Annotated in this window: 238 protein-coding genes, 3 tRNA genes, 1 other RNA gene, 3 pseudogenes and 1 other annotated feature (2 of these 246 cut by a window edge); of the genes and pseudogenes, 144 read left to right on the top strand and 101 right to left on the bottom strand. The window is 66.7% G+C overall.

The annotated features are described in order from the left end of the window. From K0O64_RS27335 to K0O64_RS27305, 7 genes are all read left to right on the top strand, one after another. On the top strand, nt 1–759 hold the 3' portion of the coding sequence (locus tag K0O64_RS27335) for a VOC family protein (protein WP_220045870.1). It extends 132 nt beyond the left edge of the window; 759 of the gene's 891 nt are visible here — the last part of the coding sequence; its start codon lies beyond the left edge, outside the window; the stop codon is at nt 757–759. Nucleotides 760–831: 72 nt separating this feature from the next. Beyond that, a complete protein-coding gene (locus K0O64_RS27330; protein WP_099042595.1) occupies nt 832–2232 on the top strand; it encodes a Rieske 2Fe-2S domain-containing protein in 1401 nt (466 codons plus the stop codon). A 64-nt stretch (nt 2233–2296) separates the two neighbouring features. Further along, complete coding sequence (locus tag K0O64_RS27325) at nt 2297–2815, top strand: aromatic-ring-hydroxylating dioxygenase subunit beta (protein WP_011559094.1); 519 nt, start codon at nt 2297–2299, stop codon at nt 2813–2815. 48 nt (nt 2816–2863) lie between these two features. Beyond that, a complete protein-coding gene (locus K0O64_RS27320) occupies nt 2864–3082 on the top strand; it encodes a hypothetical protein (RefSeq protein ID WP_011559095.1) in 219 nt (72 codons plus the stop codon). 74 nt (nt 3083–3156) lie between these two features. Then, entirely contained in the window at nt 3157–3456 is a 300-nt protein-coding gene (locus tag K0O64_RS27315) for a ferredoxin (RefSeq protein WP_225933553.1), read from the top strand. Between the two features lie 466 nt (nt 3457–3922). Beyond that, nucleotides 3923–4120 (top strand): hypothetical protein, encoded by a 198-nt coding sequence (locus K0O64_RS27310; RefSeq protein ID WP_125477508.1) that lies wholly within the window; start codon nt 3923–3925, stop codon nt 4118–4120. A gap of 607 nt (nt 4121–4727) precedes the next feature. Then, a complete protein-coding gene (locus K0O64_RS27305) occupies nt 4728–5837 on the top strand; it encodes an AraC family transcriptional regulator (protein ID WP_220045869.1) in 1110 nt (369 codons plus the stop codon). Nucleotides 5838–5862: 25 nt separating this feature from the next. On the opposite strand, the gene K0O64_RS27300 is transcribed toward K0O64_RS27305, so the two are convergent. The 3 genes from K0O64_RS27300 to K0O64_RS27290 form a co-directional block, all read right to left on the bottom strand. Then, nucleotides 5863–6867: a ketopantoate reductase family protein gene (locus K0O64_RS27300; RefSeq protein ID WP_220045868.1), complete on the bottom strand. Its 1005-nt coding sequence runs from the start codon at nt 6865–6867 to the stop codon at nt 5863–5865. Continuing rightward, entirely contained in the window at nt 6867–7844 is a 978-nt protein-coding gene (locus tag K0O64_RS27295) for a dihydrodipicolinate synthase family protein (RefSeq protein ID WP_069416678.1), read from the bottom strand. The genes K0O64_RS27300 and K0O64_RS27295 overlap by 1 nt, the downstream gene beginning before the upstream one ends. A 274-nt stretch (nt 7845–8118) precedes the next feature. Further along, the gene (locus tag K0O64_RS27290) at nt 8119–8868 is read right to left on the bottom strand and encodes an IclR family transcriptional regulator (protein WP_220045867.1); all 750 of its coding nucleotides are present in this window, start codon (nt 8866–8868) and stop codon (nt 8119–8121) included. 72 nt (nt 8869–8940) lie between these two features. Between K0O64_RS27290 and pcaH the strand changes: the two genes are divergently transcribed. The 10 genes from pcaH to K0O64_RS27240 all read left to right on the top strand — a co-directional run bounded on the left by pcaH (nt 8941) and on the right by K0O64_RS27240 (nt 16550). After that, nucleotides 8941–9738 (top strand): protocatechuate 3,4-dioxygenase subunit beta, encoded by a 798-nt coding sequence (gene pcaH / locus K0O64_RS27285; protein WP_220045866.1) that lies wholly within the window; start codon nt 8941–8943, stop codon nt 9736–9738. Beyond that, nucleotides 9738–10307, top strand: a complete 570-nt coding sequence (gene pcaG, locus K0O64_RS27280) for a protocatechuate 3,4-dioxygenase subunit alpha (RefSeq protein WP_220045865.1) — start codon at nt 9738–9740, stop codon at nt 10305–10307. The genes pcaH and pcaG overlap by 1 nt, the downstream gene beginning before the upstream one ends. Beyond that, the gene (locus K0O64_RS27275) at nt 10304–11509 is read left to right on the top strand and encodes a lyase family protein (protein WP_071948761.1); all 1206 of its coding nucleotides are present in this window, start codon (nt 10304–10306) and stop codon (nt 11507–11509) included. The genes pcaG and K0O64_RS27275 overlap by 4 nt, the downstream gene beginning before the upstream one ends. Beyond that, entirely contained in the window at nt 11506–12687 is a 1182-nt protein-coding gene (pcaDC, locus tag K0O64_RS27270; RefSeq protein ID WP_071948762.1) for a bifunctional 3-oxoadipate enol-lactonase/4-carboxymuconolactone decarboxylase PcaDC, read from the top strand. The genes K0O64_RS27275 and pcaDC overlap by 4 nt, the downstream gene beginning before the upstream one ends. After that, entirely contained in the window at nt 12684–13382 is a 699-nt protein-coding gene (locus K0O64_RS27265; protein WP_071948763.1) for a 3-oxoacid CoA-transferase subunit A, read from the top strand. Before pcaDC ends, K0O64_RS27265 begins: the two co-directional genes overlap by 4 nt. After that, nucleotides 13379–14101 (top strand): 3-oxoacid CoA-transferase subunit B, encoded by a 723-nt coding sequence (locus K0O64_RS27260; protein WP_011559105.1) that lies wholly within the window; start codon nt 13379–13381, stop codon nt 14099–14101. The genes K0O64_RS27265 and K0O64_RS27260 overlap by 4 nt, the downstream gene beginning before the upstream one ends. A gap of 64 nt (nt 14102–14165) precedes the next feature. Then, nucleotides 14166–14900: an aldehyde dehydrogenase family protein gene (locus tag K0O64_RS27255; RefSeq protein ID WP_220045864.1), complete on the top strand. Its 735-nt coding sequence runs from the start codon at nt 14166–14168 to the stop codon at nt 14898–14900. After that, complete coding sequence (locus K0O64_RS27250; protein ID WP_071948765.1) at nt 14893–15486, top strand: CAP domain-containing protein; 594 nt, start codon at nt 14893–14895, stop codon at nt 15484–15486. The genes K0O64_RS27255 and K0O64_RS27250 overlap by 8 nt, the downstream gene beginning before the upstream one ends. 210 nt (nt 15487–15696) lie before the next feature. Continuing rightward, on the top strand, nt 15697–16185 hold the full coding sequence (locus tag K0O64_RS27245; RefSeq protein ID WP_041305486.1) for a cupin domain-containing protein: 489 nt from the start codon (nt 15697–15699) through the stop codon (nt 16183–16185). A gap of 11 nt (nt 16186–16196) precedes the next feature. Beyond that, nucleotides 16197–16550, top strand: a complete 354-nt coding sequence (locus K0O64_RS27240) for a DUF732 domain-containing protein (protein WP_096312478.1) — start codon at nt 16197–16199, stop codon at nt 16548–16550. A 326-nt stretch (nt 16551–16876) separates the two neighbouring features. Here the strand turns inward: K0O64_RS27240 and K0O64_RS27235 are convergent, their stop codons facing one another. Beyond that, nucleotides 16877–17188, bottom strand: coding sequence for a helix-turn-helix domain-containing protein (locus K0O64_RS27235; protein ID WP_125477507.1), 312 nt, complete (start codon nt 17186–17188; stop codon nt 16877–16879). Between the two features lie 317 nt (nt 17189–17505). Between K0O64_RS27235 and K0O64_RS27230 the strand changes: the two are divergent. Next, nucleotides 17506–18739 (top strand): annotated as a pseudogene (locus K0O64_RS27230) (IS256 family transposase). A gap of 269 nt (nt 18740–19008) precedes the next feature. Here the strand turns inward: K0O64_RS27230 and K0O64_RS27225 are convergent. Beyond that, entirely contained in the window at nt 19009–19248 is a 240-nt protein-coding gene (locus tag K0O64_RS27225) for a hypothetical protein (protein WP_096312477.1), read from the bottom strand. A 443-nt stretch (nt 19249–19691) separates the two neighbouring features. On the opposite strand from K0O64_RS27225, the gene K0O64_RS27220 reads away from it, so the two are divergent. Both K0O64_RS27220 and K0O64_RS27215 read left to right on the top strand, forming a co-directional pair. After that, nucleotides 19692–20132: a transposase gene (locus K0O64_RS27220; RefSeq protein ID WP_083542809.1), complete on the top strand. Its 441-nt coding sequence runs from the start codon at nt 19692–19694 to the stop codon at nt 20130–20132. Then, nucleotides 20090–20206: a sequence feature (AL1L pseudoknot), on the top strand. It overlaps the preceding gene by 43 nt. Then, the gene (locus tag K0O64_RS27215) at nt 20129–20800 is read left to right on the top strand and encodes an IS3 family transposase (RefSeq protein ID WP_071948769.1); all 672 of its coding nucleotides are present in this window, start codon (nt 20129–20131) and stop codon (nt 20798–20800) included. It overlaps the preceding feature by 78 nt. Before K0O64_RS27220 ends, K0O64_RS27215 begins: the two co-directional genes overlap by 4 nt. On the opposite strand, the gene K0O64_RS27210 is transcribed toward K0O64_RS27215, so the two are convergent. Then, the gene (locus tag K0O64_RS27210; protein ID WP_071948770.1) at nt 20748–22097 is read right to left on the bottom strand and encodes an IS30 family transposase; all 1350 of its coding nucleotides are present in this window, start codon (nt 22095–22097) and stop codon (nt 20748–20750) included. The two genes, K0O64_RS27215 and K0O64_RS27210, sit on opposite strands and share 53 nt — an antisense overlap. A gap of 94 nt (nt 22098–22191) precedes the next feature. Between K0O64_RS27210 and K0O64_RS27205 the strand changes: the two are divergent. From K0O64_RS27205 to K0O64_RS27190, 4 genes and pseudogenes are all read left to right on the top strand, one after another. Continuing rightward, nucleotides 22192–22509 (top strand): annotated as a pseudogene (locus K0O64_RS27205) (integrase core domain-containing protein); the annotation flags it as partial. Nucleotides 22510–22591: 82 nt separating this feature from the next. After that, entirely contained in the window at nt 22592–22972 is a 381-nt protein-coding gene (locus K0O64_RS27200) for a hypothetical protein (protein WP_225933552.1), read from the top strand. A 110-nt stretch (nt 22973–23082) separates the two neighbouring features. Then, nucleotides 23083–23355 carry a hypothetical protein gene (locus K0O64_RS27195; protein WP_125477504.1) on the top strand — a complete coding sequence of 91 codons (273 nt, stop codon included), beginning with the start codon at nt 23083–23085 and terminating at the stop codon, nt 23353–23355. 85 nt (nt 23356–23440) lie between these two features. Beyond that, nucleotides 23441–24808, top strand: a complete 1368-nt coding sequence (locus K0O64_RS27190; protein WP_071948773.1) for a WS/DGAT/MGAT family O-acyltransferase — start codon at nt 23441–23443, stop codon at nt 24806–24808. A gap of 70 nt (nt 24809–24878) precedes the next feature. On the opposite strand, the gene K0O64_RS27185 is transcribed toward K0O64_RS27190, so the two are convergent. Beyond that, nucleotides 24879–25388 (bottom strand): lipoprotein LpqH, encoded by a 510-nt coding sequence (locus K0O64_RS27185; RefSeq protein WP_071948774.1) that lies wholly within the window; start codon nt 25386–25388, stop codon nt 24879–24881. A 184-nt stretch (nt 25389–25572) separates the two neighbouring features. On the opposite strand from K0O64_RS27185, the gene K0O64_RS27180 reads away from it, so the two are divergent. From K0O64_RS27180 to K0O64_RS27170, 3 genes are all read left to right on the top strand, one after another. Then, nucleotides 25573–26472: a haloalkane dehalogenase gene (locus tag K0O64_RS27180; protein ID WP_071948775.1), complete on the top strand. Its 900-nt coding sequence runs from the start codon at nt 25573–25575 to the stop codon at nt 26470–26472. 21 nt (nt 26473–26493) lie between these two features. Further along, on the top strand, nt 26494–27717 hold the full coding sequence (gene tgt, locus K0O64_RS27175; protein WP_071948776.1) for a tRNA guanosine(34) transglycosylase Tgt: 1224 nt from the start codon (nt 26494–26496) through the stop codon (nt 27715–27717). Nucleotides 27718–27816: 99 nt separating this feature from the next. Further along, a complete protein-coding gene (locus K0O64_RS27170) occupies nt 27817–29037 on the top strand; it encodes a cytochrome P450 (RefSeq protein ID WP_071948777.1) in 1221 nt (406 codons plus the stop codon). 1 nt (nt 29038) lies between these two features. On the opposite strand, the gene K0O64_RS27165 is transcribed toward K0O64_RS27170, so the two are convergent. The 6 genes from K0O64_RS27165 to K0O64_RS27140 are packed head-to-tail and all read right to left on the bottom strand — an operon-like array spanning nt 29039 to nt 37967. After that, a complete protein-coding gene (locus K0O64_RS27165) occupies nt 29039–30412 on the bottom strand; it encodes a flavin monoamine oxidase family protein (RefSeq protein ID WP_071948778.1) in 1374 nt (457 codons plus the stop codon). A gap of 29 nt (nt 30413–30441) precedes the next feature. Then, complete coding sequence (locus K0O64_RS27160) at nt 30442–31218, bottom strand: amino acid ABC transporter ATP-binding protein (protein ID WP_071948779.1); 777 nt, start codon at nt 31216–31218, stop codon at nt 30442–30444. Next, nucleotides 31215–32687, bottom strand: a complete 1473-nt coding sequence (locus K0O64_RS27155) for an ABC transporter substrate-binding protein/permease (RefSeq protein ID WP_083542810.1) — start codon at nt 32685–32687, stop codon at nt 31215–31217. Before K0O64_RS27155 ends, K0O64_RS27160 begins: the two co-directional genes overlap by 4 nt. Nucleotides 32688–32732: 45 nt before the next feature. After that, nucleotides 32733–33617 (bottom strand): tRNA glutamyl-Q(34) synthetase GluQRS, encoded by an 885-nt coding sequence (gluQRS, locus tag K0O64_RS27150; protein WP_071948780.1) that lies wholly within the window; start codon nt 33615–33617, stop codon nt 32733–32735. 34 nt (nt 33618–33651) lie between these two features. Next, complete coding sequence (locus K0O64_RS27145; RefSeq protein ID WP_071950253.1) at nt 33652–35412, bottom strand: ABC transporter ATP-binding protein; 1761 nt, start codon at nt 35410–35412, stop codon at nt 33652–33654. Then, nucleotides 35409–37967 carry an ABC transporter ATP-binding protein/permease gene (locus K0O64_RS27140; protein WP_071948781.1) on the bottom strand — a complete coding sequence of 853 codons (2559 nt, stop codon included), beginning with the start codon at nt 37965–37967 and terminating at the stop codon, nt 35409–35411. Before K0O64_RS27140 ends, K0O64_RS27145 begins: the two co-directional genes overlap by 4 nt. A 413-nt stretch (nt 37968–38380) precedes the next feature. Between K0O64_RS27140 and bfr the strand changes: the two genes are divergently transcribed. Next, nucleotides 38381–38869, top strand: a complete 489-nt coding sequence (gene bfr, locus K0O64_RS27135) for a bacterioferritin (RefSeq protein ID WP_071948782.1) — start codon at nt 38381–38383, stop codon at nt 38867–38869. Nucleotides 38870–38879: 10 nt separating this feature from the next. Here the strand turns inward: bfr and K0O64_RS27130 are convergent, their stop codons facing one another. Beyond that, nucleotides 38880–39653, bottom strand: a complete 774-nt coding sequence (locus K0O64_RS27130; RefSeq protein ID WP_071948783.1) for a sulfite exporter TauE/SafE family protein — start codon at nt 39651–39653, stop codon at nt 38880–38882. A 24-nt stretch (nt 39654–39677) separates the two neighbouring features. Further along, nucleotides 39678–41057, bottom strand: a complete 1380-nt coding sequence (locus tag K0O64_RS27125; protein WP_071948784.1) for an MBL fold metallo-hydrolase — start codon at nt 41055–41057, stop codon at nt 39678–39680. Between the two features lie 226 nt (nt 41058–41283). Here K0O64_RS27125 and K0O64_RS27120 point away from each other — a divergent pair, with 226 nt between their 5' ends. Both K0O64_RS27120 and K0O64_RS27115 read left to right on the top strand, forming a co-directional pair. Next, nucleotides 41284–41553, top strand: coding sequence for a metal-sensitive transcriptional regulator (locus K0O64_RS27120; protein ID WP_047333857.1), 270 nt, complete (start codon nt 41284–41286; stop codon nt 41551–41553). Between the two features lie 23 nt (nt 41554–41576). After that, nucleotides 41577–41975, top strand: coding sequence for a DUF302 domain-containing protein (locus K0O64_RS27115; protein WP_071948785.1), 399 nt, complete (start codon nt 41577–41579; stop codon nt 41973–41975). Here the strand turns inward: K0O64_RS27115 and K0O64_RS27110 are convergent. Then, nucleotides 41972–43036 (bottom strand): ATP-dependent DNA ligase, encoded by a 1065-nt coding sequence (locus K0O64_RS27110; RefSeq protein ID WP_071948786.1) that lies wholly within the window; start codon nt 43034–43036, stop codon nt 41972–41974. The two genes, K0O64_RS27115 and K0O64_RS27110, sit on opposite strands and share 4 nt — an antisense overlap. A gap of 40 nt (nt 43037–43076) precedes the next feature. On the opposite strand from K0O64_RS27110, the gene ligD reads away from it, so the two are divergent. Together ligD and K0O64_RS30225 are read left to right on the top strand one after the other, a co-directional pair. Then, nucleotides 43077–44126, top strand: a complete 1050-nt coding sequence (gene ligD / locus K0O64_RS27105; protein WP_071950254.1) for a non-homologous end-joining DNA ligase — start codon at nt 43077–43079, stop codon at nt 44124–44126. Then, complete coding sequence (locus K0O64_RS30225; protein WP_071948787.1) at nt 44123–44470, top strand: PASTA domain-containing protein; 348 nt, start codon at nt 44123–44125, stop codon at nt 44468–44470. Before ligD ends, K0O64_RS30225 begins: the two co-directional genes overlap by 4 nt. Nucleotides 44471–44801: 331 nt before the next feature. On the opposite strand, the gene K0O64_RS27095 is transcribed toward K0O64_RS30225, so the two are convergent. Further along, entirely contained in the window at nt 44802–45161 is a 360-nt protein-coding gene (locus tag K0O64_RS27095) for a hypothetical protein (RefSeq protein WP_125477503.1), read from the bottom strand. 34 nt (nt 45162–45195) lie between these two features. Here K0O64_RS27095 and K0O64_RS27090 point away from each other — a divergent pair, with 34 nt between their 5' ends. Then, nucleotides 45196–46437: a PecA family PE domain-processing aspartic protease gene (locus K0O64_RS27090; RefSeq protein WP_125477502.1), complete on the top strand. Its 1242-nt coding sequence runs from the start codon at nt 45196–45198 to the stop codon at nt 46435–46437. A gap of 97 nt (nt 46438–46534) precedes the next feature. Here K0O64_RS27090 and K0O64_RS27085 read toward each other — a convergent pair whose 3' ends face one another. Continuing rightward, on the bottom strand, nt 46535–47092 hold the full coding sequence (locus K0O64_RS27085) for a hypothetical protein (protein ID WP_164520152.1): 558 nt from the start codon (nt 47090–47092) through the stop codon (nt 46535–46537). On the opposite strand from K0O64_RS27085, the gene K0O64_RS27080 reads away from it, so the two are divergent. Further along, a complete protein-coding gene (locus K0O64_RS27080) occupies nt 47085–49121 on the top strand; it encodes an alpha/beta hydrolase family protein (protein WP_164520151.1) in 2037 nt (678 codons plus the stop codon). The two genes, K0O64_RS27085 and K0O64_RS27080, sit on opposite strands and share 8 nt — an antisense overlap. A 190-nt stretch (nt 49122–49311) precedes the next feature. Next, nucleotides 49312–49569 carry a hypothetical protein gene (locus tag K0O64_RS27075; RefSeq protein ID WP_096312471.1) on the top strand — a complete coding sequence of 86 codons (258 nt, stop codon included), beginning with the start codon at nt 49312–49314 and terminating at the stop codon, nt 49567–49569. Between the two features lie 6 nt (nt 49570–49575). Here the strand turns inward: K0O64_RS27075 and K0O64_RS27070 are convergent, their stop codons facing one another. The 3 genes from K0O64_RS27070 to K0O64_RS27060 form a co-directional block, all read right to left on the bottom strand. Further along, complete coding sequence (locus tag K0O64_RS27070) at nt 49576–50646, bottom strand: NAD(P)H-dependent amine dehydrogenase family protein (protein ID WP_096312470.1); 1071 nt, start codon at nt 50644–50646, stop codon at nt 49576–49578. Between the two features lie 60 nt (nt 50647–50706). After that, nucleotides 50707–51408 (bottom strand): lipid uptake coordinator LucA, encoded by a 702-nt coding sequence (gene lucA / locus K0O64_RS27065; protein WP_220046543.1) that lies wholly within the window; start codon nt 51406–51408, stop codon nt 50707–50709. A 90-nt stretch (nt 51409–51498) separates the two neighbouring features. Further along, nucleotides 51499–51584, bottom strand: a tRNA-Ser gene (locus K0O64_RS27060). A 105-nt stretch (nt 51585–51689) separates the two neighbouring features. Here K0O64_RS27060 and ffs point away from each other — a divergent pair. The 4 genes from ffs (at nt 51690) to K0O64_RS27040 (ending at nt 55487) form a co-directional block, all read left to right on the top strand. After that, nucleotides 51690–51784: signal recognition particle sRNA small type (ffs, locus tag K0O64_RS27055), an RNA gene on the top strand. Nucleotides 51785–51797: 13 nt separating this feature from the next. After that, the gene (locus K0O64_RS27050) at nt 51798–53105 is read left to right on the top strand and encodes an aspartate aminotransferase type Ic (RefSeq protein WP_096313045.1); all 1308 of its coding nucleotides are present in this window, start codon (nt 51798–51800) and stop codon (nt 53103–53105) included. Between the two features lie 9 nt (nt 53106–53114). Further along, complete coding sequence (locus tag K0O64_RS27045) at nt 53115–55034, top strand: DNA polymerase III subunits gamma/tau (protein ID WP_096312468.1); 1920 nt, start codon at nt 53115–53117, stop codon at nt 55032–55034. Nucleotides 55035–55115: 81 nt separating this feature from the next. Further along, on the top strand, nt 55116–55487 hold the full coding sequence (locus K0O64_RS27040; protein ID WP_096312467.1) for a heme-binding protein: 372 nt from the start codon (nt 55116–55118) through the stop codon (nt 55485–55487). A 7-nt stretch (nt 55488–55494) separates the two neighbouring features. Here the strand turns inward: K0O64_RS27040 and K0O64_RS27035 are convergent, their stop codons facing one another. Next, complete coding sequence (locus K0O64_RS27035; RefSeq protein WP_096312466.1) at nt 55495–56805, bottom strand: class I SAM-dependent methyltransferase; 1311 nt, start codon at nt 56803–56805, stop codon at nt 55495–55497. Beyond that, complete coding sequence (locus K0O64_RS27030) at nt 56802–58175, bottom strand: FAD-binding oxidoreductase (protein WP_096312465.1); 1374 nt, start codon at nt 58173–58175, stop codon at nt 56802–56804. The genes K0O64_RS27035 and K0O64_RS27030 overlap by 4 nt, the downstream gene beginning before the upstream one ends. A 90-nt stretch (nt 58176–58265) precedes the next feature. On the opposite strand from K0O64_RS27030, the gene K0O64_RS27025 reads away from it, so the two are divergent. Further along, nucleotides 58266–58703 carry an SRPBCC family protein gene (locus tag K0O64_RS27025; protein ID WP_071948800.1) on the top strand — a complete coding sequence of 146 codons (438 nt, stop codon included), beginning with the start codon at nt 58266–58268 and terminating at the stop codon, nt 58701–58703. On the opposite strand, the gene K0O64_RS27020 is transcribed toward K0O64_RS27025, so the two are convergent. Beyond that, nucleotides 58700–59413, bottom strand: coding sequence for an Rv3717 family N-acetylmuramoyl-L-alanine amidase (locus tag K0O64_RS27020; RefSeq protein ID WP_225933788.1), 714 nt, complete (start codon nt 59411–59413; stop codon nt 58700–58702). The two genes, K0O64_RS27025 and K0O64_RS27020, sit on opposite strands and share 4 nt — an antisense overlap. Before the next feature lie 203 nt (nt 59414–59616). On the opposite strand from K0O64_RS27020, the gene K0O64_RS27015 reads away from it, so the two are divergent. The 4 genes from K0O64_RS27015 (at nt 59617) to K0O64_RS27000 (ending at nt 62323) form a co-directional block, all read left to right on the top strand. After that, nucleotides 59617–59943 (top strand): YbaB/EbfC family nucleoid-associated protein, encoded by a 327-nt coding sequence (locus K0O64_RS27015; RefSeq protein WP_071950256.1) that lies wholly within the window; start codon nt 59617–59619, stop codon nt 59941–59943. 3 nt (nt 59944–59946) lie between these two features. Next, entirely contained in the window at nt 59947–60558 is a 612-nt protein-coding gene (recR, locus tag K0O64_RS27010; RefSeq protein WP_071948802.1) for a recombination mediator RecR, read from the top strand. Between the two features lie 29 nt (nt 60559–60587). Continuing rightward, complete coding sequence (locus K0O64_RS27005) at nt 60588–61331, top strand: EAL domain-containing protein (protein WP_220045863.1); 744 nt, start codon at nt 60588–60590, stop codon at nt 61329–61331. 113 nt (nt 61332–61444) lie between these two features. Then, a complete protein-coding gene (locus K0O64_RS27000; protein ID WP_096312462.1) occupies nt 61445–62323 on the top strand; it encodes a type IV toxin-antitoxin system AbiEi family antitoxin in 879 nt (292 codons plus the stop codon). A 28-nt stretch (nt 62324–62351) separates the two neighbouring features. On the opposite strand, the gene K0O64_RS26995 is transcribed toward K0O64_RS27000, so the two are convergent. Both K0O64_RS26995 and K0O64_RS26990 read right to left on the bottom strand, forming a co-directional pair. Further along, entirely contained in the window at nt 62352–63062 is a 711-nt protein-coding gene (locus K0O64_RS26995; RefSeq protein ID WP_071948805.1) for a type 1 glutamine amidotransferase, read from the bottom strand. Beyond that, a complete protein-coding gene (locus tag K0O64_RS26990; RefSeq protein WP_220045862.1) occupies nt 63059–64300 on the bottom strand; it encodes a Mur ligase family protein in 1242 nt (413 codons plus the stop codon). Before K0O64_RS26990 ends, K0O64_RS26995 begins: the two co-directional genes overlap by 4 nt. A gap of 89 nt (nt 64301–64389) precedes the next feature. Between K0O64_RS26990 and K0O64_RS26985 the strand changes: the two genes are divergently transcribed. From K0O64_RS26985 to K0O64_RS26970, 4 genes are all read left to right on the top strand, one after another. Further along, nucleotides 64390–65379, top strand: a complete 990-nt coding sequence (locus K0O64_RS26985; RefSeq protein WP_096312461.1) for a DEDDh family exonuclease — start codon at nt 64390–64392, stop codon at nt 65377–65379. 41 nt (nt 65380–65420) lie between these two features. Next, nucleotides 65421–67736, top strand: coding sequence for a putative bifunctional diguanylate cyclase/phosphodiesterase (locus K0O64_RS26980; RefSeq protein ID WP_225933551.1), 2316 nt, complete (start codon nt 65421–65423; stop codon nt 67734–67736). Nucleotides 67737–67856: 120 nt separating this feature from the next. Next, nucleotides 67857–68066, top strand: a complete 210-nt coding sequence (locus K0O64_RS26975; RefSeq protein ID WP_096312459.1) for a hypothetical protein — start codon at nt 67857–67859, stop codon at nt 68064–68066. Nucleotides 68067–68092: 26 nt separating this feature from the next. After that, a complete protein-coding gene (locus K0O64_RS26970) occupies nt 68093–68668 on the top strand; it encodes a TetR/AcrR family transcriptional regulator (RefSeq protein WP_096312458.1) in 576 nt (191 codons plus the stop codon). Here the strand turns inward: K0O64_RS26970 and K0O64_RS26965 are convergent. After that, a complete protein-coding gene (locus tag K0O64_RS26965; RefSeq protein ID WP_220045861.1) occupies nt 68661–69047 on the bottom strand; it encodes an SHOCT domain-containing protein in 387 nt (128 codons plus the stop codon). The genes K0O64_RS26970 and K0O64_RS26965 overlap by 8 nt on opposite strands. 9 nt (nt 69048–69056) lie before the next feature. Beyond that, the gene (leuA, locus tag K0O64_RS26960; protein WP_071948811.1) at nt 69057–70895 is read right to left on the bottom strand and encodes a 2-isopropylmalate synthase; all 1839 of its coding nucleotides are present in this window, start codon (nt 70893–70895) and stop codon (nt 69057–69059) included. Nucleotides 70896–71131: 236 nt separating this feature from the next. On the opposite strand from leuA, the gene K0O64_RS26955 reads away from it, so the two are divergent. Then, nucleotides 71132–71971 (top strand): hypothetical protein, encoded by an 840-nt coding sequence (locus K0O64_RS26955; protein WP_220045860.1) that lies wholly within the window; start codon nt 71132–71134, stop codon nt 71969–71971. Here the strand turns inward: K0O64_RS26955 and K0O64_RS26950 are convergent. The 7 genes from K0O64_RS26950 to K0O64_RS26920 all read right to left on the bottom strand — a co-directional run bounded on the left by K0O64_RS26950 (nt 71943) and on the right by K0O64_RS26920 (nt 79353). Further along, nucleotides 71943–72617 (bottom strand): type II toxin-antitoxin system RelB family anti-toxin, encoded by a 675-nt coding sequence (locus tag K0O64_RS26950; RefSeq protein ID WP_071948813.1) that lies wholly within the window; start codon nt 72615–72617, stop codon nt 71943–71945. The genes K0O64_RS26955 and K0O64_RS26950 overlap by 29 nt on opposite strands. Beyond that, on the bottom strand, nt 72592–73779 hold the full coding sequence (locus tag K0O64_RS26945; RefSeq protein WP_071948814.1) for an NAD(P)/FAD-dependent oxidoreductase: 1188 nt from the start codon (nt 73777–73779) through the stop codon (nt 72592–72594). Before K0O64_RS26945 ends, K0O64_RS26950 begins: the two co-directional genes overlap by 26 nt. After that, nucleotides 73776–75110, bottom strand: coding sequence for an FMN-binding glutamate synthase family protein (locus K0O64_RS26940; RefSeq protein ID WP_071948815.1), 1335 nt, complete (start codon nt 75108–75110; stop codon nt 73776–73778). Before K0O64_RS26940 ends, K0O64_RS26945 begins: the two co-directional genes overlap by 4 nt. Next, on the bottom strand, nt 75111–75797 hold the full coding sequence (locus K0O64_RS26935) for a GltB/FmdC/FwdC-like GXGXG domain-containing protein (protein ID WP_096312455.1): 687 nt from the start codon (nt 75795–75797) through the stop codon (nt 75111–75113). After that, the gene (locus K0O64_RS26930; RefSeq protein WP_220045859.1) at nt 75785–76678 is read right to left on the bottom strand and encodes a class II glutamine amidotransferase domain-containing protein; all 894 of its coding nucleotides are present in this window, start codon (nt 76676–76678) and stop codon (nt 75785–75787) included. The genes K0O64_RS26935 and K0O64_RS26930 overlap by 13 nt, the downstream gene beginning before the upstream one ends. Before the next feature lie 20 nt (nt 76679–76698). Continuing rightward, nucleotides 76699–78006: a type III glutamate--ammonia ligase gene (gene glnT, locus K0O64_RS26925; RefSeq protein WP_220045858.1), complete on the bottom strand. Its 1308-nt coding sequence runs from the start codon at nt 78004–78006 to the stop codon at nt 76699–76701. Between the two features lie 93 nt (nt 78007–78099). Further along, nucleotides 78100–79353, bottom strand: coding sequence for an ammonium transporter (locus K0O64_RS26920; protein ID WP_096312452.1), 1254 nt, complete (start codon nt 79351–79353; stop codon nt 78100–78102). 134 nt (nt 79354–79487) lie between these two features. On the opposite strand from K0O64_RS26920, the gene K0O64_RS26915 reads away from it, so the two are divergent. Beyond that, on the top strand, nt 79488–79931 hold the full coding sequence (locus tag K0O64_RS26915; RefSeq protein WP_071948820.1) for a hypothetical protein: 444 nt from the start codon (nt 79488–79490) through the stop codon (nt 79929–79931). Here the strand turns inward: K0O64_RS26915 and K0O64_RS26910 are convergent. Next, complete coding sequence (locus K0O64_RS26910; RefSeq protein ID WP_220045857.1) at nt 79875–80525, bottom strand: nitroreductase family protein; 651 nt, start codon at nt 80523–80525, stop codon at nt 79875–79877. The two genes, K0O64_RS26915 and K0O64_RS26910, sit on opposite strands and share 57 nt — an antisense overlap. A 94-nt stretch (nt 80526–80619) precedes the next feature. On the opposite strand from K0O64_RS26910, the gene K0O64_RS26905 reads away from it, so the two are divergent. From K0O64_RS26905 to K0O64_RS26895, 3 genes are read left to right on the top strand one after another with little or no spacing between them, the layout of a single operon-like run. Then, complete coding sequence (locus K0O64_RS26905; RefSeq protein WP_071948822.1) at nt 80620–81885, top strand: aspartate kinase; 1266 nt, start codon at nt 80620–80622, stop codon at nt 81883–81885. A 2-nt stretch (nt 81886–81887) separates the two neighbouring features. Next, a complete protein-coding gene (locus K0O64_RS26900) occupies nt 81888–82922 on the top strand; it encodes an aspartate-semialdehyde dehydrogenase (RefSeq protein ID WP_071948823.1) in 1035 nt (344 codons plus the stop codon). A gap of 45 nt (nt 82923–82967) precedes the next feature. Next, the gene (locus K0O64_RS26895; RefSeq protein ID WP_220045856.1) at nt 82968–84077 is read left to right on the top strand and encodes a DUF4185 domain-containing protein; all 1110 of its coding nucleotides are present in this window, start codon (nt 82968–82970) and stop codon (nt 84075–84077) included. Here K0O64_RS26895 and K0O64_RS26890 read toward each other — a convergent pair. Next, nucleotides 84064–84285: a hypothetical protein gene (locus K0O64_RS26890; RefSeq protein WP_220045855.1), complete on the bottom strand. Its 222-nt coding sequence runs from the start codon at nt 84283–84285 to the stop codon at nt 84064–84066. The two genes, K0O64_RS26895 and K0O64_RS26890, sit on opposite strands and share 14 nt — an antisense overlap. A 153-nt stretch (nt 84286–84438) precedes the next feature. Between K0O64_RS26890 and K0O64_RS26885 the strand changes: the two genes are divergently transcribed. The 9 genes from K0O64_RS26885 (at nt 84439) to egtE (ending at nt 93084) form a co-directional block, all read left to right on the top strand. Further along, nucleotides 84439–84882 (top strand): hypothetical protein, encoded by a 444-nt coding sequence (locus K0O64_RS26885; protein WP_220045854.1) that lies wholly within the window; start codon nt 84439–84441, stop codon nt 84880–84882. Nucleotides 84883–85024: 142 nt separating this feature from the next. Continuing rightward, complete coding sequence (locus K0O64_RS26880) at nt 85025–86470, top strand: catalase (protein ID WP_220045853.1); 1446 nt, start codon at nt 85025–85027, stop codon at nt 86468–86470. Nucleotides 86471–86582: 112 nt separating this feature from the next. Continuing rightward, on the top strand, nt 86583–87011 hold the full coding sequence (locus K0O64_RS26875) for an organic hydroperoxide resistance protein (RefSeq protein ID WP_174714149.1): 429 nt from the start codon (nt 86583–86585) through the stop codon (nt 87009–87011). A gap of 4 nt (nt 87012–87015) precedes the next feature. After that, nucleotides 87016–87666 carry a sensor domain-containing protein gene (locus tag K0O64_RS26870; protein ID WP_220045852.1) on the top strand — a complete coding sequence of 217 codons (651 nt, stop codon included), beginning with the start codon at nt 87016–87018 and terminating at the stop codon, nt 87664–87666. 76 nt (nt 87667–87742) lie between these two features. Next, the gene (gene egtA, locus K0O64_RS26865) at nt 87743–89032 is read left to right on the top strand and encodes an ergothioneine biosynthesis glutamate--cysteine ligase EgtA (RefSeq protein ID WP_220046540.1); all 1290 of its coding nucleotides are present in this window, start codon (nt 87743–87745) and stop codon (nt 89030–89032) included. Beyond that, nucleotides 89029–90315, top strand: coding sequence for an ergothioneine biosynthesis protein EgtB (egtB, locus tag K0O64_RS26860; RefSeq protein WP_220045851.1), 1287 nt, complete (start codon nt 89029–89031; stop codon nt 90313–90315). The genes egtA and egtB overlap by 4 nt, the downstream gene beginning before the upstream one ends. Further along, a complete protein-coding gene (egtC, locus tag K0O64_RS26855; RefSeq protein WP_071948830.1) occupies nt 90315–91010 on the top strand; it encodes an ergothioneine biosynthesis protein EgtC in 696 nt (231 codons plus the stop codon). The genes egtB and egtC overlap by 1 nt, the downstream gene beginning before the upstream one ends. Then, entirely contained in the window at nt 91007–91972 is a 966-nt protein-coding gene (gene egtD, locus K0O64_RS26850; protein ID WP_220045850.1) for an L-histidine N(alpha)-methyltransferase, read from the top strand. Before egtC ends, egtD begins: the two co-directional genes overlap by 4 nt. Next, on the top strand, nt 91969–93084 hold the full coding sequence (gene egtE, locus K0O64_RS26845; protein WP_220045849.1) for an ergothioneine biosynthesis PLP-dependent enzyme EgtE: 1116 nt from the start codon (nt 91969–91971) through the stop codon (nt 93082–93084). Before egtD ends, egtE begins: the two co-directional genes overlap by 4 nt. Nucleotides 93085–93086: 2 nt before the next feature. Here egtE and K0O64_RS26840 read toward each other — a convergent pair whose 3' ends face one another. After that, a complete protein-coding gene (locus K0O64_RS26840; protein WP_220045848.1) occupies nt 93087–93647 on the bottom strand; it encodes a TetR/AcrR family transcriptional regulator in 561 nt (186 codons plus the stop codon). A gap of 56 nt (nt 93648–93703) precedes the next feature. On the opposite strand from K0O64_RS26840, the gene K0O64_RS26835 reads away from it, so the two are divergent. Next, on the top strand, nt 93704–94594 hold the full coding sequence (locus tag K0O64_RS26835; protein ID WP_220045847.1) for an alpha/beta fold hydrolase: 891 nt from the start codon (nt 93704–93706) through the stop codon (nt 94592–94594). On the opposite strand, the gene K0O64_RS26830 is transcribed toward K0O64_RS26835, so the two are convergent. Both K0O64_RS26830 and K0O64_RS26825 read right to left on the bottom strand, forming a co-directional pair. Then, a complete protein-coding gene (locus K0O64_RS26830; protein ID WP_220045846.1) occupies nt 94483–95829 on the bottom strand; it encodes an MFS transporter in 1347 nt (448 codons plus the stop codon). The two genes, K0O64_RS26835 and K0O64_RS26830, sit on opposite strands and share 112 nt — an antisense overlap. A 54-nt stretch (nt 95830–95883) precedes the next feature. Then, nucleotides 95884–96561 carry a class I SAM-dependent methyltransferase gene (locus K0O64_RS26825; protein WP_096312440.1) on the bottom strand — a complete coding sequence of 226 codons (678 nt, stop codon included), beginning with the start codon at nt 96559–96561 and terminating at the stop codon, nt 95884–95886. 65 nt (nt 96562–96626) lie between these two features. On the opposite strand from K0O64_RS26825, the gene K0O64_RS26820 reads away from it, so the two are divergent. Further along, nucleotides 96627–97433, top strand: coding sequence for an MBL fold metallo-hydrolase (locus tag K0O64_RS26820; RefSeq protein WP_096312439.1), 807 nt, complete (start codon nt 96627–96629; stop codon nt 97431–97433). Here the strand turns inward: K0O64_RS26820 and K0O64_RS26815 are convergent. Further along, nucleotides 97423–98901 carry a glutamate-cysteine ligase family protein gene (locus K0O64_RS26815; protein WP_096312438.1) on the bottom strand — a complete coding sequence of 493 codons (1479 nt, stop codon included), beginning with the start codon at nt 98899–98901 and terminating at the stop codon, nt 97423–97425. The two genes, K0O64_RS26820 and K0O64_RS26815, sit on opposite strands and share 11 nt — an antisense overlap. 47 nt (nt 98902–98948) lie before the next feature. Beyond that, nucleotides 98949–99704: a class I SAM-dependent methyltransferase gene (locus K0O64_RS26810; protein ID WP_164520247.1), complete on the bottom strand. Its 756-nt coding sequence runs from the start codon at nt 99702–99704 to the stop codon at nt 98949–98951. Between the two features lies 1 nt (nt 99705). Between K0O64_RS26810 and glpK the strand changes: the two genes are divergently transcribed. Further along, a complete protein-coding gene (gene glpK, locus K0O64_RS26805) occupies nt 99706–101274 on the top strand; it encodes a glycerol kinase GlpK (RefSeq protein ID WP_164520149.1) in 1569 nt (522 codons plus the stop codon). Nucleotides 101275–101329: 55 nt separating this feature from the next. On the opposite strand, the gene K0O64_RS26800 is transcribed toward glpK, so the two are convergent. Beyond that, nucleotides 101330–102067: a PadR family transcriptional regulator gene (locus K0O64_RS26800; protein ID WP_220045845.1), complete on the bottom strand. Its 738-nt coding sequence runs from the start codon at nt 102065–102067 to the stop codon at nt 101330–101332. An 83-nt stretch (nt 102068–102150) separates the two neighbouring features. Further along, complete coding sequence (locus K0O64_RS26795) at nt 102151–102675, bottom strand: PadR family transcriptional regulator (protein WP_071948840.1); 525 nt, start codon at nt 102673–102675, stop codon at nt 102151–102153. Nucleotides 102676–102764: 89 nt separating this feature from the next. On the opposite strand from K0O64_RS26795, the gene K0O64_RS26790 reads away from it, so the two are divergent. From K0O64_RS26790 to K0O64_RS26765, 6 genes are read left to right on the top strand one after another with little or no spacing between them, the layout of a single operon-like run. Then, a complete protein-coding gene (locus K0O64_RS26790; protein WP_220045844.1) occupies nt 102765–104111 on the top strand; it encodes a carotenoid oxygenase family protein in 1347 nt (448 codons plus the stop codon). A 46-nt stretch (nt 104112–104157) separates the two neighbouring features. Beyond that, nucleotides 104158–104907 (top strand): SDR family NAD(P)-dependent oxidoreductase, encoded by a 750-nt coding sequence (locus K0O64_RS26785; protein WP_096312434.1) that lies wholly within the window; start codon nt 104158–104160, stop codon nt 104905–104907. Next, nucleotides 104882–105400, top strand: coding sequence for a nuclear transport factor 2 family protein (locus K0O64_RS26780; RefSeq protein WP_220045843.1), 519 nt, complete (start codon nt 104882–104884; stop codon nt 105398–105400). The genes K0O64_RS26785 and K0O64_RS26780 overlap by 26 nt, the downstream gene beginning before the upstream one ends. Nucleotides 105401–105425: 25 nt before the next feature. Then, complete coding sequence (locus tag K0O64_RS26775) at nt 105426–105803, top strand: hypothetical protein (RefSeq protein ID WP_096312432.1); 378 nt, start codon at nt 105426–105428, stop codon at nt 105801–105803. 41 nt (nt 105804–105844) lie between these two features. Continuing rightward, on the top strand, nt 105845–106966 hold the full coding sequence (locus tag K0O64_RS26770; RefSeq protein WP_220046539.1) for a cation:proton antiporter: 1122 nt from the start codon (nt 105845–105847) through the stop codon (nt 106964–106966). A gap of 42 nt (nt 106967–107008) precedes the next feature. Further along, on the top strand, nt 107009–107350 hold the full coding sequence (locus tag K0O64_RS26765; protein ID WP_225933549.1) for a hypothetical protein: 342 nt from the start codon (nt 107009–107011) through the stop codon (nt 107348–107350). On the opposite strand, the gene K0O64_RS26760 is transcribed toward K0O64_RS26765, so the two are convergent. Next, a complete protein-coding gene (locus tag K0O64_RS26760; protein ID WP_220045842.1) occupies nt 107337–108269 on the bottom strand; it encodes an AraC family transcriptional regulator in 933 nt (310 codons plus the stop codon). The genes K0O64_RS26765 and K0O64_RS26760 overlap by 14 nt on opposite strands. A gap of 85 nt (nt 108270–108354) precedes the next feature. Here K0O64_RS26760 and K0O64_RS26755 point away from each other — a divergent pair, with 85 nt between their 5' ends. Next, entirely contained in the window at nt 108355–108813 is a 459-nt protein-coding gene (locus K0O64_RS26755; protein WP_220045841.1) for an anthrone oxygenase family protein, read from the top strand. Here the strand turns inward: K0O64_RS26755 and K0O64_RS26750 are convergent. After that, nucleotides 108810–109670, bottom strand: coding sequence for an RDD family protein (locus tag K0O64_RS26750; protein WP_071948848.1), 861 nt, complete (start codon nt 109668–109670; stop codon nt 108810–108812). The genes K0O64_RS26755 and K0O64_RS26750 overlap by 4 nt on opposite strands. Before the next feature lie 28 nt (nt 109671–109698). Between K0O64_RS26750 and K0O64_RS26745 the strand changes: the two genes are divergently transcribed. After that, nucleotides 109699–110691, top strand: a complete 993-nt coding sequence (locus K0O64_RS26745) for a stage II sporulation protein M (RefSeq protein WP_220045840.1) — start codon at nt 109699–109701, stop codon at nt 110689–110691. 1 nt (nt 110692) lies between these two features. On the opposite strand, the gene K0O64_RS26740 is transcribed toward K0O64_RS26745, so the two are convergent. From K0O64_RS26740 to K0O64_RS26720, 5 genes and pseudogenes are all read right to left on the bottom strand, one after another. Then, nucleotides 110693–112015 (bottom strand): DUF58 domain-containing protein, encoded by a 1323-nt coding sequence (locus K0O64_RS26740; protein ID WP_220045839.1) that lies wholly within the window; start codon nt 112013–112015, stop codon nt 110693–110695. Then, complete coding sequence (locus tag K0O64_RS26735) at nt 112015–112998, bottom strand: AAA family ATPase (protein WP_071948851.1); 984 nt, start codon at nt 112996–112998, stop codon at nt 112015–112017. Before K0O64_RS26735 ends, K0O64_RS26740 begins: the two co-directional genes overlap by 1 nt. Then, nucleotides 112995–114116: a DUF4350 domain-containing protein gene (locus tag K0O64_RS26730; RefSeq protein ID WP_220045838.1), complete on the bottom strand. Its 1122-nt coding sequence runs from the start codon at nt 114114–114116 to the stop codon at nt 112995–112997. Before K0O64_RS26730 ends, K0O64_RS26735 begins: the two co-directional genes overlap by 4 nt. Beyond that, nucleotides 114113–114766 carry a DUF4129 domain-containing protein gene (locus K0O64_RS26725; RefSeq protein ID WP_220045837.1) on the bottom strand — a complete coding sequence of 218 codons (654 nt, stop codon included), beginning with the start codon at nt 114764–114766 and terminating at the stop codon, nt 114113–114115. The genes K0O64_RS26730 and K0O64_RS26725 overlap by 4 nt, the downstream gene beginning before the upstream one ends. A gap of 13 nt (nt 114767–114779) precedes the next feature. Further along, nucleotides 114780–116098: pseudogene (locus K0O64_RS26720) on the bottom strand (DUF7847 domain-containing protein). Here K0O64_RS26720 and K0O64_RS26715 point away from each other — a divergent pair. The 3 genes from K0O64_RS26715 (at nt 116097) to K0O64_RS26705 (ending at nt 118570) form a co-directional block, all read left to right on the top strand. Then, nucleotides 116097–116561: a GatB/YqeY domain-containing protein gene (locus tag K0O64_RS26715; protein WP_071948853.1), complete on the top strand. Its 465-nt coding sequence runs from the start codon at nt 116097–116099 to the stop codon at nt 116559–116561. The pseudogene K0O64_RS26720 and the gene K0O64_RS26715 sit on opposite strands and share 2 nt — an antisense overlap. Nucleotides 116562–116604: 43 nt before the next feature. Further along, nucleotides 116605–117591, top strand: coding sequence for an LLM class F420-dependent oxidoreductase (locus tag K0O64_RS26710; protein ID WP_220045836.1), 987 nt, complete (start codon nt 116605–116607; stop codon nt 117589–117591). Between the two features lie 85 nt (nt 117592–117676). After that, entirely contained in the window at nt 117677–118570 is an 894-nt protein-coding gene (locus K0O64_RS26705; protein ID WP_220045835.1) for a manganese catalase family protein, read from the top strand. A gap of 58 nt (nt 118571–118628) precedes the next feature. On the opposite strand, the gene K0O64_RS26700 is transcribed toward K0O64_RS26705, so the two are convergent. Further along, nucleotides 118629–119213, bottom strand: coding sequence for a hemerythrin domain-containing protein (locus K0O64_RS26700; protein ID WP_096312422.1), 585 nt, complete (start codon nt 119211–119213; stop codon nt 118629–118631). An 85-nt stretch (nt 119214–119298) separates the two neighbouring features. On the opposite strand from K0O64_RS26700, the gene K0O64_RS26695 reads away from it, so the two are divergent. Then, entirely contained in the window at nt 119299–119472 is a 174-nt protein-coding gene (locus tag K0O64_RS26695; RefSeq protein ID WP_164520148.1) for a hypothetical protein, read from the top strand. On the opposite strand, the gene K0O64_RS30410 is transcribed toward K0O64_RS26695, so the two are convergent. Next, a complete protein-coding gene (locus K0O64_RS30410) occupies nt 119469–119843 on the bottom strand; it encodes a hypothetical protein (protein WP_425574773.1) in 375 nt (124 codons plus the stop codon). The two genes, K0O64_RS26695 and K0O64_RS30410, sit on opposite strands and share 4 nt — an antisense overlap. Nucleotides 119844–119912: 69 nt before the next feature. Then, complete coding sequence (locus tag K0O64_RS30405) at nt 119913–120167, bottom strand: hypothetical protein (RefSeq protein WP_425574772.1); 255 nt, start codon at nt 120165–120167, stop codon at nt 119913–119915. Between the two features lie 124 nt (nt 120168–120291). Here K0O64_RS30405 and K0O64_RS26685 point away from each other — a divergent pair, with 124 nt between their 5' ends. Then, nucleotides 120292–120987: a HemK2/MTQ2 family protein methyltransferase gene (locus K0O64_RS26685; RefSeq protein WP_071948857.1), complete on the top strand. Its 696-nt coding sequence runs from the start codon at nt 120292–120294 to the stop codon at nt 120985–120987. A gap of 44 nt (nt 120988–121031) precedes the next feature. Continuing rightward, nucleotides 121032–121211, top strand: a complete 180-nt coding sequence (locus K0O64_RS26680) for a CDGSH iron-sulfur domain-containing protein (RefSeq protein ID WP_425574774.1) — start codon at nt 121032–121034, stop codon at nt 121209–121211. Here the strand turns inward: K0O64_RS26680 and K0O64_RS26675 are convergent. Next, complete coding sequence (locus K0O64_RS26675; RefSeq protein ID WP_096312420.1) at nt 121191–122210, bottom strand: iron-containing redox enzyme family protein; 1020 nt, start codon at nt 122208–122210, stop codon at nt 121191–121193. The two genes, K0O64_RS26680 and K0O64_RS26675, sit on opposite strands and share 21 nt — an antisense overlap. 60 nt (nt 122211–122270) lie before the next feature. Beyond that, nucleotides 122271–122636 carry a hypothetical protein gene (locus K0O64_RS26670; protein ID WP_071948860.1) on the bottom strand — a complete coding sequence of 122 codons (366 nt, stop codon included), beginning with the start codon at nt 122634–122636 and terminating at the stop codon, nt 122271–122273. A gap of 43 nt (nt 122637–122679) precedes the next feature. Here K0O64_RS26670 and K0O64_RS26665 point away from each other — a divergent pair, with 43 nt between their 5' ends. Next, the gene (locus K0O64_RS26665) at nt 122680–124350 is read left to right on the top strand and encodes an FAD-binding dehydrogenase (RefSeq protein WP_220045834.1); all 1671 of its coding nucleotides are present in this window, start codon (nt 122680–122682) and stop codon (nt 124348–124350) included. Nucleotides 124351–124877: 527 nt separating this feature from the next. On the opposite strand, the gene K0O64_RS26660 is transcribed toward K0O64_RS26665, so the two are convergent. Beyond that, nucleotides 124878–125597, bottom strand: coding sequence for a hypothetical protein (locus tag K0O64_RS26660; RefSeq protein WP_164520147.1), 720 nt, complete (start codon nt 125595–125597; stop codon nt 124878–124880). A 258-nt stretch (nt 125598–125855) separates the two neighbouring features. Next, a complete protein-coding gene (locus tag K0O64_RS26655) occupies nt 125856–126491 on the bottom strand; it encodes a class I SAM-dependent methyltransferase (protein ID WP_217353544.1) in 636 nt (211 codons plus the stop codon). 241 nt (nt 126492–126732) lie between these two features. On the opposite strand from K0O64_RS26655, the gene istA reads away from it, so the two are divergent. Both istA and K0O64_RS26645 read left to right on the top strand, forming a co-directional pair. Beyond that, nucleotides 126733–128286: an IS21 family transposase gene (gene istA, locus K0O64_RS26650; RefSeq protein ID WP_071944019.1), complete on the top strand. Its 1554-nt coding sequence runs from the start codon at nt 126733–126735 to the stop codon at nt 128284–128286. Further along, entirely contained in the window at nt 128283–129095 is an 813-nt protein-coding gene (locus tag K0O64_RS26645) for an ATP-binding protein (protein ID WP_096312418.1), read from the top strand. Before istA ends, K0O64_RS26645 begins: the two co-directional genes overlap by 4 nt. 25 nt (nt 129096–129120) lie before the next feature. Here the strand turns inward: K0O64_RS26645 and K0O64_RS26640 are convergent, their stop codons facing one another. Together K0O64_RS26640 and K0O64_RS26635 are read right to left on the bottom strand one after the other, a co-directional pair. Beyond that, complete coding sequence (locus K0O64_RS26640) at nt 129121–129858, bottom strand: cation efflux transmembrane domain-containing protein (protein WP_096312417.1); 738 nt, start codon at nt 129856–129858, stop codon at nt 129121–129123. Then, on the bottom strand, nt 129858–130232 hold the full coding sequence (locus K0O64_RS26635; protein ID WP_096312416.1) for an ArsR/SmtB family transcription factor: 375 nt from the start codon (nt 130230–130232) through the stop codon (nt 129858–129860). The genes K0O64_RS26640 and K0O64_RS26635 overlap by 1 nt, the downstream gene beginning before the upstream one ends. Nucleotides 130233–130304: 72 nt before the next feature. Here K0O64_RS26635 and K0O64_RS26630 point away from each other — a divergent pair, with 72 nt between their 5' ends. Both K0O64_RS26630 and K0O64_RS26625 read left to right on the top strand, forming a co-directional pair. Further along, entirely contained in the window at nt 130305–130625 is a 321-nt protein-coding gene (locus K0O64_RS26630) for an SHOCT domain-containing protein (RefSeq protein WP_425574806.1), read from the top strand. Between the two features lie 260 nt (nt 130626–130885). Continuing rightward, complete coding sequence (locus K0O64_RS26625) at nt 130886–131359, top strand: sulfocyanin-like copper-binding protein (RefSeq protein WP_425574807.1); 474 nt, start codon at nt 130886–130888, stop codon at nt 131357–131359. Nucleotides 131360–131897: 538 nt separating this feature from the next. Here K0O64_RS26625 and K0O64_RS26620 read toward each other — a convergent pair. The 4 genes from K0O64_RS26620 to ponA2 all read right to left on the bottom strand — a co-directional run bounded on the left by K0O64_RS26620 (nt 131898) and on the right by ponA2 (nt 136780). Next, nucleotides 131898–131971: transfer RNA gene (locus K0O64_RS26620), tRNA-Pro, on the bottom strand. 240 nt (nt 131972–132211) lie between these two features. Then, the gene (gene cds1 / locus K0O64_RS26615; RefSeq protein WP_071948864.1) at nt 132212–133330 is read right to left on the bottom strand and encodes an L-cysteine desulfhydrase Cds1; all 1119 of its coding nucleotides are present in this window, start codon (nt 133328–133330) and stop codon (nt 132212–132214) included. A 28-nt stretch (nt 133331–133358) separates the two neighbouring features. Further along, the gene (locus K0O64_RS26610; protein WP_071948865.1) at nt 133359–134315 is read right to left on the bottom strand and encodes a metallophosphoesterase; all 957 of its coding nucleotides are present in this window, start codon (nt 134313–134315) and stop codon (nt 133359–133361) included. Between the two features lie 38 nt (nt 134316–134353). Further along, the gene (gene ponA2, locus K0O64_RS26605; protein WP_096312413.1) at nt 134354–136780 is read right to left on the bottom strand and encodes a transglycosylase/D,D-transpeptidase PonA2; all 2427 of its coding nucleotides are present in this window, start codon (nt 136778–136780) and stop codon (nt 134354–134356) included. Between the two features lie 292 nt (nt 136781–137072). Here ponA2 and K0O64_RS26600 point away from each other — a divergent pair, with 292 nt between their 5' ends. Then, nucleotides 137073–137426, top strand: coding sequence for a WhiB family transcriptional regulator (locus K0O64_RS26600; protein WP_071948867.1), 354 nt, complete (start codon nt 137073–137075; stop codon nt 137424–137426). A gap of 35 nt (nt 137427–137461) precedes the next feature. Here the strand turns inward: K0O64_RS26600 and bagB are convergent, their stop codons facing one another. Beyond that, nucleotides 137462–138598 carry an ATPase BagB gene (gene bagB, locus K0O64_RS26595; protein ID WP_071948868.1) on the bottom strand — a complete coding sequence of 379 codons (1137 nt, stop codon included), beginning with the start codon at nt 138596–138598 and terminating at the stop codon, nt 137462–137464. After that, the gene (gene bagA / locus K0O64_RS26590) at nt 138599–139618 is read right to left on the bottom strand and encodes an ATPase BagA (protein ID WP_071948869.1); all 1020 of its coding nucleotides are present in this window, start codon (nt 139616–139618) and stop codon (nt 138599–138601) included. Between the two features lie 65 nt (nt 139619–139683). On the opposite strand from bagA, the gene sp36 reads away from it, so the two are divergent. Genes sp36 through K0O64_RS26575 form a run of 3 tightly spaced genes read left to right on the top strand, consistent with a single transcriptional unit; the run spans nt 139684 to nt 141064 of the window. Next, on the top strand, nt 139684–139845 hold the full coding sequence (gene sp36 / locus K0O64_RS26585) for a Sp36 family protein (protein ID WP_005138621.1): 162 nt from the start codon (nt 139684–139686) through the stop codon (nt 139843–139845). Further along, complete coding sequence (locus K0O64_RS26580) at nt 139842–140297, top strand: RidA family protein (protein WP_096312411.1); 456 nt, start codon at nt 139842–139844, stop codon at nt 140295–140297. Before sp36 ends, K0O64_RS26580 begins: the two co-directional genes overlap by 4 nt. Beyond that, complete coding sequence (locus K0O64_RS26575) at nt 140294–141064, top strand: MBL fold metallo-hydrolase (protein ID WP_096312410.1); 771 nt, start codon at nt 140294–140296, stop codon at nt 141062–141064. The genes K0O64_RS26580 and K0O64_RS26575 overlap by 4 nt, the downstream gene beginning before the upstream one ends. Here the strand turns inward: K0O64_RS26575 and crp are convergent. Next, complete coding sequence (gene crp, locus K0O64_RS26570) at nt 141061–141735, bottom strand: cAMP-activated global transcriptional regulator CRP (protein WP_005138643.1); 675 nt, start codon at nt 141733–141735, stop codon at nt 141061–141063. The genes K0O64_RS26575 and crp overlap by 4 nt on opposite strands. A 101-nt stretch (nt 141736–141836) precedes the next feature. Further along, nucleotides 141837–142136: a hypothetical protein gene (locus K0O64_RS26565; protein WP_071948872.1), complete on the bottom strand. Its 300-nt coding sequence runs from the start codon at nt 142134–142136 to the stop codon at nt 141837–141839. A gap of 93 nt (nt 142137–142229) precedes the next feature. Between K0O64_RS26565 and nth the strand changes: the two genes are divergently transcribed. The 4 genes from nth to marP are packed head-to-tail and all read left to right on the top strand — an operon-like array spanning nt 142230 to nt 145676. Then, a complete protein-coding gene (gene nth / locus K0O64_RS26560) occupies nt 142230–143042 on the top strand; it encodes an endonuclease III (RefSeq protein ID WP_220045833.1) in 813 nt (270 codons plus the stop codon). A gap of 14 nt (nt 143043–143056) precedes the next feature. Further along, nucleotides 143057–143698 (top strand): TlpA family protein disulfide reductase, encoded by a 642-nt coding sequence (locus tag K0O64_RS26555; RefSeq protein ID WP_220045832.1) that lies wholly within the window; start codon nt 143057–143059, stop codon nt 143696–143698. A 20-nt stretch (nt 143699–143718) separates the two neighbouring features. Continuing rightward, a complete protein-coding gene (locus K0O64_RS26550; RefSeq protein WP_220045831.1) occupies nt 143719–144492 on the top strand; it encodes an NUDIX hydrolase in 774 nt (257 codons plus the stop codon). Then, complete coding sequence (gene marP / locus K0O64_RS26545; protein ID WP_071948876.1) at nt 144489–145676, top strand: acid resistance serine protease MarP; 1188 nt, start codon at nt 144489–144491, stop codon at nt 145674–145676. Before K0O64_RS26550 ends, marP begins: the two co-directional genes overlap by 4 nt. On the opposite strand, the gene K0O64_RS26540 is transcribed toward marP, so the two are convergent. Both K0O64_RS26540 and K0O64_RS26535 read right to left on the bottom strand, forming a co-directional pair. Further along, a complete protein-coding gene (locus tag K0O64_RS26540; RefSeq protein ID WP_220046537.1) occupies nt 145669–146625 on the bottom strand; it encodes an alpha/beta fold hydrolase in 957 nt (318 codons plus the stop codon). The genes marP and K0O64_RS26540 overlap by 8 nt on opposite strands. Further along, on the bottom strand, nt 146619–147131 hold the full coding sequence (locus K0O64_RS26535) for a phage holin family protein (RefSeq protein ID WP_220045830.1): 513 nt from the start codon (nt 147129–147131) through the stop codon (nt 146619–146621). The genes K0O64_RS26540 and K0O64_RS26535 overlap by 7 nt, the downstream gene beginning before the upstream one ends. Before the next feature lie 192 nt (nt 147132–147323). Here K0O64_RS26535 and K0O64_RS26530 point away from each other — a divergent pair, with 192 nt between their 5' ends. After that, entirely contained in the window at nt 147324–147989 is a 666-nt protein-coding gene (locus K0O64_RS26530; protein ID WP_071948879.1) for a chymotrypsin family serine protease, read from the top strand. A 1-nt stretch (nt 147990) separates the two neighbouring features. Here K0O64_RS26530 and acs read toward each other — a convergent pair whose 3' ends face one another. Next, nucleotides 147991–149949, bottom strand: coding sequence for an acetate--CoA ligase (acs, locus tag K0O64_RS26525; protein ID WP_071948880.1), 1959 nt, complete (start codon nt 149947–149949; stop codon nt 147991–147993). Between the two features lie 113 nt (nt 149950–150062). Here acs and K0O64_RS26520 point away from each other — a divergent pair, with 113 nt between their 5' ends. Further along, complete coding sequence (locus K0O64_RS26520) at nt 150063–150809, top strand: oxidoreductase (RefSeq protein WP_071948881.1); 747 nt, start codon at nt 150063–150065, stop codon at nt 150807–150809. Nucleotides 150810–151181: 372 nt separating this feature from the next. Here K0O64_RS26520 and K0O64_RS26515 read toward each other — a convergent pair whose 3' ends face one another. Beyond that, nucleotides 151182–152039 carry an HAD-IB family hydrolase gene (locus K0O64_RS26515; RefSeq protein WP_071948882.1) on the bottom strand — a complete coding sequence of 286 codons (858 nt, stop codon included), beginning with the start codon at nt 152037–152039 and terminating at the stop codon, nt 151182–151184. A gap of 414 nt (nt 152040–152453) precedes the next feature. On the opposite strand from K0O64_RS26515, the gene ssd reads away from it, so the two are divergent. Genes ssd through K0O64_RS26480 form a run of 7 tightly spaced genes read left to right on the top strand, consistent with a single transcriptional unit; the run spans nt 152454 to nt 156903 of the window. Then, nucleotides 152454–153521, top strand: coding sequence for a septum site-determining protein Ssd (gene ssd, locus K0O64_RS26510; protein ID WP_071950266.1), 1068 nt, complete (start codon nt 152454–152456; stop codon nt 153519–153521). Beyond that, on the top strand, nt 153518–154681 hold the full coding sequence (locus K0O64_RS26505) for a TadA family conjugal transfer-associated ATPase (protein ID WP_071948883.1): 1164 nt from the start codon (nt 153518–153520) through the stop codon (nt 154679–154681). The genes ssd and K0O64_RS26505 overlap by 4 nt, the downstream gene beginning before the upstream one ends. Beyond that, nucleotides 154678–155457, top strand: coding sequence for a type II secretion system F family protein (locus K0O64_RS26500; RefSeq protein WP_071948884.1), 780 nt, complete (start codon nt 154678–154680; stop codon nt 155455–155457). The genes K0O64_RS26505 and K0O64_RS26500 overlap by 4 nt, the downstream gene beginning before the upstream one ends. Continuing rightward, nucleotides 155454–156023: a type II secretion system F family protein gene (locus K0O64_RS26495; protein ID WP_071948885.1), complete on the top strand. Its 570-nt coding sequence runs from the start codon at nt 155454–155456 to the stop codon at nt 156021–156023. Before K0O64_RS26500 ends, K0O64_RS26495 begins: the two co-directional genes overlap by 4 nt. 25 nt (nt 156024–156048) lie before the next feature. Continuing rightward, nucleotides 156049–156240, top strand: coding sequence for a DUF4244 domain-containing protein (locus K0O64_RS26490; protein ID WP_096313036.1), 192 nt, complete (start codon nt 156049–156051; stop codon nt 156238–156240). 35 nt (nt 156241–156275) lie between these two features. Beyond that, on the top strand, nt 156276–156566 hold the full coding sequence (locus K0O64_RS26485; RefSeq protein WP_071948887.1) for a TadE family type IV pilus minor pilin: 291 nt from the start codon (nt 156276–156278) through the stop codon (nt 156564–156566). 19 nt (nt 156567–156585) lie between these two features. Beyond that, nucleotides 156586–156903 (top strand): Rv3654c family TadE-like protein, encoded by a 318-nt coding sequence (locus K0O64_RS26480; protein ID WP_434085470.1) that lies wholly within the window; start codon nt 156586–156588, stop codon nt 156901–156903. On the opposite strand, the gene K0O64_RS26475 is transcribed toward K0O64_RS26480, so the two are convergent. Both K0O64_RS26475 and K0O64_RS26470 read right to left on the bottom strand, forming a co-directional pair. Beyond that, entirely contained in the window at nt 156900–157925 is a 1026-nt protein-coding gene (locus K0O64_RS26475; protein ID WP_071948888.1) for a PAS domain-containing protein, read from the bottom strand. The genes K0O64_RS26480 and K0O64_RS26475 overlap by 4 nt on opposite strands. Before the next feature lie 306 nt (nt 157926–158231). Continuing rightward, nucleotides 158232–160559, bottom strand: coding sequence for a DNA 3'-5' helicase SftH (locus K0O64_RS26470; protein ID WP_071948889.1), 2328 nt, complete (start codon nt 160557–160559; stop codon nt 158232–158234). Between the two features lie 290 nt (nt 160560–160849). Here K0O64_RS26470 and K0O64_RS26465 point away from each other — a divergent pair, with 290 nt between their 5' ends. The 3 genes from K0O64_RS26465 (at nt 160850) to topA (ending at nt 164696) form a co-directional block, all read left to right on the top strand. Beyond that, entirely contained in the window at nt 160850–161053 is a 204-nt protein-coding gene (locus K0O64_RS26465) for a cold-shock protein (protein WP_003925183.1), read from the top strand. A 159-nt stretch (nt 161054–161212) separates the two neighbouring features. Then, nucleotides 161213–161791, top strand: coding sequence for a hypothetical protein (locus K0O64_RS26460; protein ID WP_071948890.1), 579 nt, complete (start codon nt 161213–161215; stop codon nt 161789–161791). 112 nt (nt 161792–161903) lie between these two features. Then, the gene (gene topA / locus K0O64_RS26455) at nt 161904–164696 is read left to right on the top strand and encodes a type I DNA topoisomerase (protein ID WP_071948891.1); all 2793 of its coding nucleotides are present in this window, start codon (nt 161904–161906) and stop codon (nt 164694–164696) included. Nucleotides 164697–164701: 5 nt separating this feature from the next. On the opposite strand, the gene K0O64_RS26450 is transcribed toward topA, so the two are convergent. Next, nucleotides 164702–166291 (bottom strand): adenylate/guanylate cyclase domain-containing protein, encoded by a 1590-nt coding sequence (locus K0O64_RS26450; RefSeq protein ID WP_071950268.1) that lies wholly within the window; start codon nt 166289–166291, stop codon nt 164702–164704. Between the two features lie 94 nt (nt 166292–166385). Here K0O64_RS26450 and K0O64_RS26445 point away from each other — a divergent pair, with 94 nt between their 5' ends. Together K0O64_RS26445 and K0O64_RS26440 are read left to right on the top strand one after the other, a co-directional pair. Then, nucleotides 166386–167600, top strand: a complete 1215-nt coding sequence (locus K0O64_RS26445) for a DNA polymerase III subunit delta' (RefSeq protein ID WP_071948892.1) — start codon at nt 166386–166388, stop codon at nt 167598–167600. A 25-nt stretch (nt 167601–167625) separates the two neighbouring features. After that, nucleotides 167626–167698 (top strand) — tRNA-Thr (locus K0O64_RS26440). A gap of 61 nt (nt 167699–167759) precedes the next feature. Here K0O64_RS26440 and K0O64_RS26435 read toward each other — a convergent pair. From K0O64_RS26435 to K0O64_RS26425, 3 genes are all read right to left on the bottom strand, one after another. Beyond that, the gene (locus K0O64_RS26435; RefSeq protein WP_071950269.1) at nt 167760–168215 is read right to left on the bottom strand and encodes a hypothetical protein; all 456 of its coding nucleotides are present in this window, start codon (nt 168213–168215) and stop codon (nt 167760–167762) included. 224 nt (nt 168216–168439) lie between these two features. Beyond that, nucleotides 168440–168811 (bottom strand): carboxymuconolactone decarboxylase family protein, encoded by a 372-nt coding sequence (locus K0O64_RS26430; protein ID WP_096312408.1) that lies wholly within the window; start codon nt 168809–168811, stop codon nt 168440–168442. Between the two features lie 24 nt (nt 168812–168835). Next, nucleotides 168836–170626: a hypothetical protein gene (locus K0O64_RS26425; protein ID WP_071948894.1), complete on the bottom strand. Its 1791-nt coding sequence runs from the start codon at nt 170624–170626 to the stop codon at nt 168836–168838. Between the two features lie 38 nt (nt 170627–170664). Here K0O64_RS26425 and K0O64_RS26420 point away from each other — a divergent pair, with 38 nt between their 5' ends. Continuing rightward, a complete protein-coding gene (locus K0O64_RS26420; protein WP_071950270.1) occupies nt 170665–171597 on the top strand; it encodes an NAD-dependent epimerase/dehydratase family protein in 933 nt (310 codons plus the stop codon). Here the strand turns inward: K0O64_RS26420 and K0O64_RS26415 are convergent. From K0O64_RS26415 to K0O64_RS26395, 5 genes are read right to left on the bottom strand one after another with little or no spacing between them, the layout of a single operon-like run. Continuing rightward, complete coding sequence (locus tag K0O64_RS26415; protein ID WP_071948895.1) at nt 171594–171932, bottom strand: DUF2304 domain-containing protein; 339 nt, start codon at nt 171930–171932, stop codon at nt 171594–171596. The genes K0O64_RS26420 and K0O64_RS26415 overlap by 4 nt on opposite strands. Next, nucleotides 171929–172630, bottom strand: coding sequence for a polyprenyl-phospho-N-acetylgalactosaminyl synthase PpgS (ppgS, locus tag K0O64_RS26410; RefSeq protein WP_071948896.1), 702 nt, complete (start codon nt 172628–172630; stop codon nt 171929–171931). Before ppgS ends, K0O64_RS26415 begins: the two co-directional genes overlap by 4 nt. A gap of 25 nt (nt 172631–172655) precedes the next feature. Next, entirely contained in the window at nt 172656–173900 is a 1245-nt protein-coding gene (locus K0O64_RS26405; protein ID WP_071948897.1) for a polysaccharide biosynthesis protein, read from the bottom strand. Continuing rightward, a complete protein-coding gene (locus K0O64_RS26400) occupies nt 173897–175234 on the bottom strand; it encodes a M1 family metallopeptidase (RefSeq protein ID WP_071948898.1) in 1338 nt (445 codons plus the stop codon). Before K0O64_RS26400 ends, K0O64_RS26405 begins: the two co-directional genes overlap by 4 nt. Further along, complete coding sequence (locus K0O64_RS26395) at nt 175231–179166, bottom strand: Pls/PosA family non-ribosomal peptide synthetase (protein ID WP_083542818.1); 3936 nt, start codon at nt 179164–179166, stop codon at nt 175231–175233. Before K0O64_RS26395 ends, K0O64_RS26400 begins: the two co-directional genes overlap by 4 nt. Before the next feature lie 212 nt (nt 179167–179378). Here K0O64_RS26395 and K0O64_RS26390 point away from each other — a divergent pair, with 212 nt between their 5' ends. The 3 genes from K0O64_RS26390 (at nt 179379) to K0O64_RS26380 (ending at nt 181329) form a co-directional block, all read left to right on the top strand. Beyond that, nucleotides 179379–180347: a TerC family protein gene (locus K0O64_RS26390; protein ID WP_071948899.1), complete on the top strand. Its 969-nt coding sequence runs from the start codon at nt 179379–179381 to the stop codon at nt 180345–180347. A gap of 80 nt (nt 180348–180427) precedes the next feature. Continuing rightward, nucleotides 180428–180829 (top strand): hypothetical protein, encoded by a 402-nt coding sequence (locus K0O64_RS26385; RefSeq protein WP_071950272.1) that lies wholly within the window; start codon nt 180428–180430, stop codon nt 180827–180829. A 128-nt stretch (nt 180830–180957) separates the two neighbouring features. Then, nucleotides 180958–181329: a SpoIIAA family protein gene (locus tag K0O64_RS26380; RefSeq protein ID WP_071948900.1), complete on the top strand. Its 372-nt coding sequence runs from the start codon at nt 180958–180960 to the stop codon at nt 181327–181329. 75 nt (nt 181330–181404) lie between these two features. Here the strand turns inward: K0O64_RS26380 and K0O64_RS26375 are convergent, their stop codons facing one another. Continuing rightward, nucleotides 181405–182013, bottom strand: a complete 609-nt coding sequence (locus K0O64_RS26375; protein ID WP_071948901.1) for a TetR/AcrR family transcriptional regulator — start codon at nt 182011–182013, stop codon at nt 181405–181407. A 77-nt stretch (nt 182014–182090) separates the two neighbouring features. Here K0O64_RS26375 and K0O64_RS26370 point away from each other — a divergent pair, with 77 nt between their 5' ends. Further along, entirely contained in the window at nt 182091–182936 is an 846-nt protein-coding gene (locus K0O64_RS26370) for an alpha/beta fold hydrolase (protein WP_071950273.1), read from the top strand. Here K0O64_RS26370 and K0O64_RS26365 read toward each other — a convergent pair. The 3 genes from K0O64_RS26365 to K0O64_RS26355 all read right to left on the bottom strand — a co-directional run bounded on the left by K0O64_RS26365 (nt 182933) and on the right by K0O64_RS26355 (nt 185003). Then, nucleotides 182933–183883 (bottom strand): alpha/beta hydrolase, encoded by a 951-nt coding sequence (locus K0O64_RS26365; RefSeq protein WP_071948902.1) that lies wholly within the window; start codon nt 183881–183883, stop codon nt 182933–182935. The genes K0O64_RS26370 and K0O64_RS26365 overlap by 4 nt on opposite strands. 11 nt (nt 183884–183894) lie before the next feature. Continuing rightward, nucleotides 183895–184431 (bottom strand): 2-oxo-4-hydroxy-4-carboxy-5-ureidoimidazoline decarboxylase, encoded by a 537-nt coding sequence (locus K0O64_RS26360; protein WP_071948903.1) that lies wholly within the window; start codon nt 184429–184431, stop codon nt 183895–183897. A gap of 83 nt (nt 184432–184514) precedes the next feature. Beyond that, on the bottom strand, nt 184515–185003 hold the full coding sequence (locus K0O64_RS26355; protein WP_071948904.1) for an inorganic diphosphatase: 489 nt from the start codon (nt 185001–185003) through the stop codon (nt 184515–184517). Between the two features lie 163 nt (nt 185004–185166). Here K0O64_RS26355 and dacB point away from each other — a divergent pair, with 163 nt between their 5' ends. The 6 genes from dacB to K0O64_RS26325 are packed head-to-tail and all read left to right on the top strand — an operon-like array spanning nt 185167 to nt 190102. Continuing rightward, nucleotides 185167–186552 (top strand): D-alanyl-D-alanine carboxypeptidase/D-alanyl-D-alanine endopeptidase, encoded by a 1386-nt coding sequence (dacB, locus tag K0O64_RS26350; RefSeq protein WP_071948905.1) that lies wholly within the window; start codon nt 185167–185169, stop codon nt 186550–186552. Further along, nucleotides 186549–187595 carry an Rv3626c family coenzyme F420 biosynthesis-associated protein gene (locus K0O64_RS26345; RefSeq protein WP_071948906.1) on the top strand — a complete coding sequence of 349 codons (1047 nt, stop codon included), beginning with the start codon at nt 186549–186551 and terminating at the stop codon, nt 187593–187595. Before dacB ends, K0O64_RS26345 begins: the two co-directional genes overlap by 4 nt. Continuing rightward, complete coding sequence (tilS, locus tag K0O64_RS26340) at nt 187574–188536, top strand: tRNA lysidine(34) synthetase TilS (protein ID WP_071948907.1); 963 nt, start codon at nt 187574–187576, stop codon at nt 188534–188536. The genes K0O64_RS26345 and tilS overlap by 22 nt, the downstream gene beginning before the upstream one ends. A 33-nt stretch (nt 188537–188569) precedes the next feature. Next, nucleotides 188570–189145: a hypoxanthine phosphoribosyltransferase gene (gene hpt, locus K0O64_RS26335; RefSeq protein WP_071948908.1), complete on the top strand. Its 576-nt coding sequence runs from the start codon at nt 188570–188572 to the stop codon at nt 189143–189145. 36 nt (nt 189146–189181) lie between these two features. Beyond that, complete coding sequence (locus K0O64_RS26330; protein ID WP_071948909.1) at nt 189182–189637, top strand: helix-turn-helix domain-containing protein; 456 nt, start codon at nt 189182–189184, stop codon at nt 189635–189637. A 9-nt stretch (nt 189638–189646) separates the two neighbouring features. Then, nucleotides 189647–190102 carry a VOC family protein gene (locus K0O64_RS26325; protein ID WP_071948910.1) on the top strand — a complete coding sequence of 152 codons (456 nt, stop codon included), beginning with the start codon at nt 189647–189649 and terminating at the stop codon, nt 190100–190102. Here K0O64_RS26325 and K0O64_RS26320 read toward each other — a convergent pair. From K0O64_RS26320 to K0O64_RS26310, 3 genes are read right to left on the bottom strand one after another with little or no spacing between them, the layout of a single operon-like run. Next, nucleotides 190095–190808, bottom strand: coding sequence for an SIMPL domain-containing protein (locus K0O64_RS26320; RefSeq protein ID WP_071950274.1), 714 nt, complete (start codon nt 190806–190808; stop codon nt 190095–190097). The genes K0O64_RS26325 and K0O64_RS26320 overlap by 8 nt on opposite strands. A gap of 19 nt (nt 190809–190827) precedes the next feature. Beyond that, nucleotides 190828–192009, bottom strand: coding sequence for an LLM class flavin-dependent oxidoreductase (locus K0O64_RS26315; protein ID WP_071948911.1), 1182 nt, complete (start codon nt 192007–192009; stop codon nt 190828–190830). Further along, nucleotides 192006–192896, bottom strand: a complete 891-nt coding sequence (locus K0O64_RS26310; protein WP_198044347.1) for an alpha/beta fold hydrolase — start codon at nt 192894–192896, stop codon at nt 192006–192008. The genes K0O64_RS26315 and K0O64_RS26310 overlap by 4 nt, the downstream gene beginning before the upstream one ends. A 174-nt stretch (nt 192897–193070) precedes the next feature. On the opposite strand from K0O64_RS26310, the gene ftsH reads away from it, so the two are divergent. The 11 genes from ftsH to K0O64_RS26255 all read left to right on the top strand — a co-directional run bounded on the left by ftsH (nt 193071) and on the right by K0O64_RS26255 (nt 202822). Continuing rightward, complete coding sequence (ftsH, locus tag K0O64_RS26305) at nt 193071–195401, top strand: ATP-dependent zinc metalloprotease FtsH (RefSeq protein WP_071948913.1); 2331 nt, start codon at nt 193071–193073, stop codon at nt 195399–195401. A 17-nt stretch (nt 195402–195418) separates the two neighbouring features. Continuing rightward, on the top strand, nt 195419–196021 hold the full coding sequence (gene folE, locus K0O64_RS26300; RefSeq protein ID WP_156909879.1) for a GTP cyclohydrolase I FolE: 603 nt from the start codon (nt 195419–195421) through the stop codon (nt 196019–196021). Beyond that, nucleotides 196018–196860, top strand: coding sequence for a dihydropteroate synthase (folP, locus tag K0O64_RS26295; RefSeq protein ID WP_071948915.1), 843 nt, complete (start codon nt 196018–196020; stop codon nt 196858–196860). The genes folE and folP overlap by 4 nt, the downstream gene beginning before the upstream one ends. Next, a complete protein-coding gene (folB, locus tag K0O64_RS26290; RefSeq protein ID WP_071948916.1) occupies nt 196853–197254 on the top strand; it encodes a dihydroneopterin aldolase in 402 nt (133 codons plus the stop codon). The genes folP and folB overlap by 8 nt, the downstream gene beginning before the upstream one ends. Next, nucleotides 197251–197772 (top strand): 2-amino-4-hydroxy-6-hydroxymethyldihydropteridine diphosphokinase, encoded by a 522-nt coding sequence (folK, locus tag K0O64_RS26285; protein WP_071948917.1) that lies wholly within the window; start codon nt 197251–197253, stop codon nt 197770–197772. The genes folB and folK overlap by 4 nt, the downstream gene beginning before the upstream one ends. Beyond that, nucleotides 197772–198248 (top strand): DUF3180 domain-containing protein, encoded by a 477-nt coding sequence (locus K0O64_RS26280; RefSeq protein WP_071948918.1) that lies wholly within the window; start codon nt 197772–197774, stop codon nt 198246–198248. Before folK ends, K0O64_RS26280 begins: the two co-directional genes overlap by 1 nt. A gap of 67 nt (nt 198249–198315) precedes the next feature. After that, on the top strand, nt 198316–199632 hold the full coding sequence (locus K0O64_RS26275) for a DUF6779 domain-containing protein (RefSeq protein ID WP_071948919.1): 1317 nt from the start codon (nt 198316–198318) through the stop codon (nt 199630–199632). Between the two features lie 94 nt (nt 199633–199726). Then, entirely contained in the window at nt 199727–200662 is a 936-nt protein-coding gene (locus K0O64_RS26270; RefSeq protein ID WP_071948920.1) for a Rossmann-like and DUF2520 domain-containing protein, read from the top strand. After that, nucleotides 200659–201588, top strand: a complete 930-nt coding sequence (panC, locus tag K0O64_RS26265; protein WP_096312380.1) for a pantoate--beta-alanine ligase — start codon at nt 200659–200661, stop codon at nt 201586–201588. The genes K0O64_RS26270 and panC overlap by 4 nt, the downstream gene beginning before the upstream one ends. After that, nucleotides 201588–202004: an aspartate 1-decarboxylase gene (panD, locus tag K0O64_RS26260; RefSeq protein ID WP_071948922.1), complete on the top strand. Its 417-nt coding sequence runs from the start codon at nt 201588–201590 to the stop codon at nt 202002–202004. Before panC ends, panD begins: the two co-directional genes overlap by 1 nt. Nucleotides 202005–202006: 2 nt before the next feature. Then, the gene (locus K0O64_RS26255) at nt 202007–202822 is read left to right on the top strand and encodes a type III pantothenate kinase (protein ID WP_071948923.1); all 816 of its coding nucleotides are present in this window, start codon (nt 202007–202009) and stop codon (nt 202820–202822) included. On the opposite strand, the gene K0O64_RS26250 is transcribed toward K0O64_RS26255, so the two are convergent. After that, entirely contained in the window at nt 202819–204087 is a 1269-nt protein-coding gene (locus K0O64_RS26250; RefSeq protein ID WP_071948924.1) for an alanine racemase, read from the bottom strand. The two genes, K0O64_RS26255 and K0O64_RS26250, sit on opposite strands and share 4 nt — an antisense overlap. A gap of 23 nt (nt 204088–204110) precedes the next feature. Here K0O64_RS26250 and lysS point away from each other — a divergent pair, with 23 nt between their 5' ends. The 7 genes from lysS to K0O64_RS26215 all read left to right on the top strand — a co-directional run bounded on the left by lysS (nt 204111) and on the right by K0O64_RS26215 (nt 210969). Further along, nucleotides 204111–205631 (top strand): lysine--tRNA ligase, encoded by a 1521-nt coding sequence (lysS, locus tag K0O64_RS26245; protein ID WP_071948925.1) that lies wholly within the window; start codon nt 204111–204113, stop codon nt 205629–205631. A 115-nt stretch (nt 205632–205746) separates the two neighbouring features. After that, nucleotides 205747–206088, top strand: coding sequence for a histone-like nucleoid-structuring protein Lsr2 (lsr2, locus tag K0O64_RS26240; protein ID WP_036341782.1), 342 nt, complete (start codon nt 205747–205749; stop codon nt 206086–206088). 249 nt (nt 206089–206337) lie between these two features. Continuing rightward, entirely contained in the window at nt 206338–208866 is a 2529-nt protein-coding gene (gene clpC1, locus K0O64_RS26235; protein WP_071948926.1) for an ATP-dependent protease ATP-binding subunit ClpC, read from the top strand. A 74-nt stretch (nt 208867–208940) separates the two neighbouring features. Beyond that, nucleotides 208941–209309: a YbjQ family protein gene (locus K0O64_RS26230; protein ID WP_071948927.1), complete on the top strand. Its 369-nt coding sequence runs from the start codon at nt 208941–208943 to the stop codon at nt 209307–209309. Between the two features lie 145 nt (nt 209310–209454). Continuing rightward, nucleotides 209455–209667, top strand: coding sequence for a CbtB domain-containing protein (locus K0O64_RS26225; RefSeq protein WP_047332488.1), 213 nt, complete (start codon nt 209455–209457; stop codon nt 209665–209667). A gap of 13 nt (nt 209668–209680) precedes the next feature. After that, entirely contained in the window at nt 209681–210415 is a 735-nt protein-coding gene (locus K0O64_RS26220; RefSeq protein WP_071948928.1) for a CbtA family protein, read from the top strand. Then, a complete protein-coding gene (locus K0O64_RS26215; RefSeq protein ID WP_071948929.1) occupies nt 210412–210969 on the top strand; it encodes a histidine phosphatase family protein in 558 nt (185 codons plus the stop codon). The genes K0O64_RS26220 and K0O64_RS26215 overlap by 4 nt, the downstream gene beginning before the upstream one ends. On the opposite strand, the gene K0O64_RS26210 is transcribed toward K0O64_RS26215, so the two are convergent. Continuing rightward, entirely contained in the window at nt 210949–212328 is a 1380-nt protein-coding gene (locus tag K0O64_RS26210) for a serine hydrolase (protein ID WP_071948930.1), read from the bottom strand. The two genes, K0O64_RS26215 and K0O64_RS26210, sit on opposite strands and share 21 nt — an antisense overlap. Further along, nucleotides 212291–212608, bottom strand: coding sequence for a mycobilin-forming heme oxygenase MhuD (gene mhuD, locus K0O64_RS26205; protein ID WP_047332484.1), 318 nt, complete (start codon nt 212606–212608; stop codon nt 212291–212293). The genes K0O64_RS26210 and mhuD overlap by 38 nt, the downstream gene beginning before the upstream one ends. Between mhuD and K0O64_RS26200 the strand changes: the two genes are divergently transcribed. Beyond that, entirely contained in the window at nt 212607–213437 is an 831-nt protein-coding gene (locus K0O64_RS26200; protein WP_083542819.1) for an alpha/beta fold hydrolase, read from the top strand. The genes mhuD and K0O64_RS26200 overlap by 2 nt on opposite strands. Here the strand turns inward: K0O64_RS26200 and K0O64_RS26195 are convergent. Beyond that, nucleotides 213411–213641: a hypothetical protein gene (locus K0O64_RS26195; protein ID WP_071948931.1), complete on the bottom strand. Its 231-nt coding sequence runs from the start codon at nt 213639–213641 to the stop codon at nt 213411–213413. The two genes, K0O64_RS26200 and K0O64_RS26195, sit on opposite strands and share 27 nt — an antisense overlap. A gap of 71 nt (nt 213642–213712) precedes the next feature. On the opposite strand from K0O64_RS26195, the gene K0O64_RS26190 reads away from it, so the two are divergent. Continuing rightward, entirely contained in the window at nt 213713–214672 is a 960-nt protein-coding gene (locus K0O64_RS26190) for a GlxA family transcriptional regulator (protein ID WP_071948932.1), read from the top strand. Here the strand turns inward: K0O64_RS26190 and K0O64_RS26185 are convergent. Continuing rightward, nucleotides 214669–215583 (bottom strand): iron-sulfur binding domain-containing protein, encoded by a 915-nt coding sequence (locus tag K0O64_RS26185; protein ID WP_071948933.1) that lies wholly within the window; start codon nt 215581–215583, stop codon nt 214669–214671. The genes K0O64_RS26190 and K0O64_RS26185 overlap by 4 nt on opposite strands. On the opposite strand from K0O64_RS26185, the gene K0O64_RS26180 reads away from it, so the two are divergent. Next, nucleotides 215582–216199, top strand: a complete 618-nt coding sequence (locus K0O64_RS26180) for a carbonic anhydrase (RefSeq protein WP_096312379.1) — start codon at nt 215582–215584, stop codon at nt 216197–216199. The genes K0O64_RS26185 and K0O64_RS26180 overlap by 2 nt on opposite strands. A gap of 89 nt (nt 216200–216288) precedes the next feature. Then, the gene (locus tag K0O64_RS26175; RefSeq protein WP_198044456.1) at nt 216289–217086 is read left to right on the top strand and encodes a hypothetical protein; all 798 of its coding nucleotides are present in this window, start codon (nt 216289–216291) and stop codon (nt 217084–217086) included. An 8-nt stretch (nt 217087–217094) separates the two neighbouring features. Here the strand turns inward: K0O64_RS26175 and disA are convergent, their stop codons facing one another. The 3 genes from disA to K0O64_RS26160 are packed head-to-tail and all read right to left on the bottom strand — an operon-like array spanning nt 217095 to nt 220254. After that, nucleotides 217095–218210 (bottom strand): DNA integrity scanning diadenylate cyclase DisA, encoded by a 1116-nt coding sequence (gene disA / locus K0O64_RS26170; protein WP_071948936.1) that lies wholly within the window; start codon nt 218208–218210, stop codon nt 217095–217097. After that, nucleotides 218201–219649: a DNA repair protein RadA gene (gene radA, locus K0O64_RS26165; RefSeq protein ID WP_071948937.1), complete on the bottom strand. Its 1449-nt coding sequence runs from the start codon at nt 219647–219649 to the stop codon at nt 218201–218203. The genes disA and radA overlap by 10 nt, the downstream gene beginning before the upstream one ends. Nucleotides 219650–219705: 56 nt before the next feature. Continuing rightward, nucleotides 219706–220254, bottom strand: a complete 549-nt coding sequence (locus tag K0O64_RS26160; RefSeq protein ID WP_071948938.1) for a copper chaperone PCu(A)C domain-containing protein — start codon at nt 220252–220254, stop codon at nt 219706–219708. A gap of 306 nt (nt 220255–220560) precedes the next feature. Here K0O64_RS26160 and carD point away from each other — a divergent pair, with 306 nt between their 5' ends. The 5 genes from carD to rlmB are packed head-to-tail and all read left to right on the top strand — an operon-like array spanning nt 220561 to nt 224593. Beyond that, the gene (gene carD / locus K0O64_RS26155) at nt 220561–221049 is read left to right on the top strand and encodes an RNA polymerase-binding transcription factor CarD (RefSeq protein WP_019512593.1); all 489 of its coding nucleotides are present in this window, start codon (nt 220561–220563) and stop codon (nt 221047–221049) included. Beyond that, on the top strand, nt 221046–221729 hold the full coding sequence (ispD, locus tag K0O64_RS26150) for a 2-C-methyl-D-erythritol 4-phosphate cytidylyltransferase (RefSeq protein WP_425574810.1): 684 nt from the start codon (nt 221046–221048) through the stop codon (nt 221727–221729). Before carD ends, ispD begins: the two co-directional genes overlap by 4 nt. Then, nucleotides 221726–222217 (top strand): 2-C-methyl-D-erythritol 2,4-cyclodiphosphate synthase, encoded by a 492-nt coding sequence (gene ispF / locus K0O64_RS26145; protein WP_071948940.1) that lies wholly within the window; start codon nt 221726–221728, stop codon nt 222215–222217. Before ispD ends, ispF begins: the two co-directional genes overlap by 4 nt. Nucleotides 222218–222245: 28 nt before the next feature. Further along, entirely contained in the window at nt 222246–223649 is a 1404-nt protein-coding gene (gene cysS, locus K0O64_RS26140) for a cysteine--tRNA ligase (RefSeq protein WP_071948941.1), read from the top strand. Then, the gene (rlmB, locus tag K0O64_RS26135) at nt 223649–224593 is read left to right on the top strand and encodes a 23S rRNA (guanosine(2251)-2'-O)-methyltransferase RlmB (protein ID WP_071948942.1); all 945 of its coding nucleotides are present in this window, start codon (nt 223649–223651) and stop codon (nt 224591–224593) included. Before cysS ends, rlmB begins: the two co-directional genes overlap by 1 nt. 3 nt (nt 224594–224596) lie before the next feature. Here rlmB and K0O64_RS26130 read toward each other — a convergent pair whose 3' ends face one another. The 3 genes in view from K0O64_RS26130 to K0O64_RS26120 are tightly spaced (at most 10 nt apart) and all read right to left on the bottom strand, a layout consistent with a single transcriptional unit that may run on beyond the window. Further along, nucleotides 224597–226114 carry an adenylate/guanylate cyclase domain-containing protein gene (locus K0O64_RS26130; protein ID WP_096312378.1) on the bottom strand — a complete coding sequence of 506 codons (1518 nt, stop codon included), beginning with the start codon at nt 226112–226114 and terminating at the stop codon, nt 224597–224599. Between the two features lie 9 nt (nt 226115–226123). After that, the gene (locus K0O64_RS26125; protein WP_096313030.1) at nt 226124–227359 is read right to left on the bottom strand and encodes an SLC13 family permease; all 1236 of its coding nucleotides are present in this window, start codon (nt 227357–227359) and stop codon (nt 226124–226126) included. A 10-nt stretch (nt 227360–227369) separates the two neighbouring features. Continuing rightward, on the bottom strand, nt 227370–227882 hold the 3' portion of the coding sequence (locus tag K0O64_RS26120; protein ID WP_096312377.1) for an MBL fold metallo-hydrolase. It continues 408 nt past the right edge of the window; only the last 513 of its 921 coding nucleotides appear in the window; its start codon lies off the right edge, out of view — the gene reads right to left on this strand; it ends in the stop codon at nt 227370–227372.

Below are 227882 nucleotides of genomic sequence, written 5' to 3'. Positions count from 1 at the left end.
GACGCGGATCACCGGATCGCCGTGCATCACGGGGACCGCAACCGGATGCTGTATGCGGGCTGGGATGTGGGCAGCGAGGATGCGCTTGAGGCTGCCGGGGAGTTGCTGCACAAGCGGGGCATTGGGTTTGAGGTGGGAACCGAGGAGGACTGCGCGGCCCGCGGGGTGTTGGGCTTTGTGACGCTGTCGGATCCTTCGGGGTTGCGTCATGAGTTGTTTTACGGTCAGAAGGTGGTGCCGGGTTCCTTCCGGCCCGGTCGTGCGATGTCGGGGTTCGTCACCGGTGCGCAGGGGTTGGGTCATGTGGTGTTGGCGACGCCGGACCTTGCGCAGGCCGACCGGTTTTTGCGGGGGGTGTTGGGGTTTAAGAAGAGCGATGAGATTTACACCTTCATGGATCTGTGGTTCTACCACTGCAACCCGCGCCATCACAGCATCGCGTTGACTCGGATGCCGGGTGTGCGGGGACTGCACCACGTGATGGTCGAGGTGCAAAGTTTTGATGACGTGGGGATGGCTTATGACCTGTGCATGTCGCGCAACATTCCGCTGAGCATGACGTTGGGGCGCCATGTCAACGATCGGATGGTGTCGTTTTACGTGCGCACACCGAGCGGGTTTGACATCGAGTACGGCTGGGATGCGGTGACCGTCGACGAGGAAACCTGGACAGTCGCTCAGTACGACCGACCCAGTGTGTGGGGCCACCAGATGGTCGCCCAAACACCGCCAGGCGCACTCGAAGCCGCAACAACATGAACGCCGCAATCACGAAAACATCTGTCCAAGAGAACATTACGCAGCCCAATCCAAGAAACGTAGGAGAAGTACATGTCTACTGTCGATAAGAACGACATTCAGCAACTGGTAGCGGCGGGCCGAGAAGGCCTTGCTAAGGGCCGTCTGCCCGCCGGGCTGGTCGCCAACGCAGAACTCCACAAGCTCGAAGCTCAGCGAGTCTTCGGCCGGTGCTGGCAATTCCTGGCCCACGAGACGGAGATCCCCCAGGCAGGGGACTACGTGGTCCGATATCTGGGTGGCGGTTCGATCATCGTTGTCCGCGGCGAAGACGGCGAAGTGCGCGCCATGGCGAACTCGTGTCGGCACCGCGGAACAATGCTGTGCCGCACGGAGATGGGCAACACTTCGCACTTCCGCTGCCCCTATCACGGCTGGACCTACCGCAATACCGGAACTCTGGCGGGTGTACCCGCACAAAAAGAGGTCTATGGGGTCGAGATGGACAAGAACGAGTGGAGTCTTACCCAGGTTCCGCGCCTCGAGAACTACGGCGGAATGATATTCGGTTGCCTGGACGAGAAGGCAGAACCTCTCGTTGATTATTTGGGCGATATGGCGTGGTATCTGGACCTGATCACCCAGAAGTCCAAGGGTGGACTGGAGGTGCGGGGTGAGCCCCAGCGTTGGATCATCGACTCCAACTGGAAGCTCGGCGCGGACAACTTTGTCGGGGACGCCTACCACACGTTGATGACGCACCGATCGGCGGTCGAGCTCGGTCTGGCTCCGCCCGATCCGAAATTCGCATCGGAGCCGGCGCATATCAGTCTCTCCAACGGTCACGGCCTCGGCGTCCTCGGGGTAACGCCCGGGCAACCGATGCCGCCCTTTATGAACTATCCACCCGAGATCGTCGATGGACTCGCAGCGGCTTACGGCGATCAGGACCGCGCAGACATGCTTCAGCGTTCGGCCTTCATTCACGGCACGGTCTTTCCCAACCTGTCGTTCCTCAACGTCCTCATCGGTAGGGACAAGAAGTCAATGCCAGTGCCGATGTTGACATTTCGGCTGTGGCGTCCACTGTCACACGACACGATGGAAGTCTGGTCGTGGTTTCTCGTCGAGAAGGATGCCGACGAAGAGTTCAAACAGCAGTCGTATGAGACCTACGTACGAACGTTCGGCATCTCCGGTGTGTTCGAACAGGACGACGCCGAGACTTGGCGCTCCATCACTGCGGGAACGCAAGGCATTCTCGCAGGCAGCCAGACACTCAACTTCGAGATGGGCATGGGTGTGCTGACCAGCGACGACACGTGGAAGGGGCCCGGTCGTCCCCTGTCCAGCGGGTACGCGGAGCGTAACCAACGCGAATTCTGGGGTCGCCTGTTGGAGTTACTCACCGACTCAGGCGATGACGCCAGCGAAACCGAGCCCAAACCCCAACTACTCGCGCAATCTCGGACCAATGCAGACGAGGTCGCCTGATGAGGCATCAGGCACCTGCTTGTCTCACAACCACAATCAACCAAGTCATAAAGGATGGTGTGCCATGGTAGCGACGGTCGAGCAACAGCTTCTGCTCCGCTGCGAGATGGAGAACTTTCTGTTCGAAGAGGCGGAGCTGCTGAACGACGGCCGGTTTCACGACTGGCTAGAACTGTGCGCCGAAGATATCCACTACGTCATCCCGGTGCGCGTGAGCAGAGAACGCGCCAACGGCGACGGAAATTCGACGACCATGACCCACTGGGATGACGACTACGCAGGCTTGGAGCTGCGGGTGCTACGTCTGGACACCGAATACGCATGGGCAGAAGATCCGCCCTCACGGATCCGACACCACGTGTCGAATGTGCGGGTACGCCCCGGCGCAGGGACGGACGAATACGATGTCCGCTCCAACCTTCTCGTGTTCCGCAACAGGGGGGACAGTCCGCAGCACGACCTCATCTCTGCGGAGCGCCACGATGTCATCCGCCGCAGTGAGATGGGCCTGCGGTTAGCGAGCCGACGGGTAGTGCTTGATCATGCCGTTGTCGGCACCCACAATCTGGCTAACTTCTTCTAACGGGGCGACGTTGAGCTTGCATTACTTAAAACCTAGAAAGGTACAGTCGTGACCGGCGACCACGGTGCGGCGACGACCATCGCGAACGAGTTCGCCGTCGTCACCGTCGACAAAATCTTTACCCGCAATGGAGAGCGGTTGGAGATTGCCAGCCCCCGCCTCGGCTTCCGAATTCAGCTCGACCCGTTGGAACTTGAGAGTCTGTCATGGCAGACCAAGGAAAGCCTTTCGCGGTTTCTCGAGGACCCGTACGGTCCTGGCCATTGACCTCGCGCACGTCAGTGAGCAGGGGATCGTTTCCTACTTGACGCCCTTTCCCCAATCGTGAAAGGACGTCTGTGATGACAACTGCAGGTGCTGCGCGGCGGCGTGCCTTGGTCCTCCGCTCGATCCATCGCGGTGGAGGGGTGCACTTAAGTGAGGAGTGGACAAGTGATCCATGCGGAAGTCGATCCACGTCGGTGCTGCGGCTACCAGTTGTGCGTGGACGTCGCGCCAGTGTCTTCGCTATCAACGCGGCTGGGAAGGCGGAGATATTGGTGCGCGACATTCCCGCTGATCTAGAGGTCAACGCCCGCGCGGCAGCACACGAATGCCCGTCGGCAGCGATCACCGTACGTGCTTCCGGATCCGCGCAATGACACCGGAAATGTCTTCCTCGGGTAGGTTCACCCCCAAACGACCGTCCGCCGTTGTCGCAGGCGCTCACCCGGCGCCGTCTGATCTCTTCCGTGGTGCGACCTTCCGCCTACTATGTCTCTGCTTCTCACGAGCACGCTAGACGTGATGGGATTGTCAGAGGTTGACCTGTGAGAACGGCTGTCGTCTATCGCCGGCTCGCCAGAGACGTGAAGGACGACTTCGAGAAGGACAACTACAACCGCCTGACGAGGCGCAATTTGAAATGTGCGTCTTCTCTGATGGCCGTGTCGCGCAGCGCTGGATGGTAGGCGCTGGGTCTTGGGTCTGGTGGGATGACCTAGACCATCGGTATAAGGTTCACATCTACGCGCACCCTGATTACGGAAAATGGTTATCTGGTCCGACGGCGCGGTCGAGGAGCTATGACAGGCTCGTGCACTTAAACCGAATTGTCAATCTGTGTCGGTGATGATCACCGAAACGGCCTGTGCGGTTCCTTTTTTCGCGAATATTGACTTATCTCCAAATCATCCGCTTCGATGTGACACTAAGGAGATTGTGCGCCGTGCGGTGTCGGGCGATATCTTTTCTATCGACTACCACAACGCTTGGTCATCGCGAGCTTTGGCAGAGCGTTTAGCGCAACATCGCCAGCTGGACTAGTGTGGCCGAGGTGTCTGAGAAGAAGCCATCATTTTTCCTTCTCTCCCAGCGATTTTGATCTCGACCTCTATGTCTTCAGAGCGCGAGAAGGTTCCAAGCTTTCAAGGAATGGGATGGATGCCAGAAGTGCTCAACCCACTGGCCTGCACGAACGGAAGGCGCGACGAGAAGCAAAATCGTTGTGATTATTCAGTGCCCCACTGTGTAATACATTCCGCACTCAAGGTATGCAGACCCCTCAGGCCCGATTGGCTCCTCCATCTCCGCTGGCATGGATCTGTGAGCGCAGGCTATTGCACACGCAAGCTGGTATCGGATGTGTTCCCGCCAGAGGCGCGAATCCCCTCCGGACGGCACTCGCACCGGGGTGCGATCGCACCAGTCAACGCCACGCGACAACTGTCGAGCTGACGCCGGCAAGCTCACACAGCTCCAGAGCGTCCTTCAACAGCAATATCGGGGTCGGGGCGGTCGCCGGCCAGCACACCATCGAGGTGGACGATGCACGCGGCAGCCAGTGACCCTGCTGCACGGAGAAAGGGCAACACGCGTTTAAAAGAATCACTCTCTGCATAGCAGAGTTCTTCATCCACTAGAATGCGGTTGGGTGACGCAGGACCCTGAGTCGGAGGCCAGGCCTTCCGCGCTGGTGTTCGACGGAGCGACAGATTCTGTCGGCGAACTGCGGTTACCGCAGCGAGAAAGTGAGATGTTACCAATGGCGGATGGGCCGAAGATGGCAGGATCGTACTTCAGCCGACGCGAGACCGTATGCACCGAACAGTTGAGCGCGGCCGAGCACCTCGCTTCGGAAATTTTCACACCGCACCGTCTCCGCTACTCCCGTCGCGGCCAGCGTTTGAATGCGCGGCTCAGCGCCGCACGAATCGGTGCTGTGACCGTTGGCTACCTTCGGTACGGTGCAGATGTCGAGCTCGTCAATTCGACTGCGCTCGATGATTACCACATCAACGTTCCCCTCACCAGCTACGCCGATTCGTGGTGCGGCTCAGCCACGGCCCAAGCGACGCCCACGCAGGCGGCGGTTTTCCTCCCAGGCCGTCCTGCCGGCATCAAGTGGGCCGCCGATTGTGGTCAGCTGTGCGTGAAGTTCAGCCGCACGGATCTGGAATACGAACTCGAGGGCTTGCTTGGACGACCTGCGGTTAGGCCGCTGAATATCACGCATAGCATGGACCTGACGGCGGACAGCAGTCGTGCGTGGCTTGCGCTGCTATCGGTCTTGTATCGGGAGGTCTCTCGCCCTGAGAGCATCGTGCAACATCCGATGACCGGGCGACATTTCGAACAGTTGGTCATGCATGGGTTTCTACACGCCCAACCTCACTATCAGGCCATGGCGCTCGCCGCCGACCAACACGCAGCGCCGCCGCCCAAAGTACTCAGGACAGCTCTCGACCTAATCGAGGAGCATCCCGAACGGAGTTGGACGACAACCGATCTTGCTCGCGAGGTTGGTATCAGTGCCCGCGCTCTTCAAGAGAGCTTCAAGCGGCACGTCGGGCTTCCTCCGCTCACGTATCTGCGCGAAGTCCGGCTGATCCGTGCGCACGCAGAACTGGCGGCGTCGTCTGAGAGTGCCGTGACTGTTGCCCGCGTAGCGATGAAGTGGGGCTTTGGTCATCTGGGCCGCTTCAGCGCGGAGTATCGGCGCAAGTTCGGCGTCACTCCCCAACACACCTTGCGCGCTACCTGAACATCGCCTTCGAACCGCGTCATTGCTAGGCCAGGAATCGGTCGACGGTCTTGATGATCTGGTAGGCGACCCGCAGCGTCGGTGTATCCATGCCCAGTTCTTGAGCGGCGGCGAGATAAGGCGCCAGCATGAAGTCGACCTCGGTCTTACGTCGTCGCAGAACATCCTCGTACATCGAGGGGTGTCCCGAGTTTCCCTTCTCGCGCATTGCTCTGCCTTGCCCGATGACAAACTCGATCGCGTCGGCCGTCGGAAGGGCATCGAGTTCCTTCAGGCGGGAGAGAGGCGCAAAGAAGTTCATCGGCTCGTAGCCCTTCGCCCGGTAGACCCCAAGAAGGTCCTTTGCCAGCGCGACGAAGTACATCGCTCCCTCGCGCACCTCCATGCCCTCGAAGACCGAGGCGTCAGGGATTGCGCCCAGTGCCGTGACCGACCACGCGGCCGCCAGCGCGATCTGGGCGAGCTTTTCCCACTCGACCTGCTCGATGTTGCCTACCGCCTTTGCAGGAAGGCCGGCGTTGGTGAAGGCAGCCGTCAAGTCGTCGACGCGCGCACTAGATGTCCCGTCAAGTTCGCCGAAGTAAGCGGTCACCTCAGCTGTAAGGTGATTTCTCGCGAGCCCCGGTTCGAGCAAGGTGCCGCCCTCGATGGTGGAGGCTCCGATCACCCTGTCGGGCCCAAGCCACCCGGCGAGCGTCGCATCCTTTTCGACGGTGTTCTGCACCGACAACGCGCTGCTCACGCAATCACGCAACCCGTCGGCCTCCGCCAGGGCCTGCGCGGTATCTTTGCCCTTCACCGCCAACACCAGGTAATCGAAATGCCCCGTGGCTTTGGCTGTCTGGTCGACCGCGGTCAAGTTATCAGTAATCACCAGGTCGCCCCGACGGCCCGTGATTCGGAGACCGTAGCGCGTGATGGCCTCGGTGTGCGCGGGCCTGCCGACCAGGGTGACATCGACGCCAATGTTCGCCAAATATCCGCCCAAGACAGATCCGAGCCCACCAGCGCCCAGGATCAGGACGCGCATCAGATGGCCTCGGCGGCCGTCAGTTTCTCCTGCAGGACTTCCCGCTCCGGAGCAGACAGCCGGGCTTTGACGGGCGGTCGCACCGGGCCGGCACGCAGCCCCAACAGTTCGAACCACGCCTTCAGATAGGGCATGGCCGCGACGTAGGAACCCGTTGCCGCGATGCGGCCGATGAGCACCTCTTCGTACACCTGGCGAATTGCGTCCACCTTCGCCGACACAGGTAGCGCCCCCGCGAGTTCACCAGCAAACGCAAGGTCGGTGTATTGGTGCAGTTCCTGCCGCCGTTTCCCGTAGAGGATCAGGGAGAGCTCCCCGTAAAGCACCCGACCCCCGAAGAGCGCAGCATCATGAGCCCAATAGCGCTCATTCGGCTCGCTGATCACAAGATGGTCCCCGAAGCGGTGGCGTAAGGCGATGCTGTCGGTCCAACTCAAAGTGCCATTCTTGATCCCGACGACGTTGGCGTGCTCGGCGATCCGAGCGACGGCGTCGTGGCTATACACGAAACCGGATACCGGCGTCCGGTAGAGCACAAGCGCCAGCCCGGTGGCGGGCGCCACGAAGTCGAAGTAGTCGACCACGTCGTCGTCGGTCTTGAGCTGCACCGATGGGTTCATGATCTCAGCGCCGGTGAAGCCCAGGGACTCCACGAACCGCATTTTTTCGATCGCCTGGTAGGCCGAATGGTCGAGAATGATTGTGAACAAGGGCAGGCGGCCGGCGGTGGCACCGGCGACCACCTCGTGGTAACGCTGCCATTCGGCCAGCGTCATGTTCCATCCCTCGGCGAAAAACCCGCCGACGACAAGGCCGGTGCACCCCATCTCCACAAACGCGTCGATATTCTGCCGCAGACCCTCTTCGTCCAGCTCGAACTCGTCGGTAAGGGGCGTGACAGGACACATATAGAAGCCTCGAAGGTTCTCGGCGGCCCACGCCCTGGCGTCGGATCCCAGCGGTGTCGTGGCGGTCATGTTCTTTGCAATTCCTTCAGCGATAGTTCGGCTGTTGAGGGTTTGAGGGTGGGCGGAATCGCCTCCCTCGCTGGATATTCGAAGCTGCGGAGTGCGCCAGCTTCCTGCAAATCATTGGCGGGGAGACTCGTTGGTGTCTATCCGGTAAGCGCTGCGCGGACTCCGGTTCGCGCCTAACGTGTGGCACTTCGACCTAGGTTGCGGCCGCCGCCAAAGCTTGCCCGTTCGAGAGATTCTGTCCCACAGAGCGACGGCTACGACGGCGCCTGACGGGTCATAGCAGTCGCCCAATGCCGCGCGCGGCGACCTGCAGGGCGCCGAGAAGCCGCTGACGATCGCGCTTCAGCGTCGGTACCACCACGGCGATCGCGGCGACTACGGCGTCGTCGGTCTGGCGGATGACCGGCACCGCCAGCGAACATGCACCCAGCGACATCTCCTCGCTCGTGGTGGCCACTCCTTCACGATGGATGCGCTGCATCTGCGAAGACAGCACGGTCGGCGACACGATGGTGTACGGCGTGATGCGAGTCAAGGTGGCGAACACTCGGTCTTTAACGTCCTCCGGCGCGTGGGCCAGCAGCACCTTGCCAACGCCGGTGCAGTGCATCGGCAGCCTGCTGCCGACGGCGCTGACAATCGGGACGGATGTCCGGCCCATCATCCGTTCCAGGTACAGCACCTCGTCGCCATCGCGCACGGCCAGGTGCACGGTGGCAAGGGTCGCCGCGTATACGTCATGCAAGAACGGTTCAGCCACCTGGCGCAATTGGCCTTCCACCGGCGCCAGCAATCCCGCGTTCCAGATCAGCCTGCCCACCACGTACTGACCGTCGGCGCGGCGCTGCAATGCCGAGCCGGCGACCAACTCGGCCGCAAGGCGGTGTGTGGTGGCAATCGGCAGTCCGGCCCGGCGGGCCAACTCGGACAGCGTCAGGTTCTTATGCCGCTCGTCGAAGGCGCCGAGAATGTTCAGCAAACGCGAGGTGACAGTGGTTCCCGGCGTCGAAGTGTTCCCTGCCAATTGTGGATGGCCTTTCCGCTCAGTGAAATTCTACCGTTCGCTAATCTCAACGTCGTCGGTACCGTAGGCGCCGTGACAACGTCGATCGACAGCAATCCCGACGGCGCCGTAGCGAGCCAGTCGGAGATCAGCGCGGAGATCGGTGCGATCGAGTCCGCCTACCAGCGTGCAGGGGTCGAGGAGACGCAGCCGCGCCTGAGTTATCCGCCTTACCGGAGCAGCCTGCTACGGCATCCGACAAAGGACCTTCACCACGCCGACCCGGAAGGGGTCGAGCTATGGACGCCGTGCTTCTCCGAACGCGACGTTCACCCGCTGGAGGCCGACCTCACCGTCCAGCACTCGGGTGAACCCATCGGCGAACGACTGGTGGTGACCGGCAGGGTCGTCGACGGCGCAGGGCGGCCGGTGCGGCGCCAGCTCGTCGAGATTTGGCAGGCCAACGCCGGCGGACGTTACATCCACAAGAGGGATCAGCACCCGTCCCCAATCGACCCCAACTTCACCGGCGCCGGCCGCTGTCTGACCGACGAGGACGGCATCTACCGGTTCACCACGATCAAGCCGGGGCCGTATCCGTGGAAGAACCACCGCAACGCGTGGCGGCCCGCACACATCCACTTCTCGCTCTTCGGCACGGAATTCACGCAGCGAATGGTCACCCAGATGTACTTCCCGGGTGACCCGCTCCTCTGCCTTGATCCGATCTTCCAGGCGATCCCGGATCAGAAGGCGCGCAGCCGGCTGGTGGCCAGCTACGATCACGAACTCAGCACCCACGAATGGGCTACCGGCTACCGATGGGACGTCGTCCTGACCGGGTCGGCGCGCACCCCAATCGAGAACCTCGGCCGCGGAGCCCACCGCTGATGTCCACGCTGCTGCCGGCCACCCCTGGCCAAACCGTCGGACCGTTCTTCGGCTATGCACTGCCCTTCGACAGGTGTAACGAGTTGGTGCCGCCCGGTTCGCCGAACGCTGTTCAGTTGCACGGCGTCGTCGCAGACGCCGACGGCCGAGGGGTACCCGACGCGCTGCTGGAGATCTGGCAGGCCGACGCCGACGGCAGCATCCCGAACGCCAGCGGCTCCCTGCACCGAGACGGCTGGACCTTCACCGGGTGGGGTCGTGCCACTACCGATGAAGCGGGGCGGTACACCTTTACCACCGTCATCCCCGGCGTCAGCGAACCCGCTGCCGCGCCGTTCATCTCGATCACCGTGTTCGCCAGGGGACTGCTGAACCGGTTGTTCACCCGCGCCTACATTCCCGGCAAGCAATTGGAGAACGATTCGCTGCTGAACACGCTTACGCCCGAGCGTCGTGACACGCTCATCGCCACCCGCGACCAAACCGGTCTACGCTTCGACATCCAACTGCAGGACACCCCGGACAAGCCCGAGACGGTCTTCTTGCGTTACCCGGGCCACCAACGATGATCGATCTGTTCTGGCCGGGCGACGATCTCGCGGGCGACCTGATGAGCGACGGCGCATTCCTGTCCGCGATGGTCGCGGTGGAACAAGCCTGGCTGGATGGACTCGTCGACGCGGGCATCGCGCCCCGGCAGGCGCGCGCGGACCTGACCATCCTGCTCGCCGACGGTGACGCCGCGACGATCGCCCGGCGTGCTGGCACGGACGGCAATCCCGTCTCCGCCCTGGTGCTGATGTTGCGGGAACGCTCGGCGGAACCAACGGCCCGCTGGCTGCACCGCGGGCTGACCAGTCAGGACGTCGTCGACACCGCACTGATGCTCTGCACGCGTGACGTCTTGATCCGCATCGGCGACGAGTTCGCCATCCAGGTACGGGCGCTGACCGAACTGGCCGAAACTCACCGTGACACTTCGGCACTCGCCCGCACGCTGACCCAGGCCGCACTGCCGAGCACCCTCGGCGCCAAGTTCGCCCGCTGGCTGACCGGTGTACTCGACGCCGCCGAGCCCATAGCGGGGCTGATAGCGTCGTTGCCGGTGCAGGTCGGTGGCGCGGTGGGATCGCTCGCAGCCGCAACCGAATTGGCCGGATCCGTCGAGGGTGCCATCGCTCTCAGTGACGGCTTGGCCGCCACGCTGCGATTGGCGCCCACCCCGCCCTGGCATACCACCCGGTGGCAGGTCACCCGGATCGGAGACGCGCTGGTGAGCTGCTGCGACGCCTGGGGCCACATCGCCACCGACGTCACGACGGGCTGTAGGCCCGAGATCGGCGAGCTGGCCGAGGGGCATGGTGGCGGCTCGTCGACGCTGCCGCACAAGAACAACCCGGTCCGCTCGGTGCTGATCCGCCGCGCCGCGCTCACCGCCGGACCCCTTGGCAGCATCCTGCACACCGCCGCAGGCGCGACCGTCGACGAACGCTCCGACGGCGCCTGGCACACAGAATGGGCAACCCTGCGGACACTGGCCCGCCACACCGTCGTCGCCGCCGCGCACACATCCGACCTCCTGTCCGGCCTCCGTGTCGACCCGCCGCGCGCCGCGGCCAATCTGGCCGCCGCCGAAAGCCTGCTTTCCGAACAGCGCTCGATGACCGAGCTGACAGGTCGTGCAGCGTTACCCGGCTACACCGGCGCCGCGGATCGGCTGATCGACTCGACACTCGGCCGGGCTTGCCGCTTCGTCAAGGACGCGCCATGAGCAATCCGCCTCTCACCGCCATCCACCTCGGCGGACCCGACGACGGGCCGCTACTTTTGCTGGGCCCGTCGCTAGGGACAACGACGGCCACCCTGTGGACAGGCGTGGCGCAACGACTGGTCGATCATGTGCGCGTAGTCGGATGGGACCTTCCCGGTCACGGCCGCGGCCGTCGGGCCCACCCGTTCACCATCGCCGACCTCGCAGCAGCGGTGTTGGTGATCGCGGACGACCTTAACGTGGAGACATTCCACTACGCCGGTGATTCGGTGGGTGGTTGCGTCGGTCTGCAGCTGCTGCTCGATGCTCCGCAACGGGTCAGTTCGGCGACCCTGCTGTGCACCGGCGCCGCCATCGGCACCCCGGACGGCTGGCTCGCACGTGCCGCTACCGTCCGCGCCGGCGGTGTCGACACGATGCTGACCGGCGCGGCCGAGCGCTGGTTCGCGCCGGGCTTTGTCGACCGCGAGCCGGGGACCGCCTCGGCGCTGCTGGATGCCCTGAGTCACACCGATGCGGAGTCCTATGCGCAGGTATGCGAAGCGTTAGCAGTGTTCGATGTAACCAATCAGTTGTCCGAAATCGTCACTCCGGTCCTGGCCGTTGCGGGTAGCGTCGACGTCCCCACGCCGCCGGAATCGTTGCGGCGCATCGCCTCCGACGTAAAAGACGGGGACCTGGTGGTGCTCGAAGGCGTCGGACACCTGGCCCCCGCCGAAGCGCCGCAGCGCGTGGCCGGCCTCATCGCAGAGATCGTCGGTGTTCCGCAGCCCCCGAGCAAGACCCTCGAAGACGTGCACCGTGCAGGAATGGCGGTACGGCGGGAGGTGCTGGGCCATGCGCACGTCGACCGGGCAGTGGCCGGTACCACCGACCTGACCGCCGACTTCCAGCACATGATCACCCAGTACGCCTGGGGCACCATCTGGACCCGCCCCGGTCTTGACCTTCGCAGCCGCTCGATGATCACGCTGACCGCGTTGGTCGCGCGCGGTCACCACGAGGAACTGGCGATGCACCTGCGGGCGGCCCGCCGTAACGGTCTGAGCAACGACGAAATCAAGGAGCTACTAATGCAAACCGCCATCTACTGCGGTGTCCCCGACGCCAACTCCGCCTTCCGCATCGCCGCCGAGGTCCTGCCCGAGTTCGACGAGCACCCAGGTGCGCCGTCATGAGTCGCACCCTTGTCTGCCACCGTGCCGAGGAAGCCGTCGCTGGAATCAACGACGGCGCAACGATTCTCGTCGGTGGATTCGGAATGGCGGGCATGCCCACCACGCTCATCAATGCGTTGATCGAACAGGGTGCCGCCGACCTCACCATCGTCAGCAACAACGCAGGCAACGGCGACACCGGCCTGGCCGCACTGCTGGCAGCGGGTCGGGTCGCCAAGGTCATCTGCTCCTTCCCGCGACAGGCCGATTCGTACGTGTTCGACGCGCTCTACCGGGCGGGCAAGGTCGACCTCGAGGTGGTCCCTCAGGGCAACCTGGCCGAACGGATCAGGGCGGCGGGGGCCGGCATCGGCGCATTCTTCTGCCCGACGGGGGTTGGCACGCCACTGGTCGAGGGCAAGGAGACCCGCACCATCGACGGCCGCGACTACGTGCTGGAGTACCCGATCTTCGGAGATGTGGCGCTCATCAGGGCGCACGTAGCGGACCAGGTCGGAAACCTGTTGTACCGCAAGACCGCGCGAAACTTCGGCCCGGTGATGGCGACCGCGGCATCGCTTACTGTCGTCGAGGTCTCCCGCGTCGTCGACACCGGGCAGATCGACCCCGAGACGGTCGTCACGCCCGGCATCTACGTCGACCGCGTCCTCGACCTGTCCGCAATTCCCGAGACGTCCACGGAGGCAGCCTCGTGACGAGAACAGTCGACGCATCGACCCGCGCCTGTGTCGAGCACCTCGACCGGGGCCCGCTCGACCGTCGGGAGATCGCCGCGATGATCGCCCGCGACATCCCCGCGGGTTCGTACGTCAACCTCGGCATCGGGCAGCCCACCATGGTCGCTGACTTCCTGGACCCCGCCGCGGGGGTCGTGTTGCACACCGAGAACGGGATGCTCGGGATGGGTGGGGAGGCGATCGGCGACGCAATCGATCCGGATCTGACGAACGCCGGCAAGATCCCGGTTACCGAAACCCCTGGGGCATCCTACTTCCACCACGCCGACTCCTTCGCCATGATGCGCGGCGGTCATCTCGATGTCTGTGTCCTCGGCGCGTTTCAGGTCAGCGAGCGCGGGGATCTCGCCAACTGGCACACCGGGGCGCCTGACGCCATACCCGCCGTCGGCGGCGCGATGGATCTTGCTATCGGCGCGAAGAGCGTATTGGTCATGATGACCCTGTTCGCAAAGGACGGAACCGCCAAACTGGTTCCTTCGTGCAGCTATCCACTGACCGGACTTCGATGCGTCAATCGGGTGTACACCGACTATGCCGTGTTTGACATCGACCACACCGGTGGCGGCCAGCTGCGGGTCTTGCACACGTTCGGGCTCAGCATTGCCGCGCTCGAGGAGCGGATGCGCATGGCACTCTCGTGTGATGGACGCGTCGCTGATCTTCGTCAATGCTGACCTTGGCGGCGCTATCGGCATCGCAGGCGGCCTCGGTGATCACCGACGGGCAGATCTTTAGAGCATGCAGCGAATCCTCTTGCACGTCTACAAGTTTCATGACGCAACGGCAAGCTCCAGGACCAAGGTCAGCATGATCGTCGTCGCAAATCCCCGCAAAATCGGTGCCCAGGCCGGACCGCTGGTTTCCCACGCTCAGCCTGAAAGAGTGTGCCGGAACATCGCCAGCACCGAGGGAACGAAATTCAGCGGAGGGGAAGCGAGTCAACCCGATGAATTACCCGGCTACTTCGCCGCTTCGACGATTGTTGCCACCCTCGAACCGGCATCCGCCGTTGTTCAGGACATGCAGGACGACATCGTCGGTTCGGTGCTCACGTTGAAGGAATTTGACGATGAGGTTCAGGCGATCAGCCTGGCTAATGCAACTCCGTATGGTCTTGCAGTCGCGGTGTGGACCCGTCTAAACGACGCCGCGATTGGCTTGAGCCGTGAGACTACAGCCGGCTTTATATGGTTCAACGCCTCTCGTAAGAACAGTCGCGAGATGTCCTGTAGCGGCGTCGATAATCCGGGCTGCACCATAGCCGGGGCAGCGAAGGAGACGAGGATTTTTGGTTCGTACGACCCTTATCCCGAATGGCAATCATGGCGCATTCATCGAAGTGCCGCGGTGAGCTCATTTTTCGCTGGGCCGCCGGCCGCTACCGGTTGGATCCCGTCCATTTTCGATCAGTGTGACGAGGCTGCAGGCGGCATCTTGGCAGACTACGGCATAGGGGATGTTTCTTGTGTGTAACTCGACCCACGAAAAGCGGCCCCGCGGTGATCAACTCGACGCCCGGCGACCGAACCCGGGCGCAATGAAGATGGTCAGAGAGCCATCAGGCCGCCGCCGCCTCCGGCACCCTTTGACGCTCACGGTAGGTATCGTTGCGGTGCTTGGCGTGCAAGCACTACTGATAACGCCCGCCGCGCATGGCGATAACAAGCGCCTCAATGACGGCGTAGTAGCGAACGTATACACCATTCAACGCCAAGCGGGCTGCGTGAGCGACATCAAAATTAGTCCGAGTCTCCAGCTCGCTGCGCAGTGGCACGCACGCGATGCGCTGACCAACCGCAACGTCAACGGCGATGTCGGATCGGATGGTTCTACGCCACAGCAGCGGGCGGAGGCCGCGGGATTTAGCGGCGCGGTGTCAGAGACCGTGGCCATCAATCCCGCGCTCGCGTTCAGCGGTATCGAGTTGATTAACCAGTGGTATCACGATCCGGTCGATCTCGCAGTCATGTCCGACTGCTCGAACACCCGGATCGGGGTTTGGTCAGAGAATTCCGTCGACCGCACCGTTGTCGTGGCGGTGTACGGCAAGCCCCAATGAGTCAAAGCGGAGGAATGGTGACGGGTGCGTTCCCTGCATTGACCCCTACACGCCTCTGTGGTCATCGCAACGAATCTATCGGCCCGGCGAAATAATCAATGATGACCAAACTCAGAGTCCCGTTGAACCCTTGTCCACCAAGGGTCATCGTTCATGGCAGGCCGATAACTCTGCTGACTAAACGAAGAAATACCCGAAGGAGGCCGTTGAATGACTCTATCCCGTGACGAGTTAGACGAATTCGCCAAGAGTATGGCGCGAGCAGGAGGTCGCGACAGCCAGCACGTGGGGGAGGAGCACCTCGTCGTTAGCTCCGCCGAGGCACACTGGATCCAAACTGCAAGCCCATCGCAAATTGGGTTGCTCCTGCGAATACCCGCTCGCTCTATTGAGATTTTTCTGCAGAAGATTCCCGCGGGGGAGGCTAGCGACCTTCATCGACACGTACATGAGTCGATCCACTTCGTGCAACATGGCTCGGGCTGGTCGGAAATTGGCGATCAACGCGTGCGGTGGAGCGCCGGCAGCTTCGTGTATACGCCGCCGTGGATCTGGCATCGCCACTATGCCGACGACGGGCGCGACGTGGAGATGATCGTCATCGAAAACTCTCGCCTCCTAGCGGCGGTGGACGCCAGCCAGAGGGAGAGCATGGGCAACGCCAGCTTCGCCGACGCGTTCGGCGCGAACACGGAATAGGCTCTTCGCTCATGAAGCGCGTGTTCGTGGCACTTGCGGCGGCTACCGCCGTCCTCGGCGTCATCGCCCCGCCGGCCGGCGCCGACACCGTGGCCTATCTCGTCAACGTTCATGTCCGGCCGGGCTACAACTTCCCGAACGCCGAGGCCGCGATCGGCTACGGCAGAACGATCTGCGACCGGGTCGCCGCGAGGATGAGCTATGCGCAACTCGTCGACCAGGTGAAGGCCGACTTCCGGACCGCGGACTCCTACCAGGGCGCCTACCTCATCAACCAAGCGGTCAACGAACTGTGCCCGGCGCAGATCTGGCAGCTGCGGCAGTCGGCCGCCGGATACACCTACTCAGCCAGCATCACTGGGTAGGGTTCTAATTCCTCTGCCACATGGCTGCGCCGCAGATGGGCGGAGCCATGCTTGTTCTTCGCGCGATTGACGAGCATCGTCCGCCGTAACCAACACTGCTTGTCGGAATAAGGACCGAGAGACGCGGACTGTAAGTCCGTTCGCGGACGAAGGTTCGCTGGCCGGCGATGGCTGTTGATGCCATCAACACGCTTGGCTAAATGCGCACGGCACGCCGCGTCGTTTCGCGTTGTCTCAAGTCGTCGAACCCATTGTTTTCGCAGGTCAGCCTTGATTGCACACCGGTTTCGATTCCCGGCAGCCCCTGCTCAACTAGTCATGAGGGGTCACGCGCCGAACGAAAGCCGCGTTGCCATTTCGCCCCGCTCGAGCCGACGGCGAGATGTCGGGGTCAGGCCCGTGACTGCTGGTCCGTCTCTTACCAACTCCTGCAAGGACGTTGCCTTATTGCGGTGTCGCTGGATTAGATTCTCAACATCTTCATGTGTCATCCGCCAATGTCGACCAATGCGGTATCCGGAAATCTCGCCGCGCAACAGTCGTCGGGCCAGCCACCGCTCACCGCGCGCCATATCAGGCAGCACCATCGCCGCGACTTCGGCCAGTGAGTACGTCTTGATTTCCGACTCCGCATCCACGCCGTCATCCTCCGTCAGCAGGCGCTGCTGGGCCCATGAAACGCATGATTGACACGTTCCCCCGGGACCGGGCAATTGTCCGCAGATCGTCCGCAGCGCAAGTGACGCTGCCTTGTCATCATCAACGCAACCCTGCCCTTTCTTTTGCAGCCAACGCAGCTCGTCGTTACCAACGCCGCGGGTTGCGTCCAGCAGAGTGGTGTACGAGTCGGACCTGATCAGCGGTACCGGCGTGTCGTAGCCGAGTGATTGAAGGTCATCGCGTGATTCTTCGAGAGACCGTCCAAAGTCACTCGAGCAAAGAAGGAATCGACGCGATGACCGCTGCCCACAATATCGACCTGCCGGCCGTGCTGGCCGAACGACTCACCACTGCTCATCCCGACGTGCTGCGTGAACTGCTGGCCACGTTCATCCACACCCTGATGGGCGCGGAAGCCGACGCCCTGTGCGGCGCCGGTTACGGCGAGCGCAGCACCGAACGGACCAACTCCCGCAACGGCTACCGGCACCGCCAGTTCGACACCCGTGCAGGGTCTTTGGACCTTGCGATCCCCAAGCTGCGGCAGGGCTCCTACTTTCCGGACTGGCTGCTGGAACGCCGCAAACGAGCCGAGCGGGCCCTGACAACGGTGGTGGCGACCTGCTACCTGCTCGGTGTCTCCACTCGGCGAATGGACAAACTGGTCGAGACCCTGGGCATTACCAGCCTGTCGAAGTCGCAGGTCTCGGTGATGGCTAAGGAACTCGACACCGCGGTGGAGGCATTCCGGAGCCGACCGCTGGATGCCGGTCCGCACATTCGTCGCTGCTGACGCCCTGGTGCTGAAGGTCCGCGAGGGCGGCAGGGTGGTCAACGTGCACGCCCTGATCGCGGTCGGGGTCAACTCCGAGGGCTACCGCGAGATCCTGGGTATCGACGTGTCCACCGCCGAGGACGGTGCCGGGTGGCTGACGTTCTGGCGGTCGTTGACCGCCCGGGGTCTGTCCGGGGTCAAGCTGGTCACCAGTGACGCGCACGCCGGTCTGGTGGCCGCGATCGGTGCCACGCTGCCCGGCGCGGCCTGGCAGCGCTGCAGAACGCACTACACGACCAATCTGATGGCCATCACCCCGAAGTCGTCGTGGCCGTGGGTGCGCACCCTGCTGCACTCGGTGTTCGATCAACCCGACGCGGAATCAGTTGCAGCGCAATATGACCGGATCATTGACGCGCTGGCCGACAAGCTGCCCAAGGTGGCCGACCACCTGGAAGCGGCCCGGTCTGACCTGCTGGCGTTCACCGCGTTCCCTAAGCAGATCTGGCGCCAGATCTGGTCGAATAACCCCCAGGAACGGCTCAACAAGGAGATCCGTCGGCGAACCGATGTCGTGGGCATTTTTCCCGACCGCGACGCCCTGATCCGCCTCGTCGGGGCAGTACTGGCCGAACAGCACGACGAATGGGCTGAGTCCCGGCGTTACCTCGGCCTTGACGTCCTGAGCAAATCACGCACCATCAACGACACCCCGACCGAACAGGAGGCCACCCCCGCGGTACTGACCGCCTGAACCATCACCACGAAGAATCACACGACGGCGTCGTACACCACGCCCCTGGACTTGACCACGCCGCGAAGAACGAACTGTAAATCCGTCGGCCGATCCACCTGGGTGAGAAATCGCTAGACGATCAAACTCAAGTGTTCCACCAGCCAGGCAGGGTGAGCGGGTCTAGAGGGCCAGCGTTGCGGTGCTCGTCTTCTTCGACGTGCTGGCTGCTGCAGCCGGCATGAAGGCTCGGGGTCGTTGATTCCTTCGCCGGAGCTGGGCGGGCAGCATCAGTAGCAACTCACGTCGCCCATCGACTCTGCCGGAGGCGCCGGATTCGGCTCGCTGGAGTAGTGCAGTGCGGGCATTCCAAGGTACCGGGTGTTGGGCGGCATTCTCGCCTCGGCCGGCGGCACGCTCATCGGGAACGCGATGATGATGTCGGTGTAGTACAGCAGGTTCGACGGGCATCCAGACGATGCGCTCGCGGGCTGCGGATTCCAGGCCCGTATGTCCACCTTGTTTGACACTCGATATCCATCTGCGCAATTCGGCTCGCAGACGTTGAAGACTGCGATGCCACTGCCGTCCGCACCCTCACGGCCCCAAGCCGTCCACGTCAGGTCTTGTAGCGACAGCCCTCCGCTCGCGCAGAAGAGTAGTTCGGCCGTCGTCGGCCGGTCCACCGGCGGGTCGTTCGAGGTAAAACAGGCTGTGAGCGCGTAGCCATTCTCCATCGGCGGCTGCGCGGACGTCGGCGGTATCGGGGCGACTGAAGTGGGCTTCGCCATCGATGGCGAGACCGGACCCACAGGAACTTGTGTCGGACTCATTCCCGGTGTTGGCGAGGCAGTGAGGGTCGACGGATCGTTGTCGGAACCATTGCCGGACGACCAAGGGCGCCACAGCAAGAGGGTGCCTGCCAGCAGAACAACCGCTGCGGCCGCGATCGTGGGTGTCGGCTGCCAGGTGAATGGGACCACTTCAGAGCTGGTTTTGCCATGAGCATGGGACCACCTGTTTGCCATTGATGGGACCACCTGGCTGGCTGAAGTACCCCAGGCTTTGTTCCGATCTTTATAGGAGGATCAGGAACATGCCCCGTCAGTATTCGCCGGAGTTTCGTGATCGTGCGTTGCGGTTGTTGGACACCACGATGGAAGCCTCGGATATTTCTGAGTTCGAGGCCATCAAATCGGTGGCCGGCAAACTCGGCATTTCGGAGGAATCGGTGCGTCGGTGGCGACGCAAGGTTCAGGTCGACGCTGGTGAGCGTCCCGGCACCTCGAGCGCCGAGCACGCCGAGATCCGCAAGCTTAAACGCGAGGTAGCCGAATTACGCAGGGCCAATGAGATATTGAAGTCCGCTTCTGCGTTTTTCGCAGCGGAGCTCGACCGCCCCGCAGCGAAATGATCGCCTTCATCGATGCACATCGCGATCAGTTCGGGGTCGAGCTCATCTGCCGTATCTTGCGGGCAGCAATTCCGGAGTTCCTCACCGCGCGAGGCTACCGCGCCGCCCGGGTCCGTCCGCCCTGCGATCGTGAGATCCGCGACGAACAGCTGATCGCCGACCTACGCACAGTGCACAACGACAACTTCTCGGTCTACGGGGTCAAGAAGATGCACGCTGCCATGGTCCGGCGCGGCTGGCAGGTCGGCCGCGAACAGACACGCCGGTTGATGCGTAAGGCCGGCCTGCGTGGTGTGCAGCGGGGCAAGCCGGTGTTCACCACGGTCACCGACCCCACCGATGCACGACCTGCCGACTTGGTCAACCGTCAGTTCAAGGCCGCCGCGCCCAATCGTCTGTGGGTCGCCGACATCACCTACGTGCGCACCTGGCAGGGGTTCTGCTACACCGCGTTCGTCACCGACGTGTGCACCCGCAAAATCGTCGGATGGGCCGTCGCAACGACGATGCGGACCGAGGATCTCCCACTGCAAGCATTCAATCATGCTGTGTGGCAATCGGATTCCGATCTATCTGAGTTGATCCACCATTCCGACCGCGGATCCCAGGGCGGATTCAATCGGTTGTCGCAACACCGGCTTGTTGGAGCAACAGTAGCTGGTCGTTGAAGGCTTCCGCGGGCGTTTTCCAGCCGAGTGTCTTGCGGGGTCTGGTGTTGAGGGCGTGAGCGACCGCTTCGATGTCTTCTGCGGTCCATCGGGATAGGTCAGTGCCTTTCGGAAAGTACTGCCGTAAAAGACCATTGGTGTTCTCGTTGGTGCCGCGTTGCCATGGTGATTGGGGGTCGGCGAAGAACACCGGGATCCCTGTTTCGACTTTGAACTGGGCGTGGGCGGACATCTCCTTGCCGCGGTCCCAGGTCAGGGATCGGGTCAGCTGAGCTGGCAGAGTCGACATCGTCTCGGCCAGTGTGTTTTTCATGGTGATCGCGCCGTAGCCAGCCAGGGCTGGGCCGTTCTTGATCGTGTGCTTATGCCGGTAACCCTGCTCGCGGGGCAGGTGGACGAGCATAGTGAACCGCGTTGTGCGTTCGACGACGGTGCCGATGGCTGAGCGCTCCAGCCCGATCAATAGATCGCCTTCCCAGTGCCCAGGAACCGCGCGGTCAGCAACTTCTGCTGGGCGTTCGCTGATCAGCGTCTCCGGTGTGACGTGCGCCCAGGCCTTGCGGCGGGAACGCTCCCGTGGCGCGCGTAGAGCTCGCCCGGTGCGAAGACACCAGACCAGCTCGCGCTTGAGCGCGCCGCGGCCTTCAATGTAGAGCGACTGGTAGATCGCCTCGTGGCTGATACGCATGGACTCATCATCGGGGAAGTCGAGTTTGATCCGGTTGGCAATCTGCTCCGGGCTCCAGGCCTGCACCCATGCTCGGTCTTTGCGGTGTGGCTTGTTGTTGCCGGTCCATCGCGGTGGCTGTGGCCCGGCCACGATCGAACCATCGGGTCTGCTGATGTGGCCCGAGAGCCGTTCTTGGACATAGGCATGCAGCCTCGCGTTGGTGACCAGTTTGGCCGTCTTCGGGCGCTTGGCGCTCAGCTCGGCCTTCCACTGCGCAACCGATGCGCGGTATTCGGATGTGTATCCGCGAGTGGCAGCGTTGCGGCGCAGTTCGCGCGAGACCGTGGAGGGATCTCGGCCAATCGCCCGAGCGATCTGGCGCACTCCGGCACCTTGGACCCTCAGCAGCGCGATCTCCTCGCGCTCACGGAAAGTCAAATAGCGTCCCGACAAAGGTGTGAGATCGAACGGTGGCATACCGCCAGCGTTATGGAACCACCGCTGCCCGACCGGCGCCGACACACCGACAGCCAGGGCAGCGACCGCCGGCAACAACCCTTTCGCAATCTCGATCCAGAACAACCGCTCAGTCTCGCGCCGAATCGCCGGCGCCCCCGGAGACCTCATTGCACGACGAACAGCACGATCCGCTGCTTGCTGCCGACGAACCACCGAACACCCTCCAAATGTCAGGGTGTTGCTTCGACCGATTGAATCCGGTCAATACCTATCGCTGACCTATACCGACAGGTTGGCTCAGCTCGGGATCGCACCCTCGGTAGGTTCACGCGGCGACAGTTACGACAACGCCCTCGCCGAAGCGGTCAATGCCGCCTACAAGACCGAGTTGATTACCCGCTGCACACCGTGGCGCAACGTCAACGATGTCGAACTAGCGACCGCCGAATGGGTGGCCTGGTACAACAAGGAACGCCTGCACGAAGCCCTCGGCTATGTTCCACCAGCCGAGTACGAGGCCGCCCTCACCGGCACCTCACACCCCGCGAGCCAGCCAACCCCGGCCCTCGCACCCACCTAGGAACAAAACCTGGGGTACTTCAAGTGAGCATGGCGAACGATCTGTGGGCTCGTGTATGTGTCGCACGACAACCGCTTTCGTTGTGGGCTCGGTAGTCAGCGCGCCCGGCGCCGGGGCCGACGATTCGGTGTGCACAGCCGTCGGCCAGTACTGCGGGTTCTACTCGCCGTCGCGCAACATCAGTTGCGAGATGAACACCGGCGGCCGCGTCGGTGAGGACGGGGTGTACTGCCAGACCGACAACCCGCCCCAAACGGTGACGTTGAACAACGACGGCACGTACAAGTCCTGCACCGGCATCACCTGTCTCGGCAATGCGGCGCCCGGGATCCCCATGCTCGCCTACGGCCGGACCATGGCGCTCGGCCAATTCGCGTGCGTCTCCGAGGAGACCGGGGTCACCTGCACCACCGGCGGTCGCGGGTTCACGATCTCCCGAAGCGGCATCGGCACGGCCGGCTGACACCGGATCCGCCTCGCTGTGAATCGCGCTCGACGCCGCGCGGTTCCCAGGAACCTGGCCTACGCTGGCGCTTTACAGACATGGCGCGGTAGGACAGGGGGTTTGTGATCATGACGACGGTATCGATCGGTACTCGACGATTGCTGTATGCCGCAGTCGGATTGGCGATCGCCGCCGCCCCGGCTGTGGCCGTGTTCGCGGTCGCCGACCCGGTCTCGCGGGTGACGGCCCAATGTCAGGACACCGACACCGAAGACAGCTTCTCGATGAACTGCGCTCCGACGATCATCCCCGACACCAGCGATCAGCTCACCGAGGCGGAGGTGGCCGAGCCCGGGTTCAACGGCGGGAACCACAGCGGTGGTGGCGGCGGTCATCGCTGACCCAGGCGGACCACCTCCCGACGTCATCTGTGTGGCGAACCGGTGTAATGGGCACACGGGATAGAAATCGACGCGGAGGTCATCGATGGAGCTGATTTCACCGACCGACTCGATGTTCTTGCTGGCCGAGTCCCGAGAACATCCCATGCACGTCGGCGGCTTGCAACTGTTCGAGCCCCCGGACGACATGGGCCCGGAGTTTCTCGCCGAGATCTACAACGACCTGCTCACCTATCAGGACGTGCAGCCGACGTTCCGTAAGCACCCCGGTGCGTTGTTCGGCGGTATCGCCAATCTGACCTGGGCTTTCGACCGGGATATCGATCTCGAATACCACCTGCGGCGCTCGGCGCTACCGAAGCCGGGACGGGTCCGCGAGCTACTCGAGCTCACCTCCCGACTGCACGGCAGCCTGCTCGACCGGCACCGGCCGCTGTGGGAGACCCACCTTGTCGAAGGCCTCAACGACGGGCGAGTGGCCGTCTACACCAAAATCCACCATTCGCTGCTCGACGGCGTCTCGGCGATGAAGCTGACCAAGCGCACGCTGTCGCCGGATCCGCAGGACGAGGAGATCCGGGCGCCGTGGACCATCGGACCCCGCGCCCGCAACAAAGAAAAGAGCGGCGGCGGATCTCCGCTCGGCGGTCTGGTTCGAGCGGCCGGGTCCGTTGCGGGCTTGGCGCCCTCGGCGTTGACCATCGTGCGTGGCGCCCTCTTCGAACAGCAGCTGACCTTGCCGTTCGAAGCTCCCAAGACGATGTTCAACGTGCCGATCGGCGGGGCCCGCCGGGTGGCCGCACAGTCCTGGCCGCTCAAGCGGATCATCGCGATCAAGGAGGCCGCTGCCGGTGTGACGGTCAACGACGTCATCCTGGCGATGTGCGCCGGCGCGCTGCGCGCCTACCTGATCGAGCAGGACGCGCTGCCCGACAAGCCACTGATCGCCATGGTCCCGGTCAACCTGCGCGACGACAACGACCCCTCCAGCGGTGGCAATCAGGTCGGAGCCATCCTGTGCAGCCTGGCCACCGACCAGAGTGACCCGGCCAAACGGCTCGAGGCGATCCACGACTCGATCAGCGGCAACAAAGAGGTCTTCCTGCAACTGCCCAAGATGCAGCAGCTGGCCCTCTCGGCGTTCAACATGGCGCCGTTGGCGCTGACCCTGCTCCCGGCGTTGGCGGCCGCGGCGGCACCGCCGTTCAACATCGTGATCTCCAACGTGCCCGGCGCGCGGGAACCGCTGTATTGGCACGGGGCACGCCTCGACGGCAACTATCCACTGTCGATCGCGCTCGACGGTCAGGCGCTCAACATCACGATGTCGAACAACGCCGACAACCTCGATTTCGGCTTGGTCGGCTGCCGGCGCAGCATCCCGCATCTACAGCGGCTGCTCACCCAGCTGGAGGACTCGCTGGCCGCACTGGAGAAGGCGGTCGGGGTCTAGCGCGGGGTCCAAGTCTCCAACGAAAGCGGCGGCGACCCCTCGGGGCGCCGCCGCTTCGTCCGTCCTGCCGCTACGGGCAGGTCACCTGAATTTCGAAGGGCTTGGTCACCGGCTGCATCGGGTTGGCCATGTCCACGCCCGTTGCCGTTCCGCTGATCTTGTAGGTGTTGCCGTCCTTGGACGCGGTGGCGTTGGCTCCGCCGGGGACGCCCGCGGTGTAGCCCAGCGTCACGCCGTTCACGTTGCCGAGGCCGACCGACTGCACCGTGGAGGCATCCGCGGACAGCACGGCGGCGATACCGGTGGTTGCCTCACCGATCGCGATGTTGAGGTTGTTGCCGGCCGTTGCGCAGACCACCGACCCCTTGATGTCCTGCGGCTGGCCATCGATCGTCACCTTGGCCGTGCTGGATCCGGCGGTCGCGCTGGGAGACCCTGCTGCGCTCGTTGTCGCGGCTGCTGAAGTAGTCGCTTTCGCGCTTGTCGTCGACGTTGATTTGTTGTCGTCCTTTGAACAACCAGACAATCCGGCCACCAAGACCGCGGCGCCGGCAACGGTCACCACCAACCCACGCTTCACCGATTTCTCCTTATGTAGGGGCGATCCGTCGCCATTGACGGATCATCCAGTGAAGTATGGTTCGCCGTTTCACGATGGTGGCAAGAATGGCCGAAAAATCCGTCTGCCATGGCAGCCACTGAAATTGACCCGCGCATCAGGGCAAATCCCGACCGGCACAGGCAAAGTCGGTATCTTCGCGGTTATGCAGACCTTGCGCACTCCCGACGAGCGATTCGCTGAAATCCCGAATTTCCCCTATTCACCGCACTATTGCGAGCTCGACGATGACGAGGGCGGACATCTGCGGGTGGCCTGGGTCGACGAGGGACCCACGCACGCCGAGCCGATTCTGTTGCTGCATGGCGAACCAACGTGGTCGTTTCTGTACCGCAAGATGATTCCGGTCCTCACCGCCGCCGGGCATCGGGTCGTCTGCCCCGATCTGGTCGGTTTCGGACGCTCCGACAAGCCGACCCGTCGGGAGGACCACACCTATGCCCGGCACGTCGAGTGGATGCGCGCACTCGCATTCGACGTCCTGGATCTGCAGCGGGTGACCCTGTTCGGTCAGGACTGGGGCGGGCTGATCGGGTTGCGGCTGGCGGCCGAGAACGCGGATCGGTTCGCGCGCATCGTCGTCGCCAACACGGGGCTGCCGACAGGAGACTTCAATATGCCCGAGGTGTGGTGGCAGTTCCGCCGGGCCATCCAGGAGGCGCCGAGCATCGACGTGGGTCGATTCGTCGAGTCGGGTTGTCTGCGACCGATCACCGACGACGTCCGCGAGGCCTACAACGCGCCGTTCCCCGACGACAGTTTTTCCGCAGGTCCGCGGGCCATGCCGGGTTTGGTGCCGACCAGCCCCGACGACCCCGCGTCCGAGGCTAACCGGCGGGCATGGGCAACCCTGACGGCCGGCTCGACCCCGATGTTGGTGGCGTTCTCCGACGGCGACCCGATCACCGGTGCGATGGCGCCGATCTTCCAGCAGATGCGGGGCGCGCAGGGGTACGACCACCCCACCGTCCACGGCGCCGGCCACTTCATCCAGGAGGACGCCGGCGAGGAGCTCGCCGACCACATCGTGCGCTTCCTCTCCTGAGGCGCTGGTTAGATAGCTCGGGTGCCGTTCTTCAGCGTCGACGCCCAGCTGCCCGGGCGCCGTGGACGCACCGGGGTGATCCACACTCCGCATGGCGACATCCACACCCCGGCGTTCGTCGCGGTCGGGACCAAGGCCTCGGTAAAGGCTGTGCTGCCGGAGACGATGCGTGAGCTGGGCGCCCAGGCTGTGCTGGCCAACGCCTACCACCTCTACCTGCAGCCCGGTCCGGACATCGTCGACGAGGCGGGGGGCCTCGGCGCCTTCATGAACTGGCCGGGCCCGACGTTCACCGACAGCGGTGGCTTCCAGGTGCTGTCGCTGGGTGCCGGCTTCCGCAAGGTGCTCTCGATGGACGCCAACCGCGTCCAGGCCGACGACGTCATCGCCGAGGGCAAACAACGGTTGGCGCATGTCGACGACGACGGCGTCACGTTCATTTCGCATCTCGACGGCTCGACTCACCGGTTCACCCCTGAAGTGTCCATGCAGATCCAGCACAAGATCGGCGCCGACATCATCTTCGCCTTCGACGAACTGACGACGTTGGTGAATACCCGTGGCTACCAAGAAGAGTCGGTGGTTCGCACCCAGGCGTGGGCGGTGCGCTGCCTGACCGAGCACCGTCGGCTCACCGCCGAGCGGCCGGAGCGGCCGAGTCAAGCGCTGTTCGGTGTGGTGCAGGGCGCGCAGTACGAAGATCTGCGCCGTCAGGCATCCCGAGATCTGGCGGGCATCGTCGACGGCGACGGGCGCGGCTTCGACGGCTACGGGATCGGTGGAGCGCTGGAGAAGCAGAACCTGGCCTCGATCGTCGGCTGGTGTGTTGACGAGCTACCCGACGACAAACCACGTCACCTGCTCGGGATCAGCGAACCCGACGACCTGTTCGCGGCGATCGCCGCAGGCGCCGACACGTTCGACTGCGTCTCACCGTCACGGGTGGCGCGCAATGCCGCGGTGTACTCGCCGACCGGCCGGTTCAACATCACCGGCGCGCGCTACCGGCGCGACTTCACCCCCATCGACGCTGACTGCGACTGCTACACCTGCGCCAATTACACCCGGGCCTACCTGCATCACCTGTTCAAGGCCAAGGAAATCCTGTCTGCCACGCTGTGCACGATCCACAACGAGCGGTTCATCATCCGCCTGGTGGATCACATTCGCGCCGCGATCGTGGCGGGGGAGTTCGACGAACTGCGCGAGCATGTGCTCGGCAACTACTACGGACGGACCCCATGACGCCCAAATCGACGCCTCGCCGGGTTTGTGCGAGTACACCGCGACATTTCGTCGATCTCGGCGCAACAGCCGACTCTTCCACGCGTGCACAATAGGGAGATGACTGCTGCCGCCGAGCCGCAAGAACTGCTTCTGAAATTGCTCGACCCCGCCAACCGGGCGAACCCGTACCCGGTGTACCGGCAGATCCTCGACGGCGGACCGATGCACATGCCCGAGTCCACGTTGTACGTCCTGTCCAGCTTCGCCGACTGCGACGAGGTTCTGCGGCACCCCGATTCGTGCAGCGACCGATTGAAGTCCACCGTCGCGCAGCGGGCCATCGAAGCCGGTGAGCAGCCCCGCCCGTTCGGTACCCCCGGCTTCCTGTTCCTCGACCCGCCCGATCACACCCGGCTACGCAAGCTGGTCAGCAAGGCGTTCTCGCCGCGAGTGGTCAAGGCGTTGGAACCCGACATCACGTCGATGGTCGACGACCTGCTCGACAAGGCCGCGGCGACAAGCGAATTCGATGCGGTCGAGCAGCTGGCACATCCGCTGCCGGTGGCGGTGATCTGTCGTCTGCTCGGCGTGCCCATCGAGGACGAGGCCCAATTCAGCGCGGCCTCAACAATTCTGGCGCAAGGGCTGGATCCCTTTGTCACCTTCACCGGGGAGACGCAGGGTCTCGAAGAGCGCATGAAGGCGGGAATGTGGCTGCGCGGGTATTTGCGTGAGCTGCTGGAGCGCCGGCGGGCCGAGCCGCGCGACGATCTGATGTCGGGACTGATCGCGGTGGAGGAATCCGGTGACCAGCTCACCGAGGAGGAGATCGTCGCGACCTGCAACCTGCTGCTGATCGCCGGTCACGAGACGACGGTCAATCTGATCGCCAACGGCATCCTGGCGATGTTGCGGCACCGCGAACACTGGACCGCGTTGAGCGCCGACCCGGGACTGGCGCCGAACATCATCGAGGAAACGCTGCGCTACGACCCGCCGGTGCAATTGGCCAGCCGAGTCGCCGGTGCCGACATGGAGATCGGTGGCATCCGAATCCCCAAGGGGGACATCATGATGGTCCTGCTGGCGGCCGCCCACCGCGATCCGGCGGTCACCGAACGGCCCGACGAGTTCGACCCCACCCGCAGCCCGATCCGCCACCTGGCCTTCGGGCATGGGCCGCACTTCTGCCTCGGGGCACCGCTGGCGCGGATGGAGGCCGCGGTGGCGTTGTCCGCGGTGACCAAACGCTTCCCGGATGCGCAGCTGGCGTCCGAGCCGACCTACAAGCCGCACGTCACGTTGCGCGGCATGGCCCGCCTCGACGTCGCCGTCTGAACTAGCCGGCCAGCGCCGCGATGACCTCGGCGGCTGCCCGCTCACCGGCGTCGACCGCGCCCTCCATGTAGGCGCTCCAATACGTTGCGGTATCGGTTGACGCCCAATGGATCACGCCGATCGGCGCGGACAGGGCGGGACCGTACGCGGTCCACACGTGCGGTCCGAGGTTGGCGTTGTAGCAGCCGCGGGTCCACTGCCGTTCTGACCATTCGCCGTCGATATAGAACTCGGGATGAGCGGCCTTGCTGCCGTAGTGGCGCACCAGTTCGGCGGTGAGCGCGGCACGGCGCTCCTCCTCAGGCAGGCGTCCGAAGGTACGGGCCTGCTCGCCCTCCAGGAACATCAGGATCACTCCGTGGTCGTCGCCGGGTATGCAGGTGTCGTTGGACATCCGGGCCGGGCCGACGTCGGAGATCAGCTGGCCGTTGAATCCGTCTGTGCGCCAGAAGGGTTCGTCGTACACTAAGAACGCCTTCATGGCCGACCCGTTCGGCAGCCGCTGCGTGAGCTGATCACGCACACCGGACAGCGGAGGGTCGTACATGATCCGTCCCGCGAGGGTCGGTGAGATGGCCACGATGACCCGGCGGCCACGCGCGACCAGTCCACCGCGGCAGTGCACGCTGACACCGCCCGGGGAATGTTCGATCAGCTGGACCGGCACCCGCAGCACGATGTGATCGGCGATCAGCGCGCCGAGGCGGTTCGGGATCTCGCTGGTGCCGCCGACAAACCGGGTGGTCTGCGCGCCTCCTTCGGACTCGGCGAACAACTCAGACGTCACTCCGCAGGTCTGGATGGTGAACAGCAGGTGCAGGAACGACACCTCTGCGGTCGGCACCGCCAGGATCCCGACCGTGCAGATCTCCACCAGAGTGCGGGCCACCGGCGACAGTCCCTGGGCGTCGTACCATGCGCCGGCGGTGATGGAATCCCATTCGGCCGCACGGGGTGCCAGCCAGGGCGCATCGACGGGCACCTCGGCGGCCATCTCGTCCAACCGGCGCAGCACACGTTCCAGCTCGGCCAGCTCGTCGCCGAAGCGCGCGTGGAATTCGTTCTCGCGCAACACTCCAGCACCGACGAGGTCGTAGGACGTCTCGCCGTCCTCGAACTGTGGGTACGTCTCGACGCCGAGCTCATCGGCCAGCCGGAACATCCGCTCGTGCGTGTCGCCGATCCACTGGGCGCCCAGTTCGACGGGCAGGCCCGGCATGACCTCCTCAGTGAGGATGCGACCGCCGACGCGTTCGTCGGCCTCCAGCACCACCGGCGTCAGTCCGGCCGCCAGCACAGCGCGGGCGGCGATCATTCCGGACAGTCCGGCCCCGACGATGACGACGTCCGCGTCGACCTGCTTCTGGTTCGGCATCTGGACACTGTGGCACAGAGCCTGTCCACCTACAGCGGATTGAGCACCCGCTCCAGGAACTGGCGCGTGCGCGCCTCTTTCGGATTCCCGAGGACGTCCTCGGGACGCCCCTGCTCCAGGATGACGCCGCCATCGGTGAACAGCACCTGGTTGGAAACCTGTCTGGCGAATTGGATTTCGTGAGTGACGATCACCAATGTCCAGCCCTCGACGGCCAGGTCCTTGATCACTGAGAGCACCTCGCCGACCAGTTCGGGATCCAGTGCCGAGGTCGGCTCGTCGAACAACACCAGTTTGGGCTTGAGCGCCAGCGCCCTGGCGATGCCGACGCGCTGTTGTTGTCCGCCGGACAGTTGGTAGGGGTACTGATCCTTCTTGGCGGCCAGGCCGACCTGATCAAGAAGCGCGAGTGCCTCAGCGATCACGTCGTCCCTGGGTCGTTTCTGCACGATCACCGGGCCTTCGATGATGTTCTCCAACACCGTCTTGTGCGGAAAAAGGTTGTGCCCTTGGAACACGAAGCCGCTTCGTGACTGGAAGCGGCGCACCTCGGATTTGGTTGTCGGGGCGGAGAAGTCGATCTCGACGTCGTCCACCCGGATCACGCCGGCGTCCGGGCGGTCGAGCGCATTGAGGGTCCGCAACAGGGTCGTCTTACCCGAGCCGGACGGCCCGATGATCGCCGTTGCCGTGCCCCGCTCGACCGTGAAGGAGACGCCTTTGAGCACCTTGTTGTCACCGAACGCCTTCTCGACGCCTTCGGCGACGACGCGATATTCGGGCCCACCACCGGTGGTGTCAGTCATCGCACCACATACCTTTCCAGTCGGTGCTCAAGGCGGCTCTGGCCGAATGAGAGCACCAGGCAGATGATCCAGTAATAAGCCGCGGCCGTGCCGTACAGCGCGAAGAATTCGAAGGTCGGTGCGGCAGCCACCTGCGCGGTGCGTAGCAGTTCGGTCACGAGAATCGTCGAGGCCAGCGAGGTGTCTTTGACCAAGGAGATCAGGGTGTTCGACAGCGGCGGCACCGCGACCCGGGCCGCCTGCGGAAGGATGATTCGTCGCAGCGCGCCGGCATAGTTGTAACCGATGGTCTCGGCGGCTTCCCACTGCCCGATCGGAATGCTCTGGATCGCCGAACGGATGATCTCGGCGGCGTAGCCACCGACGTTGAGGCTGAATGCGATCACTGCCGCCAGGAACGGGTCGAGCTTCACCCCGATCTGCGGCAGGGCGTAGAAGATGATGAACAACTGCACCAGCAGCGGAGTGCCGCGAATGGTCGAGATGTAGAACCGCGCGACGTTCGATACCACCGCATTCCGGGACAACCGGCCGAGGGCCACCACGAGGGCGATCACCAGGCCGATGACGAAGCTGATCACGGTCAGCGGAACGGTCACGGTGATCGCGGCCTCGGCCAACGGCCACAGATTTTCGCCGATGAGTCGCCACACCGAGCGGTATCCGGTGTCTGCCCCGTTGGATGCGGGTCCGCCGATGGGGTTGGCCTTCAGGTACTTCTGCGAGATCGCCGCCAGGGTGCCGTCGGTCTTCAACTCGTCGATCGCCCTGTTGAGAACCGGCAGCAGTCCGCTGTTCTTGCGGGCCGCGAATCCCTGCTCGCTCTTCTCGCCGATCGTGGCGCCGATCTTGACCGACTGGTTGTTGGTCTCGGCTTGATAGGCGTGGAACGCGATGCTGTCATTGACGACCGCGTCCACCCGACCCTGGTTGAGTAGGGTGATGGCCTGGGTGAAACCTTCGACCGGCGCCACCGTCGCCCCGGCGTCGCGGGAGATCTGGGCCCAGTTGCTGGTGATGCTGGCACCAACGGTCTTACCCTTGAGGTCGTCCAGCGACGTGATCGAATCGTCATCGGCTCGGGTGATGATGACACCTTCACCCACCGAATATGGTTCGGACAGATCGTATTTGCTCTGCCGCTCCGGGGTGATGGTGACTTCGTTGGCCACCACGTCGAACCGGTTGGCTTCCAGCGCGGCGAAGATGGAATCCCATGGTGTCTGGACGAACTCGACCTTCTTACCGAGTTTCTGACCCACGGCATTGGCGACGTCGACGTCGTATCCGGCGAGCTGCCCGGTTGTGGGGTCCTGGAAACTGAACGGTGCGTAGGTGCCTTCGGTGCCGACCCGGAGCACACCGGAGGTCGGTGGGCCGCCACCGCCGGGTTTTGATCCGCAGCCGCCGAGGAGCACTGCTGCGATCAACACGATCGTCAGCAGTGCTGCGCGTGGCAGGTGACGCATTCGGCGGACAGTAATGCTGTGGGAGATGCCCGCCAAGGGTTGCGATCAAACAAGTTGATACATCCACGGCTCGCGGGGTAACTCGGCGGGGTCGAACCGCTGCAGCAGTGCAGCTGTGTCCGCTGATGGCCAGCCCAGCGATTCGGTGATCAACGAGAATGCCCGCGGCACGCCGAGCTCGGCCAGCGTAACGGCACCGTCGCGCTTGGCCAACCGCTTGCCCTCGGCGTTGAGCACCAGCGGCACATGGGCGTAGACCGGCTGCGGATAGCCGAGCAGCCCGGCCAGGTAAGCCTGGCGGGGCGAGGACGCGAGCAGGTCATCGCCGCGGACCACCTGATCGATGCCGGAGTGCGCATCATCGACGACGACGGCCAGGTTGTAGGCGGGCACCCCGTCACCACGGCGGAGTACGAAATCGTCGACCACCCCGGTGTACGAGCCGTGTACGAGATCGGTGACGGTGTATTCGCCGGTATCGGTGCGCAGTCGCAGAGCGGGTGGCCGTCCCGCTTCGCGTCTGGCCGCCCGCTCCACCGCGCCAAGCTCACGGCAGGTGCCGGGGTAGGCGCCTTCCGGCGCGTGCGGTGCCCGCGGCGCGCTGAGGATATCTTTTCTGCTGCAATAGCATTCGTACACTAGGCCACGTTCTGCCAATCCGTCGACCACGGCGTCGTAGCGCTGGCGCTGCCGGGACTGCCACTGTGGTTCGTCGTCCCACGTGATGCCGATGGCGGCCAGGTCATCGAGCTGACGCCGCGCGACATCATCGTGCGTGCGGTCATCGAGGTCTTCGACCCGGATCAGGAAACGACGGTCCGTCGAGCGGGCGAACAGCCACGCCAGCACGGCGGTGCGCAGATTGCCGATGTGAAGGTCGGCGGACGGGCTGGGGGCGAACCGGCCCGCGCCCGGGGTTGGGCGGGTCACGGACGCAATCTAGCCCAGTCCGCCACTCGGCGGCTCATCCGAGGTGCAGGCCGGTCCGGTTAGCCGCGATCCGCCATCCGGCGCTGTCTTCCTGCTGCCGCCAGAACTCAGCGAAACGTCCACCGCGCGAGATGAGTTCGTCGATGCTGCCCTGTTCGACCACCGCACCGTCGTCGACGAACAAGACTTGATCGGCATGGCGGATGGCATCCAGCCGGTGAGCGATGATGACCCTGGTCCGAGGCTGCGGATCGTCGTTGATTGCCTGCGTGATCGATGCCTCGTTCTCGGTGTCCAGTGCGCTGGTCGCTTCGTCGATCAGCAGGACGCCTGCGGGCTTGGCCAGCGCTCGAGCGATGCTGACGCGCTGGCGCTCGCCGCCCGACAGCTTGGCACCTGCCTCCCCGACCGTGGATCCGGCGCCGTCAGGCAGACGGTCGATGACGTCGTCGACCCGGGCCAGGCTCATCGCCCGATGGATCGCTTCGTCATCGGCGCCGGGATGGCCGGCCCGGACGTTGTCGGCGATCGTCCCGTCGAACAGGTACGGATGCTGGAACACCACACTGACCAACGCGCGGTGGGCATCGGGGTCGATATCGGCGGCGTCGATTCCGTCGATGACAATCTGGCCACGTTCGGGCGCGTGCAGACCGGCGATCAACAACAGGATCGTGCTCTTCCCGGAGCCGGACGGACCGACGATCGCCGTAGTGGTGCCAGGCTCGAGGGTGAAGGAGAGATCGTTGAGCACCATCGAACCCTGGTAGCCGAAGCCCACGGAACGGAATTCGATTCGGGGCGCGGACGATTCAGCCGATGGCAGCGCAGCGTGCCTGGACTGCTCGGACAGTGGCGCGGTCGTGACGGTCGTGAGCCGGTTGAGTAAGCCACGCGAGGACTCGACCGCGCTCGACAGGTCGGCCAACACCGTGAACGGCTCGAGGAAGCGAATCATCACGATCGCCAACGCCACCGCCTCGGGCGCGCCGAGCTCCCCGCGCAGCGTCAACGTTGTGATCGTGCCCGCCAGCAGGATGAGCGCGATCTGGCTGGCCACGCTGAACAGCAGCTGACCCGGAATCTGGAATAGCAACAGCCGCAAGGTCGCCCCGCGAGCGGTGGCGATGGCCTCGCCGGTCTGGCTACGTGCCGCGGTGACGCGACGGCCGGCGCGCAACGCCTGCTGAGTCCGCGCGAATTCGACCAAGCGCTCGGTGAGGGCACTGTGCGCGCTGGCATCGGCGGCGTCGGCGGCACGGACCAGCCGTTGGCTCGCGGTCAGGGCGCCGAGCAGGAACGGCAGTGCGATCGCGGCGGCCACACCGATCTGCCAGGAGACGAAGAACAGCCCGATGGCGATCGCAGCGGGCAGCAGCAGCGCCCCGATGAATGGGCTGAGCAAGTTCGCGACAAAGCCCACGAGTTCCGGTGCGCTGGCGGCGATGGCCTGCCGCGCGACCGCGATGTTGTCGGCGGTGAACCAGCGCAGTGGAACGTCGGTGAGCCGGCCGGTCATGGTGTGCGCCGTGGTGTGCGCCAGCGCGAAGCCGATGCCGAAGCCGATGCGGGCCACAACCATGTCGATCACCCAGCCGCCGATCGTGACGGCGGTGAGGGCGGCGACCCAGGGCCACGCATCCGACGGGTGTGGGCCGAACAGCGCGGCGAGCAGCGGTACCAGCAGCAGCGCGCCGGTGGCTCGTAGCATGACCGAAAGGGTGGTCAGGACAACGTAGGTGGTGAGCTGCCCACGGTTCTGTGCGGGAATCAGGTGAATCAGATTTCGGATCATCGAGCGGCCTCGCCGGTCAGGACCGCCGTGCCGGCCAGCCGGCTGTCCCACAGGCGGCGGTAGCGGCCGTCAGCGGCCAGCAGCCGCGGGTGGGTGCCGATCTCGGCGATTCGGCCGTGGTCGAGAACGACGATCTGGTCGGCGCTGGTGATGGTGTGCAGCCGGTGGGCGATCACCAGCACGGTGCGGTTCCGGATCAGTGAGTTCAAGGCCTGTTGCACAAGGTATTCCGACTCGGGATCGGCGAACGCCGTGGCTTCGTCGAGGATCAGCACCGGGGTATCGGCGAGTAGTGCCCGGGCGATGGTGAGCCGCTGCTTCTCGCCTCCGGAGAGTTGATTGTCCGCCCCGATGGCGGTGTCGTAGCCGTCGGGCAGCCGCAGGATCCGGTCGTGGATCTGTGCGTTACGTGCGGCACGCTCGACCTCGTCGTGAGAAGCCTCCGGCCGGGCGAGTGCGATGTTGTCGCGGACGGTGCCTGCCACGAGTTGAATGTCCTGGAACACGAACCCGACTCGGGTGTACAACTCGTCGGGGCTCATGGTGCGGATATCGCGGCCGTCGATCCGGATCGCGCCCGCGTCGACGTCGTGGAACCGGGCCAACAGTGCCGCCAGGGTCGATTTCCCCGACCCGGACGGTCCGACCAGAGCGGTGACCGTTCCGGCCGTCAGGGCCAGCGTCACGTCGTGAATCACCGGCACCCCGGGGCGATAGCCGAAGCTGACGGCGTCGAACGTCACGCCGGCCGGTCGGCGGGACGGCGACGCATCCTCGGCTCGGGTGGTCAGCTCGGTCTCGTCGAGCGTCACCGCGATGCGCTGGGCGGCCTGGGTGCCTTCCCGGATGCCGCCCAGCCCGTAGGCGATGCCGAGGAGCCGGCTGCCAAAGGTGGTGCCCAGCAGCAGGAACGGCAGCAACGCTGTCGGCGTCGTCCAGCCTGCGACCACGAACGCGGTGCCCGCAGTGACGATGAGCCACAGGAAGGTGCTCGGCCGGGTCACCAGATCCATGAACGTCTTCTTGCCGATGAACGGGCGCTGCCACTCGTTGAGGAACGCGATGTAGTCGTCCAGATGACGGCGGAAGGAGGAGGCCGCCGCGCCGCCGAATACCCGAATCACCGGCTGCCCCTCGAGGAACGCCGCCGATTCGCCGTTCATCCGCTCGGCCCAACGGGATGCCTCGGTGATCTTGGGGCCGCTTTGATACACCATGGTCCAGGTGGTGACGATGTAGACGAGGATCGGCAGGAACAGGATCAGCGCCATACCCCAGTCGACCGCGAACAGATAGATCAACACCGCGATCGGCGCGACCACCGCCGCGACCGCATCGCACACCGCGTGCGTCACCAGATAGTGCAGTGACAGCGTGTCATCCTGGATCAGTTTCTTCACTGAACCCGATCCGCGATCGGTGAACCAGCCCAACGGTATTCGTGCCAATTTGTCGAGCAGTCGGCGGCGCACCGCGGCGCTGAACCGCATGTCGACCACGTGTAACCACAGCACCAGAGCCGCGCCCAATGTGGTGCCGGTGCCCAGCAGGACCACGAACACCGTCACCGTGTTCCACACCCGGGATTGATCGGCGCCGCTGAGCAACTGCTGAGCCAGCTCGACCAGAACCACGAAGGGTGCGAGTTGCAGCAGGGTGAGCAATGCCTGCAGCACACCGGCCGCAACCAGCTGCGATTTGACCGGCGCGAGAAGGCTTTTGCCTGCCTGCGAGCGCCATGTGCCTCTGGTTGGGGTGGGCGACGCCGGTGTGGGTAGTGGGTTCTGTGCGGCCGTCGGCGCCGTGACGTCGTCACGTGTGCTGCCCATCTCGCGACCCTGCGTCCAATACGCCTGGGCTTTCAACTCCGTCTTGGGGAACCCGAAGGTGTCCTTCAGGCGCTTGCGGAGGTGCTTGAGCGCGGCGGCCTCCGGACCGGCCCACGCCGACCAGTTGGACCAGTCCCGGTCCTCGATGGCGGCGGCCAGCGAGGTCTCATCGGCTCGAATCACCCAGTGCAGCCGGCGCCGCGGATGCTGCGTGATCGGGATGAGTTCGTCTGAGTCGCAATGGCGTTCGAGGTACACCTCGACGTCCACATCGGGTGGCAGCACCGCGATGATGGAGTTGATCGCCGGGATCGAGGCGGAGTCGCCGATGAGCAGGAAGCCGGCCGGGAGTTCGTCGGGCACGGTGAAGGGCGACGACCCCAGTGACACCGCCGGGATGGTCATGCCCGGCTGGGCAGTCGAGGCCCACGCCGAGGCCGGCCCGGCCGGCTCGTGCAGCACGACGTCGATGGCGAACCGGCCGGAGTCGGGGTCCGCCCAGACGAGCGTGTAGGCCCGTTGGAACTCGGTACTTCCCCCGGCCGGGTCGGGAAACCAGAACCGCAGCCACGTTGTCGGCCCGGCGTCGACGTCGTCGAACACGGTCGGTGAGGACATGGTGATCCGGACGCAGTGCGGGGCGATGTGCTCGGTCTGCTCGACGGTCGCGAGATGGTCGCGTCCTCCAAATCCGCGCAACATGGCGCCCTGGAAGCCTCGTCCCATAGTGGTGTCCTCTGGTCGCGGATCAGATGGCTAGTTAGCTTACCCTAAGCTAACTAGCTGGCTTGCTCCACTGTTACGAGGCCCCGGCCGCCCGGCGAATAGGCCCAAGCCCGAAATCGAAAACATCCGCTGGCGGAAATAAACTTTTGGTCGACGTGCCGCGACACCAGTTATTTCATCGCAAGAATCACGCCAAGACTGACGGTATCGACATTGAACCCAGCCAAGCCTTCACTACCTTGCTGACCCGGTGATGATTGTGCCAATGTGCAAGCGCGCCAACACCGATCTAGTCGCAGAAGCGGCACGCGCTCGGTGGTTCTGTACTAGATTCACCTCACGCGGTAGTGAGTAGACCAGCCCAATTCTGCGGCCCGCGAATTGTGGCCTCAGTGCGATGACAGGGGAAATTCATGCAAGGCGACAGCGAGATTCTGACACTCCTGAATCAGCAGCTGACGAGCGAACTGACCGCCATCAATCAGTACTTCCTGCACTCCAAGATGCAGGACAACTGGGGCTTCACCGAGCTGGCCAAGCACACCCGGGACGAGTCGTTCGACGAGATGCGCCACGCCGAACGCGTCACCGATCGAATCCTCATCCTCGACGGGCTGCCCAACTACCAGCGGATCGGCACCCTGAACATCGGGCAGACCATCCGCGAACAGTTCGAAAGCGACCTGGCCCTCGAGTACGAGGTGGTCAACCGGCTGAAGCCGGCCATCGTGCTGTGCCGTGAGAAGCAGGACTCCACGACCGCGAACCTCTTCGAGGACATCGTCGCCGACGAAGAGCACCACATCGACTACCTCGAAACGCAGTTGGAGCTGATGAACAAGCTCGGTGTCGAGTTGTACTCGGCGCAGTGCGTGTCCCGCCCGCCCGGCTCGCTCGACTAGCGGCCGGGGCTCAGCCGACGACGAAGGTGTCGATCAGCACGTAGCCGGCAACGGCCAACACCAGATAGGCGAACCAGCGCTGCAGGCGCGTGGTGTCGGTCTTGGTGCCGAAGTGGCCCGCGGTCAACGACGTGACCATCGCAGCTGCGACGAATGCTGCCGTGACCCGCCAGTCGATGCTGATCGACTGGAGGTGCGACACAATGCCGGCCGCGGAGTTGGCGATGATGATCACCAACGAGGTACCGATGGCGGCCGACATTTCGACGCCGAGCATCACTACCAGTGCCGGGACGATGAGAAACCCGCCGCCGACGCCGAACAGCCCCGTGAGCAGACCTACCAGCAGTCCGGCCCCGATGGACCTCGGCGCGCAGCGACGCCAATTGACCCGACCGGCTTCGATTTTGCACGCCGTGCCGGTGGCGCCCCGATCAGCCAGCATGCGGATGCCGGCGACCACCATCACCACCGCGAATCCAGCCAGAACCACCGGTTGGGGTAGATGACGACTGATCGCGCTGCCGACAACCGCTGCCGGGATTCCAGCCGCCGCGAAGATCGCGGCCATTCGCCACCGGACTTGGCCCGCTCGGATTTTCGGCAACACGCCGACCGCTGATGCCGAGGCGACGACGATCAACGAAATCGGAATCGCTTGCTGCACTTCCAGGCCCAAGCCGTACACCAGCGCCGGCACGGCGAGGATGGAGCCGCCGGCCCCTAGCAAGCCCAACAGCAGGCCGATCAGCGCACCGAGGGCAAGGCCTATCGTGACTGCCATGACGAGTTCCGGTCTGCGCCGCGGTCACACCGACGCGTGGACGTCGGCCCACTGGTTGTAGCCACCCAGAAGGTCGGACACGTGCTGAATACCGTTGGCGCGCAACAGTGAGGCGGCGACGCTGGAGCGCCAGCCACCGGCGCAGTGCACGACGATCGGCTTGTCGGTGGGGATCTCATCGACACGAAGGCGCAACTGGGCGAGCGGGATGTGCAGTGAGTTGGGGATCGCACCACCCTCGCGTTCACCGGGGTTGCGGATGTCGATCAGCGTCACCGCGTCGTCGGCCAGCAGTTCATCCAACTCGGTGACGGTGGTGCGGGGTGCGGTCCGCACCAGGTCGGCAAGTTCGGTGGGGAACTTCCCGTCGCGACCCACGTTCAGATATCCGATCGAGTGGTCTGAGCCGATGCGCGCCAGTCGCAATGCCGCCTCTTGCTCCTCACCCGGATAGGTGATCAACGCGATCTGCTCGCCGACTTCGGCCACCATGCCGCCGGTTTCGGCGAAGCGCCCGTCGAACCCGACGTTGACCGAGCCGCGCAGATGCCCGAGGGCGAAATCCTCGACGGTGCGTGCATCGACGATCCGCACGCCGGCATCGAGAGCCTCTCGGATCTGCTGAGGCGTCATCTCGGGCACGGTGCGGTCGGGCTGCAACAGGGGATGCACCCGCTTGTTCATCGCGGCGTCGGACGCAAAGTACGCCGGTGCCGCGGGCTGCCCCGAGGTGATCAACGCGACGAATTCGTCTTCAGTCATCGGCTGCACGGACGGATTACTGACGCGCTGCTCGCCGATGGTCGAAACCAGTTCTGTGGACAGGTTTTTCCCGCAGGACGATCCGGCCCCGTGGGCAGGCATCACCTTGACGCTATCGGGCAGTTGCAGGAGTCTGTCGTGGATCGTGTGATACATCGCCCGTGCCAGATCGCCGGTCGAGCTGTCACCGATGTTCACCAGGTCGGGCCGGCCGACATCGCCGATGAACAGTGCATCGCCGGTCAGGACGGCCACCGGCTCGGCGCCGGCTCGCTCACGAACGAGCACGCTGATCGACTCCCACGTGTGGCCCGGGGTGGAGAGGATCTCGAGGTCCACCTCGCCCAGTGACACATGCTCACCGTCGGTCAGTCTGCGAATGGGATAGTCGGTCTCCGCTGCCTCGCCGAAGCCGATCCACGCGCCGGTCGCGTCGACCAGCTCCAGGTGTCCGGACACGAAGTCGGCGTGGAAGTGGGTGTTGATCACCCCTTCGATCGTGAGTCCATACTTCTGCGCGTCGGCCAGATACTCAGTGATGTCACGACGTGGGTCGACCACGACCGCGCGGCCGGTCGTCTCGTCGCCGACCAGGTAGGACGCGTGCGACAGGCATTCGATGTAGTACTGCTCCAAGATCATGGGACGTTCCTTTCAGTGCATCTCGGCCGTCGGCTCCGGCGGCCCGTTACACAGTCCTACATACCCTAGGGGGTATATATTCCCGACTGGTGACTATACCCGTGGTGGTATGAAGCGAAACGGCGGCGCGACTCGGGAATGCCGGCGCTGCGGCGGCGGTTGTGCCTACCGGCGATACCCCCGCGGGTACTATGGGCCAAGCAAACGGAAATGAAGGGACACGACCATGGTCGGCGACCAAGATGCCATCGATGCGGTGCTCAACCGACTGCGTCGGGCCCAAGGCCAACTGGCCGGCGTCATCTCGATGATCGAGCAGGGACGCGAGTGCAAGGACGTCGTCACCCAGCTGGCGGCCGTCTCCCGCGCGCTCGACCGGGCCGGCTTCAAGATCGTCGCCACCGGATTGCGTGAATGCGTCGCCGGCGAGGGATCCGGCGCCGACAAGCCCATGACCGAGGCGGAGCTGGAAAAGCTGTTCCTCGCGCTCGCATAGCCCCCGACGACACAGGAGTCATCATGAGTATCGCGCTGGCGACCAGTCTTCGACTGCCGTTCGACGATGCCGTTGCGCGCACGCGAAAGGCATTGGCCGACCAGGGTTTCGGTGTCCTCACCGAGATCGATGTCAAGGCGACGATGAAGAACAAGCTGGACCAGGACATGGAGAACTACCTGATCCTCGGCGCCTGCAACCCGCCTCTGGCGCACCGGGCGCTCTCGGTGGAGCGACAGATAGGCCTGCTGCTGCCGTGCAATGTCGTGGTGCGCAGTGACCCCGACGATTCCGGCAGCACCCTCGTGGAGGCTATGGACCCCCAGTTACTCGTCGACGTGACCGAAGAGGCGGACCTGCAGCCGGTCGCCCAAGAAGTTGCCGACAAGCTCAAAGCCGCTATCGCGGCACTGAACGCCTAGCCCAGCCCGGGCACGATCTCGCTGAGGCTGAACGTCACTGGCTGTTCGAGTTGCTCGTACGTGCAGGAGCGAGGGTCACGATCGGGTCGCCAGCGATTGAATTGGGCGGTGTGCCGAAACCGCGCGCCCTCCATGTGGTCGTAGCGCACCTCGACGACCCGCTCGGGTCGCAGCGGGACGAATGACAGGTCTTTGCCGGCGTTCCATCGCGATCCGGCGTTCTTCTGCGGTGTGCGTTCGCCGGCCTCGAGGGCGGCCCAGTTCCACGGATGATTCTCGAATTCTGTTACCAGGGGCTGCAATTCGGTGAAGAGACGTCGCCGCTCGGCCATCGGGAAGGCGCCGATGACGCCCACCGACGCCAGCGCTCCGTCTTCGGAGTAGAGGCCCAGCAGCAGCGACCCGATCGCATCGTCGCTCGACTTGTGTACGCGGTAACCGGCGACCACGCAGTCGGCCGTCCGCTCGTGCTTGATCTTGAACATCACCCGCTTGTCGGGCTGATAGGTGACTGTCAACGGTTTGGCGATCACGCCGTCGAGACCGGCTCCCTCGAATTCGGAGAACCACCGCTGCGCCGTCTCCGGATCGGTGGTGGCGGGGGTGACATGAAATGACGGCCCGACGTCGGCCAACGCCTCCACCAGCGCGGCACGCCGCTCGCTGAACGGCCGCCCGGTGTAATCGTCGTCGCCCAACGCGAGCAGATCGAACGCGACAAACGCCGCAGGCGTCTTCTCGGCGAGCATCCGAACCCGCGAATCCGCGGGGTGGATCCGCTGCTGCAGCGCCTCGAAGTCCAACCCTGAGTCCGTCGCGATGACGATCTCACCGTCGATCACGCAGCGCTCGGGCAACTCGGCAAGGGCTGCGCTGACCAACTCCGGGAAGTAGCGCGTCATCGGCTTCTCGTTGCGGCTGCCCAATACGACCTCATCACCGTCGCGGAAGCACACCGACCGGAAGCCATCCCATTTCGGCTCGTACGACGCGTCGGGCGGGATGGTTCGCACCGATTTGGCGAGCATCGGCGACACCGGGGGATTCACGGGCAGCTGCATCGGTTCATTCTTACGTGTCTGGGGCGGTAGCTTCGGAAGGGTGGCAGCCAAGGCTGAAGAAGTTGACGTCGACGGTGTCGCCGTCCGGCTCACCAACCCGGACAAGGTGTACTTCCCCAAACTGGGCGCGAACGGCACCAAGGGAAAGCTCGTCGAGTACTACCGAACCGTCGCGAGCGGACCCATGTTGACCGCTCTGCGCGACCGCCCGACCCACCTGCAGCGTTTCCCGGACGGCATCGAGGGTGAGGAGATCTACCAGAAGCGGGTGCCCGAAAAGCATCCCGACTATCTGGAGACCTGCCGGGTGACATTCCCCTCGGGGCGCACCGCGGACGCACTGAAGGTGACCCATCCGTCGGCGATCGTGTGGGCCGCGCAGATGGGCACAATTACCTTGCATCCGTGGCAGGTTCGCTGCCCGGACACCGATCATCCCGACGAGTTGCGGGTGGATCTCGACCCCCAGCCGGGCACCGGCTTCGCCGAGGCGCGCACCATCGCGGTCGACTATCTCAAGCCGGTACTCGATGAACTGGGGCTGGTCGGCTACCCGAAGACGTCCGGCGGACGGGGCGTGCACGTGTTCGTGCGGATCCGGCCGGACTGGGATTTCATCGCGGTCCGCCGCGCCGGTATTGCGCTGGCCCGCGAACTCGAACGTCGGGCGCCGGATCTGGTGACCACCTCATGGTGGAAGGAGGAGCGCGGCCAGCGCGTCTTCATCGACTACAACCAGAACGCCCGTGACCGGACCTTTGCCAGCGCGTACTCCGTGCGCGCGACAGCCATCGCCACCGTCTCGACGCCGGTGACGTGGGAGGAGTTGGGCGACGCCGACCCCGACGACTTCACGATCGCCACCGTTCCGGCTCTGATCGCCAAACGCGGTGACCCGATGGCCGAGATGGATTCGGTTGCGCACCCAATTGATTCACTGTTGGAGATGGCCGCCGCTGATGAGGAGCGCGGTCTCGGCGACCTGCCCTACCCGCCGAACTATCCGAAGATGCCGGGCGAACCGCCGCGCGTGCAGCCGAGCAAGAAGGTGGCGGAGCACTGGGACGAACACGGTAACCCCAAGACGTGAAACCGCTACTGCTGATTGTGGTTTCGACGGTCTGCTTCGTCGGGGCGTGCTCGTCGGGCGGCCGGCCGGTTGCCGCGCGTGACTCGGCGACCACCAGTTCGGCGGCGCCGACCAGAACCGTGACAGCGCATCCGCCCGCCACCATTGTCATGCCCGATCTGCGGGGGATGTACTGGTCTGACGCCGATCCGGCCCTTCGGACGCTGGGCTGGACGGGTGTTCTCTCCAAGGCCCCTGACCTGCCGAACTCGCCCTACCGGACCCATCAGATCGCTACGCAGATACCGGCTCCCGGACAAGTCATCGCCGCTGACGCGATGATCACGCTGCAATTCGCCCAGTAACGCGCGTTGATCGAGCGTTGACGCTCGACAATCCCTCGAAATGTCGGGCGTGAACGCTCAATGAACCAGCAACACGCGAAAGCCGCACGACATTGCCGTGCGGGTTGGCTCTTGCCGTCACAGCTTGTTGTGGTAGACACTCAGCAAACTCGCTTAGGAAAATCTCAGCTTGGCGATGCGGTCGGAGTACAGGGGGAACCATGAGCCACAGCCACAGCGGACGAGGCGCTCACCGCGCCCGGCGGGGGCGCCGCCAGCCGTACGCGTGGCTGGGCGCCGGTGCCGTGACGTTGGGTCTCGGTGCCGCGCTGGCCAGCGGATCAGCCGTCGCCTACGCGGACACCGGCGCTGGGTCGGGTGCGGCTAAGACCTCGGCGAGCAGCTCTGAAAGCGGCTCGACGTCGTCGAACGGCACCGAGTCGACCACGACCAAGAAGGCCGTCGCACACTCAGCGCGCACGAGCTCCGCGACCTCGTCGGGCGGCAACGTCAGCTCGCGCAAGGCGTCGTCCGCGGCGGCGAGCAACACTGCGGTCGCTGCGGCCGCCGTCGATACCGACGCCACCGCGACGGCCACGACCACCGCCACGACCACCGCTGCCGCCGCGACCACCCCGTCGACGACCGGCCACTCGGCCCGCGTGCAGGCTGCGTCCACCGTGACGACCGCAGCCGCCACTAGTTCGCCCACCGCCGCCAACTCGACGCCCAGCAACGTTTCGTGGTTGCCCGCAACGCCGCCGGTGGTGGCGAGTGTCGCAGCGAGCCTGGCTCAGCAGCAGATCGCGCTCGCTCAGTCGGAGTTGCAGCAGCAGACGTGGGGCAGCGGCAATATCCCCGCCGGCCTGGTGGCGATCGTTCCGCAGGTGCTGCTCACGCAGGCCGCGTTGGCGCTGAACACCTGGGAAACCTCGATCACCCCGGCCCAGTCGCTGTACGCGAGGACGTCCGGCATTCCGATCGTGCACGAACTGACCGGCGTGGGCCTGCTCGGCGTGCTGTTGCTGCCGACACTGGCCACCACCGCCCTCAACAGCACCGGCATGCTGCTCCCGCTGGTCGGCGCCCTGGAGGGAACCGGCGGCATCACGCCCGTTCAGAACGCGGTCAGCACAGCTGCGCTCAACAGCCGGGTGTACGCGTTGGTCCCGGTGACGATGCGGGCCACCACGGAACCGATCGTCTACGTGTCGATCAACGGCGGACCCAGCACGCCCGTGCTCGTCGACACGGGTTCGTCGGGACTAGTGGTCACAAGAGCCTCGGTGGGCGACGCCGCGCCGCTGGGGTCACCGACCAGTACCGGGACGAGCGGCTACAGCGGCGGCCTGACCTACAGCTACACGAGCTACAAGACCACCGTCGACTTCGGCAACGGCATCGTCACCGAACCCACCGACGTCGCCATCGTGGACACCGCCGACGCCGCGAAGGCGCTGGCGTTCTTCCAGCAGCTCGGCGGTGCCTCCGGGGTCCTCGGAATCGGTGCCAACGCCGCCGGCCCCGGCCCGAGCATCCCGACCACCGCGCTGCCCGGTGACCTCAGCCAGGGTGTGTTCCTCTACCAGAGCCTGTTCCTCGGCATCGCGGGTGTGATGGTCTTCGGACCCAATCCGCTGCCGAGCCGCACCTCGGTCGCCGGCGCACCCGATGCTTACCTGACCGTGAAGGTGGGCAACAACACGACGACGAACGTCGGCGCGATCATCGATTCCGGTGGTGTGTACGGAACGATCCTGTCCTCCATGATCGGCGGCAAGACCAGCGTGCCGGTGGGAACCCGGATCTCGGTGTACACCCCCGACGGGGTGCTGCTGTACACCTACACGGTCACCTCGTATAACGCGCCGACGGTGATCACCAGTGGACTCATCAACACGGGGTACGTCCCGTACCAGCACGGTCCGGTTTACCTCGACTACACCACGCCCGATGGCATGGGCGCGACGCATTTCGATTACGCCTGATTCGTTGGCGCTCAACGCGACTCGGCTAATTTTGTCAACTCAGCAAATTAGTTGCTGACACTTTCGGCGTTTCGCGAACCCGTACGCGGCTGCGGGCTTACCCTCCGCTGAGGCGCTTTCGCCGTTGGTCGGGAGGTTGGAAAGTCATGGGTGCTTCGAGGTTTGTCGGTCGGGTTGGCGGATTGGCGGTGGCCCTCGGAGTGGGCGCCGCGTTGTTCTCCACGGGATACGGCGTCGCATGGGCGGATGGGACTACGGGATCGTCGGGTGCAGGGTCGAATTCGAGTTCTTCGAGCGGGGCTTCCGGTTCGTCGGGAACGGGATCGAAGTCGGCGACCGGAACCACCGGGACCTCCAAGCGGACGGCGGCCGGCTCGGGACAGGTGGTCAGCACCGGTGGCGCCAAGACCGGATCGAAGCACTCCAAGGCGGGGACCGGACAGTCGCTCGCCGACTCGTCGGTCTCCGCACAGACGACGAGTTCCTCTGACACGGCGGCAAACAGCTCGGGATCCTCGGGTGCGCCGTCGAGCAGCACCCCAGGTGTGGTCTCGCCGTCAGCGAGTTCGACTGCCGCGTCGGTGACTCCGGTCGCGTCGCTCGCGCCCAGGCTGCCTGCGCTGCCCTCGCCGACGGCGATCTCGGGGATGCTCACCACCGCACTGCACGGTGCGCTCGACCCGTTCTCCGGCGGACTGCCGACCCTGCCGGTCGACTCGCCACTGACTCTCGCCTACGCGGCGTTGCAGCGCCGGTCGTCTGCGTCGGCGTTGGCCAGTAACCCGATCACGATCAACCCGGTTCTCGTCATCAACGACGGCATCATCGACGGCACCACCAACGCCACTGGTGCGTCCGGGCTCACCTACACGCTGATCAGCGGTCCCAGCCTGGGCGGCAAGATCACGTTCTCCGCGACCGACGACTCCAACTACGTGGCGGGCAACTTCAGCTATCTGCCCGACCAGTCGGCGCTCAGCGGCGCGGTCAACGAGCAGTTCAAGATCCTGGTGGCGCAGAAGACGCAGTTCGACCAGATCGTGGAGAGCATCCCTCTGCTCGGCGGCCTCGCCGGCCAGGTGATCGTCGTTCTGCACCAGACCCCGGTCCTCGGCGACCTGCTGGCGCCGATCATCGGCTACTCGCAGGTGGCCACGTTCAACTCGACGGATGTGCTGCCTGCCACCGACCCGGTGGCCTACACCTACAAGATGCCGTCCTTCGACGGCGCGCTGATCAGCGTCAACTGGTTCCCGAAGCTCGGGCTCACCGGATCAGACACGGCGCCAACGATTCTCGATGGTCCCGGTCTGGCGACCGCAGGCCAGACCGATCCGTACACGCAGTACGGCATCGGCGGACTGACGCCGGGTGTCTCCCTGCTTCGCGCCGACTACAACGTGGTCACGTGGGATCCGCGCGGCGAGTTCGCCTCCGGTGGCATCCTGCAGCTCGACAGCCCGTTCTTCGAGGCGCGCGACGTGTCGTCCATGCTGGATTGGGTTGCTGGACTTGCCAATTCGAAAGTAAGCGTTAGTGATCCGACCGATCCCTGGGTGGGGATGGTCGGCGGCTCCTACGGCGGCGGAATCCAGCTCACCAGTGCGGCCACCGACCCACGGATCGACGCGATCGTTCCTGGCATTTCGTGGAACTCGCTGAACAATTCGCTCTACCCCGACGGCTCGTTCAAGACCGCTTACGCGTCCTTGCTGCTGCTGTCGTTGGTCCTGTCGAAGGCCCGGATCAACAACTTGATCTACGAGGGCATCATCACCGGTGACCTGTTCGGGGTGCTGAGCAACAGTGCACAGGCATTGTTGGCCAGCAGCGGTCCCACTTCGCTGCTGAACCAGCTGAAGGCACCGACCCTGCTGATTCAGGGCACCGTCGATGTGTTGTTCACCTTGCAGCAGGCGATCGACAACGCGCAGACCATCATCGCGAACCCGTATGGGACGCCGGTGAAGATGATCTGGTTCTGCGGAGGCCACGGCGTGTGCCTGACCAACGACGGCGACGTCAACCCCAACCTCGATTCGACCTTCGCCTGGCTGAATTACTACGTGAGGGACGAGAACACCAGCGGAACTCCGAATATCCCCAACTTCCAGTTCACCGATCAGAACGGAAATTGGTACAAGTCGGATGATCTGCCGACGGCGGGCAGTGCCTTGTTCGGAACGCCGGATCAGGCGGTCACCGGAGCCTCGGGCGGAACGTTGGGCATCGTGCCGATCATTGGAGGTTCCGGTCCCGCGCCGCAGGCCGCCATTCCTTATTCGCTGGGCTTGGCATCCAAGGCGAGCAACGCGATCAACGTCGCCGTTCCGACCCAGCTCGGCACGACGTACCTGGGCGCACCGACCGTGAGTTTCGACTATCAAGGCCTGGGCACCAGCCGCTTCGTCTACGCGCAGCTGGTCGACAACAAGACGGGCCTCGTCGTGGGCAATCTGGTCACGCCGGTGGCGGTGACGATGGATGGGCGGACGCACACCGCGACCATCAACATGGAGAACATCGTCTACACCGCGGCTGATGCGGGCGACGATCTGACGCTGCAGATCACCAGCTCGGCCACCGCGTACGAGAGATTCACCGCGTTCGGCGTCATCAACATCTCCAACATCAACTTGACGCTGCCGACGGCCGATCCGACCAAGTTCACCCCGGTTCCCTAGCAACGATCGATGCGGCCCGCCTACCTCACCGGTTGGCGGGCCGCCTCGGCGATTCGTGGTGCGCGAGCAAATGCGGGCCGTGCGCTCGCCCCTAAGTTGTTGGCGTGTCTGGGAATTCGACTAAAATCTGCTGTGTTGCAAGACGCGTGTGACGAGGTCGGGGCGTTTGAGGTCGTAAGGGATTAACACGATGACACTGAAGAAGCTCGCAGCAGTAGCGGCACTTTCCGCGGGCCTTGGACTCGCAGGCCTCGGCGCCGGCGCCGGGATGGCCTTCGCGGACCCGGGCCATGGTCATGGCCACGGCCACGACGGCTGGAACTGGGACGACAACGACCGCGGCGACTGGCGTGGCCCGTACTACGGTCCCGCCTACTACGGGCCACCGCAAGCCTGCATTCAGGCCACCGGTCCGTTCGGATTCGTGAGCGGCGGCGCCTGCATCTAGGCGCCGCTAGCTCCTCGGCACCACACCCCGAGCCTTCGGCAGCGGCAGATCGTTGTAAGTCGCGATGCCTGGCGGCGCGGCGACGACGGCGGGGATCGCGTGAATCGGCGGCAACGCCGTCATGATGTGGCCGAGAACGAAAAAGTCTTCGAGTGACTTCGCGTTCTCGATCATGTCCATCGGCGGCAGGAAGCCGACCTGCATGTTGACGGTCGGCCGTCCGTCGATGGTGATCTTCCAGCCGTCGGCGTCGAGCTGCCAGTCCGGCTCGAGCGTGGTGCCCTTTTTCCATCGCACGTTGATGTCGATGACGGTCTTCCCGTCGACGATGCCCTGCCAGCTGGCGTAGACCCCGGCCACGTGGCCGGCCTTGATGGTCCACGACGCCATCGGCAGGTCCTCGGTGGTCTGGGCGTACTCGGACACGCATTTGATCTCGTCCAGCTCGACACCCAGGGAATCGGCGACCAGTTGCACGGCTTCGGCGAACACGGCAGTGCCCTTGGCGGCCATCGGCTGGAGTTCGGGATCGTCAATCCGCATGTCGAATCCCACCGGACGCTCGGTTTCGGGGGAGTCGTAGAGCGTGGTGTCGGCGGACTCGGCGATCGTGACTTTGTCGACGCGATCGCAGGCGGTGGCGGCGACAATCGCCAGCAGTTCGGCAAAACCCGGGCTCACCCCGGAGCCGAACATCGTGGACCCGCCGGCCTTGCACGCTTCCTCGATGCGGGCACGGCCCTCGCCGAGGTTGTGCCCGGTGATGAATGAGGCCGAAGCGACGACGTTGACACCGGCCGACAGGATCCGGACGAGTTCGTCGACGTCGATCCACATCGGGTTGTAGACCACGCAGTCCGGCTTGAGCGCCAGCAGGGCGTCGATGTCGTTGGTTGCGGTGACCCCCAGTGGTTCAACGCCGACCAGCTCGCCGACGTCGCGGCCGGACTTGTCCGCGGACCACGCGTAACAGCCGACGAGTTCGAGAGTGGGGTTGGCGGTGATCGCCTGGACGGAGCTCTTTCCTACATTGCCGGTCGTCCACTGGACGACCCGATAGGGAGAAGTGTTGGGCACTCGCTCAGCATAGGGGTGGCTGCGCAGTTCAGGCGGTTGTTTAGGTGAACTCAGGGTTTTTTACTCGTCGACGGCGACGTTAGTGCGATTGCGTCGGCGCAGACGATGGTTCGTCTTGCCGGTCGGGCGCTTGTTGCGCAGGGCGCCGGCCGGTTCGGGCTCCGGTTCGGCTTCAGCCTCCGGTGCGGCGTCAGCCTCCGGCTCGGCTTCGGCTTCGGCTTCGGCTTCGGGTTCGGCGTCGTCGGCGTCGTCGGCCGCTGTGGTTTCCTCAGCCTCGTCGGCCGTCTCGCCGCGCTTCTTCTTCGCCTTCTTCTCTTTCTTGGGCTTCGCCGGCTTGGGCGGCAACTCGGCGGTGTACGCCAGCTGGAAGGCGAGCAGCGCGAGCATTGCGATCGCCGCGGCAGCGCCGTACACGCCGAACAACCACGGGCCACCCTTGTCGAGGCTGACCCAGATCTCGGCGACCGCCGTGCCGACGATCAGCACACCGGCCAGCACGTGCAGCACCACCGACCACAGCCGCAACCGCAGCGCGAGTTGCGGGGTGTTGTATTCCGGCTTGCGGCTGCGCAACAGGGTGAGCAGCACCGGTAGCGCGGTGAGCGCGATGAGAACGCCGGTGACGATGCGCAGGACCGTGCCCAATGTGTGGGTGGTGTCGCCCATCAGCTCCCACCAGCGGGGGAGCACGAACAGGAAGTACAGAGCGCCGGCCAGTACCCACAGCACCAGATGAAGTGCCGTTGCGGTGACTCGCCCCATGCCGCTCCGCCCCATGTCGTCTCCCTACACAGTGAAAATCCGGGGTGCGACCAGGCGCTGTGACCCCCCGATCGCACCCCGGATCAGGTGCGGAGGATAGGGGATTTGAACCCCTGAGGGCTGTTAACCCAACCCGCGTTCCAGGCGAGCGCCATAGGCCACTAGGCGAATCCTCCGTCGGCAATGGTAGCGGACTTGAGGAGTGCCTTGCCCCGGCTGCCCGGCTCACCTTGTCTTACCGCCTCGGCGGCGGGGGACCTCCCGGCGGGTATTACACTCGCAACGGACCCCGCGCGGCGTCTATCCTGTGAACTCCCCCAGGGCCGGAAGGCAGCAAGGGTCAATGGGCTCTGGCGGGTGCGCGGGGTCCCCCTCTTGAAAGGCGCATGGTGTCGTTCCACTCCCTGGGCCCCGATGAGTTGCAAGCCCAGCATGAATTGCAGCGGCAGAACTACGCCGACCTGCAGGCTAAGAAGCTGTCGCTGAATCTGACTCGCGGCAACCCGTCCAGTCAGCAGCTCGATCTGTCGAACGCGTTGTTGAGCCTGCCGGGCGATCAGTATCTCGATGAAGAAGGCACCGACACCCGCAACTACGGTGGGCCGCACGGTTTGCCGGGTCTGCGGGCGATCTTCGGTGAGCTGCTGGGTATTCCGGTGCCCAACTTGATCGCCCGCAACAACTCCAGTCTGGAGCTGATGCAGGACGCGCTCGTCTTCTCGTTGCTGCACGGCGGCGTCGACTCGCCGCGGCCGTGGATCGAGGACAAGCTCAGCGGGGCCGGCATCAAGTTCCTCTGCCCGGCGCCCGGATACGACCGGCACTTCAGCCTCACGGAGAGCTTCGGCATCGAGATGATCACCGTGCCGATCAACGAGGATGGTCCGGACGTCGACCTCATCGAGGAACTGGTGGCGGCCGACCCGGCGATCAAGGGCATGTGGAACGTGCCGGTGTTCTCCAACCCGACCGGCGTCACCTACGCCTGGGAGGTCGTCCGGCGGCTGGTCCAAATGCGCACGGCCGCACCAGATTTCCGACTGTTCTGGGACAACGCCTACGCCGTGCACACACTGACCCACGACTTTCCCCGCCAGGTCGACGTGCTGGGGCTGGCCGAGCAGGCCGGCAACCCGCACCGTCCGTTCGTGTTCGCGTCGACCTCGAAGATCACCTTCGCGGGTGCGGGCGTCAGCTTCTTCGGCGGATCGCTAGGCAACATCGCCTGGTTCCTACAGCACACCGGTAAGAAGTCGATCGGCCCCGACAAGATCAACCAGTTGCGGCATCAGCTGTTCCTCAAGGACGCCGACGGGGTGCGGTTGCAGATGCGTCGCCACCAGCAGCTGGCCGCTCCGAAGTTCGCGCTGGCGTTGGACATCCTGGACAACCGCCTCACCGACTCCAAGATCGCCTCCTGGACCGACCCCAAGGGCGGCTACTTCATCAGCTTGGACGTGCTCCCGGGTACCGCCAAGCGCACCGTCGCGCTGGCCAAGGATGCCGGCATCGCGGTCACCGAAGCGGGTGCGACGTTCCCGTATCGAAAAGATCCGGAAGACAAGAACATTCGGATCGCTCCGACGTTCACGCCGGAGCCGGATTTGACCGATGCGGTCGACGGATTGGCCACGTGCGCGCTGCTCGCGGCCACCGAGTCGCTGCTGGGGTCCGCGGCTGTCACCGACGGTCGGTAGCCTTCTCCCGTGGCGCTCTACCGCAAGTACCGGCCGGCAACCTTCGCCGAGGTGGTGGGGCAGGAGCACGTCACCGAACCGCTGTCGACCGCGCTGTCGGCGCACAAGATCAACCACGCCTACCTGTTCTCCGGGCCGCGCGGGTGCGGCAAGACGTCCTCGGCCCGGATCCTGGCCCGCTCGCTGAACTGTGAGCAGGGCCCCACACCGACGCCATGCGGGGTGTGCGACTCATGCGTGGCGCTGGCCCCGAACGGTCCCGGCTCGGTCGACGTCGTTGAACTCGACGCCGCCAGCCACGGCGGTGTGGACGACACCCGCGAACTGCGGGACCGAGCGTTCTACGCACCCGCGCAGTCGCGCTACCGCATCTTCATCGTCGACGAAGCACACATGGTCACCACCGCGGGCTTCAACGCGCTGCTCAAGATCGTTGAGGAGCCGCCCGAGCATCTCATCTTCGTGTTCGCGACGACGGAGCCCGAGAAGGTGCTGCCGACGATCCGGTCACGCACCCACCACTACCCATTCCGGCTGCTGGCGCCCAAGACCATGCGCTCGCTGATCGAGAAGATCATCGCCTCGGAGAGCGTCGCCGTCGACGACGCGGTATACCCCCTGGTGATTAGGGCCGGCGGCGGTTCGCCCCGCGACACGTTGAGTGTCCTGGATCAGCTGCTCGCCGGTGCCGAGGGCAATCGCGTGCACTATCAGCGGGCGCTGGCCCTGCTGGGCGCTACCGATGTGGCTCTGATCGACGACGCGGTGGACGCGTTGGCCGCCGGAGATTCGGCGGCGCTGTTCGGTGCGGTGGAGTCGGTGATCGACGCCGGCCACGACCCGCGCCGCTTCGCTACCGACCTGCTCGAGCGGTTCCGCGATTTGATTGTGCTGCAAGCAGTTCCGGACGCCGTCACCCGCGGGGTCGTCGATGCGCCCGACGACGTGCTGGAGCGGATGCGTGAGCAGGCCGCCAAGATCGGGCCTGCGTCTTTGACCCGCTACGCCGAGGTGGTGCACGCCGGGCTGGGAGAGATGCGCGGCGCGACCGCGCCGCGGCTGCTGCTGGAGGTGGTGTGCGCGCGGCTGCTGCTGCCGTCGGCGAGCGATACCGAATCGGCGCTGCTGCAGCGCATCGAACGCATCGAGACCCGAATGGAGATCTCGATCCCGGCCGGGGAGGCCGCCATGAGTTCCGGCGCGCCGGCCGCGGCGCCGGCTCGGCAGTTTGTCCGCAAGACGCAGCAGGCTCCGGCAGCGGCGGCCGCCCCCGCGCCCGCGCCGCCCGCGCCGACGGCACCCGAGCCCCCGGCGCCGCGGCCCGCGCCTGAACCGATTGCCCGGCCGGAGCCGATCGCGCCGCCGGAACCCGTTGCGCGCCCCGAACCCGTCGCCAAGCCGGACCCGGTGCCGGAAGCCACACCGCCGCCACCGGCCACCGAACCCGCCGCGGCGCCGGCTGCCGCCACTGCGGGCGAGCCCGGTGCGGCCGCGGTTCGCACGATGTGGACGACGGTGCGGGAGAAGGTTCGTCAGCGCAGCCGCACCACCGAGGTCATGCTGGCCGGTGCGATTGTGCGTGCGGTCGAGGACAACACGCTGATCCTCGGCCACGAGTCGGCGCCGCTGGCCAAGCGGCTGTGCGAACAGCGCAACGCCGACGTGATCCGCGACGCGCTGAAGGACGCGCTGGGTGTCAACTGGAAGGTGCGCTGCGAAGTCGGTGTCGGTCAGCCCGTGCAGGAGGCGCAGCGGCCGCTGCCGCCGGAACCCGAGCCCGACCCGGTCGATCGTCAGCGGGCCGAAGAGGACAGCATGATCGCCGAGGTCGGCCGCGACGACGAGGACGCCGCGCCGCGCCGCGATCCGGAGGAAGTCGCCCTCGAGCTACTGCAGAGTGAGTTGGGCGCCCGCAAGATCGACGGCTAGGTTCTGTGCGGCATCTCACCGAGCGCTGTGGGTTTCCTGTGCTGTGAAGCGCGTGTGTGACAGCGCGCTTACGGTCGGTGCATGACCATCGACACTCGTCGAATTGTGGCCGCGCTGATCGGGGGCGGCGCCATCGCCGTGGCTGTATTCGGCCAAATGGCCTCTGCTGCAGCGGATCCCGATACCCCACCCCCGCCGCCGAACTGCACTGCCGCCGATCTGGAGGGCGTGCGGACCGGTGTGCAGGCCGCCACCTCCGCCTACCTCTTCACGCATCCCGACGTGAACGCGTTCTTCACCAGCCTCGCTGGTCTACCCCGCGATCAGGTGCGTGCCAAGGTCAAGGCCTACATGGCCGCCAACCCGCAGACGGCAAGCGACATCACCGGTATTCGACAACCGTTGGTGGACATCAAGAACCGGTGCGGCCAGCTGCCGGGGTCTGCGGTCTAGCTGCGGGCTACGGCGTCCACCAGGGACGCAGCGGCAACCCGGCGTCGCCACCCTTCTCATCGAGCTTCACCGCCAGAACCTGGTGCAGCTGAATGACATTGGTGTCGAAGCCCAGCCGCGAGCCGGCCATGTACAGGCCCCACACCTTGGCGGTGGCCAGGCCGACCTCCTCAACGGCTTCGTCCCAGTGCTCGACGAGATTGCGGCACCAGTCGCGCAGCGTCATCGCGTAGTGGTGACGCAGGTTCTCCTCGTGCACCACCTCGAAGCCGACATCCTGAGCCTCGGTGATGATGCGGCCGGAGCCGGTCAGCTCCCCGTCGGGGAAGACGTAGCGGTCGATGAAGCCGCCGGTCGCCGTCGTCCTGTTGTCCGGGCGGGTGATGCAATGGTTGAGCAGCAATCCACCCACGCGCAGCTTGGTTTTCAGGAAATCGAAGTAGGCCGGGTAATTCGCCACCCCGATGTGTTCGGTCAACCCGATCGAGGACACCGCGTCGAAGCCGCTCTCGCGCACATCGCGGTAGTCGGTATGGCGCACCTCGGCCAGATCGGCCAATCCCTCTTCGGCAATGGCCTTCTGCGCCCAGGCAGCTTGCTCGCGGGACAGCGTGGCGCCGATCGCCTTCACCCCGTGCCGCGCCGCGTAGCGGACCATGCCACCCCAGCCGCAGCCCACGTCGAGCAGCCGGTCACCCGGCTTGAGCCGGAGCTTCTCGAATACCAGCCGGTACTTGTTCTCCTGTGCCTCCTCCAACGTCGCGTCGACAGTGGGGTAGCAGGCACACGTGTACGTCATCGACGGTCCAAGCACCCACTCGTAGAACGTGTTTGACACGTCGTAGTGGTGATGGATGGCGTCGGCGTCGCGCTTCTTGCTGTGCCGCAAGCCCTCCGCGAACCGGCGCCACCGCGGCAACGCTTCCTGTGGCGGCGGGGCGATCGGCCGCAGGTGCTCGATACCGATCGAGCGCACGATGTCGACCAGCACCCGGGCCGGCGGCAGCTTGAAGTCGAGGTTGTGCGACAACGCCTTGAGCAGCTCGTACGGATCACCGGGATGCACACCGTGGGTTTCCAGATCGCCGGCGACGTAAGCCCGCGCCAAGCCGAGATCACCCGGTGCCGTCGCGAGATAGGTGGTACCGCGCGGCGTCAGCAGATCCAGGCCCAACTCGGCGTCATCCGGGCCGGCCGAGCTTCCGTCGTACGCGGTGAATTTCAGCGGCAGCTCCCCGCCGGCGGTGAAGATCTCGAGGATCTCAGCCAGGCTGAGCTTGCCGGGCGCATGCGCTTCGTTCTCACGGAAGGTCGTCATTGTCGTTGCACCGCCTTTGCATACAGGTCCAGCAGCCGTGAATCAGGATCGTAGGTCTTCTTTACGGTCTTATATGTTTCGCCACCGTAGAGGTCGTCAAACTCCTCCCGGCTGTAAAAAGCATCCGAATACAGCGATTTGTGCCCGTCGAGGGCGCTGATCTTCTCTTCTATCAGGCGGTTCGTGTGGCCCGGGGTGGGCCCCATCGGCACCGAGGACCAGAACCCGACGTTGACATAGCTGTGCCCCGCACGCAGCGGATACAGCGGCCAGCCCGCCGGATCGCGGAGCCGAAGCGGGCACAGCCACAGCGGCTCGATCGGGACGTTGGCCAGGAACCAGTCCAGGAATTCGACGCAGCGCTCGATCGGCACCTCGACGTCTTGGACCACGCGTTCCAGCGGCGGCCGGCCGTGCCGGGCCTCGATGCGGTCGGCGATGTTGAACTTCTGGTCGTAACCGATCAGCTTCCAGTAGAAGCTGCTGCGCCGGTAGCGCCGCGGCCACCACCGGCGAATCTTCGGGTTCTGCGCCCCGAACGCCCGCGAACACCAGAACCAGTCGGTGTCCCAGCGCCACAGGTAGTCGTGGATGGTGAGCCGGTCGTCTTTCACACCGTCGTCGTGCTGGATCGAGCGGTAGTAGATGTCCTGGCCGGTGTAATCGCTGACCGGCCCCGCGGTCGCAGTCTGAACGCCCAGGCACAGGTAGCTCTCGTCGGCGCTGAACACCACGCCGTCGAGATAGTCGACCCGGGCGCCGTCGTATCCGCCGGTCTCGATGATGCGATCCATCGCCGCCACCAGGTCGCTCAGCGAGTGAAACCTCAGGTGCTTGAGCGACACGAACGGTTTGACCGGCTCGAGCTCGATCCGCAGACGGACCGAATAGCCAAGGGTGCCATAGGAATTGGGGAAGCTGCGGAACAAGTCCTGATGCTGTTCACGGCTGGCGGTGACCAGCTCACCGGAACCGGTCAGAATGTCCATCTCGACGACGGACTCGTGCGGCAAGCCGTTGCGGAACGACGCCGATTCGATACCGAGGCCGGTGACCGCACCACCGAGGGTGATCGTCTTGAGCTGCGGGACCACCAACGGCGACAGGCCATAGGGCAGCGTCGCCGCGACCAGGTCCTCGTAGGTGCACATGCCGGCGACGTCGGCGGTCTTGGCGGCCTGGTCGACGGAGATCACGTTGGTCAGCCCGGAGGTGTCCAAGCCCGGCGCGTTGCTCTTGGCGCGGGCGCGGAACAGGTTCGACGTCGGTTTCGCCAGGCGGACCGACGCGTTCGGCGGAATGGCGCGGTAGCTGGCCAGGAGCCGCTCCACGCCGTTGGCATGAGCTGTCAGTGCTGCGGAAACAGACACACGACTACGCTAGTCCGCAGCCACAGCCGATGCGACCGCACGGCTGGTGGATCACATCGCAACCCGCCGTCACCCGAGGAGTATTGCCTGATGGGACAGGTCAGCGCCGCCAGCTCGATCTTGATCGACGCCGAACCGGCAGCCGTGCTCAACGCGATCGCCGACTATGAGAACGTGCGCCCGAAGATCCTGTCGCCGCAGTACAGCGAGTATCAGGTGCTGCAGGGCGGCCAGGGCCAGGGCACCGTTGCCAAGTGGAAGCTGCAGGCCACCAAGTCGCGGGTGCGTGAGGTGCAGGCCACCGTCGACGTCGCCGGCCACACCGTCATCGAGAAGGACGCGAACTCCTCGATGGTGATCAACTGGACCGTCGCACCGGCCGGTCCCGGCTCGAGCGTCACCCTCAAGACCACCTGGAACGGGGCGGGCGGCATCGGCGGCTTCTTCGAGAAGACCTTCGCGCCGCTGGGCCTGCGCCGGATTCAAGACGAGGTGCTGGGCAATCTGAAGAAAACCGTCGAGGCTTAACTGGCGCGAGCCGGCTGGGTGGCCAGGAACGCCGCGATGCCCTGAACCACGGCGGCGGCGTACTTCTGGCGGCCCTCCGGGCTTTCCATCAGCGCCGAGTCGGCCGGGTTCTTCATGTTGCCGCATTCCACCAGCACCGACGGATACTGGGCGAGGTTGAGCCCGGCGAGATCAGCACGCCCATACAGGCCGTCGGAGCCGATGTAGTTGGCGGCCGGAATGCCTGCGGCGACCATCTGGTCGCGCATGGCCCGGGCGAGCTGGACCGACGGCCCGGCCTGGGCCTGGTTCAGCGGCGGGCTGGAGTAGTTGACGTGGAAGCCGCGGCCGGTCGCCGGGCCGCCGTCGGCGTGGATGGAGACGATCGCGTTGGGCTGCAGCGCGTTGGCCATTGCGGCGCGCTCGTCGACGCAGGCCGCCACCTGGTTGTCGTTACCGCGGGACATGGCGGTGCGCACCCCGAGTTGGGTCAGCATCTGGCGGATCAGCAGCACGGTGTCCCAGTTGAAGGTGTGCTCGGGGAACCCGTCGTTGGTGGTCGTGCCCGACGTCTGGCAGTCCTTGGTGCCGCCGCGACCGGTCGGCACCTGCTTGGTCAGCGAGGCGTCGTTGGCGCCGTTGTGGCCGGGATCGAGGAACACGATCATCCCGGCGATGCTGGCCGGCGCGGCATGGACGAGGGGACTGGTCACCGTCGACGCGACGAGCATGACGCTCGTGCATGCTGCGGCCACGACACGAGCGCGGGTGGACATAAGCACGCGCGTCACCGTAACTCTTCGCCGTCTAGTCTTGAAGTCGCTGACTGCCCGAATCCGCAGGCGAAACCAAGTCGAGACCGAGACGCAAGGAGACTGTCATGCAACCCGGTGAGCTTCCCAACCTCGAGGGATTTCGCGAGCAGGCGGAGCAGATGCGCGACCAGGTGATGCCGGGTCTGCAGGCCGCACTGCAGCAGGCCCAGGAGATGCAGCAGAAGCTGATGGAGGCCCAGGCCGCGCTGGCCGCTGCCGAGGTGCACGGTCAGGCCGGTGGCGGCCTGGTGCAGGTGACGATGAAGGGCAGTGGCGAGGTCGTCGGGATCCGGATCGATCCCAAGGTCGTCAACCCAGATGACGTCGAAACACTGCAGGACCTGATCGTCGGCGCGCTGGCCGACTCGGCCCGTCAGTTCACGATCTTGGCGCAGACCCACCTCGGCCCGCTGGCCGGCCAGGCCCCGGGCATTCCGGAGGCCTGACCTTTGTTTGAAGGCCCCGTCCAGGATCTGATCGACGAACTCGGCAAGCTGCCGGGCGTCGGTCCCAAGAGTGCGCAGCGCATTGCATTCCACCTGCTGTCGGTGGAGCCGCCGGATATCGATCGGCTGACCGCGGCGCTGGGCAGGGTCCGCGACGGGGTGAAGTTCTGCGAGGTGTGCGGCAACGTCTCTGACGCCGACCGCTGCCGCATCTGCAGCGACGCCCGCCGCGACGGGTCGCTGGTGTGCGTGGTCGAGGAACCCAAGGACGTGCAGGCCGTCGAGCGCACCCGCGAGTTCCGTGGGCGCTATCACGTCCTGGGCGGCGCGCTGGATCCGCTGTCCGGGGTCGGACCGGACCAGCTTCGAATTCGCCAGCTTCTCAACAGGATTGGTGAACGTGTCGACGGCGTGGACATCACCGAGGTGATCATCGCGACCGATCCGAACACCGAGGGTGAGGCGACCGCGACCTATCTGGTCAGGATCCTGCGCGACATCCCCGGGCTCACGGTGTCGCGGATCGCGTCGGGTCTGCCGATGGGTGGCGACCTGGAGTTCGCCGACGAGCTCACCTTGGGCCGTGCCCTGTCCGGGCGCCGCCAGATGGTTTAGCCATCGCTACGTCTGGCGACAATGTGTCTATGAGTTGCCGAGGCTGCGCCGACGGCGCCGGCTTGGGCTTCGACGTGTCGATGGCGTTCCAGCCGATCTTCGACACCCGCGCACAGCAGATCTACTCCCACGAAGCGCTGGTTCGCGGCGTCAACAATGAGCCCGCGTCAGCGATTTTCGCTCAGGTCGGCGATCACAACAGGTACCGCTTCGATCAGACCTGTCGCGTCACGGCGATCCGGCTTGCGGCTGAGTTGGGGATATCGACGGCCTTGAACGTGAACTTCATGCCCAACGCAGTCTACCGTCCCGAGTTGTGCATCCGGACCACGTTAGAAGCCGCCGACAGATATGACTTTCCGCTCGATCGCATCATCTTCGAATTCACCGAGGACGAGAGGATTCCGGACTTCGAGCATCTGCAGTCGATCGTGACCGACTACGCGCGACGCGGATTCACCGTTGCCATCGACGATTTCGGCGCCGGGTATGCGGGGCTGAATCTGTTGGCGGATCTGCAGCCGGATCTGGTGAAGATCGACATGGGTCTGGTCCGGGACATCGATCAGGACAGGGTGCGCCGGGCGATCTGTCGCGGCATCGCGCAGGTGTGTGAGGACTTGGGCATCGGGCTCATCGCCGAGGGCATCGAGCGCCGCGACGAGATGCGCTGTCTGCAAGACATCGGTGTGCACCTCTTCCAGGGCTACTACATCGCCAAGCCCGCGTTCGAAAGCCTCGCGGAGATCAGTCCCGAGCTGTTCGTGGCGTAGGACTGTCGCGCGTCCTTCTCGCCCAAACCGACATTTGGCAGCAAAAGTACGAGTAAACCGCTGCATTTCGTCGATTTCGGCGAGTTGTCGGACCCCGGGTCGACGATGCCGACATGACTGAAGTATTTCTCGGCAGGGAAGCCCTGGCTGACGGCTTGTCTCGGCACGATCTGCAGCGTTGGTATCGACAGCTGTATCGAGGCGTCTACATCCCGAAGTACGCCGTGCCAACGGTGCGTGATCGCGCGTACGGCGCGTGGCTGTATTCAGATCGAACTGGCGTCATCGGTGGTGCAGCAGCCTCTGCGCTGCATGGCGCCCAATGGATTGACGATGACGTACCGATCGAACTTCTCGTAGGTGAGCGACGACGGCAGCCAGGGTTGATCGTCCGCATGGATCGACTCGCCGAGGACGAAGTGGTGACGGTTGACGGCCTCCCGGTGACGACACCGTCGCGAACGGCATTCGACATGGGCAGGTATCAAAAGCGCGCGACGGCGCTGGCGCGCTTGGACGCGTTGATGCGTGTCGCGCCGTTCGCGCCCGAGAGTCTCGAGTCCCTCATGCGACGGTATGGCCCGGTCAGAGGTATCCGCCAACTTCGCGACCTGCTGCCGCTGATCGACACGGGAGCCGAGTCGCCGAAGGAAAGCTGGCTTCGTCTTCTGCTGATCGACGGCGGACTTCCCGCGCCGGAGACGCAGATTCCGGTGCTCGACAGGGGAGTGCCGGTCGCGTTCTTGGACATGGGTTACCGCGATCTGAAGCTTGCTTTCGAATACGACGGCGACCAACACCGCACCGATCGACGCCAATACGTCCGCGACGTTCGCCGCCTGCCGATGGTGGAGCGGCTGGGATGGGACATCCGCGTCATCGCCGAAGATCACCCGGCTGAGGTGTTGTGGCGCGGGAGGGAGGCGTTTCTGCGCCGAGGTGGCGCCGAGATCGACGAAATGCCGCGAACTACTCGTACTTTCGCTGCGTAATGTCGGTTTGGGCGAAGACGGGGGTGAGCTACACGCGGCGGGGGGCGGCGAGTCGCTCGCGGCGCAGCTCGTCGACCTCGGGCAGCTCCAGCGGCTGCAGCGGGCCGACGACGCGCGACAGCAGCAGGTCGGCCAGCTCGGGATTGCGCGCCAGGCACGGCCCGTGCATATAGGTGGCGATCACGCTGCCCTGGACCGCCCCGTCGTATCCGTCGCCATCGCGGTTCCCCGCACCCTTGACGACCGCCGCCAAGGGCCGCGCGTCGGGACCCAAAACTGTTCCGCCGCGGTGGTTTTCGAAGCCCGTCAGCGGCTGCGTCAGGCCGTCCAGAAGCGGAGTGGACACCACCTCACCGATGGTGCGCTTCGCCTGTGGCGATGTCGTCACATCCAGCAGCCCCACGCCTTCGACCCGCTCACCCGCCGAGGTCTCATACCAGTGACCGAGCACCTGGATCGCGGCACAGATTGCCAGCACAGGTGCGCCACGGCCCGCGGCCCGCTGCAAACCCTGATGTGTCAGAAGATGTTTGGTGGCCAGCCGCTGCGCGTAGTCCTCAGCCCCACCCAACGTGTAGAGGTCCAGCGAGTCGGGGACCGGATCAGCCAGCGTGATCTCGACGATCTCAGCCGGGATTCCGCGCAGCTGCAACCGCTTTCGCAGCACGACGGCATTGCCGCCGTCGCCGTAGGTGCCCATCACGTCGGGCAGTACCAGCCCGATCCGTACGGTGCTCATCGCATCCGCCCCAGAGTCCGCGTCAACTGCAAGAACGCCGTGTAGTTCGCGACCACTTCGACATGCCCCTTCGGGCACGAGACGATCGCGTCAATCGTGTTGTGCACCAACGTGTGCGTCACCCCGGCGTAACCGAGGCGCACCGCCAGGTCGGTTCCCCGCTCGCCGGCGGCGACGACGGGCACGCCCTCGAAATGCTCGAAGTTGACATCCCACAACCACGACAGGTCTTCACCGTCGGGCACCTGACCGTTGACCGCGATCACCACCCCGTCGGCACTGCGGTCCACCATCGACAGCGCCTCCTGCCATCCGGCCGGATTCTTGGCCAGCAGAATGCGCGCGGTGTGCTCACCCATCGGCACGGTCTGGTAGCGACCGGCGACCTCGTCCACTCCGGAGACCGCGGCCACCGCCGCGGCCGGGTCGGCACCCAACGCCACCGCGGCCGCAACCGCCTGGGTGGCGTTGCCACGGTTGACCGTTCCCGGCAGCGAGAGCCGCATCGGCAGCTCCAGCCCATCGGGGCCGTACAGCTTCGCGTCGTCGAACCACCACTGCGGGCTCGGCCGTTTGAAATCGGTGCCCGTCGAGTACCAGTCCACGCCGTCGCGGACGATCACCTCGCCGCTGCGCGGGCAGCTGACCGAGTCGTTGGCCCAGCCGCCCCCGGCGGCCACCCACACCACCCGGGGACAGTCGTAGGCCGCCGACGTCATCAAGACGTCGTCGCAATTGGCGATCACGATCGCATCGGGGTGACGGGCCAGCCCCGCGCGCAGCGTGCGCTCGATGTGGTTGATCTCACCTACCCGGTCGAGCTGATCGCGCGACAGATTCAGCAACACGATCACCGACGGGTCCACGGCGTCGGCCACATGCGGCACATGCATCTCGTCGACCTCGAGGGCGGCCAGCGATGCCTCACGCGAACCTGCCAGCGCGGCCACCAGGCCGGCGTCCATGTTCGCGCCCTCGGCGTTGGTGGCGACCGGGCCCAGCGTCGCGAGCGCCGCGGCCGTCATCCTCGTGGTGGTGGACTTGCCGTTTGTGCCGGTCACGACGACGGTGCGTCGGCCGACGCCGAGTTGGCGCAGGATCGAGCGGTCCAATGTCATCGCCACGAGGCCGCCGATCATGGCGCCGGCGCCGCGTCCGGTCGCCCGGGAAGCCCAGCGCGCGGCGGACCCGGCGGCCAGCGCGGCACGCCCTCGCAGTGTCATGGTCGGCCTGGGCATCGGAACGCAGTTTATGCGCCACATGACAGGCAGGCCGACACGGATTCGATGTCCCGGGGACTGTCGGACCTGCGTGCCATCCTGACTGTGTGAGCCACACCTGGGGTCGACCAGCCCGCGAGCCGGGGGACGGCTGGGTCGTGGTCGACGTCGAGACCACGGGTTTTCGTCCGGGCCACGCCCGCATCATCAGCCTGGCCGCGCTGGCGCTCGACCCCGAAGGCCGTGTCGAACACTCCGTGGTCAGTCTGCTCAATCCCGGTGTCGATCCCGGCCCCACCCACATCCACGGCCTCACCGCCGAGATGCTGGAGGACCAGCCGACGTTCGCCGATATCGCCCCCGATGTCATCGATTTGCTGCACGGCCGCACGCTCGTCGCCCACAACGTGGCATTCGACTACGCGTTTCTGTCCTGCGAGGCCGAGCTGGCCCAGACCGCGCTGCCCGTCGACACCGTGATGTGCACCGTCGAGTTGGCCCGCCGCCTCGACCTCGGCCTGGACAACCTCAGGTTGGAGACGCTGGCCCGGCACTGGGAAGTGCCGCAGACCCGCGCTCATGACGCCTTCGACGACGCCCTGGTGCTGTCCCGGGTGCTGAGCCCCGCGTTGCAGCGGGCCCGTGAGCGCGAGGTGTGGCTGCCGGTGCGTCCAGTCACGCGGCGGCGCTGGCCCAACGGCCGGGTCACCCACGACGAACTGCGCCCGTTGAAGATGCTGGCATCGCGGATGCCGTGCCCCTACCTGAATCCCGGGCCCTACCGGCGCGGCGGTCCGCTCGTCCAGGGCATGCGAGTGGCGTTGTCGGCCGAGGTGGATCGCACCCACGAAGAACTGGTGGAGCGCATCATTCACGCGGGCCTGGCCTACGCCGACGCTGTCGACCCGGAGACGTCGCTGGTCATCTGTAATGAGCGCACCCCCGAACAGGGCAAGGGTTATCTCGCCCGGGAACTCGGTGTGCCGGTGGTCTCCGACCGCCAGTTCATGGACTCGGTCGATTCGGTGGCCAATGGCACCGGTATCGACCATTTCGAACCTTCGGTCAACCAGGGCCAGCAGTTCGCCCTCTTCTGACGTGCCGCACCGTTACCATCGTCCACCGGGGTGATGCTGCGGTGGACGATCGAAAGGTCCTGCTGCAATCCGCCGTCCTGATCGGCGCCTCTGCAGTCAGCTGTCTACTCCTCGCCCTGGCGTTCGCATTCGGTTGGGGCGGCGACAACACCATTCGCATCATCGACGGGCTGGCCTTCGCCGCCTTCGGTGCCTACGCGGCGGTGTGCTCGGTCATCGCGGCCCGTGCTGCCCACGGCCGGAACCGCACCGCCTGGACCACCATGGCCGTCGCCCTGTCGGCGTGGACGGTGGGGGAGCTGACGCGCGCGTTCCTGACCCTGGTCATGGAACGCAGCTTGTTCCCGTCGCCTGCGGACTTTCTCTACCTGATCTTCGTCGTGCTGGCGCCGGTTGCTTTCCTGCAATTCCCGGCCGAACCGACGCAGGGCTCGCGCAGTCGGATGCTCTTCGACGCGTTGATCGTCGCCACGTCGTTGTTCCTTGTGTTGTGGGTTGTGGTGTTGGGCAACGTATATCGAGCCACGGGAGTGGACAGCGTCATGCAAGGGCGCGCGCTGCTGTATCCCTTGTTCATTCTGTTGGTCTACGTCGGGGCGATGGTGTACGTCGTTCGTGCCGGTGCCAGCAACAGCGTGGTGATGTGGCTGTTCATGGGCGGCGTCACGCTGATGGCCTTCTCCGGGATCACGTTCGCCTTCCTGCAAGGCTCCAACAGCTATCACCCCGGGCATGTCACGAGTATCGGTTGGGCGCTGGGGATGTCATGCTTCGGTGCGGCCGCACTGTTGAGCAGACGGCCGCGCCCGCCCGTACCGCCGACGCCCGCGCCACGATCGTCGATCGCGCTATGGCTGCCCTATGTACCGCTTCTGATTGCGGGCACCATCGCGCCGGCGATCGTCATGACCGGCCTCCTGCGCATTCTCGTCCCCATCCTGATGACACTCATCTGCGTCCGGCAGGTGGTCTCAGGCTGGGAGAATCGCCGATTGCTCACGGCCGCAGCCGATCAGGCGTTGCGCGATCCGCTGACCGGACTGGCCAACCGAACTCTCTTCCAGGATCGGCTGGCGCACGCGATGGCCTTGCGCGGCCGCGACAATCGGCCCGTCGCCGTGTTGTCGCTCGATCTCGACGACTTCAAGCTGATCAACGACAGCATGGGGCATCCGGCCGCCGACAGCCTGTTGATCCATGTGGGAGAACGCATCGCCGGCTGCGTACGGGCGGGCGACACCGTGGCGCGGCTGGGCGGTGACGAATTCGCACTGCTGCTCGAGGGAGACGTCGACGAGGCACACCTGGTGTGCGAGCGCGTGATCGCAGCGTTCGACACCCCCTTCCTCATCGACGGGCACGAGGTGCTGATACGTCCCAGCGCCGGTATGGCGGCAACGTCGTTGGCGGACAACGACATGACGGCCGAGGAGCTGGTGAAGCGTGCCGACACCGCGATGTACTTCGCGAAGCGTTCGCGCAGCTCGACGGTGCACACCTTCAGCCCCGACATGATGCTGCTCGATCCGGACGTCGCGGAGCTGGCACGCGACGGCGAGGCACGATCGGCCGAAACCGGTGCGGAGCAGGTGCGGCTGCTCGGGGAACTGCGGCGCACCATCGACCGCGGCGGCTTGGAGATGGTGTATCAGCCCAAGCTGGACTTGACCACCGGACGGATCGCGGGCGTCGAAGCGCTGCTGCGGTGGCCCCATCCGCGGCTGAAAATGCTTCGGCCGGGGGCATTTATGCCGCTGATACTGCGGCACGGGTTGATGCGGCCGGTCACCGATCTGGTCTTCCGGAAGGTCCTCGACGACTGTGCGCGATGGGACTCGATGGGATTGAAAGTCCCTGTCGCGGTGAATCTGTTCGCCCCGTTGCTGCGGGATGCGCAGCTACCCGACACGGTGCGCCGCGTACTGCAGGAGCGGAATCTGGCCCCGGGTCTGCTGACCATCGAGATCACCGAAGACCTGGTGCTCGACGAGGTCGGCCGGGTGACCGGTGTGCTGCAACAGCTGCGCGACGACGGCGTCCGGATCGCGATCGACGACTTCGGCAGCGGCTACTCGGCTTTGAGCTATCTGCGCGACCTGCCGATCGACGAAGTGAAATTCGATCGGCATTTCATCGCCTCGGTGGCCACCGACGCCAGGGCGGCCGCCGTCGTCAGTCCCGTGATCGAGATGACCCACAACCTCGGGATGACGGTCGTCGCCGAGGGAGTGGAAGACGCCGAGACCGCCCACTGGCTGCGCGAGCACGGCTGTGACATCGGCCAGGGCTACTACTTCTCCATGCCGGTGGCAGCCGACGAGATCTCCGCGCTGGTGGCGGCCGAAGCCCGGCACTAGCAAACCCTCGCAGGATCCTGTGTATCTGTAGCCAACCCCCTGAAGCTTGTGCTGAACCGAAATATGTTGGCGTACTGTCGAGTTGGGTCGACTGACAGCAATGTTGGCAGGAGGCTGGAAATGAACAAGAAAGCAATCACGGCCGCGGTCGGTGCGGCGGCAATCGCGATGCTGGCGCTCTTCGCCGTCACCGACGGCGCCGCCGACTCGGCAACCACCCGTGCGACAGCCGATTCCGGGCAGGAATCCAAATTCCCGACGCCCACCCCACCGTCGCCGGCGGAGGTTTCGGGTGCGGTCACCACGACGATGATGCCCGCCGTGCCCTGAGTGGGCGGCTACGCTGGCATCTCGAGATGCCCCCCAATCCCGAACGCCGCACCGCGATCCTCGACGCCGCGATCGACATCATCGTCGACGTCGGGATCGGCGGCCTCACGCACCGCCAGGTCGACGACCGTGCCGGCCTGCCGGCCGGAACGACGTCGAACTATTTCCGAACCCGCCTGGCACTTCTGGAGGCGGCCGCGGCGCACGTCGTCGACCTGCATTGGCGGCACGTCGAGGTGCTGAAGTCGGCGCTGCCGTCGCCGATGAACCGCGCCGGTGTGGCAGCGTTGTTGACGCGGATGGTGGCCGATCCGGACGAACCCGCGCGGCGACGGCACCTGGCGCGGTTCGAGCTGTTCATCGAGGCGACCCGCAGGCCCGAATTGCGGCCGTTCATCTACGAATTGCAGCATGCCGCCATGAACGTGGCCGGCATGATCCTCGCCTCAGCGGGTATCGACGCCACACCCGAGCAGATCGACGAATTGGCCCGGCTGCTCAACGGCCTGACGTTCAGCAACCTCACAATCGATCAGCCCGACGGGCACGAACCCGCCGGGCTGATCGATCGACTGCTGGCAGCTGTCTTTCCGCCTAGCTGAGTGCCTTGGCCTTCAGCGCCTCGAACTCCTGCTGGGAGATGGTCCCGGCGTCGAGCAGCTGTTTGGCGTGCTCGATCTCCTGAGCCGGTGAGCGTCCAGCTGCTTCCCGGATGTAGGCGTCGGTGTCCTTCTTGGCGGCCACCGCCGCCGCATGAGCGCGTTCGGTCATCCCGCGACCGCGAGCAATCAGATAGATCAGAGCGGTGAGCCACGGGAACACGATCAAGAAGATGACCCAGACGGCCTTGATCCAGCCGGAGGTCGTGTGGTCACGCCAGAACAAATCCACCAGGATCTGGAACAGCACCAGCAGGTACGCGATCCAGGCGAAGATGATCAGGAAGTGCCAGAGGAAATCCGACGTTGAACCCCAGTCCATGGCGAACTCCTATGTTGTTGGGATAGCACCGATTCGTGCTGCGCGGTTCACGGCGGACACCACCGCCCGCAGCGACGCGGTGGTGATCGACGTCGCGATGCCGACGCCCCACACCGTGCGCCCGCCGATGGACGCCTCGACGTAGGCCGCTGCGGCTGCCTCCTCGCCGGCGGACATCGCGTGCTCGGAGTAGTCCAGCACGCTGACGTCGAATCCGACGGTGCCCAGGGCGTCGACGAACGCGGCCAGCGGACCGTTGCCCTGACCGGTGATCTCGGTCTCGACCCCGTCGATCTTCACGACGGCCTCGATGACGTCGGTGCCGCCGTCGACCTCGGCGCCGACGACCTTCTGGCGGATGCGCTCCAAAGGCTTGATCGGAGAGAGGTATTCGTCGGCGAACGCGTCCCACATCTCCTTGGGCGACACCTCGCCACCCTCACCGTCGGTGATCGCCTGGATGGCTTGCGAGAACTCGATCTGCAGCCGGCGCGGCAACACCAGTCCGTGATCGGCTTTCATGATGTAGGCCACGCCGCCCTTGCCGGACTGCGAGTTGACCCGGATGACGGCCTCGTAGGTGCGGCCGACGTCCTTGGGGTCGATCGGCAGATACGGCACCTGCCACAGGATGTCGTCGACATCCGAATCCGCCTCGTCGGCAGCGACTTTCATCGCGTCCAGACCCTTGTTGATGGCGTCCTGGTGACTGCCGGAGAAGGCGGTGTACACCAGGTCGCCGCCGTAGGGGTGGCGCTCGTGTACCGGCAGCTGATTGCAGTACTCGACGGTACGGCGGATCTCGTCGATGTTCGAGAAATCGATCTGCGGATCCACCCCGCGGGAGAACAGGTTCAGGCCCAGCGTCACCAGGCAGACGTTGCCCGTGCGTTCACCGTTGCCGAACAGGCAGCCTTCGATGCGGTCCGCGCCTGCCTGATAGCCCAATTCGGCTGCGGCAACGGCGGTTCCGCGGTCGTTATGCGGATGCAGGCTCAGGATGATCGAATCCCGGGGCGTCAGATGACGATTCATCCACTCGATCGAGTCGGCATAGACGTTCGGAGTGGCCATCTCCACGGTCGCGGGCAGGTTCACGATCAGCGGCACATCCGGGGTCGGCTGCACGATCTCGGCGACCGCGTTGCAGACGTCGACGGCGTACTCCAGCTCGGTGCCGGTGTAGGACTCGGGGGAGTACTCAAACCGCCACTGGGTGTCCGGGTACTTGGCCGCCTCCGCCACGCACAGCCGGGCGCCGTCGGTGGCGATCTTCTTGACGGCCTCACGGTCGGCGCGGAACACGACGCGGCGCTGCAGGATCGACGTCGAGTTGTAGAAGTGCACGATCGCGCGGGGCGCTCCGGCACAGGCCTCGAACGTTCGGGTGATCAACTCGGGGCGACACTGCGTCAGCACCTGGATGGTGACGTCGTCGGGGATGGCGCCCTGCTCGATGATCTCGCGGACGAAGTCGAAGTCGGTCTGGCTGGCCGACGGGAAGCCAACCTCGATCTCCTTGTAGCCCATGTTGACCAGCAGCTCGAACATGCGCCGCTTGCGGGCCGGGCTCATCGGATCGATCAGGGCCTGGTTACCGTCGCGCAGGTCGACCGCACACCACAGCGGTGCATGTTCGATGACCTTGTCGGGCCAGGTGCGATCGAAGGGAGATGCGGGCTCTCCCCCTGAAACTTCAGCGGCGAACGGGCGATACCGGTTGACCGGCATCGAGGAACTGCGCTGGGTGTTCCACGTGGGCTGGCCGTCGCGAGGCGGACCGACGGGGGTGGTGATGGTGCGGGCAGATACGTAGGCGTCGACAGAGTCGAAAGAATTGGTGGTCACGATTGGCTCCGGGATGTCTTGGATTGGACTTCAGACCGGCGCATCGCGAATACCCGCGACGGGAAGCCAGTCTGGATCAGACCCCGTCGCGGCGTCCGAGAAGGAGCACCCGCTGCACAAGTCCGTACTGTACTCCGGTTGTCCAACCAGGCCAAAGTCTCCAGTTCAATACGGGACCCAGGCGTTCGCTGCCAGGGTAAATTGACCACGCCGCAAGCCGTGATCGGGGGTCATTCGTGCAATTGAGCGTTCGCTCCATGCTCGCCGCCGGGGTCTGTGTGACCGCCGCCGCCAGCATTGCCCTGGCGCCGCAGCCCGCGCCACCGCTGCCGTCGACGCATACCGCCCCCGTCGTTCTCGCCGGAGCGTGGCAGGAGCTGCAGACCAACCTCCAGCAGGACCTGGCCAACTTGGCATCGTCTGTCGTCAACTATCCGCCCGCGCCGATCCTGACCCAGGTGGTGAAGAACTTCACCACGTATTCGCACTGGCTTGTCGGGCAGGACGGCGGCACCCCCCTGAAGGTCGTCCAGACGATCAGCGACCACGTCAAGGCGGTAGCCGGCGTGATCGTCACCCTCGGTCTGATGGCGCCGCTCAGCTTGATCGGGCCGTTCATCGCTCCCGGGGTGATGATCCTCCAATTGGTTGCCGACACGGCCAAGTACCCGTCGACCCCGCAGACCGTGCTGCAGGCGTTCATCGACGCACCGGCCGTCTACCTCAACACCACCTTCAACTGCTGCTCCTTTCCGCTCGCGAACCTCGCCTTCGGCCTGCTCAACCCGGGTCCGCTCGGCTACCTGCTGTCGCTGGCACCCTCGATCGCGAAGGCGCTGCAGATCCCGGACCCACCAGCCTCCCAACCGGCCGTGGCCGCTGCGAAGCCGTCGTCGCCGCCCGCCGGCGTGGCCCGGAGCCGCCGGGCGCAAGCCGTTGCCTCAGCCCCCAAAACCGTCGCCTCGCGTCCCGCGAAGCGGCCGAACGCGGCTCGCAAGGCCGACGCAGGCCCTGGAAAGGCGACGTCGAACGGCAAGGGCCAGTCGGCTAGACCTGGGAATCGGGAAACGCGATAACCGACAGGAACCGGATCGGTACCTCGATCAGATCCGCGGGGCCGTGCGCGCCCTCGCCGTCGATCTGCAGGGAATCACCCGGGTGCAGCCGATACACCGAACGGCTGTGGGCGTAGTCCATGACGCCTTCGAGCACATAGATGAACTCGGTGCCGGGATGCTGGAACAGCGGATAGGTCTTGCTCTTCTCCGAGAGCGTGACCAGCAGGCACTCCAGCCGCTTGTGCTCGCCGCGCAGCGACCCGAGCAGTTCGTACTCGTGGCCAGCTTTCGTTCCGTTGCGCACGATCCGCGCGCCGGTGCCCGCCTTGACGAAGGCGGCCGGCCGTTCCACGTCGGCCCCGCGGAACAACGTCGTCACCGGCACGTCGAACCCCTTGGCCAGCAGCGCCAGCGTGGACAGGCTCGGCGAGGTCTGGGCGTTCTCGATCTTGCTCATCATCGCCTTGGAGATGCCCACCCGGCTCGCCATGTCGGCGACCGACAGCCCCAGCTGTTGACGTAGTTGGCGCACGTTGCGGGCGATCGCGGCCTCGAATTCCAGCTCCGCGACCGGCTCGTCCGGGTCGCGCTCGCGGGCGGTACCCGACTGGTTGCGGAGCAGATCGGTCACAAGCGCACTATCGCATCTGCCCCGCACCCACATACGGATACGGGCTCTTCAACAGCTCGCCCTCGGCGAAGCGGGACAGCCGGAAATCGGTTTCGGGGATCCGTGGGTCGCTGCTGCGGCCGTCGACAAGAAGGTCCGCGACCAACCGGCCGACCGCCGGTGCGATCTTGAATCCATGGCCGCTGAAACCGGCCGCCACGAACAATCCCTCGCGACCGCCGGCCGAGATGACTGGATTCCAGTCCGGCGTGACGTCGTAGCACCCGGCGTAGCTCGAGGTGATCGCCGCGCCGGTGAACCCGGGGAATCGGGTGCCGACCTTGTCGACGGTGAGGTCGATGAAGTCCTCGGTGGCCCGGTTCAAGTAGTCGTCAGGGTCGGCGGTCAGCACGTCGGACAGGTCGCTGTTGCCGAACAGCACATCGCCGCCGACCTCGGGACGCACGTATTGCAGGGACACCAGATCGGAGAACACCGGCACCGGTCCCAGCTCGACACCCGGAGAGATCATCGCGATCTGCTCGCGGACCACCCGGATCGGCACGTCGACGCCGTACGGCGCCAGGAATGGCTGGGTCCACACCCCGGTCGCGATGACGACGCTGCCCGCGCTGATCCGACTGCCGTCGGCCAGCTGAACCCCGGTGACGGCGTCACCGTCGGTGAGTAGACCGGTTACCATGGCGCCCTGGCGAATTCGCACCCCGGCGGCGCGCGCGGACAGCGCGAACGCCTGGGCGGTCTGATACGCGTCGCCGTAACCGCCGCGTGCTTCCCAGCCGAACGCGGCGAATGGCGACAGATCGGCGAACGGCCACAGCCGGGCCACCTCGGCGGCGTCGATCTCTTCGGTCTGCACACCAACCGCGCGTTGGGCGGCCATGCTGTCGCGCAGCGCGTCGACGTTGGGTTCGCCGACCCCGACGACGTAACCGGTTTGGCGGAAGCCGATATCGTCGCCGAAGATCTCCTCGGCCTTCTCGAAGACCTCCAGGCCGACGGTCGCCATCGCCGCCAGGGAACTCACCCCGTAGTGGCAGCGCACAATGCCGCTGGACTTGCCGGTCATCCCGGAGGCGACGGTATTGCGTTCCAGAACAACGACATTGGTGATGCCACGCTGGCTCAGTGCCCAGGCGGCGGCACACCCCTCGATGCCGCCGCCGACGATCACGACATCGGCGGTTTCGGTCACAGGCCCGCCCCCGGAATCCACGACGTACCGGCCAGCGGCACCCGGGCCATGGCGGCGGCCTCGATGGTGACCGCAACCAGGTCCTCGGGTTCCAGATGCAGCAGGTGTGCCTTGCCGCAGGCGCGGGCGATGGTCTGCGCTTCCATCGTGAGCACCCGCAGATAGTTGGCCAGCCGACGGCCGGCGTCGATCGGGTCCAGTCGGGCCGCCAGCTCGGGATCCTGAGTGCTGATGCCCGCCGGGTCACGACCGTCCTGGAAATCGTCGTAGAAACCGGCTGCGCTACCGAGCTTTTCATACTCGGCGGCATACTTCGGGTTGTTGTCACCCAGCGCGATCAGCGCTGCGGTGCCGATCGCCACCGCGTCGGCTCCCAGTGCCATCGCCTTGGCGACGTCGGCGCCGGTGCGGATGCCGCCGGACACGATCAGCTGAACTTTGCGGTGCACCCCGAGTTCGGAGAGTGCTTGTACGGCCTGCGGCACAGCGGCCAGCGTCGGGATGCCGACATGCTCGATGAAGACATCCTGAGTGGCGGCGGTGCCGCCCTGCATCCCGTCGACGACGACCACGTCGGCGCCCGCGGCCACCGCCAGCTTCACGTCGTAGTAGGTGCGCGTGGCACCGACCTTGACGTAGATCGGCTTCTCCCAGTCGGTGAGCTCGCGCAGCTCGTTGATCTTGATGGTCAGGTCGTCGGGGCCGGTCCAGTCCGGGTGCCGGCAGGCGGACCGCTGGTCGATGCCTTCGGGCAGCGTGCGCATCGCGGCGACCCGCTCAGAGATCTTCTGCCCCAGCAGCATTCCACCGCCCCCGGGCTTGGCGCCTTGGCCGAGCACCACCTCGATGGCGTCTGCTTTGCGCAGATCGTCGGGGTTCATCCCGTACCGCGACGGAAGGTATTGATAGACCAGATATTTGGACTGTCCGCGCTCCTCGGGCGTCATGCCGCCGTCGCCGGTGGTCGTCGAGGTGCCGACCTCACTGGCGCCGCGGCCGAGGGCCTCCTTCGCCGGCCCGGACAGCGCGCCGAAGGACATGCCGGCGATGGTGACCGGGATGTCCAGGTGCAGTGGGTGTTTGGCATGACGGTCGCCAAGCACGATATCGGTGCCGCACCGTTCGCGGTAGCCCTCCAGTGGATACCGCGACATCGACGCGCCGAGGAACAGCAAGTCGTCGAAATGGGGGAGCGCACGTTTGGCACCCCAGCCGCGGATGTCGTAGATGCCGGTGTCGGCGGCGCGTTGGATGGCCGCGATGGTGGCGCGGTCGAACGTGGCGGACTCGCGCAGGCCGAGGCGGGCGCGGTCGTCTTCTGCGTATGTCATCTAATAAACTTCTGCGTTGTCGACGTGGAAGTGGTAGAGCTGTCGGGCTGAGCCGTAGCGGGTGTAGGAGCTGGTGTCGTCGTCCTCGAAGCCGGCGGCCTTGAGCAAGCGCCCGAGCTCCTCGTGGTGCTCGGCGCGCATCTCCTTGGCGATGCAGTCGGCCCCGAGTGAGGCCACCTCGCCGCGGACGTAGAGGCGTGCCTCGTAGATCGAGTCACCCAGTGCCTCACCGGCATCGCCGCGGATCACCAGCCGGCCGGCCTGAGCCATGAACGCGCTCATATGGCCGACGCTGCCGCCGACGACGATGTCCGCCCCCTTCATCGAGATTCCGCACCGTGCGGCCGCGTTGCCCTCGATGACGAGCAGACCTCCGTGCGCGGTCGCGCCCGCCGATTGGGAGGCGTTGCCTTTGACCCAGACGGTGCCGCTCATCATGTTCTCGGCCACGCCGGTCCCGGCATTGCCGTCGACGATCACCTCGGCCTGCTTGTTCATCCCGGCGGCGTAATAGCCCACGTGGCCGTCGATTTCGACCCGCAGCGGCGCGTCGAGGCCGACCGCGACGTTGTGCGCACCGGCCGGATTGACGATCCGGACTTCCCCTGAGACGCCCGGAGTGTGCAGGGCCGCGTTGACCTCGCGCAGCGGCGTGGTGCTGAGGTCGAATGTCCTCATCTCGTCCATGCGTACACCACCTCGGGTTCCGGTTCCCAGATGGCCGCCTTCGCGACGCCGGGAAGTCCTGCGAGCGCGCGGTATTCGCTACTCATGGCCACCCAGTCGTCGGTCTCGGCGATCACGGCGGGCTTGCAGGCGATCGCGTCGCGCACGACCGCGAACGAGTCGTGGTTGGACACCAGCAGCGTGTAGAAGCCGTCGAAGGTGGCACACAACTCTTTCAAGGCCGATTCCACGTCACGACCGTGGGCGAGCTGGTCGGCCACGAAGCGGGCGCCGACCTCGGTGTCGTTCTCGCTGTCGAACACGACACCCTGGGCTCGCAGGTCGCGGCGAATGGTGGCGTGGTTGGCGAACGAGCCGTTGTGCACCAGGCACTGGTCCGGCCCCACCGCATAGGGGTGTGCCCCGGCCGGGATCACCGCCGACTCGGTGGCCATCCTGGTGTGACCGACCCCCTGCCAGCCCTGCGCATGCGTGAGCCCCCACGCCTCGGTGAGTGCCCTGGGATGCCCGACTCCCTTGAGTACAGCCACATTTGCGCCGAAGCCGGCGATCAGGGCATGCGGATAGTGCGCGGTGATCGCCGCGTGCAGGGTTTCCGGCGCGACATCGGCCGACACCAGCAGCGTCTCGTCGACCCGGTGAACCGACACCTCGCCGAGCGCTGCGTGCAGCGCCTCGACGATCTGTTCCGGGCTGTCGTCGACGTCGAGAACCGAGACGGTCCCCTTGCCCGGCGGCGACCATCGTGGGTCACCGTAGACGGCGACACCGGCCGAATCGCTTCCGCGGTCGGACATTTCGCACAGCATGCCGGTCAGCAGTTCACCGAGCCGGGGGTAGAGCTGGGGGTTGCGCAGGTGCAGACCCACGATCCCGCACATGGTCGTTCCTTCCTGGGGAGTCAGAATGCGGTCAGGTACTGGTCGACTTCCCACGGGCTGACCGAGCCGTGGTAGGCGAAGAATTCGTCGCGTTTGATTCCGGCGAAGTAGCTGGCGACCCCGTCACCGACGGTGTCGAGCACACCGGTGACCACCGGATCACTCTCGAACTCTTCGACGGCGTGCAGCAGGGTCGGCGGCAGGGCGGTGCGGCCGTCGGTGTTGCCGATCGCACCGGGGTCGGCGCTGCGTTTGATGCCATCGATGCCCGCCCCGAGTGCTGCCGCGATCGCCAGATACGGGTTGGCTGAACCGTCGCCGCCTCGCAGCTCGACCCGCTGACAGTCCGGCACCCGGATGTAGTGGGTGCGGTCGTTGCCACCGTAGGTGGGCAGCCGCGGCGCCCAGGAGGCACCGGAGGTTGTCGTCAGCGCTCCGGTTCTCTTGTAGGAGTTCACCGTTGGGGCGACGACGGCCTGCAGTGCGCAGGCATGGTCGAGGATGCCGCCGATGAATGCGTACGCGGTGGCCGACAGGCCCAGCCCGCGTTCGTCGGCGTCCTCCGGGAACACCGGGGTGCCGCCGCTGGTCAGCGACAGATGCAGGTGTAGCCCGCTGCCGGTCCGGTCGGAGAACGGCTTGGGCATGAACGTGGCGACCATGCCGCGCTCGGCGGCGATCATCGACAGCAGATAGCGCAGGGTCACCACACGGTCGGCGGTGGTCAGGGCCTCGGCGAATTGGAAGTTCTGCTCGAACTGGCCGTTGCCGTCTTCGTGGTCGTTGGCGTAGTTGGACCAACCGAGAGTGTTCATCGCCGTCGAGACTGCGGTCAGGTGGTCGTACATGCGGGTCACCCCGCGCGCGTCGTAGCAGGGCTGCGCCGCGGTATCCGCGGTGTCGGCGGTGGCGAGGCTGCCGTCCGCACCGCGGGTCAGCAGGAAGTACTCGACTTCCGCGCCGACCCAGGGCTCGAAGCCGGCGTCGGCGGCCCGCTGGATCAGCGACTTGAGGATCACCCGCGGCGCGTACGGCCACGGTTTGCCCTCGACGTGCGGATCGCAGTGCACGATCGCGAGGCCTTCTTTGATGAAGGGAATCGGCGTGAACGACGTCGGGTCCGGGATCGCCATCAGGTCAGGGTCTTTGGGCTCCTGACCCATGGCACCGACGGCATATCCGGCGAAGCCGACGCCCTCGGTGGCCAGCAGGTCGACGGCCTCGACGGGAACCAGCTTGGCGCAGGGCTTTCCGCGAAGGTCGACGAACAGCGCCAGGATGAACTTGGTTGCTGAGGCCTCGGCCAGCTCAGCGAGTGTGGCAGACATGTTCTCCAACAGACTCTTTCATGAGATAAGCGAGAAGGGTGAGGGGTCGAGCCGGGCGGGGGAAGGAGGTACCACGCCCGGCTCGAGTCCTCATCAGGCGTACTCGAGCTCGTACGCCGGGTCGCGGTGGACGTGGGTGTCGATACCCTTCTCCTCTTCCTCGGGGGAGATGCGGATGCCCATCGTCTTCTTGATCGCCCAGGCGATGACGAACGCGATCGCGAACGAGTACACCATCACCGCACCGGCAGCGACCGCCTGCCGCCACAGTTGATCGAAGCCACCGCCGTAGAAGAAGCCGTTGACCTTGTTGGGCATGGTGTCGCTGGCCAGGAAGCCGATCAGCAGAGTGCCGATGACACCACCGACGAGGTGCACGCCGACGACATCGAGCGAATCGTCATAGCCGAACTTCTCTTTGAGACCAACGGCGAACGGGCAGATCGCGCCGGCGACCAGACCGAGAATGATCGCGCCGACCGGTGTCACCGAACCACAGGCCGGGGTGATCGCGACCAGGCCCGTGATGGCACCCGCGGCCGCACCGACACCGGTGACGTGGCCGTCCTTGAACTTCTCCACCGCCAGCCAGGCGAGCGTCGCCGCGCAGGTGGCGACGAACGTGGTGACCATGACGATCGCGGCCGAATTGCCCGCTGCCAGAGCCGAACCGCCGTTGAAGGCATACCAGCCGGCCCACAGCAGACCGGCGCCGAGCAGCGTCAGCGGAACGTTGTGCGGCTTGCGCAGCTTGCCCCAGCTGGCGCCCTTACCGAGCACGATGGCCACCGCCAGCGCGGCCGCACCGGCATTGATGTGCACCGCCGTGCCACCCGCGAAGTCAATTGCCTTGAGGTTGTTGGCAATCCAGCCGCCGACCGCATCCGGGGTCACCACACCGTTGAACGCGAACACCCAGTGCGCGACGGGGAAGTAGACCAGAACCGCCCACACGGTGGCGAAGACCATCCACGCCGCGAACTTCATCCGGTCGGCTGCCGCCCCGGAGATCAGGGCCACGGTGATCGCGGCGAACAACGCCTGGAACAACGCGAACAAACTGACCGGCAGACCCGAGATGGTGGTCTGTGACTCCAGCAGGTTCTTCATACCGGCGAATTCGAGGAGGTCGCCGACGAACCCGCCATAGGACGTGCCGAATGTCATCGAGAAGCCGAACAAGATCCACAGCACGCCGACGATGGCGACAGCGCCGAACGTCATCATCATCATGTTGGTAGAGCTCTTCACCGAGACCATGCCGCCGTAGAACAGCGCCAGGCCCGGGATCATCATCGTCAGCCCGATGATGCAACACAGCATGAATGCTGTGGTCCCTGTATCCATCTAATCTCCTGCGAGGTGGGCGGCCCTTAGACGGTTGGGCCGTTCACCGGCAGTGAACGTTGTTTCTGTTACGTAGACGCCCCCGTGGTGTTGCCGCCGCGTTAAACGTTGGCGCTTCGCTACGCTGGGCGACCATGCACCGACGTCCGCGCTGGGTCCTCACCATCACCGTGGTGGTCATCGCGGTCGGGTTCGCGATCTATTCGAAGTGGTTCGACGGTCCGCCGGAGAAGTGCAAGCCGGTGATCGACTTCCTGGACTTCAGCCGGTCGCAGGCGGCGAAGATCGACTCCAAGGGCAACGAGGGAGTGCCGACGGTCGCCGAGGACTCGGCCTACAAGGACTGGGCGGACGGTCTGGCCGAGCGGGCGCAGAAGGTGACCGACCCGGGGTTGGCCGCGCAGGCCACCGAGGTCGCCCAGCTGGCCAATCAGTTCGTCTCCGGGCTGCCGACGCTGCGCGCCCAGACCCAGAACCGCGCCCCCGGCGCACCGGCGCCGCCGCAGGTCTACGAAATGTCGCTACTCAACGACCGGATCGTCGCCAAGCTCGGCGAGCTGCGACGCACCTGCTCCTAACGACGGCCATGCTCCTGACCAGTTGAGCACGATCTCCTCGAGCGGCAGCCGCTCGCGGGGCCGGCCGTCGCGTTCGGCGATCTCCGGCGTCACCTGCGCGTAGTCGCCCAGCGCACCGACGGCGACCACCGCGAGCGGGCGCACCCCGTCCGGCAGGTGGAACGCCGCGCGCGCACCGTCGACGTCGAAGCCGGCCATCGGATGCACGACCAGACCCTCAGCGACTGCTTCGACCGACAGATTCGCGATCGCGGCACCGGCGTCGACCGCGGAATACAGCGCCGTCCGCTCGTCCTCACCTTCGTCCGCGCACACCAGGATCAGCGCCCCGGCGGCGTGGGCGTAGCTATTGCCGCGTCGCAACAGCCCGGTCAGCGTGGTGAACGCGGCATCGCCGCGGCGCCCGACGATGTACCGGACCGGCTGCCGATGTCCCCAGGTCGCGGCCCAGCGGGCCGCCTCGAGCAGGGCGATCAACTGCTCCGGGGTGACCACCGCGTCGGGGTCGAAGGCCCGCGGACTCCACCTGTCGGCGATCGGCGGGTGGATCGGCACCCGGGTCCGGGCATGACGGCCGTGAGGTTGGTCGGACACTGCCGCGACGTTACCGCCGATCGGGGCGGAAAAAGCAGGTCCTCTGACCCCTTATCCTTAGAGCCGATATCCCACACTTTCGAAAGGGCAGACAGTGGCGCTCGTCGTGCAGAAGTACGGCGGATCCTCGGTGGCCGACGCCGACCGGATCCGGCGCGTCGCCGAGCGCATCGTCGAAACCAAGAAGGCAGGCAACGACGTCGTCGTCGTCGTCTCGGCGATGGGTGACACCACCGACGAACTGCTGGACCTAGCCAAGCAGGTCTGCCCGGCGCCGCCCGCCCGCGAGTTGGACATGCTGCTCACGGCCGGTGAGCGGATCTCCAACGCCCTGGTCGCGATGGCCATCGAGTCACTCGGCGCCCAGGCCCGGTCCTTCACCGGCTCACAGGCCGGCGTCGTCACCACCGGTGCCCACGGCAACGCCAAGATCATCGACGTCACCCCGACCCGGCTGCAGTCCGCGCTCGATGAGGGCCAGATCGTTCTGGTGGCTGGATTCCAGGGCGTCAGCCAGGACACCAAGGATGTCACCACCCTGGGCCGCGGCGGATCGGACACCACCGCCGTCGCACTGGCCGCCGCCCTGAAGGCCGACGTCTGCGAGATCTACACCGACGTCGACGGCATTTTCACCGCCGACCCGCGGATCGTGCCGAACGCGCGCCGCCTGGACACCGTCAGCTTCGAGGAGATGCTTGAGATGGCGGCCTGCGGTGCCAAGGTGCTGATGCTCCGCTGCGTGGAATACGCCCGCCGCTACAACGTTCCGATTCACGTCCGGTCTTCGTACACCGACAAGCCCGGCACGATCGTCACTGGATCTATCGAGGACATCCCTATGGAAGACGCCATCCTGACCGGAGTTGCCCACGACCGCAGCGAGGCCAAGGTCACCGTGGTCGGGCTGCCCGACGTACCGGGCTACGCCGCCAAGGTGTTCCGTGCAGTCGCCGACAACGACATCAACATCGACATGGTGCTGCAGAACATCTCCAAGATCGAGGACGGCAAGACCGACATCACCTTCACCTGCCCGCGCGACATCGGCCCGACCGCGGTCGAGAAGCTGGCGGCGCTGCAGGGTGAAATCGGTTTCACCAAGGTGCTCTACGACGACCACATCGGCAAGGTGTCGCTGGTGGGCGCCGGCATGCGCAGCCACCCGGGCGTGACCGCGACGTTTTGTGAGGCGCTGGCCGAGGCCGGCATCAACATCGAGCTGATCTCCACCTCGGAGATCCGAATCTCGGTGCTGGTCAAGGACACTGAGTTGGACAAGGCGGTCGCCACCCTGCACGAGGCGTTCGGCCTCGGCGGCGAGGAAGAAGCCGTCGTATACGCCGGAACGGGGCGATAGCCATGGTCGCGATCGGCGTAGTCGGGGCCACCGGTCAGGTCGGCCAGGTCATGCGGACGCTGCTGGAGGAACGGGACTTCCCGGTCACCAGTGTGCGGTTCTTCGCCTCCTCGCGGTCGGCGGGTAAGAAGCTGCCGTTCCGCGGTCAGGAGATCGAGGTCGAGGACGCCGAGACGGCCGATCCCTCGGGTCTGGACATCGCGTTGTTCTCCGCCGGCGCGACGATGTCGCGTGTGCAGGCGCCGCGGTTCGCCGCCGCCGGTGTGGTCGTGATCGACAACTCGTCGGCATGGCGCAAAGACCCCGAGGTGCCGCTGGTGGTGTCCGAGGTGAACTTCACGCGCGATGCGGGCAACCGCCCCAAAGGCATTATCGCCAACCCGAATTGCACCACCATGGCCGCGATGCCAGTGCTCAAGGTGCTGCACGAGGAAGCGCAGCTGGTCCGGATGATCGCCTCGACCTATCAGGCGGTATCCGGCAGCGGGTTGGCCGGGGTCGACGAACTGGCGACCCAGGCCCGCGCGGTGATCGACGGTGTCGAGGAACTCGTCCATGACGGGTCGGCGCTGGACTACCCGGCTCCGGTGAAATACGTTGCGCCCATTGCCTTCAACGTGGTTCCGCTGGCCGGTTCGCTGGTCGACGACGGGTCCGGTGAGACCGACGAGGACCAGAAGCTCCGCAACGAGAGCCGCAAAATCCTCGGCATCCCCGAGCTGGCCGTGTCCGGGACGTGCGTGCGGGTGCCGGTGTTCACCGGCCACTCGCTGTCGATCAATGCCGAATTCGCTCAGCCGATTTCGCCCGCCCGGGCCACCGAACTGCTCGACGGGGCGCCGGGCGTGAAGCTGGTCGACGTGCCCACGCCATTGGCCGCCGCCGGAGTGGACGACACGCTGGTCGGCCGGATCCGCCAGGATCCCGGCGTGCCGGAGGGTCGCGGCCTGGCGCTGTTCCTCTCGGGTGACAACCTTCGAAAAGGTGCTGCGCTCAATACCATTCAGATCGCCGAGCTACTGGCCGCCGAGCTCTGATCCGCTTTGCGTCGAAACCGACGTTTGGCCGCGAAACTGCGAGTGGTGTGCGCCATTTCGTCGATCTCGGCATTGGTGGTGGCGCCGGCAGCGGTTGCTGGCCCACCCAGCCCGGCGCCCGATCCGATTCTCGCCCCGCTGGCGCCGGGTCAGGTGGTGCGGATCGGTCCGATCGCCGGCACCGGAACACCGACGCGCGACTACGGCATCGGCGCCACCGATCTGTGTGAGTTCATGGAATTCCCAACCGAACTACTGCAGATCTGCGGTGACAGTTTCGCCGGTCAGGGTGTGGGCTTCGGGGGCTGGTATTCCCCGGTTGCGCTGCGGGTAGCCGGCGACTCCGTCGACTCGCCGGACGGTATTCGCTACACCGGTGTCGTCGGCGTGGACAAGCCGCTGCTGGCCGACCCGACACCGCCGAAGGCCTCGCAGCTGCCCGCCGGGGTGGTGCAGATCAACCGGCAGAACTATCTGCTCGTCACCACCACCAAAGATCTGGTGCCGCAGACCTCGCGAATAGTGAAAGCCGTTGCTGGGCAGAGTGGTTGGCAGACCGTCGCCGGCTCGCAGCGACCGGCCGCCTATGCGGGCGGGCGCCAGACTCAGATCAGCGGCTACTACGACCCGATTCCCGCGCCGGATTCGCCGAGCGGCTGGGTGTACATCGTGACCAACAACTTCGACCGGTCCGGGCCGGTGACGCTCTACCGCGCAACGCGAGAGACCTTTACCGATCGCTCACGCTGGCAGGGCTGGGCGGCCGGTCCCGGTGGCGGCTGGAACAAGACGCCCACACCGCTGTGGCCCGACAAGGTGGGCGAGATGAGCATGCGGGAGGTCGACGGCAAGCCGGTGCTGTCCTACTTCAATGCCAGCACCGGGAACATGGAGATGCGGGTGGCGTATGACCCGACGGGGCTGGGCACCGCGCCGGTGACGACGGTGGTGCAGGCCGGCGACTGGCCGGATCCGGTAGACAGCCTGCCGCCGCCGGACGACAACCGGCTCGCCCAACCCTACGGCGGCTACATCTCGCCGGGTTCGACGCTCGACGAGGTACGGGTGTTCATCAGCCAGTGGAACACCGCGCCGCGTGACCGCGCCCCGTATCGGGTGCTGCAGTTCGCGGTGAACCCGATCAAGCCGTGGTGAGAGGCGGATGAAGTAACTTCGCTCGTACACACAGCACGTGTAATTGGGCAATCCCGATCAGGAGCACCGGCCACAGCACGCCCGCCGCGATGATCAAGGGAACGCGAACCCGATCGCGGACAGCTTCACCAGCATGAAATGCATCTGAGAAGGCCCACGCCAGGAACGTGAACAGAGGCATGCCCGCGAGATACAGGTACACGATCACGACAGACACTCCTTCACGGCAATTCCTGCGTCATCGTCGCAAAGTTCGCTGGTGCTGTCCAGTGCGCCTTTCGGGAGCCTGCCCGCACCATTCATAGCTAACTCAAAGCCGCTACCTAACCCGCACTGGGCGCGAGGCTCGCATCATCGATTCATGACCGAAACACCTGAGCGGGCCGACGAGCCCGCAACCAGCCCTGTTGCCACCGTCGACCCGCCGCCACCGCCGGCCTACTACGGACCCGTTCCCGTCGCGCCCCGACCCAACCGGCTCTACCAGGCCGTTGCCTGGGTCGCGATCGTCGCGGGAATCGTCTTCATCGTCGGTGCCGTCTTCTTCACCGGTTTCGCCCTCGGACGCCACAGCGGCGGCGGCCCGGGCGGCTGGCACCACCACCGCGACGGTGATTCGCAGGAGTTCCACCGCCGGGGCGGGCCCGGTGGCGGCCCCGGGATGATGATGCCGGGTGGTCCGATGGGACCCATGGGGCCGATGGGACCGGGTGGTCCCGGTGGCCAGGGGCCGGGTTCCGGTCCTGGCGTGGCGCCCGGCGGCGCCGGTCCCGGTGGCACGGCCTCCCCGACCCCTCGTCCCTGATCGCCCCGCAGACGTGCCCAGCGCCCCATCCCCCCGAGGGGCGCTGGGCACCCTGCTGTCTGGGGGCCGCACGGTCCTGTGAGAGAAGGCCTTGGGGTGGGTACCCGCTCCCCGGAAGTCGCTTACACAGATTGGGGAGACGATGACCGAGAAGTACGCCACAACTGACGCCGGCGCCCCGGCGCCGAGCCTCGAACATTCGCTGACCGTCGGCCCGGATGGTCCGATCCTGCTGCAGGACCACTATCTGATCGAGCAGATGGCGACGTTCAACCGCGAGCGCATCCCCGAACGCCAGCCCCACGCCAAGGGCGGCGGTGCATTCGGGACCTTCGAGGTGACGCAGGACGTCAGCCAGTTCACCCGGGCCGCGTTTCTCCAGCCCGGCACCAAAACCGACATGCTGGCCCGGTTCTCGACGGTCGCCGGTGAGCGCGGCAGCCCAGACACCTGGCGCGACCCGCGCGGCTTCGCGCTGAAGTTCTACACCTCCGAGGGCAACTTCGACCTCGTCGGCAACAACACCCCGGTGTTCTTCATGCGCGACCCGATGAAGTTCCAGAACTTCATCCGTTCGCAGAAGCGCCTCCAGTCGTCCAACCTCCGCGACCACCACATGCAGTGGGATTTCTGGACACTGTCGCCGGAGTCGGCCCACCAGGTCACCTGGCTGATGGGCGATCGCGGCATCCCGAAGACGTGGCGCAACATGAACGGCTACTCCAGCCACACCTACAGCTGGATCAACGCTGCCGGCGAACTGGTCTGGGTGAAGTACCACTTCAAGACCGATCAGGGCGTCGAATTCCTCACCCAGGAGGAGGGCGACGAGCTGGCCGGCACCGACGGTGACTACCACCAGCGCGACCTCTTCGACGCCATCGAGGGCGGCAACTTCCCGAGCTGGACGCTCTACGTGCAGATCATGCCGTTCGAGGACGCCAAGACCTACCGGTACAACCCGTTCGACCTGACCAAAGTCTGGCCGCACGGTGATTACCCGCTGCACGAGGTGGGCCGAATGACGTTGAACCGCAACGTCGTCGACTATCACGCCGAGATGGAACAAGCCGCCTTCGAACCGAACAACATCGTTCCCGGCACCGGGTTGAGCCCGGACAAGATGCTGTTGGCGCGCGGCTTCTCCTACAGCGATGCCCACCGGCACCGACTCGGCGTCAATTACAAGCAGATCCCGGTCAACACACCGAAAGTGGAAGTGCACAGCTACTCCAAAGACGGTGCGATGCGGATCCACAACGTCACCGACCCGGTGTATGCGCCGAACTCGATGGGTGGTCCGCAAGCCGATCCCGCCCGGGCGGCAGAAGTGCACTGGGCCTCCGACGGCGACATGGTCCGTACCGCCTACACGCTTCGTCCGGACGACGACGATTGGGGGCAGGCCGGCACGATGGTCCGCGAAGTGCTCGACGACGATGCGCGAGAACGATTGGCGCACAACGTGATCGGCCATGTGTCCAAGGGCGTCCGGGAGCCCGTCCTGTCCCGGGTGTTCGAATACTGGCGCAACATCGATCCCGATCTCGGCAAGAAGATCGAAGAAGGCGTGCGCAGCGGCCAGTGACGCCGAGACCGACTTCAGGGTTGTGATTGGCGAGTTTTCACGACCCTGAAGTCGATCTCGCGGCCACCAGCGCGACCTTGCCCCGTCCGCGCCGGCTGGCATGATCGAAGCCATGAGCATCGAGGTCATCTACACCGCGGAGTCGACGGCCAGCGGCGGCGGGCGCGACGGCCATGTGAAGTCATCGGACAACCGTCTCGATCTGGACACCCGGCCACCCAAGGAAATGGGCGGCAGCGGTGAGGGCACCAACCCCGAGCAGTTGTTCTCGGCGGGGTATGCGGCCTGCTTCCTGGGCGCGCTGCAATTGGTGGCCCGGTCGGAGAAGATCTCACTCGACGGTGCATCGGGCCTCACCGCGCAGGTGGGGTTCGGCAAGGACGCCGACGGTGGCTACGGCATCAGCGCCCATCTCATCGGTTATCTCCCGGGACTCGAGCAGAGCCAGGCCGAGGACTTGATGAACAAGGCCCACCAGGTGTGCCCGTACTCCAAGGCGACCCGCGGCAACATCGACGTCACGCTGACCGCCAAGGTCTGACGGGATGCGCACCGCCGCAGCGGCGACCGCAGTGCTGTTGACCGGAGTCGGCGCTGTCGTCTCCGCCGTGCCGGCTCAAGCCCGTCCGGCGGATCCGGGTGTGGTGTCCTACGCCGTGCTGGCCAAGGGTTCGGTGGGCAACATCGTCGGTGCCCCGATGACGTGGGAATCGGTGAGTACCACTCCGGAGCAGAACTTCTGGGTCGATCTGCCGGTCTGCAACAACTGGGCCGACATCGGGCTGCCGGAGGTGTTCTACGACCCCGACCTCGCCTCGTTCAACAGCGCGGTGACCCAGACGTCGGCCACCGACCAGAACCACCTTGTGAAGCAGGCGATCGGGGTCTTCGCCACCGTCGATGCCGCCACCCGCGCGTACCACCGGGTGATCGACCGCACCGCCGGGTGCGCCGGGCAGACCACTGCGATGCACCTCGCCGACGGAACGACCCAGGTGTGGTCCTTCGGTGGCGCGGCGCCGACCGCCACCGACGCCGTGTGGGTCAAGCAGGAAGCAGACACCGATCGGCGGTGTTTCACGCAGAGCCGGTTGCGGGAAAACGTGCTGCTGCAGGCGAAGGTCTGCCAATCCGGAAACGGCGGTCCAGCGGTGAACGTGCTGGCCGGCGCCATGCAGAACACTCTTGGTCTCTAGCGAGGTCGGGGGACGTCACGAACGTGTCAGTCGAGGATCGGGAGATTTGTCGGTGGCTTCGCCCAAGATGGATGACATGACGTTCGTCGTCACGTCAGAGCCGGGCCGAGCGCACAGCGGGTCGGGTACCGATGAACGTGTCTTGACCAGTTCTTCCTCGGCCGCGTTGCACATCGCCGGCGGCTCGCTGGCGGATGGCCCGATCGGTCGCGTGGGCCTGGAACTCGAGGCGCACTGCTTCGATCTGCGCGATCCGCTGCGCCGTCCGGGATGGTCCGAACTCAGCGACGTGATCGCCGCGGTCGGCGAATTGCCCGGCGGCAGCGCCGTCACCGTGGAGCCCGGTGGTGCGGTCGAGCTCTCCGGCCCACCAGCCGACGGGCCGGTGCCGGCCATCGCCGCGTTGGCGCTCGACCGAGCGGCCCTGCGTGCGGTGTTCGCCGACGCCGGCCTCGGCTTGGTCCTACTGGGGGCCGATCCGCTGCGGCGGCCGCACCGCGTCAATCCCGGCGCCCGCTACCAGGCCATGGAGCAATTCTTCATCGCGTCCGGCACCGCCAGCGCGGGCGCGGCGATGATGACGTCGACGGCCTCGATCCAGATCAACCTCGACGCAGGCCCCCGCGACGGCTGGGCCGATCGGGTGCGGCTCGCGCATGCGCTCGGCCCGACGATGATCGCGATCGCCGCCAATTCACCCCTGCTCGCCGGTGATTTCACCGGCTGGGCGTCCGCCCGCCAGCGGGTTTGGAGTCAGCTGGACTCCGCACGCTGCGGACCGATCCTTGGCGCCAGCGGCGACGATCCGTGCACCGACTGGGCCCGTTACGCGCTCAAGGCGCCGGTCATGTTGGTGCACAACCCCGATCCGGTCGCCGTCACCCAGCACGTGCCGTTCGCCGACTGGGCCGACGGGCTGGTGCTACTCGGCGATCGGCGCCCGACCACCGCCGACCTCGACTACCACCTGACCACGTTGTTCCCGCCGGTACGGCCGCGCCGCTGGCTGGAAATCCGCTACCTCGACAGCGTGCCCGACGATCTGCTGCCGGCGTTGGTGTTTCTGGTCGTCACTCTGCTCGACGATCCGGCCGTCGCCGGACTGGCCGCCGAGACCGTCGAACCGGTTGCGACGGCATGGGACCTCGCCGCACGAGTCGGGCTCAAGGACGACCGGATCTACCAAGCGGCCAACCGCTGTGTGGCTCTCGTGGCCGAGCGCGCACCGGCGGAATTATCGGAGTCGATGCGGCGGTTGGTGCAGAACGTGGAAGAAGGCCGCTGCGCGTCCGATGATTTCGCCGACCAAGCAATCCAGCGGGGCATCGAGGGCACCGTGCTGCAGATGGCCGAGGCCGCGACGTGATCGCCCGCGAAACCCTGGCCCGCGATCTGGACCGGGCCCGTCAGCGCACCCTGTCCCTCACCGACTTCGACGACGCCGAGCTGCACCGCCAGTACAGCCCGCTGATGAGCCCGCTGGTATGGGATCTCGCGCACATCGGCCAGCAGGAAGAGCTGTGGCTGCTGCGCGATGGCGACCCGACTCGGCCCGGCATGCTGCCGGCGAACATCGAAGGCCTCTACGACGCGTTCGTGCACAGTCGCGCCGCCCGCGTGGACCTCCCGCTGCTGTCGCCGGCCCAGTCGCGGGCCTACTGCACCAGTGTGCGGGCCGCCGCTCTCGACGTGCTGGACACCTTGCCGCAGCGCGACGACGACGCCGAGGTGGCGTTCCGCTTCGGCCTGGTGATCAGCCACGAGAACCAGCACGACGAGACCATCTTGCAGGCCCTCAACCTGCGCATCGGCGCGCCGATCCTGACCTCCCACTCGACGCTGCCAGCCGGCCGGCCCGGACTGGCCGGCACCTCGGTGCTGGTGCCGGGCGGTCCGTTCGTCCTGGGCGTCGACGCCGCGACCGAGCCGCTGTCCCTCGACAACGAGCGTCCCGCTCACGTGGTCGACGTGCCGGCGTTCCGGATCGGACGGGTGCCGGTGACCAACGCCGAATGGCGGGGGTTCATCGACGATGGCGGCTACGCCCAGCAGCGGTGGTGGTCAGCCCGCGGGTGGGAGCACCGCGTCCAGGCCGATCTGAACGCGCCCCAGTTCTGGAACCCGGACGGTTCCCGAACCCGGTTCGGCCACGTCGAGGAGATCCCCGGCGACGAACCCGTGCAGCACGTGACGTTCTTCGAAGCGGAGGCCTACGCGGCGTGGGCCGGTGCCCGATTGCCCAGCGAGGTCGAGTGGGAAAAGGCCGCCGCGTGGGATCCCGCGCTCGGCGCGCGCCGCCGCTACCCGTGGGGTTCGGATGAACCGAGCCCGCATCGGGCCAACCTCGGCGGGCACGCGCTGCGCCCGGCTCCGGTGGGCGCTTATCCCGGCGGGGCGTCGGCCTACGGAGCCGAGCAGATGCTCGGCGATGTGTGGGAGTGGACCACGTCGCCGCTGCGGCCGTGGCCGGGTTTCACACCGATGATCTATCGGCAGTATTCGGAGCCGTTCTTCGACGGTGACTACAAGGTGCTGCGCGGCGGTTCGTGGGCGGTCGCTGCCGACACGTTGCGGCCCAGCTTCCGCAACTGGGACCACCCGATCCGCCGACAGATCTTCTCCGGTGTGCGCCTGGCCTGGGACGTCTGATGTGCCGGCATCTCGGCTGGCTGGGCGAACCGGTGTCGATCGCCTCGCTGGTCCTCGACCCGCCGTGCGGCCTGCGTGTGCAGTCGTACGCCCCGCGCAGGCAGAAGCACGGGCTGATCAACGCCGACGGGTGGGGGGTCGGCTTCTTCGACCGCGACGAGGTGCGCCGGTGGCGCAGCGCGTCACCGCTGTGGGGCGATGTGTCGTTCGCCTCGGTGTCGCCGGCGTTGCGCAGCAATTGCGTTGTCGCCGCGGTCCGTTCGGCGACGGTGGGGATGCCGATCGAGGCCAGCGCGTCCGCGCCGTTCAGCGACGGCAACTGGCTGCTGTCGCACAACGGGGTCGTGGACCGGCGAGTGCTTCCGGTCAGTGCCGCCGCCGAGTCGACCGTCGACAGTGCGATGCTGGCCGCACTGATCTTTGAGCGCGGGCCCGAAAACCTCGCCGATACGATCGTCGACGTCGGCGCCGCAGATCCCAGCGCGCGGCTGAACATCGTGATGGCCAACGGATCTCGGCTGCTGGCGACCACGTGGGGCGACTCGTTGTCGGTGCTTCGCCGCGACGACGGCGTGGTGCTGGCCAGCGAACCCTATGATGACCACCCCGATTGGGAAGACATCCCGGACCGGCACCTCGTCGACGTGAGCAGCGCGGGACAGGTGACGATGACACCGTTGAAAGGATCTTCGTGACGTTCACGCTGTCGAATTACCTGGCCGCCGACGCAGCCGGCCAGGCTCTGCGCGACGATGTGCTGCACGGTCTGACGCAAACCCCGAAGTCGTTGCCGCCCAAATGGTTCTATGACGCAGTCGGTAGTGAACTGTTCGACCAGATCACCCGGCTGCCGGAGTACTACCCGACCCGCACTGAGGCGCAGATCCTGCGCGATCAGTCGTCGGCGATCGCAGCGGCCAGTGGCGCCGACACCCTGGTGGAACTGGGCAGCGGAACATCCGAGAAGACCCGGCTGCTGCTGAATGCCATGCGTGACAACGGTTCTCTGCGACGGTTCGTACCGTTCGACGTCGATTCGAGTGTGCTGGAGTTGGCGGGTACTGCGCTGGGACGTGAATACCCTGACCTCGAGATCGACGCGGTGTGCGGCGATTTCGAAGAACACCTGGCCAAGATTCCCACCGGCGGCCGGCGGTTGTTCGTCTTCCTCGGCTCCACGATCGGTAACCTCACCGCAGGCCCGCGCGCGCAGTTCCTCGCAGCGCTCGCCGACGTCCTCGATCCCGGGGACAGCCTGCTGCTGGGCACCGACCTCGTCAAGGACACCGATCGCCTGGTCCGTGCCTATGACGACAGCGCCGGCGTGACCGCGCGGTTCAACCTCAACGTGCTGGCGGTGGTCAACCGCGAACTGGACGCCGACTTCGACGTCGACGCCTTCGAGCACGTGGCCCGCTGGAACGCAGACGAGGAACGCATCGAGATGTGGCTGCGCGCAACCACTCCGCAGCATGTGACGGTCGCAGGGCTGAACCTTCGCGTCGACTTCGCCGCCGGTGAGGAGATGCTCACGGAGGTGTCGTGCAAGTTCCGGCCGGAGGCCGTGGCGCGCGAACTCGCCGACGCGGGGCTGCGGCGCACCCAGTGGTGGACGGATCCGGCAGGGGACTTCGGGCTGTCGCTGGCGGTCAAGTGAGCGCAGCCGACGCCCTGGCCCACAGCTGGCGGGAGGCGCGGCTGCCCGCCGCCGGAGTGCACCTCGACAGCGCCGCGTGCTCGCGGCAGAGCCTGGCGGCCATCGAGGCCGCAGCAGCGCACGCCCGACACGAATCAGAGGTGGGTGGCTATGTCGCGGCGCAGGCGGCCGCACCGGCGCTCGACGCCGGCCGTGCCGGTGTCGCAGCGCTGACCGGAATGTCCTCGGACGACGTCATTTTCACCACCGGGTCGGGGAATGCGCTGCAACTGCTGCTCGGGGTGTGGCCGATGGAGCGAATCGTGGCGTGCCTGCCCGGTGAGTACGGCCCCAACCTCGCGGAGTTCGCCGCCCACGATTTCACCCCGCACGCGCTGCCGGTCGACGACCTCGGCCGGGTCGACCCCGATGCGGCCCGCACGATGCTGCGCGATGCCCCGCCGGCGATGGTCCATCTGACGGCAGTCGCCAGTCACCGCGGAATTGTCCAACCGGTTGCGGCGATCGCCCAGGTGTGCCGGGAGATCGGTGTCCCGCTGATCGTCGACGCCGCCCAGGCCTTCGCCCACATCGACTGCGTGGTCGACGCCGACGCCGTCTACTCGTCCTCGCGCAAGTGGACGGCCGGTCCGCGGGGCGTCGGCGTGCTGGCGGTGCGTCCCGCGCTGGCGGACCTGTTGCAGTCCCCGCCGTGGGCGGGCCCGCTGTCGGCCTTGCACTGTCTGGAGCTCGGTGAAGCCAATGTCGCTGCGCGGGTGGGCTTCTCGGTCGCGGTGGGGCAGCACCTCGCGGCCGGGCCGGAGGCGATACGGCAGCGATTGGCCGCACTCGGGCAGCAGGCGCGCACGGTGCTCGCCGATATTCCCGGCTGGCGGGTTGTGGAGCCCGTCGACGAGCCGACTGCGATCACCACTCTGGAACCCACCGAGGGCGCCGATCCGGTGCAGGTGCGCGCCCGGCTGATCGATGAGCACGGCATCGTGACGACCGCGGCCGGGATCGAGCGTGCGCCAATGGAATTGACCACGCCGGTGCTGCGAATCTCACCGCACGTCGACGCCAGCCCCGACGACTTCGAGGCGCTCGTCGTCGCGTTGCGCGCTGTCAGTTGACGTCAGCCGAAGAATTCTTCGAGCGCGGCGCGCACCGCCCGGACCTGGGACCCGCTTGCCAACTCGATCAGTGCCGCCTCCGCGGTCATGGCGACCGCCAGCTGCGCGCTTTCCAGCGGATGCCGGCGTCCCAGCGCGGCGAAGTCCGGCTCACACCTGTGCGCGAACTCGGCGTTGCGTCGGGTGATCTCCTGCGCGACCGCCGGTTCGGCGCGCGCTTCGAGCAGTAATGCGCGAATTCCGCGCTGCTGCAGGCACATATCGAGATAGACGGTCGCACCGGCGAGCAGCCGTTCCCGGCCCGGAGGAAGGTCGCTGATCGTCTGGTCGATGTGCTCGGCAATGCGGTCGTGGAATTCGCGATGCAACGCCAGCAGGTAACTCGCCCGGTCGCCGAAGTGGTGGAAGAAGGTGCCTTTCGACACGCCGGCCTCGTCGACCAGAAGGTTCACACTCAGCCCGGTGAGCCCGGTCCGCTCGGCCAGGCGCAGCCCCGAGTCGATGAGTTTGGTTCTGGTGGCGGCTGCCGCGGCCTTGCGCGTAACTGCCTGTTGTGGCGACACGCATCTGAGGTTAGCATCGATTTGACCGACCGGCCGGTCAATGAAATGGAGGAGCGATGCCCACTCTCCTGACCCGGGTAGGCCCGGTGGCGTACTCCGATGATGGCACCGGACCCGTGCTCGTTCTGCTGCACGCCGCATTGCACGACCGCCACGATTTCGACGCGATCGTGCCAAGGCTCGTCGACAGCTATCGGGTGATCGCCGTCGACTGGCCTGGACACGGCGAATCGCCGGCACCGCCGTCGACGCCGAGCGCGTCGCTCTACGCCGACGTTCTGGAAGATCTGGTCGCCGCACTGGACCTCCCGCCGGCGGTCTTCATCGGCAGTTCGGTCGGCGGATTCGCCGCGGGCCGCCTCGCTATCACCCAACCCGAGCGGGTCGCCGGTCTGGTCCTCGTCGACACCGGCGGTTTCCTCGGCGGACGCTTGTCGAACGCCTACTGCCGGTTCCTCGGAACACCCGCTGTGATGCGCAGGGTCTTACCGCGATTCGTCCGCAGCTATCTGAGGGCCCAGAGCCCCAATGACGACGCGGTGCTGCAACGGGTCACCGAGAGAGCCCGCACTCCGGATGGCGTGGCCATGACGGCCGCGCTGTGGCGCAGTTTCGCGGCCCCGGTGTCCGATCTGCGTGAACGTGCCGCGCAGATCAACGCACCGACGCTGATCGTGTGGGGCGAACACGATACGGCGATCCCGCTACGTTTCGGCCGGGCCACCCAACGGACCATTGCCGGCTCGCGGCTCGAGGTGCTCGCCACCGGGCACCTGCCGTTCTCCTCTCAACCGCAACGGTTCCTCGGGGTGGTCGAGCCCTTCCTTCGTGAGGTTCAGCCCTTGTCACCGGAAGACGCAGGGCGAGAACCCGATTCGAGCTCGCTGAGTTCGAGTGCTTCGCGCTCCAGCTGTGAACGCTTCGACGACTCGCCCATGAAGACGTAGACCACCAGAGAAATAAGCGCGGCTGCAGCCACGTAGTAGAAGAACCACGCTTCGTGCCCGGCATTCTTCAGCCACAGTGCGACATACTCGGTGCTGCCGCCGAAGATTGCGACCGTCAACGCATACGGAAGGCCGACACCCAAGGCGCGGATACGGGCCGGGAACAACTCCGCTTTCACCACCGCGTTGATCGACGTATACCCGGACACCATCAGCAGCCCCGCCATCATCAAGACGAATGCGGTCATCGCAGAGTCGGTATTTGCCACGGCGTAGAGCAGCGGAACAGTGAATAGTGTTGTACTCACGCCGAATCCGATCAGCAACGTGCGCCGGCCCACGCGGTCGGAGAATGCCCCGAACACCGGCTGAAGGCACACGAAGATCACCAGCGCGACGAAGTTGATCCACGTGACCTGCTCCTTGGGCAGGCCGGTGGTATTGATCATGAACTTCTGCATGTAGGTGGTGAAGGTGTAGAACGCGATCGTGCCGCCGAGGGTCAATCCAACGACGGTCAAGCACTCCTTCGGGTAGCGCAGGAGCAGGCGCAGTGTGCCGCGCTCGGTGTACTCCTCGGCGGCAAGGGTGAAGTTCTCCGACTCGTCCATCGTGCGCCGCAGCCACATCACGGTCAGCGCGGCGGCGGCCCCGATGACGAAAGCGATCCGCCATCCCCACGCATGCAACTGGGCCGAGGTGAGCAACTGCTGCAGGATGATCTGGACGCCGAGCGCCAACAGTTGCCCGCTGGTGAGCGTCACGTATTGAAACGACGAGTAGAAGCCGCGCCGGTGGGGGGAGGCGACTTCGCTGAGATACGTTGCCGACGTGCCATACTCGCCGCCCAGGGACAAGCCTTGCAGCAGCCGCAGGACGACCAGCAGGATCGGCGAGAGCGTGCCGATCTGCGCGTAGCCCGGCAGTACCGCGATCCCCAGTGAGCCGGCACCCATCAGAAGCACAGACAGTGTCAGTGCGGCACGGCGCCCGAACCGGTCGGCGTACCGGCCGAAAACCCAACCGCCCAGGGGGCGGACCAGGAAGCCGACTGCGAAGATTCCCGCGGTGTTCAGTAACTGGGCGGTCTGATTTCCCGACGGAAAGAACACGCTCGCGAAGTAGACACTGAATGCCGCATACGCGTACCAGTCGTACCATTCGATGAGGTTGCCCAGCGAGCCGCGAATGACGTTGCTTGCCACCGACTTTGTCGGTACTGGTTGCTGCTGCATCTCATGCACGATAGAGACTTGACAGCGCCGGCGGGCGGAAGTGCATCGATCGACTCACGCCGCCTTGTGTGCGCTGAGTAAGAAGGCCGGCATCATGACGCGGCCTTTCGCGTCGAGGTCGGCGGGCATTGCGCCATCGGGCAGCTCGGCGAACTCCGGCTTGTGCGAGTGGATCTTGGCCGGCCGGATGCCGTCGATCACGAAGTGTTTGGACACCGCGTCTCGCAGTTCGTCCTCGTCGACCTCGTTGGGCTTGGTCTCGAGGTGCGGCGGGAAGGCGCCTTTCGCGAACACCAGCATGTACAGCCGCGCGCCGGGAGCCGCGGCCCGGTGGATCGCACTCAGATAGGCGTCGCGGCGATCGACCGGCAGCGAATGAAACAGCGTGCTGTCGACGATCGCGGAGAACCGCTCGTCATAGCCGGTGAACGACGTGATGTCAGCGCAGACGAACGTCGCGTTGCTCAGTCGGCGCTCCTGAGCGGCCTCGGTCGCGGCCGCGATCGCCGTGGGGGAGACGTCGATGCCGACGACGGTGCTGCCGGTCGCCGCGAGTGCCAACGCGAGTTCGGCGTGCCCGCAGCCGGCGTCGAGCACGTCACCGCTGACCTTCCCGTCCCGGATCAGCGCGGCCAACTCGGGCTGCGGCTCACCGATGTTCCACGGCGGGGGACCGGCGAATGCACCTTGCTGCCGGTAGACGCTCTCCCAATCCATCACTTCGGAATCCATGTCTCTCAACCTACTAGCGTCCGTTCGGGCGCATAAGGCGGCCGTTGCGGGGTAGCCGCGTAGGCGTGAACATCACCGTCACCTTCATCGGCAACGCGACCACGCTCATCCGCGGCGGTGACATCACTGTGCTGACCGACCCCAACTTTCTGCGCCAGGGTCAGCGCGCATACCTCGGATACGGGTTGGTGTCCAAGCGGCTGCGGGAACCCGCGCTGCAGATCGACGAACTTCCAGCGCTGGACGCCGTGGTGCTCTCACATATGCACGGTGACCACTGGGACCGCACCGCGCAGGCAGGACTGGACCACGCGCTGCCGATCCTCACGACACCGCACGCCGCGAAACGGCTGCGCCATCGCGGCTTCGGTCAAGCGCACGGGCTGCACACGTGGCAGGGGCACGTCCTCGAGACGGCGACGACGCGGCTGACGGTCACCTCACTGCCGGGCCGTCACGCGCCCGTGCCGATCAACCGCTTCCTGCCGCCGGTAATGGGCAGCCTGCTGGATTTCGTCGATCCCGAGTCCGGCGCCGGGCGCCGGCTCTACATTTCCGGAGACACTCTGCTGATCGACGAACTCGCCGAGATCCCGGAGCGGTTCACCGGCATCGAGGCCGGGATCGTGCATCTCGGTGGAACTCGGCTACCCGCCGGTGCGAAGCTGCCGTTCGGTCTGACCGTCACGATGGACGGCAGACAAGGCGTACAGGCCGTCGAGAAACTGCGGTTGCTCAAGGTCATCCCGGTGCACTTTGACGACTATGGTGTCTTCGCCTCGCCGTTGTCGGAGTTCTATGTCGAGATGATGAATCGTGGCCTGGCCGAACGCATTGTCCATATCTGCCGGGGCCAGACCGTCACCCTGTGATGTCCCAGGTGTGCACCGGTTCATTGCTGTGCATCAGGCCGCAGTAACGGCGCAGCATCTCGGCCAGCGCCTGTGGCCGTGCCATGCCCTTTCTTTGCAAGGCCTGCACCGTCGCCACCTGCCAGGCCGAGCCGTTGCGGCCGTTCTTCGCCCTACCCTCGATCACGCCGAGATAGCGGTCACGCACCTCGGTCGCCACGCCCCAGCGGCGCAGGCCTTCGTCGGCCATCGGCAGCAGGGTCCGCAGCACCAGCTCGTCAGGCGTGATCTCGCCGAGCCCGGGCCAGTACAGTCGGGCGTCCATGCCGTGCCGGGCGGCTTCGATGAAATTGTCATGGGCCGCAGTGAAACTCATTTTCGTCCAGAGTGGACGGTCCTCTTCGGACAGGAACCGCAAGGCTCCGTAGTAGAACGCCGAGTTGGCCATCATGTCGACGACCGTTGGTCCGGCAGGCAGCACCCGGTTCTCGACGCGCAGATGTGGTCGGCCGTTCACCACGTCGTAGACCGGCCGGTTCCAGCGGTAGACCGTGCCGTTGTGCAGCCGCAGCTCGGGCAGGTGCGGCGTGCGTCCGGCGGCCAGTTCGGCGACCGGGTCCTCATCGGACAACTCCGGTAGCAGGGAGGGGAAGTAGCGGACGTTCTCTTCGAACAGGTCGAAGATGGAGGTGATCCAGCGCTCCCCGAACCACACTCGTGGACGCACGCCCTGGGCCTTGAGTTCGTCGGGCCGGGTGTCGGTTGCTTGGGCGAACAGTTCGATGCGCGTCTCCGCCCACAACTGGTGACCGAAGAAGTACGGCGAGTTGGCGCCGATCGCCAACTGGGGGCCGGCCAGCACCTGAGCGGCGTTCCAGTTGGCGGCGAAGTCTGCCGGCGACACCTGCAGGTGCAATTGCATACTGGTGCAGGCGGATTCGGGTGCGATGGACTCCGCATGCAGGCTGAGCCGCTCGGGGCCGGTGATGTCGATGAGGATGTCTTCGCCGCGGGCGGTGAAGATCGAGTCGTTGAGCGCCTGATAGCGCAGTGACGGGCTCATCCAGCTGCCGGTCAGATGCTGCGGCATCAGCGTCGGCAGGATCCCGATCATGACGATATGCGCATCGTCGGTGTTGGCCTTGGTCTCGGCGGCATTCAGGCTGGCGCGGACCTCGGCCTCCAGCTCCAGCGCGGTCCGGCCGGGTAATGGCCGCGGCGGAACGTTGAATTCGATGTTGTAAGCACCCAATTCGGTCTGGTAGGCCGGGTCGGCGATCGCCTCCAGCACCTCCTGGTTGGACATCGCGGGCTGGTAGTCATCGGTGACCAGGTTGCACTCGATCTCCATGCCGGTCAGCGGGCGGTCGAACTCGAAGCTCGATTGAGCGAGCATGGTTTCGAACACGTCGAGGCACAGTTGCACCTTGCGCCGGTACTCCTGCCGATGCGCCCGGGTGTAGGTGGCGTGCGTGACCTCGTCGCCCATGTGGTCGATGGAACCGGTTCAGGCCAAGCTGCGCAAGCACATCGCCATCAGCCGCGCCGCCGGGCCCGCAGAATCTGCCGGTCGAACGGGTTGGTGCTGACCTCGACCTCGATGCCGGCGTGGGCGCCGAGTGCGCGCAGCGCCGACGGGCTGTAGGAGCGCAGCGAACTGATCAGGCCGTCGTGGACGAACGGCCACCACACCAGCGGTGCCATCGTCGCCAGCTTGGCGATGTGAAGCAACGACGGCATCCGAGGCAAATCGATGACCAACAGCTCGGCGGCCACCCGGGTGCCTTCGGCGAGAACCTGGGCGGCCTGCGCCGGCGGCAGGTGGTGAAACGCCAGCGCGAAGACGGCGAGGTCGAACGCGCCGTCGGCGGCGTCGATCGCGGTGGCGTCGATGGTGCGCACCGTGGCGCGGGGGTGGTTGCCGAGATCGGAGGCCGTGATCGCCGCCACCGACTCGGCGTTGACGTCGGAGATCGTCACGTGCGCGGTGGGGTGCTGCTCGAGCACCTTGCGCGAGAGCACACCGTGGCCCGCACCGAGTTCGAGGATGCTGGGGTCGACCACGTCGGCGACCTCGCGCAGCACCAGCTCGGCATTGCGGTCATGCTCGCGGAACAGCGAGCCCACCACGTCCAGTGCCGTCACGATGCCGCGTTTGACGTCGTCGTCGACGTCGTCACGGTCGAGGTACTCCGGGCGGTCGGTTTCCAGCAGGCGATCCAGCCAGGAGGCGTCCGGGCCACCCCGCGGCATGTCGGCGATGTCGGTGATGTGGGATGCCATGTAGGCCATCATGGACGAAAGGTCTGCTGCACGAGCAGCATCGCACGTCAGAGGAGCACCGTTGGCTGACTTCGTCGCCGCCATTGACCAGGGCACCACCAGCACCCGCTGCATGATCTTCGATCACAACGGTGCCGAGGTTGGCAGGCACCAGCTCGAGCACGAGCAGATCCTGCCGCAGTCCGGCTGGGTGGAGCACAACCCGGTGGAGATCTGGGAGCGCACGCAGACCGTGGTGGTCTCGGCGCTGAACAAGACGAACCTGAGTGTCGACGATTTGGCCGCATTGGGGATCACCAACCAGCGCGAGACCACGCTGGTGTGGAACCGCAAGACCGGACGGCCGTACCACAACGCGATCGTCTGGCAGGACACCCGCACCGACCGGATCGCGACCGCGCTGGAACGAGATGGCGCCGGTGACATCATCCGGCGCAAGGCGGGTCTGCCGCCGGCGACGTATTTCTCCGGCGGCAAGCTGAAGTGGATCCTGGAGAACGTCGACGGGGTGCGGGCCGACGCCGAGCGTGGCGACGCGCTGTTCGGTACGCCGGACACCTGGGTGCTGTGGAACCTGACCGGCGGAGCGCACGGTGGCGTGCACGTCACCGACGTCACCAATGCCAGCCGCACGATGCTGATGAACCTGGAGACCCTGGACTGGGACGACGAGCTGTTGTCGCTCTTCGGGATTCCGCGTGCGATGTTGCCCGAGATCCGGCCGTCGTCGTCACCGGAGCCGTACGGGGTGACGCTGTCCGGTGGACCGCTGGGCGGTGAGGTGCCGTTGACCGGCATCCTCGGCGATCAGCAGGCGGCGATGGTGGGGCAGGTCTGCCTGAGTCCGGGCGAGGCGAAGAACACCTACGGCACCGGCAACTTCCTGCTGCTCAACACCGGCGAGAAGATCGTGCGCAGCGACAACGGTCTGCTGACCACCGTGTGTTATCAGTTCGGGGATGCGAAACCCGTTTACGCCCTTGAGGGTTCGATCGCGGTCACGGGCTCGGCTGTGCAGTGGCTTCGCGATCAGCTCGGCATCATCAGCGGTGCTTCGCAGAGCGAGACCCTGGCCCGGCAGGTCGACGACAACGGCGGCGTGTACTTCGTGCCGGCGTTCTCGGGTCTGTTCGCGCCGTACTGGCGCTCGGATGCCCGCGGAGCGATCGTCGGCTTGTCCCGGTACAACTCCAACGCGCATGTGGCCCGGGCGACCCTGGAGGCGATCTGCTACCAGAGCCGCGATGTGGTGGACGCCATGGAAGCGGATTCCGGTGTGCACCTTGAGGTTTTGAAGGTCGACGGTGGTGTCACGCAGAACGAGCTGTGCATGCAGATCCAGGCCGATGTGCTCGGGGTGGATGTGGTGCGACCCGTGGTCGCCGAGACCACCGCGCTGGGCGCGGCGTATGCCGCCGGGTTGGCGGTCGGCTTCTGGTCCGATCCCGATGACCTGCGGGCGAATTGGCAGGAGGACCGGCGGTGGTCGCCGGCCTGGGACGACGACCAGCGGGAGGACGGCTACGCCGGATGGCGTAAAGCCGTGCAGCGCACGCTGGATTGGGTGGACGTCTCGTGAGTTGGGCGCGGTTTCCGGTGCTGTACACGCAGAAACCGCGCCCAACTCCAGGGGCTTACTCCGATTCGCCGAGGATCTGGTAGATCTCGCGGCGCGCATTGTTGACGATGTCGACGATGCGCTGCTGCTGTTCGGCGTTGGCGGCGAACGCCGCCTGGCGCACGGCGCCGAACAACTGGCCCACGGCGGCACGGATGTTCACCTGGCCGGGGTCGGCGCCTTCGGTGATCTCGTCCCACGGTGCGGTCTCGATCTTCTCGGCGGCCGCGCGGCCTTCGTCGGTCAGTTCGAACAGCTTCTTGCTGCCTTCGGATTCGCCGGAGACGATCAGTCCTTCGTCGACCAGCAACTGCAGGGTCGGGTAGACCGAGCCGGGGCTCGGCTTCCACAGATCCTGGCTGCGCTCGGCGATCTCCTGGATCATCTCGTAGCCGTGCATCGGCCGTTCCGCAAGCAACTTGAGGATTGCGGCACGCACGTCACCGCGGCGGCCGCGGCCGCGGCCATGACCGCGACGACCGCGGCCGCCGCCGCCGGGGCCGAACGGGAAGCCGGGACCGAAGTCCGGGCCGAAGCCGGGACCGAACCCGCCGCGCGGGCCGTCGTGGCGACCGGCGTGCTCGCGGAACTGCTCACGCAGCTGATCGCGGAGCTCGCGGCGGCCATGCCGGTCATGCCGGTCATGCCGGCGGCCACGCCCGGCGGGGGCAAAGCCGAAACCCGGACCGAAACCCGGACCGAAACCGGGACGGCCCATCTCAGGGCCTCCGAACTGGGGAAATGGGGTGTTCATAGAAGTTCTCGTTTCTGGTCAGGAAACGCCGAATGCGTTTCCGATACGTTGACGATATATCGGAAACTATCGCGATGCAACGGTTAGTTGGATCGGCGATCGATCTCCTCGACCACCCAGCGGGCCCACTCGGCCTCCATGGCCTCGATCCGCAGGCCGAATTCCAGGGCTGCGCGCCCGTAGAACCCGACGTCGCTGTCACCCCACTCCATGGAATCGCGCACCTGCTCATAGCGGGTGAGCTCGGCTTCGGCGTGCTCGGCGACCGACACCATGTAGGCCCGGGCCTGCTCGCGGGTCATCTCGCTCAGCAGGAACACCCGCAGCAGTTCGGCGCTGCGGTACGGCGGGTCGTCCTGCGGGTTGGTCATCCAACGCAGCAGGTCCTCGCGGCCGGCCTCGGTGACGCGGTACTCCTTGCGGCCACGCGGTCCGACGTCGGTGACCTCGATGAGGCCCGCGTTGGCCAGCTTGTTCAGCTCGCCATAGAGCTGACTCTGGGTGGCGGGCCAGACGTTGGCCATCGACACGTCGAAGCGTTTCAGCAGGTCGTACCCGCTGCCGGGCTGCTGGGCGAGCAGGCCGAGGGCCGCGTACCGAAGACTCACGCGACCATCGTAGAGCTCGACATGTCAATTGTGGACTATCTAACAGTTCACCATTGACATGTCATCAGTGGACTGTCACAGTTAGCGGCATGACGGACACCACCGCCGACTCAGCCAACTTGCCCGCCGAAGGGCAGTTCTTTCAGCGCGGCAACTACGCACCGGTGCCGGACGAACTCACCGAGACGCATCTGATCGTCGAGGGCGCCATCCCGCCCGAACTCGACGGTTGGTATCTGCGCAACGGCCCCAATCCGCGTGAGGCCAACAACCACTGGTTCACCGGCGACGGCATGATCCACGGTGTCCGCATCGAGGGCGGAGCGGCCAAGTGGTACCGCAACCGCTGGGTGCGCACCGACAGCTTCGTCGACCCCTTCCCGCTCTACCGCGAGGACGGGACGCGCGACCTGCGAGCCGCGGTCGCCAACACGCACGTCGTCAACCACGCAGGCAAGACGTTGGCGTTGGTGGAATCGTCCTTCCCCTACGAGATCACCAACGACCTGGAAACGGTGGGCTACTACGACTTTGGCGGCAAGCTGCAGAACTCGATGACGGCACACCCGAAGATCTGCCCCACCACCGGAGAACTGCATTTCTTCGGATACGGCAGCATCTTCGAGCCGTACGTGACGTATCACCGCGCCGACGCCAACGGCGAACTGACCATCAACCGGCCGCTGGATGTCAAGGCGCACACCATGATGCACGACTTCGCGCTGACCGCCGAGCACGTCATCTTCATGGATCTGCCGATCGTGTTCAACCTGGACGTCGCGATGCGCGGCGAGGGCGACATGCCGTACCGGTGGGACGACGACTACGGCGCCCGGCTGGGTGTGCTGCGCCGCGACGACCCGTTCGGTGAGATCCGTTGGTTCGACATCGATCCGTGCTACGTCTTCCACGTCGCCAACGCGCACGAGACTGCTGACGGGAAAGCCATTGCGCTGCAAGCAGTCCGCTATCCGGAACTGTGGCGAGACAACGGCGGGTTCGACGCCAACGCCGTGATGTGGAGCTGGACGCTCGACCTGCAGACCGGCACGGTCAGCGAGCGTCAGCTCGACGACCGCGCGGTGGAGTTCCCGCGGATCGACGACCGGCTGGCAGGCCTGCCGGCCCGCTACTCGGTATCGGTCGGCGACGCCAGCCTGGTGCGCCACGACCTGACCGACGGCAGCGCCGTCGAGCACCACTTCGGTTCCGGCATGGTGCCGGGCGGCCCTGGTGAAGCGGTCTTCGTCCCGTCGACATCGGGACCGGCCGACGAAAGCAACGGCTGGTACATCGGCTACGTCTACGACGCCGCGCGCGACGGGAGCGATCTGGTGATCCTGGACGCCTCCGACTTCGCGGGTAAGCCGGTCGCCCGCATCCAGCTGCCGCGCCGGGTTCCCTATGGCTTCCACGGCAACTGGATTCCCGCGTAGCGGTACTGCGCGCCCACCGGGCAGCGGCTGTTGGGAGCATGTACCGATGGGCGACTTCAGCGCGCTGCCGGGTACCGCGATCGTCGTCGGCGGCACCGGCGGCATCGGCGCCGAGATCGTCCGCATGCTGGCCGCGCGCGGCTCACGGGTGGGTTTCACCTACCGCGGTAATGCAAGCAAGGCAGCCGAACTCGCGGGCGACGGCGTCGAGGCTCAGCAGCTGGACATCACCGACGCCGCAGCCGTCCGCCGGGTCATCGACTCCTTCGCGCGCAACGGTGGCGTGCACACCGTTGTCCACGCCGCCGGCGCCCACGTGCCGATGCGACACCTCAGCACCGTCGACCCGCCCCGATTCAACGAGCAGCTGAACACCGATACCGCCGGCTTCTTCAACGTCGTTGCCGCCGCCGTGGGGTACCTTCGCGACTCGCGCGGCAGCCTGGTGGCCGTCACCACCGCCGCCACCCGGCGCTTCGCGGTCCGCGACGGATTGTCCGTCGCCCCGAAGGCGGCCATCGAAGCCCTGATCCGCGGTATCGCCGCCGAGGAGGGCCGGTTCGGGGTGCGTGCCAACTGTGTCGGCCCGGGGATGCTGGTCGACGGCAACGCCGAACGGCTGATCGCCGACGGCGACCTCGACGACAAGGCGCTCGATGCCGCCCGGCGCAACACACCGTTGGGGCGCTTCGGCAATGCCGTGGATATCGCCGAGGCGGTGTGCTTCCTGGCCTCGTCGCGCGCCGGGTTCATCACCGGCCAAAAGCTGGATGTGGACGGCGGTTACGGTGTCTGACCGACTTCAGGATGTCCAGGCGATCCGCGATGTGGTGGCCTGCTACTGCCGCGGCATCGACCGCCTCGACTTCGACCTGGTGCGCCGGGCCTATCACTCCGATGGCGTCGACCACCACACCGGGTTCGACGGCACCGTCGACGAATACATCTCCTGGGTGAGCAGGAGCCTCGACTATCTGGCGGGGACAATGCATTTCATCGGCAACCACCATGTCGACTTCGTCGGCGACGACATCGCAATCAGCGAGACGTATGTGATGGCAACGCATTGGGGCAAACCCGGCACCGACGAGCGAGCCAACTTCACCACCGGGGCCCGCTACGTCGACCTGATGAAACGCCGCGACGGCCGGTGGGCGATCGCCGAACGCTGGGCGGTGCGGGAGTGGACGCGGCCCGACGTGTTCGTCGCCCCCGAACAGCCCGGTCCGCGCGGCACCCGCAACGCTGACGATCCGCTGATCGTCCTGTTGAAACGCTTTGGCCTGTAGGCGGTGCGAGTACCCTCAGCACACCATGGCGGTGAAATGGCTGGACGATCCCGAAGCCCACGACTATGACGCGGCGGCCGATTATCTGAGCATGCTCGCCGAAGAGGACACCGTGCGAGCGACGGTGCAGGCGCTCGAGTCGGCGAAACCGGTGTACCGCAAAGCCAAAGACATTCTGCGAGCGGCGCGACTGACGGTCTTACCGGTCGACAATCCGCATGTGAAATCGGACCTGGCCAAGATCGAGGCGGGCAAGAAGCTGTCCCCGATACTGCTGGTGCGCGGCACCGCCGCTGATGCGATGCAGATCGCCGATGGCTACCACCGCGTGTGCGCGAGCTTCCTCACCGACGAGAACACCGCCATCCCGTGCCGCCTCGTGTCGTGGGTGCACACGACGTGAGTTTCGGCTTCTCCACTCTGGCGTTGATCGCGGTGATCGGCATGGCGGGGCCGGTGCTGGCGTCGGTGCCACGCCTGCGCATCCCGCTCGTCATCGGTGAGCTTGCGGTGGGATTGCTGGTCGGCAGAACCGGATTCGGCATCATCGATGCCGGCGATCCAACGTTCAGCTTGTTCGCCGACATCGGATTCGCGCTGGTGATGTTCGTGGTGGGCACCCATGTCCCGATCCGGGACGTCACGCTGCGCTCCTCGATCCCGGTCGCGGTGCTGCGGGCGGTGCTCGTCGGAGCCGTGGCGACCGCAGTGGCGATCGGGTTGGCCATGGCCTTCCACACCGGTCATGCCGCGGTGTATGCGGTGTTGATGGCGTCGTCGTCGGCGGCGCTGGCCCTGCCGGTCATTCATGCGCTTGGCATCGACGGCGCCTCGGTCAAGGCTGTCACCGCCCAGATCGCGATAGCCGACGCCACGTCGATTGTTCTGTTGCCCTTGGTGATCGACCCGGACCACGCACTCACCGCAGCTATCGGAGCCGTGGTGATCGCGCTGTGTGCCGCAGTCGTGTTCGTTGCGCTGTGGGGTTTCGACCGGCGCGGTCTGCGCAAGCGACTGCACCATTTCTCCGAGGACAACGAGTTCGCACTGGAATTACGGATCAGCCTGATCATCCTGTTCGCACTCGCCGCACTCGCGGTGGCCACGCACGTATCGATCATGCTGGCCGGCTTTGCGCTCGGTCTGGCGGTCAAAGCCGCAGGGGAGCCGCGGCGGCTTGCCAAGCAGCTGTTCGGTATCACCGAAGGCCTCTTCGGCCCGCTGTTCTTCGTCTGGCTCGGCGCCTCGTTGCAGGTGCGCGAACTCGGCGACCACCCGGGCTACATCTTGCTGGGCATCGGCCTGGGCGTCGGCGCGGTGCTCGCGCACTGCGTCGGCAGGCTCACCGGCCAGCCGCTGGCGCTGGCCGCGCTGGCCGCAGCGCAACTGGGAGTTCCCGTGGCCGCGGCGACCCTCGGCACCCAGAACCATCTGCTGTCCGCGGGCGAACCGTCGGCGTTGATGCTGGGCGCCCTGCTGACCGTCGCGGTGACCTCGATAGCCAGCGTGATCGCGGCCCGACGCAAGCCCGAACAGCCGACACCGCCGGCACCACCGCCGGCGTGATCCGGACGTGTGCCGGTCGCCCGGTTGGGGTAGCCGACGTCTATGACCGCATCGAACGCCACCGAGACTCACCCCGAGAAGGCGCCGCGAGCTCGACTGTGGATCAACTGGCTGCTGGCACTGTCGACCATCCTGGGCGCGGGGGCGGTGCAGTTGTTCGCCATGGGCGCGGTGATGGGCACCGCCGCATGCAGCAACCCCAACTGCCCGAAGCCAAGCGGCTTCGTCTACGGGCTACTCACCTACGGCGCACCGGTGGTCGCGGTGGCGGCCATCGTGATCACGATCTTCACCGCGAAGCATCCTCGCGGCTGGGTGGTACCGGTCGTCGCGTGGGTACTGATCGTTCTCGACGTCGCCATTCTCTCCGCTACCTTCTCCTAGCCCGGAAGGCCGCCGGGCTCAGCCCGTGAGCCCGTTTGAAGGCCGTGCTGAGGGCGAACGGTGTGCTGTAACCGACGTGACGAGCGACGGCGCCGACGGTGACGTCGGAGGACTCCAGCAGATCCGCGGCCAGGGCCAGACGCCATGAGGTGAGAAACGCGATCGGCGATTCCCCGACCAGCGCGGCGAACCGTCGCGCGAACGATGCGCGTGAACTACCCACCGCGCCAGCAAGGTTCGCCACTGTCCAGGGATGCGCCGGGCTGTTGTACATCAACCGAAGTGCCGGTCCCACAAGCGGATCGGACTCGGCGGCCCACCACGGCGGACCGCAGCCCGGCCGGCTGAACCAGGTACGCACGAAGTCCAGCAGCAGGAGATCGAGGAGCCGATCCAGGAAAGCTTCCTGACCCGGGCCGTCGTGCACCGCTTCGTCGGCGAGTGACTGGGGAAGTCCACTGTTCCAGTCGGCCGCCCGCAGGACCGCAACATCCGGCAGTGCGTCGAGCAGTCGTGCGCTCACTGCGCTGTGGCCTTCGTAGGCGCCGACGACCGCGCGCGTGCTGCCGGTCGCGCTGTTACCCCACGTCCGCACACCCAGTGCCATTGCGAATGTCAGGTCTTCGCCGGACAGCGTCGTGCACCTCTGGCCCGGGTGGATGACGACCTGCGGTGGCGTGGCGGCGCTATCGGCGAGCACGTAGTTTTCGGTACCGCGGGCCAGTGCGACGTCGCCGGCGTGCAGATGGACCGCTGCACCGTGGTCGGGGGACAGGACGGCGGTGCCGTCGGTCACGCAGATGAGGGTGAGCGGAGCTTCGTCCTGAATGCGCAGTGACCATGGCGGGTCGAGCGCCATCCGCAGCACAAAGGCACCATGCGCGCGCACCCCGTCGAGAAGTCCGACCAGAGCGTCCACGTCTGAAGCCTAGATGAGACGAAGGCGTATGCAGAGGCGACGTTCAACCATTTCGCGTCTCATCGGTGACGGCTCTACTTGGCCTATGCCGAACCCCGTGGTCACCCTGGCCACCGTTGCCGCAATCGCTGCCGCCGCGGTCGGTGGCCTGTTCTACGCGTTCTCCACCTTCGTGATGCGCGGTCTGGACCGGACCGGTCCGGACGCCGCGGCCACCGCGATGCGCGGTATCAATGCCGAGGCCCAGGCGAACGCGCCGTTTTTGATGCTGTTCTTGGGATCGGCGTTGGTTGCCCTCGTGGTGGGCATCGCCGCGCTGCGGCAGATCCGCCTTCCGGGTAGCGGCTGGCTGCTGGCCGGGGCGGTCCTGGCGTTGGTGCCTCTGGTTGTCACGGTCGCGGTCAACGTGCCGTTGAACGACCGCCTTGCCGCGTCATTGCCGTGGCAGGAGTACCACCGCATCTGGACGCTGTGGAACCACGTGCGAAGCGTTGCACCGCTGATCGGTTCGGCGTCGATGCTGATCGGTGTGCGGCTGCGCTAACTCGGCGGCACGAACCCATCGCTGCGGGGTGGCGGTCCAACGGGCCCGGGTGCCGGCGGCGGGCCGACCGGATACGGCGGCGGCCCCGGGGCATACGGCGGTGCCGGTTCGGGTGGGCGCAGCCGCACCAGCTCGCGGCGGTGCCGCTCGGCCAGCACGGCGGCCAGGACATAGTGCGCAGGCACGCCCGGTGGTGGCGGCGGAGAGATCCGGTTCGCCACGTCGATGGCGATGCGATAGGCCATCTCGTCGCGGACGCCGGGGGCCAATTCTGGTGCGCGAGCGAGGAATTGGCGGGCCAGTTCGGCCTGATCGGGACCGAGCGCCGAAAGCTCGAGCGAAGACGCCCACCACGCGAGTGCCGGCGGCATCACCGGCGGTGGCGGCAGCTTCGGCCCTCGTTCGCTGATCACAATGGTGCCGGCGAAGACATCCCCGATCCGCTTACCGCGCGGTGAGACCAGACTGCAGATCACCGCGGGGCCACCCATGAACATCCAGATCTCCACGAAACCGGCAAGCGCACGAAACAGCGCCTGGCGGAAGCGTTCTGGCCCGCCATCGTCGGACACCACCCGAAGGCCCATCGCGATCTTGCCGAGACTTCTTCCGCGCGTGGCTGTTTCGAAGACGACGGGGTAGCCGATCAGCGTCAGCAGCGTGAAGATGATCAGAACCGCGGCGGACAGCGCCTCATCGAACTGCGTGATCGTGGCCGCCCACAACAGCACACCGATGATGTAGCCGACCATGATGACCGCCAGGTCGATCAGCGCGCCGACGGCCCGCACCGGCAGCTGGGCGATCTGGACGTCGAGGACGACGGCGTCGCCGGTCACCACAGTCTCGGGCACCATAACGGTCCACGGTACTAGTGTCGGCCGGGTGGACGTCGACGCCTTCGTGCTGGCTCACCAGGAGACCTGGACCCGGCTCGAGCAGCTGGTCAAGCGGCGCCGTCGCCTCTCCGGGGCCGAGGTGGACGAACTCGTCGAGCTCTATCAGCGGGTCTCGACGCATCTGTCGATGGTGCGGTCGGCCTCGTCGGACTCGGTGTTGGTGGGCCGGCTGTCCAGCCTTGTCGCCCGGGCCCGCGCCGCTGTCACCGGTGCGCACGCTCCGATGTGGCATGAGTTCGCCCGGTTCTGGACGGTCTCGTTCCCGGTCGTGGCCTACCGCGCGTGGCGGTGGTGGCTGGCCACGGCCGTCGCGTTCTTCGCCGTTGCCGCCGTGATCGGGATCTGGGTGGGCGGCAGCCAGGAAGTGCAGTCGGCGCTGAGCACGCCGCAGGAGATCGAGCATCTGATCAACCACGACTTCGCCTTCTACTACAGCGAGAACCCGGCCGGCTCGTTCGCGCTGCGGGTGTGGGTGAACAACTCGTGGGTGGCCGCCCAATGCATCGCGTTCGCGATCCTGCTGGGCATCCCGATCCCGTGGGTGCTCTTCCAGAACGCGGCCAACCTCGGTGTGGTCGGCGGTCTGATGATCCACGCGGACAAGGCCGATGTGCTGTTCGGACTGCTCATCCCGCACGGTCTGCTGGAGCTGACGGCGGTCTTCCTGGCCGGTGCGGTGGGCATGCGACTGGGCTGGACGGTGATTTCCCCCGGCGACCGACCGCGCAGTCAGGCCTTGGCCGAACAGGGCCGCGCGGTGGTGGCCGCGGCCGTGGGGCTCGCCGGTGTGCTGCTGGTGTCCGGCTTGATCGAGGCGTTGGTGACGCCGGCCCCGCTGCCGACGTTCATCCGCATCGGCATCGGGGTGGCCGCCGAGGTCGGGTTCCTCGCGTACGTCATCTACTTCGGCCGCAAAGCCAGCCGCGCCGGGGAGACCGGTGATGTGCAGGACGCCCCCGATGTGGTTCCGACGGGCTGAACTACAGACGCCCGGTGGCCTTCATCCCCAGATAGCGGTCGGCCAACGCGGGTGCGAGATCGTCCGGCGCCGCGTCGACCACCTCGACGCCGCTGTGTCGTAACCGGCTGGCGATGCTGCGCCGGTCGTTGCGGGCCCGTTCGGCGGCCGCTGCGTCGTAGACCTGGGCGGCGTCGGCCCGGCCCGCGGCCAGTTCATCGACCCGGGGATCGGACACGGCGGCGGCGATCACCTGGTGTTTGGCCGACAGCTGCGGCAGCACCGGCAGCAGACCCTCCTCGAGGGCCGAGGAATTGAGGTCGGTCAGCAGCACCACCAACGCGCGGCGGCGCACCCGTCGCTGCACGGCGGCCACCATCGCGGTCGCGTCCGATTCGATCAGCGCCGGTTCGAGCGGCGCCATCGCCTCGACCAGGTGAGCCAGCAGCTCGGTCCGAGAAGCGCCGAAGACCGCGGCGCGGGTGAGCCGATCATGGGCGAGGAAGTCGACGTGGTCGCCGGCACGGGACGCCAGCGCGGCCAGCAACAGTGCGGCATCCATCGACCAGTCCAGCCGCGGCCAGCCGCCCGGGTCGCGCGCGGTGGGATCGACGCCGACGCGGCCGGCGGACGTACGGCCGGTGTCGAGGACGATCACCACGCGCCGGTCGCGTTCGGGCCGCCAGGTGCGGACCACCACGTCGGCGCGGCGGGCGGTGGCTCGCCAGTCGATCGAGCGGACGTCGTCGCCGACCACATACTCGCGCAGCGAGTCGAATTCGGTGCCCTGGCCGCGGATCAGCACCGGCAGCAGGCCATCGATCTCCCGCAGCCGCGCCAGCCGGGACGGCAAGTGTTTGCGCGACAGGAACGGCGGCAGGATGCGCACCTGGCCGGCGACTGGATGGGACCGCTGCCGGCCGGCCACGCCCAGTGGCCCGATCGATCGGACGGTGACGACCTCTGAGCGCAGATCACCACGGCGTACGGGTCGCAAAGTCGTTGTGACGGTGTCAGTTTCAGCGGCCCGCACCGACAGTCGATGTGAGCGGGGTTCAGCGAAGGCGCTGGGTGGCCAGGCGTCGCGCAGCGCACCACGGAAGCGGCGCGATCCGGTGTTGTGGACGTGGACGACGGCATCCACCGACTGCCCCAGCCGTGCCGAGGTGTCGGGCGCGCGGGTCAACCGCAGCGCCCGCGGACTTCCGGCCAGCATCACATCGCTGCCCACAACAGCCAGCAACACCACGAGAACGACAACGAATGTCGTTGCCGGCCAGGGGGACAGCGCGATTGGCAGCGTGCCCACAAGGGCGATCAGGCCGGCGCGCCCGGTGAGGATCACTAGCGCGGTACCGGCACCGCGGCCAGGATGCCGTCGAGCACGCCGTCGGGGGTGGCTCCTTCGAGTTCGGCTTCCGGGCGCAGCGCGATGCGGTGGCGCAGCGTCGGGCGGGCCATGGCCTTGACGTCGTCCGGCGTGACGTAACCGCGGCCGGACAGCCACGCCCAGGACCGTGCCGTACCCAATAGGGCGGTGGCACCGCGCGGTGAAACACCGAGCTGCAAAGACGGGGAATTCCTTGTCGCGTGGACGATGTCGACGATGTAGGCCAGAACTTCGTCGGCGATGAGCACCCGCTTCACCGCCTCGCGGCCGGCGGCCAGCTCGGCGGCGCCGGCCACCGGGCGGATGGTGCTCAGATCGCGCGGATCGAAACCGTTTGCGTGCCGCGACAGGATGGCGATCTCCTGATCGCGCGGCGGCAATGGAACGTTCAGCTTCAGCAGGAAGCGGTCCAGCTGGGCCTCGGGCAGTTGATAGGTGCCTTCGTACTCGATCGGGTTCTGGGTGGCGGCCACGATGAACGGATCCGGCAGCGGCCGTGCCTCACCGCTGACGCTGACCTGGCGTTCCTCCATCGCCTCCAGCAGCGCCGCTTGGGTTTTCGGTGGGGTGCGGTTGATCTCGTCGGCGAGCATGAGGTTGGTGAACACCGGTCCCTCATGGAACTCGAACGCCGCCGTCTTGGCGTCGTAGACCAGTGACCCGGTGACATCACCCGGCATCAGGTCGGGCGTGAACTGCACCCGCTTGAAGTCCAGTTGCAGTGCGGCGGATAGCGCACGCACCAGCAGCGTTTTCGCCACGCCCGGAACACCTTCCAACAGAACATGTCCGCGGCACAGCAGCGCGATCACCAGCCCGCTCACCACGGCGTCCTGACCGACGACGGCCTTGGCGAGTTCGCCGCGCAGGGCGAGCAGGGCGGAGCGGGCCGCGTCGTGCTCGGCGATTGGGGCGGGAGGTGGGGCGAAATTCGTCACGACGTCGTGACCTGCCTTTCGATGTCGTCGAGTGCGTGGGCCAGATGAAGCAGATCGGAATCGGTTGACGGCGGCGGTCCGAACAGCAGATGGTGCACAGCGTTCGGATCTCCGGCGCAACGCTGGGCGATGGCGGAGGTGACGGCGGCAGGAGAAGCGTTGGGACCCAAGCCGAGTCGCGGAGTCAGCCGCTGCAACGTCGCGATGCGCAGGGCTTCGGCGGCCTGGCCGCGGGCCCGGCGAGACCGGTAGAGCCGGGCCCGGCCCTCGACCGTCTCCGAGGCGCGCACGACCACCGGCAGCTTCTCGGCGACCAGCGGCCCCAGCCGTCGGCCCTGCCACACGGCCAGCAGCACCACGACCAGACACAGCTGCCACAGCAACCAGGTGACCGCATCGGGCATCAGGTCGGTCAGTGACGAGCCTGCCGCTGCGTCACCTTCGGGCTTCTGCGGTGCGTACCAGATCAGCCGCGGCTGCTCGCCGGCCAGGTTCATCGCGAGGGCCGCGTTGCCTTCGCGAAGCAATCCGCCGTTGGTCATGAAGTCCGCGCTGCCGACGACCGTGACGGTCCGGCCGCTGTCTTGATAGCGCACCAGGGCTCCGCCATAACAGCGGGTCACGTCGGCATCGCCGGCCTTCTCGTAGGTGTCGGTGGCACCCAGCTGCACGGTCCCGGCCCGATTCGCCTCGCGCAGATCGCAATCGGGCTCGGAGGTGAGCATGGTCGCGCTGTCGATGCGGATGCCCGCAGCCAGCGACTGCCGCACCCGCGAGGTGGGTTCCAGCAGAAGCCGGTCACCGGGGACAGCGGTCAGCCGGCTCAGCAGATCCTCACCACGGGTGTAGTACGTCTCGGCTGCCAGCAGCAGGGTGTCCGGCCGGGCGGCTCGCTCGACGTCGGCCACGGTGGAGGCGACGACGACGTCGACGCCGCGGTCGCGGAGCAGAGCGACCAGTGCGTGCGCGCCATCGGGCCCGGTCGAATCCGGATCCATGCGGCCACCCGGGCGTGGTGCGGTGAGGAAGGAGCTGACCGCGGCGATCACCGAGATGACGATCAGCGCCAGGGCAATCCAGCGTCCGGTACGCCATCGCTGGCCGACGGTGGTGCTCATCGCAGCGGGGCCCACGTGTCGGGGACGACGGTGGCATCCGCGTCGTGACCGGCCGGGGTGGCGTGGCGGCGCAGCGCCTCGTCCAGGTCGGCGACCATCCGGTAGTCGGATTCGCTGCCCGGCTGTTCGCCATAGGTGACATCGTTGAATACCGTTGCCGCCCGCCTCATCTCGCCGCCGAATGCCGGCAACAGCTCACCCGCGTCACGGGCGAGCTCGTTGGCGGTGCGACCGGGAACCGGATTGAGCAGACCGCTCTCCTCGAGGTGGCGGGCCACCGCGCGAAGCCGGTGCCGAATCGCCGCGGCCCAGTTGCCCTGCGCGGCATACGACTCCGCCGTGGCTCGATGCTCGGCGGCGCTGAGCTCCCGGGTGCCGAACAGTCCGGCGTCGGCGCCGCGGTTGGTCCGCATCGTGGTCCTGGCGATCCGCACCGCGACAACGAATGCGATCAGCACGACGATCGCCAGCACCGCGATGGTCAACCAGCCACCGGGGATCGACGACCCTTTGGCGATCACCCGGTACAGCAGCTCCTGCAGCCATTCACTGAGCCGGTCGGTCAACGACTCCTTGGGGTAGATCGGTTTGGCCAGCTCACGCTGGGCCGCGTCGTGGGCAGCATCCCGGTCGATGTCGATGGCAGGCATGGTGATCGGCGCGTCAACGCCCCGGTGCGAGCCACAGATTGTCGGCGGTTTCATTGTCGACGGCCGCGGCGCCGGTGGCGCTCTGCAGCGCCAGATCGAACGCCTCTGCGCGGATGCGGGTATCGGTGTAGAGCAGCACCGTCACGCCCGCGGTGAACGGCGCGGTGATGATCTGGGCGATCGCGCCCCCGATCGCCGCCAGAGTGGTCGCGAGGACGATCGATCCCGACGAGCTTCCGCCGATCAGAAACAGCTGCCCGGCAAGGCTGAACGGGACCGAGACCGCGCCGGCGATGACTCCGGCCACCACCGAGGCGAGCAGTCGGATGCCGAATACCCGCCAGAAATGATTGCGTACCAACCCAAATGAGCGACGGATCGACGCGACAATCGGCTTGCGCTCCAGCACGACAGCCACCGGCGCGAACGACAGGGACGTGTACAGATAAACCAGCGCAGCGATCAACGCGAGCACCAGCGGGATGCCGACGATCACCGCGGCGGTGCCGTTGGCCGCGACCGCGATGCCGGCGATGACCGCCACGACCACTCCGATCAGCAGCACTGCGGCGAGGACTTCCAGAGCGCTGAAGCCGATCAGTGCCCACAGTCGGCCGCGGAGCCGATGCCATGCCTCGCCGACGGTGATCTTGGCGCCGAACACCGCTCGGCCGACCACGACGGTGAGCATGCCGGCCAGCAGGATTCCGGCCAGCGCTGTGGTCACACCGCTGGCCACGCTGGACGCCGCGGAACCCACCAGTGCCGGTGTGGACAACTCCTCGCCGGTCTCGGAACCGACCTTGCCCATCGAGAGCAGCGGGCCCAGCTGCAGGATCAGTGCCAAGGCCTGGGTGACCACCACGACGACCGTCGTCAGGCCCAACGTGGCTTTCGGGTTGGCCCGGATGTAACCGACGGCGCCATTGAAGATGTCGCTGAGCGACAGCGGGCGCAGCGGGATGATGCCCGGCTTACGCGGGCCGGCCCAACCCGGCGGCGGATATCCCGGTGGGGGGTAGCCCGGAGGTCCGTAGCCGACCGGGGTGTAACCAGCCGGTGGGTAGCCAGGCGGCGGATACCCCGGCGGGCCGTACCCGGGTGGTGGGTATCCCGGCGGCCCATAACCCGGCGGTGGGTACCCCGACGGGGGATAGCCGGGCGGCGGGAATGGTGGTTGACCAGGCCATCCCGGCGGCGGTCCTGGCGGTCCGGCAGGCGGAGTCGTCACCGGCGAACGCCCCCGACGTCGTTGCTCATCAGCCCATCCTGTCGACCGTCGGGGTATTTCTCAACGTCCCGGCCATCCCGGGCGCGTAGCGTTTGCGCCATGGCGGAGCTCAAGGACCGGCTGAGATCGGACCTCACCGAAGCGATGAAGACCCAGGACAAGTTGCGCACCGCGACGTTGCGGCTGCTGCTCGCGGCGATCCAGACCGAGGAGGTCTCGGGCAAGCAGGCGCGGGATCTTTCCGACGAGGACGTGCTGAAGGTCCTCGCGAGGGAGTCCAAGAAGCGCAGCGAGTCCGCGGAGATCTACACCCAGAACGGCCGCGGTGAGCTCGCCGCCGAGGAGCACGCCGAGGCGCGGATCATCGACGAGTACCTACCGACACCGTTGACCGCCGCGGAGGTGGCCGACGTGGCCGATACCGCGATCGCGCAGGTGGCCGAAGAGATCGGGGAGCGACCGTCGGCAAGACAGATGGGCCTGGTGATGAAGGCCGCCACCGCGATCGCCGCGGGCAAGGCCGACGGATCGCGACTGTCTGCGGCAGTGAAGGCGCGCTTGTAGCCCGCGTTCGTTTCGGTATCTGACGTGGGGGTACCCGTCGCGCATGACGCGTTTCGGATACACCCTGATGACCGAACAGAGCGGGCCCAAAGAGCTTGTGCGCTACGCGGTTTCGGCCGAACAAGTGGGCTTCGACTTCGAGGTCTCCAGTGACCACTTCTCGCCTTGGCTGACCTCACAGGGCCACGCGCCCAACGCTTGGACCATGCTGGGCGCGGTCGCCCACGCGACGGAACGGGTCGACCTCTACACCTACGTGACATGCCCGACGATGCGTTACCACCCCGCCGTCGTCGCGCAACAGGCCGCGACCTTGCAGATTCTGGCCGACGGCAGATTCACGCTCGGGCTGGGTTCGGGTGAGAATCTCAACGAACACGTCGTCGGCAGGGGCTGGCCCACGATTCAGCGTCGCCAGGACATGCTCAAAGAGGCGATCGCGATCATCCGCGAGTTGTTGAGCGGTGAGCTCGTCGACTACAAGGGTGAGTATTTCCAGGTTGATTCGGCGCGGATCTGGGATGTTCCCGACGTGCCGGTCACCATCGGTGTCGCGGTCTCCGGCGAGCGCTCGCTGGAGGCTTTCGCCACCGCGAGCGACCACATGATCGCGGTCGAACCCGACGGCAAGCTCGTCGACGGCTGGCACGGCGCCCGTCAGGCCACCGGTCTGGCCGGCGGCGGCCGGGTGATCGGGCAGATCCCGGTGTGCTGGGATCCCGATCGTGACGCCGCGATCAAACGAGCGCACGAGCAGTTCCGCTGGTTCGGCGGTGGCTGGGATGTCAACGCCGACCTGCCGACCCCGGCCGGGTTCGCGGGCGCTACGCAGTACGTCACCGAAGAGGACGTCGCCGAAAGCATCCCCTGCGGACCGGATCTGGACGCCATCGTCGAAGCGGTCAGTGCCTACTGGGAGGCCGGGTTCACCGATATCGCACTGGTGCAGATCGGCGATGAGGGGCAGGACGAATTCCTGGCCAACGCCGCCGAGCCGCTGCTGGCCAAGCTGCGCGAGGCGGCCGACTGACAGCGTAATCCCTTGTTCTGCCGGGCGTTTGGCACCTAACCCGCGGGGTAACCGGGCCAGACCCAAACAAGTAGAAGGGGGACGGATGTTCATCCACAACAAAGACCTTCAATTCGAGGTGCGGGTCAATCAACCCGACCCGCGCTTCGCCACCCTGCTGCAAGAGCAATTCGGCGGTGCCAACGGCGAATTGAAAGCGGCGATGCAGTACTTCACCCAGGCATTCATCCTGCGCGGTAAGAACCCGAAGATGTACGACCTGTTCATGGACATCGCCACCGAGGAACTCAGCCACCTCGAGATGGTCGGATCGATGATCACCATGCTGCTCGACGGACTCAACGACGATCTCAAGCTGGCCAACGAAAAGTGTGACTGGATGCCGGCGATCGCCAGCAAGGATGGCCGCGAGTCGGTGATTCACGAGGTCGCGGTAAATCCGCTGTACTTCGCACTGACCGGCGGCGGCCCGGATGTCAGCAACTCGCAAGGCGTGCCATGGAGTGGCGCGTACGTGAACTCCAACGGGGACCCGTCAGTGGACCTTCGCAGCAACTTGGCCGCCGAATCGCGGGCCAAGATCGTCTACGAATACCTCAAGCAGTTCACCGACGATCCGGGCGTCCAGGACACGTTGACGTTCTTGATGACCCGCGAAGTGGCGCACTACCAGCAGTTCACCGCCGCGATCAACGAACTGCCGGTGAACTTCCCGCCGGGGCATCTCGCCGGCGACGAGCGTCTCCAGAACGTCGCGTTCAACATGTCGAACGGTGACGGCGATGTCCGGGGCCCGTGGAACCAGGGTCAGGGTCCGTGGCCGGACGGCATGGAGTGGGAGTACGTGTCCAACCCGACCGAGCAGTGGCTCGGCGGCGACGCAAGGAAGAACCAGGGCGAGCAGCGCAGCCCGGGCGGCACGCCGAACGTGGACAGCGAGAAGCCGTTCACGCATGAACAGCGAGTCGCTACAAGCTGATTCGTGAAAGGAGATAGCCGGCCTCGGTGATCCGGGGCCGGCTATGTTTTCGGGCAGGTCAGTGGCTCTGCGGATCCGGCGGGTTCTTGCTCGGGCGACCGGTCACGACGTCACGGGCATGGTCGACGACGGCCGCGGCGGTACCCATCGTCTGCTGAACCAGGGCGCTCGGCGGGGTGTCGGGATGCGGCCGGGTCGGCGCAATCTTCTTGGCGGTGGCCAACTTCTGGCCGAGCTGCTCGAGCTCAGCCTGACCGACAGCCGAGCGCAGCAGCGGCCACACCTGGTTCTGTTCGAAGGCGATGTGCTCCCGGCCGGCCTTGATGAACTCGGTCAGGGCTTCGTGGTAGTCGGCCTCCCCGGGATTGCCGTCCTCGAGGCGTTGCAGAAGCTTCTTGCCTTCCTGCTCTTGAGCGATCGCCTGGTCGGCCAGTTCGTCACCGTTGTCGAGGGCCTTGCGCACCAGCGGCCAGAACAACTGCTCCTCGATTGCCTCGTGCTGCGATTCGGCGATCACCAGGTTCGTCACCATGGTGTCCAGGCCACTCTGGGTTGAACCGGTGCCCTTCGGAGCACCGTCGAGAACCTCGAACATGCCCAGCACACTCTCGTGGTCGGCACGCAGAAAACTCAACGCATCCATTCATTTCCCCTCGTCATGGCGTCGTCGTGGCGTGATACCCCCCACCAAAGGGTTGAAACGGAGAGCCTCGGGTAATCCCGGCGTCATGACCGACCGGACCTCCGATGAGGAAGATCACGCCGACTACACCGACGACCACCAGGACGAACCGCGCGGCGGTCGGCCCGGGCCCGCGGACAAGGGCCGCGAGGGCGGGATGGCCACCCGTGAGGTTGCGCCGGACGTCGCCGACACTCCCGACCAGGAGCCGCCCGACTAGCCTTCGGCGTCGCGTCCTTCGCGGCTGTTGCGATACGCCGATTCGCGGAAATTGCGCAGCCATTCGGGCCACACCCGGACCTCGGGCGCGCTGTGGCGCACGGGGTCGAAGGCGACGTCATGCTCGGCTTGCTGGGCCAGCGGCACGACCTCGGTGAGCCGGAGAAGGGCCAGCGGCTCGAATTCGCCGTTGCCACAGGCCTGCTCGACGTCGAATTCCAGTCCGTCGCCGTTGATGTGCTCGTGGACCGCCTGCAGAGACAGGCCTGAGCCGCTGACGGGGGTGGTGAGCCGTGCCCGGATCCACCACAGGTCATCCTCGTAGCGCAGCGGCAGAAGGCTCGAGTACCAGGCCTCGGACCAAGACGTCACCGGCCGCAGTGCCACCCGGTTGGGCAGCAGGGCACTCGAACCGAAGCCTGCGGTCGCCAGTAGGACATCCTACGGGGTGGCAGCGAACGGGCTCGGCGGCATCCGCCAGGCCAGCCCGGCGGCGTCGGGCAACGAGCCCGGCGTGCCGACCGCCTTCGAGACGCGTCCCAAGATGGTTCCGGACTCCACCGGCAAACCCTCACCAGGAGGCGACATCCGCTCGATCGTGCCGTTGGCCAAGACCCCGACAGGATGAAAGAAGCGGCGCTGCCGGAGGGCTGCACCGGCAGCGATGGGCAGGGCTGCAAGATCGGAAACTTTCACACCGATCACCTTCCCGGTCAACGGTGCAGGCAAACACGTAGCGGGTTTAACGGTGTCGTAATTGGGCATTTATTTCGCAGCGCGGTGAGAAAACACGGCGCGACCGACTGTCGAAAGGCCAACGTTGACCATTCTTTATCCCGACCTTCAGAGTTCGGTTGCAGCTACCGCAGGCGTGTATGCGCCGCAACAAGATTCACAACTGCTTATTGAGGCGATGACTCTCACCGGCGCCGTCACGGGACGTCGTGTGGCTGACGTGTGCACCGGGAGTGGCGTCATCGCGATTGCCGCCGCACAACTGGGCGCCCGCAGCGTCACGGCTTTCGACATCTGTCCGAAGGCAGTTCAGTGCGCGACGGGAAATGCTGCCGACGCCGGCGTGGGTGTCGATGCGCGGCTGGGGACGTGGGGAGACGCGCTGGAAGCCGGCCCGTTCGACGTGGTCGTGTCCAATCCGCCTTACGTGCCAACAAGTCCCGACGCCCACCTGGAAGAGATTCCCGCGGATGTGGGCCCGGCGACGGCGTGGAACGCCGGTGTCGACGGCCGCCAGGTGCTGAATCCGCTGTGTGATTCGGCTGCTGACCTGCTGACCGGCAGCGGTACGATGCTGATCGTGCAGTCGGAGTTCTCGGACACCGAGCAGTCGTTGCGCCGGTTGCGCAGCGCTGGTCTCGACGCTGAAGTCATTCTCAGCCAGCTCATTCCGTTCGGTCCGGTGATGACCGCCCGGGCGGCATGGATGGAGCGCATCGGGATGCTGCCCGTGGGCCGACGAGAAGAGGAAATCGTGGTCATTCAAGCGGAAAAGCGTTGAGCGAGGACGAATCCCGGCTGGTCCGGATCGTCAACGGCGGCCCCATGATGGTTCAGGGGCCGGTGCGGATCGAAATGCCTGACGGAACCGTCGTCGAGTCCGACCGATTCATGGTCGCCATCTGTATGTGTAAGCGCAGCAAGACATATCCGCTGTGCGATACCAGTCACCGCCGCCGCAAGCGTGCCGGCGGCGGTGAGCCCTCAGCTCAGCGGCCGGCGTAGCGAGCTGCGCCCGCTAGTCCAGCACCGCATCAGGTGATCGGCCAGGCGATCCTCCACCATCAGGTGGGCTCTGATGCCGAAGACGACGTCTCGGTCCAGCGCCGGCTCCCGGCTCACCAGGTCCCCGACGACATCGGTGCGGACGACCTGCTCGTGCACGGCGTCGGCCTCGACATGCTCCCGGTAGAACCTCGCGCACGTCTCCGGGGCGCCCATGCGCTCCATCGCCTCGACGAGCCGGCGTGACCCCGGCGATGAGGTGATCTCGGTGGACGCGAAGTGTCCGATGGCCGCACCCCGGTGCTCGCGGTGCAGACCGAAGTACGACATCAGGTTCACCACCGCCAGCGACTCGGCGGGTACTGCGTCGATATAACCGAGATAGCTGGCGTCCAGGCCGGCGGCGACCATCAGATCGGCGAACAGCTGCTGGTGCACGTGATCGCTTCTGCCGCCGCCGAATTCGTCGAACTCGATGGCCACGAACGCTGCCTTGGCCAATCCGGTCAGCCGGGGGATGGCCCACGCATGGGGGTCACCCTCCTTGAGGTGATACAGCGAGCGATGCACGAAGTACTCCTGCATCTGCTCCCAGGTGCCGGTGCTGCGAAGGTAATAGGACGGCCCGGTGCCATTAGCCGGCTCGATGGTCAGCTTCTCCATCTCGGCGTCGGCGGTGTCCTCGGCGCTGATGTCGCCGACATCGCGCTGCACGGCGGCCAGAAACGCCTCTTCGAGTTGGGCCCGCAGATGCAGCAGTCCAGGGTTCCACTCCCAGCCGGGGTCGACGCCGGCGAAACCGCGGTAATGGAGTTCGTAGCAGACGTAGAGGGCGAGCTGGACGTCGATGCCGTAGGGATCGGAGTCGTGCAGGGACGAATCGATCCGCTGCAGATGATTGCGGGGCGCACGCTCGGTCAGAAGGTCGAGGACTGCCATGGACGCCGGGCCGCGGGCTTCGGGGAGGCGAGGTTCTACAACTATGGGAGCAAGCGTCACGCCCTGTCTATCCCCGGCCGCGGGCGGAGCTAAACCCCAATCGTCACTTTAGTTGCGCCTTTAGTTGCGCGAGCAAGCGGCGATCAGAGCATCCGGGTCGGTGACGCTGACCAGTAATGTGCGCAACGTCGTCGGGACACCGACCACCTTGGCCTGTACCGGCGGATCGATGGTCAGCTCAACAACGCCCTTCGACGAACCGTTGACCAGCCAGCGTCCCCGCCAGCCATGCACGCCCCAACCGAGGAACGGCCCCTTCGCCGGCTTGGCATCGGTGATGGAAGCCAAGGGAATGTCGGCCGAGAATCCCCAGCCCATCGACACATGCAGCGTGCCGGCAGCGACGGAAACGTCGCAGCGGCCGGGGCCGAGGCCCAGCGGGGTGGCCAGCGGGCGGTACCACCGATCGAAACTAACTTCCGTCATGGAGGGACGATAATCCTGTCTCGACACCGAAGGCTGGAGATTAATGGACGCAGATGTCATCGTCGTCGGCGCAGGCTTGGCCGGTTTGGTCGCCACCCATGAATTGAGCAGCCGCGGCAAGAAGGTGCTGCTGCTCGACCAGGAGAACGAGGCCAATCTGGGCGGGCAGGCGTTCTGGTCGTTCGGTGGGCTGTTCCTCGTCGACACTCCCGAGCAGCGACGCCTGGGCGTCAAAGACAGCGTCGAACTCGCCTGGGGTGACTGGTCCGGAAGCGCGCAGTTCGACCGGATCGACGACGAGGACAGCTGGGCGGTGCGGTGGGCCCGCGCCTATGTCGACTTCGCCGCCGGCGAGAAGCGTTCGTGGTTGCTCGGGCACGGCATCAAGTTCCTTCCGACGGTCGGCTGGGCCGAGCGTGGCGACCTGCGCGCCGACGGGCACGGCAACTCGGTGCCGCGATTCCACGTCGCCTGGGGGACCGGCACCGGAGTCGTCGAACCGTTCGTCAAGTCGGCGTTGGCCGCCGCCGAGCGCGGACTGGTGACCTTCCGGCACCGGCACCGGGTCGACGAACTGGTCATCGCAAACGGATCCGTCACCGGCGTGCGGGGCGCCATCCTGGCACCCGATGACGCCCCGCGCGGCGCCCCGTCGAACCGGGAACGGTTGGGCGACTTCGAGTTTGCGGCCCAGGCCGTGATCGTCACCACCGGCGGCATCGGCGGAAACCACGAGATCGTGCGGCGCTACTGGCCGCAGCGGATGGGCACTCCGCCGGCGTCGATGATCACCGGAGTTCCGGCCTACGTCGACGGCCGGATGCTCGACATCGCCGCGGACTCCGGCGTGCGCCTGGTGAATCGCGACCGCATGTGGCACTACACCGAGGGTGTGCAGAACTGGGATCCGATCTGGCCCGGGCATGCCATCCGGATTCTGCCGGGGCCGTCGTCGATGTGGTTCGACGCGCTGGGCCGTCGTCTGCCCGAGCCCTACCTACCCGGCTACGACACCTTGGGCACCCTGCGCTATCTGCGCACCACTCCAGAAATCGCGGGCTATGACCACAGCTGGTTCATCCTCACCCAGAAGATCATCGAGCGGGAGTTCGCGTTGTCGGGTTCCGAACAGAACCCCGACATCACCAGCAAGGACCGGGCCGGGTTCCTCAAAGAACGGTTGTTGAGCAAGGGTGCGCCGGCGCCGGTCGAGGCCTTCAAACGCAACGGCGCGGATTTCGTGGTGGCCGACGGCCTCGACGAGTTGGTGGCGAAGATGAACGCGCTGACCGACGAACCACTGCTGGACGCCGGGGTGATCCGGAGGCAGATCGAGTCGCGCGATCTGCAGATGGCCAACCCGTACGCCAAAGACGCTCAGGTGCAAGGTATCCGCAATTCCCGACGCTATATCGGCGACCGCATCGGCCGGACCGCCGCGCCGCACCGGATTCTCGACCCGGCGGCGGGGCCGCTGATCGGGGTGAAGCTGCACATTCTGACGCGTAAGACTCTCGGTGGGATTCAGACCGATCTGTCGTCGCGGGCCATCGGGGTGGACGGCAATCCGGTGGATGGTTTGTACGCGGCGGGCGAGGTCGCCGGCTTCGGCGGCGGCGGCGTGCACGGTTACAACGCGCTGGAGGGCACGTTCCTCGGTGGCTGCCTGTTCTCCGGCCGCGCCGCCGGACGGGCGGCCGCGGCGGCACTATGAGGTGATCATTGCATCGGCGAGTGAAACCGGGTTGTACGTCTGGCACCGATCGGACCTTTGCGGTCCTTGTAACTACGGGGAAGCGGGCGGTGCCCTCGATGGCACCTGATTGTGCTGTCCATGCAGTCGGTGCGAGCCGCCGTACTGGCCATTGGCCATTGCACTACCGTGACGCGCTTGTGTAAAAGCACCAATGCTGACGCTACTCAACGATCTGACGGGGGCGCCTCAACTTTGCTGACCGAGCCCTTACTACCTTAGAAAATTGTAAGTGTCGATTTTCGGCTCGGCCCGATAGTATGGCCCAAGCAGGAAGGGGCCTAGATGAGCCTTCGATATACATCGCTCCGAGCGGTAGCCGCCACGTCCCTGACGCTGGGGGCGTTGTTTGCGGCGGGCGGCACGGCGTCAGCCGCACCCAGTCAACCGACCGACCAGTCGTCGGATTTGCAGCACTACCTCGACAGCTTGACGAATGCGTACAACAACACGATCGGTCATTCGGTCGACGAGGTGCGCGACTCGGCCTACGAGAACACCCAGGCCAACATCGCAACCGCCATTGGGGTACCGGTCGCCAATGGTGCGATCGGCGGCGCGACGGCCGTCGCAGGTTCTGCTGTCTCGGCGGTGACGTACTCGCTCATCCAGAATGCCCTCAATCCGTCGTCGTCGGCGGCCCCGGTAGCGTTTTCGGCTGCAGCATTGCCGGCACTGAGTCTGCCGGCGTTGCCGCCGCCTCCGCCGATTGGGTTGCCTGCGTTGCCGCCGCCTCCGCCGATTGGGTTGCCTGCGTTGCCGCCGCCTCCGCCGATTGGGTTGCCTGCGTTGCCGCCGCCTCCGCCGATTGGGTTGCCGGCGTTGCCGCCGCCTCCGCCGATTGGGTTGCCGGCGTTGCCGCCGCCTCCGCCGATTGGGTTGCCGGCGTTGCCGCCGCCTCCGCCGATTGGGTTGCCGGCGTTGCCGCCGCCTCCGCCGATCGGGTTGCCGGCGTTGCCGCCGCCACCGCCGATCGGGTTGCCGCCGATTGGTCTGCCATCGATTGGTCTGCCAAAACTCTTCTGATCGCCACAGGGTCGACGTCGTCCCGAGCCGAGTGCTACGAGCGGTCTGAGGACTGGTTCGGTGCGTTCGGCGCGGGCGCGTCGAGGAGCCCATTGCACGATTCGACGTAAGAGCCGATCGATCTTGTCGACGTCGTCGATGCTGAGGTCATCGACGGCATAGCGCCGCGTTCGCGCGGACACGTCGTCAAGTTCGGGTTTCCGGCGGCGAGCTTCGCGCGGGCGATATCCGGCTCGGTGGCGGCCGCGTCTAGGTCGGCCAGTGACGGCGGCGGGTGTGGACTTCAGGCTCGTGCTCACGAAGTGCCAGTTCGATGGTTGAAGGATCTGCATGCCTCAGCCGGACGGGGTCCGCGAGCGCGCTGGCGTCCACCAGTACCGGGGCTATAGATCCGAAAAGGCAAGAGCCTCAACCGAATAACCATCGATGATTTTGGTCACTCAGTTGGGCGACGTTCCCTCCGCGCGCAACACCACCCACGCGAATTTCTGCGTCACCCCGGCGGGAGTGTGGTGGTCATAGCCACCCGAACCGATCAGCGTGAAGCCTGGACCGATTTCGGCAGCCAGGGCTTCGACGCTGTAGCGCGCCACCGGCAGTCCAGAACACGAGGTCGGTCCGTCTTGACCGAAGGTCGCAATGATCGCTGCGCCCCCGGGTTCGATTGCCCGATGCAGCAGAGATCGGTAGGTGGCTCGATCACGTTGTTCGGTCAGGAAGTGAAAGACGGCCCTGTCATGCCAGATCCGCCATCGCCGGTCCGGAGTCCATTCGAGCAGATCGGCTTGAATCCAGGTGACCAGCTCGGGCTTCGGCAGTCGCGCCTTGGCGGCGTCGAGTGCCTCTTTCGAGACATCAAGGACTGAAACATCGGTGTGGCCCCGCTCGAGGAGACATCCGGCAAGCGACGAGGCCCCGCCTCCGATGTCGATCACCGATGCGTTGTGGTCTGCGGCCACCAGCTGCACCAGAGCCAGCGACTGATTAGGCTCCGGCTCGAACCAACTCACGTGCTCCGCGCCCACCGAGCGGTACCGCTCGTTCCAATGCGCCGCGCGGGCTTTCATGTTCGTCATCGTCTGCACATTACGACCGACACCCGCGTTCTCAGCGATGTCCTGGATGTGGGGAGTCGCAAGATTCGCAGTCGTCTGTCGGCTGCCAGGTGAATGGGACCACTTCAGAGCTGGTTTTGCCATGAGCATGGGACCACCTGTTTGCCATTGATGGGACCACCTGGCTGGCCGGTTTGCCAGTTATGGGACCACCCCGGCGTGGCGTGGGTTCTTCCGGTTGTTGGGCCGCTGTATTGACCCAATGAGCTACCGGGAGGTATCGGTGATCGAGATCGTGGAAATGCTGCGGCTGTGGCTGCAGGGATTGGGGTTGCGGGAGGTGGCCCGGCTCTCGGGCATCGACCGCAAAACGGTGCGACGCTACGTCGACCGAGCCCGTGCCAGCGGGCTGGACCGTGACGGCGGGCCTGATCAGCTCACCGATGAGTTGATCGGCGCGGTAATTGCCGGGGTGCGTCCGCACCGGCCGGCCGGCAAGAGCCTGGCGTGGGAGACGATCGCTGCAGAGCATGAGCAGATCAAGGGCTGGCTCAAAGACGGATTGACGCTGACCAAGATCCACACGCTGCTGGGGCGCCGCGGTGTGGTGGTGTCGTATCGGACGCTGAATCGTTACGCCACAACGGAATTGGATTTCGGCCGGCGTCAAGCCACGGTGCCGGTGGCCGATTGCGAACCGGGTGCGGAGGTGCAGGTCGACTTCGGTCGCCTCGGGATGCTCACCGACGCCGCCGATGGCCGGCGCCGAGTCGTGCAGGGATTGATCTTCACCGCGGTGTATTCGCGGCACATGTTCGTCTGGCCCACCTACCGCCAGAGTTTGGCCGAGGTGATCGCCGGGTTCGAAGCGGCGTGGGTGTTCTTCGGCGGAGTGTTCGCGGTGGTGATCCCCGACAACATGAAAGCCATCGTCACCACCGCGCACGCGACCGAGCCCCGGCTCAACGACTCCTTCCGTGAGTACGCGCAGGCGCGGGGGTTCGCCGTCGACCCGGCGCGGGTCCGCAGCCCCAAAGACAAGCCGCGGGTGGAACGCATGGTGTCCTACGTGCGGTCGAATTTCTATGCCGGAGAAGCATTCCGGGATCTCGACGACTGCCGCAACCGCGCCGAGCTGTGGTGTTCAGACATCGCCGGGCTGCGCATCCACGGCACCACCCGCCTGCGCCCGGCAGAGGTGTTCGCCGCCGATGAGTTGCCCGCACTCAAGCCCGTGCCTGAGACGGTGTTCGACGTTCCAGTCTGGACGCACCCCAAGGTGGCACCCGACCGCCACGTGCAGGTGGCCAAGGCGCTCTACAGCGTGCCCGGAGAGCTGGTCGGCAAGCGCATCGAGGCCCGCGCTGATGCACACACGGTCAAGCTCTACTGGCGCGGTGAGCTGATCAAGGTGCACCCGGTCACGGCCCCGGGCCGCCGACACACCGATCCGGCTGACCTTCCCTCGGAGGTGTCGGTCTATGCCATGCGGGATCTGGATGCCCTGCAGCGCAAAGCTGCCGCCCAGGGCACCCATGTCGGCGTCTACGCCGCCGCCGTGCTCGAACACCCGTTGCCGTGGACCAAGATGCGTCAGGTCTACCGGCTGCTGGGGCTGGTGCGCCGCCACGGCCCCGACGCTGTTGACGACGCGTGCCGGCGCGCCCTGGACGCCGAGGTAATCGATGTCGGGCTGATCGAGCGGATCCTGACCCGCGGGGGCGGTGAACAACTACCCCTGATACCCACACCGCCCGGGGCGGCGTCGCGGTTCGTCCGCGACGGCTCGGATTTCGCGGTGCGCAGGCCCTCATGAGCACCCAACGTCCCGACACCAGCCCGGCGGTCAAACCGATCGAAGTCTCCGCTGAACTCAAAGCCCTGATGCGCCGCCTCAAGCTCGGCCAATTGCTCGACACGCTGCCCGAGCGGTTGGCGCTGGCCCGCACCAACCGGCTGCCCCATCACGACTTCCTGGAATTGTTGTTCGCCGATGAGGTCACCCGCCGTGACCGCGAATCCGCGGCCCGCCGCGCCAAGGCCGCCCACCTCGACCCGGCGATGCAGCTCCAAGCCTGGGACGACTCCGCCGCCGTGGCGTTCGATCAACAGTTGTGGGCCGAGCTGACCTCACTGCGATTCCTCGCCGATGCCTACAACGTGCTCGTCATGGGGCCGGTCGGAGTGGGAAAGACGTTCCTGGCCAACGCCTTAGGGCACATCGCCGTACGCAAACATCACAGCGTGCACACCGAACGGGCCGACAAACTGTTCAAACGCCTACGCGGGGCACGCCTGGACGGCAGCTACGAAGACGACATGCGCAAACTGCACCGCGTCGATCTACTCATCATCGACGACCTCGCGCTGCACCGCCTGGAGGCCACCGAGACCACCGACTTCTACGAGATCATCGTCGAACGCCACCGCGCCGCATCGACGGTGATCACCAGCAACCGCGAACCACCCGAGATCCTGACCATGATGGCCGACCCGCTGCTGGCCCAATCGGCGATGGACCGACTGCAATCCGCGGCCTACGAACTCGTCGTCGAAGGCGAGTCCTACCGGCAACGCCAGAAACCAGGGACACCAAAGCCGGCCCCTCCGACTTCGTCGGATTGACCGGCAACCACCCCTTCGGCCACTATCAACGCACGGCCTGTAACCGGAACAACCCGGTCCCATGCTCATGGCAAACCAGAGGTCCCATCACCCTGGCAGGCGACACGTCGTCCGTCTCGGTCGGAATGATTGGGGCGCAGCAGTTTCTGCCCTGCCACGCCTCACGCCCTTCACGGACGGCTACGCCTGCGATCACCAGCGCGGCGATGGGGTCAGCCCAGTACCAGCCGAAGAGGATGTTGAGCAGCAGGCCGACCAGAAGAACGGCTGACAGGTAGGTGCACAGCAGTGTCTGCTTGGAGTCGGCCACGGCGGAGCGGGAGCCGAGTTCTCGCCCGGTGCGGCGTTGCGCCCAGGACAGCACCGGCATCACGACGAGGCTGACGGCGGCCAAGGTGATGCCCACGATGGAGTGCCGGGGTTCGCCATAGCCCAGGAGTGATCGCAACGATTCCACGGTCACGTAGAGGGCCAGGCCGAAAAAAGAAAAGGCGATGATCCGCAGGGCCGCTTTCTCTCTCGCCTCAGGATCGCGCGCGGCGAACTGCCAGGCGACCGCCGCTGCCGAGGAGACCTCGACGACCGAGTCCAGGCCGAAGCCGATGAGCGCGGTCGAGGACGCGCGGGTGCCCTCGGTGAGGGCAACCGCAGCTTCGATGATGTTGTAGGTGATCGTGGCGGCGACCAACAGTCGGATACGGCGCGCAAGCGCCTGTCGACGGTCCGCGTCGGGAAGCATGCGGGTTGGTTGTTCCCTCGCCATCACGCCGTCTCCACCGTGCGGCAGTCGGCCCCGTAGTTCGGGCACTCCGCCACGGCCTGCCCGGTGGCGGTCAACACTTCTTCGGCGGCGGCCAGGAGATCGACCACAGCGGGCTGGGTGAGTCGGAACAGCGACGCCCGTCCACGCGGTTCGGAGTCCACCAGCCCGCAATCTTTCAGGCAGGCAAGGTGTTTGGAGACCGTGGACTGGGACAACCCGACGTGCTCGACCAGGTCGGTGACGCGGGCCGGACCGCGGGCCAATCGGCGCACGATCGCCAGTCGCGTCACATCACCCAGCGACCGGAACAGGGCCGCCGCCGGGGTCAGCTCAACCCGCTGCATCGCCGCGGCCACGTCGCTTATCATCTCCATATGGCGATGTTATCGCAATGTGGCGAGTAATAGATGACCAACGGCCCTACTGGTCGCCGAGGCGGCGGGCGCATGCTCGCCTTCGGAGCGTTGGGGGCTACTGCTGGGGAGGCAGCGATGTGTGGATACGGGTGGAATCACGGCTGGAACGGCACGTGGGGGTGGGGCGGCATCGTGATGAGCGTGCTGATGTTGCTGTTGGTCGTCGCAGTAGTCGTCGCGATCGTCTTCGCCGTCCGCTATCTGGCAGGCGGTGCGAGCCTGCACCACCGAGGCAGTTCAGGCCCGGAGGGGATGCCGGCCGAAGATCGATTGGCCGACCGTTTCGCCCGCGGCGAGATCGACGGCGACGAGTTCCGGCAGCGGATGGCCTTGCTGCGCGAACACCGCTGATCGTGATGAAGCCTCGTCGGCGATCGCGTGACTTGGCCATCGCATTGGCCGCGGGAGTCGTCGCAGTCGCGTGCGTCGTGGCGTTGAGCGTCGTAACGACCTTGCAGCACAGCCGAATTGCGGCGAGCCTGCCGTATTTGTCGGGGCCGGGAATGATGATGGGGCCGGGGATGATGGGCCAGTCCGGAATGATGAGGCCCGGCCGATCCCCTGCTCTCCCGTCCTGTTCGGTTCCGGCGTTGCCAGGCACCCTTGTCGATGTGACCCTCGCCGACATGCACGGCATGATGGGGCCGGGCATGATGGGCCGGTCCGGCATGATGGGGCCCTTCCCGAACGGCAACCAGGACGCGCCGATGGGAATGATGGGGATGATGCGCATCGCCATCAATCCGGCCACGGTCCCGCCAGGCCAGGTGTCGTTCAGAGTGACGAACAACGGTGCGCTCAACCATGAATTGGTGATCTTGCCCCTCGCCAGGGGTCAGTATCCGGGCCAGCGAGCCGTTGGTCCGGACGGCACAGTCGGCGAGGCGGGCAGTGTGGGGGAGGCCTCACGCACCTGCGGTGCCGACAAGGGCGACGAGAATACCGACAACCCCGGTATCGCACCAGGGGGCAGTGGCTGGACCACCGTGAATCTCACGCCGGGACGCTACGAGCTTATCTGCAACATCTCCGGTCACTACTGGACCGGCATGTATGCCGAACTGGACGTCAGCCCAACGAGATAACTCATCGCCATTGCTACCGAGAAGAGGTGGAGACCATGGCAGCCACCGCTGCGAATGACCATCAGTGCCGCGATCCTTGCGGTGACCGGCTCTGTGCTGTGGGTCGGGCCCGGTAGTGGCAGTACCGGAAGTGAGGCGGTTCCGTCGCCCGCCTCCCTCTCCGGGAGGCTCGACCCCGCGCAGAGTCCCCGACCGTTGGACCCGCCGGGATGTTGGGACACCGATGAAATCTGGCATCCCGACTGCTGGGGTCCCGGGCAATGGGGTCCAGGGATGGGCCCCGGCATGATGGGCCCGGGAATGATGGAACCGGACGGCCCCTGGGGCCCGGGGATGGGGCCCGGACCGTGGGCCGATTGAAGTCGGTAGCTTGGCGCGGCAACGCGCGCTGTTGTTCTGATATCCCTGGGCCGAACACCCCGACCGGATCTACTGGTCGGGGTGTCGCTTTCGCAGTCGGGGTAGTCGGCGCTATGCGCCTCCTACCCCTTTCCTCGCCTCGGACGAACGAACGAGTTCGCTCGTCTCTCGGCTCAAGTCGGGGTGGCGGGATTCGAACCCACGACCTCTTCGTCCCGAACGAAGCGCGCTACCAAGCTGCGCCACACCCCGCGTGAAGCCACGACAGCGTATCGCACGGGGCCGGTGAGAAGCCAAACGGCTTGTCACGCCGTCCGCCAACTTCACGGCGTGTCGCGGGATGGATCTGACTTGTCGGTGGCGTTATGGAAACTGACGGCGACACGAACGCGCCGAGCAGCGAAAGGTGGGGCGGATGATGACCGCTTTGGGGGCCGTGGTGTACGGGGGTTTCTTCCTGCTCGCAGCGCTGTGGCTGGTGGTGACCGGCGACTACGACGTCGCCGATGAGCCGGACCAGACCCAGCCGCAGGAACGTTCGAACTCGGCCAGCGCCTCCGCGTGCTCGCCGGGGTTGAGGTTGTGAGCCGCTAACCAGTCGGCGTTGTAGTAGGTGTCTGCGTAGCGGTCCCCGCTGTCGGCGATCAGCGTGACCACTGACCCGCCCACACCGGCCGCGACCATCTCGGCGAGCAGACCGAACGCACCCCACACGTTGGTGCCCGTCGACGGTCCGACTCGGCGTCCGAGCACCCGCGACACGTGATGAGCCGCCGCGATCGACGCGGCATCGGGAACACTGACCATCCGGTCGACGATCTCCGGCAGGAACGACGGTTCCACTCGCGGACGGCCGATGCCTTCGATCCGAGACGGCTGCCCTGTGACGATGTCGCGGCGCTGCGCGTAAGACGGGAAGAACGCGGAATTCTCGGGATCGACCACGCACAGCTGGGTCTTGTGGCGTCGATACCGGATATACCGACCGATCGTCGCGCTGGTTCCCCCAGTGCCCGCCCCGACCGCGATCCACGTCGGGATGGGATGACGTTCGGCGCTCATCTGGTGATAGATCGACTCGGCGATGTTGTTGTTGCCCCGCCAGTCGGTGGCCCGCTCGGCGTTGGTGAACTGATCCAAGTAGTGGCCGCCGGTCTCGTCGGCAATCCGCTGCGCGGCGGTGTAGACCTCCCCGGGCTCGTCCACGAAATGGCAACGACCGCCCTGCGCCTCGATCAGCTTCACCTTGGAGGCGCTCGTCGAGGCCGTCATCACCGCGACGAACGGAAGGCCCAGCAGCGCAGCGAAATACGCCTCCGACACCGCGGTTGATCCCGAGGACGCCTCGACGACCGTGGTGTGCTCGTCGATCCAGCCGTTGCACAGTCCGTAGAGAAACAGCGACCGCGCCAGCCGGTGCTTGAGGCTGCCGGTGATGTGCGTCGACTCGTCCTTCAAGTACAGCGCGATGTCCACGCTGCCGCACCACGACGCCGGCAGCGGATAGCGCAGCAGATGGGTGTCCGCACTGCGCCGGCTGTCGGCCTCGATCAGCCGGATGGCGTTGTCCACCCAGCTGCGGGGCCGGGTGTGGGCGGCGACAGTGGTCATCGCCGGCTGGGACAGCAGGCGGCGGCCGTCACCGCACCGAGGCGGTGGGGCTGGAGCGCACCACGCTTCGCGTCTCGTCGTGCCCACCGGTTGGGGCAGCCACCAGAGTCAGCAGGGTGGCCTCGGGACGGCAGCAGAACCGATACGGTGCGAACGGCGAGGTACCGATGCCTGCCGACACATGTAGCGCGGTGTCCGCACCCCAGCGCGACGCGCCCTTGGCGCGGGAACGGTCGAGGTCACAGTTGGTGACCAAGGCGCCATAGAACGGAAGGCACAGCTGGCCGCCGTGGGTGTGCCCAGCCATGATGAGCTGGTAGCCGTCGGCAGCGAACCGGTCGAGCACCCGGGTGTAGGGAGCGTGCGCGACGCCCAGTGACAGGTTGGCAGTCGGCGTCGGGGGCCCGGCAATAGTCTCGTAGCGGTCCCGACCCAGATGCGGGTCGTCGACGCCTGCGGCGGCGATCGTCAGCCCCGCCACCTCGAAGTCACGCCGGTTGTGCGTCAGATCCAGCCAGCCGCGCTCGGTGAACGCCGCGCGCAGATCCTGCCACGGCAGCGGCTTGCCGTGGATGCGGCTGTCGGTGTCGTAGAGGTACTTCGCGGGATTCTTCAGCTTGGGGGCGAAGTAGTCGTTGCTGCCGAACACGAAGACGCCCGGAACCGACAGCAGATCCCCGATCGCCTGCACGACGGCGGGCACCGCTTTGGGGTGCGACAGGTTGTCGCCGGTGTTGACCACGAGGTCCGGCTCCCAGCGGGCCAGCTCACGCAGCCAGGCCTGCTTGTGCCGCTGGGTCGGGCGCATGTGGATATCGCTGAGGTGCAGCACCCGCAACGGGGTGGAGCCGGGCGACAGCACCGGCATGGTCACTTCGCGGACGACGAACGCGTTGCGTTCGATCACCGTGGCGTAGCCGACCGCAAGCGCGGCCGAGCCGGCGGCCACGAGGGCGGACGACTTCACAGCGGACGGCACAGCCATACGCGCAAGAATACTGGCTCGCGCCGTCCTTCACCCGATCATGGGGGTGGCGGGGCCAGCAGCGGGACGGTGATCGGCGGCAGGCCGGGGATCTCGACAACGGTCTGCCCGAACGGGGCGCCGTCCAGTCCCGGTATCGGCGGTGCGCCAGGCGGAGGCGGCGGCGGTGCCGGCGGTACGCCATTGCTGATCTGGATCGTGATGATCGAACCCGGGATGGTCTGACCGCCCGGCGAGGTCCCGACGACCGTGTTGTACGGCGCCACGCTGTTGACGGGGGTGGGCTGATCGGCGACCTGGAAACCGGACTCCTTGAGCCGGGTGCGCGCGGCGTCCACCGTCAGACCGGAGACGCTCGGCACCCGGGAGCCGGGGCCGCCGTCGACGTAGCGCGGGTCGGTGGGCGGCAGTGCGACGTCCCCGAAGTTCCGGGCGATCGGCTTCATCGCGGTGAACCACGTCTTGGCAGGTTCGTTGCCGCCGTAGAGGTTTCCGTCGCCGCACTGGCGCAGCGGCCACGAACACAGATCCGACGGGGTCGTCGAATCGTCGTAGATATAGGCCGCCGCCGCGTACCGGTTCGTGAAGCCCAGGAATCCGGACGACCGGTGCGCCTCGGTGGTACCGGTCTTGCCCGAACTCGGCAGGTCCCAGCCCACCGAGTGGGCCGAACCCGCAGCGGTGCCGCTTTGGTCGTCCTTGCTCATGGCGACGGCCAGCGTGTTGGCCAAGCCCTCGGGAACCACTTGGTCGCAGGTCTCGGTGGTGACCGACACCTCGTTGCCGTTGCGGTCGTAGAGCTTGTCGATCGGGTTCGGCGGGCACCACGTACCGCCCGAGGCGAGCGTGGCCGCCACATTGGACAGCTCGAGCGCGTTGACCTGAATCGGCCCCAGGGTGAACGACCCGAGGTTCTGGCGCTTGATGAAGTCGGCCAGGCTCTCGTTGGTCTCCGGGTCATACGGGCGGGCGGTGCCCGGCTCGGCGTAGGACCGCAAACCCAGCTTGACGGCCATGTCGACCGCGCGCGGCACACCCACCTGGGAGATCAGCTTGGCGAAGGCGGTGTTCGGCGACTGGGCCAACGCGTCGGTGACGCTCATCGACCCGCGGTAGTTGCCGTCGTTCTGCACACACCAGGTCTCGCGCGGGCAACCCTTGGCCCCGCCGCTGCCCAGCCCCTTGGCCTCGAACCGCGCGGGGGCGTCGAGGTTGGCGTTGATACCCATGCCCATGTCCAGTGCGGCGGCCGTGGTGAAGATCTTGAAGATCGACCCCGCGCCGTCGCCGGCGAGCGAAAAGGGTTGCGGCTGCATGGTTTCCCCGGCCGCGGAGTTCAAGCCGTAGGTGCGGTTGCTGACCATCGCGACCACCGGATGGGCGGTCTTACCCGGCAGCACGACGCTCATCACGCTGGCGATGCCGTTGATGTCCGGCGGGGCCAGGGAGTCGACGGCACCCTTGACCGAGTTCTGGACGTCGGGGTCCAACGTCGTCTTGATCAGGTAGCCGCCCTTGGACAGCTGATCCTTGCTGATGCCGGCCCGGGCCAGATACTCCTGCACGTAATCACAGAAGAACGCGCGATCCCCGGCGGCGATGCAGCCGCGCGGCAGTTCGTTGGGCTGCGGGAGGATGCCCAGCGGCTGCTGCTTGGCGGCCCGCAGCTCGTCGGCCTTATCGGGCACGTTGTCGATCATCGTGTCCAGCACGAGGTTGCGCCGGGCCAGTGCGCCGTCGGGGTTGGTGTAGGGATTCAGCGTGCTGGTCGACTGCACCATGCCGGCCAGCAGCGCGGCCTGCTGCCAGTTCAGCTGCGAGGCGTCGATACCGAAGTACGTTTGCGCGGCGTCCTGAATGCCGAAGGCGCCGTTGCCGAAGCTGACCAGGTTCAGGTAGCGGGTCAGGATCTCGGGCTTGGTGAACGTCTTGTCCAGCGTGAGCGCCATCCGGATCTCGCGCAGCTTGCGGGCCGGGGTGGTTTCGACGGCTGCACGCTTCTCGGCGTCGGTCTGGGCGATCACCAGCAGCTGATAGTTCTTGACGTACTGCTGCTCGAGCGTGGACCCACCGCGGGTGTCGACGTCGCCGGAGGCGTAACCGGCCAGGCCGGTCAGCGTGCCTTTCCAGTCGACACCGTTATGTTCGGCAAATCTCTTGTCCTCAATGGACACGATTGCCAGTTTCATGGTGTCGGCGATTTTGTCGCCGGGGACCTCGAACCGGCGCTGCGAGTACAGCCAGGCGATCGGGTTGCCCTTGGCGTCGACCATGGTCGTCACCGCCGGAACTTCACCTTCGACCAGCTGGGCCGAGCCGTTGGCCACCACATCGGAGGCGCGATTGGAGATCAGACCGACGCCGCCGACCACGGGAAACAGGAGCGCCGCCAGTATCACGCTGGCCAAAAGGCAGCACCAGGCCAGCTTGATGATCGTGGCCCCGGCCGGCGGGCGTTCCGACATGAGTAACAGAGTAACGAGGCACCGGGACGGGTCTTGCGCAGCGTCCCCCGGGCAGCGAGGATATCGACGGTATTTACGCCGTGGTCAGAAAAAGCCAGTTCATGATCGGTCTGGACGATCGTCCCAAAAAACCTGAGATCTAACTGTTGCGCAAAAGATACCTGACCACCTAACTTAAACAGACAGTGCGATACAGGTAACACTCCGAGTCGCAATGTGGCGTAGATCGCATACGCGGCCTACACCAGAAGATTGTCAGCCGTTAACCGCGGCCGGACGAAGGGGATCGTCGGTGTCAGGTATTCGGACCGCTGTTCGCAAGCCAAGCGCAGCGCTTTTGAATGGATCCATCCACGGTGCGGACGGGGAAGCCCGGATCGCCTGGGTTTCGCAAGCTCTGTGCCGCTCAACCGACCCTGACGAGCTGTTCGTCCGCGGTGCTGCCCAGCGCAAAGCCGCGGTCATCTGCCGTCACTGTCCGGTCATGGCCGAGTGTGGCGCGGATGCGCTCGACAATCGTGTGGAATTCGGTGTGTGGGGCGGCATGACGGAACGTCAGCGTCGCGCCCTGCTCAAGCAGCACCCGGAAGTGGTGTCCTGGTCGGAATTCTTCGCCGCGCAGCGCAAGCACCGCAGCGTCAGCTAACTTTCGCCATGAGTCCCGATCGGCCGGGACTCTCTTTAGTTGGTCTCCCCGGTGATCTGATCGGCGATCGCCTGTAAGGCGTCGAGATCGGACACATCGAACGGCAGCGAGGGCACGCCAACCACCGGAACGTGCGGGTTGGCGCCGGTGAATCGCGACAGCAGCCGAATCTCCCGCTTGGCGGTCTGCGCCCGATCGGCGTGAATCTGCAGCACGGCCGTCGCAAGCCGGTCCGCGTCACTGTCGGCGCCGGCGGCTTTCAGTGCCTCGACCCCATCGACCGCGCGTTCCACGGTCAGCGCGGACAGTGTCGGGTGGGTGCGGTTGAGGATCAGCCCGGCCAGCGGCATCCCCTCCTGCGAGAGCCGATCGACGAAGAACGAGGCTTCCCGAAGGGCGTCCGGTTCGGCCGCCGACACCACCACGAACTGGGTGCCGCGCCGTTTGAGCAATTCGTAGGTGCGGTCGGCCTTCTCGCGGAAGCCGCCGAACGTCGAATCCAGCGACTGCACGAAGGCCGAGGCGTCGGAGAGCATCTGTGAACCGAGGATGGTCGACATGGCCTTCATCGCCAGGCCGACGACACCGGTCACCAACTTGCCGAAGCCGCGTCCGGGCGCCAGCAGCATCCGCCAGAGCCGGCCGTCCATGAAACTGCCGAGCCGTTTCGGTGCGTCGAGGAAGTCCAGCGCGTTGCGCGACGGCGGGGTGTCCACCACCACCAGATCCCAGCGGTCCTGACCGAGCAGCTGGCCGAGCTTCTCCATGGCCATGTATTCCTGCGTGCCGGCCAATGACGTGGCGACGGTCTGATAGAACTGGTTGTCCAGAATCGATTGTGCGCGTTCGGTTCCCGAGTATTCGACGACCATCTCGTCGAACGTCCGGCGCATGTCGAGCATCATCGCGTGCAGCTCGCCGGACACCTCCGGAGCCAGCGGCACCCGCTGCGGCGTATTGCCGAGTTCCTTGATTCCCAAGGCTTGTGCCAGTCGTTTCGCGGGGTCGATCGTCAACACCACGACGGTGCGGCCGTACTCGGCGGCACGCAGCGCCATCGACGCCGCGGTGGTGGTTTTACCGACGCCTCCTGCGCCGCAGCACACCACGACCCGGTTGGATCTGTCGGACAGGATCGACTTCATGTCGAGCGCTGGGGGAGTGGTGCTCATCTATCGGACTCCTTGCTGCGCAAGCGTTTCCGCCAGTTCGTAGAGACTTCCCAGATCCACGCCGTCGGCGATGGTCGGCAGTTCCAGTCGTGGCACCTTCAAGCGGTCGAGCTGCTCGGCGCTCTCGGACCGGGCCTTGATCCGGCTGGCGTGTTCGATGGTTTCGGTCAGCAGCCCGGCGAAGTCGGCGTCGCCCAAACTGATTCCCGCTTTCTCGAGCCCGGCGCGCACCGCGTCGGCGTCGATGTCGCCCTCGGCGGCCTTGGCGAGATCGTCGGCAGGCAGGAACGGCGGGATGTTGCGGTTGACGATCACGCTGCCGATGGGCAGGCCGAGCTCTTTGAGTTCTTCGATGGCCTCGATGGTCTCCTGGATCGGCAGCGCCTCGAGCAGGGTGACCAGATGGATCGCGGTCTGCTCGGAGTGCAGCAGCTTGACCACACCGTCGGCCTGCGAATGCACCGGCCCGCCCTTGGCCAGGTCCGACACCGCCTTGGTGACGTCGAGGAATCGGGCGATCCGGCCGGTCGGCGGAGAGTCGACGACGATCGCGTCGTACGCAGGCCGCTTGTTGCGGTCCAGGCGCACCACCGACTCCTTGATCTTGCCGGTGAGCAGGACGTCGCGCAGGCCCGGCGCGATCGTGGTCGCGAACTCGATGGCGCCGATCCGGCGCATCGCCCGGCCGGCCAAGCCGAGGTTGTAGAACATGTCGAGGTATTCCAGGAACGCCGCTTCGATGTCGACGGCCAGCGCATTGACGTGCCCGCCGCCATCGGCGGTGGCGATCTTCAGCTCCTCGTAGGGCAGCGGCGGAACGTCGAACAGCTGCGCAATGCCTTGCCGCCCTTCGACTTCCACCAGCAGGACCCTGCGGCCGCCGGCGGCCAGGGTCAACGCGAGCGCCGCCGCAACCGTGGTCTTGCCGGTACCGCCCTTGCCGGTTACGAAATGCAGCCGCGCCTTGGTCAGGCGGGACGGCCAGGCCAGGGAGCTTCCGTCGCTCGGTGTGGTCGTCATCTGTGCATGCTAACCAAGCCCCCGCGGCCGCCTGCGGCAACGGTAGTGGGCGATAGGCTTCCGTCATGAGCCAACCGACGACTTGGGAATACGCCACGGTGCCGTTGCTGACCCACGCGACCAAGCAGATTCTCGATCAGTGGGGTGCCGACGGCTGGGAACTCGTCGCGGTCCTCCCCGGTCCCACCGGTGAGCAGCACGTCGCGTACCTGAAGCGGCCTAAGTGACCATTTCGGAGCGGCTTGCCGAGCTCGGGCTGACGCTGCCGGCACCCGCCAAACCGCTGGCCGCCTACGTGCCGGCGGTGCGGACCGGGAATCTAGTCTATACCTCCGGCCAGCTTCCGACCGAAGCGGGCACGTTGATCCACACCGGCAAGGTCGGCGCCGAGGTGACCGCGGAGCAAGCCAAACAGGCCGCGCAGCTGTGCGCGCTGAACGCGCTGGCCGCGATCGACGCGCTGGTGGGCATCGACAACGTGACGCGGGTGGTCAAGGTGGTCGGGTTCGTCGCGTCGGCGCCGGGATTCACCGGTCAGCCCGGCGTCATCAACGGAGCCTCGGAGTTTCTGGGTGCGGTGTTCGGCGAGGCCGGCGTGCACGCCCGGTCGGCCGTCGGAGTGTCCGAGCTGCCGCTGGACGCTCCGGTAGAAGTTGAGCTCATCGCCGAGGTCGAATGACCCATCCGGCGTACGGGGTTCTGCGGCCGGTGACCGAATCGGCCTCCGTACTGCTGTGCAACAACCCGGGCATCATGACGCTGGACGGCACCAACACCTGGGTGCTGCGCGGACCGGGCAGCGACGAGATGGTGATCGTCGACCCGGGCCCCGACGACGACGAGCACATCGGCAAGCTCGCCGAACTCGGCACTATTTCTCTGGTCCTGATCAGCCACAAGCACGAAGACCACACCGGTGGCATCGACAAGATCGTCGACCGCACCGGTGCGGTGGTGCGGTCGGTCGGCAGCGGCTTCCTGCGCGGGCTCGGCGGTCCACTGAGCGACGGCGAGGTCATCGACGCCGCGGGTCTGCGGATCACGGTCATGGCCACCCCGGGCCACACCGCGGACTCGCTGTCATTTCTTCTCGACGATGCCGTGCTGACCGCCGACACGGTCCTCGGGCGCGGCACGACCGTCATCGACGACGAGGACGGCAGCCTCACTCAATACCTGGATTCCCTGCGCCGACTGCAGGGGCTCGGGCATCGCACAGTGTTGCCCGGCCACGGACCCGACCTCGCGGACCTGGAAGCCGTCACCGCCATGTACCTCTCGCACCGGGAGGAACGGCTCGACCAGGTGCGCCAAGCCCTGCGGGCGCTCGGTGACGACGCCACCGCACGCCAGGTCGTCGAGCACGTCTATACCGACGTCGACGAAGAACTATGGGACGCCGCCGAGAAGTCGGTGCGCGCCCAGTTGGACTACCTGCGGAACTAGCGAGCGCGCCTAGCGAGCCGCTCGCTGTCGCTGATCAGCACGCTCTTGCCCTCCAGGCGGATCCATCCGCGATGGGCGAAGTCGGCGAGCGCCTTGTTGACCGTCTCGCGCGAGGCACCGACCAGCTGGGCGATCTCTTCCTGCGTGAGGTCGTGGGTGACTCGCAGCGCGCCACCCTCCTGGGTGCCGAATCGCTGAGCAAGCTGCAGCAGCTGCTTGGCGACGCGCCCCGGGACGTCGGTGAAGATCAGATCGGCGAGGTTGTTGTTGGTGCGCCGCAGGCGACGGGCCAACACCCGCAGCAACTGCTCGGCGATCTCCGGACGGTCGGCGATCCACGCGCGCAGTGCGTCGCGATCCATCGACACCGCGCGAACCTCGGTGATGGTGGTGGCGCTGGACGTCCGCGGCCCCGGGTCGAAGATCGACAGTTCGCCGAACATGTCCGACGGGCCCATGATGGTCAGCAGGTTCTCCCGGCCATCCGGGGAACGGCGGCCGATCTTCACCTTCCCGGAGATGATGATGTACAGCCGATCGCCAGGCTCGCCTTCGGCGAAGACGGTGTGTCCTCGCGGGAAGTCAACCGGCTGAAGCTGTTTCGTCAGCGCGGAAACAGCGCTGGGTTCAACTCCCTGGAAGATTCCGGCCCTCGCCAGGATCTCGTCCACGTCGCCCCTCTTTAAACTCTTCGATGATGTGAAATGCGCAGGCCAGCTGTATTGCTGGGCCAGGTCAGTCTAGTCGTTGCCGGTCTTTCGACGTGCCAACGCTACACACGATTGGCGTACTGAGTCCGGTGAAATTGCGGATTGGGACGTGCGTGGGCATATGTCCGCGTAGGCAAACCGGGCTCGTCATCGCTGCGCCGGGACTGGACCTCGACCCGTCCGGAGGCGATTTCGGCGCGCGGCGGCGCCTGCGCGACCGGCGTTTTCGCCGTCCGCTCCAGATACTCCGTGACCTCGTCGGCGCCTGCGCGATCGACGCGCAACGCCTCCTCGAGTCTTTGCAACCCGAAAGTTGAAAGCATCAACAGCCCGGGGACACACACCGCGAGCAACCAGGTCACGGGGGAAAGTAAACACGCGCAAGGTCTCAGCGGGATCACGAATTGTCACCGGTCAGTCCGCAGCTTGACGGACCTCGTCAGTACCCTTGCAACGTGACCACGAACAGCCCGTCAACCAGGCGCAAGGCCGCTGGCGGCGCTGCGAAGCCGCCGGCCGCGAGCAAGGCGGACGCAAAGAAGTGGGATTCGGAAACCCATCTGGGCCTGGTCCGGCGCGCCCGGCGGATGAACCGCACCCTGGCCACGGCGTTTCCGCACGTGTACTGCGAACTCGACTTCACCGATCCGCTGGAACTGGCCGTCGCCACCATCCTGTCGGCCCAATCGACCGACAAGCGGGTCAACCTCACCACTCCGGCGCTGTTCAAGAAATACCGCACCGCCAAGGATTACGCCCAGGCCGACCGCACCGAACTCGAGGAGTTGATCCGGCCGACCGGCTTCTACCGCAATAAGGCCAATTCGCTGATCCGGCTCGGCCAGGAGCTCGAGGAGCGGTTCGACGGCGAGGTACCGCGCACCATCGAAGAACTCGTCACCCTGCCGGGAGTGGGCCGCAAGACCGCCAACGTGATCCTGGGCAATGCCTTCGACATCCCGGGTATCACCGTGGACACCCACTTCGGCCGGCTCGTGCGCCGCTGGCGCTGGACGGCTGAGGAAGACCCGGTGAAGGTCGAGCACATCGTGGGCGATCTGATCGAACGCAGCGAGTGGATATTATTGAGCCATCGGGTGATCTTTCACGGCCGCCGGGTGTGCCATGCCCGCAAGCCCGCGTGTGGGGTGTGCGTGCTGGCCAAGGACTGCCCGTCCTTCGGGCTCGGGCCGACCGATCCGCTGATCGCCGCCCCGTTGGTGAAAGGCCCGGAGACCGAGCATCTGCTGGCGCTGGCCGGGCTCTGACCGTTGTCGTTGTGATGTCGACCTCGACGCGCTGGACGCTGGCGGTGCTCGCCGTGGTGGCCGCGCTCATCGTCGCCTTCGCTCTCGAACTCGACGACACCCCGGCCGGCCCGGCAGGCTCGCCGGGCCCCCAGGTGTCGCGGACCCACCGCGACGCCGACACGCCCGAGGCGCTGGCCGGCCCGCGGCAGCGCGCCGACCTGCCGCCCTGCCCGGCCGCGGCCGACAATCCCGGGCCCAAGGAGCTGCGCGGCGTCGTCGTCGAGTGCGCGGCCACCGGCGCACAGGTCGATGTGGCCCGAGCCCTGGCCGGGCGGACGGTGGTGCTCAACCTGTGGGCGTACTGGTGCGGGCCGTGTGCCGAGGAACTCCCGGCGATGGCGGACTACCAGCGCCGAGTAGGTGCAGACGTTGCCGTGGTGACGGTGCATCAGGACGAGAACGAGACGGCCGGTCTGCTGCGGTTGGCCGAGCTCGGAGTGCGACTGCCCACGCTGCAGGACGGCCAGCGCCGGATCGCCGCGGCGTTGGGCGTGCCCAACGTCATGCCCGCCACCGTGGTGCTGCGCGCGGACGGTAGCGTTGCCAAGATCCTGCCGCAGGCGTTCACCAGTGCCGACGAGATCGCCGCCGCGGTGAAGAATGCTCTGCAGTGACAACAAACGAGAGAGACGCGGTGACCCAGGGTTCCTCCCGCTCGGCGGACTCGCTTGCGCTCACCCCGCAGTACCGGCCGCCCTGGCTGGCGCCCCTGGTCGACAACGTCGACCGGGTTCCGCACGCGTACCGCCGCAAGGTGCCGCCTGAGCTGTTGGCCGCGGTGGTCGAAGCACGGGATGCCGGCGCCAGCGCGCGTGACGCCGCTGTGCTCGTGTTGTTCTCCGGGCCGAGTTCCGGGTACGCGGACGGCCGGTTGCCCGACGACGCCGACCTGCTGCTGACGGTTCGGGCGGGCTCCCTGCGTCACCATGCCGGGCAGGCTGCGTTCCCCGGCGGGGCGGCGGACCCGGAGGACAACGGTCCGGTCGCCACGGCGCTTCGAGAAGCGCAGGAGGAGACCGGCATTGACCCGGGCCGCCTGCACCCCCTGGCCGTGCTGGAGCGAATGTTCATCCCGCCCTCGGGTTTTCACGTCGTGCCGGTGCTCGCGTACTCCCCGGATCCGGGGCCGGTGGCCGTCGTCGACAGCGGCGAAACCGCGCTCGTGGCACGGGTTCCGGTGCGTGCGTTCACCAACCCTGAGAATCGGCTGATGGTGTACCGCACGGGAGCTGGACGCGGTCTGGCCGGCCCGGCCTTTCTGCTCAACCAGATGTTGGTGTGGGGGTTCACCGGCCACGTAATCTCAGCGATGCTCGACGTGGCCGGCTGGTCGCAACCGTGGAACACCGAAGACGTCCGGGAGTTGGACGAGGCGATGGCGCTCGTCGGAAGTGAGGAGCCCCTGTGACGAGTTCGCAATGGCTGGACATCGCCGTACTGGCGGTGGCGTTGGTCGCGGCCATCTCGGGGTGGCGGTCCGGTGCGCTGGGCTCCCTGATGTCGTTCGTCGGCGTGATTCTCGGTGCGATCGCCGGGGTGATGCTCGCCCCCCATATCGTCAGCCACATCAGTTCGCCGCGCGCCAAGTTGTTTGCCGCCTTGTTCCTGATCCTGGCGCTGGTGGTCGTCGGCGAGGTGGCCGGCGTGGTGCTCGGGCGGGCCGTGCGCGGTGCGATTCGCAACACCGCGGTGCGCACCGTCGACTCGGTGATCGGCGTGGCCGTCCAGCTGCTGGTGGTGATGGTCGCGGCGTGGCTGCTGGCCAGCCCGCTGACGTCGTCGGACCAACCCAACCTGGCTGCCGCGACGCGTGGCTCGAAAGTGCTTGCCGAAGTGGACAAGTACGCACCCGAGTGGCTGAAGGCTGTGCCCAAGCGGATGTCCGCGCTGCTGCGCACGTCCGGTCTTCCGGATGTGTTGCAGCCGTTCGGCCGCACCCCCATTCAGGCCGTCGATGCCCCGGACGCCTCGCTGGCCGACAGTTTGGTGGTCTCCAACGCGCGGGCGAGTGTGGTCAAGATCCGCGGTGTCGCCCCGGGGTGCCAAAAGGTGCTGGAGGGCACCGGTTTCGTGATCGCCCCGAACCGGGTGATGTCGAACGCGCACGTGGTAGCCGGATCCGACAGTGTCACCGTCGAGGCCGAGGGACAGACCTACGACGCGACCGTCGTCTCCTATGACCCCAACGAGGACATCTCGATCCTCGATGTGCCGAACCTGCCGCAGCGTCCGCTGGTGTTCGCCGATCAGCCGGCCAAGTCCGGCACCGACGCGGTCGTGCTGGGTTATCCCGGCGGCGGCGAGTTCGCGGCGACCCCGGCGCGGGTGCGCGAGACCATTGAGCTGAACGGCCCGGACATCTATCGCACGACGACGGTCAATCGTGAGGTCTACACGATCAGAGGGACTGTGCGCCAGGGTAATTCGGGCGGTCCGATGATCAACCGGGCGGGTCAGGTGCTCGGCGTGGTGTTCGGCGCGGCAGTGGACGACAACGACACCGGATTCGTGTTGACCGCCAACGAGGTGTCGCGTCAGCTGGCCAAGATCGGCAACACCGCCAAGGTGGCCACCGGGGCGTGCGTCACCTAGTCGGGTCGTAGACCTGCCCGAGGAACCGTCGCAGGTGGTCGTTGACCTCGCCGGGGGCCTCTTCATGGGCGAAGTGACCGATACCGGACACCGACACGAACCGCCCGCGCGGTGCGTAGCGCTGGGTGCGGTCCACCGGGTCGGCGAGCACGTAGGGGTCGGCGTCGCCACGCAGATGTATCAGCGGTACGTCGAGCGGACGGTTCATCAGCTTCATGAATCGCCAACCCTCCCTGCGTAATTGGCTACGGACGGCCCAGCGCTGGTATTCCAGCGCGGAGTGCGCCGCCGACGGGATTTGGATCGCCTGGCGCATATGCGCGACGGTCTCTGAAAAGTCCTCGGAGGCAAGCCATTTCCCTGAAGCGCGGCTGCGCACCAGGTGTTCGAGCAGGTCGGCGTTGTGCCGGGTGAGTGCGCGTTCCGGCCAGATCGGCAGCTGATAGCGCAACAGCGTGGGGAGCAGGGCGCGGCCCTGGTCGCGCCGGCCGAGGGCTGAGGCCCGCAACGCGGCGGGATGCGGTGAGCTCACCAGTGCGATGGCGCGCACCACCCGGGGGTGCAGCACCGCCGTCGCCCAGCAGACCAGCCCGCCGTCAGCGTGCCCGACGAGGGTGGCCGTGCTGTGGCCGAGCGCGCGGATCAGTCCGGCGGTGTCGCCGGCCAGGGTCCACCCGTCGTAACCGCGCGGCGGTTTGTCGCTGCCGCCGTACCCGCGCAGATCGACGGCGACCACCCGAGCGCCGGACAGGCCGCGCAACTGGTGGCGCCATGACCACCAGAACGACCCGAAGCCGTGCAGCAGGATCACCAGTGGTTGCGAGGTCCCCGCGGCGGACTCGGAGCCGTTGAGGGCCTCTACGCAGTGGAACCGAATTCCGTTGGCGTGAACGTCGAAATGTCGCCACGGCCCCGCGATGCGGGTGACCGACGGATCGGGGATCACCAGCCGGACGGGTCAGTGGGCGGCGCGGCGCCCGTGGCGACGGCCTTGCCTGCCGACCGGTCGTGGCCGGGGGTGAACGCTTCGCGGGCTTCCTTGACCGATTCGATGGTCTTCTGCGGACCGCGGATCCGTCGCACCTTCAGATACCCGAGCAGACCGAACACCGCGGTGGTGACCACCATCAGCAGGAAGACGATCAGGAACGCGACCCAGCGCCACAGCCAGGTGTCCAGCAGCTCGGCGAGGAAGAAGAACAGGAAGAACGTGGAGTAGAACAGCACGACCAGCGCGAGGATGAAGAACACACTGCCGGTCAGGCCCTCCTTCACGTCGCGGGTGATCTCGGCCTTGGCCAGTTCGACCTCGGCGCGCACCAGGGTGGACATCTGCGCGGTGGCGTCCTTGACCAGGTCGCCGACGGAGGGGTTGGCCGGTAGCGCGTTCGGGTCCACCAGCGGGATCGAGGTGACGGTGGTGGGTACACCGGTCTTGCGATCGCCATTGCTCACGGCTGTCCTCCAACTGTTCGCTGTCGTCGCGGTTCATGTTGCCATGCCACGCTCGCAGCGGGGGTACCCACTGAGCTGTTACGCAAGTTACGCGTGTGATCAAGCTAGACTCGCCCTGTCGGGGCGGACTGTGGATGGAGGTTGCCAGTGACGACCGCGCAGCGTGTGCGCCTGACAGCGGGGGCCGTTGTCATGGCCGTCGTCGCCCTGATCTCCGGTTTGACACCCGTCGCGGGGGCCGACGGGAAGGTACCGATCGGCGGTGGGGCGGGCATCGTCGTCAACGGGGACACCTACTGCACCTTGACGAGCATCGGCAACGACAACACCGGCGCGCTCATCGGGTTCACCTCCGCACACTGCGGCGGCCCGGGCGCTCAGGTCGCCTCGGAGGACCGCCCGGCCGACGGCGTGATCGGCACCATGGTCGCGGGCAACGACAATCTCGACTACGCGGTGATCCGGTTCGATCCCGACAAGGTGCAGCCGATCTCGAACTACAAGGGCTTCGTCATTGACGGCATCGGACCCGACCCGGTGTTCGGGGAGATCGCCTGCAAGCTCGGTCGCACCACCGGCTACTCCTGCGGAGTCACGTGGGGTCCCGGACAGGATCCGGGCACCATCGTCAACCAGGTCTGCGGCCAACCGGGCGACTCCGGTGCGCCGGTGACGGTGAACAACAAACTCGTCGGGATGATCCACGGTGCATTCAGCGAGGACCTGCCCACGTGCGTGGTGAAGTTCATTCCGCTGCACACCCCCGCGGTGACGATGTCGATCAACGCGGTCCTGGGCGACGTCGCCGGAAAGAACCGGCCCGGCACCGGTTTCGTCCCGACGACCGCCGTCGGCTGACTCAGGTCTTGCTGGCTCGGATCGCTTCGAACACAGTCGGATCCACCAGGGTCGAGGTGTCGCCGAGTTCGCGTCCTTCGGCCACATCGCGCAGGAGTCGGCGCATGATTTTGCCGCTGCGGGTTTTGGGCAGTTCGGGTACGACGTGGATTTCCCGGGGTTTGGCGATCGGGGAAATCTCCTTGGCGACTTCCGCGCGGAGCTCATCGACCATCTGCTCGGCGGGCATGTCGGCGTGGTGCGCCTTGAGGATGACGAAGGCGCAGATGGCTTGGCCGGTGTGGTCGTCGGTGGCGCCGACGACGGCGGCCTCGGCGACACCGGAATGCCCGACGAGGGCGGATTCCACTTCGGCAGTGGAGATCCGGTGCCCGGAGACGTTCATGACATCGTCGATACGGCCGAGCACCCAGATCTCGCCGTCGCTGCCGTAGCGGGCGCCGTCCCCGGCGAAATACCAGCCCTGCTCGGCAAACCGCGCCCAATAGGTGTCCTTGAACCGGTCGGGGTCGCCCCAGATCCCGCGCAACATCGCCGGCCACGGCTTGTCCAACACCAGATAGCCGGTGACGTGCTCGCCGTGATCGGGGCTGGGCTGCAATTCGTTGCCATCGTCGTCGACGATCTTCGCCGAGATCCCGGGCAGGGCGCGCATCGCCGAACCGGGCTTGCAGTCGGTCACACCCGGCAGCGGGGAGATCATGATCGCGCCGGTTTCGGTCTGCCACCAGGTGTCGACGATCGGGGTCTTGTCGGCGCCGAACACCAGGCGGTACCAGCGCCAGGCTTCGGGGTTGATCGGCTCACCCACCGAGCCGAGCAGGCGCAGGCTGGACAGGTCGTGTTCGAAGGCCAGTTCGCGGCCCCACTTCATGAACGTGCGGATCAGGGTGGGGGCGGTGTAATAGATGCTCACCCCGTACTTTTCGATCACCTGGAAATGGCGGTGCTCATCGGGGGAGGCCGGGGTGCCCTCATAGACGACCTGCGTGGCGCCGTTGGAGAGCGGCCCGTAGACGATGTAGGTGTGCCCGGTGACCCAGCCGATATCGGCGGTGCACCAATACACGTCGGTCTCGGGTTTGAGGTCGAACACGTTGTAGTGGGTGTAGGAGGCCTGGGTCAGATACCCGCCCGAGGTGTGCATGATGCCCTTGGGCTTGCCCGTCGTGCCGGAGGTGTACAGCAAGAACAGTGGATGTTCGGAGTCGAACGCTTCAGGGGTGTGCTCGGGCGAGGCGGCGTCGACGGTGTCGTGCCACCACCGGTCGCGGCCGTCGGTCCAGCTGATGTCGATTCCGGTTCGGCGGACCACCAGAACGTGCTTCACGCAGTCCTGGCCCTCGACCGCTTCGTCGACAGCGGTCTTGAGCGACACCGCGTTTCCGCGCCGGTACTGACCGTCGGTGGTGATCACGATTTTGGCTTCGGCGTCCTCGACGCGGGCTCGCAACGCCGATGCCGAGAAGCCGGCGAAGACCACACTGTGCATCACCCCCAGACGGGCACAGGCCAGCATCGCCACGATGGCCTCGGGAACCATCGGCATGTAGATCGCCGCCCGATCACCGGCAGACAGGCCCAACTCGGTCAACGCGTTGGCGGCCTTGCACACCTCGTCCTTGAGTTGGGCGTAGGTCAGCACCTTGGAGTCGCCGACCGGTTCTCCCTCCCAATGGATGGCGACGCGGTCTCCGTTGCCGGCTTCGACGTGCCGGTCGACGCAGTTGTAGGCGACGTTGAGCTTGCCACCGACGAACCACTTCGCGAACGGCGCTTCGGACCAGTCCAGTACCTCGGTGAAGGGCGTGTCCCAGGACAGCCGGTTGGCCTGGTCTGCCCAGAACGCCAACCGGTCGGCCTCGGCCGCGTCATACAACGCAGCAGTGGCATTGGCATTCGCGGCGAAATCAGCCGACGGAGGAAAGCTTGGCAGAACTTCGGTGTGCGCCTCGGTCATGTCTGTGAGCGTAGTCACCGAAGGTTGCATCGCAGTTGGCACGTCACAATCGTCGGCGGGCGGTTACTGCCGCGCGCCGAACGGCACGCGAACATCGGATAGCGTGACCGAACGTGAGTGACCTCCTGGCCCCGCTGCTGACTCTGCCCGGGGTGGCCGAGGCCGCCGAGGCCGCGCGCGAAGCGTTGGCCAAAGCGCATCGGCATCGCACGAACCTGCGCAACTGGCCGGTGACCGCAGCGGAGTCGGCCGTCCGCGGCGCACGCTCGTCATCGGCCCTCGACGGTGGCGCGGTCCAGCTCGATGCTTCCGGCGCCGAACCGAACGACCCGATTCTGGCGGGTGCGCTGCGCGTAGGCCAAGCGCTGGAAGGCGGGACCACCAACCTCGTCGGGGTGTGGCAGCGCGCCCCGCTGCAGGCCCTCGCGCGTCTGCACGCGCTGGCCGCGGCCGACCTGATCGACGAGGACCTACTCGGCCGGCCGCGGCAGAATCCTGAGGTCGCCGCACGCCTCGATCTGGTCACCCGGCTGACGACCGGGGGCAGCTCGGCGCCCGCACCGGTGCTGGCCGCCGTCGCGCACGGAGAACTGCTGACGCTGGCGCCGTTCGGCCCCGGCGATGGCGTTGTGGCGCGGGCGGTGTCGCGACTTGTCACGATGGCGACCGGCCTCGACCCGCATGGGCTCGGTGTGCCGGAGGTGTACTGGATGCGCCGCGCCGAGGAGTACCGCGCAACAGCTCAGGCGTTCGCGACGGGCGAGCCCGCGGCGGTCGGATCCTGGCTGGTGATGTCGTGTCAAGCGTTGGAAGACGGTGCGCGAGAAGCGATATCGATCGCGGACGCCGCGACGAAGTAGTCCCTGCGCAGCGAAGCGGGCGGCGTTCCGAAGTCTTCGGCTCGCCGCCCGCTAGCACGGTTTCTCGGTTACCAGGCGTGCGGGGTGGGCTGCGTGGGTTGGCCTCGGCGTTTTTGCGCTGCGCTTCGTTTACAACCCCACCCAAAGGGTCGTTCTTTCCGCTCGCTCTTCGCAATTACGCAGGCCCGCAACACTTCTGCCATTATCGCGGCGTGCTCCGCGTGGGTGCCGGGAACCGTGCTGGGCCGCTTGGCTTGGGAGATAGTGCCTTCTCTTCCGGCGCTATCTTGGCCTTGCCAGGCGTCCGTGCCTTCCTTTGTACTCCGTGACCACGGTCACAGCAAGGGGCTAATCGGCAACGAATTGGTCGCGCTAGAAAGACAACCGGCGTAGCACCGAGTACGTCAACGCCCCGGCTGCCAGCGCGCTGATTCCGAGCGCAGCCGTCGTCGCGACCGCCGCGCCGGACGGGGCCGGAATCCGGTCGCGCAAGGGCACCGGACGCAGGAAAGTCAGTACGGGCCAACCCTGTGCGGCGGCTTCCTTGCGCAGCGCGCGGTCGGGGTTGACGACGCTCGGGTGGCCCACAGATTTCAGCGTCGGGAGGTCGGTGATGGAGTCGGAGTAGGCGTAGCAGTGCTCGAGGGAGTAACCCTCCAACGCGGCCAGTTCGCGGATGGCCGCGGCCTTTCCCTCGCCGTAGCAATAGAAGGCAACCTCGCCGGTGTACTTGCCGTCCTCGATGACCATCCGGGTGCCCATCGCGTGGGTGGCACCCAGCGCTCGTGCGATCGGGGCGACGATCTCTTCACCGGATGCCGAGACGATGACCACGTCGCGGCCACACAACCGGTGGTCTGCGATCAGTTCTGCAGCTTCCGCAAAGACCAGCGGATCGACGATGTCGTGCAGAGTCTCGGTGACGATGGCACGAACTTGTTCGACGTTCCAGCCGGCGCACATCGCGGTGACGTAGGAGCGCATCCGGTCCATCTGGTCGTGATCGGCGCCGGACATCAGGAAAAGGAACTGCGCATAGCTGGATTTCAGCACCGCTCGCCGGTTGAGAAGCCCTTGGTCGAAGAAGGGTTTGCTGAAAGCCAGCGTGCTCGACTTGGCAATGACGGTCTTGTCCAGGTCGAAAAATGCCGCCGTGCGGGAGGGGGGCCCAGGCGTGGGCTCGGGCCGGACGGGGATTAGCTGTTCGGCGGCCGAGGCAGGGTCGGTCACGCTTCCCAGGATAGGTGGGGCTGGCGGCACCTTCGCGGGCGAGCACAAAGTGGCAGGCCACGCCACGTGTCGCACCCTGCATTTTCACAGCGAATACATGGTTTCGAAGTGGTAGCAACACTTGCGCGACTGCACATTGTCGTGTGTATAGTGAGTTTACTCGGCTTATGCCGGGTGTGCATCAGCCCGACCCCCCGGGGCTGATACACGACGACCTCCGCCTCCTCCCCCCCTGGCGGGGGTCGTCCCTTTTTCTGACAAAGAATCTCTGGCCGTCTCGGCAAACTCGACAAACGTTGCCGGGATCACTTCTGCTGCCGTCCTGGTGTGAGCATTACTCCCCAGATCGGCGTTCATCCACAGATCGGATCGAGCCGACTGGCGAACGCCCGCCGCGCGCCCGACTGTTGCGTGGTGAGCAGCAGTCCGGGTGTCGTCCTCGTCCTCACCGAGGACCCCGAATTAAGTGAGCAGGCCGAGCGGGTCGTCGCCGCGGTCGGGCTTCGTCCGGTCACCGTTTCTGCACCGCTGACCCGCAAGACGTGGTCGGCGGCGGTCGCGATCGTCCTCGACGAAGAAGCGGCCCGACGCTGCGAGCGAGACGGCCTGCCCCGGCGGGGCGGGGTGATTCTGATCTCCCCGGCCGAACCGCAGGCCCCGAGCTGGGCGGCGGCGATGGCCGTTGGCGCCCAGCAGGTTTGTGCTCTGCCGGCGCAAGACGCCGAGCTGGTCGGTTACCTCTCTGATGCTGCGGAGGCGGTCGGCGAGGGCTCGCGCACCGGGCGGACGATCGCCGTGATCGGTGGACGTGGCGGCGCAGGCGCGTCGACGTTCGCGACCGCCCTGGCCCTGGTGGCGTCGGCATCGCTGCTGGTCGACCTCGATCCGTGGGGCGGCGGGATCGACCTTCTGCTGGGTGCCGAGACGGTGCCGGGTCTGCGCTGGCCCGACCTGAGTCTGCGGGGTGGGCGGCTGGCCTGGTCGGCAGTGCGGGACGCGCTGCCGAGTCACCACGGCGTCAGCGTCCTGTCCGGCGCCCGGCACAGCCATGAGATCGAGCCCGGGGCGGTCGAGGCCGTCGTCGACGCGGGCCGGCGCGGCGGAATGTTGGTGATCTGCGACCTGCCGCGGCGAATGACCGGGGCGGCGGCCGGCACGCTCGAGGGTGCCGACCTGGTGGTGGTGATCAGCCCCTGCGACGTCCGGGGCGTCGCGGCGACCGCGGCGCTGGCCCCGGTACTGCGCGGGGTCAACCCGAACGTCGGCCTTGTTGTGCGCGGTCCAACCCCGGGCGGCCTGCGCGCCGCCGAGGCGGCGGAGGTGGCCGATCTGCCCCTTCTCGCGGCGATGCGACCCGAGCCGATGCTGGCCGAACGCGTGGAGCGCGGCGGGTTGCGGGTGCGCCGGCGTTCTCCGCTCGGTGCGGCTGCCCGCGCGGTCCTCGAGATCCTGCCGGCCGGCGGGCAGGTGCGTGCGGCATGAACGCCTCGTTGGTCGAGCGGGTCCGCGAGCGGCTGGCCGCCGAGTCGTCGTCTTTGCGGCCGGCGGCGGTGGCGGCCGCCATTCGAGCCGAATCCGGGGGAGTGCTCGGCGACACCGAGGTCCTGACGAACCTGCGGGTACTGCAGACCGAACTCACCGGCGCCGGGCCGTTGGAGCCGTTGCTGCGCGCACCCGGGACCACCGACGTTCTGGTCACCGCTCCGGACGCGGTGTGGGTCGATGACGGCAGCGGTCTGCGGCCCACGTCGGTCCGCTTCGCCGATGAAGCTGCGGTGCGCCGGCTGGCGCAGCGGCTCGCGATCGCCGCGGGACGGCGGTTGGACGATGCGCAGCCGTGGGTCGACGGGCAGCTCGCCGGGCTGGGCGCCGGAGAGTTCTCGGTCCGCCTCCACGCCGTCCTGCCTCCGGTCGCCGCCGCCGGAACCTGCCTCTCGCTGCGGGTGTTGCGGCCTGCCACCCAGGATCTCGCGGCGTTGATCGCCGCCGGCTCGATCACGCCGGAGGCCGCCGAGGTGCTCGGCGGGATCATCGCGGCCCGGTTGGCCTTCCTCGTCTCCGGCGGTACCGGCGCAGGCAAGACAACCGTGCTGGCCGCCGCGTTGGGCGCGGTCGACAGCGGCGAGAGGATCGTCTGCGTCGAGGACGCTCCCGAGCTCGCACCGAGGCACCCGCACTTGGTGCGGCTGGTGGCCCGCGCCGCCAACGTGGAAGGCGCCGGTGAGGTCACGATGCGACAGCTGGTTCGTCAGGCCCTGCGGATGCGACCCGACCGGATCGTCGTCGGGGAGGTGCGCGGCGCCGAGGTCGTCGACCTGCTGACCGCGCTCAACACCGGACACGACGGCGGTGCCGGGACAGTGCACGCCAACAGCCCCGCCGAGGTGCCGGCCCGGCTGGAAGCACTCGCCGCGCTCGGCGGTCTGGATCGCGCGGCCTTGCACAGTCAGCTGGCTGCGGCCGTCCAGGTGGTGGTGCACGTGAGTCGCCGCCGCGACGGCACCCGCCGGCTCAGCGAGATCGCGGTGCTGTGCCGCGCGGACGGCGGCGGCGTGTCTGCGGTGACGGCCTGGCATGCCGACCGCGGTTGGCAGGACGGTCAGCAGCAGTTGGGCGCGTTGATCGACGGGCGACGAGCATGACCGGAATTGCCTTGGCTGCAGTTCTTTTGGGGTTTGCTGTGCTCGCCGCGCCGCCCCCACCGCGCGTGCGGCTGGGACTGGCTCCGCCGCGGTTTGACACGCGGACGCCCGCCATGGTGGCGGGTCTGGTGGTGGCCGCTGTCGCGCTGCCACCGGCGGCGCTGCTCGCGGCTTCGGTACTGGGCGTCACGCTGATCGCCCGGCGGCGTCGTCGGCTTCGGAGCCGCGACCGCCATCATGCCGGACAGACCCTGGCGTCCGCGCTGGAGACGCTGGCCGGCGAGCTGCGGGTGGGCGCGCATCCGGTGCGCGCCTTCACCATCGCCGCATCTGAATCCGCCGGTGCAATCGGCATCGCGCTGCGAGCGGTCGCGGCGCGGGCCGGCCTGGGGGCCGATGTCGGAGCCGGACTGCGGGCGCTGGCCACGTCGACGTCGATTCCGGCCCAGTGGGAGCGGCTCGCGGTATGCTGGCAGCTCGCGGCCGACCACGGGTTGGCGATGGCGGCGCTGATCCGCACCGCGCAGCGCGACATCGTCGAGCGGCAGCGCTTCACCGCCCGGGTCGAGGCCGGTCTGGCCGGGGCGCGCGCCACCGCGGCGATCCTGGCCGGCCTGCCACTGCTGGGTGTGTTCCTCGGCGAGCTGGTCGGTGCACATCCCGTCGGATTTCTTCTTGGCGGCGGTGTAGGCGGCTGGCTCTTGGTAGTGGGCACAACGCTGGTGTGCGTCGGTCTGGTGTGGGCTGACCGCATCACCGATCGGCTGCCGGCATGACCGTCGCCGCGGTGTTACTCTGCGCCGCAATACTTTTCGCGCCGGGCCCATATGCCGTCCGGCGGCGGATAGGGCTGCACCCGACGCGGTCCGTGCCGATCCGCCGTAGCGATGCGCACAGTGACCCGCTCGCGACCGCGTCGGCGCTCGACGTGTTCGCGGCATGCCTGACGGGCGGCATGTCGGTGTCGGCCGCGGCCGCCGCGACAGCGCCCTCGGCTCCGGATCGCCTCGCGGCGGTTTTGCGCCGCGCCGCCGACCTGTTGGCGCTCGGCGCCGACCCGGATGCCGCGTGGTCCGCGCAGCCCGGTGAGGACAGCCACGCGCTGGCCAGGCTGGCGCGCCGGTCGGCGTCGTCGGGAAGTGCTCTGGCACAAGGTGTCGCCGAGCTCGCCGAGCAGTCGCGACAGGACGCCGGGCATGCCGCGTCGGCCGCCGCCGAACGCGCTTCGGTGTTGATCGCCGGTCCGCTGGGGCTGTGCTTCCTGCCTGCCTTCGTCTGCCTCGGCATCGTGCCGGTGGTGGCTGGGTTGGCCGGTGATGTGTTCACATCGGGATTACTGTGAAGGAGAAAAACAATTGCGCGACAACATGTTTCAGCAGATCAAGGCGCGGCTGGTGGTGGCGGCCGTCGACGATGCCGGGATGTCGACGGTCGAATACGCAATCGGCACGATAGCCGCCGCGGCCTTCGGCGCGATCCTGTACAGCGTGGTCACCGGCGACTCGATCGTCGGCGCGTTGACCAACATCATCAACCGCGCGCTCAACACGAAGGTCTAACCGGTGACGGCGGTTTCGCCACGGTCGAGGCGGCCCTGGCCATCGCTGCGCTGGTGGTGGTCCTGGTCCTGTGCGCGGCAGGCCTCACCGCGGTCGCGATGCAGGTGCGCTGTATCGATGCCGCCAGGGAGGCCGCCCGCCTGGCGGCACGCGGCGACGAGGCGGCTGCGGGCCTCGCGGCCCGCGGGGTGGGTCCAGCGGGCGCGGCATTGCAGTTGCGTCGTGACGGCGGCTTCGTCGTCGCGACGGTCAGCGGCCGGTCCCGGCTGCTGCCCGGCGTCGTCATCGCCGCCGACGCGATCTCCGCCGCGGAGCCTGGCGCGTGACGAGCACGGCGTCGCGACCGTGCTGGCGGCGCTGCTGATCACCGCGCTCGTGGCCATCACCCTGGCCGGCGTCCAGATCGGGAGTGCCGTGGTGGCACGGCATCGGGCGCAGGCCGGTGCCGACATGGCCGCGCTGGCCGCGGCCATGTGGCTGCCCAGCGGAGGTGAGACCGCATGCCGGCAGGCAGCCGCGGTGAGCCGCGCCATGGGCGCGGCGCTGAGCGGGTGCGAGCTCGACGGGCTAGACATCGTGGTCCGGGTCGACGTGGCGACGGGCCGGATCCTCGGCGGGCAGGCCCACGCGGCGGCGCGGGCGGGTCCGGTCGAGGCACGCTAGGCGGTCGAGGTGCCCTTGACGGTCAGGCGGGCGGCGGCGAGTTCGGCTGCGGTGGGCAGACGCAGGGTGATCAGCCCGGCGAAGATGTTCTTGTCGACCTCGACGCGGTTGACCGTCACGTGCATCGGGACCCAGCCGCCGTCGACGCCGGGCAGCCGCAACACCCGACTGGTGGTACCGGTCCGGAACTCCTCCGCCATCGGGATCAGCTCGTCGCGGTCGTCGGGGTGGAACTGAACGCTCTGGCGCCAGTCGTAATAGGGGCACGGATCGTCGAGCCACTTCAGGAGCTTCCAGGTGCCGAGGTCGACAAGCGCGCGGTGCACACCGGGCTGGGACAGCCCGTCGAGGATCCGTTGCGCCAGATGGTCGGGTGGCAGCGAACCCTCGTCGAGGTCGCACCGCAGGTTCATCGCGCGGGCGATCAGATGCTCGGTGGCGTCCTCCGTCATCTCCAACGCGGTACGCGCCACGAACCCCGCCCGGATGGTCTCGCCGTTGCTGTCCGTGAAAGTCCATGTCGTGCAATAAGTCCGGCCGGGTTCGGCGTCGATGGCCAGCGCCAGGACCTTGGCTTCGTCCCGGTTGAAACTGCGCGACGGCAGGTCCTCGGCGAATGCCCGGCCGTGGGTGGGCTCCTTGGTGGGATCCATCCCGGCGTTGACCAGTGACTCGACGGTGTCGGTCGCGATCCCGAGGGTCATATCCCATTTCAACGGACCGGGTATCGGCCGCTCCGGCGGTTCGGCGTCGGCGGGCCCGATCCACACATGCACACCATGCATCCGGCCGTCGGACATCTGGACCGGTTCGGTGCGGATCACGCGATCGCTCTTCGGGGTGATGCTGGCCAGACTGTTGCCGGTCGCCACGGTCTCGGCGATGGCGGTCTGGATCGCCGCCAGATGCGGGTTGCGTCGCAAGTAGATGGCCAGCGGAACCAGGTTCTTCATCTGGCGGCCCTGCGCGACCACCACCGGTTCGGTGCCGAGTGTCTCCACCAGCAGCCAATCGGGGGTCATGGTGGCATTTTAACGACGCCGCCTTGGGGCAAGCTTGGGATCGAACAGGGGAATCCCCAGGTGGAAACCAAGGAATTGGTCCGGCAAACCGCCACGATGTCCATTTGCTTGCGGCCGCAATGGCAGTTCGGTTATTTTTCGCCTACGCCCGACATTTGGGAATGGATCGCGTTGTCCGACCGTTCACCGCGCGCAATGATGTCAGGCTTCCGGAACGCCTCCAGCAGTGTGGGGCACGGAGCCAGCACGTCGGCGCGTGCTTGCATCGTGGGTGTCGACTGTTCGAGGGGTCGGTCGGCACGCCGGTCAGGCACCGCCGGCAGCCAGCTGCGCGAGAACCAGCTTGAGGACCGCAACCGCGCCGGACTTGTCCAACGGGTCATTCCCGTTGCCGCACTTGGGTGACTGCACACACGACGGGCAGCCCTGCGGACATTCGCATGCTTCGATCGCCGCCGCGGTGGCGCCCAGCCACGTGCTGGCCAGACGATAGCCGCGCTCGGCGAAACCCGCTCCACCCGGATGCCCGTCGTAGACGAACACCGTGGGCAGACCGTCGGCACCGACGGCGGTGGACACACCGCCGATGTCACCGCGATCGCAGCTGGCCACCAGCGGCAGCAGGCCGATCGCCGCGTGCTCGGCCGCATGTAGGGATCCGGGTATCCGCAGCTGTTCGATCCCGCTGTCCGCCAACGCTTCCGGTGTGATCGTGTACATCACCGCAGTGGTCGGCAGGCAGTGCTCGGGCATGTCGAGTTCGACGAAATCGATGACCTCCCCGGATAACCGGCGGCGCAGGTAACCGATCACCCGGTGTGTCACCGACACGGGCACCAGGCCCAGCGTCACCGCGTCGTAGTGCACCCGCTCGCCCGTCCCGGTCACCGTGATGTCGGTGATCTCCCTGGCGAAGGTGGTGTAGCCGGGATCCTCGGCATGCACGAACGCCACCCCGTCGGAAAAACTCAACGAGTCGACGAGATAGCTCTCGCCCTGATGGAGATACACCGCACCGGGATGAACGGCGGCCGGCGCCTGCCCCGCGTCGGCACTGCCCAGCATCCGCCCGGTCTCTGTTTCGACGATCGCGATGGTCCCGCCGGCCGAGCCACGGATGTCCACCGCCGGATGCGGGTCCAGCCCGGCGGCGGGGAAGTACTTGCCGCCACGGCGGCGCAACAATCCGTCGTCGACGAGCTCAGCGGCCACCGGCTCGGCCTCCCAGCGCCGGACCTCCGCCTCCTCCAACGGCATCTCCGTTGCCGCGCACAACAGTTGCGGGCCGACCACATAGGGGTTTGTCGGATCGATGACCACCCGTTCAACCGGCTTGTCCAGCAACGCCTCCGGGTGGTGCACAAGATAGGTGTCCAAGGGGTCGTCGCGCGCGACGAGAATCACCAGCGCACCCTGGCCGCGCCGACCGGACCGGCCTGCCTGCTGCCAAAACGACGCCACGGTGCCCGGAAAGCCCGCCAGCAGAACCGCATCCAGCCCGGCGATGTCAATGCCAAGCTCGAGTGCATTCGTGGTGGCCACCCCCCGTAATTCTCCTTCGGACAGGGCGCGTTCCAACTCCCGGCGGTCCTCGGCGAGGTAACCCGACCGGTAGGACGCCACCGTGTCGATCAGGTGCGGGGCGATGTCCTCGAGGCGGGCCCGCGCTCCCAGAGCGGTGAGCTCCGCGCCGCGCCGCGACCGTACGAAGGTCAGCGTTCGCGCGCCTTCAGCAACCAGATCGGCCATCATCCGAGCGGCCTCCGCGCCGGCTGAACGTCGCACCGGCGCACCGTTTTCCCCCAACAGATCGGTGCGCAGTTCGGGCTCCCACAGGGCGACGGTCCGCGCGCCGTGCGGCGACCCGTCCTCGGTCACCTCCGTCACGGTCTGCCCGATCAGTTCGGCGGCGGTTTCACCGGGTGCCGCGGTGGTCGCGCTGGCGAAGATGACCGTCGGACCCGGTTCCGATGCCGGCGCGTAGCGTTCGCACAACCTCAGTAGCCGACGCAGAACCATGGCCACGTTCGAACCGAAAATGCCTCGGTAGTAATGACATTCGTCGACGACGATGTAGCGCAACCCGCGCAGGAACACCGCCCAGCGAGCGTGGTTGCGCAGCAACGACAGATGAATCATGTCGGGATTGGAGAACAGCCATCGCGACCGTTCCCGGGCGAATCTGCGTACCTCGACCGGGGTGTCGCCGTCGTAGGAGGTCGGTGCGACATCGGCGAGCGCGGGCACCGCTGTCGTCAAAGAATGCGCGGTCCGCAATTGGTCGTGGCCGAGCGCTTTGGTGGGCGACAAATAAAGCGCCCTGGCGCGCGGATCACGCGCCAGCACATCCATGATCGGTAATTGGAACGCCAGCGACTTGCCCGATGCGGTACCGGTGCTGATGACGACATGCTGGCGAGAGTGGGCGAGGTCGGCGGCGCGCACCTGATGCGACCACGGCAACTCGATTCCGTGATCATGGAACGCGCGGAGCACATCTGGATCAGCCCAGGCAGGCCAGTCCATGCCGTGGGCTTGGCGGGCGGGCAGTTCGGCGACGTGACGCAGCGCTTCCGGCGATGATTCGGCGCCCGCGACGGCCGCGTTAAGCAGCTCGCTGCCGAAACTCACCATTTGAAATCAGCCCTTTCTAAAAGAGATGTACATCCCTGTATCGAATTGTTCATCAGTTAGTAGCACTGAGACTGTCGCAACAGCTCTGGACGTGATTGGATATGGGCGGTCGCAGCTTCTGTGTTCGTGTGTCAGCACTCGCAGGATCGACGTTGCGATCGCGGTTCCTGCGAGGGTCTGTAGGTCGGGTGAGTTCCGACGACTCCACGAAGGATGGCGGTCGGAACGGGCCCGGTCTGCCGAAAACTCGGTCGGCCGCTCCCGGTTGGAAGAGAAGGAAAGTACGAAAGATGCCACAGGGAACTGTGAAGTGGTTCAACGCCGAGAAGGGTTTCGGGTTCATTGCACCCGAGGACGGCTCTGCCGACGTGTTCGTCCACTACACGGAAATTCAGGGGTCGGGCTTCCGCACCCTTGAGGAGAACCAAAGGGTCGAGTTCGAGGTCGGTCAGAGCCCCAAGGGACCGCAGGCCACTGGCGTGCGCTCCATCTGATCAACAACGACATCACGAAACACCCCCGAGCGTCCCGGTGACGGGTCTCGCCGGGGGTGCTTTCGTCTGTGGCTGTCGCACTCAGCGGCCGCCACGCCCGTCGCCAGCCCGAGGGCTCGGCTGCGTCCCGCTCGTCTCCTACTGCCTTACTGTCGACTCGTGAGTCAGCTGTCCTTCTTCTCGGCTGAGTCGGTGCCGCCCGCGGTCGCCGACCTCACCGGGTTGCTTGCGACAACCGGACAGGTGGTCGTCGTCGGCGCCGGGGCCAGGCTGTCGGTGGTGGTCGACGATCTGTGGCGGGCCGAGGCGTTGGCGGAGATGATCAGTGAGACCGGCCTGGAGGCCGAGATCACCCGCACCGACGAGAACAACCCGTTAGTGCGCACCGCGGTGGACGCCCGGTTGTCGGGCATCGCCGCCGCCTGGACCAGGGGAGCCGTCAAGACGGTGCCGCCGCAATGGCTGCCCGGAGCGCGTGAGCTGCGTGCCTGGACGCTGGCGGCCGGCAGCCCGGAGCCCGATCGCTATCTGCTGGGACTGGACCCGCACGCCCCCGATACGCATTCGCCGCTCGCGTCGGCGTTGATGCGGGTGGGGATCGCACCGACGCTGATCGGCACCCGAGGCGCCCGGCCGGCCCTTCGAATCAGTGGCCGTCGGCGGCTATCACGCCTGGTAGAGAACGTGGGGGAACCACCAAATCAGCTCGAAGCGTTGTCAGCGTGGCCCCGGATCTGAGAGATTGCGCTGCGAGGGTCGGTTTGCGTTGACACCCTCGGAGTGCGAAATTGTCAGGTGCCCGCGGGTTGGGGGTACCTGTGGGGAAGACAGAAGTGGAGCGTAAGGGCAGTTGGCTGACGACGACCGCGGCAGCGGTAACCGGAACGGCAACGTTCGGCGGCTCGTCATCGTCGAGTCGCCCACCAAGGCGCGCAAGATCGCGGGTTACCTGGGCTCCAATTACATCGTCGAGTCGTCCCGCGGTCACATCCGTGACCTGCCTCGCAACGCCGCCGACGTGCCCGCCAAGTACAAAACGGAGCCGTGGGCGCGGCTAGGCGTCAACGTCGAGGACAACTTCGAGCCGCTCTACATCATCAGCCCGGACAAGAAGAGCACGGTCACCGAGCTCAAGGGCCTGCTCAAGGATGTCGACGAGCTCTACCTCGCCACCGACGGTGACCGCGAGGGTGAGGCCATCGCCTGGCACCTGCTGGAGACGTTGAAGCCCCGCGTCCCGGTCAAGCGGATGGTGTTCCACGAGATCACCGAACCCGCCATCCGTGCGGCCGCCGAACACCCCCGCGACCTGGACACCGACCTGGTCGATGCGCAGGAGACCCGGCGCATCCTGGACCGCCTCTACGGCTACGAGGTCAGCCCCGTGCTGTGGAAGAAGGTTGCCCCGAAGCTGTCGGCGGGCCGGGTGCAGTCCGTGGCCACCCGCATCATCGTGCAGCGCGAACGCGACCGGATGGCCTTCCGCAGCGCCTCCTACTGGGACGTGATCGCCGAACTCGACGCGTCCGTCTCGGACCCGAATGCCGCGCCGCCGCGGTTCACCGCCCGGCTGGTCAACGTCGACAGCAAGCGGGTCGCCACCGGCCGCGACTTCGATTCGCTGGGCGTCGTCCGCAAGCCCGACGAGGTTGTCGTGCTCGACGAGGCCGTCGCGGGCTCGCTGGCCACCGGATTGCAGGGCGCCAGCCTGTCCGTGGCGTCGGTGGAGGAGAAGCCCTACACCCGCAAGCCGTATCCGCCGTTCATGACCTCAACGCTGCAGCAGGAGGCGGGCCGCAAGCTGCGGTTCTCGTCCGAGCGCACGATGAGCATCGCGCAGCGGCTGTATGAGAACGGCTACATCACCTATATGCGTACCGACTCGACGACGTTGTCGGAGTCGGCCATCAACGCCGCACGCACTCAGGCCCGCCAGCTCTACGGCGACGAGTACGTGCACCCCTCGCCGCGGCAGTACACCCGCAAGGTCAAGAACGCTCAGGAGGCGCACGAGGCCATCCGGCCCGCCGGCGACACCTTCGCCACCCCCGGGGCGCTGCACCGCGAACTCGACAACGACGAGTTCCGGCTCTACGAGCTGATCTGGCAACGCACCGTCGCCTCGCAGATGGCCGATGCCCGCGGCACGACGCTGAGCTTGCGGATCAACGGAACCTCGTCCGACGGGCGCGAAGTCACCTTCGCTGCCAGCGGTCGCACGATCACCTTCGCCGGCTTCCTCAAGGCTTACGTCGAGACCGTCGACGAGCTGGCCGGCGGTGAAGCCGACGACGCCGAGAGCCGGTTGCCGCAGCTGCGGCAGGGCCAGCGGGTGGACGCCACCGGCCTGACCGCCGACGGCCACAACACCAACCCGCCGGCCCGCTACACCGAGGCATCGCTGATCAAGGCGCTCGAGGATCTCGGAATCGGCCGTCCCTCAACGTATTCCTCGATCATCAAGACGATTCAGGACCGCGGCTACGTCCACAAGAAGGGCAGCGCGCTGGTGCCGTCCTGGGTGGCGTTCGCGGTGACCGGTCTGCTGGAACAGCACTTCGGCCGCCTGGTGGATTACGACTTCACCGCCGCCATGGAGGACGAGCTCGACGAGATCGCCACCGGGCAGGAGCGGCGCACCAACTGGCTGTCCAACTTCTACTTCGGTGGCGACCATGGTGTGGCCGACTCGATCGCCCGCGCCGGTGGCCTCAAGAAGCTGGTGGGTGTCAACCTCGAAGGCATCGATGCCCGAGAAGTCAACTCCATCAAGCTGTTCGACGACGAGGAAGGCCGGCCGATCGTGGTTCGGGTGGGTAAGAACGGCCCATACCTGGAGCGGATGATCACCGGCGAGGATGGCGAACCCAAACCTCAGCGAGCCAACCTCAACGACGAGATCACGCCCGACGAGCTGACCCTTGAGCTGGCCGAAACCCTTTTCGCCACACCGCAAGAGGGCCGCGTGCTCGGCGTGGATCCGGAGTCCGGACACGAGATCGTAGCCAAGGACGGACGTTACGGGCCGTACGTCACCGAGGTGTTGCCCCCGCCGCCGGACGACGACCCGGGTGTCGGTGCCAAAAAGGGCAAGAAGCCGACGGGTCCCAAGCCGCGCACTGGATCGCTGCTGCGCTCGATGGACCTGCAGACCATCACGCTCGAGGATGCGCTCAAGCTGCTCTCGCTCCCGCGCGTGGTCGGCGTGGATCCCGCCAACGGCGAGGAGATCACCGCGCAGAACGGTCGCTACGGCCCATACCTCAAGCGCGGCACCGATTCTCGCTCACTGGCCACCGAGGACCAGATCTTCGAGATCACCCTCGAAGAAGCCTTGAAGATCTATGCCGAGCCGAAACGCCGTGGCCGCCAAGGTGCTTCGGCCCCGCCATTGCGCGAGTTGGGCAACGATCCGGCATCGGGCAAGCCGATGGTGATCAGGGACGGTCGCTTCGGCCCGTACGTCACCGACGGCGAGACCAATGCGAGCCTGCGCAAGGGTGACGATGTCATGTCGATCACCGACGAGCGGGCCTCGGAATTGCTTGCCGACCGGCGCGCCCGCGGCCCGGTCAAGAAGAAGGCTGCCGCGAAGAAGACGACCCGCAAGGCGCCGGCCAAGAAGGCCGCGAAGAAGGCGTAACCGCCTCAGCCAGTGACGATTCCGCTGGTTTCGCTGGGCAGGAGCAGGTTCACTGGGCGGGCCAGTTGCGTCGGCGCCCGCCGGCCGCGCAGTTCAACGATCTCGCCGACGTTCCAGCAGAGCGCCTCGGCGTCCAGCGCACCACTGACCGCGATCGCCGACGCCAGTACGTGGCCGTTCTCCAACTTGGCCAGCTCGGTCAGCCGGGCGGCCTCGTTGACCGGGTCGCCGATCACGGTGTACTCGAAGCGGGCCTGCGCGCCGATGTGCCCGGCGATCGCGCGCCCGGCCGAGACGCCGATCCCGAATTCGGTTTGGCCCAGCACCCCGACCAGCTCGTCGTGCAGTTCCCGCGATGCGGCCAGCGCCGCACCGGAGGCATCGGGATGTTCGATGGGTGCGCCGAAGATGCACAGCGCCGCATCACCCTGGAACTTGTTGACGAAACCGCCGTGCTTCTTGACCGTCTCGACGACCACCCGGAAGAACTCGTTGAGCATGCTCACCACCTCGCTGGGCGGTCGCGACGCGGCCAGCTGGGTCGAGCCGACGAGGTCGACGAACAGCACCGCGACGTCGCGCTCCTGACCGCCGAGCTCGGTGCCACGCTCCAAGGCGCGCCGGGCGACGTCCTCGCCGACGTAGCGGCCGAACAGGTCGCGCAGCCGCTGCCGTTCGCTCAGGTCGCGGACCATGTCGTTGAAGCCGGCCTGCAGCAGGCCCAGCTCACTGGCGTCGTAGATCTGCATGTGGGCGTTGTAGTTGCCGCGCTGCACCTCACCGAGCGCCCAGCGCAGCTGGCGCAGCGGATCGGCGATCGACATCGCCGAGAGCACATTGCCGGCCATCCCGACCACCAGCGCGGCCACCGCCATCAGCAGGATCGGCGTGAACAGGGCGTCGGCCGACGCCGCCAGCAGCGAGAACTTGCTGGCCACCACCGACAGCACGATCGCCAGCAGCGGCACCCCGGTGGACAACAGCCAGGTCAGCACCAGCCGCTGGATGACACCGGGGCGGTGGAACTTCTCCGGCACCCCGCCACGCAGCGCGGCGACCGCCACCGGACGCAGCACCCGCTCGGACTGCAGGTAGCCGATGATCGTGGTGGCCGTGGCGCCCAGCAGCGTGGACACCGCCAGCACGGGCGCGGCATGGCTGGCCACCGGCCAGCTGGCGGCGATGAACACCACTGCGCCCAGCACCCAGTTCGTCATGCTGATCACCGAGCGGTAGACCGGCATCCGCAACGCCCGCAGCCGAGCCTGCTCGGTGACGGCCGGGTCGTCCTCGGCCAGCAGCGCATCGCGGCGTTGCCAGCGGAACACCGGAACGAGCAGCCTGAGGCTGACGAACGCACCGACCCCGAACGAGATGAACAGGTAGCTCAGGAAGATGACCAGGTTCAGCGTCGGCAGGTCCTGCAGCATGACCCGATCCGACGGCGGCAGGCCGAACCGAAGGAAGCCCAGCACCAGCAGCGCGCCGATGATGTCGGCCTGCAGCATGCCCAGGGAAAACACCGGCCACGGCGTGCGCGCGACCCAGCGGACGAATCCATTGATTCGCCCGGGGCTGAGCTGCGCGGTGGTCACGATCCCCACCGTATCGGTACAGAGCGACCGATCAGCACGTCTGGAACCCGGCGGTCGGCGGTTGTGTCGTTGCTGAGCACTAGTGTTTGAGGCGATGTCCGGAGTTTTCACGCGGTTGGTGGGCCAAAGCGCCGTGGAAGCGGAGTTGGTGGGTGCTGCTAGGGCGGCCCGGGGTGATTCCGCTCACGATGTGGCGGCCATCGGCACCATGACACATGCCTGGCTGATCACCGGACCACCGGGATCGGGACGCTCGGTGGCCGCTCAGTGCTTCGCGGCGGCCCTGCAGTGCACGTCGGCGGGCACGCCGGGGTGCGGCGAGTGCCGGGCCTGCACGACGACGATGGCTGGCACGCATGGCGATGTCCGGCGGATCGTTCCCGAGGGGCTGTCCATCGGGGTCGACGAGATGCGCACGATCGTGCAGATCGCCTCCCGTCGGCCCAGTACCGGCCGCTGGCAGATCGTGGTGGTCGAGGATGCCGACCGGCTGACCGAAGGCGCGGCCAACGCGCTGCTCAAGGTGGTGGAGGAACCACCGCCGTCGACGGTATTCCTGCTGTGTGCGCCGTCGGTGGATCCCGAGGACATCGCGATCACCCTTCGGTCGCGCTGCCGCCACGTGGCGTTGGTGACGCCGCCTGCCGCGGCGATCGCGCAGGTGCTGATGGACACCGACGGGATGTCCGCTGAGGAGGCGCAGTGGGCGGCCTCGATCAGCGGTGGTCACGTCGGCCGGGCCCGCCGGCTGGCCACCGACCCCGACGCCCGCGAACGACGGTCCCGCGCGCTGGGCCTGGCCCGCGACGCCGCCACCCCGTCCCGGGCCTATGCAGCCGCCGAGGAGCTGGTCGCCACCGCCGAAGCCGAGGCGAAGGCACTCAACGTGGGCCGCGACGAGGCCGAGGCAGAGGAATTGCGCACGGCGCTGGGGGCCGGCGGCACCGGTAAGGGCACTGCGGGAACGCTGCGTGGGGCCGCCGGTGCGATCAAGGACCTCGAGCGGCGACAGAAATCGCGGCAGACCCGCGCTTCGCGCGATGCGCTGGATCGGGCGTTGATCGACTTGGCGACGTACTTCCGGGATGCGCTGCTGGTGGCCAATGGCGCCGGTTCGGTGGCGCCGAATCACCCCGATATGGCCGAGCGGGCGGCGGCGTTGGCGGCACACGCCTCGCCGGAGCGGCTGCTGCGCTGTATCGAAGCGGTGCTCGAATGCCGGGAGGCGCTGGCGATGAACGTCAAGCCCAAGTTCGCCGTCGATGCGATGGTGGCCACCGTGGGTCAGGCACTACGTTCGGACCTGTAGACTCACTGCTCGGCCCGACGGCCGCGCCACCTTAGCTCAGTCGGTAGAGCGATTCACTCGTAATGAATAGGTCAGGAGTTCGATTCTCCTAGGTGGCTCCGGTATTGCGCGAAACAGCCGCCCCACCCATCGGGTGAGGCGGCTGTCGCCGTCTTGCTGTTAGAGCCGGACGAATGTGTTGGCCGAAGCGTCCCACACACCCCAGGCGTTCAGCTCAGGGTTCCACACGGCCGGCAGGTTCAAATTCACCGCCCAGTCCGGCAGCTCCGGCTGCGGGATGTCCAGCGGCGGGAGCACCGGCATCGACACCCAGTCCGGAATGTCGGGGTAGGAGATCCGAGCGTCCAGTGCCGGCCCACCGTGTCCCGGAGGCGGCAGGAAGCCCTGCCCCGGCGGCAGCGGATTGCCCGGAGTCCCGGCGTTCACACCTGGCCCGGTCACCGTCGGCGGCCACACATACTGACCGTTGCCGTTGCCATTCCCATGGTCCGAGTTACCGGGCCCCGGCGGCGTCACATGGGGGTCCGCCTGTGCCAGCCCCGCGCCGACTCCAAGCCCGCCAAGTCCGATCACACCTGCGGTTGCGGCACCTGCCGCGATCTTCTTGATGTCCACTGCGTGAACCTCCTGCACGATTGCCCTGTCATACAACTGTTTGCTCACGTCTGTCGGCGTTTCAACAGTTCCCCCGGCCCGCGAGTAGGCTTGCCCTAGCCACGGGGTCCTAAACCGTTTGAATTTAAATCGGTCGGGATTGACAAACGTCATGTAAGAGTTTGCTGGGAATATGCGCGAGATTGTTAACGAAAAGCGCGTGCAAACCGAAATAGGGCGCGCAGCTACTTCTCGCCGAGGGCTTCGGCGGCGATATTGCGGGCCGTGGCGGCTGCGGGAAAACCGGCGTAACCGCTGGCGTGGTAAATCACCTCGGCCAGTTCGTCCTCGGTCAGGCCGTTCTGTCGGGCGATGCGGAAGTGTGCATTCATCTCCTCGGTGGCCCGCAACGCGATCAGAATGCCCAGCGTCACCAGGCTGCGATCGCGGCGACTGAGCCCCTCGCGGGTCCACAGCCGGCCGAACACATTCTCCACGCCGATCTCCATCAGCTCCGGAGCGAAGCCGCCGAACTCGACGTCGTCGTCGGAGTCGGGGAGCGCTCCAGGCAGCATCTGCCGGAACACACGTAGACCATCCTCGCGCAAGTTAGACATACAAAGTACTGTGGCACACTCCGCTCAGCGCGGCGCCAGATACCCGACCGGTCCCGACGCCAGGCACAACGACAGCGCCGCGGTCGACGCCCGCACGGTGATAGCGTCGCCCGCTCCCGGCAGCCGGACGAACACCCGGTTCAGGCCCGGGTGCACCGCCACTTTTGTCTCCGGCCCCTCGTTGAGCGACATCAGCATCGACCCGTCGCTGTTGGCCAGATAGTTGATCTCGGCGGTCCAGTCTGCGGGCAGCAGCTGTCCGTCCAGGGGCATCCGCACCGGAGCGTCCGGCTGCACGAAGTAGCCGCAGCCGGGTTGCGGCCCCGCGACGATCGTGCGCGTCCAGGTGACGATGGCGTCGACCAGCCGGCCACTGCTGTCGAGCATGCGCAATTGCGTTGTGGAACCGGCGAATTCGGGCCGGTCGCGGATCAGGGCGAACATGTGGCTGGCCAGGTTCTCCGGGTAGGCCACGCGCTGCAGCACCAACGGGTCGACCTCTTGGTCGAGCAACGGCGCCGACGACGACGCCCGTGCCTGCGCCAGTCCGCGGATCGCGTTCTGCAGGTACGGCTGTGCGGGGTTGTCACGCCAGCTGGTCAGGAACGTCGACGTCGAATACAGGCTGCTGGCCACGAAAGCCACGGCGACCGTCGTCACCACCGCGGCGCGAGTGCGTGAGACGTTCAGCCAGGCCGAGTCGCGGTTGGGAGCGCAGAACGCCACGGCGGCAAGCAATGTCAACACAATCACCAGATCGGGAAAGTAGCGCAGCGTCTGGGCGAGCTCCAGCGCGGTGAATTTCGACGAGCGCAGCAGGTAGATGGGAATCTGGCAGGCCACCGCATACCCGACGGCCACCAGCCAGACCACGCCGATGCGCCGTTTGCGCGCCAGCGACACCGCCAGGACCGCGGCCAGCACGAGCCAGCCCAGGATCATCACCGACACCGGCGGCACCGCCCACGGCGAGGCCGGCGCCCACCGCTGCCACTCCCAGGGTCCGCCGGCCAGCCCCGGCACGATCCCATGAGTGACGGAGCGGGACAACAGATCCCACGTCATCGCCAGATCTGAGCTCCAGCGCCGGTGGTCGACGACGAACAGATAGACCGCCACCCATACCGCCGTCAACCCCAGCGCGGACACCCAGAGATGACGGCCGCGATACCACACCGTGCGCAGCGCGGCGGTGTCGCCCTGGACGTGGCACAGCAGCGCGGCCACCGCGAACGCGACGAACGGAATGACGGCCGCCTTTTCGAAAAACAGCAGGCCACCGAAGAACACGAGCACAGCGGTCATCGCATAGCGCCGATTCCCGGTGCGCACCAACAAGATTGCGTCGCCGCACACCCACGCCATCGCGGCCAGCATCGGAAGCGAGTTCAGCGCCGCGGCCCACCACGCGAAACCGGGCACCCCCAACGGGGTGAACAAGGCAAAGGTCAACGGAATCAACAGCACCGGACGCCAGCCGAGGATCACGTGCAGTGCCCGCAGCACCGACAGCGACACCAGCAGTTGCAGCACCACCAGACTGACCGCAGGCCACGCCCACACCAGTGGGGCCGCGCGGGTGATCAGCCCGGCCACCAGGAACGCACCGGGCATGACGTGGCCGTCGTGGTCGTCGAACAGATACGACGGGGACAGCAGATCCTGGGTGCCCGCCCGGCCCACCAGGATCAGGTCGTCCCAGTAGAAGTAGCCGCCGAACGCCAGGACCGCGCGGACCACCAATTGCACCGCGATCAGGACGACGGCCGCGGCAGCCACCGGTGGCATGCGCGCCACCCGGGTCGGAACTGCCATCGCGTCGACTGTACTCACCTGCCGGTAGAGTGACCGCCATGCAGGTACTGGTCACGGGGGCTGCCGGCTTCATCGGGTCGACGCTGGTTGATCGCCTGCTCGCCGACGGGCACACCGTCGTCGGGCTCGACGACCTGAGCCGTGGCCGCATGGAGAACCTGGCCGCGGCGAGCGCCGACGCGCGGTTCGAGTTCGTCGAGGCCGACATCGCCGACGCGGACCTGATCGGCCTGTTCTCCAAGCGCAAGCCCGAAGTGGTCCACCATCTGGCCGCCCAGATCGACGTGCGCCGCTCGGTGGAAGAACCCGAGTTCGACGCGGCGGTCAACGTGATCGGCACCGTGCGACTGGCCGAGGCAGCCCGGCGCTCGGGCGTTCGCAAGGTCGTCCACACCTCGTCGGGCGGCTCGATCTACGGGGCGCCGACGAACTTCCCCGTCAACGAGACGACTCCGGTCGATCCCGCCTCGCCGTATGCGGCCAGCAAGGTTGCCGGAGAGATCTACCTCAACACCTTCCGCCACCTCTACGGCGTGGACTGCTCGTTCATCGCGCCGTCGAATGTCTATGGCCCGCGCCAAGACCCGCACGGTGAGGCCGGTGTCGTCGCGATCTTCGCCAACGCGATGCTGGCGGGCCGGCCCACCAAGGTGTACGGCGACGGCTCGAACACCCGCGACTACGTCTTCGTCGACGACGTCGTCGACGCCTTCGTGCGGGCCTCCGGAAAAGGCGGGTGCGGGCAGCGGTTCAACGTCGGGACCGGCGTGGAGACCAGCGACCGGCAGTTGCACTCGGTGGTGGCCAAGGTGGTCGGGGTGGCCGACGACCCGGAGTTCGCCCCGGCCCGGCTGGGCGACCTGAAGCGCTCGTGCCTGGATGTCCGCAAGGCCGAGATGGTGCTCGGCTGGCGCCCGCAGGTACGCCTCGAAGAGGGCATCGCCGGCACCGTCGACTACTTCCGGGGCTAGTGCTCCGGGGTCCGCGCACCCTCCAGCGCGACCGCCCGCGCCAGCCGGGCGTATTTCAGCTCGAGCTCCTTGAACCGCAGATACGTGCTCATCGTCGTGAACACGAACGCGATGATCAGCGCATAGGTGATCAGGTCGGCGCCACGCCGGACCCCGAGGAAGTTGGCCAGCACCGTGGTGTCGTCCGGTCGCAGGATCGCGTATACCGCCAGCACCACGAACAGCACGTAGCCAACCTTGACCCATGCCTTGGCTTTGGCGTTGGTGCGCGAACGCAGCAGGTAGACCAGCAGCGCGATCACCGCGGCGATCAGCAATACCTGGATCCAGTTCATCGGCGCATCCTTCCGCGCAGGAACCCGTCGAAGACGATGTTCACTCCGTTCAGCAGCGGCTGGCCCTTGGACATCGAGTACTCGGTGTAGAGGATCTCGACGGGCTCTTCGGCCACCCGCCAATGGTTTTCGACGATCAGCGTGATGAATTCGGTCGCGTGGCTCATGCCGTTCATCGTGAGGTTGAGGTTGTCGGCGACCGTCTTGTTGAACACCCGAAGCCCGTTGTGCGAGTCGGTCAGGTGCAGCCGGTGACTGCTCGGGCTCAGCATCGCGGCCGCGCGCAGGATGAGCCGCTTCAGCGGCGGCGTGTGGCTGACGGTGGTGCCTGCGAAGCGGGTGCCGATCACGACGTCGACGTCACCCTTGGCCAGCCGGTCGATCATCACGACGACGTCCTTGACGCGGTGCTGGCCGTCGGCGTCGAACGTGACGAACACCGCAGCACCGGGCTGGCTGCGGGCGTACTCGACCCCGGTCTGGATGGCGGCGCCCTGCCCGAGATTCACCGGATGGCGCACCACGTGCGCGCCCGCGCGCAAGGCGATGTCGGCGGTGTCGTCGCTGCTGCCGTCGTCGACGCACACCACGTGGTCGAAGACTTGGCGCAGGTCCGCGATGACGTCGGCGATGACCTTCGCTTCGTTGAACGCCGGCACGATGATCCAGGCGTCGGGGTAAGGCGTGTCGATGTCCACAAGGTACACGCCGAGAACGGTGGGTTCAGCGTGCGGCGCGGCCCAGTGCTGCCAGGTGGACGGCTATTCCGACCAGCGGTCCGCACAGCAGGGCGACCACGGTGCGGTCGGTCAGATCCATCGGCAGGCTCAGCAGCGCTGCCGAGACGACCGTCGCCCCGACCCAGCCGATCGAGTAGGCCCGATGCAGGCCGGCCGCCACCGTCGCAGCCCCGGTGACGGTCAGCAGTGCGATCGCGACCGCGCCCGCGGTGAGCCAGGCCAGCAGCACCCCGCCGGGGCCGTACTCGTCACCGAACGCCACTCGGATCAGCCACGGTCCCAGCAGCCCGGCGGCCACCACCCCGACCGCGCCGAGCACCAGCACCACGGCCGCGGGCGCGATCAACGCCTTGAGCCGGTGGCCGCGATGGTCGACGAAGTGGGCGATCAGGTTGCCCTGCATCGCGGTCAGCGGAACCAGCAGCGGCGCGCGGGTCAGCGTCACCGCGAGGATCACCACGCCGCCTGCCGCGCCGAGGTCATCACCGGAGGTGGCCTTGAGCAGCACCGGGAATCCCATGACGAGGACGGCGCTCGCGCCGGCCGCGGCGATCGAATGACCCGCGCCGCGCAGGAAGGTGGCAGTGCTGCCCGGGGTACGCAGGCCGGCCGCCGTGCGAGCGCCCGGTGACGCCGCCAGTAACAGCAGCCATCCGATCGCACCGGCAACGGTCGCCCACAGGAAACCGTCCAGACCCCAGCCCACCGCGAAGGCCGCCACCGCGACAACCACCCGCATGATGGCGTCGGTGACCATCAAGGCTCCGTAGCCGCCCCAGCGGCCGGTACCGGCGAGCAGACCCAAAAGCGTTGCGTGGATGCAGAATCCGGCCAGCCCTACGCTGAGCAGGATCACCGACAGTGGTCGGGACTGGCTGAACACGTGCGGCGCCCACAGGAACGAGGTGCCCGCCATCACGAGGGCGGCCACCACCCCGACGGCCGTCGCGACTCGCATTGAATGGGTGCGGGGCCCCTCGGCGATCTCGACGTACCCCGCCGAGCGGACTTCGCGGGTGGCCTCCTGCAGCAGCCCGTACGCCGCACCGCCGACCAATCCGAACGCACCCCAGAACACCCCGAATACCGAGAAGCCGGCCGGATCGAGGGCGCGGGCGGCGAGGTAGAGGACCGCGTACCCGCAGACCGCCGAGATCGCGGTGGCCGCACCGACTCTGGCCACACTGCTGCGGGTGATCGCGCCGGTGCCGGCACCCGCGTCCGTCACAGCCGCGGCACCTCGGTGGAGTAAAGCCAGGCATCCCACAGCGGCCGCAACGAGACGTTGGCGTAGTTGGCGGCCAGGCCGGTGAAGTCGTCGGTCACCACGGTGCTGTGCCGGTGCCTGCTGGTCCAATCACGCAGCAGCTCAAAGAAATTGTCGTCACCGAGGGTGTCGCGCAGTACGTGCAGTGTGAGGGCCCCACGCTTGTAGACCCGGTCGTCGAACATGTCCCGAGGCCCGGGGTCGGCCAACAGCAGATTCTGCGGCGAGGATTTCAGCTTGGCGTGATAGTGGTGGGCCCAGTCGTCGGCGGAGCGTCCACCGGAGTTCTCCGACCACAACCATTCGGCGTAGCAGGCGAATCCCTCGTGCAACCAGATGTCGCGCCAGCGGCGCGCGGTCACGCTGTTGCCGAACCACTGGTGGGCCAGCTCGTGGGCGATCAGTCGTTCGGCGCCACGCTTACCGTCGCAGTGGTTGGCGCCGAAGATCGAAATACCTTGTGCCTCAAGCGGTATCTCAAGGTCGTCATCGGTCACCACGACGGTGTAGCCGTGACTCAGCGGGTACGGGCCGAACAGGTTGATGAACAGTTTCATCATCTGCGGCTGCCGGGCGAAGTCATGGTCGAACTCGGGCCGCAACCGGTCCGGCAGCACCGCGTGCATCGGCACCTGGGCCTTGGGCAGCCGCTGGGTGCCGTACATGCCGATCTGCAGCGTGATCAGGTAGGTCGACGTCGGTTCGGGTTGTTCGTAGGTCCACACGGTTTGCGCGGCGCGCACCCGCCGCGACACCAGTTCACCGTTGGCCAGCGCGCGGTAGGGGCTGTCGGTGCTGATCTGGATGCGGTAGCTGGCCTTGGCGCTGGGGTGGTCGTCGCACGGGAACCACGACGCCGCCCCGTTCGGCTGCCCCGCAACCAGTGCACCGTTGGACAGCTCCTCGAAACCGACCTCGCCCCAATAGCTTCGGATGGGTCGCGGGTTGCCGCCGTAGCGCACCGTGATCGACATGGCCGCGCCGGCCGGCAGCGCCGCCGACAGGGTGATGTGCAGCTTTCCGTTCGAGGCGGAGAAGTTCGACGGGCGGCGGCCGTTGACCGTCACCTTCGACACCGACAGCGCGTCGGACAGATCCAGGGTGAACGTCTTCAGCGACGCCAGCGTCGCAGCGGTGATCGTGGCGGTGCCGGTCAGCCGGTTGATCGCGACCTTGTACTCCAGGTCGAGTTCGTAGCGCGACACCCGGTAGCCGAAGTTGCCGTTGTTGGGCAGGTACGGATCGATGACGGGTGGGCCGCCTTTCTTGGCGGCTTTCTTGGTGGGCTGTTTCACGCGGCGTTGTCCCCGGCTTTACGCGAGGTGGTCTCGTCGCGCGGCTTCTTGCGGGAAATGAGCCACGGCGCAATCGGATTGCCCTGCCAGCGAGTGGAGGGTGGCACCTCGTCGCCGCGCATCACCAGCGACGCCGGGCCGACGGTGGCACCGGCGCCGAGCCTGGCGGCGGGCAACGCCACGCAGTGCGGACCCAGCGTGGCGCCCTCCTCGAGCACGACGGTGTCCATGCGCATGATCCGGTCGTGGAACAGATGCGTCTGCACCACGCAGCCGCGGTTGACGGTGCTGGCGCGCTGCAGGGTCACCAGATCCGCCTCGGGCAGCCAGTAGGTTTCGCACCACACGCCGCGACCGATCTTCGCGCCGAGCGCGCGCAGCCACAGGTTCATCACCGGGGTGCCGCTGGCGGCGCGGGCGAACCACGGCGCGGCCACGGTCTCCACGAAGGTGTCCGACACCTCGTTGCGCCACACGAATGATGACCACAGTGGCTGCTCGCCTGCTGGGATATGGCCGACGACAAGCCATTTGGCGGCTACTGCGACGCCGCCGGCGACGGCGCCGGTGATCAGCAAGACCACGCCGCCGGCAAATGCCGCCCAGCCATAGCCGAACTCCGACGCCAGCGCCTGCAGCGCAGCCAGCACCGCGACCCCGATCGCGAACGTGACCATCACCGGGATCAGCCGGCAGGTCTCGACCGCGGCACGCATCACCTTCAGCCGCATGGGCGGGCTGTAGGTCAGCGTTGCGTCGGCTTCGTCGGCGCGGCGGCGCAACCGGATCGGCGGGCTGCCCAGCCAGGAGGAACCGGCCTTCGCCTTGTGTGGGGCGGCCGAAAGCACCGCCACCAGACCGTCGTCGGGAACCCGGCGGCCCGGCTGGGTGATGCCGGAGTTGCCCAGGAACGCACGCTTGCCGACGGTGGCCTTGGCGACATGGATCCAGCCGCCGCCGAGCTCGTAGGAGGCGACCATGGTGTCGTCGGCCAGGAAGGCGCCGTCTTCGACGACGGTGAACTTGGGTGTCAGCAGCGCCGTCGAGATCTCGGTGTTGCGGCCGACTTTCGCACCGAGTGCCCGCAGCCACCACGGGGTCAGCAGGCTGGCATACAGCGGGAACAGGTAGTTGCGGGCGGCGTCCATCAGCCGTTCGGTGGTCCACAGCTGCCAGCCCACCCGACTGCGCACCGGGTGGTAGCCCTCGCGCAGCCCGATCGCGAGGATCCGCACCGCCACTACCGTGAACGCCGCGTAGACGAGCAGCGAGACCAGCGCGGCCACCGGAATCCACGGCGCGGCCGTCGCCATGGCCGAACCCAGCGTCGCGCTGTGCCGGGCCGGCCACACCACGACGCCCAACCCGATGGCCAGGGCCACCAGTGGCACCGCGCCGAGCAGCATCGAGGTCACCCCGTAGGCGGCGACCCACAACGGGGCGCGTGGCGGCCGGTGATCGGGCCATGGATGACGGGCCTTACCGGACTTGATCGCCGGTGAACCCTTCCAGTACTGCCCGTTCTTCACCTTGCCGACGACGCCGGAGCCGGGTGCCACATCGGCGTTCTTCCCGACGACCGCGCCGGGGAACAGGGTGGTGCGTGCCCCGATGCTGACGTCGTTGCCGACGCTGATCGGGCCGACGTGGAACAGGTCGCCGTCGATCCAATGCCCGGTCAGGTCGACCTCCGGTTCGATGGAAACCCGGTGGCCGAGCGTGAGCATGCCGGTCACCGGAGGCGCCGAATGCAGATCCACGCCTTTGCCGACCTTGTTACCCAGCGCCCGTGCGTAGTACACCAGCCACGGGGCGCCGGCCAGGTTCTCCGCGCCGCTGGCGTCGGCGAGGCGTTCGGCCAGCCACACCCGCAGATGTTCGGACCCGCCGCGGCGGTAGGTGCCGGGTTCGAGGCCGGACAGCAGTGTGCGCGCGCCCAGGACGGCGATGCTCATCCGCCCGATCGGGGTGATGAACAAGACGAACGCGACCGCGACGAGCCACCAGCTGACCGGGACCAGCCACGGCAGTGGGTGGACGGCGGCGGCCACGTTGTTGATCAGCGCCAGCCAGGTCACCCATTGCAGGCCGGTCAGGGTGGCCAGCGGCACCGACAGCAGGACCTGGGCCGCCTGCGTCGACACCGGGGTGGGCTTGACGTCACGCGGGGTCACCGCGGCAGACGGTTTCTGCTCGTCGAGGAACTCGGCCAGCGACCCCAGCCGGGGGTGGTCGTAGAGCTGGGCGACGGTCAGCTGCGGGTAGCGCTCGCGCAGCGCGGCCACCAGCTGGGCCGCCGACAGTGAGCCGCCACCGAGGGCGAAGAAGTCCGCTTCCGGACCGTCGACGACCGCGCCGAGCACGTCGCGCCACAGCCCGGCCAGCCATCCCATGGTGCCGCCCAGGTCGGGTTCGGAATCCTGGTATCCCGGCGGCGGCCAGGGCAGCGCATTGCGGTCGACCTTGCCCGAGGTGCGGGTCGGCAGCTCGTCGAGCAACACCAGCCGCGGCACCAAGGCGGCAGGCAGGGCCTGGGCAAGGTGAGCGCGGGCGGCGGTCAGGTCGAAGTCGGGGTTGGCGCTGGCGATATAGCCGACCAGCATCGGGGTGCCGCGGGCGGTCCGGCGCACCGCCGCGGCGCCGCCGCTCACCCCAGGAAGGTGCACCAGCGCGGAGTCGACCTCGCCGAGTTCGATGCGGCGGCCGCCTACCTTGACCTGATCGTCGGCGCGGCCCTGGAAATACAGTCCGTCGGCCTCCAACCGGACCAGGTCACCGCTGCGGTAGGCGCGGGCCCACTCCAGCGTCGGCATCGGCGCGTATTTCTCGGCGTCTTTCTCCGGATCCAGGTAGCGGGCCAGGCCGACGCCGCCGATCACCAATTCGCCGACCTCGCCGATGGCGACCGGAGCGCCGTTGGCGTCGACGACCGCGAGGTCCCAGCCTGGCAGGGGGCGCCCGATGCTGACCGGGCTCCTTCCGTCGAGCCGAGCGGCGCTCGCCACCACAGTGGCTTCCGTCGGTCCGTAGGTGTTCCACACCTCGCGGCCCTCGACGGCGAGCCGCTCGGCCAGTTCGGGCGGGCAGGCCTCGCCGCCGAAGATCAGCAGCCGCACCTGTTCCAGTGCCTCGGCCGGCCACAGCGACGCCAGTGTGGGGACCGTCGACACCACGGTGATGTCACGCGCCACCAGCCACGGACCGAGGTCCATACCGCTGCGCACCAGGGCACGCGGCGCCGGCACCAAGCACGCACCGTAGCGCCACGCCAGCCACATCTCCTCGCACGAGGCGTCGAAGGCCACTGACAGCCCGGCCAGCACCCGGTCGGCTGGTCCGATCGGGTTGTGCTGCAGGAACATTCGTGCTTCGGCGTCGACGAAGGCTGCCGCGTTGCGATGAGTGACCGCAACACCCTTGGGGGTCCCGGTGGAACCCGAGGTGAAGATGATCCAGGCGTCGTCGCGGCCCAGCGGGGCGGTCGCGCGCCATCCGCGTGACGAGCCCGGCCCGCGGGTCAGACCCGCCTCGGTGATCACGGCGACGACGCCGGCCTCTCCGAACACCAGCTCGGCGCGTTCGTCGGGATCGTCGGCGTCGACCGGGACATAGGCCGCGCCGGCCGCCAGCGTCGAGAGGATCGCGACGTAGAGGGCGTAGCTTCCCGACGGCATCCGGATGCCGATCCGGTCGCCGCGGCCGATGCCGCGCGCAGCCAGCCACTCGACGCTTTCCTCGATATCGGCGATCAGCTCGGCGTAGGTCAGCTGCACCGTGCCGTCGTCGATCGCGGCCGCCTCGGGGTAACGGTTCGCGGTCTCGTAGAGGATGTCGATCAGGGTGCGCGGCGGCGGTGCCTGCTCCGACAACAGGTATTGCGGGGGAATTTCCGGCGTCGCCACGACGAGGATCCTAGGCGGCGTCGTTGACATCCCGGTGCCGGACGCGGCCGGTGGATCGGGCCGGGCCTGCGCTCGGTTTGCTGCCCGGCGTACGGACCTGACAGACTGCTGTCAGAGGGGAGTATTCCTTCGCCGCGGTGTCGTCACCACGGCGGCCAACGTCGGCCGTCCGGTGCCGCGGGCCGCGCTCGTTGAGCGGCGGAAGAGACCTCGGACGTTTCGTGACGCCCGGAGGTCTTTATATGAATGTGACGCCGCTCGAATGGTTCATCACCATCGGCGTGACGGTCGCGGTGCTGCTGTTCGATGTGATCTTCGTGGCGCGGCGCCCACACGAACCCACGATGCGCGAGTGCGGCATCTATCTGTCGATCTACATCGGCCTGGCCTTCGCGTTCGGCCTGTGGGTGTGGAACTTCCACGGCGGGCAGTTCGGGCTGGAGTTCTATGCCGGCTGGCTCACCGAATACAGCCTGTCGGTGGACAACCTGTTCATCTTCATCATCATCATGGCCAGCTTCAAAGTGCCGAAGATCTATCAGCAAGAGGCACTTCTCATCGGCATCGTGCTGGCCTTGATCTTCCGCGGCATCTTCATCGCGCTGGGTGCCGTTGCCATTCAACAGTTCTCGTGGATCTTCTACATCTTCGGGGCGTTCCTGCTGTACACCGCGATCCGGCTGGCCCGTGACACCGAGCATGACGACGACGCCGAGAACACCGTGGTGCGGCTGGCCCGCAAGTATGTGCCGAGCACCGATAAGTGGGACGGCCTGAAGCTGTACGTCAAGGAGGGCGGCAAGCGCCTGATGACGCCGATGTTTCTGGTCATCGTCGCGCTGGGCACCACCGACCTGCTGTTTGCGCTGGACTCCATCCCCGCGATCTACGGGCTGACCCGCGAGCCCTACATCGTGTTCACCGCAAACCTGTTCGCGCTGATGGGTTTGCGCCAGTTGTACTTCCTGCTCGGCGATCTGCTCAACCGCCTGGTGTACCTGTCGCAGGGCTTGGCGTTCATCCTGTTCTTCATCGGGGTCAAGCTGGTGCTGCACGCGTTGCACGAGAACGAGTTGCCGTTCATCAACGGCGGTGAGCACGTCCCGGTCCCGGAGATCCCGACGCTGCTGAGCCTGGCCGTGATCGTGCTGACGCTGTTCCTGACGATGGTCGCCAGCCTGGTCAAGACCCGGGTGGTCGACAAACGCTGACTGCGGCCGCGGTGATGCCGTTCGCGTCCGGATGAGCGGAACCATTGCCGGTGGTTCCTCGTGTCCCTAGCGTGGCCGACATGGCGGAGTTACGGGTGTTCATCACCGAGACCGGTGGTGCCTGGACCGAGTTGACCGCGGGCGAACGCCCGGTGGTGCGGTTGAGCGCCCCGGACCTTCAGGAGGCGGCCCGCCGCCGTCGCCGACTGCCGACCGACGTCGCCGTCGTGCTCGATCTGGCCGTGTCGGTAGCCGACGATCCGCGGACGGCGCTGGCGGCGATCTCAGACCACGACGATGCCGACGGTGTGCGCTACGCCGGAACGGTCGACGGGCTGGCCGGGTTGGTCGCCGATCTGTACGTCGCCGGGGTCGCCGACGGGGTGACCCTGATTCCGGTCGGGCCGGACGACGACTGGCCTCCGCGGGCGCGCGCCGCCCTGACTCGAATTCAGGACCGATTGCGGATTTCCGCCGCCTGAAATCGTTCGATCGCCGTTGAGGCAGCACTGAGATCGAAAACGCCGGCTGATCTTCGCTCCCAGCGCTATCTCAACGCCGAGAAGCCGGATTTCCGCCGCCTGAACGCACGCGGTTCTACGCTGAACCGATGATCGAAGTACTTTCCGACATGCCGGAGGGTGTGACGGGGATTCGGGTGTCCGGCAAGGTGAGCGGTGACGATCTGAAGGCGTTCAAGCCTGCGATGGACGACCTGATGAAGCCGGGCGGGGACATCCGGATCGTCGAGGTCATCGACTCCGACTATGAGGGTTTCGGCCGCGGCGGGCTGGTCGAGGATCTCAAACTCGGCTTGGGCACCCTGTTTTCCCGGCACTCCGCCTTCAAGCGCGTCGCGGTCGTCAGTGACAAGGAGTGGGTGGTCCACACCATTCACCTGGTGGGCTGGCTCATGCCCGGTGAGGTCCAGGTGTTCGGGCTCGACGAACTCGACCAGGCCAAGCAGTGGGCGGCCGGCTGAGTCACGTTGATATAGAACTGAGAGCGGTATTTTGGCGAAATTTTCGCTCTCAGTTCTGAATCAACGCCTCAATGCTCACGGCCGACTGGCGAGCATGCCGTTGACGATCCCGTGCAACGCGTTGCGCACTTCGGTGCCGGTGCGGTCGGGATCCTCGGAGTGCGCGATCGTCAGCGCCGCGGCATCGAGCGCGCCGATGAGGATATGCGCCAGCGGACGGACGGGCTGTGTCGCGAGCTCACCGGAGTCCATCGCGGCCTGGAGCAGCTGCTCGGTCATGCCCAGGCTGTAGCGCTCGGCGATGTCACGGAAGCCGTTCCAGCCCAACACATTCGGCGCGTCGAGCAGGATCAGCTGACGGATCTCGCGCTCGGAGCTGATGTCGAGCCAGGCATCCACCGACGCGTGCAGGGTGGCCGCAGGGGTCGGCGGCTGCTCGGTGAGGACCGCGGCGGCCAGGCGGTTCATCACGTCGGCCTCGACGGCCTCGACGACGTCGAGGAACAGCGCCGACTTGTCGGCGTACTGGTGATACATCGCGCCCCTGGTGACACCGGCGCGCTGCGCGATCTCCGGCGTTCCGACGTCGGCATAACCGCGTTCACCCCAGAGTTCGCGCGCGGCGGCGCGCAGTGCGTCCTGTGTTGCTGCCGAGCGCTGCGCCTGGGTGCGTCTGGTGGTCATGTCTTGTATTTCCGTACATCCTGTCGGTATCTTACATGCAGACTGTCTGTTTGTTTGTGGTCATCAAGGGAGATGCCATGCACACCGTAGAACTCAACAGCGGAACCATCCATTACGAAACGGCTGGACCGTCGACCGGCAGGCCACTGGTCTTCATTCACGGCTACGCGATGGGCGGGTCGCTGTGGCGCCCGCTGAGCGCCCGACTGGCCCGGCACGGCCTGCGATGCATCGTCCCGACCTGGCCGCTCGGCGCCCACCAGCAGGCGATGCGTCCGTCCGCGGACATGACCATGCGCGGGGTGGCCGCGATGGTCGCCGAGTTCCTCGACAAGGCCGGACTCGACGACCTCGTCCTCGTCGGCAACGACACCGGGGGAGCCGTCGCCCAGGTGGTGGCCACCGAATTCCCCGACCGGCTCGGCGCGCTGGTGCTCACGAGTTGCGATGCGTTCGAACACTTTCCGCCACCGATCCTGGCACCATTCATCACCGCGGCCAAGGTGCCGCCGCTGTGGCGGATCGCCGTGCAAGGCATGCGGTCTCGCACCGTTCGGCGGCGCGCCTACGGCGCGCTGGCCCACACCAACCTCGACGCGCTCACCGCGGAATGGACCCGCAAGGCCGTTCGCGACCGCGCGATCGCCGAGAACCTGCGCCGCTTCACCGGATCGCTTACCCGGCAAACGACTCTCGAGGCCGCCGCCAAGCTGCCACAGTTCACCAAGCCGGCGCTGATCGCCTGGTCGGCCGATGACGCGTTCTTCCCGCAAGAGGATGGCCGCAGGCTCGCCGCGGCGCTACCCAACTCCCGACTGGAGATCATCGCGGGGGCGCGGACCTTTTCCATGCTCGACCAACCCGATGCGCTGGCCGGTCTGATCGCCGAATTCGCCACCACCGCAAGCACTGTCGGCGGCTAGATCGCCCGCAACCTGCGGATCCGGTCGGCGACCACGCGTTTCGACACCGCCGCGGTAGGTGCCAACGCTTCCCAGGCGTGCGGACAGCCGGGGTGTACGTGTAGCTCGGTGGGCACACCCGCCGCGGAAAGCCTTGCGGCATAAGCGATGTTCTCGTCGCGGAAGATGTCCAGGTCCCCGACGTCGAGGTAGGTTGGCGGCAGTCCGCTCAAATCCTCGGCGCGGGCCGGCGCGGCGTACACCGACGGCTCACCGTCGCCGAGTAGCGCGCCCCAGCCGGTGATGTTGTCGTCGTAGTTCCACGTCAGCACCTCGGCGGGCAGCTCCGGATCAGGGGTGGTGGTGCGGTCGTCGAGCATCGGATAGATCAGCAGCTGCGCGGCCAGCGCCGGGCCGCCGCGGTCGCGGGCAAGCAGGCTGACCCCGGCGGCCAAGCCACCACCGGCGCTGTCGCCGGCGACCGCGATCCGAGCCGGGTTCACCGCGAGTTCGGTCGCGTTGTCGGCCAGCCAGCGCAGCGCGGCATAACAGTCCTCGACCGGCGTCGGGTCCGGATGTTCGGGCGCCACACGGTAATCCACCACCAGCATCGGGACGCCGGAAGCCGCGACGTATGCGCGGACCAGTGCGTCGTAGCCGGGTGCGGTTTCGGCCAGGCCGTGGATCATGCCGCCGCCGTGCAGGTAGAGCACCGCGCTGCCGGACAGCCCCGCGTCGGGGAAGTACCAGGCCAGATCGAGCTCGGCTCCGTCGGCGGTGGTGAGCGTGTGCCGAGCGACGTCGACACCCGAAACGGGAGCCTGGAGGTCGGCGAGCAATTGGAACAACGGCCTGATTCGTTCGCGGCGCGTTGCGATGTCGCCGATCGCGGGCGGTTCGAGTTCGGCGGAGGCCGCCATCAACGGTTGCAGCAGGACTTCAAGCTCGGGATCCAAAGACAGGGCCACGCTTACGAACCCTAGCCCCAGTTGTCGTAGCCACCCTCAGGACCGAGCATCCGCTCGAGTCGACTGCGATTGATGCGGGCGAGCTCGTTGCACACGACCTTGCGTTCGGTTTCGGGGTCGTGGTGCATCCGGTCGCGCACCGCGGCGATGACCGAGCGGGCACACGCCTCGCGGTCCAGTCCGCCGACGTGCATGACGAAGCCGAAACCGAAGTGCTCGGTGTACTCGTTGACCGCGGTCGTGAGTTCGGCCATCACCTCGGGCGAGGAGTCCCACACCGAACACTGCTCGGCCTGCGACTTGGTGCTGCCCGGGCGCCGCCCGACGTGCGGGTAGGCCTGCAGGATGTCGTCGATCGACGACTCCGAGAGCGAGAAAAGGAGGTCGTCGGCTCGGCGGAACAGCTCCGTGCGGTCGGCGTACGGGCGGCCGCGTGTCAGGTCGCGCGCCAGAGTGACGCTGTTGCAGCACTCGTAGAGCGCGTGGACGGCCTTGCTGTCCGGCAGCTCGTTGAAGGCGTCGAGACCGATGCCCTGATGCAACAACACCAGCTCATGATCGAAAAGCCAAAGGACAACCGGGTTACCGATTGTTACGGCCAGGCAAAATTTCTCACCGGGCCGGCCGGCCGTCAGTGATCTGCTTTGGCGAAGCGCTCGCGGGAGCGCTCGACCTCGGCCTCGGCCTCGGCACGGCCGACCCAGTCGGAGCCCTTGACGAACTTGCCCGGCTCGAGGTCCTTGTAATGGGTGAAGAAGTGCTGGATCGAATCGAGTTCGTCCTTCGGGACGTCGCCGATGTCCTGGATGTGATCCCAGCGCTTGTCGCCGGCAGGCACGCACAGCACCTTGTCGTCACCGCCGGCCTCGTCGACCATCTTGAACATGCCGACCGGGCGCACCTCGATCAACACGCCGGGGAACACCGACAGCGGCAACAGCACCAGCGCGTCCAGCGGGTCGCCGTCCTCACCGAGGGTGTCCTCGATGAAGCCGTAGTCAGCGGGGTAGGCCATCGGGGTGTAGAGGTAGCGGTCGAGGCGTACGCGTCCGGTTTCGTGGTCGACCTCGTATTTGTTGCGCTGACCCTTGGGGATCTCGATGGTGACGTCGAACTCCACCGTGCGACTCCTTATTTCCGCTGACTTCTGCCCGGTGGAATATATTCCCGGGTCGCTTCGCTCTTGCCCGCCGAACCGGCGACGCGGCCTACCCTAACGCCCGCGCTGGCCTGCACTGCACGGTGGTTCGGCACAATGAGACGAAACGGAAGTCAGGAGACCGATGAGCCCGACTCGCGGATGGCGCTGGGCCCACGTGGTGCTCGCCGTGGCGGTGATCGTGCTGGTCGCCGCTGTCGTGGCGATAGCCGCCGTCCTGACCCACGGCAGTGACACCAGCAGCGCGCAGGCACCGCCCGGACATGCGCTGGTGACCGCCAACCCCGGCGTTGTCCCGGTGTCGGACTCCGCGCCGGTGCCCACCGCCGCCGGCCTGACCGCCGCGCTGGCGATGCCCGTCGCCGATCCCAATCTCGGCAACGTCACCGGCCGCGTCACCGACGCCAAGACCGGCGACCAGCTCTGGGAGCACCGCGCCGATGTGCCGCTGCTGCCGGCGTCGACCAACAAGACCCTCACCACCGGCGCCGCGCTGCTGGCACTGAACCGCGACGAGCGGGTCACCACGACCGTCGTCGCGGCCGACCAGACCCGCCAGCCCGGTGTCGTGGTGCTCGTCGGCGGGGGCGACCCGATTCTGTCGGCCGCCCCGGCCGGTCAGGAGACCTGGTATCGCGGCGCGGCCCGGATCAGTGACCTCGCCGACCAGGTGCGCAAGAGCGGGATCACCGCGACGGCGGTGCAGGTGGATGACTCCCTGTACAGCGGACCGGATTTCGCGCCGGGCTGGGATCCCGCCGACATCGACGGCGGCGACATCGCCCCGATGCAGTCGGTGATGATCGACGCCGGCCGCATCCAGCCGACCACGGTCGACTCGGCGCGGTCCCGGACCCCGGCCCTGGACGCCGGGCGGGCCCTGGCCACCGCGCTGGGGGTCGACCCGGCAAAGGTCACGATGGCGCCCGGGCCGCCGACCGGCAGGCAGCTGGCCTCGGTACAGGGCGCGCCACTGATCGAGCGGCTGCGGCAGATGATGAACGCCTCCGACAACGTGATGGCCGAGTCGATCGCCCGCGAGGTGGCGAAGGCGACCGGTCGCCCGATGAGCTTCGCCGGGGCGGTCGACGCGATCACGAACAAGCTGTCCGGCGCGGGCGTGGACATGACCGGCGCCGCACTCTTCGACTCCAGCGGCCTGTCGACTCTGGACCGGCTGACCGCCAAAACCCTCGACGAGGTGGTCCAGGCCGCGGCCGGACCGGACCAGCCGGCCATGCGCCCGCTGCTCGACGTCCTGCCGGTCGCTGGCGGCAGCGGCACCCTCTCGGATCGCTTTCTCGGCGGCGACCCCAAGGTGTCGTCGGCCGGCTGGCTGCGCGCCAAGACCGGGTCGCTCACCGCGATCAACTCGCTGGCCGGGGTGGTCACCGACGCCAGCGGCCGGGTGCTGACGTTCGCCTTCATCTCCAACGACGCCGGGCCGATGGGCCGGGTGGCCCTCGACGCGCTGGCCGGCGTCCTGCGCACCTGCGGCTGCGGCTCATGAGCTCACCTACGACGGTCGGGCGTGCCGTCGACTGGGCGTTCGCCGGGAACGTCGGCGCGCGGCTGGCCCGGCCGGGTCCGTCGGCCACCGACTACACCCGCAACCAGGCCGTCGATGAACTGGCCGTCGCGGCCCTTAAGGCCGAAGGCCCCGTCCGCGAGGTGACCAGGATGGGTGGCGACGCCCCCGTACCCGAGGCGCGCATCGTCGACCGACAGGGCTGGATCCGGGCGGCATCGGACTCGATGCGGGTGATGACCGGCGGCACCGACAAACCGAGCAACCCGATCACAGGCCGCATCACCGGCGCGCAAACCGGTGCGGTGCTGGCGTTCATCTCCTCGGGGATCCTCGGCCAGTACGACCCCTTCGCCGACACCGGCACCGACGACGGCTTGCTGCTCCTGGTCTATCCGAACGTGATCGCCGTCGAGCGTCAGCTGCGGGTGTCCCCGGCGGACTTCCGGCTGTGGGTGTGCCTGCACGAGGTCACCCATCGTGTGCAGTTCTCCGCGAATCCTTGGCTGGCGCAACACATGTCGCAGGCCCTGGGCGTGCTGACCACCGAGGGGTCCGACGATGTGACACAGGTGGTGGGACGGCTGGCGGACTTCGTGAAGAAGCGGCGTTCCGGTGAGCAGGACGCCAACGACGCCGGCATCCTCGGATTCATGCGCGCGGTGCAGTCCGAGCCGCAGCGGGTGGCGCTGGACCAGCTGCTGGTGCTCGGCACGCTGCTCGAAGGCCATGCCGACCACGTCATGGACGCGGTCGGCCCGGCCGTCGTGCCGTCGGTGCAGACGATCCGCAACCGGTTCGACCAACGCCGCCAGCGCAAGCAGCCGCCGCTGCAGCGGCTGCTGCGGGCGCTGCTCGGGGTGGACGCCAAGATCAGCCAGTACACCCGCGGCAAGGCGTTCGTCGACCACGTGGTGGACCGGGTCGGGATGGACCGGTTCAACACGGTGTGGACCAGCGCGGAGACCCTGCCGCTGCCCGACGAGATCGAAGACCCGCAGCGGTGGATCGACCGGGTGCTGTAGCCGCACTGCGGGCCAGCGTGGCCGGCTTCGCGACCGAGTACCTGCCCGGCGCCACGTCGTGGTGTGTCGCGCTGTCCGGTGGGCCCGACTCACTGGCCTTGGCGGCCGCGGCCGCGGCGGCACTGCCGACCACCGCCCTGATCGTCGACCACGGTTTGCAGCCCGGTTCCGGCGAGGTCGCCGAGACCGCCCGCAGGCAGGCCCACGACCTCGGCTGCGTGGACGCCCGCGTGTTGCGGGTGCGGGTCGGTACCGACGGCGGCCCGGAGGCCGCCGCCCGCGCCGCCCGCTACGCCGCATTGGACGCTGCGCGGGCCGATGCACCCGTGCTGCTGGCGCACACCCTCGACGACCAGGCCGAGACCGTGCTGCTGGGGCTGGGCCGCGGCTCGGGCGCGCGGTCCATCGCCGGCATGCGCGCCTGCGACCCGCCGTGGTACCGACCGCTGTTGGGTGTGCGCCGCGGCGTCACACATGAGGCGTGCGCCGAACTGGGCCTCACGCCATGGGACGACCCGCACAACCATGACCCCCGCTTCACCCGGGTGCGGCTGCGCACCGAGGTGCTGCCCCTGCTCGAGGACGTGCTCGGCGGCGGCGTCGCCGAGGCGCTGGCCCGGACTGCCGCCGCGTTGCGCGAAGACACCGACGCCTTGGATTACTGGGCGGCGCTGGCGCTCGAGGACACCGACGTGGGGGATACCGTCGCCGTCACCGCCCTGGCTACTCTGCCCACTGCCGTGCGGCGCCGGGTGATCCGCGGCTGGCTGCTGCGCGGTGGCGCGGCCAACCTCACCGACAAACAGATCCGCGCGGTGGACGCGCTGGTCACCGCCTGGCACGGGCAGGGCGGAGTGGCGGTCGGTTCGGACCTGCGACAGCAAAGATTGTTCGCGGCCCGGCGTGACGGCAGGCTGACGATGTACACGCAGCCGGTATGAGATTGGTTGTAAAGCCTTGCTCCTGGATACAGTGTGGACGTGTCGGCGCACGAGCTGTATCCCGGAGACATCCAATCGGTCCTGTTGTCCGAAGAGCAGATTCACGCCCGCACGGCGGAACTGGCGGCGTCCGTCGGCCGCGACTACGCGGATTCGCTGAACGGTCAGGACCTGCTGCTGCTGACGGTTCTCAAGGGTGCGGTGATGTTCGTCACCGACCTGGCGCGCGCGATCCCGCTGCCCACCCAGCTCGAGTTCATGGCGGTCAGCTCGTACGGATCGTCGACGTCGTCGTCCGGGGTGGTCCGCATTCTCAAGGACCTCGACCGCGACATCCATGACCGCGATGTGCTGATCGTCGAGGACATCGTCGACTCCGGGCTGACGCTGTCGTGGCTGCTGCGCAACCTGGCTACCCGCCACCCCAAGTCGCTGCGGGTGTGCACGCTGCTGCGCAAGCCGGACGCCGTGCGCGCCGACGTCGACATCGAATACGTCGGTTTCGACATCCCCAACGAGTTCGTCGTCGGCTACGGGCTGGATTACGCCGAGCGCTATCGCGATCTGCCGTTCATCGGCACGCTCGAGCCGAAGGTCTATCAGGTCTAGCGCTCTTGCGCCCCTGCGCGGCGCATACTGACGGCCATGCCCGTACGCGCATCGGACGACGTGCTGCGCCACCTGTGCCGGGCCCGTGATCACGCCGACCGGCACTACGATCAGCCGCTCGATCTCGAACAGCTCGCCGCGGTCGCGGGCATCAGCAAGTACCACTTCCAGCGGCTGTTCACGGCAACCTACGGAATGTCGCCGGCCGAGCATCTGTCGCGCCGACGGGTGGAGCGCGCGCAGGACCTGTTGCGCGCCACCAATCTGACGGTCACCGAAGTCTGTATGGCCGTGGGCTTTTCGAGCCTCGGTTCGTTCTCGACGAGATTCAGTGAACTCGTCGGTGTCAGTCCCAGCGAGTTTCGCCGCCGCTACGCCGATGGCGCGCCGCGGATCCCGGGCTGCTACCTGTTCATGGCCGGCCTCGCCGAGCGATACCCACCGGCCGAAAGCGCAAGCGAGGAGAAGCCGTCCGGCATGGCACGCGCCTAGCGTGGGGTCATGATCACGAACATCTCGCTGGTATCCGTTTTCGTCCGCGACATCGACGAGTCACTCGCCTTCTACACCGACGTCCTCGGCTTCGAGGCCAAGGACGATCTGCAGCTCGGCCCCGGCTTTCGTTGGTGCACAGTGATTCACCCGAATCAGCCCGAGCTGCAGGTGCATCTGACCACCCCGAGCAAGCCGCTGTCCGACGACCTGATCGCGGCCTTTCAGCGGGCGCAGGCGGCCGGTGGTCTGCCCGGTCTGGGCCTGGCCGTCGACGACTGCCGCGCGACGTACGAACAGCTGAAGGCCAAGGGTGTCGAGTTCCTTCAGGAACCGGAAGAACGGCCGTACGGCGTGGAGGCGCTGATGCGGGACAACTCCGGAAACTGGATGGTGCTGGTCGAAGCACGCCCGTACACGCCGGAGGACTTCGACGGCTTCGCCGAGGCGAAGGCGACTAGCTGAGCTCCCACACCGCCGTCACCGAGAAGCCCACCGTCTGCTGGCCGGGCGACAACGGAACGGAACTGGCCATCGCCCCGCGTGGCATCGGCGTCGGGGGAGTGGGTGGGGTGCCGCCGGGCGCCTCGGAGATCGAAATGATCTTGCCCAGCGACAACCCGGACAGGTCCGCGTATTGCTGGGCGCGCTGCTTGGCGTCGTTGAATGCGCGCGCTCTGGCATCGCCGACCAACTTGGCGTCGTCCTCGATGGAGTAGCTCACCGAGTTGATCCGAGTGGCGTCACCGCCGGCGTTGACGATGTTGGCCAGTACCTGCGAGGCGGTGTCGAGCTTGCGGATCTTGATCTGAATCGAGTTGCTCGCGCGGTAGCCGGTGATCACCGAGTTGTCGCTGTACTGCGGCTGCAGGCTGACCTGGGTCGTGCTGATGTCCTTGCCGTCGACGCCGCTGGCGTTGAGCGCATTGAGCACCGCGTTCTGGCGGTCGTTGGCCTGGTTCATCGCCGTGGTGACATCGGGTGCGGCGGCCTCGACGCTGACGTCGGCGGTGAGGGTGTCCGGCACGCCCTTCACCTCGCCGGATCCGACGACGGTGACCTGTCGCGGGTTGGCGGGAACCGCGGGGGCCGAATCGCAGCCGGTGAGGACGGCGGCGGCCACACCCGCCGAGGCCAGCGCAACAATGACACGACGTCCGGCGATGGGCATGGAAGACACCGTAGCGTGCCTAAGCCTGCTCGCCCGCGTGCTCGCCGATCGCCTTCATGATCGCCTCACCGGCGCGGCCGAACAGATCGTTGCGTTTCTGCTGCGCCCATTCGTGCGATGCGCGCGGCGCGTGAAGTTGACCCTTGAAGTGCGGCATGACTTTTCGGGCGAAAAGCTCGTACGAGTGATAGGTGGCCTGCGGGTCGGCCCAGTCGTGGCCGAGCATCAGGAACGTGCCGAAGCCACCGGAGCGGTCCAGCAGGTCGGTGATGTAGGCGATCGCATCGTCGGGTGTGCCGATGCAACAGTTACCGCCGGCGGCGTAGTCGGCGACGAACTGCCGCGGCGACTGCTCGGCCGCTTCAACCTCGTTGGACAGCGGCACGAACCCCGCTGCCCCGAAGTAGTTCGCGAAATCCTGCAGCCCGTAGGTGCAGTCGTCGATCGCCTGATCGCGGGTATCGGCCAAATGCATGATCCCGAGCACCCGCCACGACGAGCGGTCGGGTTCGGGCCTGCCCGATTTGGCGGCCTGGTCGACGACGATGCCCCAAACGTCTTCCAGCGCCGCGAAGCCGCCGGGCACCGACATCGACAGCGACAGCAACGAGGTGCCCAGCTGTCCGGCGAGTCGCGGTCCGGACGGGGAAACCATTGCCGCCGTTGAGATTTCCGGATACGGCCAGGTGTAGGGCCGGATGTGCAGCTGCGCATCGCGCAGGGTGAACCAGTCCGAATGCCGGTCGATGCGTTCGTCGGGTCCGGCGCGGAACAGCGCCAGGATCGCATCGAGCGACTCCTGCATCATCCGCCGCTGCTCCACCGGATCGATACCCATCATGTAGGCGTCCGACGGCAGGGCGCCGGGCCCGGTGCCGAAGATCACCCGCCCGCGGGTCAGGTGGTCGAGCAGCACCCAGCGGTCGGCCACCATCAGCGGGTGGTGGTACGGCAGCGACACCACGCCGGTGCCCAGCTTGATGTGCTTGGTGCGCTCTGCGGCCGCGGCGATGAACACCTCCGGGCACGCGATCAGCTCGTAGCCACCGGAGTGATGCTCGCCGAACCAGGCCTCGTCGAACCCGAGCCGGTCCAGGGCGACGGTCCGCTCCAAGTCGTATTCCAGTGCGACGGTGGGGGATTGGCCGACCGGATGGAACGGCGTGATGAACACCCCAAAATTGAGCGGCCTGCCCGTCATGACGACTCCACTTCGCGTAGGAATTCCAACAACATTCGGTTCACGTCGTCAGGGCGCTCCTGTTGCACCCAATGCCCGGCACCGGAGATCCAGCGCTCGGTGTACGGCCCGGCGACCACCTCGCGGGCGCGGGCCGGATTCATGGTCGGGCCGATCGGATCGGCGGTACCGCCGATGAACAGCGCGGGCACGGTGATGCGGGCGTCGACCAGCGTGGGCGTCGACTCCCAATTGCGGTCGTAGTTGCGGTACCAGTTCAGCGCGCCGGTGAATCCGGTCCGGCCGAACTCACTCACGTAATGCGCGAGCTCGTCGTCGCTGATCCACCCGGGCGGTGCGTCGGGGGAGAGATCGTCGAACATCCCGCGCATCGTCGCGGCGACGTCGGCTGCCATCTCGGCGTCGGCGACACCCGGCTCCTGGAAGCGCAGCATGTAGAAGTCTTCGCCGAACTTCTCCCGCCACCGCTCGGTGGGACGGGTCCGCGCCCGGGGGATCGGCGGGACGGACAGGCCCGCGACCGCCCGCACCCGGTCCGGATGCAGCAGCGCGGTGTGCCACACCACCATCGCGCCCCAGTCATGGCCGATGAACACCGCCTGCCGGGCGCCGATGTCGTCGAGCAACGCCACCAGGTCACCGGTGAGATGGTGGATGTCGTAAGCCTCGACCGCCTCGGGCGCCGACGAACCGCCGTAGCCCCGCTGATCGGGGGCCAGCACGTGATAGCCCGCGTCGGCGAGAACCGGGATCTGATGACGCCAGGAGTACGCCAGCTCGGGGAAGCCGTGCGCCAGGATCACCACCGGGGCGCCGGGGTCACCGGCCTCCAACACCCGCAACCGGACGTCGTCGACGTCGACTAACCGCTCGGTCTGCAGCGACACCGTGCCAGGAAAGCACAGCTTCGATTCGCCCGGAAGTGCCGATTCGGCGCACAGCGAACACCAACCAAAGCCTGACGGAAACCGTGTGGGGACTTGCCGACGTTGTCCTAGCGGTAGCCTGAACTATCCCAGCTGCGCATATCGGAAGGACCGGGCCGTAACGGCCGATGCTTGATGAACCGCAAAAACGTGATCCGCACACTCACGGTGATCGCCGTAGTGCTGCTGCTCGGCTGGTCGTTCTTCTATTTCAGCGACGACACCCGAGGCTTCAAACCCATCGACACCTCGGTGGCGATGTCGCAGATCACCAGTGACAACGTCAAGAGCGCGCAGATCGACGACCGCGAGCAACAGCTGCGCCTGGAGCTGAAGAACGGCAACGGCGACACCGACAACTCGAACAAGGTCATCACCAAGTACCCGACCGGGTACGGGGTCGACCTGTTCAACGCCTTGAGCGCCAAGAACATCAAGACCAACACCGTGGTCAACCAGGGCAGCATCCTGGGCTCACTGCTGGTGTACATGCTGCCGCTGCTCCTGCTGGTCGGCTTGTTCGTGCTGTTCTCCCGCATGCAGACCGGCGGCCGGATGGGCTTCGGCTTCGGCAAGTCGAAGGCCAAACAGCTGTCCAAGGACATGCCGAAGACGACGTTTGCCGACGTCGCCGGTGTGGACGAGGCGGTCGAGGAGCTCTACGAGATCAAGGACTTCCTGCAGAACCCGTCGCGGTATCAGGCCTTGGGCGCCAAGATCCCGCGCGGTGTGCTGCTCTACGGCCCGCCCGGTACCGGTAAGACGCTGCTGGCCCGCGCGGTCGCCGGCGAAGCCGGAGTTCCGTTCTTCACGATTTCAGGTTCGGACTTCGTCGAGATGTTCGTCGGCGTCGGCGCCTCCCGCGTGCGCGACCTCTTCGAGCAGGCCAAGCAGAACAGCCCCTGCATCATCTTCGTCGACGAGATCGACGCGGTCGGCCGCCAGCGCGGCGCTGGCCTCGGCGGCGGCCACGACGAGCGGGAGCAGACGCTGAACCAGTTGCTCGTCGAGATGGACGGCTTCGGTGATCGGCAGGGCGTCATCCTGATCGCGGCCACCAACCGGCCCGACATCCTCGACCCCGCGCTGCTGCGTCCCGGCCGCTTCGACCGGCAGATTCCGGTCACCAGCCCCGACCTCGCCGGCCGCAAGGCCGTGCTGCGTGTGCATTCGCAGGGCAAGCCGATGGCTCCCGACGCCGACCTCGACGGGCTGGCCAAACGCACCGTCGGCATGTCCGGCGCCGACCTGGCCAACGTCATCAACGAGGCTGCGCTGCTCACCGCCCGCGAGAACGGCACCGTGATCACCGCGGCCGCGTTGGAAGAAGCGGTCGATCGGGTGATCGGCGGACCGCGCCGCAAGGGCCGCGTGATCAGCGAACTCGAGAAGAAGATCACCGCGTATCACGAGGGCGGCCACACCCTGGCGGCCTGGGCGATGCCCGACATCGAGCCGATCTACAAGGTGACGATCCTGGCCCGCGGCCGCACCGGCGGTCACGCCGTCTCGGTGCCCGAGGACGACAAGGGCCTGATGACCCGCTCAGAGATGATCGCCCGCCTGGTGTTCGCGATGGGCGGCCGTGCCGCCGAGGAACTGGTATTCCGCGAGCCGACCACCGGCGCGGTGTCCGATATCGACCAGGCCACCAAGATCGCCCGCGCGATGGTCACCGAGTACGGCATGAGCGCCAAGCTCGGTGCGGTGAAGTACGGCACCGACCACGGCGACCCGTTCCTGGGCCGCACGATGGGCACCCAGTCCGACTACAGCCACGAGGTGGCCCGCGACATCGACGACGAGGTGCGCAAGCTCATCGAGGCCGCCCACACCGAGGCGTGGGCGATCCTCACCGAGTACCGCGATGTGCTCGATACCTTGGCCGGTCAGCTGCTGGAGAAGGAAACCCTGCACCGCAAGGAGCTGGAAGCCATCTTCGGTGAGGTGAAGAAGCGGCCGCGCCTGACGGTGTTCGACGACTTCGGTGGGCGTATCCCGTCGGACAAGCCGCCGATCAAGACGCCGGGCGAGCTGGCGATCGAACGCGGTGAGCCGTGGCCCAAGCCGATGCCGGAGCCGGCGTTCAAGAAGGCGATCGCCCAGGCCAGCGCAGCGGCTCAGGCTCAGCAGGCGCGTAGCGGGAACGGCGGAAACGGCAACGGTGCCCACACCGGCCAGCAGCCGCAGCCCGGCTCGACCCAGCCGGATTACGGCGCTCCGGCCGGCTGGCATGCACCGGGCTGGCCGCCGCCGCAGGGCTCGCAGCAGGGTCATCCGCAGGGCCAGCAAGGCGGGTATTGGTATCCGCCGCAGCAGGGTTGGGGCCAGCCGCATCCGCAACAGGGCCAGCCGTATCCGCCCTATCAGCCGTATCCTTCACCCAGTCATACGGGTCAGCACGCCAAGCCACAGGAAGATTCGGGTGACGACGGGGGCCGGTCGAAGCCACCGTCCAACGGTTGATGACGAACGGAGCTTCGATGCCGCAGCCCACTTCGAGCACGTTGGAGACGCTTGTGTTCGATCAGCCGCGAGCTGAAGCCGCCGTTCGGGAATTGCTGCTGGCGGTCGGCGAAGATCCCGACCGGCAGGGTCTGCAGGACACCCCGGCACGCGTCGCGCGGGCATTCAAAGAGATGTTCGCCGGCCTCTACACCGACCCCGACGACGTGCTGTCGACGACGTTCGACGAGCAGCACGACGAGCTGGTGCTGGTCAAGCAGATCCCGATGTACTCGACCTGCGAGCACCATCTGGTGTCCTTCCACGGTGTCGCCCACGTCGGCTACATCCCCGGCGAGGACGGCCGGGTGACCGGATTGTCGAAGCTGGCCCGGGTGGTCGATCTGTACGCCAAGCGTCCCCAGGTGCAGGAGCGGCTGACGGGGCAGATCGCTGATGCGGTCATGCGCAAGCTCAAGCCGCGCGGCGTCATCGTCGTCATCGAGGCCGAACACCTCTGCATGGCGATGCGCGGGGTTCGTAAGCCGGGCGCGATCACCACGACGTCGGCGGTCCGCGGACAGTTCAAGACCGACAATGCATCGCGATCCGAGGCGCTGGATCTCATCCTGCGTAAATGACGCAATCACCCGGCCCGAGCACGTTGGTGATGGGAGTCGTCAACGTCACCGACGATTCCTTCTCCGACGGCGGACGCTATCTCGACCCGGCACGTGCCGTCGCTCACGGCCTGGCCCTGGCCGCGCAGGGAGCGTCGATCATCGACGTCGGCGGTGAATCGACCCGACCCGGCGCGGTGCGCATCGACGCTGCGGTGGAATCCGCCCGCGTGGTTCCCGTCATCAAAGAGCTTGCCGCCCAAGGTATTACGGTGAGCATCGACACGATGCACGCCGCTGTCGCGGCCGCCGCGCTAGACAACGGCGCCAGCATCGTCAACGACGTCTCCGGTGGCCAGGCCGATCCGGTGATGGCCCCGATGGTGGCCGAGGCCAAGGTGCCATGGGTGTTGATGCACTGGCGCTCGGTGCGTGCCGAGCATCCCCACGAGGTGCCCGCCTACGGTGATGTGGTCGCCGAGGTGCGTGACGAACTCCTCGCCGGTGTCGACGCCGCCGTCGCAGCCGGGGTCGACCACGAGAACCTGATCATCGACCCGGGACTCGGATTCGCCAAGACCGCCCAACACAATTGGGCTCTGCTGCACGCGCTGCCCGAATTCGTGGCCACCGGGATTCCGGTGCTCGTCGGTGCGTCACGCAAACGCTTCCTCGGTCGCCTGCTCGCCGATACCGACGGCACCATCCGGCCGCCGGACGGACGCGAGACCGCGACGGCGGTGATCTCCGCGCTGGCCGCCCTCAACGGTGCCTGGGGAGTGCGGGTGCACGATGTGCGGGCCAGCGTGGACGCACTCAAAGTTGTTGGGGCATGGGAACAAGCAGGTGCAGATGGCTGACCGGATCGAGCTGCGCGGCCTGACGGTCCGCGGCAACCACGGCGTGTTCGACCACGAGCGTCGCGACGGCCAGGATTTCATCATCGACATCACGGTGTGGATCGACCTTGCCGAGGCTGCCGCCAGTGACGACCTCGCCGACACCTACGACTACGGCACGCTGGCCCAGCGGGCGGCCGCGATCGTCGGCGGCCCGGCGCGCAACCTGATCGAGACGGTTGCCGGCGAGATCGCCGAGGACGTGATGAACGACCACCGGGTGCATGCGGTCGAGGTGGTGGTGCACAAGCCGAATGCGCCAATCCCGTTGACGTTCACCGATGTTGCGGTCGTCGCGCGTCGCTCGCGCCGCGGTGGACGAGGTCAGATCGTTCCGCTCGGAGGTGAGCTGTGACGCGCGTGGTGCTCTCCATCGGCTCCAACCTCGGCGACCGGATGGCGCGGCTGCAGTCCGCCGTCGACGGGCTCGGCGATACGGTGCGCGCGCTGTCACCGGTGTACGAAACCGACGCCTGGGGTGGCGTGGAGCAGGGCCCGTTCCTCAACGCCGTCGTGGTCGCCGACGACCCCGACGCCGACGGCCACGAATGGCTGCGCCGCGCACAGGCTTTGGAGAACGCCAACGATCGCATCCGCGAGCAGAAGTGGGGACCGCGCACCCTCGATGTCGACCTCGTCAGCTGCTATGACGGCGAGACCGAGGTGTTCTCCCGCGACGAGGGACTGACCTTGCCGCATCCGTTGGCTCACCTGCGCGCGTTCGTGATGGTGCCGTGGTTGGCGGTCGACCCCGACGCCGAACTCACCGTCGCCGGCCAGCGTCAGCGGGTCGACCGCCTGCTGGCCGAGCTCGATGCGGTCGACCGCGACGGGGTGCGCCTGACTCCTCATGTCCTGCGGTTGGGCACGTGATGGGCCCGACACGGAAACGCGATCTCATAGTCGCCACCGTCGCAGTCGCGATCCTCGCCTACCTGGTGATGCACGTCCTCTACCGCTACTTCCCGCCGATCACCCTGTTCACCGGGCTGTCGCTGCTGGCGGTCGCCGCGATCGAGGGTGCCTGGGCGGTGTCGGTCCGGGCCAAGATCCGCGACAACCAGATCGGCGTCGGCGGAGGGCGGCTGCATCCGCTGACCGTGGCGCGCAGTGTGGTGGTGGCGAAGGCGTCGACGTGGGTCGGCGCGGTGATGCTGGGGTGGTGGGTCGGGGTGCTGGCCTACCTGCTTCCACGCCGGACCGAGCTGCGGGTGGCCGGGGCCGACACCCCCGGCGCCGTGGTGGCCGCGTTCAGCGCGCTGGCCCTGGTGGTTGCGGCCCTGTGGCTGCAGAATTGCTGCCGGTCGCCGGGCGACCCGACCGAGGACCCCGACGCCGCCCCCGACTAGTGGGAAGGCGGCGAATCGCCGCAGCTCGACGACACGCTGACGGACATCGCGCGGGTACAGTCAGCCCATGACCGTTCTGTCCCGCGGCGCCAAGAATCGGCGCGGCGGCCGCAGGCCGGGTTGGCTGCTCTTGACGGTGTTGCTGGTCCTAGCCATTGCGGCCAGTTCCGCGTTGGTTTTCACCACCCGCGTCGAGCTGCTCAAGCTGGCGGTCATCCTGTCGTTGTGGGCGGCGGTGATCGGCGCGTTCGTCTCCGTCATGTACCGCAGGCAGAGCGATATCGACGCCGCCCGGGCCCGGGACCTCAAGCTGGTCTACGACCTGCAGCTGGACCGTGAGATCTCGGCGCGCCGCGAATACGAGCTGAGCGTCGAATCCCACCTGCGCCGCGAGCTGGCCTCCGAGCTGCGCGCCCAAGCCGCCGACGAGGTCGCCGCGCTGCGCGCGGAGCTGGCGGCGCTGCGGGCCAACCTGGAGATCCTGTTCGACGCCGACCTGGGTGACCGGCCCGCACTCGAGGGCGACCGCGCCGCCGACTGGACCCGGGACACGACGACCATGCCGCCGGTGCCCGGCCGGGTCGAAAGCAGCCGGATCACCCCGGTGCGGCCGGAGGACTCCGCCACCCGGACCGCCGAGAACCCGATCATCGATGTCCCCGAGGAACCCCTGATCCCGCCGCCGCCGCCCCAGCAGGCTCCGCCTCCGCCCCCGAGGCGCCGGCGTGCCGAGCCCGAACCCGAGTTCGGCGGGTCGCACCGACGGCCTTCGGAGAACGGCGAGCGTGTCGCGGAGCCGGAACGGCCCTTTGCGCCGCCCCCACCCCCGCCGCCGCAACCCGACCCCGACGTCGCCGCCGCGGCCGCCGCATTGGCTCCCGAGCCGCCTGCTCCCGAGCCGCCGCGCCCGACACCGGAGGGAGCGGAATGGCGCCCGGTGGAAGCCGACGGCCGGTGGCTGCCGCCGGGTTCGCCGGGCAGCAACTGGGTCGCCAACGCCGACAACGGCTTCGTCGTCCCGTCGGCTGCGGCGTCGAGGCCGCCCGTCGAGGAGCCGCGCGGCAGGCATTGGACCCCGCCCGAGGAAGCAACTCCGGTCGCCGGGCCGCAGCCGGAACCCGAACCGCAACCGCGACCGGAACCGGTCATGCAGCCAGCGCCCGAACCCCCTGCCCCACGCGCCCGCCATTCGGTCGACAGCTCCGGCCAGCCCGCCATGACCACCCCGCCTCCGGCCCGGCACCGCGGTGCCGAGGAGGAGCCGCCGCGACGGGCCCGCGACGCCGAGCAGACCGGCGGCCAGTCGGTCGCCGACCTGCTGGCCCGGCTGCAGGCCAACGGCAATACCGGCGGTGGTGGCCGGCGTCGTCGACGCGAGGATTAGGCCTTTCCCCGCCCGCGTTAGAGTTGTCTCGACCGTCCGGTACCTGACATAGGACTGGAACGAACAACTCATTGACGTCAGCGAGGTCGGCTACGTGGGCACCCCCAGCGGCTTGCGCCCCGCCCGGCTCAAGGTCGGCATCGTGTCGGCCGGCCGCGTCGGCACCGCCCTCGGTGTCGCTTTGGAGCGCGCCGAGCATGTGGTGGTGGCGTGCAGCGCGATCTCGACGGCGTCGCGCCGACTGGCCGAGCGGCGGCTGCCAGACACCGAGATCTTGCCCGTGCCCGACGTCGCCGACCGCGCCGAGTTGCTGCTGCTGACGGTGCCGGATTCCGAACTGCCCGGACTGGTGAAGGGACTCGCGGCGACGGGCGCGGTGCGCCGCGGCACCATCGTCGTGCACACCTCGGGTGCCAACGGGGTGGCGATTTTGGCGCCGCTGACCGAACAGGGCTGCGTGCCGCTGGCAATCCATCCGGCGATGACGTTCACCGGCGCCGACGAGGACATCGCCCGGCTGGCCGACAGCTGCTTCGGTGTCACCGCCGCCGACGAGATCGGTTATGCCATCGCCCAATCGCTGGTGCTGGAGATCGGTGGCGAACCGTTCGGGGTGCGCGAAGATGCCCGCACGCTGTATCACGCGGCACTGGCCCACGCCAGCAATCACATCGTCACGGTGGTCGCCGACGCGCTGGATGCGTTGCGCGCGGCGCTGTCCGGACAGGAGCTGCTCGGACAGGAACTCGTCGTCGACGCACCCGGCGGTCTCGCGGAGCGGATCGTCGGCCCATTGGCCCGCGCCGCGCTGGAGAACACGTTGCAGCGCGGGCAGGCGGCGCTGACCGGACCGGTCGCCCGCGGGGACGCGGCCGCTGTCGCCGGTCACCTGGCCGCGCTGGATGCGGTGAATCCCGAACTCGCCCAGTCGTATTGCGCGAACTCGCTGCGCACCGCCCAGCGTGCGCATGCCCCCGAGGAGGTTGTTGAGGTGTTGGCCGACTGGTCAGGACAAGGACGACGGCAATGAGCGCTCCCAAATTCACTCCCGGGCAACTCAACGTGTATCAGGTGCCGCAGGCGATCTCCGACGTCACGCGGGCGCTGCGGCACACCGGCCGGCGAGTCATGTTGGTGCCGACCATGGGTGCATTGCACGACGGGCACTTGGCGCTGGTGCGAGCCGCCAAGAAAGTGCCCGGCTCTGTCGTCGTGGTGTCGATCTTCGTCAACCCCTTGCAATTCGGCCCCGGCGAGGACCTCGACGCTTACCCGCGCACGCTGGAATCCGACCTCGAACTGTTACGCGGCGAAGACGTCGAGGTGGTGTTCGCGCCGAGCGCGTCGGCCATGTATCCCGACGGCCCGCGCACCACGGTGCATCCCGGACCCCTCGGTGCCGAGCTCGAAGGCGCTTCTCGGCCGGGACATTTCGCCGGAATGCTGACCGTCGTGCTGAAGCTGCTGCAGATCGTCCGACCGGACCGCGCGTTCTTCGGCGAGAAGGATTACCAGCAGCTCGTACTGATCCGCCAAATGGTCGACGACCTCAACGTGGACGTCCGCGTCGTCGGTGTACCGATCGTGCGGGAATCCGACGGCCTGGCGATGTCCTCGCGTAATCGCTACCTCAATTCCGAAGAGCGCGAACAGGCGTGCGCGCTGTCCTCGGCGCTGCTGGCCGGCATGTGGGCGGCAGCCGGCGGCGTCGACGCGGCGCTGGACGCCGCCCGTGCGGTGCTCGACGAAGTGCCCGCCATCGAGGTCGACTACCTGGAACTGCGGGGGCCGTGGCTGGAGCCGGCCCCGCCCTTCGGCCCGGCGCGTCTGTTGATCGCCGCTCGACTCGGTACCACCCGACTGCTCGACAACATCGCTGTCGACCTGTCCACCGACACCGCCCCGCCCGGCGTTGGCGGAAACGGCGATCACCCCGAAATCACCTGGAGAAACTGATGTTCCGGACGATGCTGAAGTCCAAGATCCACCGCGCGACGGTCACCCACGCCGACCTGCACTACGTCGGTTCGGTGACCATCGACGCCGACCTGATGGATGCCGCCGACCTGCTCGAGGGTGAGCAGGTGACGATCGTCGACATCGACAACGGTGCACGGTTGGCGACCTATGCCATCACCGGCCAGCGCGGCACTGGCGTGATCGGAATCAACGGCGCCGCAGCTCATCTGGTTCATCCGGGCGACCTTGTGATCATCATCGCCTACGGTGTGATGGCTGACGCCGAGGCCCGCGAGTACCGGCCGCGCATCGTGTTCGTGGACGCCGACAACCGGCAGGTCGACCTCGGCGACGACCCGGCCTTCGTGCCGGACGACGTCACCGACCTGCTGTCACCGCGGACTGTGAGCTGACCGTGCTGCTGGCCATCGACGTCCGCAACACGCATACCGTCGTCGGGCTGATCTCCGGATCCGGAGATCATGCGAAAGTGGTGCAGCACTGGCGGATCCGCACCGAGCCGGAAGTGACCGCCGACGAGCTGGCGCTGACCATCGAGGGACTGATCGGCGACGACTCCGAACGCCTCACCGGCGCCACCGGGCTGTCCACCGTCCCCTCGGTCATGTACGAGGTCCGGCTGATGCTCGAGCAGTACTGGGCAGGCGTGCCGCGCGTGTTGATCGAGCCGGGCGTGCGCACCGGGATCCCGCTGCTCGTCGACAATCCGAAGGAGGTCGGCGCGGACCGGATCGTGAACTGCCTGGCCGCCTACGCCAAGTTCAAGTCCGCCGCCATCGTGGTGGACTTCGGGTCTTCGATTGTTGTGGACGTCGTCTCGGCGAAGGGCGAATTCCTCGGTGGCGCAATCGCTCCCGGTGTCCAGGTGTCCTCGGATGCGGCGGCCGCACGATCGGCGGCCCTGCGCCGCGTCGAGCTGACGAGGCCGCGCTCGGTGGTCGGTAAGAACACCGTGGAATGCATGCAGGCCGGTGCCATGTTCGGATTCGCCGGTCTGGTCGACGGTTTGGTGAACCGGATCCGGGAGGACGTCGACGGATTCGCGGGCTCCGATGTGGCCGTCGTCGCAACCGGACACACCGCGCCGGTGATGCTGCCGGACCTGCACACCGTGCAGCACTACGACCAGCACCTGACCCTCGACGGTCTGCGGATGGTCTACGAACGCAACCGCGACAACCAACGCGGCCGGATCAAATCCGCCCGCTAGAAGAACGTCCGCACCAGATCGACCACCCGGCCGTGCCCGTCGAGCACCGGGATCAGCTGCCACTTGTCGAACACCGTGCACGGGTGGGATACCCCGAACGCGATCCAGCTGCCGACCTCGACGACATCCTCGGCCGCCGGCGACAACCGCAGAAAGGCATGCTGGTCGTTGAGCTTGACCACCTCGCAGCCGGCGAGGTCGGTCCAGTCCGCGCCACGCCGAACCCGTTGCGGTACAGGCAGATCCTGATCGAACGACACGTCGCGGCGGCCCATGGTCAGCAGTGCCAGGCCCGGCTCGGGCCGCGAGCAGACCTGTGCCCACACGCCGATCGCAGGCACGAATCCGCCGGGCTCGGCCCCAGGCCTGGTCAGCGGTGAGGTCCGCAGATACAGCCCGTCGTCGTTGGTCAGGTACGCCCCGCTGCGCAGGATCGTGCGCCACGGACCTGTGAGCGTCTCGGCCACCAGGTCGAAATGCATACTGCCACCGGCGGTTACGACCATGTCCACGCACCGGGGTGCCAGCCGCGCCGCCACCGCGCGCACCCACATCAGATAGTCCCGCACCCGCTTCACGCCGGGGGCCGACACGTCGTGGCCCAGTGCGGCCTCGTAACCGGCCACCCCGACCAGGCGAAGTTGAGGGCTGGCCGTCACCGCGTCGGCGACGGCATCGACGCAGGCGTCGTCGCGGCAACCGGTGCGGGTTCCCACCGCGCCGAGCTCGACGCAGACGTCGACCGGCCGCCGCGCACCGACCGCGTGCAACGCCTCGGTCATCATCGCCACCCCGCGCACCGAATCCACCCAGCAGATCAGCCGAAACTCGGGATCGCTGTCGAGCTCGGCGCCCAACCAGGCGAGGCCCGCCACATCCACCAGCTCGTTGGCCAGTACCACCTCGCGTACCCCGAATGCCCGGTACGCGCGCACCTGGCTGATGGTCGCGGCGGTCACCGCACATGCGCCCGCCTCGAACTGCCGGGCCAGCAGTTGCGGGGACATGTGCGTCTTGCCGTGCGGCGCCAGCTCGACCCCGTGTCGTGCACACCAGCCGGCCATCGTGGCCAGGTTGTGCCGGAGCGCCTCGTCATAAAGGACGCACACCGGCCCAAGCGGGCCCGCGGCGAACAGGTCCGGGGATTCGGCACAGATCTGCGCCACGGTGCGCCCCGACCATGCGGCCGGCAGGCCCTTGAATCGCCAGTCCACTCGTTGCCCGGCCAGGGCTGCCACCGCCGCCGCGTTTAGGAGGGACCTCATGACCTCATTTAAGCTGGCACGTCGTGAGCTCTGCTGATACTCCGGATACCGACCACACGGGCGCCGACGTCCCCGAGCAGTTCCGGATTCGCCAGGGCAAGCGTGAGGCGCTTTTGGCCGACGGAAAAGAGCCCTATCCGGTTTCGGTGCCGCGCACCCATTCGCTGGCCGAGATTCGCGCCGCCTATCCGGACCTGGAAGCCGACGCGACCACCGGCGACATCGTCGGCGTCACCGGCCGGGTGGTGTTCGCGCGCAACTCGGGCAAGCTCTGCTTCGCCACGCTGCAGGAGGGCGACGGCACCCAGTTGCAGGCGATGATCAGCCTGGCCGGGGTGGGCGAGGCCGCCTTGGAGGCTTGGAAGTCCGAGGTCGATCTCGGCGACATCGTGTTCGTGCACGGTGAAGTGATCAGTTCCCGTCGTGGCGAACTGTCGGTGATGGCCGACTCCTGGCAGATGGCCAGCAAGGCGTTGCGCCCACTGCCCGTCGCGCACAAGGAGATGAGCGAAGAGTCGCGCGTGCGGCAGCGCTACGTCGACCTGATCGTGCGTCCGGAGGCCCGCACCATCGCCCGGCAACGCATCGCGGTGGTCCGTGCGGTGCGCAATGCGCTGGAGCGCCGCGGGTTCCTCGAGGTCGAGACTCCGATGCTGCAGACACTGGCCGGTGGCGCGGCGGCACGGCCGTTCGTCACCCATTCCAACGCACTCGACGTCGACCTGTTCTTGCGAATCGCCCCCGAGTTGTTCCTCAAGCGGTGTGTGGTCGGGGGTCTGGAGAAGGTTTTCGAGCTCAATCGAAACTTCCGAAACGAAGGCATCGATTCGACGCATTCGCCGGAATTCTCGATGCTCGAGACTTATCAGGCTTGGGGAACGTATGACGATTCGGCGATCGTCACCCGCGAAGTTATTCAGGAAGTTGCGGACGAGGCGATCGGCGCACGGCAAGTATCATTGCCGGACGGGACAATCTATGACTTCGACGGTGAATGGCCGTCGTTACAAATGTACCCGTCGTTGTCTGAAGCTCTCGGGGAAGAGATCACCCCGGACACGTCGCTGGAATATCTACTCGGTATTGCCGGCCGGCTCGGGCTGGAGATCCCGCACGATCGCGGTTACGGGCACGGCAAGCTCATCGAGGAACTGTGGGAGCACACCGTCGGGAGCACATTGTGGGCCCCGGCATTCGTGAAGGATTTCCCGGTCGAGACCACACCGTTGACCCGGCAGCACCGCAGCATCCCTGGCGTGACCGAAAAGTGGGATCTGTACGTGCGCGGTTTCGAGTTGGCCACTGGTTACTCCGAGCTCGTCGATCCGATCGTGCAGCGCGAACGCTTCGAGGCCCAAGCCAGGGCGGCGGCTGCGGGTGACGACGAGGCGATGGCACTCGACGAGGATTTCCTGGCGGCAATGGAGTATGCGATGCCACCGACGACCGGAACCGGAATGGGGATCGATCGTCTGTTGATGGCACTCACCGGGTTGTCAATTCGCGAAACAGTTTTGTTCCCGATTGTTCGCCGACACGGCTGAAGTGCGCCGATCCAATCTACGTTGAACGATTTCGTCTGCTGTGGCACATTGGTGCCCATGGGGTAGACGCTCGACAATGGGTTGTTGAGCGCAGGCAGAAGGATTCAGTGAGGCAATGGCCAAGAAAGTGACCGTGACCCTCGTCGACGATTTCGACGGTGCGGGCGCAGCCGATGAAACGGTCGAATTCGCGCTCGACGGTGTGAGCTATGAGATCGATCTTTCTTCAAAAAATGCTCAGAAACTTCGCAACGATCTCAAGCAGTGGGTCGAGGCCAGCCGCCGCGTCGGTGGCCGTCGCCGCGGTCGCTCGGGTCCGGCCGGCCGTGGGCGCGCCAGCATCGACCGCGAGCAGAGCGCCGCGATCCGGGAGTGGGCACGCCGCAACGGCCACAAGGTGTCGACCCGGGGCCGCATCCCCGCTGACATCATCGACGCGTTCCACGCGGCGACCTAGCCTCCAGCTAACCTGCTTGCCCCTCGCCGCCACGGACGGTCCACTCGTTCGCTGGCGGCGAAGCGCTGACCGGTGGTTACCGGAAACGATTCGCAGCTCTGCCGCGTTGGTCTGCTAGGTCTGCACCGCTAGGGAACGCGGTTAAGGGTGGCAAGGGAGGACGCCTTCTGCGACCGCCCATTAGAGTGGACGACAGGTACGTGGTGACTACCGCTGTACCTAATCGTGATGGAGAGCAGGTAACCGAGGATGTTCGAGAGATTCACCGACCGTGCCCGCAGGGTCGTCGTCCTGGCTCAAGAAGAGGCCCGGATGCTCAACCACAACTACATCGGCACCGAGCACATCCTGTTGGGACTTATTCATGAGGGTGAAGGCGTAGCCGCCAAGTCACTGGAGTCGCTGGGCATCTCGCTGGAAGGTGTTCGCAGCCAGGTCGAGGAGATCATCGGTCAGGGCCAGCAGGCCCCGTCCGGGCACATCCCCTTCACCCCACGCGCCAAGAAGGTGCTCGAGCTGAGCCTGCGCGAGGCGCTGCAGCTCGGCCACAACTACATCGGCACCGAGCACATTCTGCTCGGCCTGATCCGTGAGGGCGAAGGTGTGGCCGCCCAGGTGCTCGTCAAGCTGGGTGCCGAACTGACCCGAGTGCGCCAGCAGGTCATCCAGCTGCTGAGCGGCTACCAGGGCAAGGAGACCGCGGAAGCCGGCACCGGTGGCCGCGGCGGCGAGTCCGGCAACCCGTCGACGTCGCTGGTCCTCGATCAGTTCGGCCGCAACCTCACCGCGGCCGCCATGGAGGGCAAGCTCGACCCGGTCATCGGCCGCGAGAAGGAAATCGAGCGGGTGATGCAGGTGCTGAGCCGGCGCACCAAGAACAACCCCGTGCTGATCGGCGAGCCCGGCGTCGGTAAGACCGCTGTCGTGGAGGGCCTGGCCCAGGCGATCGTGCACGGCGAGGTTCCCGAGACGCTGAAGGACAAGCAGCTCTACACCCTCGACCTCGGGTCGCTGGTGGCCGGCAGCCGTTACCGCGGTGATTTCGAGGAACGCCTCAAGAAGGTGCTCAAGGAGATCAACACCCGCGGCGACATCATCCTGTTCATCGACGAGCTGCACACGCTTGTCGGTGCGGGTGCCGCCGAGGGCGCCATCGACGCCGCGTCGATCCTCAAGCCCAAGCTGGCTCGTGGTGAGCTGCAGACGATCGGTGCGACCACGCTCGACGAGTACCGCAAGTACATCGAGAAGGACGCCGCCCTGGAGCGCCGGTTCCAGCCGGTCCAGGTGGGTGAGCCGACGGTGGCGCACACCATCGAGATCCTCAAGGGTCTGCGCGACCGGTACGAGGCCCACCACCGGGTCTCGATCACCGATGCGGCGATGGTCGCGGCGGCCACCCTGGCCGACCGCTACATCAACGACCGCTTCCTGCCGGACAAGGCGATCGACCTGATCGACGAGGCCGGCGCCCGGATGCGCATCCGCCGGATGACCGCTCCGCCAGACCTGCGTGAGTTCGACGAGAAGATCGCCGACGCGCGCCGGGAGAAGGAGAGCGCGATCGACGCGCAGGACTTCGAGAAGGCCGCCTCGCTGCGGGATCGCGAGAAGCAGCTGGTCGCCCAGCGTGCCGAGCGTGAAAAGCAGTGGCGCTCAGGCGATCTCGATGTCGTGGCCGAGGTCGACGACGAGCAGATCGCCGAGGTGCTCGGCAACTGGACCGGTATCCCCGTGTTCAAGCTGACCGAGGAGGAGACCACGCGGCTGCTGCGCATGGAGGACGAGCTGCACAAGCGGATCATCGGGCAAGAGGATGCCGTCCGTGCTGTTTCGAAGGCCATCCGCCGTACCCGCGCCGGCCTGAAGGATCCCAAGCGGCCGTCCGGCTCGTTCATCTTCGCCGGCCCGTCCGGTGTCGGTAAGACCGAGCTGTCCAAGGCGCTGGCGGAGTTCCTGTTCGGCGACGACGACGCGCTGATCCAGATCGACATGGGCGAGTTCCACGACCGCTTCACCGCGTCGCGGTTGTTCGGTGCCCCTCCGGGATACGTCGGGTACGAGGAGGGCGGCCAGCTCACGGAGAAGGTGCGCCGCAAGCCGTTCTCGGTCGTGCTGTTCGACGAGATCGAAAAGGCCCACCAGGAGATCTACAACACCCTGTTGCAGGTCCTCGAGGACGGTCGTCTCACCGACGGTCAGGGCCGCACGGTCGACTTCAAGAACACCGTGCTGATCTTCACCTCGAACCTGGGCACCTCGGATATCTCCAAGGCGGTCGGCCTCGGCTTCACCCAGGGTGGCGGTGAGAACAACTACGAGCGGATGAAGCAGAAGGTCAACGACGAGCTCAAGAAGCACTTCCGTCCGGAGTTCCTCAACCGCATCGACGACATCATCGTCTTCCACCAGCTGACCAAGGACGAGATCATCCGCATGGTCGACCTGATGGTGGGCCGGGTGTCCAAGCAGTTGAAGACCAAGGACATGGAGATGGAGCTGACCGACAAGGCCAAGGCCTTGCTGGCCAAGCGGGGCTTCGACCCGGTGCTGGGTGCCCGGCCGCTGCGGCGGACCATCCAGCGCGAGATCGAGGATGCCCTCTCGGAGAAGATCCTCTTCGAGGAGGTCGGCCCCGGCCAGCTGGTCACCGTCGACGTGGACAACTGGGACGGCGAAGGCGCCGGCGAGGACGCGAAGTTCACCTTCACCGGTGGGCCCAAGCGCCCCGAGCCGGCCGAGGCGGACCTGGCCAACGCAGGCACCGCCAGCGAATAACGACGCTGCACGAAACGGGCGGCTACCCTCTACCGGGGTAGTCGCCCGTTTCGCATGCAGAGGAAGGCTTGGCCGTGCTTGTTGTCACCACGAACGACATCCCGGGCTGGGAAATCCAGCGGGTTTGCGGTGAGGTGTTCGGCCTCACCGTGCGATCGCGCAACGCCTTCGCCCAGATGGGTGCGGGCTTCAAGAGCATGTTCGGCGGGGAGCTGCAGGGCATGACGAAGAACCTCGCCGAAAGCCGCAACGAGGCGATGAACCGGCTGATGGGCGAGGCCCGCAATCGCGGCGGAAACGCGATCGTCGCAATGCGTTTCGACACCACCGAACTCGGCGATGTGTGGACCGAGATCTGCGCCTACGGCACCGCGGTGCAGGCCGTACCGGTCACCGACGCCGCCAAGTACACCGCGCAGCAACTGGGTTACGGCGCCGGCTGAGCAGATGCCGGTATAGCATCCTCGGTGTAAGAGACGAGTCGAGGAATCTGGTGAAATTCCAGAACGGTCGCGCCACTGTTGACAGTCAGACCCGAGGCCCGTCAAGGTTCGTTATTGGGACGCGTAGTTCCCTGGAAGGACACCGATGACCACTCCGCAGACCAAGAGCCGCGCCCGCGCCGTCGACCTGTCGGCCGCCAAGGCTGTCGCCTGGCTCTCGCTGACCGCCTTCTTCGCGCTGCTGGTGCTGTACTTCGTCGGTATCGACCAGGGCGCCACTTCGGTGTTCGGCGACAACATGTACGTCCACGAATTCGTGCATGACGCCCGCCATCTGCTCGGCTTCCCCTGCCACTGAGCAACTCCATCACATGGAAAAGTCAATAATCTGGCGCGGCCTTCTGGTCGGCGCCCTTGCCGGCCTGCTCGCATTCGTCTTCGCGCGAATCTTCTTGGAGCCGGTGATCGATCGTGCAATCGGCTTCGAAGACGAGATGTCGCACAGTCATGGGGCGCACGAACACGGGGTTGAGCTGTTCACCCGTGGCGTGCAGGGCAACATCGGTATGGGCTTCGGCGTCTTGGCTTTCGCGGTGGCCATGGGCGCGCTGATGGCTGTGGTGTTCGCCGTGGTCTACGGCCGCCTCAGCGACGCCGCGGCGCGTCCGCTGGCGGCCCGGATCGCCGGTTCGATGCTGGTGTGCCTGTACCTAGTTCCGGCGCTGAAGTATCCGCCGAACCCACCTGCGGTCAGCCTCGAGGAAACGATCCGGCAGCGGACCCTGCTCTATCTGCTGATGGTGGTGCTGTCGGCGGCGTTGTTCGTCGCGGCGGTCGTCGTGCGGCGCAGGATCGCAGGGCGGCTGGACGGTTGGAACGCGACGTTGATCGCCGCGGGTGGCTATGTCGTCGCGGTGGCAGTGGTCATGCTGGTGCTGCCGACGATCGACGAGACGCCTGACCATTTCCCCGCGGACCTGCTCTACGAGTTCCGGCTGTATTCGTTGGGCACCCAGGTCGTGATGTGGGTGACGCTCGGTGCGGTGTTCGCCGCACTGATGCACCGGCTGCTGGAGCACAAGCAGCAGGAGCTCATCGCTGCGTGAGTGAGGTCGTCGGGCTGACCCTGGTGTCGCACGCCATGACCGATGCCATGGCGGCCGGGCGATTTCCGATCGACGAAGAACTCAACGCACTGGGCCGACGGCAACTCGACGGCCTCGACGTGGGCGTCGCCGACGCGGTGCTGTGTGGGCCTGAGATCCGGGCCATCCAGACCGCCGAGGCGCTCGGCCTGACCCCGGCTGTCGAACCGCGGCTGGCCGATCTGGGGTGCGGTGTCTGGCGTGGTCTCGGCCTCGACCGGGTGCAGCCGGTCGAGCTCACCCAATGGCTCACCGAACCCGAAAGCTGCCCGCACAACGGCGAATCCATCGTCGAGCTGATCGCCCGTGTGCGCGGCTGGCTGGCTGACGTGGCCCGCACACCGGGCCGCACCGTCGCGTTCACCCACCCCGCGGTGATCCGCGCCGCGATTCTCACCGCGCTGGATGCGCCGCCGAAGTCGTTCTGGCGCATCGACATTGCACCGGCCAGCAGCACCAGCCTGCACCACCGGGGAACGGGCTGGACACTGCGATCAGCGGTAGCGGGGCAGTAGCCCGAAGACCTGTTTGATGATCGTCATCGCCCACCCACCGGCGTTGGCGCTGTGGAAGCGCGGCCAGTTGAACTGGAAGCTGACCACCCATGCCTGACCGGTGCGGTCCACGGCGTACCAGCTGAATGTCATTTCCCCGGGCAGGTTTCCGGCCTTCGCGGCGATATAGGGCCACTCGGCGTGGTCGAGGTCGATGCCGGCGGCTTCGGACATCACATCCTTGACCGGGGCGGCCGGACCGATGGCGCCCCGCTGCAGGGCGGCGTGCACGCGGCAGATGTCCTCGGCGTTGCCATACCACTCCACGCCGTATGTCGAGGCGGGGGTGTGCGAGCGATACGGATCGGGGTCGTAGGGGCGAGTGTCCGCGTCGTGCAGCAGGTTTCCCCGATTCGCGGGCGCTGTTGTCTTCCATTGCTCGCGCACATCGGGATTGCCCCAGCCGATGGCGAACAGCTCCCGCATGGTGGGGAACGGCTTCATGCTCGCGGGATCGTGATGTCCGGCGGCGACCAGAGCCGCCTCGATGGCGGGCGTGCCCAGGCGCCCGATCAGCATGTCGGTGGCCATGTTGTCGCTCGTGGAGATCATCTTGCCCGCGGCCTCACGGACGGTGATCTGCGAACCGGGCGGCAGCTTGTCGAAGCCCGACGAGCCGAGTTTCTTCAGCTCGGCGGTGATGGTGAGCTTGTCATCCCACTTCAAAGTACCTGCGGTGATGGCAGTTTCGACCGCATACAGCACATAGGTCTTGAATATCGAAGCCAGCGGCAGGGGTTCGGAGGTGTTGGTGCCCGCCACCTTTTCGCAGCGGCCGTCGTTGACCTTCGAGACCTGCCATGAGTAGCGGGCGCCGGTGCGGCTCAGTGCGGTGTCGACGTCCTGCCATGAATCGATCTTGGGCCTCTCGGTGGTGACGACGAAGCGGCTGACGAAGGTGTCGTCGCCGATGCGCAGGTCGATGTCCTGGCGGGCGCCGTACGACGTCAGCAGATGCAGCGTGGCGACATTGGCGCCGACTTCGACCCCGGCCAGCGTGTAGGGCCGGTCCCACCACAGCGAGTCCATGGTGTGGGCGACGGGATCCACCAAGTCCGGGGTGGCCAGCGTCTTGACGCTCTCGTTCCCGATGGGCCAGTCGGAGTTCAGCATGTCCATGACCTGCTTGGCCCGCACCCCCTGCGGGGTGTTGAGGTCGATGCGAACACCCGCGCCGGCATTGGCCGGCGGCGCAGGCGCCGGTGTGCAACTGGTTGCCAGGGTGGCGGCTGATGCGATCACGGTGGCGATGGCCACCGCGCGCCGGCGCACCCGGCGTGCGCTAAGCCTTGGAGCCGGTCCCGGCAACGTCCAACACAACCTCGAACTCGAGCAGATGGGCACCCTTGGCCACCGGATTGGCGCGCTCACCGGCGTGCGCGTGGATCGCCGGTCCGGTCGCCCAGGCCTGGAAAGCCTCTTCGGACTCCCACGTGGTCACCACGAAGTAGCGGTCCTCGCCCTTGACCGGCCGCAGCAATTGGAAGCCGAGGAAGCCGGGCTGGTTGTCTACGGCGTGGGCACGGTTGGCGAACCGCTTCTCCAGCTCGGGGCCGGCACCCGGCGGAATCTCGATTGCGTTGATCTTCACCACGGACATGGCGCAAGGCTACCGCGCCCGTCCGGGCCGGTGGCCGACCGCGCAAGATGAACCGGTGAGCACCCACGCGCTGACCCATCGCGGTGGCGACGGACGCCCCATCGTCCTGGTCCACGGCCTGATGGGCCGCGGCACCACCTGGTCGCGGCAGGTGCCGTGGCTGACCCGATTCGGGTCGGTGTTCACCTACGACGCACCGTGGCACCGCGGTCGCGACGTCGAGGATTCGGAGCCGGTCAGTACCGAACGCTTCGTGGCCGACCTGGGCGATGCCGTGGCGAGCCTCGGCGCGCCCGCGGTGCTCATCGGGCATTCGATGGGTGGTCTGCACTCCTGGTGTCTGGCCGCGCAGCGCCCGGAACTGGTGAGGGCACTGGTGGTGGAGGACATGGCACCGGACTTCGTCGGCCGCACCACCGGCGCCTGGGAGCCGTGGGTGCACGCCCTGCCGGTCGAATACTCCACTGCCGAGCAAGTTTTCGACGAGTTCGGGCCCGTCGCGGGGCGCTATTTCCTGGAGGCGTTCGACCGGACCGCGACCGGCTGGCGATTGCACGGCCGGCCCGCCCGCTGGCTTGAGATCGCGGGGCAGTGGGGCCTTCGGGACTACTGGCAGCAGTGGCAGTCGGTCAGCGCGCCGGTGTTGCTGATCGAGGCGGGGGACTCGGTGGCGCCGCCGGGGCAGATGCGCCGGATGGCCGAACTGGCCGGTGCGTCGGCCCGCTACGTCCACGTGCCGGGCGCGGGCCACCTCGTCCACGACGACGCCCCGGAGCAATACCGGGACGCCGTCGAGTCGTTCCTAGCGACGCTCTCCGAGGACGCCTGACGACGGCCACGTCGGGTGCTGCTCGAACCGGGTGCGGACGGCGTCGAGGTCATGGTTGACCCGGCGCTCGTCGGCGTCGCCGCCGTCGACGAAGAGCGGACCGACCATCGGTGCGCTCAGCCGGAATTGGCCGGCGTGCAGACGCAGTCTGCTCACGCCGACCGCCAGCAGGGCCAGAAGCAAGAATGCGATCAATGCGGTCATGGCAGTAATGCTTCGCGGGGAAAGATCCCGCCAGCAGTGGCAGCACTGACCACATGAGATAAAATCCTGCCATGCCTCTGAAGAGCGTCTCGGCGTTGGTCCTGGAGGGCGTCGCTGTCTTTGAGTTCGGCGTGGTCTGCGAGGTCTTCGGCATCGACCGAACCGCGGACGGCGTTCCGAACTTCGATTTCAAGGTGTGCGGCCCGCAGGCGGGCAAGCCGTTGCGCACCAGCGTCGGCGCATCGCTGGTACCCCATCACGGCTTCGACGCCCTGATGGGTGCGGACGTGGTGGCGGTATCGGCCGTTACCGGCCCCGTCGAGGCCTACCCGCCCGAGGCGCTGGAAGCGCTGCGGGCAGCCCATGCGTCGGGGTCGACGATCCTCACCGTGTGCTCCGGCGCGTTCGTCGCGGGGGAGGCGGGCCTGCTCGACGGGCGACGCTGTACGACGCATTGGATGCATGCCGACGACCTCGCGCAGCGCTATCCCACCGCGATCGTCGACCGCAACGTGCTATTCGTCGACGACGGCGATCTGGTGACCAGTGCCGGCACCGCCGCCGGTATCGACGCGTGCCTGCATCTGGTGCGCCGAGAACTCGGCAGCGCGGTCACCAACATCATCGCCCGCCGGATGGTGGTACCCCCGCAGCGCGACGGTGGCCAGCGCCAGTACATCGAGCAGCCGATCCCGGCGCGATGTTCGGAAGGCTTTGCCCCGCAACTGGATTGGATCCTGTCCAACCTTGACAAGCCGCATACGGTGGCGAGCATGGCCAAGCGGGCCAACATGTCGGCGCGCACGTTTGCGCGGCGTTTCGTCGAGGAGGCCGGCACCACACCGATGCAGTGGGTGACCGATCAGCGGGTGCTCTACGCCCGCCGGATGCTCGAGGAAACCGACCTGGACGTCGACCGCATCGCCGAGCGGGCCGGCTTCGGCAATGCCACGCTGCTGCGTCACCACTTCCGCCGCATCGTCGGCGTCACGCCGTCGGACTACCGGCGTCGCTTCGCGCGATCCGCTTAGTCGCCCTCACCGCACAGCGCGAACCGCCCGTCGGCCGTCTGTTCCACCAATCCGTCCACCAGAAGCGAGTCCAGCGCGCGGTCGCGCTGCGCGGTGTCGGTCAGCCACACCACGTCCAGCTGCTCTCGCAGTACCGGAGAACTGCTGGTGCGCAACACATCCAACAACTTGCCGCGAACCTGCCGATCGGTGCCGGCATAGCGTTGGGCGGGCCGCGGCGCGGTGGTGGCGGGCGGATGCCCGGCTGCGCGCCAGGCACACACGCTCAACGGGCACACCCCGCACTTGGGTGCACGGGCCGTGCACACGGTCGCACCGAGCTCCATCAATGCGGCCGAAAACACCGGCGCCGTATCATCGTTCGGCATCAGCGCCGCCACATCAGCCATATCGCTTGTCGCAGAGGGATTTCCGGCATCGGCCAAACCGTGGATCGCGCGTGCCACGACGCGTCGCACGTTGGTGTCGACCACCGGCACGCTCTGCTGATAGGCGAAACACGCGATCGCCCGGGCGGTGTAGGAACCGACACCGGGCAGCGTCAGCAGCACCTCGACGTCGTCGGGCACCCGGTCGTCATGCTCGGTGGCGATCGCGATCGCGCACTCGTGCAGGCGCTTGGCCCGCCGGGGATAGCCGAGCTTGCCCCAGGCCCGCAGCACGTCCGCGGCACTGGCCGCCGCCGTCGCCGACGGGGTCGGCCAGCGGGCGATCCAGTCCAGCCAGATCGGCGCGACCCGCGCGACCGGAGTCTGCTGCAGCATGAACTCGCTCACCAGGATCTGCCACGCCGTCACGTCCGGTTTGCGCCACGGCAGGTCGCGACGCGCACGCCCGTACCAGTCGACGAGTTCAGCACTAATGGGACTCATAGAAACCTGAGGCGAAAGACAAGGCAGAATGGTCGCCATGCCGAACACCAGCCCGATAACAGCTTGGAAGGCACTCAAAGAGGGTAACGAGCGATTCGTCGCCGGCCAGCCACAGCATCCCAGCCAGAGCATCGAGGACCGCGCGCGACTGGCGGCAGGTCAGACCCCGACCGCGGTCCTTTTCGGCTGCGGTGACAGCCGGGTCGCCGCCGAGCTGATCTTCGACCAGGGCCTCGGCGACATGTTCGTGGTGCGCACCGCGGGCCACGTCATCGATTCCGCGGTGCTCGGTTCCATCGAGTACGCGGTCGGCGTGCTCAACGTCCCGCTGATCGCCGTTCTCGGCCATGACAGCTGCGGTGCGGTGCAGGCGACCTTGAACGCGCTCGATGACGGAGAAATCCCCGGGGGCTATATCCGCGACATCGTCGAGCGGGTCACCCCGTCGATCCTGGCCGGCCGCCGAGAGGGGCTCGAGCGCGTCGACGAGTTCGAGGCCCGCCACGTCATCGAGACCGGTTCGCAGCTGATGTCGCGGTCGGCTCTGATTTCTGAGCGGGTCGCCGCCGGCACATTGGCCATCGTGGGCCTCACGTATCACCTCGCCGACGGCAAAGTCGTGCTGCGTGAACACCTCGGCGATATCGGCGAATAACCACTTTTCCAGCTAGCTAACAAGGCGACACGCCGAGCGGGGTCGGACAACTCGCGGTGACCTGGCCTTACCGTGGAAACGTGCTGGATCTGGATCTGGAACCGCGTGGACCTCTACCCTCGCAAATCTATTGGCGACGCCGTGCCCTCGCGATCGGCATCGTCGCGGTAGTTACCGCAATCGTCGTCGGGGTGGCCTTCATCATCTTCAGCGGTGGCTCGGATTCGAAGAGCGGCGCGAAGCCCACTTCCGCGGCCCAACCGCAGAACCCGCAGCCGGAGAACAAGACTCCCGTTGTCGCGCCGCCGCCGCCTGCGGCCGGCCCGTCGGGCCCGGTCGCGGCCTCGGTAGCGCCGACGCCCACCGAGGCCGTCATGCCGCCGCCGGTGCTCAAGGAGGGCGACGACTGCCCGGACTCCAACCTGGCGGTCAAGGGCATCACCAACCAACCGCAGTACGCGATCGGTGATCAGCCGAAGTTCACGATGGTCGTCACCAACATCGGTCTGGTGGCCTGCAAGCGTGACGTCGGCGCCGCCGTGCTGGCCGCCTACGTCTACTCGCTGGACGGCAAGCGGTTGTGGTCGAACCTGGACTGCGCGCCGTCGAACGAGACGCTGGTCAAGACGTTCAACCCGGGTGAGCAGGTGACCACCGAGGTCACCTGGACCGGCATGGGCTCCGCACCGCAGTGCCCGCTGCCCCGTCAGCCGATCGGACCCGGCACCTACAACCTCGTGGTCCAGCTGGGCAATCTGCGTTCGGCCACCGTGCCGTTCATCCTGGCCGACGCGCCGCCGCCGGGCGCCGCGCCTGCGGCCGGTCAGCAGGTGCCTGCCGGAGCGCCGGGTGAGGCCCCGCCGCCGGCACCGGCTCCGGCCGGCTGACTCGTCGGCTAGACCAGCCGGTCGGCGATCGTCGACTCGGCCAGCTGCGACAAACCCTCGCGGACGTGGCGTGCCCACATCGCGCCGATGCCTTCGACCGACTGGAGGTCGGTGGCACTGGCGGCCAGCAGCCCCTGCAGGGATCCGAAGCGGCGCACCAACAGGTCCACGTGAGCGAACTGCAGGCGCGGGATGCCGGCCATCGCGCGATAGCCGCGGGCGCTGAGTGCCGAATCCTGTGCCTCGGCCGTGGAGGGGTAGCCGAACACCCGCGACAGCGCGGTGAAGTCCAGCAGCTCGGTGTCGGACAGCGAGTCCAGTTCGGCCAGCGTCGAGGCGACCTGAGCCTTCGACGGCGGGTCGGGGTTGGCGTGATAGTCGCGCATGATCAGCTCGCGCGCGGTGTCGTTGCCGCCGAGCAGTTCCTCGAGCTGCAGCCGCAGCTGCCGGCCGTCGGTGCCGAGTTCGACTGCGTCATAATCGATTTCGAGCCCGATACGCCGGACCATCTCCAGCCGCTGCACCACGGTCATCACGTCGCGCAGGGTGACGAAGTCTTCGATCTCGGCGGTGGACAGCTGCCGGGACACCTCGTCGAGGCGAGCTTTGTAGCGTTCCAGCGTCGCGATCGCCTGGTTGGCCCGCGACAGGATGGTCGCCGAGTCGGCGACCACGTGGCGTTCGCCGGCGACGTACACGGTGACGATGTTCATCGAGTGGCTGACCGAGACCACCGGATAGCCGGTCTGGATCGCGGTGCGCTCGGCGGAGCGGTGCCGGGTTCCGGACTCGTCGGTGGGGATCGTCGGATCGGGCACCAGCTGGACGTTGGCGCGCACGATCCGGCTGCCGTCGGTGGACAACACGACGGCGCCGTCCATCTTCGACAGCTCACGCAGCCGGGTCGGCGCGAACCGGACATCGAGGGAGAACCCGCCGTCGCAGATCGTTTCCACCCGCTCGTCATAACCGAGCACGATCAGCGCGCCCGTGCGACCACGCAGAATGCGCTCAAGGCCGTCGCGCAGGGCCGTGCCCGGCGCCAGCCGCCCGATGGTCTCGCGCAGCGTGGCGGCCGTCGGCTGCGCAGAGCCGTTGACCCCGTTGACGGTGCTCACAGCCACTTATTGTCCACTGCGTCGAGGTCGTTACTCGACCCCTCCCGCCGAAGTTGCGTAACGACCTTGTCGTAGGGCCGTTTCGCGATCGACAACATCGAGCGCAGCGCGTCGCCGATGGTCGCCGATTCGATGGCTTTGAAGCCCTTGGGGACCGCGCCGCATCCGACCGGCACGAGCGCCTCGGTGAAGCCCAGGCGGGCCGCCTCGGCCAGCCGGCGGTCCATCCCGGTGACCCGTCGCAAGTCGCCGGCCAGCCCGACCTCGCCGATCACCACGGTGGTGGTGGGCAGCGGCAGATCGGCGTAGGCCGACGCCATCGCCATCGCGACCGCCAGGTCCGAGGAGGGATCGGTCAACCGCATTCCGCCGACGGTGGACAGATAGATGTCGGTGGCACTGACCTTCAGACTGGCCCGCCGCTCGAGCACCGCGGCGATCATCGCCGCGCGGGAACTGTCCACGCCGCTGACCGCGCGGCGCTGCGGCGCGTTTTCGGGGCGGTAGGCCAGCAGCGCCTGCACCTCGCCGATCAGCGGACGTTTGCCGTCGAGCGCGACGGTCACCGCGGTGCCGGGCACCGGGTTGGGCCGGTCGTCGAGGAACAACCCGGAAGGATCGGAGATGCCCTGAATCCCGTTGTCCTGCAAGATGAAACAGCCGACCTCGTCGGAGGCGCCGAAGCGATTCTTGACACCGCGGACCATCCGCAGGGTGGAGTTTCGGTCACCTTCGAAGTGCAGCACCACGTCCACCAGATGCTCCAGCGATCGCGGCCCGGCGATCGCACCGTCCTTGGTGACGTGACCGACCAACAGCAGCGCCACACCGCTCGATTTGGCCGCGGCGGTCAGCGCCGTCGTCACCGCGCGAACCTGAGTGACCCCGCCGACCACACCGTCGGTGTCCCCGGCGGTCATCGTCTGCACCGAATCGACCACCACAAGACTGGGTTGCACCGCGTCGATGTGGCCGAGCACGGTGTTGACGTCGGTTTCCGCAGCCAGGAACACCTCGTCATGGGTGCAACCGGTCCGCTCCGCCCGCATCCGGATCTGGCCGGCCGACTCCTCGCCGGAGACGTACAGCGCCCGCCGGCCCGATGCCGCCCACCGGTGCACCACGTCGAGCAGCAGCGTGGACTTGCCGACCCCGGGATCACCGGCGAGCAGGCTGACCGAGCCGGGCACCACACCGCCGCCGAGTACCCGGTCGAGTTCGTCCACGCCGGTGGGGAAGTGGCGGGTGCGGTCCGGATTGATGGAGCTGATCGGCACGGCGGGGGAGGAGGGCACGACCGCGCGCTGCGCGGTACTGCCGGCGGCACTCGCGGCGGCTACCTCGTCGACGGTGCCCCAGGTTCCGCACTCAGGGCAGCGGCCAACCCATTTGGCCATGACATGGCGGCATTCCGAACAGCGATATTGCGAACGCGCCTTGGCCACGCCGTGACGCTATCGGGTCGGTCTGACAGATCCGCGGATTCGCGGCCCGTGTCAGCTCACTCGTGGCCGGCGGGCTCGCCCTGCCGCTCTGCGCCACCCGCCGAAATCGGCACCTGGACGGTCGCCTGGCCGGCCTTCTCGAAGTTGAACGTGAAGCCGTACGTCATTCCGTTGGTGATCGGCTGGCTGAGGGTGACCTCCGCCTTGGCCGGCTGCGCAGTGCCCATCGGCGCCGCTTCGGGCTGGCCGTCGGCGCTGCCGACGATCAGCGAGCTGCCGGCCGGGATCGACGTGTTACCCGTCAGCGCGACCGATCCCACCTCGGAGCTGATGCTGACCAGCTTGTCGTTGGTGTCCGGGGAGATGTTTGCCGCGGCGAAGATCAACGCGACGGCGCGGCCGGGCTTCAGTGAGTCACCGGTCTGCACTGCCTGGATGTGGACATTGCGCAGGGCGATGTTCGCGACATTGGCAGTCGCGCCGTTGACGGCCGACTGTTGATCGGCGGTCTGCGAGATCTGGCCCGTACCGCACCCCGTCAGGATCAGGCCGCAGGCGGCAAGGCCAGCGGATGCGGCGACGAGGCGATTCGTCAAGCGGTTCACAACAGCCTCCTGCTCGGCCCGTGTGGACGGCGCACAAGCGCCGCCGCGTTCGACTATGCACAGTAGTAGGTGGCGCGGCGAGGCGGTAGCTGAGGGTTCACGAGGTGGGGCGAAGAAGTCCGCGACGGCGGCCCAGGCGGGGTGTGCTGAGCAGTGTCTTCGACGTCATTGCGGGGGCCCGCGTTGCACGCTTTCGTCACCTTGTCAACCCCCACTCTTCACCTATGGTGCCCCTGACCTGCATCGTTGTTCCGCACGCTGTCGGCCCCCGTGCTAACATTGCAGTGTGAAAGGGGCTCGAAACTGATGATTTTTAAGGTCGGAGACACCGTTGTCTATCCACACCACGGTGCTGCGTTGATCGAGGCCATTGAAACCCGGACCATCAAAGGCGAACAGAAGGAATACCTCGTTCTGAAGGTGTCCCAGGGCGACCTCACTGTCCGAGTTCCCGCTGACAATGCCGAATATGTCGGCGTCCGCGACGTTGTCGGCCAGGAGGGCCTCGACAAGGTGTTCCAGGTTCTGCGCGCGCCGCACACCGAGGAGCCGACCAACTGGTCGCGCCGCTATAAGGCCAATCTCGAGAAGCTGGCCTCCGGCGACGTGAACAAGGTCGCCGAGGTCGTTCGCGACCTGTGGCGCCGGGATCAGGAGCGTGGTCTGTCGGCGGGCGAGAAGCGCATGCTGGCCAAGGCTCGGCAGATCCTTGTCGGCGAGCTGGCCCTCGCTGAGAACACCGACGACGAGAAGGCCACGATCATTCTCGACGAGGCGCTCGCCGCCGCGTCCTGACTCCCCTGAGGGGTTCGGTGTCGGACACGGTCGCGGTCGTCACGGCCGCTGGTTCCGGTGAACGGCTGGGCGCGGGTATCCCGAAAGCTTTCGTGGATCTCGGTGGCCAAACCATGCTCGAACGCGCCGTGGACGGGCTGCTGGCCTCCGGCGTGATCGACCGAGTGGTGGTGGCCGCCCCGGCCGACCGGGTCGACGAAACCAAACTGCTGCTCGACGGCCGTGCCACGGTCGTCGCGGGCGGTCCGGAGCGTCCGGAAACCGTCCGGCGTGCACTGGATGCGATCGGCGATCCGGAATTCGTTCTCGTGCACGACGCCGCCCGTCCGCTGACGCCGGTCGAACAGATCAGGCGGGTGGTCGCCGCCCTTCGCGAGGGTCTGCGAGCGGTCATCCCGGTCCTGCCCGTGACTGACACCATCAAGGCTGTCGACGCCAACGGCGCGGTGCTCGGGACGCCCGAGCGGTCCGGGCTGCGTGCCGTGCAGACCCCGCAGGGATTCGAAACCACGCTGCTTCGCCGGGCCTACGAGCGTGCCGGTGGCGCCGCCGTCACCGATGACGCCTCGCTGGTGGAGTACCTGGGCACCCCGGTACACACCGTCGCCGGTGACACCCTGGCCTTCAAGATCACCACCCCGTTGGATCTCCAGCTGGCGCAAGCGCTGTTGAGCTCATGACGATCCCCCGGGTCGGGTTGGGTACCGACGTCCATCCGATCGAGTCCGGCCGGCCCTGCTGGCTGCTGGGCCTGTTGTTCGACGGCGCCGACGGCTGCTCCGGACACTCCGACGGTGACGTCGCCGTACACGCGCTGTGCGATGCCCTGCTCTCGGCCGCGGGGCTTGGTGATCTGGGCACGGTGTTCGGGGTGGACCAGCCGCAGTGGCGCGGTGTGACCGGCGCCCGGATGCTCGAACATGTCCGCGAACTGCTCACCGCCGCGGGATTCACCGTCGGCAACGCCGCGGTCCAGGTCGTCGCCAACCGCCCGAAGGTGGGCCCACGCCGGGAGGAGGCTCAGCGGTTGCTTTCCGGGCTGCTGGGCGCGCCGGTGTCGGTGTCGGCGACCACCACCGACGGGCTGGGGTTGACGGGCCGCGGCGAGGGGATGGCGGCCATCGCCACGGCGCTGGTGGTGGCCGGGTCCGCCTCGATGCCTGAGTGAGCCGTTCAGGCCGGTAAGCTGGCGCGTCGTGACCGGCACCTTGCGACTCCACGACACCTACAGCGGTGCCGTGCGCGACTTCGCGCCGATCCGGCCCGGGCACGCGTCGATCTATCTGTGCGGCGCCACCGTGCAGGGCCTGCCCCACATCGGACATGTCCGCAGTGGCGTGGCCTTTGACGTGCTGCGCCGCTGGTTGATGGCCAAGGGTTTCGATGTCGCGTTCATCCGCAACGTCACCGACATCGACGACAAGATTCTCACCAAGGCTGCTGACGCCGGCCGGCCGTGGTGGGAGTGGGTGGCCACCCACGAGCGCGCGTTCTCGGCGGCCTATGACGCTTTGGGCGTGCTGCCGCCGTCGGCGGAGCCGCGCGCGACCGGACACATCACCCAGATCGTCGAGCTCATCGAGCGCCTGATCGACACCGGCCACGCCTACACCGGCGCCGGTGACGTCTACTTCGACGTGCAGAGCTTCCCCGAGTACGGCAAGCTCTCCGGGCACAAGATCGACGACGTGCACCAGGGCGAGGGTGTGGCGACCGGTAAGCGCGATCAGCGTGACTTCACCCTGTGGAAGGGCGCCAAGCCCGGCGAGCCGTCATGGCCGACACCGTGGGGAGCGGGCCGGCCCGGCTGGCACTCCGAATGCGTGGCGATGGCTCACGAATACCTCGGTGCTGAATTCGACATCCATTGCGGTGGAATGGATTTGGTCTTCCCGCACCACGAGAACGAGATCGCCCAGGCACGTGCCGCGGGCGACGGCTTCGCCCGGTACTGGCTGCACAACGGCTGGGTCACCATGGGTGGGGAGAAGATGAGTAAATCGCTGGGCAATGTTCTGGCGATTCCCGCTGTGCTGCAACGGGTCCGGCCCGCGGAGCTGCGCTACTACCTGGGAAGTGCGCACTACCGGTCGATGCTGGAGTTCTCCGAGAACGCCCTGCAGGATGCGGTGAAGGCCTACACCGGCATCGAGGATTTCCTGCACCGGGTCCGCACCCGCGTGGGCGCCGTGGTGCCGGACACCTGGACCGAGAAGTTCGCCGCCGCACTCGACGACGACCTCGCCGTGCCCGCAGCGCTGGCCGAGGTGCACAGCGCGCGCGCCGATGGCAACCGGGCACTCGAAGCCGGTGACCACGAGACCGCGCTGGCAAAGGCGCGCCAAATCCGTTCGATGATGGGCATTCTCGGTTGCGACCCGCTCGACGAGCGGTGGGAGACCCGTGACGAGACGTCCGCGGCCCTGGCTGCCGTTGACGTGCTGGTGCGTGCCGAGCTCAACCGCCGGGACGGCGCCCGCCAGACCCGGGACTGGGCGCTGGCCGATGAGATCCGCGACCGGCTGAAGGAAGCCGGCATCGAGGTCACCGATACCGCCGACGGACCGCAGTGGGCGCTACGCGACGAAGGCGACAAGTAATGGCCGGAAACTCCAAGCGCCGCGGCGCGATTCGCAAGGAAGGCACCAAGAAGGGCCCGACCGTCGGTTCCGGTGGGCAGCGCCGCCGCGGACTGGAGGGGCGCGGTGCCACCCCGCCGGCTGCGGCGCGGAAGGGACATCCGGCGGCCCGCCGTGCCGCCGCTGCCGCCAAGCAGACGCAACGCAGGACCTCCAAGCCGACGGATGAGACCGAGATTGTCCTCGGCCGTAACCCGGTGCTGGAATGCTTGCGGGCGAACGCCCCGGCGACGGCGTTGTACGTGGCGCTGGGCGCCGAGGCCGACGAGCGGCTCACCGAGTCGGTGACCATCGCGGCCGACCGCGGCATCCCGATCCTCGAGGTGCCGCGCCACGATCTGGACCGCTTGAGCGCCAACGGGTTACACCAGGGCATCGCCCTGCAGGTACCGCCCTATGCCTACGCCCACCCCGATGATCTGCTGGCCGCGGCGACGTCCGACCACGAACCCGCTCTGCTGGTGGCGCTGGACAACATCTCCGATCCGCGCAACCTGGGTGCGATCGTGCGGTCGGTGGCGGCGTTCGCCGGCCACGGCGTGCTGATTCCGCAGCGGCGCTCGGCGTCGGTGACCGCCGTCGCGTGGCGCACCAGTGCGGGTGCAGCCGCCCGCGTGCGGGTGGCGCGTGCGACGAATCTCAATCGCACGCTGAAGGATTGGGCCGACGCCGGTGTTCAGGTGATCGGGCTCGACGCCGAGGGCGACACCACGCTCGACGAGTTCGACGGCTCAGGGCCGCTGGTGCTGGTGGTCGGCTCGGAGGGCAAGGGGCTCTCACGGCTGGTGCGCCAGAATTGCGATGCGGTGGTATCGATTCCGATGGCCGGGCCGACGGAGTCGCTGAACGCATCTGTCGCTGCCGGCGTGGTGCTGGCCGAGATCGCCCGCCAGCGCAGGCGCTGAGAGCTACACCCCGATCCGCTGGTCGAACCCGAAGACCTGAATCGCGGTCGATTTTCCTTTCAATGCATGCGATCCCCGCTGGATCAGTCCGGGCGGTTGTGAGGTCAGCGCGTTCACGGACTGTTGGGTCAGCAGGATCGGATCGAGCGTCGTCTTGGTGAGTTGCTCGACGCGGGCCGCGACGTTCACCGCGTCACCGATCAAGGTGAACTCGAGCTTCCCACCTCCGCCGATGGTGCCTGCGATCACGACGCCGGTGTTGATCCCGATGCCGATCCGTAGCGTTCCGCCGAACCGCTCGGTGACCGCGCCTTGAATAGACAGCGCGACAGACAATGCCGCGTCGGCGTGATCGGCGAGGTCGTTCGGCGCTCCGAAGACAGCGAGTGCGCCGTCGCCGAGGAACTTGTTGACGTGGCCGCCGGCGTCGACGACTGCGGGCACGACGATCTCGAACAGAGCGTTGAGGCGGGCCACCGTCTCTTCGGCGGTGTGAGCTGCCGAGTACGGGGTGAAGTCACGGATGTCGATGAACATCATCGTCACTTCGCGGCGCTCACCGGTGAAGACATCATCACCCTGTTCGAGTAGGCGGGCGGCCAGGCTAGGGTCGACATAGGTCCCGAACGCAGCCTGAAGTCGTTGCCGCTCAGCCAAACCCGATTGCATCCGGTTGAACGACGCGACCAGCACCCCCAGATCGTCGTCTTGAACCACTGGCAGACGCTGGCTGTAGTCGCCGGCCGCCACGCGCTCGGTTGCGTCGGCGAGGTCGCGAATCGGCCGAAACGTCGGCGAAAGCATCGCAAAGACCGTGATCGGTACCCCAATCACAAGCGTCAACGCGCCGGCGATCACAACGGCGAGTACCGGACTCTGGCTACCCCGGTTGAATGCCATCGCCACCATCGCGGCCATCACTGCAAACGTGAAGATCGAGCTCCCGATAGACAGGCCCAGCCATGCAGCGAACGTCGGACGTGATCGCGGCAGGTAGTCGCCGATTTCCGAGTCACCGGCCAGTGCCGCCCGCACCGGCCGAAGGGCCGCTTCCCCGTTGTTGTGCGTACCGATGAACGCCAGGGAAATTCCCGCGGCGACGCCGACGACGCCGTACTGAATCAGCCGGCGCGATCCATCAGCGCCGGCGACCACACCGACAGATATCAAGAGCACCACCACCGAAGCAGGTAGCAACGCCATCGATCGCACATCACTCTCGCGATTCCAGAGGTACGTGTCTTCCAATGCCTTCGCCCGATCAATCTCACGGCCCGCGACCCATCGTTTGATAGCGCGAAGTCGCCGTCGACCGGGAAATGTGCCCCCCGCAGTCATCACCAGCGCAACGGCAGCCGCGACGATGAACGCCGCGCAATAGCGACTGGACTTCTCAAAGGAGAGCACGATCCACGCCCATGCGAGATAGACCGGTAGTGCCGAAGCGAACGCGGTCAGCCAGATAACCCACAGGTATCTCGGCGCATGTCGATCCCAGGCCCACTGCCAGAAGCGATCCATTTTCGGAGACTAGACCCCGATCAGGTGCACCCCGGCCCATAACGTCAGCACCGCCACCACCAGGCAGGCCGGCACAGTCGCCACGCCCAGCCAGGTGAACTCACGAACGCTGGTCGGCTCGCCCTGCTGATGTAGCACCCGGCGCCACAGCAGGTTGGCCAGCGACCCGGCATAGGTCAGGTTGGGCCCGATGTTCACCCCGATCAGCACGGCCAGTACCGCGGCCGGGCCGCTTCCTGCTACCAACGGCAGCAGCACCAGAACGGCGGGCAGGTTGTTGACGACATTGGACAGCAGTGCGGCCACCGTCGCGATCCCGAGCAGCGCCACCAACCCGCTACCCGAGGGCAGTAGGTCGGCCGCGGCGGTATCGAGTCCGTTGACCATGACCGCCTTGACCACCACCGCGAGCGCCAGCACGAACAGCAGAAACGGCACGTTCGCCGAATGCACGATCCCGCCAATTGTGCTGCGCCGCTGCGCCAGTGACCGCACACCCAGAACCACGGCGCCAGCCAGTGCCGCCCATGCCGGCGACAGCCCGGCGAACGACGTCACCGCGAATCCGACCAGAGTCAACCCCAGCACGACGAGGACGAACACCGGCGTGTCCGCCGCCGGGGGAGGGCTGTCGGTCGGGACATCCCCGAGATCCCGGCGAAATGCCAACCGCAGCACCAGGTATTCGACGGCGACCGCCGCCAGCCACGGGGCCGCCATCAACGCACTGAACCGGGTGAACGACAGCCCGGCGGCGCTGAATGCCAGCAGGTTGGTCAGGTTGGACACCGGCAGGAGCAACGACGCCGAATTCGACAGGTGCGCGGTGGCATACAGGTGTGGGCGGGGCGGTACCCGCAACGTACGGGCGGTGGCAAGAACCACCGGGGTGAGCAGCACGACGGTGGCGTCCAGACTCAGGATCGCCGTGGTGGCGGCCGCGATCAGGAACACCTGACCGAGCAGCCGCCGCGGGCTGCCACCACTGCCGCGCGCCATCCAGGTGCCCGCTGCCTGGAACAGTCCTTCGTCGTCACACAATTTGGCCAGCACCAGCACGGCCGCCAGGAATCCGACCACCGGCAGCATCCGGCTGGCCTCCGCGGCCGCGTCATGGGTGGACACCGCACTGACCGCGATGACGAGGGCGGCGGCGGGCACCGCGATCACCGCCTCCGACCAGCCGGCCGGCCTGGCAATGGCAAAGACGAGGACGACCACCAGGGCCAGGAGGGCGACGATCAGCACAGCGCGGTCAGACCCACGGGTCCGAGCGCTGCCACACGGTCGGCAGATGCAAAGCGACACCGTCCTTTTCGGCCAGCCGCGACAGTACTCGCATGGTGACGTTCAAGTCGTCGCCTGCGTAGGGCAGCGCGATCATCGGCTCGGTGAGCGGGCGGAAGAAGTCGTCCCAGTGGATCAGGACCACTCGGCGCGCACCGACCGCCCGAACCGTCTGCTCCCAGTACTGCTCGATGTAGGCCTGCGGCTGAACGCCGAGCTGACCGACACCGAGGTAGGCGATCTCGGCGTGCCGACCGTCGAGGGCACCGGGCAGGAAACCGGCACTGCCCTGGATCAGCAGCCGCCGATCACTGGGCGCGTGGTGGATCAACGTGGACCACGCTTCGCCGCAGCGAAACGCCGAGGCTTTCGCCGGCGGCACCACCGGGGCGGTGATCGAGCCGGGGAAGCGGTCCGGCGGGCAGTGGTGCGATTCGATGAGGGTCACGGTGAACGGCCCCAGGCTCAACTCGTCCCCCGA

Source organism: Mycolicibacterium pallens (genome assembly GCF_019456675.1).
GTDB classification, from domain to species: Bacteria; Actinomycetota; Actinomycetes; order Mycobacteriales; family Mycobacteriaceae; genus Mycobacterium; species Mycobacterium crocinum.
The sequence above is the reverse complement of the archived record's forward strand: the minus strand, read 5'-3'. Positions and strand labels throughout refer to the sequence as shown.

Coding starts and splice junctions, on each gene's coding strand:
- K0O64_RS27330 (WP_099042595.1), top strand. CDS start 832: ATGTCTACTGTCGATAAGAACGACATTCAGCAACTGGTAGCGGCGGGC.
- K0O64_RS27325 (WP_011559094.1), top strand. CDS start 2,297: ATGGTAGCGACGGTCGAGCAACAGCTTCTGCTCCGCTGCGAGATGGAG.
- K0O64_RS27315 (WP_225933553.1), top strand. CDS start 3,157: ATGACAACTGCAGGTGCTGCGCGGCGGCGTGCCTTGGTCCTCCGCTCG.
- K0O64_RS27300 (WP_220045868.1), bottom strand. CDS start 6,867: ATGCGCGTCCTGATCCTGGGCGCTGGTGGGCTCGGATCTGTCTTGGGC.
- K0O64_RS27295 (WP_069416678.1), bottom strand. CDS start 7,844: ATGACCGCCACGACACCGCTGGGATCCGACGCCAGGGCGTGGGCCGCC.
- pcaG (WP_220045865.1), top strand. CDS start 9,738: ATGTCCACGCTGCTGCCGGCCACCCCTGGCCAAACCGTCGGACCGTTC.
- K0O64_RS27275 (WP_071948761.1), top strand. CDS start 10,304: ATGATCGATCTGTTCTGGCCGGGCGACGATCTCGCGGGCGACCTGATG.
- pcaDC (WP_071948762.1), top strand. CDS start 11,506: ATGAGCAATCCGCCTCTCACCGCCATCCACCTCGGCGGACCCGACGAC.
- K0O64_RS27265 (WP_071948763.1), top strand. CDS start 12,684: ATGAGTCGCACCCTTGTCTGCCACCGTGCCGAGGAAGCCGTCGCTGGA.
- K0O64_RS27255 (WP_220045864.1), top strand. CDS start 14,166: ATGCAGCGAATCCTCTTGCACGTCTACAAGTTTCATGACGCAACGGCA.
- K0O64_RS27245 (WP_041305486.1), top strand. CDS start 15,697: ATGACTCTATCCCGTGACGAGTTAGACGAATTCGCCAAGAGTATGGCG.
- K0O64_RS27240 (WP_096312478.1), top strand. CDS start 16,197: ATGAAGCGCGTGTTCGTGGCACTTGCGGCGGCTACCGCCGTCCTCGGC.
- K0O64_RS27220 (WP_083542809.1), top strand. CDS start 19,692: ATGGGACCACTTCAGAGCTGGTTTTGCCATGAGCATGGGACCACCTGT.
- K0O64_RS27215 (WP_071948769.1), top strand. CDS start 20,129: ATGATCGCCTTCATCGATGCACATCGCGATCAGTTCGGGGTCGAGCTC.
- K0O64_RS27210 (WP_071948770.1), bottom strand. CDS start 22,097: ATGAGGTCTCCGGGGGCGCCGGCGATTCGGCGCGAGACTGAGCGGTTG.
- K0O64_RS27195 (WP_125477504.1), top strand. CDS start 23,083: ATGACGACGGTATCGATCGGTACTCGACGATTGCTGTATGCCGCAGTC.
- K0O64_RS27190 (WP_071948773.1), top strand. CDS start 23,441: ATGGAGCTGATTTCACCGACCGACTCGATGTTCTTGCTGGCCGAGTCC.
- K0O64_RS27180 (WP_071948775.1), top strand. CDS start 25,573: ATGCAGACCTTGCGCACTCCCGACGAGCGATTCGCTGAAATCCCGAAT.
- K0O64_RS27170 (WP_071948777.1), top strand. CDS start 27,817: ATGACTGCTGCCGCCGAGCCGCAAGAACTGCTTCTGAAATTGCTCGAC.
- K0O64_RS27165 (WP_071948778.1), bottom strand. CDS start 30,412: ATGCCGAACCAGAAGCAGGTCGACGCGGACGTCGTCATCGTCGGGGCC.
- K0O64_RS27160 (WP_071948779.1), bottom strand. CDS start 31,218: ATGACTGACACCACCGGTGGTGGGCCCGAATATCGCGTCGTCGCCGAA.
- K0O64_RS27155 (WP_083542810.1), bottom strand. CDS start 32,687: ATGCGTCACCTGCCACGCGCAGCACTGCTGACGATCGTGTTGATCGCA.
- K0O64_RS27145 (WP_071950253.1), bottom strand. CDS start 35,412: ATGATCCGAAATCTGATTCACCTGATTCCCGCACAGAACCGTGGGCAG.
- K0O64_RS27140 (WP_071948781.1), bottom strand. CDS start 37,967: ATGGGACGAGGCTTCCAGGGCGCCATGTTGCGCGGATTTGGAGGACGC.
- bfr (WP_071948782.1), top strand. CDS start 38,381: ATGCAAGGCGACAGCGAGATTCTGACACTCCTGAATCAGCAGCTGACG.
- K0O64_RS27130 (WP_071948783.1), bottom strand. CDS start 39,653: ATGGCAGTCACGATAGGCCTTGCCCTCGGTGCGCTGATCGGCCTGCTG.
- K0O64_RS27125 (WP_071948784.1), bottom strand. CDS start 41,057: ATGATCTTGGAGCAGTACTACATCGAATGCCTGTCGCACGCGTCCTAC.
- K0O64_RS27120 (WP_047333857.1), top strand. CDS start 41,284: ATGGTCGGCGACCAAGATGCCATCGATGCGGTGCTCAACCGACTGCGT.
- K0O64_RS27115 (WP_071948785.1), top strand. CDS start 41,577: ATGAGTATCGCGCTGGCGACCAGTCTTCGACTGCCGTTCGACGATGCC.
- K0O64_RS27110 (WP_071948786.1), bottom strand. CDS start 43,036: ATGCAGCTGCCCGTGAATCCCCCGGTGTCGCCGATGCTCGCCAAATCG.
- K0O64_RS27080 (WP_164520151.1), top strand. CDS start 47,085: ATGCTCACCACCGCACTGCACGGTGCGCTCGACCCGTTCTCCGGCGGA.
- K0O64_RS27075 (WP_096312471.1), top strand. CDS start 49,312: ATGACACTGAAGAAGCTCGCAGCAGTAGCGGCACTTTCCGCGGGCCTT.
- lucA (WP_220046543.1), bottom strand. CDS start 51,408: ATGGGGCGAGTCACCGCAACGGCACTTCATCTGGTGCTGTGGGTACTG.
- K0O64_RS27040 (WP_096312467.1), top strand. CDS start 55,116: ATGACCATCGACACTCGTCGAATTGTGGCCGCGCTGATCGGGGGCGGC.
- K0O64_RS27035 (WP_096312466.1), bottom strand. CDS start 56,805: ATGACGACCTTCCGTGAGAACGAAGCGCATGCGCCCGGCAAGCTCAGC.
- K0O64_RS27025 (WP_071948800.1), top strand. CDS start 58,266: ATGGGACAGGTCAGCGCCGCCAGCTCGATCTTGATCGACGCCGAACCG.
- K0O64_RS27020 (WP_225933788.1), bottom strand. CDS start 59,413: ATGCTCGTCGCGTCGACGGTGACCAGTCCCCTCGTCCATGCCGCGCCG.
- K0O64_RS27015 (WP_071950256.1), top strand. CDS start 59,617: ATGCGCGACCAGGTGATGCCGGGTCTGCAGGCCGCACTGCAGCAGGCC.
- K0O64_RS27005 (WP_220045863.1), top strand. CDS start 60,588: ATGAGTTGCCGAGGCTGCGCCGACGGCGCCGGCTTGGGCTTCGACGTG.
- K0O64_RS27000 (WP_096312462.1), top strand. CDS start 61,445: ATGACTGAAGTATTTCTCGGCAGGGAAGCCCTGGCTGACGGCTTGTCT.
- K0O64_RS26995 (WP_071948805.1), bottom strand. CDS start 63,062: ATGAGCACCGTACGGATCGGGCTGGTACTGCCCGACGTGATGGGCACC.
- K0O64_RS26990 (WP_220045862.1), bottom strand. CDS start 64,300: ATGCCCAGGCCGACCATGACACTGCGAGGGCGTGCCGCGCTGGCCGCC.
- K0O64_RS26975 (WP_096312459.1), top strand. CDS start 67,857: ATGAACAAGAAAGCAATCACGGCCGCGGTCGGTGCGGCGGCAATCGCG.
- K0O64_RS26970 (WP_096312458.1), top strand. CDS start 68,093: ATGCCCCCCAATCCCGAACGCCGCACCGCGATCCTCGACGCCGCGATC.
- K0O64_RS26965 (WP_220045861.1), bottom strand. CDS start 69,047: ATGGACTGGGGTTCAACGTCGGATTTCCTCTGGCACTTCCTGATCATC.
- K0O64_RS26950 (WP_071948813.1), bottom strand. CDS start 72,617: ATGTGGGTGCGGGGCAGATGCGATAGTGCGCTTGTGACCGATCTGCTC.
- K0O64_RS26940 (WP_071948815.1), bottom strand. CDS start 75,110: ATGACATACGCAGAAGACGACCGCGCCCGCCTCGGCCTGCGCGAGTCC.
- K0O64_RS26935 (WP_096312455.1), bottom strand. CDS start 75,797: ATGGACGAGATGAGGACATTCGACCTCAGCACCACGCCGCTGCGCGAG.
- K0O64_RS26930 (WP_220045859.1), bottom strand. CDS start 76,678: ATGTGCGGGATCGTGGGTCTGCACCTGCGCAACCCCCAGCTCTACCCC.
- glnT (WP_220045858.1), bottom strand. CDS start 78,006: ATGTCTGCCACACTCGCTGAGCTGGCCGAGGCCTCAGCAACCAAGTTC.
- K0O64_RS26920 (WP_096312452.1), bottom strand. CDS start 79,353: ATGGATACAGGGACCACAGCATTCATGCTGTGTTGCATCATCGGGCTG.
- K0O64_RS26915 (WP_071948820.1), top strand. CDS start 79,488: ATGCACCGACGTCCGCGCTGGGTCCTCACCATCACCGTGGTGGTCATC.
- K0O64_RS26900 (WP_071948823.1), top strand. CDS start 81,888: ATGGTCGCGATCGGCGTAGTCGGGGCCACCGGTCAGGTCGGCCAGGTC.
- K0O64_RS26885 (WP_220045854.1), top strand. CDS start 84,439: ATGACCGAAACACCTGAGCGGGCCGACGAGCCCGCAACCAGCCCTGTT.
- K0O64_RS26880 (WP_220045853.1), top strand. CDS start 85,025: ATGACCGAGAAGTACGCCACAACTGACGCCGGCGCCCCGGCGCCGAGC.
- K0O64_RS26875 (WP_174714149.1), top strand. CDS start 86,583: ATGAGCATCGAGGTCATCTACACCGCGGAGTCGACGGCCAGCGGCGGC.
- K0O64_RS26870 (WP_220045852.1), top strand. CDS start 87,016: ATGCGCACCGCCGCAGCGGCGACCGCAGTGCTGTTGACCGGAGTCGGC.
- egtA (WP_220046540.1), top strand. CDS start 87,743: ATGACGTTCGTCGTCACGTCAGAGCCGGGCCGAGCGCACAGCGGGTCG.
- egtC (WP_071948830.1), top strand. CDS start 90,315: ATGTGCCGGCATCTCGGCTGGCTGGGCGAACCGGTGTCGATCGCCTCG.
- K0O64_RS26835 (WP_220045847.1), top strand. CDS start 93,704: ATGCCCACTCTCCTGACCCGGGTAGGCCCGGTGGCGTACTCCGATGAT.
- K0O64_RS26830 (WP_220045846.1), bottom strand. CDS start 95,829: ATGCAGCAGCAACCAGTACCGACAAAGTCGGTGGCAAGCAACGTCATT.
- K0O64_RS26825 (WP_096312440.1), bottom strand. CDS start 96,561: ATGGATTCCGAAGTGATGGATTGGGAGAGCGTCTACCGGCAGCAAGGT.
- K0O64_RS26815 (WP_096312438.1), bottom strand. CDS start 98,901: ATGGGCGACGAGGTCACGCACGCCACCTACACCCGGGCGCATCGGCAG.
- K0O64_RS26810 (WP_164520247.1), bottom strand. CDS start 99,704: ATGGCCTACATGGCATCCCACATCACCGACATCGCCGACATGCCGCGG.
- glpK (WP_164520149.1), top strand. CDS start 99,706: ATGGACGAAAGGTCTGCTGCACGAGCAGCATCGCACGTCAGAGGAGCA.
- K0O64_RS26800 (WP_220045845.1), bottom strand. CDS start 102,067: ATGAACACCCCATTTCCCCAGTTCGGAGGCCCTGAGATGGGCCGTCCC.
- K0O64_RS26790 (WP_220045844.1), top strand. CDS start 102,765: ATGACGGACACCACCGCCGACTCAGCCAACTTGCCCGCCGAAGGGCAG.
- K0O64_RS26785 (WP_096312434.1), top strand. CDS start 104,158: ATGGGCGACTTCAGCGCGCTGCCGGGTACCGCGATCGTCGTCGGCGGC.
- K0O64_RS26780 (WP_220045843.1), top strand. CDS start 104,882: ATGTGGACGGCGGTTACGGTGTCTGACCGACTTCAGGATGTCCAGGCG.
- K0O64_RS26775 (WP_096312432.1), top strand. CDS start 105,426: ATGGCGGTGAAATGGCTGGACGATCCCGAAGCCCACGACTATGACGCG.
- K0O64_RS26770 (WP_220046539.1), top strand. CDS start 105,845: ATGGCGGGGCCGGTGCTGGCGTCGGTGCCACGCCTGCGCATCCCGCTC.
- K0O64_RS26765 (WP_225933549.1), top strand. CDS start 107,009: ATGACCGCATCGAACGCCACCGAGACTCACCCCGAGAAGGCGCCGCGA.
- K0O64_RS26755 (WP_220045841.1), top strand. CDS start 108,355: ATGCCGAACCCCGTGGTCACCCTGGCCACCGTTGCCGCAATCGCTGCC.
- K0O64_RS26750 (WP_071948848.1), bottom strand. CDS start 109,670: ATGGTGCCCGAGACTGTGGTGACCGGCGACGCCGTCGTCCTCGACGTC.
- K0O64_RS26730 (WP_220045838.1), bottom strand. CDS start 114,116: ATGAGCACCACCGTCGGCCAGCGATGGCGTACCGGACGCTGGATTGCC.
- K0O64_RS26725 (WP_220045837.1), bottom strand. CDS start 114,766: ATGCCTGCCATCGACATCGACCGGGATGCTGCCCACGACGCGGCCCAG.
- K0O64_RS26715 (WP_071948853.1), top strand. CDS start 116,097: ATGGCGGAGCTCAAGGACCGGCTGAGATCGGACCTCACCGAAGCGATG.
- K0O64_RS26710 (WP_220045836.1), top strand. CDS start 116,605: ATGACGCGTTTCGGATACACCCTGATGACCGAACAGAGCGGGCCCAAA.
- K0O64_RS26705 (WP_220045835.1), top strand. CDS start 117,677: ATGTTCATCCACAACAAAGACCTTCAATTCGAGGTGCGGGTCAATCAA.
- K0O64_RS26700 (WP_096312422.1), bottom strand. CDS start 119,213: ATGGATGCGTTGAGTTTTCTGCGTGCCGACCACGAGAGTGTGCTGGGC.
- K0O64_RS26695 (WP_164520148.1), top strand. CDS start 119,299: ATGACCGACCGGACCTCCGATGAGGAAGATCACGCCGACTACACCGAC.
- K0O64_RS26680 (WP_425574774.1), top strand. CDS start 121,032: ATGATGGTTCAGGGGCCGGTGCGGATCGAAATGCCTGACGGAACCGTC.
- K0O64_RS26670 (WP_071948860.1), bottom strand. CDS start 122,636: ATGACGGAAGTTAGTTTCGATCGGTGGTACCGCCCGCTGGCCACCCCG.
- K0O64_RS26665 (WP_220045834.1), top strand. CDS start 122,680: ATGGACGCAGATGTCATCGTCGTCGGCGCAGGCTTGGCCGGTTTGGTC.
- K0O64_RS26655 (WP_217353544.1), bottom strand. CDS start 126,491: ATGACGAACATGAAAGCCCGCGCGGCGCATTGGAACGAGCGGTACCGC.
- istA (WP_071944019.1), top strand. CDS start 126,733: ATGAGCTACCGGGAGGTATCGGTGATCGAGATCGTGGAAATGCTGCGG.
- K0O64_RS26645 (WP_096312418.1), top strand. CDS start 128,283: ATGAGCACCCAACGTCCCGACACCAGCCCGGCGGTCAAACCGATCGAA.
- K0O64_RS26640 (WP_096312417.1), bottom strand. CDS start 129,858: ATGGCGAGGGAACAACCAACCCGCATGCTTCCCGACGCGGACCGTCGA.
- K0O64_RS26635 (WP_096312416.1), bottom strand. CDS start 130,232: ATGGAGATGATAAGCGACGTGGCCGCGGCGATGCAGCGGGTTGAGCTG.
- K0O64_RS26630 (WP_425574806.1), top strand. CDS start 130,305: ATGCTCGCCTTCGGAGCGTTGGGGGCTACTGCTGGGGAGGCAGCGATG.
- cds1 (WP_071948864.1), bottom strand. CDS start 133,330: ATGACCACTGTCGCCGCCCACACCCGGCCCCGCAGCTGGGTGGACAAC.
- K0O64_RS26610 (WP_071948865.1), bottom strand. CDS start 134,315: ATGGCTGTGCCGTCCGCTGTGAAGTCGTCCGCCCTCGTGGCCGCCGGC.
- ponA2 (WP_096312413.1), bottom strand. CDS start 136,780: ATGTCGGAACGCCCGCCGGCCGGGGCCACGATCATCAAGCTGGCCTGG.
- bagB (WP_071948868.1), bottom strand. CDS start 138,598: ATGAGCACCACTCCCCCAGCGCTCGACATGAAGTCGATCCTGTCCGAC.
- bagA (WP_071948869.1), bottom strand. CDS start 139,618: ATGACGACCACACCGAGCGACGGAAGCTCCCTGGCCTGGCCGTCCCGC.
- sp36 (WP_005138621.1), top strand. CDS start 139,684: ATGAGCCAACCGACGACTTGGGAATACGCCACGGTGCCGTTGCTGACC.
- K0O64_RS26575 (WP_096312410.1), top strand. CDS start 140,294: ATGACCCATCCGGCGTACGGGGTTCTGCGGCCGGTGACCGAATCGGCC.
- K0O64_RS26555 (WP_220045832.1), top strand. CDS start 143,057: ATGTCGACCTCGACGCGCTGGACGCTGGCGGTGCTCGCCGTGGTGGCC.
- K0O64_RS26530 (WP_071948879.1), top strand. CDS start 147,324: ATGGCCGTCGTCGCCCTGATCTCCGGTTTGACACCCGTCGCGGGGGCC.
- acs (WP_071948880.1), bottom strand. CDS start 149,949: ATGACCGAGGCGCACACCGAAGTTCTGCCAAGCTTTCCTCCGTCGGCT.
- K0O64_RS26505 (WP_071948883.1), top strand. CDS start 153,518: ATGAACGCCTCGTTGGTCGAGCGGGTCCGCGAGCGGCTGGCCGCCGAG.
- K0O64_RS26500 (WP_071948884.1), top strand. CDS start 154,678: ATGACCGGAATTGCCTTGGCTGCAGTTCTTTTGGGGTTTGCTGTGCTC.
- K0O64_RS26495 (WP_071948885.1), top strand. CDS start 155,454: ATGACCGTCGCCGCGGTGTTACTCTGCGCCGCAATACTTTTCGCGCCG.
- K0O64_RS26490 (WP_096313036.1), top strand. CDS start 156,049: ATGTTTCAGCAGATCAAGGCGCGGCTGGTGGTGGCGGCCGTCGACGAT.
- K0O64_RS26475 (WP_071948888.1), bottom strand. CDS start 157,925: ATGACCCCCGATTGGCTGCTGGTGGAGACACTCGGCACCGAACCGGTG.
- K0O64_RS26470 (WP_071948889.1), bottom strand. CDS start 160,559: ATGGTGAGTTTCGGCAGCGAGCTGCTTAACGCGGCCGTCGCGGGCGCC.
- K0O64_RS26465 (WP_003925183.1), top strand. CDS start 160,850: ATGCCACAGGGAACTGTGAAGTGGTTCAACGCCGAGAAGGGTTTCGGG.
- K0O64_RS26445 (WP_071948892.1), top strand. CDS start 166,386: ATGTCCGGAGTTTTCACGCGGTTGGTGGGCCAAAGCGCCGTGGAAGCG.
- K0O64_RS26430 (WP_096312408.1), bottom strand. CDS start 168,811: ATGTCTAACTTGCGCGAGGATGGTCTACGTGTGTTCCGGCAGATGCTG.
- K0O64_RS26425 (WP_071948894.1), bottom strand. CDS start 170,626: ATGGCAGTTCCGACCCGGGTGGCGCGCATGCCACCGGTGGCTGCCGCG.
- K0O64_RS26420 (WP_071950270.1), top strand. CDS start 170,665: ATGCAGGTACTGGTCACGGGGGCTGCCGGCTTCATCGGGTCGACGCTG.
- K0O64_RS26415 (WP_071948895.1), bottom strand. CDS start 171,932: ATGAACTGGATCCAGGTATTGCTGATCGCCGCGGTGATCGCGCTGCTG.
- K0O64_RS26395 (WP_083542818.1), bottom strand. CDS start 179,166: ATGTCAACGACGCCGCCTAGGATCCTCGTCGTGGCGACGCCGGAAATT.
- K0O64_RS26390 (WP_071948899.1), top strand. CDS start 179,379: ATGAATGTGACGCCGCTCGAATGGTTCATCACCATCGGCGTGACGGTC.
- K0O64_RS26385 (WP_071950272.1), top strand. CDS start 180,428: ATGGCGGAGTTACGGGTGTTCATCACCGAGACCGGTGGTGCCTGGACC.
- K0O64_RS26380 (WP_071948900.1), top strand. CDS start 180,958: ATGATCGAAGTACTTTCCGACATGCCGGAGGGTGTGACGGGGATTCGG.
- K0O64_RS26375 (WP_071948901.1), bottom strand. CDS start 182,013: ATGACCACCAGACGCACCCAGGCGCAGCGCTCGGCAGCAACACAGGAC.
- K0O64_RS26370 (WP_071950273.1), top strand. CDS start 182,091: ATGCACACCGTAGAACTCAACAGCGGAACCATCCATTACGAAACGGCT.
- dacB (WP_071948905.1), top strand. CDS start 185,167: ATGAGCCCGACTCGCGGATGGCGCTGGGCCCACGTGGTGCTCGCCGTG.
- K0O64_RS26345 (WP_071948906.1), top strand. CDS start 186,549: ATGAGCTCACCTACGACGGTCGGGCGTGCCGTCGACTGGGCGTTCGCC.
- K0O64_RS26330 (WP_071948909.1), top strand. CDS start 189,182: ATGCCCGTACGCGCATCGGACGACGTGCTGCGCCACCTGTGCCGGGCC.
- K0O64_RS26325 (WP_071948910.1), top strand. CDS start 189,647: ATGATCACGAACATCTCGCTGGTATCCGTTTTCGTCCGCGACATCGAC.
- K0O64_RS26320 (WP_071950274.1), bottom strand. CDS start 190,808: ATGCCCATCGCCGGACGTCGTGTCATTGTTGCGCTGGCCTCGGCGGGT.
- K0O64_RS26315 (WP_071948911.1), bottom strand. CDS start 192,009: ATGACGGGCAGGCCGCTCAATTTTGGGGTGTTCATCACGCCGTTCCAT.
- ftsH (WP_071948913.1), top strand. CDS start 193,071: ATGAACCGCAAAAACGTGATCCGCACACTCACGGTGATCGCCGTAGTG.
- folE (WP_156909879.1), top strand. CDS start 195,419: ATGCCGCAGCCCACTTCGAGCACGTTGGAGACGCTTGTGTTCGATCAG.
- folP (WP_071948915.1), top strand. CDS start 196,018: ATGACGCAATCACCCGGCCCGAGCACGTTGGTGATGGGAGTCGTCAAC.
- folB (WP_071948916.1), top strand. CDS start 196,853: ATGGCTGACCGGATCGAGCTGCGCGGCCTGACGGTCCGCGGCAACCAC.
- K0O64_RS26280 (WP_071948918.1), top strand. CDS start 197,772: ATGGGCCCGACACGGAAACGCGATCTCATAGTCGCCACCGTCGCAGTC.
- K0O64_RS26275 (WP_071948919.1), top strand. CDS start 198,316: ATGACCGTTCTGTCCCGCGGCGCCAAGAATCGGCGCGGCGGCCGCAGG.
- panC (WP_096312380.1), top strand. CDS start 200,659: ATGAGCGCTCCCAAATTCACTCCCGGGCAACTCAACGTGTATCAGGTG.
- panD (WP_071948922.1), top strand. CDS start 201,588: ATGTTCCGGACGATGCTGAAGTCCAAGATCCACCGCGCGACGGTCACC.
- K0O64_RS26250 (WP_071948924.1), bottom strand. CDS start 204,087: ATGAGGTCCCTCCTAAACGCGGCGGCGGTGGCAGCCCTGGCCGGGCAA.
- lsr2 (WP_036341782.1), top strand. CDS start 205,747: ATGGCCAAGAAAGTGACCGTGACCCTCGTCGACGATTTCGACGGTGCG.
- clpC1 (WP_071948926.1), top strand. CDS start 206,338: ATGTTCGAGAGATTCACCGACCGTGCCCGCAGGGTCGTCGTCCTGGCT.
- K0O64_RS26225 (WP_047332488.1), top strand. CDS start 209,455: ATGACCACTCCGCAGACCAAGAGCCGCGCCCGCGCCGTCGACCTGTCG.
- K0O64_RS26220 (WP_071948928.1), top strand. CDS start 209,681: ATGGAAAAGTCAATAATCTGGCGCGGCCTTCTGGTCGGCGCCCTTGCC.
- K0O64_RS26200 (WP_083542819.1), top strand. CDS start 212,607: ATGGCGCAAGGCTACCGCGCCCGTCCGGGCCGGTGGCCGACCGCGCAA.
- mhuD (WP_047332484.1), bottom strand. CDS start 212,608: ATGTCCGTGGTGAAGATCAACGCAATCGAGATTCCGCCGGGTGCCGGC.
- K0O64_RS26195 (WP_071948931.1), bottom strand. CDS start 213,641: ATGACCGCATTGATCGCATTCTTGCTTCTGGCCCTGCTGGCGGTCGGC.
- K0O64_RS26190 (WP_071948932.1), top strand. CDS start 213,713: ATGCCTCTGAAGAGCGTCTCGGCGTTGGTCCTGGAGGGCGTCGCTGTC.
- K0O64_RS26180 (WP_096312379.1), top strand. CDS start 215,582: ATGCCGAACACCAGCCCGATAACAGCTTGGAAGGCACTCAAAGAGGGT.
- K0O64_RS26185 (WP_071948933.1), bottom strand. CDS start 215,583: ATGGCGACCATTCTGCCTTGTCTTTCGCCTCAGGTTTCTATGAGTCCC.
- carD (WP_019512593.1), top strand. CDS start 220,561: ATGATTTTTAAGGTCGGAGACACCGTTGTCTATCCACACCACGGTGCT.
- ispF (WP_071948940.1), top strand. CDS start 221,726: ATGACGATCCCCCGGGTCGGGTTGGGTACCGACGTCCATCCGATCGAG.
- rlmB (WP_071948942.1), top strand. CDS start 223,649: ATGGCCGGAAACTCCAAGCGCCGCGGCGCGATTCGCAAGGAAGGCACC.
- K0O64_RS26130 (WP_096312378.1), bottom strand. CDS start 226,114: ATGGATCGCTTCTGGCAGTGGGCCTGGGATCGACATGCGCCGAGATAC.